We start from the raw sequence: 230,686 nt of genomic DNA, 5'->3' as shown, positions 1-230,686 counted from the left end.
GGTGTTAGAAGATAACAAACGTGCCATCGCTTTCTATGAAAAAATCGGTTTTGTTTTTGACGGTGAGGAAAAGGTCGTTGACTTAGGAAAAGCAGTGAAAGAAAAACGGATGATTTACATGAGAAACTCGAACAGTTAGTCTGAAAACAATAGATATATTTTTAAGGAGCACACATGCGTTATGCACTTTTACTCCGCGGCATTAATGTCGGCGGGAAAAACAGGGTCGTTATGGCTGATTTGAAGAAGGATTTGGCTAGGTTGGGGTTTGAAAATCCAGTTTCCTACATCAATAGTGGCAATCTTTTCTTTGATAGCGAAGAGCAGGAGGAGAGGATTCGGAAGATTTTGACGGATTATTTTAGTCGGTCTTATGATTTTTCTTTGCCTTTTGTCCTTGTCAGTTCTGCCATGCTTGAAAAAGAAATAGCCAATCTGCCTACTTGGTGGCAGGATGAAACAGCCTTTCGGCGAGATGTTCTTTTTTATCTGCCGGATACAGAAAGGGAGAGTGTCCAAGAGCTGGCAGGTAGTTGGGCAAATGACAAGGAGCAGCTACATTTTGGGCAGACGGCTTTCTTTTATAGCAATGCTGACCAAGCGGACTATCTCAAATCTAATTACCATAAGAAACTGCTCAAGTCTAGTTTTTATAAGCAACTGACTATCCGAAACGGCAAGACTTTCCAGAAGATTGTGGAGTTGGTTGGAAATGAGTGAGTTAAATGTGGAAAATACAAGGGAAGAAAAAGAGAAGCGCTGGAAGTTTTCTAGAGTTATTTGGCTAGTGCTCTATCTCTTGTTATTTATCTTTGTCTTGCTACATTTTAGCTTGAGTCCCTTTGGTTTGGCCTTTACTCCGCTCCTGTGGAACAATTGGCTTTTTCTTCTATCAGTGGTCGTATTTTGTCATTTGTGGTTTCTCTTTTTGAAAAAGAGAGAGTTTCGCTGGTTCCATCTCATCTGGGGGATCCTGAGTATTCCTCTTGCACTTTTTATATGGTTTACAATTTTCTTTCATTTCTCTATAGTCAAATCAGAAAATTCTGTCCCAATTAATATGGATTACGGGATAGATGGGAGAGAAGTTATTTTACGAAAAGGCTTTTTATTTGGGGAATATGATGAATACCATGATTTAGTCAATACCTATATCATGAAAACCAAGGTCGATCGTGTTCGCTATATTGATTGATGCAGGTCTTGTCAATGGATCTAGCTCAAAAGCCCGTTCAAACAAGCTAGTAGAGGGAGGTATATGGATGTGAATAAAAATAGGAATGAGTGGATGTGGCTAGATAAAGTGAATACATGGCTCAAGCGCCATGGTTTTCTAGCTTGGTTATTGGATTTCTCCGTCCTTATTCTTTTTGCAATGATTACGGGTATCCTAGTTTTTCAAATCCCCTTCCTCCCTACATATTTAAAGAGTAATTATGTTTTTCCTTTGTTTATAAATATTCTTGTTTTACTGTACTATGCCTATGGTTCTATCCTACGTGAAAATAGTGTAAAGAGGGTCACTTCTTTGAAAGACTTAGTCAATCCTCTCCTTTATATAAATCCTGTGGTTCTTTTGCTACATTACTTTGGAGTGAGGAGCCGCCGTCATAGACCTTTGCTACCACTGCCTACTTTGGACCATCGCTATGTCTGGTTCCCAATTGCCACTTATATTATTTTCTTTCTGATAGCAGCAGTCATCACGATTGCAAGCAAAGGAAGTAAGAAAAAATAGAAAAGCCGCTTTATGTACTAAAGTGGCTTTTGTGCTTGTTCTGATAAATCTAAGGGCATAAAAGCAGCCATGACACGGCCGATGACCTTGGGTTCTTCTTGATGCGGGATAAATTTGTCGCTGTATTTTTTATTGAGTGAGATGAGGCGGATGCCAGTTGGATCGTTGAAAACTCTTTTCAAAATGGTTTGTCCGTCGTAATCAATGGCATAGATAGCGCCAGCAAACTCAAAATGTGTATTCTTGATGAGAGCCACAGACCCTTGCGGATACTTGGGTTCCAGCGAATCTGTTCGAATCCAGAGGGCAATATCATAGTCAAGCTCTTTGTCTAACCAGACGATGTCAGCTTGTTCGGGCTTGTTCAAGAAAGTCTGGAAGCTTTCATAGACCTTGTAAGGAAAATAATTATCTTTTAATCTCTCCTCAGTTGTTTGATCATCCAGCTCTTTTTTAGCAAAGTCTGTCACAGCTTGCTTGCGGGTCTGGTCTAGGGATTGGAAAATATCTGTGAACTCTAGCGAAAATGGTGTAGGGCTATGAACTGATAAATAGCGAGGATCCAGTTCTTGAACATCCATATCAAAGAAGTCTGCAATTTTTTGCATATTTTCGAGGACAGGCAGGGAATTTCCTTTTATATAGCCAGTAAGAGTGCTGGCTGGGATTCCTGTTCCTCGGGAAAGTTCAATTTGTTTGATTTGCTTTTGCTTCAATAAAGTTTTGATTTTTTTAGAAATGAGCCGCATTGCCTCCTTATCCTGGGGGCTAGCGACACCGCGTCCTCTGGCCATGATATTCACTCCTTTTCTTTCTTCTATTTTAACGAATTAAATCGAAAAAGTAAAGAGCTGAATACGAATATTCAGCTCAAAAGGAGAGGATTAAATTTCGTAGCCCATCAAGAGGCCGCCTTCTTCTGCGTAAAAGCTGCAAAGTCCAGAAGTTGGTAGGAATGAAATGTCGGCAGCTGGGAATTTTTCCTTGATAACTTCCGAAAATTGCTGGCAAAATTTCTCGTTATTGCGATGAGCAATGATAATGCGACCGCCCTTATATCCAGCTTTCAGAACTTCATCGACAGTAGCAGTCAGAGCCTTTTTAGCCCCTCTAGCTTTTTGGAGAAGCTCCAGAGTACCGGTATCGCTGGCTTCGCCGACCATGCGAATATTGAGGAGGCCGACAACTGCACCGATTAGCTTACTGAGACGCCCATTTTTGACCAGATTATCTACCTTAGCCAGCACAAAGAGAAGCTTTGTGTTTTTTTGGTAGTGGGTAATGGCTTGCACGACTTGCTCAAAAGAAAGTCCTTCTTTGATGAGGTCGTTCAATTTTTTGACGATCAGATCGACCTCGCCACCAGCCGAAAGGCTATCAATGACGTGGATATTTGCTGTTGGTTTTTCTTCTAAGAAGAGCTTTTTGGCTAGCTGGGCGCTATTGTGGCTACCAGAAAGAGAGCTTGTAATCGTCACGACAAAAATATTTTCGGCCCCTTCAAAGCTTCTAAGGTAGTCATCAGGGCTTGGGCAGGCCGATTTTGAAGCACTTGAAGTAGCATACATTTTTTCCATCATGCCATCAATATCAAGGTGCGCATTATCCACAAAAATTTCATTATCAATCTGAATGGTCAGCGGCACACTCTCAAACCTTGTCTGGTTGGCCAGATCTGTAATCTCACGGTAGTCACAGCCAGAATCGGCAACAATTTTCCAAGTCATTTAGTTTCTCCTGCTCTATCAGTTCTCTACATTGACAAAAAACATGTCTTTTCTTACAATTATAACATGAAGATGCTTTGATATAAAGCCTTAATTCTCAGCTGATACAGGAAGAAAGAAATTGTTATGGCGGAAAAGAAAATATCAGAAAAATCCCTTGCAAATTTAAAAACTTATAATCAAGAATCTAATCGAATTACAAAGGAATCCTTGGAAATTTCTCTGATGCAATTATTAGAGAAGAAAGATTTGAAAAAGATTACCATCTCTGAATTAGTCGAGCGAGCTGGGGTTTCGCGCGCAGCCTTTTATCGTAACTATAGCTCCAAAGAAGAAATTCTAGAGGGAATTTTCAAAAATACCGTTCAGGGAATTGTCGATAAGCTGGAGCAGTTTAATTTCAAGACAGAAATGTACCAGATTTGGCTTTTTCTTTTTAAGGAAGCTAAGAAGGAAGCGCGTGTCATTAGTTTGGCTATTGATTATAATTTTGAAAAGTTGCTGACGCAGGCGGTCTTTGATTTCCTTGAAAAGCGTAGCAAAGGTGGGAAGAAGACCGCTAATTCCTATATGAATTCATTCTGGAGTTCTGCGGTTGTTTCGGTGCTTTCCAAATGGATCAAAGAAGGCATGAAGGTTCCAGCTGAAAAGATTGCAGCTTTGGGTATGCCTCTTTTCCCGCAGAAAAAGAAAAAATAAGAGTTTGTACAAATGTTTGGCACCAATATATCAGACTGAAATAATAGATCGTAAAAACTTACCTAACAAGTAAGTTTTTACTTAGTGCTTTTGAGACCATTTAAGACTTCTCAGCTACCATTTAGGATTTGGGGGTTATTTGCGATGCAACCTGTGCTATGCTAGAGCAAAGGAGGTAGACAAATGGCTACTATCGTAATCAAAGACGGCAGCACTCTTCGAAAGCTGGATCTTTCGACAATTTACTATATCCAGTCCCATTCTCAAAAGCCGCACATCGTTCTCATCGTGACAGAACGAGGCAACTACAGCCTTAGGGCTTCTCTGACTGAGCTGGCTAAGCTCTATCCTGATGCGCTGGTTCACTGTAATCGTCAAACACTGGTCAATTTAGCCAAGGTCCAAGGATTTGACAGGGGGCGTAAAAGCTTGTTCTTTGAGCAGTCTGACTTAGGAGCTATTGTCTGCTCAAGGCGTCATTTATCCAGTCTCATCAAGCGCTGGTCTCGGGAAGGAAGAAAATAAGATGAAAATTTTTGTATTAGAAGACGATCTTAAGCAACAAGCCTATATGGAGTCAACCATTCAGGGAATTTTGGAAAAGAACGGCTGGGAATGCCAGTTTTTAGAAATCTACGGCAAGCCGGACCTGCTGATTGATGCAGTGAGGGAACGGGGGAGCCATCAGATTTTCTTTTTGGATATTGAGATTAAGCAAGAGACGCAGAAGGGACTCGAGGTGGCAGGAAAGATTCGCAAGTTGGACCCCTATGCTCTGATTGTATTTGTGACGACTCACTCAGAATTTATGCCCTTGACTTTTCGCTATCAGGTATCAGCTTTTGACTTTATTGACAAAGGTTTGCCTGAGGAAGATTTTATCAAGCAGATGGAGCAGGACCTAGCCTATCTTTATGAGAGAAAGGACAGTTTTCAAGCTGAGGAAACTTTTCTCTTTGAAAATTCTAAGTCGGATTTTCAGGTGCCTTTTAATGAAATCTATTATTTTGAGACATCAGAAGTGCCTCATAGACTAGTTCTCTATACCAAGAAAGAGCGGATCGAATTTTACGGACAGCTTTCTGAGATTACAAAGCAGGACAAGCGTCTCTATCGGTGCCATCGCTCTTATGTGGTCAATCCAGCGAACATCTCTCAGCTGGATAAGATAGAAAACATAGCCTATTTTCCTAATGGCGCTAGTTGCTATGTATCACGTCTCAAGATGAAAGGATTACGGGCAGCTTTAAGGCAGTAGGGAATTCATATGATAGAAGTAGGAGAGGAATTGTGGTTATAGGATTGAAAATTGTAGCATTAATATTTCAGGTTTTAGCTTTATTTATTCTTTTTTCAAATATCAGTGGCAAAAAAATGAATTGGAAAAAGTATCTATTAGCAACTCTTGGATTGAATTTTATAGGGATTTTGCTTGCGATCATAGACTTAGTGATTGAGAATAAATTTTTTTCATATGTTAATTTCTTAACGCTTCCTATCTATTTTTTAATTTTTTCCTTATTGATAAACAAAAATATACCAAAGGTTCTTTCTATATTCTATGGTCTTTTTCCAGTTATCTTTTGGAATGTTCTACATCGTCTATTCTCTTTCTTTTTAAGAAATATAATACAATCCCATGTTCAAGTTCAGATAGATCCTAACAAATATACTATATATATTTCAGCAATTCTAGCTAGTTTATTATCATTATTCTTACCTAGACTATTGTATTATGATTTTAAACGATTAAGAGAGTATAAGTTAAGAAAAAAAGATATAAAATTAATTACTTTTCTAAATATTTCCATGATTTTTTATTATATATTTGTTCAATATTTTACTTATATCGAAATGTATCAGCACTCACTTAACTTATATTATCGTGAAATAATCGTAGTTGTTTATATTATTCTCTTTCTCAGTTCGATAAATATCCTAGACCGTAATTTGCGAGAGCGAATTCAACAGCAGTTAAGTGAACAAAGAGAGTTGCAGTTGAGAAATATGTCCGATTACAGTCAGCATATCGAAGAACTTTATAATGAGTTGCGAAGTTTCCGGCATGATTACATCAATATTTTAAGGAGTCTGAAGTTGGGAATTGATACGCATGATTTACCAGCCATCGAGCAGATTTATAACCAAGTCCTTAAAGACTCAGGTCAAGCGCTCAACCAATCTAAATATGATTTGGGTCGTCTGTCCAATATCCACAATGATGCTCTCAAGAGCGTCTTGTCAGCAAAATTTCTAGAAGCTCAGAGCAAGGGAATAGAAATTGGCTTGGAAGTTCCGCAGGAAATCAAACCTCAAGGAATGGAGTTGCTTGATTTTATCACGATTGTTTCCATATTGGCTGATAATGCTATGGAAGCAGCAGTGGAGACTAGTCCTCCAGTGGTTTCTTTTGCCTTTTTGGAGCAGGAAGGTAGGCAGATTTTTATTGTTGAGAATACAATAAAAGAGTTTTCTATCCATTCCGATACTATTTTTAAAAAGGGCTTTAGCACTAAAGGAGAAAATAGAGGGCTTGGTCTCTCCAATGTTCAAAATATTATCAGCCACTATCCCAATGTTTCTCTGAGAACCACTAGTCATGATCACTCTTTTAGACAAGAGTTGGAGATAAAATGAATTTATTAGATTGCGAATGATTAGATTTGCCACTTGATTTAACTCAATGAGAGTAACAAGAACTGTTTATGAGTAAAAAAAGACAATTTAAGATTTTTTATGCCACACCTGTTTAAAAGTGCTATAATTAATATAGGGTTTAAGAATACGAAGGCACTAAGAGAAATGCCTTGTTTAGAGACAAATATAATTTAAATTCAAACTGTTGTCTGGTTTTTTGTTATTTAATTGTTAGGAGTGACAAGAAATGAAGAAATTATATAGCAATACATATCTAATGCGATTTTTAACTGCCCAGCTTCCTAGTCTGGCTCTATTCATTATAATTTTAAGTAACCAGGTTTTTAAAGCATCGCTTCTAGTCCAGATTTGTTTTTATTTGATACTTGTGAGCAATCTTGTGTTGAATCTTTATTTTATGAACCAAATAAAAAAAGAAAGAAGTTCCGACATCTTATCAAACCAAATTTTCTTTACTATTTTGACTTTGGCTCTGTTTATATTTAGTTCTTACAGACTAATAACGATTAGTGATGACTTTCAAAAATTAATTGCTCTGATATCCACTATTTTATTATTTATCTTACTTATTCTACTTATTTGGGGAATAAAATACGCCAAGATGGTTAATAGAAAACATAAAACAAATTAAATTTGCTAAATTGAACGGAATATCGCTATACTCTCTCTGTCTTACTTTTTCGTGATGTTTTCTAAGAATATTTCTTATAGCATTTTTCCAAGAAGACGATACGGAATATCCTGCTGGTCAATTCTTTCTTATGCTCTTTGTAATTTAAATTTTATTATTTTAGTAAAAACAGCATTTGCTTCTAGCAAGTGCTGTGTTTTTTTCTTCAAATGACCATTTAGGATGAAATACTGACTGTTTATGATTTTCGGCTTGTTATTTGAAGAAAGCGCGCTATAATCTAAGTAGGTTAAGATTGACTTTACAAATGGTTGAAATCTGTTAAGACAAAAAAACTTTTAATCAAAAATTTATGTTATAATAACAGTATAATAATCGTTTGTAATTTTGGGAAAAAGGTGATTTGCTATATCTAATGGCGCTTTTTGGAATGGAGGGCATCTATGAAGTTAGAAATGACAGGCATTAGCAAGAGCTATGGCTCTAAGTCTGTGCTCAAAGATATTTCCTGTGACTTTACTGAGGGAGTTTATGGTTTGCTTGGGGCAAATGGTACAGGTAAGACGACCTTGATGAATATCATTTGTGATCTCATAAAGCCGAGCCAAGGAAGGATAAAGTTTGATGATGCCTCGCATGCCGAAGAATATATTCAGTATCTTGGATTCTTGCCTCAAGATTTTTCTTATTATCATAACTTTACGGGGCTTGATTTCCTTTTATATATGGCTGCTCTTAAGGGAATGACGAGGAAACAAGCCAGAGTAGAGAGTGATAAGTTTTTGAAACTTACTGGTTTATATGATGTTCAGAAAAAGAAGATTGCTTCCTATTCGGGTGGTATGAAGCAAAGACTCGGCATTGCGCAGGCACTTCTCAATAATCCCAAAATATTGATTTTAGATGAGCCAACCGTGGGTCTGGATCCCAAGGAAAGGGTGAAATTCAGAAATATTATCAGTGAGCTATCGGCTGATAAAATCATCCTCTTATCTACCCATATCGTGTCGGACGTAGAAGCGATAGCCAAGGAAATCCTAATCCTAAAAGATGGAAATTTTGTGGAAAGAGGTAGTGCTAAGGAACTTCTTTCGCTTATCGATGGGCAAGTTTGGGAATTTCGTGTTTCCGAGCGTGATTGGCAGCGTTTTGCAAAGGATTATGTCATTGTGAATGAGCGGATAGAACCAGACGGTATCGTCTTGCGGGTTATTAGCGATGATAGTCCTTTCGAAGGGGCGCAACGGATAGTGCCAAGCCTGGAAGATTTGTATATTTATTACTTTAGAGAGGAGGTAAATGGATGATAGCTTTAGTTCCTTTTGAATTGAAAAAATTATTAAAAAAGAAATCAGTTTTAGGTGCAGTCTTGGCTATTATGTTGGTTTTAGCTGGATTGTTTTATGCAAATTTTTTTAATGATGGTCAAATTAGCGGATCTTCAGCTGATCGAATACATGGAAAACAAGCAGTTGTGATCAAACAAAAGATTGCTGAAGAGCATACTGGTTATTTATCTGATGAGTTAATGGATAAAATCGTTAATGACTATGCAGCGAATATGCCCTATTTCAAACAGAATGATTTGTATGATATGTTTTCCTGGTATGCCATTGATCGTCTCGTCCCCAATTCTCAAGAAATTTTAACAGATACTTATAAATCTGATGATGTCTTACATTACGATCAGATTAGTCTCAAGTCGCAAGAAGAGCTGCAATCCTATTTTCCCTTAAAAACCTTAAAGCTGGGAAATTTTGCTCCTTGGCATAAGTTGTTTAATACCTTAAATGCTGCTTTTAGTTTAATGGTGGTATTTGTGATCTATATTTGCTGCTCTGTTTTCTCAGGTGACCGAGCAAGAAAGATGGATTCATTGCTTCTAACAACTAAATATGGTCGCAATCAGTTAACGATTGCAAAAATCTTATCTGTTTTTGGAATTGCTACTTTAACATTTGTCCTTGTTAATAGTCTTGTTTTGCTGGTGTTTGGAACCTACTTCGGTTGGAGCGGTTGGGATACCAGTGTCCAGATGAATTTGGAATGGATTTCGACCATTTATAATATTTTGCAATTCCCTGTCCAGATGAATCTCTCAGAATTGTTAATTCGCCTTATCCTATTCCAGTTTGTTGGTTTACTCTTTATTCTTGGGGTGATGGTTCTCATATCTAGTTTGACAAAGTCGCCTCTAGCAACATTTGCAAGTTCTGTAGGGATGTTCTTGGCCCCAGACTTTTTGATGAATATCTTTAGAGATGGTTTGATAAATAAGATACTAACTATTTTTTCAATTTCAACCGATGGAACGGAAGGAATCTTATTGAAACTTTCCAATAGCAAAGGCTTTTTCTTCAATGATTTTACTACAAATGCTATCAGCGTGATTATTGTCCGACTCTTTCTCATGCTCCTCTGCTGTCTGATGACTTATCGGATCATCCGAAAAAGAGGACTGTAAACTAGCTGTTGTCTATTTTATTGTATTTTAGAGAAGTAGTTTCGCTTTTCTGATGGAATATACAAGGAAAAAAGAGGTCGCTAATATGGAAAAGAAATTGTTTTTTAAAATTTCTCTGCTTATATCTTTTGTGTTAACGGCAGGAGGTCTATTATTAACACTCTGTAATTATTTATTTTTTAATTATCCGTTTTTAAACCAAACTACGGTAGGTCTAATTGTCTCGTTTTTAATGGTTTTGCTTATATTTTTTAGTTCTCATCATAGAAATAAGGATTGATTTTTTGAATTACTTGAGAATAAAAAGAAAAAAACTGCTAAAGACATTCTTTGAATTTATCCTTTAAAGGAGTTGATTTTATGACTAATACTAGGCGAGCAGTAGTTGCTACGAGCTTAGGTTTCATCTTATTGTTAGCAGTGGGAATTCTCCTACAGATTCGCTTTGGGAGCATGGTCTTTTTGCTAAGTCTATTCTGTTTCGCGGAAGCATTTATCATCTGGTACTCGAAAAGTAAGTCTAAGTCGCAGATCAGCGGTGATCGGAGTATTGAACTCTTCTGGCTTTATATCAAGCGGTTGAAAATCTTTTATGTCATAATTTTATGTCTCGCGCTTCCTTTCGTTTTCCTGTCCTCTGAGCCCACTTATGATTTGTTTTTTGTGCTTGGGTTGTTAGTATTCTTGCTCTTAAGCAATTATATCTTTAGCTCTCATGGCATTCGGCCATCTAAGAAAGAGAGAAATGTAAAAGATTAATTGTTTTATCTGTAGCAGTTATTCAGCTTGCTGTTTTCTACAAAAGAAAAGAGGCTGGGACAAAAGTCCTAGCCTCTCAATTGTCTTTGTATTGTCGAGCAAGACGCATAGTTGAGTAGGGCTCTACTCAACTATGCGGAGGTGGGACAGAAATCGAATTCTAACGAATTACCGATTTCTGTCCCACTCTCTTTTTTAAAATGTGCAGGCTTAGTGTGCTACACGTTTGCGAGCGGCTTTCTTACGGTTTTCTTCGATGAAAGCTGCTTTTTGTTCCTCAGGTTCGATAACTTTTTTCTTAAAGGCATAGACTGCACCAGCAAGAGCAGCAACAGTACCTGCTACACCTGTAAGAACGCCTTTTCCAAATCCTTTAGCCATATGATTTCTCCTTTTCTGAACTTTTATTATTTATGTTATAATTAATAGTAACGAAAAATCAAAATTTTTTCAAGGAAAAAAGATGAAAACCAAAATAATTGTGATAGTGGGGCCGACGGCAGTTGGGAAAACGGCTCTGAGTATCGAGGTAGCCAAGCGCTTCAATGGCCAAATCATCAGCGGAGATAGCCAGCAAGTCTATCGTGGTTTGGATATTGGCACGGCTAAGATTCGTCCTGAGGAGCAGGAAGGCATTCCCCACCATCTGCTGGATGTGCGGGAGGTCGGCGAGAGCTATTCGGCCTATGATTTTGTGACAGAGGCGGCTCAGGCTATTCGCGAGATTGAGGCTCAAGGTCAGCTTCCCATCATTTGCGGTGGTACGGGGCTCTATATCCAGAGCTTGCTCGAGGGCTACCATCTGGGCGGCTCCGTCCCTCACGAGGAGATTCTGGCCTATCGGGCGCAGCTGGATACTTGGTCGGATGAGGCTTTGTTTGGAAAAATAGCAGAGCTGGGTATCGAGATTCCTCAGATAAATCGGCGCAGAGCTATGAGGGCGCTGGAGATTGCCCATCTGGGCGGTTCGCTAGAAAATAGCCAGCCAGACTATGAAGCCTTGCTGATTTGTCTAGATGATGAGCGACAAAAACTTTATGACCGAATCAATCAGCGAGTGGATCTGATGCTAGAAGCCGGACTTTTAGAAGAAGCCCGTTGGCTGTATGAGAAAGCTCCAACCAGTCAAGCCAGCAAGGGGATCGGCTACAAGGAACTTTTCCCCTACTTTGAAGGTCAGATGAGCCTAGATGAGGCGGTGAACAAGCTCAAGCAGAACACCCGCCGTTTCGCCAAGCGCCAGCTAACTTGGTTTCGCAATCGGATGTCCGTAACCTTTTATCAGGTGGGAAATCCAGACTACAAAGAGCAGGTTATGGAAGACATCAGGAAGTTTTTGGACAAATAGCTGGCTGACCAAGTCTTAATAAGGATATGAGATGATAGAAACAGAGAAAAAAACAGAGCGTGTCTTTTTGGTCGGTGTGGAACTGGCAGACACAGAAAATTTTGACCTATCCATGGAGGAACTGCAAAGTCTGGCTAAGACGGCAGGAGCTGAGGTAGTCGGCTCCTATAGCCAGAAGAGGGAAAAGTATGATAGCAAGACCTTTGTCGGTTCTGGCAAGTTAGAAGAGATCCGGCAGATGGTTGATGCCGAAGAGATTTCGACCGTCATTGTCAATAACCGTCTGACACCTCGCCAAAATGTCAATCTGGAAGAAAGCTTGGGCGTCAAGGTCATTGACCGTATGCAGCTGATTTTGGATATTTTTGCCATGAGGGCTAGAAGTCATGAGGGGAAACTTCAGGTGCATTTGGCCCAGCTCAAGTACCTGCTTCCTCGCTTGGTTGGGCAGGGCATTATGCTCAGCCGTCAGGCTGGTGGAATTGGCTCTCGCGGGCCTGGTGAAAGTCAGCTGGAGCTCAATCGACGCAGTGTACGCAATCAGATTCATGATATTGAGCGCCAGCTCAAGGCGGTCGAGAAAAATCGGGCAACCGTTCGTGAAAAGCGGCTAGAGTCCAGCATTTTCAAAATCGGCCTCATCGGCTATACCAATGCTGGCAAGTCCACTATTATGAACTGCTTGACTAGCAAGAGCCAGTATGAGGCGGACGAACTCTTTGCGACGCTGGATGCCACGACTAAGAACATCAACCTCAGTGGTCAGCTCAATGTCACGCTGACGGACACAGTTGGCTTCATTCAGGATTTGCCGACAGAGCTGGTATCCAGCTTTAAATCCACTCTGGAAGAGAGCAAAAATGTCGATTTGCTGGTCCATGTTATTGATGCTAGTGACCCTCATCATGAGGAGCATGAAAAGACTGTCCTTGACATCATGAAAGAGCTGGATATGCTGGATATTCCCCGGCTGACTCTCTATAACAAAGCGGATAAGGCGGAGGATTTCACCCCGACCCTGACTCCTTATTCTTTGATTTCGGCTAAGGCGGACAATAGCAGAGCTCTTTTGCAGCAAGTCCTGCTGGAGCGGATGAAAGAGCTCTTTGTGCCTTTTACCATCAAGGTAGCGCCGTCTAAGGCCTACAAGATTCATGATTTAGAGAAAGTCGCAATTATCGGAAATCGAGAATACATAGACGATATCGAAGCTATTTCAGGCTGGATTGCCGAAAAAAATAAATGGAAACTGGAAGAATTTTATGACTGATTTTATTGACTTGGCCCTCAAATACGGCGGTTTTACGAGCCTAGACAGGGTCTACTTAGAGCAAGTATTGGCTGGCCTGACGGAAGAGCAGAAGCTGAGCTTTATCACACCGCCACCTAGTGTTATCAACGCTTACTTTGCTGAGCTTTATCAAAAGAAAAGTCCGGAAGCCGCAACAGCCTATTTTCTAGAAATTACGCAAGCGCTGGACTTGTGGAATCCTGAGCCCAACTTTCTAGAAACTAAACCTTTTATCCGCCTCAATCTTTCTGGCAAGTCCTATGGATTTTGCTACGAGAAGAAGGAAGTCGGCTTGGTCTTCCCTGAAAAGCCAGAGCCGGTATCAGCTGACTTGCTCTTTGAAATCGCGCAAGTCTTTCCCCAGTACTTGGTCTACGAAGAAGCTGGGAGAATAAAAATGGTGCCTCTCAAAGCTGAGTCTCAAGTCGTGGAATGTAAGCAACTGACTGCCTTGACCGATTGGCAGCAGCTTGCGGATGGCAGCCAAAGAGTTCTGGGCTACAATCAAGATGAAGTCAGTCAGCTGGCCCAGTCCTATGCTGGCAAAAAATACTATCACTCGCAGAATCGCTCTGCTATGATTTATATCATTTAGAAAGAAAAATATGCAATTACAATTTTTAGGAACCGGAGCCGGTCAGCCGTCCAAGGCTCGCAATGTGTCCAGTCTTGTTCTCAAGCTTTTGGAGGAAATCAATGAAGTCTGGATGTTTGATTGCGGTGAAGGTACCCAGAATCGAATCTTGGAAACTACCATCAAACCTCGTAAGATTTCAAAGATTTTCATCACGCACCTGCACGGCGACCACATTTTCGGTTTGCCGGGTTTCCTCTCTAGCCGAGCTTTTCAGGCCAATGAAGAGCAGACGGATTTGGAAATTTATGGGCCAGTCGGTATCAAAAGCTTTGTGATGACAAGCTTGCGCGTGTCTGGTTCTCGCCTGCCTTATCGGATTGATTTTCATGAGTTTGATGAAAACAGTCTGGGAAAGATTCTGGAAACGGACAAGTTTACTGTTTATGCGGATAAGCTAGACCACACGATTTTCTGCGTGGGTTATCGGGTGATGCAGAAAGATTTGGAAGGAACGCTGGATGCGGACAAGCTGCGCGAGGCGGGCGTTCCTTTTGGTCCTCTCTTTGGAAAAGTCAAGAATGGTCAGGATATCGTCCTAGAAGATGGCACCAAAATCATAGCAGCCGATTATATCTCAGCTCCTCGTCCGGGTAAAACTATTACCATCCTGGGTGACACCAGAAAGACTGACTCAAGTGTTCGCCTGGCTGTGGCTGCGGATGTGCTGGTTCATGAAGCGACCTATGGCAAGGGAGATGAAAAGATGGCCCGCAAGCATGGTCATTCTACCAATATGCAGGCTGCGGAAGTGGCTAAGGAAGCCGGTGTCAAACACCTCCTGCTCAATCATGTCAGCGCTCGCTTCTTATCGAAAGACATTAGCCAAATGCGTCGTGATGCCAGTGCTGTCTTTGAAAATGTCCATGTAGTCAAGGACCTGGAAGAAGTTGAGTTATAATTTTCCATTTTTAGGACAGTTTCGTTGAGAGGAAAATAGGATGGCAGTTGAAAATCGTTTATTCGATAAAGCTGATTGGTATTTTGAGGATGCATTAACCAACTATCTTTATAGTTACAACTTAAAAAACGAAGAATTGACACAAGATGATTACCGAGAGATTCATCGTTGGGCTGCGAATCATATTGGCTTCTTTGTGACTTGGCTAATCCAGCATGACGCAAAGGAAATGATGACTCCTGATGAAGAAACATCACTCCAAAGTGTCAAAAACGAGCAAACTTCTGGAGTGGATTATCTTTTAGACTGGTGCGATGGCAAATTGGGAACAATGGATGTCAAAAGGGACTTTCAGGCTTTTGTGAACGATTACTATGAACATCAGTACATGAAGGATTATTCCGAATTTGTAGTCAATGACTTGTACGACCTACCTTTGGAATTTTTAGGTAGCTGGGAGGATTATCATCTTTTTGCTCCGGTCATTGATCAAGCCTATGCTGACTATTTAGCTGGAAAAAGATTTCATTAAACAATCAACACTTTGAAAGGGATAGAGATGCGCACCATCATCATTACAGGCGCTAGCGGTGGGCTGGCTCAGGAAATGGTTAAACTCTTGCCCCATGACCGACTGATTTTGGTCGGACGGAGCAAGGCTAAGCTGGAAAAACTATATGGAGAAAAAGAAAATCTTGACCTAGTGGAGCTGGATATCACAGATAGCTCAGCTTTGGAAAGATTTGCTGAGCGGGTTGACAGACAATACGGGCACGTCGATGTCCTAGTCAATAACGCTGGCTATGGGATTTTTGAGGAATTTGACAAAATCAGCTCAAGCGATATCGAGGCCATGTTTGAGGTCAATACCTTTGCCTTGATGAACCTGTCCCGTATTTTTGGAACTCGCATGAAGCAGGCAGGTCAAGGTCATATTGTCAATATCGTTAGTATGGCTGGCCTCATTGCAAGCAGCAAGTCCAGTCTATACTCAGCGACCAAGTTTGCAGCGATTGGTTTTTCCAATGCCCTGCGTTTGGAGCTTCTGCCTTTTGGAGTCTATGTTACGACAGTTAATCCCGGGCCTATCAAAACAGCCTTTTTCGATCAGGCAGATCCTGACGGTTCCTATGTGAAAGCAGTGGACAAATATATGCTTGAGCCAGACTTTGTAGCAGGCAAAATTGTCAGCTCCTTTGGCAAAAAGAAGCGGGAAATTAATCTACCTAGGATTCTCAATCTAGCGCACAAGCTTTATACCCTGTTCCCAAAAATTGCCGACAAGATGGCGGCCAATATGTTTAACTATAAGTGAGGTTTTATGACAGCTAATCTACAAGCCTACAAGGCTCATCTGCAGGCGCCTTGGGGCAAGCTTCAGTATGATATTGTTTTTGCTTTTCTTAAATCTCTGAAGGGACAGAAAATCCTTGATTTCGGCAGCGGTTTTGGGATTGTGGCTGATTTTCTAGCGGAAAAGAACCAAGTGACCGCCATCGAGCCAAGCCCAGAGATGATTGCCGAGCGCAAGCAGGACTTTTATTATGAGCAATTGCAAGGCAGCTTGGACCTTCTGCAAAAATTGCCAGACCAGTCTTTTGATGTCATCATCTGTCATAATGTTTTAGAGTATGTGTCTGAGCCAGCTCTCTATTTAGCTGAATTTTCCCGTCTCTTAAAAAAGGATGGAAAAATTTCTCTGATCAAGCATCACGAGGTTGGGCGCATTATGCATACGGTGGTTTTTGAAAATGACCCAGAAAAGGCCCAGCGGCTTTTGGCGGGTCAGGAATATCAAACCCACAGCATGGGAGCTGCTAAGGTCTATCAGGTTCAGAAAGTGATTTCAGGTCTTCCCTTAGAAGTTGAGGATTATCAGGGGGTACGAATTTTTTACGGGCTGCAATCCAATGACTACAAAACTGCCCCTGACTGGTCTGAAAAGATGCTTGAAATGGAGCTAGCTGTCTGCAACCAATCTCCTTATCGAGACATCGCTGCCTTTCAGCATGTTTGGCTGAGCAAGCGCTAAATCTATTTATTAAGCATATCTTCCTAGGGAGAGTATTTATGACGGAAAGAAATGTCAGAGAGTCAGAGAAGCCGGTCAACTACGCCATGCTCAGTTTGTTTCAGTATATAGCTTCAATTTTGGTAATTTTGGTGCATTGTCAGCGACTTTTTGAAAATGAAGTCTTACATTTTACTCAGAAAAGCATGTTTGGTCGCATGGCAGTGCCCTTTTTTCTGATTTCATCAGCTTTTATGCTAAAATCCAGCTTGGCTAAGAAGCAGGATATGAAGCTGTACATTAAGCGTATTTTGAAGCAGTATCTTTTGTGGAGCGGGATTTATGTTCCTTATGCTTTGGCGTATTTTTGGACCTTGCCAGTTCAGAAACATTACGCTCCTTTGGCCTTGTTGGCTGGGATTTTGTATATCGGCTTATGTTATCAACTTTGGTACATTCCCGCCTTTCTCTTGGGCCTTTTACTTGTTCACTATGTTTATAGAAAATGGGGTGCTAGAAAGACGGGCATTTTTCTACTCCTGCTTTATGTAATGGGATCAATCGAGACATACTACGCTTATTTCTCACATAGCTGGCTTACCCAGTCTTTTGACACCTATGCTAAGATTTTCTTCACCACCCGAAACGGTATTTTCTATACTCCCATTTTTATTTACTTGGGCTATCTTCTTTATGATTATCAGCAGTCTAGCATTTTTAGGAAAGATTATGGGAAAAAGCTATTCTTGTCTGGCCTTCTTTTGCTGCTAGATGGGTGGATTGTCTTCATCCATCAGGGGATTGATAAGAACTTCTTTTTGGCTTTGCCTCTCTTTGCTTTATTTCTGGTGAATTGGATTTTGCGTACAAGAATTGGTCAAAACTGGCATCTGTATCACCTCAAAGAATTGAGCATTTTATATTTCTTTTTGCACCCGATTTTTATAGAATCCTCTTTTTATCTGCTCCAGAAGACCGATTTTGCCAAGTGGCAGCAGGGAAGGATTGTCTTTTTGCTAACCTTGCTCTTGACTCATCTAAGCGCAGAAGTCATTTTATTAGCTCGGAAGCGCTTGTTTTTAAAGCAAAGACTTACAAAGGAAATAGGATAGCGAAAGGAAGTTAGTAAGTTGGATATGACGATCGGAGAAGTTCTAGCTGGTAAGCGAAAATCCAGCAAAATTGACCTTGCTCGAATTTTAACCGATTGAGGAAGTAAAACATAAAGTGATAGAACAGAAGAAATATTCCGTGTCTTTTTCTTCTGTTCTGTCGCTTTTTCATGTTATAATATTCAGACAAGATTGAACGGAGAGAGTGTTTCACTTATCATGATTAGCTCAAAATACGACTGGCAATTTGCCACTAATTTTACAGACGAAAAATTTTTAAAAAAGGCTAAGAAAGCTGGATTAGAACCTGCCGCTGCCAGTCTTCTTTATCAAAGAGGCGTGCAGACTGAAGAGGCCTTACAGGAATTTTTGGAGCCTAGTTTAGACCAGCTTCACGATCCTTATGACCTGCATGATATGGAGCGAGCAGTGGAGCGCATTCGTGCAGCGATTGAGAATTACGAGCAGATTTTGATCTATGGTGATTATGATGCAGATGGGATGACCTCAGCATCGATTGTCAAGGAAGCCTTGGACCAGCTGGGGGCTGAGTGTCAGGTCTATCTGCCCAATCGCTTTACGGACGGCTATGGTCCTAATAGCAGTGTTTACAAGTATTTTATTGAAAATCAAGGCATCTCGCTCATTATTACAGTGGACAATGGAGTGGCGGGCCTTGAAGTGATCGAGCTGGCTCAGTCTCTGGGCGTGGATGTCATCGTGACGGATCACCACTCCATGCCGGAGGAGCTGCCAAATGCCTATGCAATCGTCCATCCGGAACATAGCGGAGCGGATTACCCTTTCAAGCATTTAGCTGGTTGTGGGGTGGCTTTTAAGCTGGCAACAGCCTTGTTGGAAGAAGTCCAAGTCGAACTTTTGGACTTAGTTGCCATTGGCACTATTGCCGACATGGTCAGTCTGACGGGGGAAAATCGGATTTTGGTCAAATATGGTCTTTCCGTCCTCAAAAATACCCAGCGAGTAGGACTTCAGGAACTCTTCAAAATCGCAGGCATTCAGCCAGATGAGCTAGACGAAGAAACGGTTGGTTTCCAGCTTGCTCCCCGACTCAATGCACTGGGACGGCTGGATGATCCAAATCCAGCGGTTGAGCTTTTGACAGGCTTTGACGATGAAGAAGCTCGTGACATTGCGCTCATGATCAACCAGAAAAATGACGAGCGCAAGGAAATCGTCCAGCAGATTTATGAAGAAGCACAAACCATGCTGGATCCTAAGAGACCAGTGCAGGTATTGGCTAAGGAAGGTTGGAACCCTGGTGTACTAGGAATTGTCGCTGGGCGATTGCTGGAAGAGCTGCACCAGCCAATCATAGTGCTTAATATCGAGGATGGCATCGCTAAGGGTAGCGCCCGCAGTATTGAAGCGGTCAATATCTTTGAGGCTTTGGACAGTCACCGCGACCTCTTTCTAGCCTTTGGTGGCCATGCTGGAGCAGCTGGAATGGCTCTCGAAGCAGACAAGCTGGCGGAGCTTGCTGATATTCTGACAGCCTACATCTTAGATAATGATTTGGATTTGACTGGTAAAACAACCCTCTATTTAGACGAGGAGTTGCACCTGCCAGAACTGTCCTTGGATACACTCAAAAGCTTTGAAAAACTGGCGCCTTTTGGTATGGACAATAAGAAGCCGCTTTTTTACCTCAAGGACTTTAAAGTGGACAATGCTCGGACTATGGGGGCTGGCAATAGCCATCTCAAGCTGAAAATTTTTCAGGAAGACGCATCTTTTGAAGTAGTAGCTTTTGGGCAAGGAAGCCTGGCGACAGAGTTTGCCCAGACCAAGAATCTAGAGCTAGCTGTCAGCCTCTCTGTCAATAAATGGAACGGCCAGACCAGTCTCCAGCTCATGCTGGTAGATGCTCGTGTGGACGGCGTACAGCTTTTCAATATCCGCAGCAAAAATGCGACACTGCCTGACAAAGTTCCAATCTTGCGTTTCACTGAGGAATTGCCGGATTTGACAAATAGCAGAGCAGTTGTGGTTTATGACCTGCCCGATGACTTGCAGGATTTGAAGAAGATTCTTCAGTCTCAGAATTTCGATGCTATTTACTTTAAGAATGAGATTGCCAAACCTTACTATCTGACCGGTTATGGTACTCGTGAGCAATTTGCTAAACTCTACAAGACCATCTATCAGTTCCCTGAGTTTGACGTTCGCTATAAACTTAAAGAGTTGGCGGCTTATCTGAAAATCGATCCAATTCTCTTGGTCAAAATGATTCAGATTTTTGAAGAGTTGGGCTTTGTCAGCATCACCGAAGGCGTCATGACGGTCAATAAGGAAGCTGAAAAGAAAGAAATTGATAGCAGTCTTATTTACCAAGACCTCAAGCGCCTAGTCAAAGAACAAGAACTCATGGCTCTGGGCACTGTGCAGGAGATTTATGATTATTTGATGGACAAATAAGGGAAATCCCTCTATTTTCCAAACATTTCATATCTAAAAATATTTGAAAGTCTGCTAGAGCCTTTTTGAATAAAACATGGTATAATAGAGAGTAAAAAATTTTTTGAAAGAAAGAACATTATGAATTTAAAAGATTATATTGCAACCATTGAAAACTACCCAACGGAAGGGATTCTCTTCCGTGATATTAGCCCTTTGATGGCTGATGGGAATGCCTATAGCTACGCTGTACGTGAAATTGTACAGTATGCGACTGACAAGGAAATCGACATGATCGTCGGTCCAGAAGCGCGTGGCTTTATCGTAGGATGTCCAGTTGCCTTTGAATTAGGAGTTGGCTTTGCTCCTGTCCGTAAGCCAGGCAAGCTTCCACGTGAAGTTATCTCAGCGGACTATGAAAAAGAGTATGGTGTAGATACTCTGACTATGCATGCGGATGCAATCAAACCTGGTCAACGCGTTCTGATTGTTGATGATCTTCTTGCAACTGGTGGAACTGTTAAGGCAACCATTGAGATGATTGAGCGCCTTGGTGGCGTAGTGGCTGGCTGTGCCTTCCTCATCGAGTTGGATGAGCTCAAAGGTCGCGAAGCAATCGGCGATTATGACTATAAAGTATTAATGCACTACTAAAGATATAGCTTATTACTATATCTAGTTAGAGAAAAAGTATAATTGAAAACTATATCTCCTTTGAGTATAATAGGTATATTAAACAAAAGGAGATATTTTCATGCCTATCAAGATTGATAAGAAGCTTCCCGCAGTTGAAATTTTAAGCTCTGAGAATATCTTTGTCATGGATGATGACCGGGCAGACCACCAAGATATTCGTCCTCTGAATATTTTGGTACTCAATCTCATGCCCCAGAAAATGGTAACGGAAACACAGATTTTGCGTCATTTGGCCAATACGCCTTTACAGCTGACCATTGAGTTTCTTTATATGACTTCTCATACATCGAAGACCACTCAGGCAGAGCACATGCAGACCTTTTACAAGACTTTTGATGAGGTCAAACATCGTTTCTTTGATGGCTTGATTATCACAGGAGCGCCAGTAGAGCATCTGCCCTTTGAGGCGGTAGACTATTGGGAGGAATTCCAGCAAGTGATTGAATGGTCCAAGACTCATGTCTTTTCGACTTTGCATATCTGCTGGGGGGCTCAGGCTGGCCTTTATGCCCGCTATGGCGTGGATAAGCACCAGATGGAAGAGAAACTTTCGGGTGTTTACGAGCAGTCAACTCCAAGCAATAATCTGCTTTTTAGAGGTTTTGATGATGAATTTATCACGCCTCATTCAAGGCATACAGAAGTGCTGAAGGAAGACATTCTGAATCTGACCAATCTAGAAATTCTCTCTGAGGGCGAAAAGACTGGCTTGTCTGTTTTGGCAAGCCGTGACTTGCGAGAGGTGTATAGCTTTGGTCATATGGAGTACGACCGTGATACCCTTGCCAAGGAGTATTTCCGTGACTTGGAAGCGGGCAAGGATCCTCATATTCCTGAGAATTACTTCAAGAATGATGATGTGAATACGACTCCTTGTCTGCGCTGGAGTTTGGCGGCAGCTCTCTTTTTCAGTAATTGGGTCAATTATGCAGTCTATCAAGAAACGCCATTTGATTGGCAAAGTCCAGAGAATGATGCATCCTTCTTTGCTTATTTATAAAGAGGTACTATGACTTATTTAGCAGCTTACAAAAATGGCAACTTGGTTCTTCCAAGTGCCCTCTTTTTGCATTTTAAAGACATTTTTGATTCCAGTGATGATTTTTTGGTCTGGCAGTTTTTCTATCTGCAAAATACCACCTCATTGGAGGAGTTTGCGCCTAGTCAGATTGCGGAGCATATTGGCAAGACCTTGTCCGAGGTCAATCGTTCCATGTCCCATCTGACGGAAAAAGGCTTGCTCCAGTACAGAACCATTGAACTGAATGGGGAAATTGAAGCGATTTTTGATGCTTCACCAGCATTAGAAAAGCTAGATGAGCTTTTGGAGATTTCTGGTCCTACTGGGTCAAGGCCAGTGTCGGATGGTAACCTTCTCAAGGAACTGGTTGAAACCTTCCAGCAAGAGCTAGGTCGTCTTTTGACTCCATTTGAAATTGAGGATTTAACCAAGACCATTAAGGACGATCAAACCAATCCAGACCTGGTCAAAGCTGCTTTACGCGAAGCGGTTTTCAATGGCAAGCCTAATTGGAAATATATCCAGGCGATCTTGCGTAATTGGCGGCGGGAAGGTATTACAACCCAAGCTCAAGTAGAAGCCAAACGGGCGGAGCGTGAAGCAAGTAATCCACAGAATGTAACGGTTTCGGATGATTTCCTCAAGGCCATGAATTTGTGGAAGGACTGACTTTATTTGATTTACAGCGGCCTGTTAGATATGACAGGCCCTTGATTTTATAAAAAAGGAGAAAAGTATGACCTATCAATTGCCAAAAGTCTGGTCTGCTGCGGACAGCGACCAAGGAAAATTTTCAGGTATCAATCAGCCTACTGCAGGTGCTCGTTTTGAGCAGAAGCTTCCTGTTGGTATAGAGCCTTTTCAGCTTTATTCGCTTGGGACTCCTAATGGAGTCAAGGTAACGATTATGCTGGAGGAACTGCTGGCAGCAGGGGTGACAGAGGCAGCCTATGACCTCTATAAGATCAGCATCATGGACGGCGACCAGTTTGGCTCAGATTTTGTGAAAATCAATCCCAACTCCAAGATTCCGGCCTTGTTGGATCAGTCAGGTCATAAGCCGATTCCTGTCTTTGAATCAGCAAATATCCTGCTCTATCTGGCAGAGAAGTTTGGAAAGCTGATTCCGTCAGATTTGGCTGGTCGAACTGAGGTGCTCAACTGGCTCTTCTGGCAGACAGGAGCGGCGCCCTTCTTGGGAGGCGGATTTGGTCATTTCTTTAACTATGCACCAGAAAAGCTAGAATATCCTATCAACCGTTTTACGATGGAAGCCAAGCGACAGCTAGATTTACTGGACAAAGAATTGGCTAAGAAAGCTTATATCGCTGGAGATGACTATAGCATAGCAGATATTGCTATCTGGTCTTGGTATGGTCAGTTAGTGCAAGACAAGATCTATACTGGAGCAGCGGAGTTCTTAGATGTTGCATCTTACAAACATCTAGTTGTCTGGGCGGAGAAGATTGCGGCCCGTCCGGCAGTCCAGCGTGGTTTAGCTGCCGAGTATCAAGAAATCAAATAAAAGGTGACAAGTGGCGAGACAGAATCAGTTTATTAACAGGCTGATTTTTGTTCCGCTGCTTTTTTTATACCCTTAAAAATGATATACTGAATAGAAGAATGTTTAGAAAAGAGTAAGCAATGCAAAAAAAGACGATTTCTCAACGCTTGGAGCGAGTAGCTGCTTTTGTGCCAGATGGGGCAAAGTTGCTGGATGTTGGGAGTGATCACGCCTATCTGCCTATTTACCTGATTCAGCAGGGACGGATTGAGAAGGCTCTGGCCGGTGAAGTGGTAGAGGGGCCTTTTCAGTCTGCCCAGAAAAATGTGGCAGAGCATGGGCTGACGGAGCAGATTGAGGTTCGCTTGGCCAATGGTCTGGCGGCTTTTGAAGCGGAAGATCAGATTGACACCATCGTCATCGCTGGCATGGGTGGTCGCTTGATTTCAGAGATTTTGGAAAATGGCAGAGCTAAGCTTGCGTCTGTTTCCCGCTTGATTTTGCAGCCCAATAACCGAGAGGATGAGCTCCGCAGCTGGCTGGTATCTAACGGTTTTCGTTTGTTGGCTGAGGATATCTTAGAAGAAGCTGGAAAGTTTTATGTAATCCTAGTGGCAGAAGCAGGTCAGCAAACTTTGACAGAGCAAGAAAAGCGTTTCGGGCCTTTTCTGCTAGAGCAGAAATCGTCTGTTTTTCAGCAGAAATGGCAAAAAGAACTGAAAAAACTTGAAGGAGCACTGGCCCATATCCCAGAAAAGAATCAGCTAGAACGCTCTGCTATGACCCAAAAAATCGAAAGTATCAAGGAGGTACTCCATGTTAGCAAGTGAAATTATCGCCCGTTATGAAGCCTATTGCCCGCAAGAACTGTCCATGGAGGGCGACATTTCGGGCCTGCAAATCGGGACTTTGGACAAAGAAGTGGACAAGGTTCTGGTAGCGTTGGATATCCGCGAGCAGACGGTGGCGGAGGCCATTGGGGCAGGTGCTGGATTGATTATCGTTAAGCATGCGCCTATCTTTCGCCCACTTAAGGACCTAGTGGCAGATAAGGCACAAAATCAAATGATCTTAGACCTCATCAAGCATGATATTGCTGTCTATGTCAGCCATACGAATATTGATGTCGTGGAGGATGGGCTCAATGACTGGTTCTGCCAGCGTTTGGAGATTGAGGAGACAAGTTTTCTCAGTCAGACAAGCCCAGAGCATGGTATTGGCCGCGTAGGGAGGATTGCTCCTCAGACTTTTGGGGACTTTGCGGCTAAGGTCAAGGCAACTTTTGGACTAGATAGTTTGCGTCTGGTGGCTTATGAAGAAGCAGACCTCCTCGAACGCGTCATTGATCGTGTGGCTATCTGTGGTGGCAGTGGTCAGTCTTTCTATCCAGAGGCCATTGCTAAGGGAGCGCAAGTCTACATTACAGGTGATATTTACTATCACACAGCTCAGGAAATGCTGACAGAAGGGCTTTTGGCGCTTGATCCTGGACACCATATCGAAGTTCTATTTACGGAAAAATTGAAAGAAAAATTTGATACTTGGAAGGCAGAAGAGGGCTGGAAAATTGAGATTCTGGCTAGTCAGGCTTCGACCAATCCTTTCCGACATATTTGAGAGGGAGCGACATGAAAAGAGTAGCAGTGATTGGAGCTGGGATTGTTGGCTCAACAGCCGCTTACTATCTATCCAAATCCCCAGATGTGGAAGTGACTGTCTTTGATGACGGCGAGGGGCAGGCAACCAAGGCAGCTGCTGGCATTATCAGTCCTTGGTTTTCCAAGCGTCGCAACAAGACTTGGTACAGGATGGCGCGTTTGGGCGCTGATTTTTATCAAGATTTAATTGCGGATTTGAAAGCGGCTGGAATCCAGACAGACTTTTACCAACAGACAGGTGTCTATCTGCTGAAAAAAGATGAGAGCAAGCTGCAGGAGCTTTATGATTTAGCTGTTAATCGTCGGGAAGAGTCGCCGCTGATTGGGGAGTTGAGTCTTCTCAGCCGTCAGGAAACCCAGGAGAAATTTACAGACTTGCAAGGCTTTGAGCGGCTTCTCTATGCTTCCGGTGGTGCCCGTGTGGAAGGAGCACTCTTGACGGAGACGCTTCTAAAGGCCAGAAAGGCAGAGTTGGTTGAGAAAAAGGTAAGCCTGGCAGTAGATGGGGAGCAACTTCTGGTGGATGGTCGTAGTTTTGACTGTGTCATCTTAGCTGTGGGGGCTTGGCTGGGAGAAATCTTGCTGCCACTGGGCTATAAGACAGATGTTCGGCCTCAAAAGGGACAGCTACGTGATTTCAAGCTAGCTGAAAAGACAGATGACTACCCTGTTGTGATGCCTGAGGGTGAGCTGGATATTATTCCTTTTCTAGCAGGTAAGGTCAGTGTCGGTGCCAGTCATGAAAATGATCAGGGCTTTGATTTGACGGTAGATAAGACGGTATTGGATCAGTTGCAGCAAGAAGCGGAAACTTATTTGCCGAGGTTGGCTACTGCAGAGATTCTAGGCGAGCGCGTGGGAACGCGGGCTTATACCAGCGACTTTTCTCCTTTCTTTGGCGCTGTGCCAGACTTGCCGCATGTTTATGCTGCCAGTGGATTAGGCTCTTCTGGTCTGACAACTGGTCCGCTCATCGGACGCCAATTAGCTCAGATGGTTTTAGGAGAAGCGGGGCTGCTGAATCCAGCTGACTATCCTATTGAGCGGTACGTAAAGAAGATACTTATGGAAAACAAATGATTATAATATTCCTCGTTTTACTCTTACTAGTAATATCAATCTTAATCTCAATCTCACTTATTCTATTTACCAGACATAAAAGTCGTTCTCAACATTCTCTTGATGCTCAAAATAATGGAGGAAGTCAGGAACTAGCAAAGAATACAAAAAAGAAAATAGGCTTTGGTGTTTTGGGCTGTTTCCTATCTAGTGTGGCGATCGTTTTTCTCATGGCTCTTGTCTCTATGTTTCTGAATTTCATAGATATATGGGGAGTTTTTGTACGAGTGCCGAAATATGAAATGATACAGGCTGTTCAGCGCTCTTATAAGCAGAGTGGATTTGAAGGAACGGTCAGAGTTATAGATGCTAATAAAAACTATACCTCTTTTGCTGGTTATTTAATCAGTGCTGAGTATTCTGAGGAAATTGAGGGGAAAATGGTTAAGATCGGTGACCGAATTGAGTATTACACCTCTCGGGATGAGAAATATGGAAAAACGGATATTGACCTACAGCTTGAAAAGGGAGATGCGATTTATCAAGCTTTCCCTAGTATCGCTTATACGGGACTAGAGCTGAGTCCGGGGTATAGTGAAACTTTAGAGACTGTAAAAGATAGTTTTGCAAGGGCGGATAAGAAGAAACTATATCTTGAATCTCTTGATTTTATGATAGATAAGGATGCGCCAAATATTGATGCATACGAGGCTCTGATAAAAAAGAATCGAGCAGAAGGCCAGCCTTTGCAGGGCTTATACCCAATCCCTATTTCTGACATGTTGGAAAAAGAGGCTCTTGCCATTGAAATGAAGGTAATTTTGAACGTGGAGCAAGACGATGGATCTATCATTAGTATTGGCCAAGACCAGAAGAATGATGATAAAATTAAGCAGATTTTACAAGAACAGCTAGATTTAACGAAGCTACTAAATGCACGTTATCTTATGGTCATTAGTGTCGGGAAACATAGTAAGTCTTCTGGATTTGGTAAATACGAGGTCCTTGTTCAAAATCATCAGATCGTTCGATTTTCTATCCAAAATAAAGAATATTGAGTTGGAATAACTCTTTTTGGGAGCTTGCTTTCAATTACAGCTTGTGCTTGTGCAATTGTATGATTTAAAGTTACTAGTTCCATGTGGAGAAGGTTTGATATGACAGAAACTATTTTGAATTGGGTCAATATTTGTGTAAAAAAAGATGATGAAATCCTACTGCTTAATCGCCAGCACGATAACTTTAAAGGGTGGATACAACCAGGTGGGAAGGTGGAGTTTCCAGAATCTTTTTTCGAAGCTGCAAGGCGCGAATTAAAAGAAGAAACAGGGCTGACTGCTCTAAACTTGAAATTGAAGGGAATTTCAGGCTTCACTAATCCGAGTAAAAAAGAACGGTATGTGTATTACGATTTTCTTTGTACTGCATTTGAAGGGCAAGTCAGGGGAAACGATCATGAAGGGGAGCCCAAATGGTGGAAGATTTCCGAACTTGGCCAAATAGATATGCAGGACGACATACGTGAACGTTTGCCCCTCTACTGGCGGAAAGGCTCTTTCGAGCGGATTCATTACTGGAATGAGGAAAAACACTGTATCGGCGAAACCAAGACGATTTTGTATGATTGATTTCAGAGGATAAGGAGAAGTTATGGACTGGTTACGATCGCAGCCTCTGGTTATGCAGGCATTCTTGGCTAGGCTTTTTACATGGGGATGTACTATTGTGGGCTCGGCTGTTGTATTTTTCTTTAAAAAGGTCAGTCGTAAGTTGCTGGATATTATGATGGGCTTTGCGGCGGGCGTCATGATTGCGGCTTCCTTTTGGTCGCTTCTGGCACCATCAATTGAATATGCGCAAAGTTCTTATGGCAAGCTGTCTTGGCTGCCTGCAGCGATTGGCTTTTTAGTGGGCGGCTTTTTCCTGCGGCTGATTGATGCGGTGGTGTCTCACTTGCACTTGAGCAAGGATATTTCGGAGGCAGAGAGTGTTCCTGAGCATAGCCGAAAGAAACTGTCCAAGACGGCTCTGCTCTTTTTAGCCATTACCATTCACAATTTTCCAGAAGGTTTGGCAGTCGGAGTAGCCTTTGGCGCTTTGGCCGCCAATCCAAGTCCGGAAGTCTTTGTTGGCGCGATTGGCCTAGCTTTGGGAATTGGACTGCAGAACGTCCTAGAAGGAGCGGCGCTGTCCATTCCGATTCGGACGGACGGAAAGTCTCGGCTTAAGGCCTTCTACTGGGGCTCCATGTCTGCGATTGTAGAGCCAATCGGTGCTGTTCTGGGAGCGGTAGCTGTTATGGCCATGACAGCGATTCTGCCCTATGCCCTCTCCTTTGCGGCAGGAGCCATGATTTTCGTGGTGGTAGAGGAGCTGATACCGGATTCGCAGACCAATGGCAATACCGATGTTGCGACTTTAGGTCTCATGGTGGGCTTCGTTCTCATGATGGTTTTGGATGTGGCTTTGGGGTAATGTCAAATTAGAATCAAATAGCGGAAGAAAGCGGAATTTCCGCTCTTTTTCTTTTATTTAAGGGGTGTGAAAAGGATGACATCCGCTTTCAAAAATGGTAGAATAAGGAGAATACATTAAGAGAGGAAACTCATATGAAAGGTATTATTCTTGCAGGTGGTTCTGGTACTCGTTTGTACCCATTGACCCGCGCTGCGTCAAAACAGCTCATGCCGGTTTATGACAAGCCCATGATTTATTATCCGCTGTCAACTCTTATGCTGGCTGGTATCAAGGACATCTTGATTATCTCCACTCCGACAGATTTGCCTCGTTTTGAGGATCTGCTGGGTGACGGCTCTGAGTTTGGCATCAAGCTCTCTTATGCTGAGCAGCCAAGTCCGGACGGACTGGCACAAGCCTTTATCATTGGGGCTGATTTTATTGGAGATGACAATGTAGCGCTGATTCTTGGGGATAATATTTACCATGGGCCAGGTCTGAGTAAAATGCTCCAAAATGCTGCGGCTAAGGAAAAAGGAGCAACTGTTTTTGGCTACCATGTCAAGGATCCAGAACGTTTTGGTGTTGTAGAATTTGATGAAAATATGAATGCTATCTCCATCGAAGAAAAACCAGAACAACCTCGCTCTAACTATGCAGTGACTGGACTCTATTTCTACGATAACGATGTCGTAGAAATTGCCAAGAACATCAAACCAAGTCCTCGCGGAGAACTGGAAATCACTGATGTCAACAAGGCTTACTTGGAACGTGGTGATTTATCTGTTGAGCTCATGGGACGTGGTTTTGCTTGGTTGGATACAGGAACTCACGAAAGTCTCTTAGAAGCGGCTCAATATATCGAAACAGTTCAGCGTATGCAGAATGTTCAGGTGGCAAATCTGGAAGAAATTGCCTATCGTATGGGCTATATCACTAAAGATCAAGTGCACGAATTGGCGCAACCGTTGAAGAAGAATGAATACGGACAATACTTGCTCCGTTTGATTGGAGAAGCATAAGAAGATGACAGAACAATTTTTTGATAAGGAATTAGCAGCGCGTGAGGTTCCTGGAATCCCAGGTATGCTGGAGTTTGATATCCCTGTTCGTGGGGACAATCGAGGCTGGTTTAAGGAGAATTTCCAAAAGGAAAAAATGCTGCCGCTAGGCTTTCCTGAAAGCTTTTTTGCAGAAGGAAAACTGCAAAATAATGTCAGCTTTTCTCGTAAAAATGTCCTGCGTGGTCTTCATGCTGAACCATGGGACAAGTACATCTCAGTTGCAGATGATGGTAAGGTGCTAGGATCTTGGGTCGACCTGCGTGAAGGTGAGACCTTTGGCAACACCTACCAAACAGTAATCGATGCCAGCAAGGGGATTTTTGTGCCACGGGGCGTCGCCAACGGCTTCCAAGTCCTTTCTGACACCGTTTCCTATAGCTATCTGGTGAATGACTACTGGGCTCTGGAACTCAAACCTAAGTATGCCTTTGTCAACTATGCAGACCCAGCTCTAGGCATTCAGTGGGAAAACCTAGAAGCAGCAGAAGTCTCAGAAGCAGACAAGAACCATCCATTACTCAAGGATGTCAAACCACTAAGAAAAGAAGATTTGTAAAATTTATGAAATTATCAGAATATTCAGAAAGTCGCGAAGCTATTAAAGCTATTGTAAATTTTGGTTTGTCTATAACTTTGCTATCAATTGTTTCTGTTATAAAAGGTGCTATAAACAGTGGTAGTGAATTTCAATATTTAGATTGTTTATCAATATCAGTAACCGGCTTTCTCATCATGTTTGTTAGTTTGTTCTCTAATCAAGAAGTTTTTGATGAGTGGAAAGAAGGATTTCGAAAGCATACAAGAAATCAAAGGTTCTTATTTTTAGGAGGTCCTATCTTATTAATCTTAGTAATTATTGGCATGGCTTGGTTTCTAAGAGATTGCAAATTTATGCCAAATTTGTCAGATTTGGCTTCTTTCCTTGGGACATATGATATATTCCCTGGGACATATGATGTATTTCGTATCGTTTTCTGTATTTTAGAATTTATTTTTCGTTCGGGAATAAATTTTGTATTTTATTTTTGGGGTAGTGTTCTACTTTCTATGGTGTGGATTTCTCTAAGTGCATATAGCTACGATTTCTTTTATAAAAAGTTGTTAGAAGACCAAGGTAAGAAAGGAAAAATCAATGACTGAATACAAAAAAATTATCGTGACAGGTGGAGCTGGTTTCATCGGTTCTAACTTTGTCCACTATGTTTACAATAACTTTCCAGATGTTCATGTGACAGTGCTGGACAAGCTGACTTACGCGGGTAATCGAGCTAATATTGAAGAGATTTTAGGCGACCGCGTTGAGTTGGTTGTTGGAGATATTGCTGATGCAGCCTTGGTAGATAAGCTAGCTTCTGAAGCTGATGCTATTGTTCACTATGCGGCAGAAAGCCACAATGATAACTCGCTCAATGACCCGAGTCCGTTTATCCACACCAACTTCATCGGAACTTACACACTTTTGGAAGCCGCTCGTAAGTACGATATTCGTTTCCACCATGTGTCGACTGACGAGGTTTATGGTGACCTGCCTCTGCGTGAAGATTTGCCAGGTCATGGAGAAGGACCAGGTGAGAAGTTTACTGCTGAAACCAAGTACAATCCAAGCTCGCCTTACTCATCAACCAAAGCAGCTTCAGACTTGATTGTTAAAGCTTGGGTGCGCTCATTTGGCGTCAAAGCGACGATTTCTAACTGTTCAAACAACTATGGTCCTTACCAGCACATCGAGAAGTTCATTCCGCGTCAAATCACCAATATCTTGAGCGGTATCAAGCCAAAACTTTATGGCGAAGGTAAAAACGTCCGTGACTGGATTCATACCAATGACCATTCATCAGGCGTTTGGACGATTCTGACTAAGGGTCAAATCGGTGAAACTTACTTGATTGGTGCTGATGGTGAGAAGAACAATAAGGAAGTGCTGGAGCTGATTCTCAAGGAAATGGGACAGCCAGCTGATGCTTATGACCATGTGACAGATCGTGCGGGTCATGACCTTCGCTATGCTATTGATGCCAGCAAGCTCCGCGATGAGCTAGGATGGAAGCCAGAGTTTACCAATTTTGAAGCAGGTCTCAAAGAGACCATCAAGTGGTACACAGACAATCAAGACTGGTGGAAATCAGAAAAAGAAGCAGTCGAAGCCAACTATGCTAAGACGCAACAAGTGATTAAGTAAGAATAGAATATTTATGCTAAGCCCTGTTATACAGGCAATATGCGACTAAGAGGCTGGGATTATTTGTCCCAGTCTTTTTTATAGGATTGTTAGCCTTTTAATCTGTTTGTTACAGAAAATGATGTAAAAATAGTGTAAAATGAGATAAATCCTTTCTGTGTTTTCGGCTAAGGATATTTCTCAAAGTAAAGGAAGACAGATATGAAATTGATCAAAAGATTGGTGGGAATTGTTTTGGTACTATTACTTGCAGCAGTGCTATTTCTGGTTCCTTCCTCTATCAATCCGAATGAACAACTAAAAAATGTTCAAGCTAATACTTCGTGGGAAAGTATGATTGAGCCGACTTTGAACAATGCTAATGTGACAGCTCAGGGAGTCAGCACGGAGGTCTCTCTCAATAGCGTACAGCTCAATCAGGTGCTCAAGTCTTCGCTGACTGACTCTGAGAATCAGGAGCTGCTGAACAGTGCTTACAGTATTGAAGGCAATAAGCTACGCATTCAGTATCCGGTAAAGCTATTTTTTATTGATAGTAAACTGGATCTAGAGGTGGATGTGACGGTGAAGGGGAGTGCTTTATACATCACAATTGATAGTGCCAAGCTAGGCATCCTTCCTATCCCTAAATCCTGGGTGACTGGCATGCTGAAGCAGCAACTGCAGACCTCTAATTCGACTATCACGACGGAAGGAGATAGTTTCCTTATATCTCTGCCGCAGAGTCCGTTCAGCATTGACAAAATCAGCCTGCAGAATGGAGTTGCTAAAATCCAGATCAGTATGGCTTATGGAATTCAATGATTTTGAAATCTAATTTAAACCAAATTTCTAGATTGAAGAAAAGACCTATTTTAGGTGACGTTCTTCAATCTTTTTATATTTAAGAAAATTGATCGAATAGAGCATGATGAAAATACCATATTATGTAACTTTGTAAGTATCAATTAGGAATATTAAAAAATTCTGACAATTCTTCGGAATTATGCTAAAATGAAAAAAAGGAGGGAAAACGATGAAATTTTACTCAATAGATCCAAATGTTGATGTGGTTGAAACTCCGGTCGAAGAGCAAGGACGTCTCATCCGCCATTTGCACCTTGCTAAAGGAAAACAAATCCCTGAACATAGTGCAGATGCTCTTGTTACAGTTGTCTGTCTAGAAGGAAAAGTGGATTTTACTGCCTTAGGAGAAACTGTACAATTAGTACCGGGAAGTTTTCTGACAATGGAGCCGAATGAACTTCATAGTTTATATGGCGTAGAAGAGAGCCATGTTTTAGTGATTCAGCAGTTGCTTTATCCGTGATCTACTCGAACAGATGCTCTTTCAACATTAACTCAAGGAATTTTTCTATTTCTTGAGTTTTTTTATTCTATTTTCCAAGAGGGCTTTGTCGCTAATTTTATGCTATAATAAATACTATGCAAACTAAACCAACTTCTGCCTATGTGCATATTCCTTTTTGTACTCAGATTTGTTATTACTGCGATTTTTCCAAGGTTTTTATCAAAAATCAGCCGGTAGATAGTTATCTGGAGCATTTGATTGAGGAGTATGATTCTTACGACATCAAAAAGCTCCGTACCCTCTATATCGGTGGTGGGACTCCGACGGCTCTATCGGCGACTCAGTTGGCTTTTTTGCTGGAAAAGTTGACGGACAAGCTGGATTTGTCTTATTTAGAAGAGCTGACTATTGAAGCCAATCCTGGGGATTTGGATCAGGAGAAGATTGCTGTACTTAGAGATTCCCCTGTCAATCGGGTTTCGCTGGGCGTACAAACCTTCAACGACCGCATGCTTAAGCAGATTGGCCGCAGTCACTTGGAAAAGGATATCTATGAGAATATTGCCAATCTCAAAAAAGCGGGTTTTGACAATATTTCGATTGATCTGATTTATGCCCTGCCCAAGCAGACTATGGAAGATGTGAAAACCAATGTAGCCAAGGCCATTGCTCTGGATATTCCCCACATGAGTTTGTACAGCTTGATTTTAGAAAATCATACGGTCTTTATGAATCGAATGCGGCGAGGGAAGCTGCCTCTACCCAAGGAAGACTTGGAAGCGGAGATGTTTGAATACATTATTTCGGAGTTGGAAAAGGCGGGCTTTGAGCATTACGAGATTTCTAATTTTTCCAAGCCAGGCTTTGAGAGCCGTCACAACCTCATGTACTGGGACAATGCGGAGTATTATGGTATCGGAGCGGGAGCTTCTGGCTATGTCAATGGTGTCCGCTATAAAAACCACGGACCGATTCGTCATTATCTGCAGGCAGTGGAAGTGGGCAATGCCCGTGTGCAGGAAGAAGTGCTGACGCTGAAAGAAAAGATGGAAGAAGAGATGTTTCTAGGACTGCGGAAGAAGTCAGGTGTTTCTAAAAAGCGCTTCGAGGAAAAATTCGGTCTTTCCTTTGAGGACCAGTACGGTGCTGTTGTGGCTGAGCTGACTGAGCAGGGCTTGCTAGTGCCAGACAAAGACATCGTGCGCATGACTAAGAAGGGCCTCTTTTTGGGCGATACGGTTGCTGAGAAATTTATATTGGAGTAAATCATGGGCTTAACTTATCAAATGAAAATGAAAATTCCCTTTGATATGGCGGATATGAATGGCCATATCAAGCTGCCAGATGTCATTTTGCTATCCTTGCAGGTGTCGGGCATGCAGTCGATTGAGCTTGGCGTCAGTGACAAGGACATATTGGAGCGGTATAATCTAGTCTGGATTATCACGGACTATGATATTGATGTGACACGACTACCACGATTTGCAGAGGAAATCACCATTGAGACAGAAGCATTGACTTACAATCGGCTCTTTTGCTACCGTCGCTTCACAATTTTTGATGAAGCAGGTCAAGCTATTATCCAGATGATGGCAACTTTTGTCCTTATGGACCGAGATAGTCGGAAGGTTCATGGGGTGGAGCCTGAGATTGTTGCACCTTATCAGTCTGATTTTTCTAAGAAATTGCTGCGCGGTCCCAAGTATCCAAACTTGGAAAATCCTATCAGCAAGGACTACCATGTGCGCTTTTACGACTTGGATATGAACGGCCATGTCAACAATAGCAAGTATCTGGACTGGATTTTTGAGGTCATGGGAGCAGACTTTCTTACCCAGCATATTCCTCAGAAAATCAACCTGAAGTATGTCAAGGAAGTCCGACCAGGCGGCATGATTGCTTCTAGCTATGAACTAGATGGCCTGCAGAGTAATCACCAGATTTCCAGTGACGGTGAAGTCAATGCCCAGGCTATGATCACTTGGCAAGAGATAAAAGAGATTAGAAAGTAATGTATGACTTATAAAGGATATTTGATTGATTTAGACGGGACGATTTATAAGGGAAAGAGCCGAATTCCTGCTGGCGAAGCCTTTGTGCATGAGCTACAGAAGCGCAAGATTCCCTATCTTTTCGTGACCAATAACACCACGCGTACGCCAGAAATGGTTCAAACCATGCTAGCTGAGAATTTCAATATTGAGACGCCACTTGAAACCATTTACACAGCGACTCTGGCTACTATTGACTACATGCAGGAGAAAAATCTGGGCAAGAAAGTCTACGTTATCGGTGATGTCGGACTGAAACATGCCATTGAAGAAGCTGGATATATAGAGGACGCAGAAAATCCAGACTATGTAGTAGTGGGGCTGGACTGGGAAGTGGACTATGAGAAGCTGACAGTAGCGACTTTGGCTATTCAAAAGGGTGCCCACTTTATCGGGACCAACCCTGATCTCAATATTCCGACCGAGCGAGGTCTGCAGCCGGGAGCGGGTGCTATTAACGCCCTCTTGGAAGCAGCTACTCGGGTTAAGCCGACCTTTATCGGCAAGCCCAATGCCATCATCATGGAAAAAGCGATAGAGCATTTAGGGCTGGCGCGTGAGGACGTGGTCATGGTCGGAGATAACTACCTGACAGATATTCGAGCGGGAATTGATAATGGCATTCCGACTCTCTTGGTTACGACAGGCTTTACCCTGCCAGAAGAGGTGCCCAGTCTGCCTATCCAACCGACACATGTCTTGTCCAGTCTAGCGGAGTGGGACTTCGATGCGTGATAGGTTAAGATTTTTAGCCAGCATCCTGTGCTTGCTGGCAGCAGCTATCTTGCTGACCATTTATCTGGCTTGGTTATTTTACCCGCTGGAAATTTCCTATTTCGCTTTGCCCGATAAGGTTCATTTGAAAGCAGAGACCATCCAGTATAATTTCAACATTTTGATGAATTACTTGATCAATCCTTTTAGTCAGAAGTTGGCGATGCCTGATTTTCGCTCTTCGGCAGCAGGTCTGCATCATTTTCAAGCGGTCAAGTATCTTTTTCACTTGGCGCAAGCTATTTTTCTAGTTACTCTGCCGGCTTTTATTTTCTTTCTCCAAAAAGTGATCAAAAAAGGATTTTTAGCTCTTTATCAAAGAAGTTTGTTTATCTTGAGCGTATTGCCCTTCGTCATGATTTGTTTGGCAGGCTTGATTGGTTTTGACAGCTTTTTTACGCTTTTTCATCAAGTGCTTTTTGTGGGAGACAATACATGGTTGTTTGATCCAGCCAAGGATCCGGTTATCTGGATTTTGCCAGAAGAATTTTTCATGCACGCCTTTATTCTTTTTGCTCTTCTTTACGAGGGAATCTTTTTAAGTTTGTATTTTTTCAGTAGAAAGACTCGTAGCTAATAATAACAAAGGAGATTTTATGAATACTTTACCTGAGCCTTTAAATCCCAAGAAAGATTTGGGGAGATTTTCAGCAAGCTGCTTTACTTATTCTATCGTGATGCTTGTGGTTGTAATACTTTATACTGTCTTTTCCTATTTCTTTGTTCTTTTTCAGGAGGGATTTGATATAGGTAAGACTGAGGAATTTGTAAAAAGTTTTATGGATAAAGATGGCGGTTCCTACATTATCGCTTCTTGTTTAGGTGTGCTTATTTTCACGATTTTCAGGGGCAAGCAGCTTTTTACTCGAGATTTGCGCAAGAAAAATAAGAAAATGACAGCCAAAGTCTTCTTCTTCATGATTTGCTTCTTGTTTTTCTCTCAGCTGTTTAGCACTGTGACAAGTCAAATCATGAATGCTATTTTGTCGCTCTTTGGTTTGGATCTTTCTGAGATTTTATCACAGGATTTTAGTTCTCATTCAATCACCATGTTTATCTATACCACCATCATGGCACCGATTACGGAGGAGATTATTTTTCGGGGAGCAGGATTGCGGGCCTTGGAAAAGCACGGGAAAGTTTTTGCCATTGTCATGACGGCTCTTCTTTTCGGACTGTTTCATGAAAATTTATATCAGCTTTATTTTGCTGCTATGATTGGTCTGGGATTTGGTTACATCGCTTTTGAATATTCCATTTTCTGGGTGATCTTCTTCCATATTTTCAATAATTTGGTCATCGCAGAAGGACTTGATTTCCTGACCAACTATATCCCAGAAAGTATCGTGAATCTCATAAATTATGGATTGATGACTGCAGGAACAACGGTAGTATTGATTGTACTCATCTTAAATAGGTCGAAAATTAAAGCTTATATTGCTGAAAATAGATCTCAGCCAGGAACATATAGGCAAGCTCTTAAATCGGTTTGGTTTTGGGTATTTTCAATCTTATGTGTGCTTGCTGCCTTTTTACCGATTCTTCTTGTCTATATCACTACAAGATAATAAAGGAATTAAAAGAAGTCTAATAGGCTTCTTTTTTCTATATTCAAACAAATGATTTATTTTGATAGAAAATGATAGAAAATGCTTGACTTTGGAATTTAATCTTATATAATAGAACTGTAATCGATTGCAGAGGAGGTATTCTATGCTGAAGTCGAAAAGAAAGCAGCTGATTCTCGAGAAAGTTATGAAAGATAAATTTGTTTCTTTAGAGTATCTAGTAAAAACTTTAGACACTTCAGAATCAACTGTTAGAAGAGACTTAGATGAGCTTGAAAGCGAGCGGAAGTTGAGGCGTGTGCATGGTGGTGCAGAGAGCCTTCATTTCTTGCAGGAGGAAGAAAGCAATCAAGAAAAATCTATAAAAAACATTCAAGAAAAAACCAAGATTGCTCAAAAAGCAGCCAGCTTGATTCAAGAATACGATGTCATTTTTATTGATGCAGGGACGACCAATGAACTCTTAGTCAATGAATTGCATGATCCAAGCGTGACAGTGGTGACCAACTCTATCCACCATGCGACTAAGCTGGTGGAGCGCAACATTCCCACTGTGATTATTGGCGGTGTCGTGAAACGGTCGACAGATGCCAGTATCGGCGGTGTCGCTCTAAATCAAATCGGACAACTAAATTTTGACAAGGCTTTTATCGGAATGAATGGAATTGACGATGGATTTTTCACGACTCCGGATATGGAAGAAGGAGCAGTGAAACGCGCTATTCTCGAAAATGCTAAGAAAACTTATGTTTTAGCTGATGCCTCAAAGTTGGGCAATACATCTTTTGCAAAAGTGGCACCAGTATCGCGCGCAAGGCTTATTACAAACCAAACTGAATCTGAAGTGATTCAAAAGATTAAAGAAAAAACGGAGGTAATAGAAGCATGATTTATACAGTCACACTCAATCCTTCCATTGACTATATCGTTCGTTTGGACCAAGTTCAAGTCGGTAGTGTCAATCGAATGGACAGTGATGATAAGTTTGCTGGAGGAAAAGGAATCAATGTCAGCCGTGTCTTGAAGCGCTTGGATATTCCAAATACAGCGACTGGATTTATCGGTGGCTTTACTGGTAAATTTATCACAGATACTTTGGCAGAAGAAGAAATCGAAACACGTTTTGTCCAAGTGGCAGAAGATACGCGTATCAATGTTAAGATTAAAGCAGACCAAGAAACAGAAATCAACGGAACAGGTCCAAATGTCGAACCAGCTCAGCTAGAAGAATTAAAAGCTATTTTATCTAGTTTGACAGCAGAAGATACGGTTGTATTTGCGGGTTCAAGTGCTAAGAACTTGGGAAATGTCATCTACAAGGAGCTGATTGCTTTGACGCGCCAGACTGGTGCGCAAGTTGTTTGTGACTTCGAAGGTCAGACCTTGATTGATAGTTTGGATTACCAGCCACTTTTGGTCAAGCCAAATAATCACGAACTTGGAGCTATCTTTGGAGTGAAACTGGAAAGCTTAGACGAAATCGAGAAATACGCTCGAGAATTGTTGGCCAAGGGTGCTCAAAACGTGATCATCTCTATGGCTGGAGATGGTGCACTCCTTGTCACATCTGAGGGAGCTTACTTTGCTAAACCTATCAAGGGAATAGTGAAAAATTCAGTCGGAGCTGGTGATTCTATGGTTGCTGGGTTTACAGGTGAGTTTGTCAAATCAAAAGATGCGGTAGAAGCCTTCAAATGGGGAGTGGCTTGCGGAACGGCAACTACCTTCTCGGATGACTTGGCAACAGCGGAATTTATTAAAGAAACATATGAAAAAGTTGAGGTAGAAAAACGATGAAAATTCAAGACCTATTGAGAAAAGATGTCATGTTGCTGGATTTGCAGGCAACTGAAAAAACAGCTGTCATCGAAGAGATGATTAAAAGTCTAGTAGATCACGGTTATGTGACGGATTTTGAAACTTTTAAAGAAGGCATTTTGGCGCGTGAAGCCTTGACCTCAACTGGTTTGGGTGAGGGAATTGCTATGCCTCACAGCAAAAATTCTGCTGTCAAAGAAGCGACCGTTCTCTTTGCTAAGTCAAATAAGGGTGTTGATTATGAAAGTTTGGACGGTCAGCCAACTGATCTCTTTTTCATGATTGCTGCTCCAGAAGGTGCTAATGATACTCACTTGGCTGCCTTGGCAGAATTGTCTCAATACTTGATGAAAGACGGTTTTGCTGACAAATTGCGCAAAGTATCTTCACCAGACGAAGTTATCGCTCTTTTTGACCAAGCGTCTGAAAAGGCAGCTGAACCGGCAACTGTTGCTCCTGCCAACGAATCTGGTGACTTCCTCGTAGCCGTTACAGCTTGTACAACAGGGATTGCCCACACTTATATGGCTCAAGAAGCCCTTCAAAAAGTAGCTGCTGAAATGGGTGTTGGCATCAAGGTTGAAACCAATGGTGCAAGCGGTGTTGGCAACAAACTAACAGCAGAAGACATCAAAAAAGCGAAAGCAGTCATCATCGCAGCAGACAAGGCTGTTGAAATGGATCGTTTTGATGGCAAACCTTTAATCAGCCGCCCAGTTGCAGACGGTATCCGCAAGACTGAAGAACTCATCAATTTGGCTCTTTCTGGCAATGCTGAAGTTTATAAGGCTGCTAATGGTGGCGCTGCAGTAGCTAGCAGCAATGAAAAACTGAGTCTAGGCGGAGCATTTTACAAGCATTTGATGAGCGGTGTTTCCCAAATGTTGCCATTCGTTATTGGTGGCGGGATTATGATTGCCATTGCCTTCTTGCTGGATCAGATCTTAGGTGTACCAAAAGATCAGCTTTCTAATCTGGGAAGCTATCATGAGATTGCAGCTCAATTCAAGGCAATTGGTGGTGCAGCCTTTGGCTTCATGTTGCCAGTATTGGCTGGTTATATCGCCTACTCAATCGCTGAAAAGCCAGGTTTGGTTTCTGGTTTCGTAGCCGGTGCAATTGCGAGCAGCGGTGCATCATTTGGTGGTGTTGCCTATGCTGCAGGTGGTGAGAAGACACTCTCTCTAGCTGGTGTATCATCTGGTTTCCTTGGAGCTCTGGTCGGTGGATTCTTAGCTGGTGGCGTGATTTTAGTCCTTCGCAAATTACTTGCAGGTCTGCCTCGCTCACTTGAAGGTATTCGTTCCATCTTGCTCTTGCCACTTCTTGGTGTTCTTGTGACTGGATTCCTTATGCTGGCAGTCAATATCCCCATGTCAGCAATCAATACAGCCCTCAACGATTTCTTGGCTAGTCTAAGCGGAAGCTCTGCGGTTCTTCTCGGTCTCTTAGTCGGTGGTATGATGGCTGTCGATATGGGTGGACCAGTCAACAAAGCAGCTTATGTATTTGGTACAAGTACACTGGCAAGCACTGTTTCAACTGGTGGTTCTCCAGTCATGGCAGCGGTTATGGCAGCCGGTATGGTTCCACCGCTTGCAGTATTTGTTGCAACTCTACTTTTCAAAGATAAATTTACTACTGAAGAACGTGATTCTGGTTTGACAAATATCGTCATGGGGCTTTCCTTCATTACAGAAGGTGCGATTCCTTTTGGAGCTGCTGACCCAGCCCGTGCAATTCCAAGTTTTATCGTCGGTTCAGCTCTTACAGGTGCACTTGTCGGTCTGTCTGGCATCAAACTTATGGCTCCTCACGGAGGAATCTTCGTTATCGGTTTGACTAACAACCCAATCCTTTACCTTGTGTATGTTTTGATTGGTGCAGTAGTCAGCGGTATTCTTTTCGGATATTTGCGTAAACCACTGGAAAAATAAAACATATGCGAAAGAATCTTGATGGTTTGTCAAGGTTCTTTTTGCCATAATTTGAATAGATGGGATAAGATTATGAAAACATATACAGATAAGTTAGTTGTGAATATGAATGCAAAAATTGCTTGGGAATCATTGAAAATGATGGATAAATGGCTTCCTAATTTATCAACAAATCAAGCCATTCACTTTGAGGGCGGAGAAGACTTTTTCTACGAAGGAAGAAAATACGATATTGTGACAAAAGAAGGAATAAAAATGTCTTGCGAAATAAGCGAGGTCAATGAGGAAGCCTTTTTGATTGAGATACATGCGAGACACTCTCTTCTGCATTCGATTTTAAATTGTCAAGTGATTCCTTTGACTTCTTCGACCTGCCAATTGGTAAGAACACAATCTTATCCAGGCTTTGTTGGATTTTTATTTAATCTATTCTTTAAGCGTAGAGAAGCAGGCGAGACGAGCGAGTATTTGGAAGTATGGAAAAATTACGTGCAAAATCAGCTTCAGACTTTGTGAGAATCCGTCACCATCTCCTAACGGATAAAGTTCTGAATATAATTATCGCTAGAAAGATACATCAAATTATGTTATAATGGACTATCGTATATTTTTAGGAGAATAGTAATGGAATTACAACGTGAACAAGAATTTGTCAGCCAGTATCATTTTGATGCACGCAATTTTGAATGGGAAAAAGAAAATGGAACACCTGAAACAAAAGTTGACGTGAATTTTCAGCTGATTGAAAGAAATGAAGAAAAGAATTCAACATCCATGATTGTGATTTTGACTTTCATGATTGTGTTTGATCGTTTTGTAATTAGTGGAACGATCACGCAGACAAATCATATTCAAGGACGTTTGGTGCAGGAACCTAGTGAGTTTGAGCATGAAGAAGTGGAAGAATTGGCGCGTCCTTGCTTGACCATGCTCAATCGCTTGACGTATGAAGTGACTGAGATTGCGCTAGATTTACCAGGTATTAATTTGGAGTTCTAATGATGAAATTAGCGGTTATAACGGATTCGTCCGCTTTTTTACCGGATAGCCTTCGTGGAAATGACCATCTTTTTGTTCTCGATATTCCAGTAGTGATTGCTGGAGAGACTTATGTGGAAGGAAAAAATCTGACAGCCAGTGAGTTTTATGAAAAAATGGCTGCTACGGATGATTTGCCAAAGACAAGTCAGCCTAGTGTGGCAGAGTTGGAGGAGACGTTGACGCGTCTTGCTAGCGAGGATTACACGCATGTGCTGGGGCTCTTTTTATCCAGTGGGATTTCAGGATTTTATCAAAATATCCAGTATCTCAAGGACGAGTTTCCTGATTTGAAAATCGCTTTTCCTGATTCAAAAATCACTAGTGCTCCGCTTGGCCTCATGGTCGAAAATGCTTTGACTTGGGCTGCTGAGGGGCAGGATTTTGAAGAGATTTTGATTAAGATTCAACGACAAATCGATGGAACCAGCGCCTTTATCATGGTTGACGATCTCAATCATCTGGTTAAAGGCGGTCGCTTGTCCAATGGCGCAGCTATTTTGGGAAATCTCCTAAGTATCAAGCCGATCCTGTATTTTAACGATGCAGGTGTCATCGAAGTCTTTGAAAAGATTCGGACAGAAAAGAAAGCGATTAAGAGATTGATTGAAGTAGTGGAGGAAAAAACTGCCTCTGCTTCTTATCAGGTCATGGTGATTCATGGGAATGCTGAAGAGAAGGCGGAAAGCTTACGCCAGCAGCTGATAGCGGCTGGCATAGCGGATGATATTTCTCTTGCTACTTTTGGTAGTGTGATTGGAACTCACTTGGGCGAGGGTAGTGTCGCTTTGGCCTACATTCCGCTGGTCTAGAGTTTTGCAGAGCGGTTAGTCAAGAATAGAGAGAGGTTCTAGATGAGTATAAAAGTCATTATTGCTGGTTTCAAGGGAAAGATGGGACAAGCAGCCTATAAAATGGTAACAGAAGATCCTGAGTTGGCATTGGCCGGTCTACTAGATCCTTTTACAGATGAAAAGGAAGTAGCAGGAGTTCCAGTTTTCAATACAAAAGAAGAACTTGCAGGTCTTCAGGCGGATGTCTGGATTGACTTTACGACTCCCAAAGTGGCTTATGAAAATACTCGCTTTGCCCTTGAGAATGGATTTGCTCCAGTGGTCGGAACGACAGGTTTCACGCCTGAGCAGATTGAAGACTTGACCCAACTATCTCGTCAAAAGAATCTTGGCGGTTTGATTGCGCCGAATTTTGCTCTGGGAGCCGTTTTGCTTATGCAGTTTGCAGCCCAAGCAGCCAAGTATTTTCCAGATGTTGAGATTATTGAACTGCATCATGATAACAAAAAAGATGCACCGAGCGGTACGGCTATCAAGACAGCTGAATTAATCAGTCAAGTTCGGACGAGCAAGCAGCAGGGAGCGGCTGATGAGGAAGAATTCTTGGCTGGTGCCCGTGGGGCAGCCTTTGACGGCATGCGGATTCACTCAGTGCGTTTGCCTGGCTTGGTGGCCCATCAGGAAGTTATCTTTGGTAGTCAAGGAGAAGGCCTGACTTTGCGGCATGACTCCTATGATCGGGTTTCCTTTATGACTGGGGTAAATCTGGGTATCAAAGAGGTAGTCAAGCGCTCTGAATTGGTCTATGGATTGGAACATTTACTATGAGATTAGAGAAGATGCCTTCTGAGTTTCAGGAGGCTTTGCCAGTATTAGAGAAGATTAAAGAGGCCGGTTTTGAGGCTTATTTTGTCGGCGGTTCTGTACGAGATGCTCTGTTGAATCGGCCGATTCACGATGTGGATATTGCCAGCTCAGCCTATCCCGAGGAAATCAAAACAATCTTTCCTCGGACTGTCGATGTTGGGATTGATCATGGAACGGTTCTGGTCTTGGAAGGCCAGGGAGAATACGAAATAACGACCTTTCGGACTGAGGATGTCTATGTGGACTACCGCAGGCCTAGTCAGGTCTCTTTTGTGCGCTCTTTGGAAGAAGACTTGAAGCGCAGGGATTTCACAATCAATGCTCTTGCTTTAAACCAAGAGGGGGAGATTGTGGACCTCTTTAACGGTTTGGCAGATATGGAAAATCGCACTCTGCGGGCAGTCGGAGTGGCTGCAGAGCGTTTTAATGAAGACGCTCTCCGCATCATGCGGGGCTTTCGTTTTCAGGCTGGTTTAGACTTTGATTTGGAAGACTTGACTTTTAAGGCTATGGCAGACTGTGCGCCACTTTTGGAGAAAATATCGGTAGAGCGGATTTTTATCGAGTTTGACAAGCTCTTGATGGCACCTTTCTGGCGAAAAGGTCTGGAGAGCTTGATCAACGCTGCTGCCTACGACTTTCTTCCTGATATGAAAGATTCAGCAGAAGCTTTGCAGGAACTACTAGACGGTTTAAAAGAAGATTTTCAATTTGCTAGTTCCGAGCAGGCTTGGGCTGCGCTTTTGCTGGCTTTGAAAGTAAAAGATGTTCGTAAGTTCTTGAAGCATTGGAAAACGTCCAATGACTTTCAAAAGCGAGTAAATCAGCTAGTGGCTGTTTATGAGATTCGGCAGGAACGGAGCCTTTCTAAGCGTGATTGCTATCAGTATGATTTGGATTTGATTCTGCAAGCTGAAAGTTTGAGACAGGCAGCAGGCTTGCCGGTTGAATTTGAGGCTATTGAGGCGACATATGCTGCTCTGACCATTCATGACAAACATGAGATTGTAGTGACGGGCAGTCATTTGATTCGAGATTACGGCTTTAAACCCGGACCAGAATTGGGACAAATCCTGACTAAAATTGAATTGGCCATTGTTGACGGAGAATTGGCAAATAGCAAGGAAGAGATTATGAACTTTATTAAGGAGCAAGTTGGATGAGTGACTTTATCGTTGAAAAGCTGACCAAGTCTGTCGGGGATAAGACAGTCTTCCAAGAGATTTCTTTTATCATTCACGACTTGGATCGGATTGGACTGATTGGAGTCAATGGGACAGGAAAAACCACCCTTCTGGATGTCTTATCTGGCAAATCAGGCTTTGATGGTGATGTCTATCCTTTTTCAGCAAAATCTGACTATAAAATCTCATATTTGACTCAGGAACCAGACTTCGATGAAGAAAAGACAGTCTTGGATACTGTTTTGTCCAGTGATTTGCGAGAAATGCAGCTCATTCGAGAATATGAACTGCTCATGGCAGCTTATGATGAAGCCAAGCAAACTCGTCTGGACAAGGTCATGGCAGAAATGGATTCGCTGCATGCTTGGGAGATTGAGAGTCAGGTAAAAACCGTCCTATCCAAGCTCGGTATCTCAGATTTGGCAGCAAGAATCAGCCAGCTTTCAGGTGGTTTACGCCGGCGGGTGCAGTTGGCGCAGGTTTTGCTTTCCGAAGCAGACTTGCTGCTGCTGGATGAGCCGACCAACCATCTGGACATTGATACAATTGAATGGCTGACAAATTTCCTGAAAAATTCAAAGAAGACGGTACTCTTTATCACCCACGACCGCTATTTTTTGGACAATATTTCCACGCGGATTTTTGAATTAGACGGCGGGAGTTTGATTGAGTATCAGGGCAACTATCAGGACTATGTCCGGCTCAAGGCTGAGCAGGATGAGCGCGATGCTGCCCTGCTCCACAAGAAACAGCAGCTTTACAAGCAGGAGTTATCTTGGATGTGCCGTCAGCCTCAGGCGCGAGCGACCAAGCAGCAGGCACGTATCAATCGTTTCCATGATCTTAAAAGTGATTTGGCTGGTCAGACCAATCAGACGGACTTAGAGATGAACTTTGAAACCACCCGTATTGGGAAGAAGGTTATCGAGTTTCAGGATGTGGATTTTGCATACGGAGACAAGCAGATTTTGTCGCATTTCAATCTCTTGCTGCAAAACAAAGATCGACTGGGCATTGTCGGAGATAATGGAGTGGGCAAGTCTACTTTGCTTAACCTAATTGCTGGTCAGTTGCAGCCTCAGTCTGGTCAGGTCATAATCGGCGAGACAGTCCGAGTAGCTTACTTTTCTCAACAGATTGAAGGGCTGGATGAGTCTAAGCGGGTCATCAATTACTTGCAAGAAGTGGCGGAAGAGGTTAAGAGTGGTAGCGAGACGACATCCATTGCTGAGCTCTTGGAGCAATTTCTCTTTCCTCGTTCAAGCCACGGTACTTTGATTGAGAAATTGTCTGGCGGAGAGAAGAAGCGGCTTTATCTGCTCAAGCTTTTACTAGAAAAGCCTAATGTCCTGCTTCTGGATGAGCCGACCAATGATTTGGATATCGCAACTTTAACAGTTTTAGAAAATTTCCTGCAGGGCTTTGCGGGGCCGGTGATCACAGTTAGTCACGATCGGTATTTCCTCGATAAGGTAGCCAGCAAGATTTTAGCTTTTGAAGATGGACAGGTCAGAGAGTTCTTTGGCAACTACACGGACTATCTGGATGAAACGGCTTTTAGACAATCCAGCGCAGCTATTTCCCAAAAGAAAGAAAAGGAAAAGCCCGTCAAGGCGCGGGAGCAGAAGAAGCGGATGAGCTACTTTGAAAAGCAAGAGTGGGAGACCATCGAGGCGGATATCGAGGAGCTGGAGGCACGTATCGCTGCCATTGAGACGGAAATGGAGCAGAACGGTTCGGACTTTACCAAGCTATCGGAACTTCAGAAGGAGCTGGATGACAAGAATGAGCAGCTTCTTGAAAAGTATGAGCGCTATGAGTATCTGAGTGAGTTGGAGTAGGACAGTTACGCAGTACATTCGTTATGGATACAAGTTTATGAGGGAGAATGATGGAAATTAGGATTTATAGCCAGCCTAGTCAGGAAATCAAGGATCAGCTCTTTGATCTGGTTCAAAACTGCCACGTTACAGATGGAACCTATCGACTTCCTTATCTGGATAACGCCTATAATTTTAATGGGGATATGCCAGCCTTTTTTCTGGCAAATTTAGATCATCAAACGGTCGGTTTTTTATCGGTTTATGCGGATGAGCCGGGTCAAGCAGAGGTATCTGTCTATGTATTGCCCGACTATCGCGGACAGGGCATTGCGAACGCTCTTTTACGGGAATTCTCCAAAATTGCAAAGAAATACGATTTATCTCAAATTGAATACATCAGTGAAATCAAGTTTTTAGCAGACCATCCGACCTTTGCTGAGAAGTTTGACTATGATTTGAAAGAAACGGAAATCTGGCTGGAGCAGGCGGCGGAGACTTTCCCTGAAGAAGAAAAAGAAGGCGTGGAAGTTTTACTTGGGAAAAAAGAAATGGTTGCGGAGATTGCAGCGTTTCAGTCGCAGATTTTTGAAATGCCGATGGATACTGCGCTTCACTATGCCAGTCAAGCGCTGGAGAGCACAGATAGCCTGCTCTATGTCCTGAAACAAGATGGTCAAATCGTGGCGTCTTGCTCAGTGGATACAAGTTTTGGAAGCAATTATCTGTTTGCCCTAGCTGTGGATCAGGCCTTTCAGGGACAGGGACTGGGGAGTCACCTAGTCAGTTCTATCTTGAATGAGCTGACTAGCCGAAATGGACAAGTCTGTCAAATCGTAGTAGAAGCCCAGAATACAGGTGCCCTAAGGCTGTATGAAAGATTGGGCTTTAAACGAAAATCGGAAACAGTTTATTTAAAGAGAAAATAAGAAGATTAACCTTCAGAGTAAAGGGCTATGGAGGTCAGGAGATCTGTTGATGATAAAGAGAAAAGAGCCATTCTTAGTTCAGGCTGGCTTGGTACTAGGCTTACTAGCCTTGGGAAATTTAGTTGGTGATGTTAGTCAGCTCTTACGTTATCTTTTAGCAAGTCTGGCACTCTTGTTTTTCCTTCATTTAGTGATGGGAATGCTGACGCATACTAAGCAAGTCAAAGAGCAACTAGGTCAAGCGCTAGTGTCCTCGGTCTTCCCGACCTTTTTCATGCAGGGAATGGTGGCTTCGACTTATCTAGCGAGCTGGACTTTCTTGGGGAATTTTGCCCGAATTAGTGCGCAAGTGCTGTGGTGGCTGAGCTTCAGCGGGCTGGTTTTCTTGATGGTATACTATATTCTAACTTTTGTATTTCCTTTCAAGTGGGAGAATGTCTTTCCTGCTTGGACGGTCTTATTTGTCGGGATTGGTGTCGCTCCTCTGACCATTGCGGTTCCCCAGCAGTTAGCTTTGGGGCAGTTGGTCTTTTGGTACGGCCTTTTAGCGACTATTTTGGTCTTGCCAATCGTCCTTTATAAGACTTATAAAATTGGCTTAGTAGAGACTGTTCGCCCGAATACGACAACGATTTGTGCGCCGATTTCCTTGATGACGGCGGCTTATGTAGCTACTTTTTCTCAGCCAAATCCTGTCTTGTTGAGCTTGCTCTTGATTTCAGGTCAATGCTTTTATGCCTTTATTTTGTGGCAACTGCCTCGTTTGATCAATCGTCCTTTTTCAGCAGGATTTTCGGCCTTTACCTTCCCTTTGGTTATTTCGGCTGTAGCCTTGAAGCAGTCTTTAAATATACTAAATTTCGGTCTAGCAGGGCAAATTCTGCTTGCTTTTGAGGTCTTAATTGCTTTGTTTGTCGTTCTTTATGTCACCTTCTTATATACAAAGGACATTTTAGGCAAATGAGGAAGATTTTAGATATGTATTTCCAAGAGAAAAGTCGCTGCCTGCCTTTGATGACGGCTGATTTTGTGGTATAATTAGGAGTATTTGTAAAAGGAAAAAGATATGAATATTCAACAATTGCGTTATGTAGTGGCTATTGCCAACAGCGGAACTTTCCGCGAAGCAGCAGAAAAGATGTATGTCAGCCAGCCCAGTCTATCTATCGCGGTGCGAGATTTGGAAAAGGAGCTGGGATTTAAAGTTTTTCGTCGAACCAGTAGTGGAACCTTCTTGACCCGCCGTGGTATGGAATTTTACGAAAGAGCTCAGGAATTGGTCAAAGGATTTGATGTCTTTCAAAATCAGTATGCCAATCCTGAAGAGGAAAAGGATGAATTTTCCATTGCCAGCCAGCACTATGACTTTTTGCCGCCGTTGATTACGGAGTTTTCTCAAAAGTATCCAGAATATAAGAATTTCCGGATTTTCGAGTCGACAACCGTCCAGATTTTGGATGAAGTAGCCCAAGGTCACAGTGAGATTGGGATTATTTATCTCAACAATCAGAATAGCAAGGGCATTATGCAGCGGGTGGAGAAGCTTGGTTTGGAGGTCATTGAGCTAATTCCTTTCCAGACCCATATTTATCTGCGGGAAGACCATCCTCTGACTCAAAAGGAGGAACTTGTCATGGAAGATTTGGCCACTTTACCAACTGTTCGCTTCACACAGGAAAAGGATGAGTACCTCTATTATTCTGAGAATTTTGTTGATACCAGTGCCAGCTCCCAGATGTTTAATGTGACGGATCGAGCAACGCTGAATGGGATTTTGGAGCGGACGGATGCTTATGCGACTGGATCTGGCTTTTTGGATAGCAACAGTGTAAATGGAATCACTGTCATCAAACTACGAGACAATTTAGACAATCACATGGTTTATGTCAAGAGGGAAGATGTAGAGTTGAGTCAGGTCGGCGAAGCTTTTGTAGCTGTTATGAAAGAATATTTTGCACAGAAAAGAGAAGTATGAAACGTAAAATTGCGATTCCTTTTTTAGTTATTCTTTTGATTGCTCTTGATCAGGCAGTCAAGTATTATATTATTTCCAATTTTTCTTTGGGGCAAGTTAGAAAGTTTATTCCTAAGATTGTCAGTTTGACCTACCTGCGAAATACTGGTGCAGCCTTTTCTATCTTGGAAAATCAGCAGTGGTTTTTCGCATTGATTACTTGTACCGTGATTGGAGTTGCTGTTTGGTATTTGATTAAAAATATCCAAGCTTCCAAGTGGATGCTGACGGGACTCATTCTAATTATTGCCGGTGGATTGGGCAATTTCATTGACCGAATCCAGCAAGGATTTGTAGTGGATATGTTCCAGCTAGATTTTGTCAATTTTGCTATTTTTAACGTAGCGGATATGTACCTGACTGTTGGAGTAGCGATTTTATTACTGGTGATGTTGAAGGAAGAAACGAATGGAATTGAAAATTAATGCGGCAGCCGCAGGCCTGCGTTTGGATAAGGCAGTGGCGGACCTGACAGAGCTATCCCGTGGTTTAGCTAATGAGCAGATAAAAAATGGCCAGATTTTGGTTAATGGAGAGGCAAAAAAAGCCAAGTATGCCGTCAAAGAGGGCGATGTCATTTCCTATGAAGTACCTGAGCCAGAGGTAGTTGAGTATGTGGCAGAGAATCTTCCACTAGAAATCGTCTATCAGGATGAGGATGTAGCCGTCGTTAACAAGCCGCAAGGCATGGTGGTCCACCCGTCAGCTGGCCATACCAGCGGTACTCTGGTCAATGCTCTCATGTATCATATCAGAGACCTTTCTGGCATCAATGGTGTGTTGCGCCCGGGAATTGTCCATCGGATTGATAAGGACACTTCTGGCCTTTTGATGATTGCCAAGAATGACCAAGCCCATCTGGCACTTGCAGATGAGCTTAAGGACAAGAAATCCCTGCGTAAATACTGGGCGATTGTTCATGGCAATCTCCCTAATGACCGCGGAGTGATTGAGGCGCCGATTGGCCGTAGTGAAAAGGACCGCAAGAAACAGGCGGTTACAGCCAAGGGAAAACCTGCTCTAACACGTTTCCAAGCCTTGGAACGTTTTGGGGACTATACCTTGGTTGAGTTACAGCTGGAGACTGGTCGGACGCATCAAATCCGCGTCCACATGGCTTATATCGGTCATCCAGTCGCTGGAGATGAGGTCTATGGGCCACGTAAGACCCTGAAAGGACATGGTCAATTTCTGCACGCGCGAACACTGGGCTTCACCCATCCTCAGACTGGCGAAGTGCTGGAATTTACGGCTGAAGCGCCAGCTATTTTCCTAGAAACTCTTGAAAAACTCAGAAAAGCCCATGACTAATCATCTCCGAATGTATGAGACTCTAGATAAATGGAAAATTAAGTCGACTGTCTTGGTTACAGTCGTTTTTATTTTCGACAAATCATGATATAATAAATAGAATACCCTAAAAGGAAGAGAAAAATGAAGTTAGAAGATTTGAAAAAACGTCAGGAGAAGATCCGCAATTTCTCCATCATTGCCCACATTGACCACGGGAAATCAACCTTGGCCGACCGGATTTTGGAGGCGACGGAGACGGTTTCCAGCCGGGAAATGCAGGCCCAACTTTTGGACAGCATGGACTTGGAGAGGGAGCGTGGCATCACCATTAAGCTTAATGCTATCGAGCTCAATTATACCGCCAAGGACGGTGAAACCTACATCTTCCACTTGATTGACACGCCGGGACACGTGGACTTTACCTATGAAGTGTCACGTTCATTGGCTGCTTGCGAAGGGGCAATTTTGGTCGTGGATGCTGCTCAGGGGATTGAGGCTCAGACCTTGGCAAATGTCTATCTAGCGCTGGACAATGACTTGGAAATCCTGCCGGTTATCAACAAGATTGACTTGCCAGCTGCGGATCCTGAGCGGGTGCGGACAGAGATTGAAGACGTGATTGGACTGGATGCTAGCGAAGCCGTATTGGCTTCTGCCAAGGCTGGTATCGGAATTGAGGAAATTTTAGAGCAGATTGTAGAAAAAGTTCCAGCACCGACTGGAAATGTTGAAGCACCGCTCAAAGCCTTGATTTTTGACTCAGTCTATGATGCCTATCGTGGGGTAATCCTGCAAGTGCGGGTGATGGACGGTGTGGTCAAGCCGGGAGATACCATTCAGCTCATGAGCAATGGCAAGACTTTTGATGTAACAGAGGTCGGCATCTTCACGCCTAAGGCTATTGGACGTGATTTCTTAGCGACAGGGGATGTTGGTTATATCGCAGCTTCTATCAAGACGGTACAGGATACTCGGGTCGGAGATACAGTGACCTTGGCGAACAATCCAGCATCTGAGCCCCTGGACGGCTATAAGCAGATGAATCCGATGGTATTTGCGGGTCTTTATCCGATCGAGTCTAATAAATACAATGACCTACGCGAAGCCCTCGAAAAGCTCCAGCTAAACGATGCCAGTCTGCAATTTGAACCAGAAACGTCACAGGCACTTGGATTTGGTTTCCGTTGTGGCTTCTTGGGCTTGCTACACATGGACGTTATTCAGGAACGTTTGGAGCGTGAGTTTAATATTGATCTGATCATGACGGCGCCGTCTGTTATCTATAAGGTTAATCTGACAGATGGTGAAGCTATTGATGTCTCTAATCCGAGTGAGTTTCCGGATCCGACCAAGATTGATTCCATTGAAGAGCCTTATGTCAAGGCGCAGATTATGGTGCCCCAGGAATTTGTCGGAGCGGTGATGGAATTGGCTCAGCGCAAGCGCGGTGACTTTGTGACCATGGACTATATCGACGATAATCGGGTCAATGTTATCTATCAAATTCCGCTTGCTGAAATTGTCTTTGACTTCTTTGACAAGCTCAAGTCCTCTACTCGTGGCTATGCTAGCTTTGACTATGAAATCTCTGAGTATCGCTCATCCAAGCTGGTGAAGATGGATATTCTCCTCAATGGCGACAAGGTCGATGCTCTCAGCTTTATCGTTCACAAGGAATTTGCTTATGAGCGTGGTAAGCTGATTGTAGACAAGCTCAAGAAAATCATTCCCCGTCAGCAGTTTGAGGTACCTATTCAGGCAGCCATTGGACACAAGATTGTGGCTCGTACTGATATCAAGGCTCTTCGTAAAAATGTTCTTGCTAAATGTTACGGTGGTGACGTTTCTCGGAAACGCAAACTCCTAGAAAAACAAAAAGCCGGTAAGAAACGGATGAAAGCGATCGGATCTGTCGAAGTCCCACAAGAAGCCTTCCTCAGCGTCCTGAGTATGGATGAGGAATAAAGTCGGCTTTAATCGCCTGAGTTCAGTATTACAAAGCGAAGAAAAACAGTAGATCTGTTCCCAAAAATAAGATAGGGAAGTAATCTTGAAAAGTTGATGTTATCTATAATGTTTCGATAGTATGAAAATCTAGATAGTTCGGGTCCATGTAGTTAAAAAAAGGGGGGTATTATGACAAAAAAATATTTTCTTAGTTTTTTGACAGTTCTGGTTGGTTTGTCTCTGGCTTCTTGTGGCCTTATTAAAAATTATGGTAATCGGAAATCGTCTACTTCTAGTAGTACAACTAGTCAAGTTTCTCAAAAAGATAGCAGCAAATCTGATAAAGCTAGTGACAAAGATGTTTCCACTACGACCAAAACCAAACGTATTGGTTCGGCTGATTATGGCTATATCGATATTCCAAGTAATTGGATCAAGTTCACCGACTTAGATGGTGGCGACAGCGTTCAGTTTACGGATGGCTCAGCTTATAATATCGTTACTATGAATGGTTATACTAGAGAAAAAGCTCATGTCCAAGATGGAGAAACTTTTAATGCTGAGTTAATTGCCCAGCGACTAGCCTATAGTTGGAATGATAATAAAGATGTAGAAAAAATGTGGGGAGCAAAATCCACCGTTTCTGGCAATGAAGCTTTCCAACTGAATGTAATTATGAAATCAGGGCAGCTAGTTGTTTCTTGGGTTTTCCAAAAAGATGACAAAGTGTATTTGATCTCTTTTGAAGGCGACCGAAAAACTCTGGCTTCTGTCATCTCATACATAGAAGAAACATGGAGCCTTGATGAAAAAGGCCCAGCTAACAATATTTAAAACAAAGTAAATGAGAGTGGGACAGAAATCGGTAATTCGTTAGAATTCGATTTCGTCGTCCCACCTCCGCACAGTTGAGTAGGGCTGTAAAAGCTGATGAAATCAGCGTAGTAGAGCCCACTCAACCACTGCGTCTTGCTCGACAATCCAAAGACAATTGAGAGGCTAGGACTTTTGTCCTAGTCTCATTTTTTTGAGATTTATGATATAATGCTAACGAAAATCAACTGATTAGAAAGTAGTTTATGACTCAAGAAATCGACCTTGAAAAATACCATCAGCTAGCCCTACAAAAGCAGAAAGAGCACCGAAAGTTTTTAGCCAGTCTCAAGAAAAAGCCACCAAAAAACCTCGATAAGATTGCCCAACAAATCCATGATGAGGTCTTTGAGGAGATTGACTGTACAGCCTGTGCCAATTGCTGTAAGACGCTGGGACCAGACTTTAAGGAAGCCGATATTGTCCGTATTGCCAAGTATTTCAAGATGAAGCTGCCGGCTTTTGAAGAGGAATTTCTGCAAGTGGACGAAGACGGTGATAAGGTCTTCAAGGCTATGCCTTGTCCTTTTTTAGGTGGAGACAATCTCTGCTCGATCTACGATGTCCGTCCCAAGGCTTGTAGAGAATTTCCCCATACAGACCGCAAGAAGATTCATCAGATTAATCATCTGACAATCAAAAATACCCTGACCTGCCCAGCTGCTTATCTCTTTGTGGAGAAGCTGCGGGATAGGTTGTAACATCCCCCTCTAAATCTTGTACAAAAATTCTAGGGCAGAGGTTTCTTATATCTGTTAGACTATAGTCAAGAGGTGAAAAAGAATATGATGCATCAATTCAATCGAACCATGGAATATCTGGAAAGCAAGTTGGACGCAGAAGTGGATTTGCAAAAATTTCAGCAGATATCGGGCTATTCTTATGCTCTCTTTAGCAGGCTCTTTTCCATTCTGGCAGATATGACTTTAGCAGAATATTTGCGCAATCGCAGGCTGTCAGAAGCTGTGACGGACTTGCGGGAAAGCTCTGAGAAAGTTATTGATATAGCACTCAAATATGGCTATGAGTCTGCGGATGCCTTCAGCGCAGCATTCAAGAAATTCCATGGTGCGACCCCTTCAGAAGTTCGAAATGGAAAACCTTATCGGGTCTTCCCTAGACTTCAACTATCCTTAAAGATTACGGGAGGAAAGAACATGGATATCAAGATTCAAAAGAAACCTGCTTTTACTGTAGCAGGCGTCCTATTGGAAGCTATTGACAATAGCCAGTGCCCATCCGCTTGGGATCAGCTCTATGCCAATCACAGCTTTGAAAGCCTAGAGAGTCTGGGCAGTGGCCAATCCTTTGGCCTCTGCTCTGATGTTAAAAAGGGCGAAATCATCAACTACATGGCTGCTTATGATGTGACGGATAAAGCTAAAGCAGAAGAACTAGGTCTGTCTATCAAGGAAATCCCAGCAGCTGAATATGCCATCGTACCAGTAAAGGGGGCTATACCTGCCAGCATCCACCATGCTTGGAAATATGTATTGGAAGTCTTCTTCCCAGAAACAGGTTATCGCCACTCAGGAGCACCAGATTTTGAAGTCTACACCAAGGGTGATATGTCCTCCCCAGACTATCAAATGGAACTCTGGATACCAGTGGTGAAATAGAATGGTGATTACAAGTCATTTTTTAGGTGTCGATTACAGAGGAGGATGATGCTATGCAGATGTATTTTGGGGACGTTTCTCTTTGTTATACATATTCACTTACGATGGCGCTGCATTCGTATGGTTATGATGTTCGCCCTGAGTTTTTGGAAGCCATTATGGTGATGGGAAATGGCGCTAGTATTGTAAAGGAAGATGAAAAACACCCCTTAGTCTTCTTTGATAATGGGATGCCAGATAGTTCTATCAGTCATTTTTTAGACATTCTGGGTTTTACATACGATGAATACTATATAAAGGATTCTAATGCAGTGAATCTTCTCTCTATCAGAGAAATCTTAAGTAAGTTATTGCTCAGCGGGCCTCTTGTTCTTGGCCCTTTGGACATGGGTTATCTCACTTATAATCCCAATCATATTCATTTGTATGGGGTGGACCATTTTGTTTCGGTTTATGATCTAGATGATGAGTTTATCTATTTCCATGATCCAGCAGGCTTTGCTTGTATGAAAATGAGTTTCTCAGAATTTTCGAAAGCCTGGGAAGCTAAAAATATCGACTATAAAAGAGGTTCTTTCTCTATGTGGGGAAACTTCAAAAAAATCAAATCTCCAACTTCCAAGGACATTTATCAAAAAACATCTATGCTGATGAAGCAACGATATGAAGACGGCGAGGAGAACGTGATAGTAAGATATGCTAAGTCGGTAGCGGACAATGGCTTGAATGAAGAACAAAAGCATCTTCATCAATACTTTAGCTTCAAATTAGCTTCTATCAGAAATCTATACATGAGCAACTTCTTAAAAGAATACGATGCTGTCAGATCAGAAATAAAAGAAAATTTAGCAAGATTGTTCGGCCAAGCTCATCTATTTTGTATCAAGGAAGATTATCAGAAACTATCAGAAGTCTTGTTTGACATTGCAGAGCTAGATAATAAATTTAGAGATTTGTGCATTCACTATAAAGACGAGTAGAAAAAGTGAGAAAAAAGAAGATGCTGTTTGGAAAATAAAAGAATATAATGCAGCAGGATTGAAAGAAGGGATAGCAGACTATCAATGGAACTCTGGATTCCAGTAGTGAAATAGATTAGAAATCAGCCGTTTATTTTTGAGCGGCTGGTTTTTGTAGCTTGTGGTATAATGAAGCTACTACAGTTACAGAAAGGATTTCAACCTTGTCATACAAATTTCTACTTTTCGACCTTGACCATACGCTGCTGGATTTTGATACGGCAGAAGACATTGCCCTGACTCATTTTTTGGAGAAGCAGGGCGTGACGGAGATTCAGACCTACAAAGACTATTATATTCCGATGAACAAGGGGCTTTGGCGGGATCTAGAGCAGGGGAAAATCACCAAGCCAGAGCTGGTCAATACCCGCTTTTCTCGTCTTTTTGCTCATTTTGGCATTGAGAAGGATGGAGCCGAGTTAGCTCTTCTCTATCAGCAGCATATTGCTCAGCAAGGACAAACCTACGCTGGTGCTAGCGAGCTTTTGGACAGTCTGACAGCAGCTGATTATGAGATTTACGGAGCCACCAACGGTATCACGGCTATTCAGACCGGTCGCATGGCTCATTCCGATATTGCGCCCTATTTTAATCACATTTTCATTTCGGAAAAGATGGGAACTCAGAAGCCTGAGGCTTTGTTTTATGAAAAAATAGCAGAGCAGATACCCGGTTTCGACCTGTCTCAGGCTTTGATGATTGGGGACTCCTTGACAGCAGATATTGCTGGCGCTAATAATGCAGGAATGGACTCTCTCTGGTACAATCCCAAGAAGCTGATTAACAATAGCAGTGCGCAGCCGACTTATACGGTATCATCTTATGAAGAAATTAAAAAAATACTGCTTTGAAAAAATTTTTTGAGCCTGTCAAGAAAAAAACTTGACAGCTGTATTTAATCTGCTATAATAGAACATGTGCTAAATAGCTCAGCTATTTCACCGAAATAAAAAATAAGAAAAGAGAGAAATTTTAAAAATGGCAGTAAAAATCCGTTTGACTCGTATGGGTTCTAAGAAAAAACCTTTCTACCGTATCAACGTTGCAGACTCACGTTCACCACGTGATGGACGTTTCATCGAAACAGTTGGAACTTACAACCCACTTGTTGAAGAAAACCAAGTGACATTGAAAGAAGATCGCGTTCTTGCATGGTTGGCTGATGGAGCTCAACCTTCAGATACAGTTCGCAACATCCTTTCAAAAGCTGGTGTTTTGAAGAAATTCCACGATTCAAAATACTCTAAATAATAGAAGTGCAGGTTGATATATGGACACGATTGAAAATCTCATTATTGCGATAGTGAAACCTTTGATTTCACAGCCAGATGCCTTAACTATCAAGATTGAAGATACACCTGAGTTTTTAGAGTATCATCTTGATCTTGATCCAAGCGATGTTGGACGTGTGATCGGTCGTAAAGGTCGTACTATCTCCGCTATAAGGACGATTGTTTACTCTGTCCCAACCGAGTACAAAAAAGTTCGCATCGTCATCGATGAGAAATAAGAAGCAGCGGGGCATGTGTCCCGTTTTTTCTATGGCCCTTAATGAAACAAGCCGTTAGGCGTAGTTGCATTTAGGGCCATTGATGCAGTTCGAGCTTTGCGAGAACTACGTTCCTTATTATCCTTAATGAAACAAGCCGTTAGGCGTAGTTGCATTTAGGGCCATTGATGCAGTTCGAGCTCTGCGAGAACCAAGTATTTCAGTTAAGACAAACGCAAAATCTACACTCGAATTCAAATAAATTCGAAGCCGGAGGACATATGAATCCAGAAGAGTATGCTTGGAACGTTCATGAGCGCAAGCGTTATGAGAGTGATCAAGTGATTTTACCGAGCCCATACAAACTGAAAATCCTGGATGATAGTGAGAAGAGATTGGAATTGGAGCTTGTTTTGGAGCAGCTTCCTCAGAAGCAACTGGCTCGATGGGCTATGAAAATGGCATCAAGCTTTATAGCTCTGATAGATACGGAAGATGAGTTTGAGAAGCAGAGGATTTTGACTCAAGTAAGAGAGGTTTTTCAGGCTCGACTTGATGGGAGGGCATCTGCCTATGAACTAAGGAAGGCTGGTTTCTTGGCTAATAAACTGTCTCAGCAGACTCAATCACAAATCGGTAAATATGCTGCGCGTGTCTTTGCCCAAGCAGTCGCAACAGCCCATATGAGGGGACATGCTATTGTCGCAGCGGATTATGCCATCAAAGTCAGAAACTTGCAGAGTCCAGATGATTTGAAGCGGGCTGTCAGGGAAAGAGAGAGACAGATAAAGCTGGCCTCTGTTTTTACTAGATCAAGAAAGGAAACTTTATGAAGCATTTATTTTCACGCTTGTCACCAGCGCAAAAGATTATCTTGTCTTTTCTTTTGGTGATATTTTGTGGCTCCTTGCTACTCAGTCTGCCTTGGGTGCAGACGGAAAGTTCCCAAGCGGGCTATCTGGATCATCTTTTTACAGCGGTCTCCATGGTCTGTGTGACAGGGCTTTTTACTCGATCGGTTGTAGATACATATAATGTCTGGGGGCAGCTCCTTTGTATGCTGCTAATTCAGATTGGTGGTTTGGGAATCCTGACCTTTATCGGATTTTTCACCATGGAAAGTCGGAAAAAGCTCAGTCTCAAGGATCGCCGCATTCTGCGGGATAGTTTTAGTTATGGGCACAATCGTACCTTGGGTCAATTTGTCCGTTCGATTTTTATCACGACTTTTACTATCGAAGGACTGGGCGCTCTCCTTCTTATGATTCGCTTCATTCCTAAGTTTGGTTTGGGAAGAGGGATTTTTAATTCTATCTTTTTAGCCGTTTCTGCATTTTGTAATGCAGGATTTGATAATTTTGGCAATGATAGCCTACTAGGCTTGCAGACAGATGTTTTGGTCAATATCACCTTGGCTCTCCTCATTATTACTGGAGGACTTGGCTTTATGGTCTGGTTTGACTTGGCGACTAAATTGGGAGGAAAACAGAAGGGGCTGCACTTTCATACTAAGGTAGTCTTACTGCTGACTGCTGGTCTCCTCGTTTTTGGGACGGTCGCGAGTCTCTGGACGGAGTACAATAATCCTGGAACGATTGGCAATCTTTCCTTTGGCGATAAGCTACTGGTCAGCTTTTTCCAGACAGTCAGCATGAGAACAGCTGGCTTTGCTTCCATAGATTATACAGCTGCTCGTCCAGTAACCCTGTTTATCTATCTGCTCCAGATGTTTCTAGGAGGAGCTCCGGGTGGTACAGCGGGCGGTCTGAAAATTACGACCTTCTTAGTTCTTTTGCTGTTCGCCCGTAAGGAAATTTTGGGCTTGCCTCATACTAATATGGGGCGGAGAACGCTGGCTCCTCAGCTAGTGCAGAAGGCTTTTGGTGTGACAGTGATTTTTCAGCTGACATTTCTGCTTGGTCTTTTGGCTCTTGGGCTAGTGACCGATAGCAGTCATCGTTTTATTTACCTAATATTTGAGACTGTTTCGGCATTGGCTACAGTTGGTGTCACGGCCAATATCACTACCAGCCTCAATACAGCTGGTATGATTGTGATTATGCTGCTGATGTTTATTGGACGGGTGGGGCCGCTGACTCTTATGGTCAGTCTCAGCCATTATCAACCGAAGAAGGCGACTACCTTGCACTACAGCAAGGCGGACATTATGATTGGATAGGAGAAAAGAAATGGCAAATCAAACAGTTGGAATCCTCGGCTTGGGGATTTTTGGACAGAGTATCATTGAGGCCTTGATTTCTCAAGATGTAGAAATCATTGCGATTGATAATCACGAAGAGACAATCAATCAGTATGAAGACATGATTGCCGTCGGTGTGATCGGGGACATCACCGATATGGAGCTTTTGGAGGCAGCAGACGTTGGTTCCTGTGATACGGTCGTCGTGGCGACTGGTGAAAGTTTGGAATCCAGTGTCCTAGCGGTCATGCACTGTAAGGCATTGGGCGTTAAAAATGTCATTGCCAAGGTCAAGGATGAAGTGACCCAGCAGGTGCTGGAAAAGGTGGGAGCTGATTTGGTTATCCTGCCTGAAGTGGAGGCTGGCATTTCATTGGCCAAGACCATTCTCTTTAACCATTCGATTGAGGTTTTCCAGCTGGATGACGATGTAGTGGTGGCTGAGTTTGAACTGCCTGCTAGCTGGCTCGGGAAAACAGTTCGTGATGTAGATGCTCGTAGGCTGTATCATCTCAATATTATTGGCTATCGTCTGACAAAAAATCAGCCTTTGGAAAGTCAGTTTACTCCAGACTTTGTCTGGCCAGCAGGAGTCAGCATTATGGCTGTGACGGATAACCAGCATTTGGATAAATTACGTGAAATAGTGAAGTAGTGGCTGGGAGTCCAATCGGGACCAACTATCAGTAGTTCCTAGGAACTCGGAATCTTACCATCACTTCAGAAAAATAAATACATAAGAGCTCTCTCAGGGCTCTTTTTTGAAACCAGTTATAAAATTTGTTATACTATCACTAGAAAAGGAGTGATTTTATGAGCTTAACCAGCCAGATCATTACAGCAGATTTTCCAGATTTGGAAAAGGTAGAAGCCTTGAATAATGAAGCTTTCCCAGAAGAGGAAAGGATACCGCTCAGTGAATTTTTACGATATGAGGAACAGGAAGATGCTAATTTTTTCGCCTTTTATCATGAAAAGGAGTTTGTTGGTTTTGCCTTTGCCATTTCCAACGCGCAAGCCTTTTATGTTAGTTTCTTTGCGATTATGCCTCACCTGCGCAGCCATGGCTATGGCGGTGAAATCATCGAAAAGCTGGTCAATTTCTATCAGCGAACCATGCTTTTAGAAATCGAGCGTCTGGATGAGCCCTGTGACAATCTTGAGCAGCGTCAAGCTCGCTGGGATTTCTATCACAGCAAGGGCTTCCGCTCAGCCAATGCCTTTCTGGAATATGAGGATCTTAGCTTTGAAATCCTTTATCGAGGAGAGTCTTTTGACGAAGAAGCCTATCGGGACATTTTCCACCGACTTCAGGAAGAGAATTATTTCGACTTTGAAATCAAACATAGACGTTTCAGCGATTATTAAAAGGAAGTTCTCTGGAGCTCAATTACGATTTGGAGCAACAAAAGATTGCTTTGTTTTTACTAAATGGAGGTTAGAATGAGACTCTGGCATCAAGCACTGATTCCCAAACTTCCCCGTCCGCAACTGCTTGGCCAGCATCGGGAATGCTGCGCTCTTCGTGGCAATGGCTGGGGCAAGAAACATGCGACCGTTGACTATGTTTTTACCCACTCTCCTTACTTGCTTTATCGCTACTATGAGCTGATTATGGAGGAGATGAGCAAGCGAGGTTATCGTGTGTCCCCAGAGTGGCTGGAGCGGGACTATCGTGGCAAGACTTGTCCGTCCTATGTGCATCTGGAAGAAATCGCTGTGGCGAGCCCTATTTACCCCGAGCATGACGCGGCTTACTATGAAGAATGCCTGCAAAATCTCAAAGAAAAAGGCATTGACTTATAGGCTTTTCCGCTGCCTAAGCCAGCTGCCTGCCTTGAGAAAAAGCTAGCAAAATGATACAATAAAACGAATAGTAAAAAGATTAACTGGAGTAAAAATGAATTATTTTAATGTTGGGAAAATCGTCAATACCCAAGGTCTGCAAGGCGAAATGCGGGTTTTATCAGTGACAGATTTTGCAGAGGAGCGTTTTAAAAAAGGCAATAAACTGGCTCTTTTCGATAAGAAAGACCAGTTTGTCATGGACGTGGAAATTGCCAGCCATCGCAAGGCCAAGAACTTTGATATCATCAAGTTCAAGGGCATGTATCATATCAATGACATCGAGAAATTTCGTGACTTTAGTCTGAAAGTAGCCGAAGAAGACTTGGCTGATTTGGAAGATGGGGAATTTTACTACCATGAAATCATCGGCCTTGAAGTTTATGAAAATGATGTTCTGCTAGGTACGATTAAGGAGATTCTCCAGCCAGGAGCCAATGATGTCTGGGTGGTCAAACGTAAGGGCAAGCGCGACTTGCTGCTGCCTTACATTCCTCCAGTGGTGCTAAGCATTGACATCGAGCAAGGCCGGGTTGATGTAGAGATACCGGAAGGACTGGACGATGAAGATTGATATTTTGACCCTCTTTCCAGAGATGTTTGCGCCCTTGGAGCACTCGATCGTGGGTAAGGCGCGAGAAAAAGGAATCTTGGAAATCAATTATCACAATTTTAGAGAAAATGCGGAAAAATCTCGGCATGTGGATGACGAGCCTTATGGTGGCGGTCAAGGCATGCTGCTGCGGGCTCAGCCTATTTTTGATGCCTATGATGCTATTGAAAAGAAGCAGCCGCGCGTGATTTTGCTGGATCCTGCCGGACGTACCTTCGATCAAGCCTATGCTGAGGAATTGGCCAAGGAAGAGGAATTGATCTTCATCTGCGGTCACTACGAAGGTTATGATGAGCGGATCAAGACCTTGGTGACGGACGAGATTTCGCTAGGTGACTATGTGCTGACCGGAGGAGAATTGGCGGCTATGACCATGATTGATGCGACAGTTCGCTTGATTCCAGAGGTTATTGGCAAGGAAGTCAGTCACACGGATGACAGCTTTTCGTCTGGACTCTTGGAGTATCCTCAGTACACTCGTCCTTATGACTATCGGGGCATGGTCGTTCCGGAAGTCCTCATGAGCGGCCATCATGAAAACATCCGCAAGTGGCGTCTCTATGAAAGTCTGAAAAAAACCTATGAGCGTCGTCCGGACTTGCTGGAAAACTATGAATGTACAGCTGAAGAAGCCAAAATGTTGGAAGAAATTCGAGCCAATAGTAGAGATAGTGAACACTAGTCCTTTCTATAAAATAGCAAAATTATATATCGATTTCTCAAAGCCACGTTTGTGGCTTTTTTAATTGGATGAAGGGATGGAAAATTTTTGAAAAAATTCAAACTTCCTTCTTGACAGAAAAAATAAAAAGGAGTATTATCTTAACTAGTTAATAAACCAGTTAATAAAAGAAGCTATTTTTGAAAGCAATTCTTGGGAAAGAATGTTTTGAAAATAGTTATTTCTTTGAATGATTGCTAAACTGGTTAAGGAGTTGAAATGAAAATCAAAAAGGTTTTGATAGCTCTAAGCCTAGTCTTACTGGGACTTGGCTTTGCTTCTTGTAGCAAAAAGGAAGCAAGCGGTGCTGGTAGCAAACATGGGCTCAATATTGTCACGAGTTTTTACCCGATTTATTCGATGGTCAAAGAAGTCTCGGGAGACTTAAATGATGTACGGATGATTCAGTCGGGCGCAGGGATTCATGAATTTGAGCCGTCAGCCAGTGATGTAGCGGCTATTTATGAAGCAGATGTCTTTGTGTATCATTCGCGGACTTTGGAGTCTTGGGCTGGTAGTCTGGATACTAGTTTACAAAAGTCCAAAGTAGCGGTCGTAGAAGCCAGTAATGGGATGCAGTTGGACAAGGTGGCCGGCTTAGAAGAAGTGTCTACGGAGGAAGGGATTGATGAAAAGACCCTCTATGACCCACATACCTGGCTAGATCCTGAAAAAGTAGCAGAAGAGGCGCAGATCATTGCTCAAGAATTGTCCAAGCTAGATAGTAAAAATGCGGATACCTATCAAAAAAATGCTCAAAAATTTGCAGAGAAGGCAAAGGCCCTGAGCCAAAAATACCAAGGAGTCTTTAGCGAGCTAGATGAAAAAACTTTTGTGACCCAGCATACGGCCTTTTCTTATCTAGCCAAGCGTTTCGGTCTCAAGCAATTAGGGATTTCAGGCATTTCGCCAGATCAAGAGCCTAGTCCAAGGCAGTTGACGGAGATACAAGATTTTATCAAGACCTATAAAGTCAAGACGATTTTTGTCGAGAGCAATGCTTCTTCTAAGTTGGCTGAAACCTTGAAGAAGGCGACAGGAGTCAACCTAAAGGTGCTGAATCCTCTGGAAGCAGATCCTGAAAATGACAAGACCTATCTTGAAAATTTAGAAGATAATTTAGAAATTTTAGCCAAAGAATTAAAACATTGAGGTGATGTATGAAAAAGAAATATATTATTAGTTCAGTTGCGGCACTAGCTACACTTGGTGTGTGCGGTTATGCGATCATGCAGTATCAAGCAGATAAGCCACAAGAACAAGCAAGAAATCGAGTGGCCTATGTAGAAAAGAAATCTACAAATAAGCAGGACAATAAATCTCAAAAAGCCGAGAAATTGACACCTGAGCAGATTCAGGCCAAAGAAGGCATTACTGCTGAGCAGATCGTTGTCAAGATTACGGACCAAGGCTATGTGACTTCACATGGCGATCACTATCATTACTATAATGGCAAGGTCCCCTTTGATGCAATTCTGAGTGAAGAGTTGATTATGCGGGATCCAAATTATCAATTGCAGGAGTCAGATATTGTCAACCAAGTGAAAGATGGCTATATTATCAAGGTTGCAGGCAAATATTATCTATATCTGACCAATGCTAAAGAAACCAGCAATGTCCGTTCAGTTGATGAAATCGCACGGCAAAGACAGATTCATCCTAGCAAGGAAGAAGGAGAAGGCGGTTCAGAAGCTAAATCGAGTCAAACTGTTAGCAGAAAAACACAAGACTTCAGTCGTCCAAGTGCCGCCTATGCTGCAGGAAAGAGAACCTATCAAGCAGAAGGCACTGCATCGAGTCGGAGCAATGGCGCCTATACAACAGATGACGGCTATGTTTTCAGTCCATCTGATGTGATTTCGGATACAGGAGATGGCTTCCTTGTGCCACATGGCGGTCATATGCATTATATTCCTAAAAGTGATCTGTCGCCAGGTGAATTAGCGGCTGCCCAAGCCTACTGGGATTCCTTGCAGCGAGGCAAGCAAGCAGCTACTCCAGCTGAAAATCCTAATACAGGAGGAGAAGCTTCTGCTCCTACAGGTAAAGCATCAGAAAATCAACATGCAGGAACTGCGACTAAGCCAGCGTATCAAGCTGACAAGGGACAGACTGCTAAGCCAGCTCAACCGTCCAAACCTGCCCAATCAGATGCTGGGCACGGAGCTAAACCAGCTGAAAAAGCAGAAGATGCACCATCAAGTTATCAAACCTTACTTGAGAAACTCTACCGTACACCAAAAGAAAAACGCTATGTTGAAAAAGATGGGCTTGTCTTTGATCCAAGTAAAATCGTTAGACGGACCGCAGAAGGAGTAGCCATTCCGCATGGAAATCACTACCACTTTATCCCTTATAGCAAACTGTCCGCTCTAGAAGAAGAAATAGCTCGGAACATTCCTGTTGCTGGTCAGCAGACTTATCCTAAGGCTGCTGCAAGTACACCAAGCCAGCCTAGCCAACCAGCAAATCCAAGCCAGCCAGCTAAACCAACTGATAAAGACGAGCACGACCATGGTTTCCATGCTGAACATGTCATCTCAAAAGATGAGGAAGGTTACGTTGTCCAACACGGCGGGCATGCACATTATTTCTTCAAAAAGGATTTGACAAAAGATCAGATTGCAGCGGCAGAGGCTAACCTGGCTAAGCACAAAGATTCAAGCCAGTCCAGTCAAGTCAGCACAGAATATGACCGTTTTTCTCGTGACGCAAGTGATGAAGAGAAAATCGCTTATATTTCCAAGACTTATGGTGTACCGCGTGAAGCAATAAAGATTTCAAAAGGCTTCTTTGTCTTTAATAATCCAGATCAAGACTACGATCCGACACATATCCATCCATATGCTGTTCGAAAAGAGCATGTTCGGATTCCTTTAGAAACTGGAAATCCAGAGCTGGACTTCCTAAACGAGCTTTATACAACAGCCCTGCGTTCAGGTCTGTCTCCGTACAGTATCCAGGTTGAAAATGGTCAATTTGTCATTCCGCATGGCGATCACAACCACTACATTCGTGTCCAATCCAAAGGATTGAATCTAGGCCTGAAGAACAAAATCCCAGCTTTGCAATCAGCTTATCAAGCAGGAGGCTATGATGAAAAGGCTGTTCTTGAAAAGGTAGATACTCTCCTGACAGCTAGCCGAACCATTTATGCTAAAGACTTGCTTATGCAACGTAGAATCGAGCTAGCTCTCGGTAATTTTGTAGAAACCATGAAGCAATTGCCAAGCAACTCAACAGAGGGCTATCTGGCAAGTCTGGATCAATTTGATAAGCACTACATTCATGTTGACGAGAAAGCGAAAACGGAAGAGCTGACAGAAGTTGATAAAAAATATCAAGAATTGGTTGACAAGATCAAACGTTTGGAAACAGACAGCTACAATGTGAATAAAACCAGCTTGCTCGGTGAATTGCAGACAGCTAAGGTAGAAAAAAATGAAGCTAAGATGGCTGAGATTGAGCAGCTATTGGCAAGTCTGCAAGATTATCAAGATCGGACAGGAGTGACCTCCGTTGAGTATCTCAAAGCTTTCTATCTTGCGGTTGATGATGCTCGCTTGCAGCCAGAACTTCGTAAGAAAGTTGCTGATTTGACGCTCAAGCTTTATAAATCTCAGGCGTTTATTGAAGCGGTCGACCTGAAAGCTCTTTTCTTGGAACTCTATCAAACCAAGCTCGAAGTTGATAAGGCTCTGGCAAGTGGCGAGGCAGCTTCGGCCAAGGATAAAACGGTTCTGGATACCGAAAAGGTGGACGATCACAGTTATAAGACGGCCATCTATGGTTTCTTGAAAGAATTGTATGGAGAATTTGCACCACAACCTACTGAGGAAATCTCAGAAGCAACTCTCCAAGCTCTCTTCCAAAAAGGGCAAGAACTTTTGGAAAAAGTAACGGATTCGACTCTGCAAGAAAATTATCAAAAGAAACTCGTAGCACTTGGTACTGATTTGCAAGAAGGTCGCAAAGATCGAGAAACAATCTTAGCAGAAACGAAAACGCTCTTGACTCAAATCGTTGAAACCTTAAAAGAACAGCAAGCATCTGGAGCGCTCAAGGATAAAGAGATCTATCTTAAAATTTACAATTTGCTGATGTCCGCCCACAAGATGCTTGAGGAACAACAGGGGACAGATGAGCAATTTGCCAAGGTAGATGGTTTATTGGATAAATTATCCGATCCGAGTGTGGACAAAGCAGGCTTATTAGCCGAAGCAGAAGCGTTCTTTAATCAGCTTCAAGCCAACAAGCCAGCTCCGACTGAAGCTAAAATTGAGACGGAGGCCAGTCCGGCTGAGGAGACTAAAGAAGAAAAAACGAGCGAGGCTCCTAAAGAGACTGTGGAAGAGCCAAGCTCACCAGCCACTCCTAAAGTAGAAGAAGCGAATGCACCAGCTCCTTCAGAAAAAGAGGCTGAAAGTCAAGTGGCGTCAGAAGTAAATAAGCAGTAAAGAAATTTTTTCTAAATAAATAGAAATGAGGAGCGGAAGAGGCGAAAAATGCTTTAAATCCGCTCTATTTCTATATTCTTAGGATGGAGCGTTCGATTTTTGTCATAAAATTGTAATAGAATTTCTATTTAAATGATATGGTTTTGACTGGTTTAACCAGTCATTTTATGTTAGTATTATAGCATAGGACTGATTGTAAAATGATACATGTGCTATTAGAAGGAGATGTCTATGGACAAGAAAATTGGTAAATCCGTTGTAGCAACTGGCATTGCAGCGACAACGATTATTTCTGGTGCGCTTAGCCATCAGGTAAAAGCGGATGAACTCGTTGAGTCAACGGCTACGAAACCAAAGGCAACAGCAGTTACCGAGAAACCAATTACGACAGCGGATGTAGCAGAAGCGAAGGAAAAAGCAGATGCTGCCAAGAAAAATGTAAATCAGCAACAAGAGCAAACTAAGAAAGCTGAAGCAGACCTTGAAGGAGCTAAAACTACAGTTTCAGAGGCTCAAGAGAAAGTGGCTACAGCTACTGAAAATGAAAAAGCAGCAACTGAAGAAAACATTTCTCAAGCAGAGACCAGTGTTAAAAAAGCTGAAGAAGAAGTAACAGCAAAATCAGAAACTGTCAAAGAAGCAGAAACTGCAGTTCAGGAAGCAAGTCAGGCAGTTAAAGACCAAGAAAATACAATTGCTGGCCAGCAATCATTGGTGGATGTGGCAGAATCTGAACTAAACAAAGCTAAAGAACCAGTTCATGCAGAAACTGCAGCTGTAGAAACTGCTAAAAATCAGGAAAATCAAGCTCAAACAGCTGTGGAGCATGCTAAAAATGAACTAGCAAAAGCGGAACAAGAAGCAAACGTTGCGCCACAAAATCAAGCAGAAATCCAAAACAAAATCAATCAAACTCAGGCTAAGTTAGAGCAGACCAAGCAATTGATTGCTGCAACAAATACAGAGTTGGTGCATGAACAGAAAAATGCAAGTACAGCACCGGTTGATTTACGAAATACGACCTATTCGCAATTCTTAGAGAATCTTCGAGATAATTCGAACAACGAAGCCGTAAGAAATGCTGCAGCCGACGCTTTAGCCCTTTACAAACGTGGTCAGAATGAATTCAAGATCACGGTCGGATCAGATCCATCTAGCCCAGCGAGCTTGGAAAATAACTTGCAGGCCTTGGAATTGGTTAAGGCTATCAATGCTTACCGTCGTAATGCGGGTCTCCCAGAGCTTTTGGTGGATCCATATGCTAATGTTGCCAGCCAAATTCAGACCTTGTACTTTGAGAAGGCTAACTGGCACATGGGCAAGCTGATTGGCAATGAAAACGTGGCCATCAGCTTCAATCCTCAAGGTGCGGTTAATTTCTGGCATAGTGAAAAAGCCTTGTATCAGAAGATTGCTGCTCAATACGGCTTGCCAACTGATGAAAGACAACTGGATGCCAATGCCATTTATATGAAGGTGGGGCCTAACGTCTTTGCGCAAATCGGTCACTATGTCCAAATGATGGATAACAAGGCCAATGTAATCTCTGCTGCCTATGACACTCATCCAAATCAGTTTGGAACTCCATACGGAACTTCAGAAGTTGGATTCCATAATGTTCGGAATTTCAATCAAAGAGTTAATAATGGCACATTGCTAACCGTTGAAGCTATGGAGAAACTTCTCCGCAGCGGTGGCAGTCGTGGAGCTGCCTTAAGTGCCAATGTGACAGCATTGAAGAATCGCTTGGCAGAGTTACAAGCGCAAAAAGTTAGTCAAGAATCTAGCCTGAATCTTTTGAATAATCAATTAACAGATTCGTATAAGGCACAGAAAAATCGTTCGGCTGCTGTTGTAAAAGCCAAACAGAATCTTGAAGCTGCTGAGAAAGCCTTGGCTCTGACCCAACAAAACTTGTCAGATAAAAAGGCTGCTTTGAAGTCAGCGACAGCAAGAATCGCGTCTGCCCTTTCTCCATATCAGGCTAAATTGCAAAAAGCTCAGGCAACCTTAGTAGAGGCTAAGAATCAACTTGCAGCTTTAAAGACGGCTGAGGAAAATAAGAATAAGGCACTAGAAGCGGCCAAAGCTGAATTAGTCGCTGCTCAAAATCGTGTAGCAGCGGCTCAGAAGAAAGTTTCAGATCTCAAAACAGCTCCACAACAATTGGAAAAAGCTAAGCATGACTTGGCTGCAGCAGAGGCTGACCTGAAGGCTAAACAAGTTGTTGCTGAGACTGAGAATGCAAAATTAGTTGATTTGCAAACAGTCTACAATGAGTTGCTAGCAAATTACAATTATTTGCTAGACCTTCTTCCAAAAGAAGAGCGCCAAGCCCTAGCATCGGCCACTACAACTACTTATCAAGCAAATGGTGGACTTAATTTTGCAGCAGCAGGTGCAGGTAGTCAAACGCTTCTGACTTCGAATGCAAATTCAGCTTCTCAAGATGAGAAGGATGCATCGGTTGAAACATTGGCTAACGTAGCTACTCAAGCTCAGCCAAAAACTGATAATAATACTAATGCTCCAGCGACTCCTAAAGCTTCGCCTAGCCAGTCAGTTGTCCTTCCTAATACAGGAACGGAAGCGGAACAATTAGCCTTCCTTGGAATGACTCTCGGTGCAGCTCTTCTCGCAGGTGCTGTGAAACATCGCCGTAGAAAAACTTTATAGTATATAACAGTGAAGTGAGTGTTACAGCTCACTTCATTTTTTATTGGTGAATTAGTTTGATTGAATCAAATTTAGGAAGAAAAGTTTTTGACACTCAAATAATTCTTAAATTTAGCTAGAAAACATTCCTTTTATCTGCTTTTCAGGGGATATCATGTTATAATAGCAGAGGATTTTATACAAAAAGAGGAACTTATGACTAAAAAAGCTATTCTAATGATGACCTTTGGATCGCCAGAGGGCTATACTTTTGAGGATATTGCAGAATTTTTCACGAATATCCGTCGTGGCGTTCGACCTACTGATCAGGAGATTCAGCACCTTCATGATAATTATCAGCGTATTGGTGGCAGTCCCCTGCAACGCATCACGCGGGCAGAAGTTGAGCTAGTGAAAGAAGCTTTAAAGGGGGAATATGCTGTTTATTTTGCTAATAAATTTTCTCGCCCCTTTATTCCAGATGTTATTAAGCAGATGGAGGATGACGGGATTGAGGAATGTATCTGCTTGATTTTAGAACCGCATTATTCTTTTTACTCTGTCATGGGGTATGAAAAATTTATTACGAGCCAGACAATTAAATTCCATATTATCAAAGAATGGTATCAGGCTGAGGACTTGCTTCGCTTTTGGGAGGAAGAAATCAGGAAAATCTTGCAAACGCAAGTCAAAGATGAAAGTTTTAAGGTCATCTTTTCAGCTCACAGTGTGCCAGTTTTAGCGCTTGATTTTGAAGATCCATATATTGATCAGATTATTGAAAACTCACAGTTGATTGCGCATCGGCTTGGCCTTGCTCCATCTGAGTATACCAATACCTGGCAGAGCGAAAGCGATATTGGCTTGCCGTGGATCAAGCCAGATGTCTTAGAATATCTCCGAGATCAAACGACCCATCCACAACATTATATCTTTGTCCCAATTAGTTTCATCAGCGAACATATCGAGGTGCTGTTTGATAATGATGTGGAGTGTCAGGAATTGTGTCAAGAACTCGGTGTGGCTTATCATCGTCCACCAATGCCTAACACAGACTCCCGTTTGATTGATGCATTACTAGCGACTATTCGTCAACATGAAACAGAAGAGCTTCGATACATGCACCCAGAAGAAACAACCTTTGACGAATTGGCCCCTTCAGAAGAAAGCAATCAAATCTTGAGCGAAACAGAAGAACTTCAAATGCCTGAATTTGTCAAAAAGTTGATAGAGAAAAAGGGCAGAGAAAATGTCAAAATGCCTTATTTCATAAAGAAAATGTTAGAAAAAAGAGCGCGAGAAACAAAGTAAGTCTAGCCTATAAATAAACATTTGTAACAGTGCATGTTCTAGGAAAATGAAAAATTTCTATTGAAAAGATAGGGTTTTGGAGAAATATGTCTACAAACAAGCTAATTCAATCCAAGCTGGAACTGTTGCCGACCAGTCCCGGATGTTACATTCACAAGGATAAAAATGGCACCATTATCTATGTCGGCAAAGCCAAGAATCTGCGCAATCGGGTCCGTTCTTATTTCCGTGGCAGCCACGATACTAAGACGGAGGCTCTGGTTTCCGAGATTGAGGATTTTGAGTTTATTGTCACTGAGTCTAATATCGAGGCTTTGCTCCTAGAAATAAATCTAATCAAGGAAAATAAGCCCAAGTACAATATCATGCTCAAGGACGATAAGTCCTATCCTTTTATTAAGATTACCAACGAGATTTATCCTCGTCTGATCATCACGCGCCAAGTCAAAAAGGATGGTGGTCTTTATTTTGGCCCCTACCCAGATGTCGGTGCAGCCAATGAAATCAAACGCCTGCTCGATCGAATTTTTACATTTAAAAAATGTACCAATCCACCTGCAAAAGTCTGTTTTTATTATCACTTGGGGCAATGCGAAGCCCATACGATTTGCAAGCGGGATAGCCAGTATTTCAAGAATATGGCTCAGGAAGTGTCGGATTTTCTAAAAGGCCAGGACGATAAGATTATCGATGAGCTGCGTGATAAGATGAATAAAACAGCTGCAGCCATGGAGTTTGAGCGAGCGGCTGAATACCGTGACCTGATTCAGGCTATTGGAACCTTGCGTACCAAGCAGAGGGTCATGGCTAAGGATTTGCAGAATCGCGATGTTTTTGGCTATTATGTGGACAAGGGCTGGATGTGCGTGCAGGTCTTCTTTGTCCGGCAGGGTAAACTAATTGAGCGTGATGTCAATCTTTTTCCCTATTACAATGATCCAGACGAAGATTTCCTGACCTATATTGGCCAGTTTTACCAAGAAAAGTCCCACCTCAAGCCCAATGAAATCTTACTTCCAGCAGATATTGATGAAGAAGCCGTCCGAGCCGTGGTGGATACCAAAGTAGTCAAGCCTCAGCGAGGCGAAAAGAAACAGCTGGTCAATCTGGCTATTAAGAATGCTCGGGTCAGTCTCCAGCAGAAATTTGACCTTTTGGAGAAATCCGTTGAAAAAACGCAGGGGGCTATAGAAAATCTAGGGAAGCTCCTCAATATTCCGACACCCGTTCGGATTGAGTCTTTTGATAACTCCAACATCATGGGGACTAGTCCCGTATCGGCTATGGTGGTCTTTGTCAATGGTAAGCCTAGCAAGAAGGATTACCGCAAATATAAGATTAAGACGGTGGTAGGGCCGGACGACTACGCTAGTATGCGAGAAGTTATCAAGCGCCGCTATAGTCGGGTGATTCGTGACGGGCTGACGCCACCAGACTTGATTGTCATTGATGGTGGACAAGGTCAGGTCAATATTGCTAAAGAAGTTATCCAGAACCAGTTGGGGCTGGATATTCCCATCGCTGGACTGCAAAAAAATGACAAGCACCAGACCCATGAATTGCTCTTTGGCGATCCTCTTCAAGTCGTAGAACTGTCCCGTAATTCTCAGGAATTTTTCCTCCTCCAGCGCATCCAAGATGAAGTGCACCGCTTTGCCATTACCTTCCACCGTCAGCTTCGATCTAAGAATTCCTTCTCATCGCAACTCGATGGCATCGAAGGCTTGGGGCCAAAACGCAAGCAAAATCTCATGAAGCATTTCAAATCTCTGACCAAGATTAAAGAAGCCAGTGTCGATGAAATCGTCGAAGTGGGCGTACCGCGAGCAGTGGCAGAAGCTGTGCAGGCAAAACTCAATCAAAAAGAGCCATCCCGACCTTTGTTAGAAGTGGCGGAGCCGATTGTAGATATAGATTGAAAGAAAAATTATCTGATTTTAGAGAGATTCAGATACGGCTTTCAAATACTCATTGATATTGCTCAACCAGATTGATAGAGGATATTTTTGGTGTTAGTAGTGAAAAGAGGCAGATATGTTAAGAATTTTCCCATTTAAAACCAATGGTGTCATAACTGAAATAGAACAGTTGGAGAAAAATTATTCTATTTCCTTGCCTGAAAGATATAAAGAATTTTTATTAAAGTATAATGGCGGAGATACGATTGATACAACATTTAAAGTTGAGAAAGTTCGTTCAGATATCCATTCATTTTACGGTTTTTCATTAGCTAACCATTATAGTAATTTTAACTATCTAATCGAAAAAGGCTTTTTAGAAGATTTTATTGACAATCATTATTTACCCATAGCTAAAGATAGTTTTGGTAACAGTATCCTAATTGGTATCGGTGCTAGTACTTATAATAAATTAGGCTTTTATGACCATGAAAGTCAACAGTATAGTTCATTTGATATAGATTTTTTAGAATTTCTAAAAAAGATAAAAAGTCCTGTTGTTCATATTCCATCCATTGAGGAACGAATGAAAGAAATGGAAGAAATTGGAAGTCCTGTTGTAGTTGATGATGAGTTAAAAGCTTTATGGCAAGAAGAAATCGATGAATTTGCAGGTCGAGAGCAAGTGATTGTTAAGCTGTAATACTATTTTTACTGACTTTTTGAGTTGACTCTGATTTTGCGATAGATGGACAAGACAGTCTAAAAGGCATCAAGCCTTTTAACCAAAAGGGGAGCATGTTCAACAAAAATCGTAAACCAAAGATTGCGATATTTGAAAGAAGAGAAACATAAGATGAGCTTAATGATTCGATCACTAGGTCATGCCAGTGATAAGGAAATAAAAGATTTGGAAGGGAAATACAAGCTAACTCTTCCAGAAGACTATAAAAACTTTTTGAAAGAAAGCAATGGCGGACGATGTCCTTCCTATGAGTTTGAAAATTCTATTGAGATAAAGAACATCAATGAAGAAATTAATGTTGCTACTTTATATGGGATTAAGACTGACGTAAAAAACTCTGATATAGAAGATTGGACTGATGAATACTTAGATGATCTTTTTTCTAATTCAATCATTATAGGTGATTCCTTGCAACATGGCTTTCTAGTTTTCTGGTTGAGTGGTGATGAGGATGAAGGTATTTATTACTATGATGATACATATAGTCTAGAAGCTTCAAGTGATGAAAACAATGCCTATTTTCTGGCTCGCACTTTTACCGAATTTCTAGAATTAGTCCAAAATTAATGTTAAAATGGGAGGGATTAGAATGTGAGAATGTGTAGTCCCTCTTTTATTTAGTACTTATTTTAAAAATGGTAGATTAATTGAATTGAAACTTTACAAGATGGTAAGAAGATTTGGAGATAGAAATGTTAAGAATTTTTCCTTACGATACAGAAGGTGTAGAGCAGGCTATAGCAGATTTTGAAGATAAGTTTACAATTAAGTTCCCAGAAAAATATAAAGAATTTCTACTTAAATATAATGGTGGGAATAGCTTACAAACTAGTTTTAGTATAAATCGTAAAACTTCAGATATACGTGCATTTTATGGTTTTAATAAAGCGAGTCAATACAATAATTTCCAATATTTGATTGAGAGTGGTTTTTTAGAAGAAGTTTTAGACAGAGGCTTCATTCCCATAGCCAAGGATAGTTTTGGTAATTCTATTCTTCTTGGTGTTACAGACAAAAATTTCAATCAGATAGCTTTTTTTGATCATGAAGGTCAGCTTGTGCAGCCTTTAGAAATCAGTTTTGAAGACTGGGTGGCTAAACTTAAAAGCAAAAAGAGAAAGATTCGCACGATTGAAGAGAGAATCGCCGATATGAGAGCCGTAGGCAGCAAAAAAGAAATTACACCTAGCTTAAAGGAAATCTGGCAAGAGGAAATTGATAAGTACGCCGGCCGTGAACAAGTGATTGTTAAGTTGTAATCTTATTTTGTTTCATGTGATAACCCAATGTTATCACATTTTTATTTTTTGGAGAGTTTCTGTTATACTAGAGTTGTTCATCATTGACCTTCTAAGCTAGACTCCTGTGGAACTGGCACTGTTAATCTATCTCAGTCAAAGATGGATAATTTATCGGAACATATTTCTATCATGAAAGAAGAATAAAATGACAATTGAGAAAGAGTTGGAAAAAATAGTGGAAAGCATTTCATTGATTCAAACGAGTCAAGCGGATGTGCCGTTTTCAGAAGAAACTCTAGAAGACTTTACAGACTATTTAAGGGACTACATTCCAAATCATGTAGGTTGGATACAAAAGGGAAATGAAAAGCTGGTTCAGTCTCTTACAAAAGACAATCAGTTGGACAGAGAAGCAATTTCACAGATGATAATAGGTCTACGCAATCTATCTTTGGATTTTGAGGAATTATGTGACATATTGCTTAAACTTTCCGATGAAATAGATAGAAATAGCTGAAATTCAAGTATACTGGCTATTCAAGAACAAAAAAGGAGAAAAAATGTTAAGAATTTTTCCATTTGATAAAACAGGTGTTTCGGAGGCAGTGGTTCAATTTGAAGAAAATCATGACATTTTGTTGCCGGAAGAATATAGAACCTTTTTACTAAACTATAATGGTGGAAATGCCTTACAGACAAGCTTTAAAATAAAGAAAGAGATTTGGGATATTCGAGCCTTTTATGGTTTTGAAAATGCTGATTACGAATACAATTTCCAGTATTTCCTTGACCATGATTTTCTATCCGAGCATATTCAAGCTGGTTACCTACCGATTGCAGAGGATAGTTTTGGAAATTATATTCTTTTGGGAATTTCTAAACAAAATTATAATCTCATAGCATTTTTTGATCATGAAAAACAAAAAATTATTCCCTTCCATCTTTCGTTTAAAGAATTTCTTGCTACTATTAAAAGTAAAGTATGTAAGATTAAATCTATTGACGAAAGAATTCAAAAAATGAAAGAGGTAAATAGTCCAGTCATTGTTGATGATGAATTGATAGCAATCTGGCAAGAAGAAATCGATAGGTATGCTGGTCGTGAGCAAGTAATTGTTAAGCTATAGTCTTATTTCGTTTAATGTGATAACCTGACGTTATCACATTTTCATTTTTCCTAGAGTTTTTGTTATACTAGTTTTATTGAACATTGATTTTTAACAACCTGCCTATTTTGCGGGAGGCAGATATTGTTTTGAAGTCAATACTTTCCTGAATAGAATGAACTGAAGGGCACTTTATGAAACAATTATTGCAAGAATTAACAAGCGTTTATTCAAAGTTAAATTCCCATTATAACGAGCATTTAATAAATCCAGAAAAGATATCGGATGTTTGTGATGACATTCGTGAAGATTTCCAAGAAGACTTAGATAATCTTGCCAGAGGGATTGCTAGAATGGAAAATTTAGACTTAGAATCAATACATAATACTCCTAATCAAGCCTATCTAAATGGGATGTATGATATCTATACTTCATTGCTAAATATTGAAAATTTTGTAGCCGATTTAAGGGAGATTCACATTCAAATTTCAAAGAAGATTAGAGAAATCAATGGTGAAAATGTTGATGAAGATGTGACTAGCAGAGAAGATAGAAAATGAGTTTACTCGGCGAATGGATAGATTTAAAAAAGGAGCAGTCATGCATAAATTTATGGCCAAAATAAAGTCAGATAATAGCGATACGAAATTTTTGAAAATAATTAGAGATTTCAGTCATGAACCAATCGGAGTAATCAAAGAAAAAATGACTCATCATATGGTTGTGCTTGAAACAGAATATCTGAATTTAGAGCGACTAAAGAGCTTTAAAAAGACAGTAGAAGAGATAACCGAATTGGGTGGGGAGCTTCAATTATTTCTTGATGATGAAAAGGTAAGCATGCAATTTTTGAGTCATGTCATTGAGTCACAAGAAGATACCAAAAATCAAATTGAGGAAGACGATTTCTATATGTTCGATGATGCGAAGTAATGGTTCCGACTTTCCAATATAGAAATAATGCGGAATTGTTCCCTCTCAGTCAAGATTGTGGTCTTTGAAGATAGAAGTAGATGATAAATATATAAGGAAAGTAGAAAGTGAAAGAAGTACTAGAAAATTTGCATCAGGTATGCTCAACACTTAATGATAAATTTAATGGAAAACTGCTTGATCAGGAGAAGTTAGATGATTTTTTGGAGGACATTCGTGATGACTGGGATTCAAGTTTCGAACAGTTAAAAGATGGTCTTCAGATCTTGGAAAGTCAGATTGAATCAATTGAATCTTCAAGAAATAGAGCCTATACAAAAGGAATTCTTGAAATTTTTTGGGGACTGAGACGACTAGAGGTTTTATTGGATGATGCGGATGACTTGCTGGTAGCCTTGAATAAGAAATTTATGTATGAAAGTGGAGAAATATCTGATGAAGAATACCTAGATGATGGAATCCTAAATGTTAAATATCTGGATGAAGATAATGACTCAGACTAAATCAAGTTTCTCGAATAACTAAAGATGGGTTTATCGAGTCAAGGAATGTTTAATGGAAGATGTTTATAAAGGAGCGAATGGTGTCAATAATCTACGCAAAGATCAAAATGTCAGATAATATCTTACAGGCATGTAAAATAATGAGAAGACATAGCACTTTGCCAATTGGTGAAATCAAGACGAGAATAGAGAGAAATGAGACTTTGTTAGAAAGTGATTATCTGGATCTAGACCAGTTAATAGTTATGCAAGAAATTCTTGCCAGTCTCATAAGTTTAGGTGCAGAAATTAACTTGTATAAAGGACAAGCTGAAGTGGATATGGGATTTCTAAATAATACCATTGAAACCTATAAAAATATTGCTGCTGATAGAGAAAAACTAGATGAACTCATGTTCGATAGTGAGGGATAAAAGCTATAAGTTCTAGCATCAGTAGCATTTTTAGAATAAGCTTAAAATTTTTAATAGCGCGACTTTCAGTATAAATAGAGGTGAGAATATGGAGACTGAAAATACAGTATCAATTTGGGTTGGAAATTTTGCAAGTAGGGAAGAGCTGGATACCTATATCGACTTAAGGTATGATGATGACGGAGAAATCGTCAGTTCCAAGTTTTATGACGCTTTTCAAATTGATATCGATGATATTGACGACTACCTAATTGAAAAAGAATATTGCGATTACAGATTTTTAAATGTATATGACCATTTAATCGAAGCCTCATATGCAGATGTCATCATAGAAAATTTAAAGAAGATTGAAGATGACTTAGCTATACCTGAAAGTAATTCCATTATTTTGCTTTATAATTATAAATATTGTGGGCAAGTCGAAGAGCAGCCCAATATCAAATTTATTACGACAGTTGATTATAGATAGGTGTAGGATAATGAATGAGCTAGTAACGAGATATATCAACTTTTGTGAGAAGTTAAATCAGAACTGCAATGGAAATCTCTTGAGTGATGAGATGCTAGATGATTTAAAAAGCTGTGAAAAAGCTATAAATGAATGCTTGAATCAATTAAATAGCGGGCTTAGCTTGTTAGAAAAAAAGAAAGAGGAAATTTCATCATCTAAAGATCCCTATTATACATCTGAATTTGTAGATATCTTTTTAGCTCTGGACGGCCTGGAGGATGCATTTTCTGAACTAAAACACATGTCAATAGCAATGAATAAACACTTTATGTTTGAAAGTGGAGAAATATTCGAGGAAGAATTCCTGAATGATGGTATTTTAAATGTAGAAATAGTTGATGCAGGAGATGAAGAATGAAGCTAGATACTAGAGTTGAAAAAGCCTTACAAGATATAAATTTTGTAGAGAGATATGAAGCATTGTCCCATACATTTAGTAGGAGTAGAACTCCTAAAGAAGAAGTTTTGGATTATTATGACGGCGATTTTTTGATGGAAATAATCCATTCCTTAGGTTATGAAGTGAAATTTAGCAAAAAAGAGTATTTTTTCTCGCTAAAAAAGGAAAAAAATGGTCAATATGAATTCGGCTTTAAATTTTCTTTGGAATATGGAATGGTAGAGTTCATCTGGGATTTAAAAGATTCAAACCAAAATGTCTTGCTAGGAACTAATCTATTTACTATCATAAGATTGCTAACTTCACCAGACAATAAGATAATGGATCCCATTATTTCCAACTATGTAGATTTTAGAGATGTCATGAAAATCGCCTTTGATATGTACGAGGATTTCAAACAAGCATTTTTGAAGGCTACTACAGGAGATGAAGAATGAAGCTAGATAGTAGGGTTGAACGGACCTTAATAGAAATCAATTTCGTAGAACGATATGGAAATATTTCTAAAAAATACAATAGGGAGAGAACCCCAAAAGGTCAAGAATTGGATTACTTTGACGGCGATTTTTTGATGGAAATTGTTGAATTATTAGGCTACAAAGTTCGGTATGATAAACGAGAGCGCTTTTTCTATATTGACTTGGAGGAAATCGGACATTTTCGTTTTGGTTTTCATTTTGCCCTTGAGTATGGTCGCTTAGAATTGATTTGGATTGCTTATGAAGGAGATAAAGTTGTCCTTGGTTCTCCTTGGACTAGATATCCAAGGTTGATGATTGCGCGTGATTATATTATCAAACAGCCAATTATTTCCGACTATGTAGATTTTCGAGACGTCATGAAAATCGCCTTCGAAATGTATGAGGATTTCAAACAAGCATTTTTAAAGATTGCTAAAGATAAATAATTTTAAAAAAATCAAAATATGGAACCTGAAAAAGTAAAAGGTACATTAGAAATGTATCAATCTAATCCAATTGGTGTATGTACTTCGTGCATTTCTGGCATCACAAATGATGCTGCTAAAGAAGGAATTTTTTACAATTTTCAAAAAAATATCCAGATTTAAAAATTGTGGTTACATCAGTCGAGAGAGAGGGTGTTAGAAAAGTTGGAAGGTTAAATTTCACAATCCAAAATGGAAAGTATTTGAAGTAGTGAGGTAAGGAAAGTAAAAAATGAGTAAAAATATAAAAGCAATATATAAACTAGGGATTGCTACGTGGTTATCCAAATCTATGAAGGAAAGTAAGTTTTATAAAAATATTGATGAGCTTCTTGAAGCTTGTTGGGAATGGGTAGAAAATCAGGAGGTGTCAGCAGATTATTTATACTCTCTTCTTGATGATGGGACTGAATTCGGAGGAGCTTTTATTTATATGCAAGAGGATGATCCAAAATATGAATCAAGGTGGAACTGTATCTTTGAAGCGGGCGCTTCGATATCTTCACTAGCTTTTGAGTTCGAGAGGAAAAAATATATACCTGCTTTATTAGAAGAAATTGATTCTGAACAAGAAGAGGAGTATTTCAATGAACAATTACAGGATATTTTTGGAAACAAAATTGATGTTTTAGAAAATTACAAAAAATATTTATCAAGCAATTCTGATATAACAAAAGATGGAATTTTAAATGAATTATCAGAGATACTCGGTTAAATGTGAAGTTAGTAATATTTCATTTTATCAGCTGTTAAACTGTTGGGTTAAATAAATGTATCCAAAACATGGAGTTGGTAGATAGCTTTTTTAAAGACTGATGAATATAATTGATATACACAAAACGAAACCATCCAATTCATATGGGTGGTTTTCTCGTTTTTCAAAAGTTTTTGTTATACTAGATTTCTATTGATTACACAATTATCTGGTTGTGATATAATATGTCCAAAGTACGCCCTAGAATTACAATTTACTGAGGAATAAATAGATGAAATTAGATACTAGAGTTGAACAAGCTTTACATAATATAAATTTTATAGAAAAATATGAGAATATTTCTAAAAAATACAGTAGGGAAAGAACTCCGAAAGGCCAAGAATTGGATTATTTTGACGGTGATTTTTTGATGGAGATCGTGGAATTATTAGGCTACAAAGTTCAGTATGATAAACGAGAGCGCTTTTTCCATATTGATTTGGAGGAAATCGGACCTTTTCGCTTTGGCTTTCATTTTGCTTTTGAACGAGGAAGATTAGAATTAATCTGGGTCATCTATGAGGGAAATAAAGCCATTATGGGTAGCCCCTTCGCATCTTACGCTAAATGGTTAATTTCGCGAGACTATATTATACTGAAACCTGTAATTTCCAGTTACGATGATTTTGAACAGGTCATGAAAATCGCTTTCGAAATGTACGAGGATTTCAAACAGGCATTTTTGAAGGCTGCTGCAGGAGATGAAGAATGAAATTAGATACTAGAGTTGAACAAGCTTTACTAGAAATCAACTTTGTAGAGAGATATGAAAAATTATCGACATATTATAGCCAGAAAAGAACTCCGAAAGGCCAAGAATTGGATTACTTTGACGGCGATTTTCTGATGGAAATTGTTGAATTATTAGGCTATAAAGTTCAATATGATAAACGAGAACGCTTTTTCCATATTGATTTGGAGGAAATTGGACATTTTCGCTTCGGCTTCCATTTTTCTTTTGAACGTGGTCGATTGGAATTGATCTGGGTCATCTATGAGGGAGATAAAGCCATTATGGGTAGCCCCTTTGCATCTTATGCCAAATGGCTAATCTCAAGAGACTATATCATTTTGGATCCCGTAATTTCTGATTACGTTGATTTTAGAGATGTCATGAAAATCGCTTTTGAAATGTATGAGGATTTCAAGCAAGTATTTTTGAAGGCTGCTACAGGAGATGAAGAATGAAATTAGATACTAGCTTGATGCAAATCAATTTTCTAGAGCTATGATAGCTTTTTCAGCGTCCTAGATTCAGAAAGGAATCGAAATGGAATTTACTCTTAATCTCGATCTTTTGCAATTTATGCAAAAATTAACAGAACCGCTAGAAACATATATAGGAAACTCGGATTATAAGGAATATGTGCATGAAACGTTAGAAATTGCTGGTCAATTTATTAGTAGTTTTAGTGAGTCTGATCCAGACTTGCTGTATGGTAGACTGGAGAATTTAGACGAGGAAGACATCTTAACCTATTCGGAGCTGGATAAAAGCACCGATCCAGCTGTGTGGAGATGTATCGGTGCTTTCCTTGCGTTAGTAGTTTATCAGTCATACAAAGCTGTTGGACAGCGGTATTTGCCACAAACCATAGAGTGTGTGGATGGAGATACGCTCGAAGATTATTTTATTCATTATAAGCAATTGGTTAAAAGGTATAGTGACATTGCAAGGAGAACGAAATGGCTTGAGAAGGAGGCCTATGTCGCAGCCCCGTCTGTTAGCAGTTATTTAAAATTTTTGTTTGAGGAGTAAATGAGAGAATATGAATAGCAATCAACTTTATCTCATGCTGGTCTACTCAGAAGCTATCCTAAGTTATATGAAAACAGAATATAAGCCACAAATTCGAGTTGCCTTGGATGCTTGCTGGAGTTTTGTGGAAAATAAAAACAAAACGGGAAAAGAACTTTATAGTCTGCTAGATGATGGAACGGATTTCAAAGGAATTTTCATCTATATGCAATTAGACGAGAATGAGGATGATATTCCATCGTGGGATAATCTTAGCTATGCAATCGGAGCAACTGCTAGGGAAGCCTATCTACTGGACAATCAACAACTGCCTTCCCCTTTAGAAAATATTGATTCAAGCTTAATAGACTTATTTATTGCGAATTTAAAAGAAATCAATATGAATTTTTATAATCATCTTGAAGAAATTAAGGGCTTTTTGAAGGATGATTGTCCTCCTTCAAAAAATACTTCCTTGCAAACATTGGAAAGCTTAGGATTATTAGAAGGGAGATGAGGTTTTAAATGGATAATCGACAAATTCAGCCAATAGCTGATATTTTGTACGCTGAAAGCAATGCTAAAGCTGTGACGTTCCTTAAGCAGCTTCAAACTGAAGAGGAGCTGTTTGTCTTGCTGGACAATTTTAACTGGGATAATGGATTTGAAGTGCCAAAAGCAGTGCTTAGCCATTCCAAGTGTAGTCTTTCAGTCTCTTTATTAGCTTTTTATCGTGCAGATGGCATCAGGTATTTACTTGAGGGAGAGGCAGCCTTTGAAAATTCGCTATCAGAGGAGTGGGAAGGTTTTTTAAAAGATGTTTATACTAGCATTCTCAGAGGCCAATTTCCAAGTGGGACTATCTCTTTTCAACCCGAAATAACGAAGATTCAAAAATTTAAACTAAAAAAATTAAGACCAGAAATTGATGAAGTATTTCTTGATGGCATTTCGGGAAAAGATTTGAATGTAGTCATTTAATGAAATAAATGGTAGAGCCATCCAAAGGACTAGGGATGGTTTTTACGTTTTTTGAGATATTTTGTTATACTAGATTCAAACTTTGTAATCGTTGGTGAAGGAGTAAGGATGAAACACAAAATCGCAATTCTCTCTGATATACATGGGAATACCACGGCCTTGAAGGCAGTTCTGTCAGATGCTAAAAGACAGGAAGCGACAGAGTATTGGCTTTTGGGGGACATTTTCCTCCCTGGGCCTGGAGAAAATGACTTGTTAGCCTTGTTAAAAGACCTTCCTATTACAGCGACTGTCCGCGGAAACTGGGATGATTGTGTCCTAGAGGCCTTAGATGGTCAGTATGGCTTAGAAGACCCACAGGAAGTCCAGCTCTTGCGTATGACGCAGTATTTGATGGAGCAAATGGACCCTGATCAGATCACCTGGCTGCGGAGTCTGCCTATGGTTGCGAAGAAAGAAATTGATGGGCTGCGTTTTTCGCTCTCTCATAACTTGCCTGCCAAAAATTATGGTGCTGACTTGTTGGTTGACAATGATACGGACAAATTTGACCAGCTACTGAATGAGGAAACAGATGTGGCAGTTTACGGTCATGTCCACAAGCAGTTGCTTCGCTATGGCAGCCAAGGGCAGCAAATTATCAATCCCGGTTCGATTGGCATGCCCTATTTTGATTGGTCGGCCTTGAAAAATCACCGTGCCCAGTATGCCTTACTAGAAGTTGAAGACGGGGAACTGGTAAATATCCAATTCCGAAAAGTCGCCTATGACTACGAAGCAGAGTTAGAATTAGCCAAAGAAAAAGCTCTCCCTTTCATCGAAATGTACGAAGAATTACGACGTGAAGATAATTACCAAGGGCATAATCGAGAACTATTGGCTCACTTAAATGACAAGTATGGTTACGTAGAGGATGTTAGGCAATTTTTTCAGATAAGTGAACCAAAAGAAAATGGAAGTTGAAGAGAGATGGCATTGGGTTTTGAAGGAAGGGCTTAGATGTTTGAGAAGATTAAATTAGATCCGTTGAACCAATTTTATCCAGTGAATCTAGATAAGATTAGGGATAGTGAATCAAAGCTGGGCATTCAAATCCCTGAGCTCCTTAAAGAATTTTATGCAGAAGTCGGATATGGCTTTCTAAAAAGCAAGGTGGATAATATAAACCGTATCATGGATCCAGAGTCAGTATTAGACTTTAGATTGAGGCAACATGATTTTGAGTTTTATTCAGATATTGAAATCTACAAGCAATTTGAGGATGATAAATTAGTTTTCTTTGAAGCTAATGAAGTAGCGCTTCTATCTATCGGATTTGCTGCTGAAAATGAGGGGAAAATCTATTATTATGATAAGGAAATTGCTCCTAATTTAGTAGACCTTCTAGACCGGCTTATGGAAGATGACACTTTCTATTATGACTTGATATAGCTGGATTTTTTTGGCGAACAGAAATCAATACCGATTCTATAATCGTGTTGAAGAAGTCGAGCGCTTTATGAATAGTGTCCACTAACTTGAAAAGCTAAAAGAATTAGATAGGATGAATACAATGACACAATTTGAAGACAAATTTATGGAAGTTCAGGCTAGTATGATTTCGTTAGCACTGGAATATGTACAAGATCAGGCAGATAAAATATACATATATGCAATAGCAGATAGTTTATATAGTTTTAATTTGTTTTATGAAATAAAAGGGAATGTTGTACATAAACACTTGGTAAATAATTTCTTACCAGATGATTCTAAAGTTGATATCGGTCTCCAATCAATCTTACTGAGAGAAGGTATCAAGGATGTAGAAAACATGATTGAAATATGCCAAGAGTACAATCGTGAACATCCAACTGAAATGTGGCTGATTTATGATGCTCAGACAAATAGTCTTGACAGTCGCTATAGTTATGAAGGGCGTTATGAGAAGGATGATGACTTAGAGCTACTTCCAAGTCTAGAGTTTGAAAAGTGGTTTGAGGAAGTGCAAGGCCAATAACTATTTTCGACAACGAAATTGCATTGAATTGATGAAGCAGTGGAAAAAGACTGCATAGAAGGTAAGAAAGATTTTTGCGGCTACCTAGTTGACGAACTTGGAGAATAAAGAAAACAATGAAATTGAATCATCAAATTTTCGGTAACATAGACTTTAATAATGGCTGGACAAGACCTATTTCTATAACGATTTTCGGTAAGGAGCATGTTTTAGAGATAAATATTGATGCAGAGGAAGATGCAGAATTTGAAGTCAACCAAGAAAAAGCCTATACATTTTTTCAAGAGCATTTAGATGAAATTGTAACAGAGGTTAATTCTGCTATTTTATCGTACTATAATCGTGAAATATCAAATATTGTTTCCAGTTTTACAAATTTAGCTGAAAAACAATCTTTTTTAAATAAAATTAGAGATGATCAGCAAATTTATTCTCTGTTACAGCCTAAGCAAATCATGTTTCCTCTAACCTTTGATGAAAGTGTTGAAGAATTTGGCTTTTTATGTGATTGTGATTGGGATAAAGAAAATGGCATAGGAATAAAATTTACCAATGGCCTTTTGTCTGAAATTGGCTATCAAGATATACTTCTATAGGTATATAATTCATAAATTTGTCTATTTTTTATTAAATGCTTCTCAGCTTCAACCGTCCTATGTAAAGATTTTAGAAAAATCCAAAGTTTAATAGGAGCTAGAGCCGTTTAGAGGATTGGGAGAAAGGAAATCAAGTACGAATATGAAGTGGTTAAATTACAAGGGAATTTCCAAGGATAGAATAGAATGTGTGGAGCATAGATTGCAGATTACTCTACCAGATGATTATAAGCAAGTCGCTTTGAAATATGATGGTGGTTATCCTAATCCCAATCATTTTAAGGTAGAAAGAAAGATAGAAATTTTCAACAATTTAATCAGCCTAGATGAAAATGAATACAATAATATATATGAAATCCTAGAAGATTTACAGACTCGCATAGGCGATCAGCTGATTCCCTTTGCGGAAGATGGTTTTGGAAATGTATTATGTTTTGATTATTCAGCTGAGAAAAGCATAGTTTTTTGGAATCATGAAAAGAACTATGATAAGTTTAAAGAAGCGACCTTTGTTTGTTCCAGTTTTTCTAGTCTAATTGAGAGTCTTTTTTAAGAAATATAGACTTTCTATGTACGATCTTCTTGGTAAATGATATCGACGCGCCAATAGTGAGATTTTAAGGATGATGGGAAAAGGCATAGAACAGATTATAGAAAGGTTACTTGAATGGTAGAATATGAAAACAACAAACTAATAGTGAATGGTGAAATTACTAAAATTTTTCAGTTTGCTATACGAGATCTAATAGAAGTGGGTGAGGAGTGTATTGTTTTATTAGAAATACCTTTTGATAGTTTGGAGAAAAATAATATTATCAGACTTGATTGTAGAGGAACTGTAGTTTGGACCATTGCTAACAGTGGATACAGTAAGCTTATTTATCCGTTCGAACAGATGATTTTGATAGATGGCTGGCTTTATGCGACGGATTTTTATGCTAGAAGATGCAAAATTGATATAAGCTCAGGAAAAATAGTGGATGTGTCTATATTCAAATAATCATCTGAAATTATTTATTACTAGGAAGGTGAATCGCAATAATGAATCAAAATAATAAAGCATTATTTAAAATCAAAGCATTGAACTTGTTTGCTTCTATTTATGGGTGGCTTGCGATATTACTATTCTTTTTCCTATGAATAGTAATATTAGCAGGAGTGGTGGAGTTTGGTATTCTATGGAGCATGCATGGAAAGCTAAATTAAATGATATTCCTCTTGAAGAATTAATCAGATAAGGAATAAACCAGGAGGTTAAAAATGTTTGAAAATCAATTAAGCCAATTGTTTAATGATATAGCAAATAATGTAAATCGTATGATTCCGGTAACGTGGAATGATTTCTACTTTAATGTTGAGTTGAAGGAAGGGGACGGAGAAGTTTTTTTCTATTTTAATACGAAAGAAAGTCCTGAAAAATATATTTTCTCACATGATATACCAGTAATTTATGATATTCCATTTTCCGAATATATGGACTCCTTTAATCAATTAATGAGTATTTCTAGAAATATTTTAGAGGTTTTAGAAAATAATAATCAACCTAAATGGTATGCAATGGTTTTAATAGTAAAATCTCGGAAGCAATTAAAAGTTGAGTTTGATTACACTGATTGGTTTGCCAGTCCCTTTACCTCTAATCAAAGGTTGTCTTTTTTTAAACATAAATGTTTAGGAGAAGAACCTGAAAATAATGATTTACTTCAACTTTTTAAAGAAATGGAAGAATATAAAAAACAAAGCTAAATATCTACGATGAACGCTTGAGGGAGTTGAAGTATTTTCCCTATGATTTGTTGGTGCAGGGAGATTAAGCTAAGAAAAGGAGTTAATACATGATAAGAGACAAACACAAAGATCAAGCGTATTTTGAAAAATGGATAACATTTGTTCAAAAACGTTTAGAGAAGAATGTTAATATGACGGACGAGATTGCGGAGGAGTATTTGTTGTTCCATTATCAAGATTTGGTTCTGAATAATGAAGAACTAGTGAAACTTTTCTATTCTATAGGGGCTTCGAAAGAGGAGATTTTCCCCTATTATCAAGGGATTCTTTCTAATTTGAAGCTCATTGCCTCGGAGGGAGTTCCATTTGACTTGGCAGTTAACATCTTTGCCTTGGGAGTCCTCTATAGTGAGCGTAAGGAAGAATTTCTGGATGATTTGAAGGCTGTTTATGAGCAGATGGACCATACAGATGGCTTGATTGAATACTACATGGTCTATCTGTTCCATGATAAGATAGTTCCTTTTCATTCGATTCTAGAGTATCAAAATATGATTGAGGACACTTATGAGAGTGTAGCCAAGGCACAGGGGTTCTGGTATTATAGTCATTCTGATGAACCTTGGTATGGAACACATAAGTATGACAATAGAGGTTATGATGGCTACTGGAGTTTTGACACCGCCGCAACCTGCAAGATAAAAGGAATCTACGACGAACGCATGAAGGATTTAGAGTATTTTCCCTATGATTTGTTGGTGCAGGGAGAATAGAAAACGAAGCTTTTTATCTGAAAGAATAGCTTGATTTCTAGAAAGGGGATAAAGATGAAGATCCATTTAGAGGTGATAAATGAATTAATAGATATTGACTTTTTGAAGGAAGAAAGAGAAACAAACATACCGATTACTCAGTTAAAGACGGTAAAAGAAGCGGAGAAGAATATTAATAGTTTAAAATGGGAGAATTTTGTCTTAGATAAAGATGGTGATTATACTGTTTATCTTTTTAAAAATCATAGTGACATTTATAAGCATTGGAATGAACTGGCAAATAATGCAAAAGAGGAAATCATTCCTGAAATTGAAGAAGGTTTAGATGGACTAATTGCGGATAGTAAACTTCTTGCCTCAATGAGGAGTCAGATTGAATTTGATATCGTTGGCTTGGCCATCTACTTGACCATCAAAAAAGAGCTTCCTCAAGCTGAATCAACATTTTTCGATGATTTGTATGCTTTATACCAAGCGGGTTACATTCCTTGTGGTTTTGCCAAGGGGCGCTATAAGGTTTTATAAGGGTATTTTTTTCATAGAAGATGGAATGTTCAAGAATGAAATGATTTTTTTGAGAGAAAAAGATATAAAAGTGAGGATTTTTAGGAATAGGTGGAGTCCTTATAAATGAGCGAACAATACTTACCAATAAGAGATAGTTTAGGTTATCAGAATGTCAAGCAAGCTTTGGAGAAAATTTTTTCGATTGATCTTGATACAATTGCGATTGATGAAGGAGAAGATGAAAATTTTAATTTTCCGTTCGTGTATAACGGTTATCATATGACGATAGGTATTTCATCAACAGGTAAAAATACGCAATTGGAAGCAGGAGAGGGTGGATTATTTAACATTTGGTTTACTCAAACTGATGAAGAGAAATTTTCAGTCACCTTTTTATCCAAGCTTATTGATGATAAGAGTATAAGAAGAGTGTATGGATGTAATAAAGATTCTATTGAAAATACTTTGCATATACTGAAAGATTTTCTTAACTCAGACAAAGCCGAAGTTTTATTGAAAATATAAAAGGAATGTAACAATGACACAATTTGAAGATAAATTTATGGAAGTTCAGGCTAGTATGATTTCACTAGCACTGGAATATGTACAAGATCAGGCAGAAAAAGTATATATTTATTGCATTTCTGAAGAAGCATTGCAATCGTATAAAGTTTTTTATAAGATTAATGGCATTGTAATTGAAATGGATAAAGTTAATGAAGTTGCGACAAAAAAAATAGATGATTCCGATAATATGGCATTCGCTCTATTGGGATATGGAGCTGAAGATATACAAAAATTAATTGATGTTTGTAAAGAATATAACCGCGAGCACCCAACAGAAATGTGGCTGATTTATGATGCTCAGACAAATAGTCTTGACAGTCGCTATAGCTATGAAGGACGTTATGACAAGGATGATGACTTAGAGCTATTGCCTAGTGAAGAGTTTGAAAAGTGGTTTGAGGAAGTGCAAGGCGAGCAGCAGTAGGAGAATAATATGACACAATTTGAAGACAAATTTATGGAAGTTCAGGCTAGTATGATTTCACTAGCAATGGAATATGTCCAAAATCAGGCAGATAAAATTTTTATTTATTGTGTTGCTGATGGTTTTTATAGATTTGATGTATTTTTTAAAACTAATAATCATTATCTGGATAGAGATGATATTGCGGGTTACCTTCCTAATGAAATAGATAGTTCAGATGAAATTCAGTTTAGTCTATTAAGAATTGGGGCACAAGATATAGAAAGAATGGTTAAGCTGTGCCAAGAATACAATCGTGAACATCCAACTGAAATGTGGTTGATTTATGATGCTCAGAAAAACAGCCTTGACAGTCGCTATAGCTATGAAGGTCGTTATGATAAGGACGAAGAATTGCTTCCACGTTTAGAATTTGAAAAGTGGTTTGAGGAAGTGAAGAACAGTACTCAAACTTAATGCTTGCGACAATCTCTAGTTGAATGATAGAAAAGCAGAGGCAAAATGCTTTTCATGCGACCAAATGTGTGGTGGGGCTGTTTTTGAAAAGTAAAACAAAAAGAAAGTTGAAGACAGATGGGGCTGAATTTTGACAAGCATAAAGAACATTTGGAGAAGGATATCCGTGCAGAGCTCCAGAAAAAATTTGGAACTGCTTTTGAAATAGAAGGAATTTATGATATTGTCTTGAGTTCATATTGTCCGACTTTTCTCTTTAAAATCAATCTAGAAAATTATAAAGAAAAGTTGGATATTTTAGTAGACGGCAGCGATTTACACTTGAAGTGGGGTGAAAAACCTACATACGGGATACAATACAAGTATTGGCCAGAAAATTTGGAAGAGGGACTGGGAAGAATAAAAACCTACCTAGATCAGCCAGAACAGATTTTTCTGGAACCTCTTACTCCTGAAAATGATTATCTGAAGATACGAGCTATTGAAGCGATGATTGAAAATATTTTCGATGGGAAAACGAAAACGGATAAGTGGGAGAAACTTGTCGAAAAGGACGAAGATTATCGAGTCATTATTACAAGTATATTACCTAGCTACAGAGCTTCTTTTACTCTGGAGCTGCTAGAACAAGATTTCATTGTGAGAGATATTGTCCCCTTAGATGCTAGTGTAGGAAGTCAGGAATTGTTGCTTGATTGTCCAGTCCAGTTAAATTCCTCTAATTTATCCTCTTTTCTGAGCAACTGTAAGACTTATTTAGAAGAACATTTAGAAAAAGACAAAACTGGCATGAGTCTTTCTACGGCTTCTATGTCTGATTTGGAGCTGATTTTAAAGGCTCCTCTTAGTCTGGATACGGTTGATACAAAGGTTTTAGAAATACAGAAAATGATAGAAGAGCTGTTTTTAGGTAAGATTGAATTTGACAAAACGACGAAGGAAATGGAAGGCGACTACCTTTATAGGGCCTATTTCTTTGTAAGATCTAGATTTTATCGGGTTTCTTTCACGATTACATTGATTGGACAGCACTTTTACATCATGGTGTCACTTCCAGATCATCCAGAACTAAGAAAGAAATGGCCGTTACGCGGGTATCCCTACAAATTAACTGAAGCAAATCTGAGGCTAGTCTTAAAAGAAGTGGTGGCGTATGGTCTAAAACATAAGCCACAGACTGAAAATGAGGTGGTTCAGGAGATTCAAGCAAGTCAAGAAGTAACTGAATCTACAGCAAAAATTCAAACTCAAGAGAGAGAAACTAAAGACGGTGGCAAAGAGCAGGAAGATAAACGGGCTTACTTAGGATTGAGAAAGCTCTGGAAACTGCAGGTCTTTATTTTCTTTATCTTGATGATTATAGCTTTTGGCTTAGAGGTTTATATGGCTAAGTCAGGCTATAAAGCCTTCAAAATGAGGATTCAGTTTAGTTGGGTATCTATGCATAGTTTTTCGTTTCTCTTTCTTAGCATGTATGGTTTTTTGACACTCTATCCCAATGGGATGAAGATAAATGAATTTTTGCAGCAGTATCCTCGTTGGAAAGGTTTCCCGACCAAAGGAGTCTCTCTTCCAGAAAAAGAGACTTTGTGGACGATATTTGTCTTGTTGCTGGTTCTACTGTTTGGAGCTATTGATTTTTCCGTGCGGAAACCTGAACCAAAAGTTGAAATTCCTGAGTTAAATCAAGAACTATATAGAGGCTTTGAGTAGTAAAGAAACTCAAGTTGTAGTGATTTGAAAAAGTGCTGAAGAGAATCAAGTAGTCAGAATGGATAAAGTGAAACTTCTACCAGGGAATAATCTTATCAAGTGGCAAGGGCAGACAGCTTTATTTGATAGAGAATGAAAAAATCCTTTGTGAAAAACCTCTGCAAGCTCTTTCAATTTGTGGTAAAATAAGAGTAACAGAAATTAGAAAAGGAAACCAATTATGAAATTTCTTGAATTAAACAAAAAGCGTCATGCGACTAAGCATTTCAATGACAAACCGGTAGATCCTAAGGATGTCCGTACAGCTATTGAGATTGCGACCTTGGCACCAAGTGCTCATAATAGTCAGCCGTGGAAGTTTGTAGTAGTGCGTGAGCGAAATGAAGCTTTAGCGGGTATTACCTTTGGCTCTAACCAAGAGCAAATCAAGGAAGCTCCAGTGACAATTGCCCTCTTTACAGATACAGATTTGGCTAAGCGGGCACGCAAGATCGCGCGTGTCGCTGGGGTAAAAAATTTTTCTGATGAGCAACTGCAATTTTACATGCAAAATTTACCAGCTGAGTTTGCTCGCTATAATGACCAACAAAAGAGTGATTACTTGGCCCTTAATGCTGGTTTGGTGGCTATGAACCTTGTTTTGGCCTTGACTGACCAAGGTATTGGCTCCAATATCATCCTAGGATTTGATAAATCAAAAGTTAACGATGTTTTGGAGATTGATGAGCGTTTCCGTCCGGAACTCTTGATTACCGTTGGTTATACAGATGACAAGCTAGAGCCTAGCTATCGTTTACCAGTTGACGAGATTATTGAAAAGCGTTAATAAAGTAAGATTTTAATAGTTTGATTTAATTCAAAATATTCATTTTAAATCAAAGTGTTTTATAGAGGTGAGAAAATGACAATTGATTTTAAAGCAGAAGTTGAGAAACGTAGAGAGGCTCTATTGGCAGACTTGTTCAGCCTTTTAGAAATTAATTCAGAGCGGGATGATTCTAAGGCAGATAAGGAGCATCCTTTTGGACCTGGTCCTGTAAAGGCCTTGCATAAGTTCTTGGAGATTGCTGAACGTGATGGTTATCCGACTCAAAATGTGGACAATTATGCTGGTCACTTTACATTTGGTCAAGGAGAAGAAGAACTGGGTATCTTTGCCCATATGGATGTGGTGCCTGCTGGAAGTGGTTGGGATACAGATCCTTATACACCGACGATTAAGGATGGTCGTCTCTATGCCCGTGGTTCTAGTGATGATAAAGGACCAACTATGGCATGTTACTATGGATTGAAAATCATCAAAGAATTGGGCTTGCCTGTATCTAAGCGCGTGCGCTTTGTGGTCGGGACAGATGAAGAGTCTGGCTGGAAAGACATGGAGTATTACTTTGCTCATGTAGGCCTGCCTGAGCCTGATTTCGGCTTCTCGCCAGACGCTGAATTTCCGATTATCAATGGTGAAAAAGGAAATATCACAGAGTACCTGCATTTTGCTGGTGAAAATGCTGGCGCAGCACGCCTGCATAGCTTTACTGGTGGCTTGCGGGAGAACATGGTTCCTGAGTCTGGTACAGCTGTCTTGTCAGGTCACTTGCCAAATCTAGTTGATAAATTGGAGCAGTTTGCTAAGGAAAATGGATTAGACTTTACTTGTGAAGAACTAGCTGGTGGCCAAGTCACTGTGACCATTATCGGTAAGTCTGCTCACGGTGCTTCTCCTCAGTCTGGTGTCAATGGTGCAACCTATTTGGCCAAATTCCTAACGCAGTTTGACTTTGCGGGTCCAGCTAAGTATTATCTAGATGTGGCTGGAAATATTCTCCTAAATGACCATGAGGGTAAGAACTTGAAGATTGCTCATGTGGATGAGAAGATGGGAGCTCTGTCAATGAATGCGGGCGTTTTCCGTTTTGACGAAAATAAGGCTGATAATACAATTGCCCTCAATATTCGCTATCCTAAGGGAACTAGTCCAGAAGCCATTCAGAATGTGTTGGAGCAGTTGCCAGTTACCAAAGTGACCTTGTCTGAGCATGGCCATACTCCTCACTATGTGCCGATGGAAGATCCGTTGGTGCAGACCTTGCTGGCTGTTTATGAAAAACAAACTGGACTGAAAGGTCATGAGCAAGTGATCGGTGGTGGTACCTTTGGACGCCTCTTGAAACGTGGTGTTGCTTATGGCGCTATGTTCCCAGATTATATCGATACTATGCACCAAGCCAATGAATTTATCGATGTTGAAGATCTATTCCGTGCGGCTGCAATCTATGCTGAAGCTATCTACGAATTGATCAAATAAAATAAGAACTCATTTGGCTATGCCAGGTGAGTTTCTTTTCAAGGGAGGAAATATGATGCAGACAATAGAAGATATTACCAAGGCCATTATAGCTGACCCACAGAATCAAACTTTCACAGAGCAGGGCATTAAGCCACTTTTTGCAGCGCCTAAGAATGCTCGGATTAACATTGTCGGTCAAGCGCCGGGTCTGAAAACCCAGCAAGCGGGGCTTTACTGGAAGGACAAGAGTGGTGACCGCTTGAGAGAATGGTTGGGTGTTGATGAAGAAACTTTCTATCAGTCTGGATATTTTGCGGTTCTGCCCATGGATTTTTATTTCCCAGGGCATGGAAAGTCTGGAGATTTACCGCCTCGTAAAGGCTTTGCTGAGAAATGGCATCAGCCGATTTTAGAGCTCCTACCAGATATTGAGTTGACTATCTTGATTGGTCAGTATGCACAGAAATACTATCTGCATCAAAAAGGTACAGTCAAGCTGACCGAGACGGTCCAGCATTATCAAGACTACCTACCAGATTTTTTTCCCTTGGTTCATCCATCGCCCCGCAATCAAATATGGATGGCGAAAAATCCTTGGTTTGAGGCAGAAGTGGTGCCAGAATTGCAAGCGTTGGTACAAAAGATTATTCATCAATAAAGGAGGAAAACTATGGATGCTTATCAACAAGTAGCTAATAAGTTGCAAGAGTTGGGAATCACCTTTGATGTGGTGGAGCACCCACCTGTATTTACGACAGAGCAGGCAGATAGCTATATTGAAGGAATGGAAGGAGTCCGGACTAAGTCCATGTTTTTGACCAATAAAAAGAAAACTCAATATTATCTGCTGATTATGGATGACCAAAAGAGTCTAGATATGGACTTGTTTAAAGACTTGGTCTCAGCCAACCGCATCCGCATGGCTTCAGCGGATTCTCTCTATGAAAAAATGCAGCTGCCACCAGGAACGGTATCGCCTTTTGGACTTCTGAATAATCCAGAGCGAGACATTCAGGTCTATTTTGACAAGGACATTGTAACAGAGGATATCATGACTTTCCATCCCAATACCAATGAAAAGACGATTTTTGTCGCAACCCAAGATCTTTTTAAGTTCTTGACTCATCTTGGTTATGATTATCAAATTTTGGAACTTTGATTTCTGGAAAAACTGGGAGGCTTCTTGATCTCATAGTTTTTTGTCTCCAAGATTTAGAGAAAGCTTAATAATTTTTCTCAAATAGTAAAAGAAGGCTGGCAACAGAAAAAAGCCTGAGTAAAATTCAGGCTTTTTGGATAGATTGGATAAGGGGCACTCTTCCAAATGTCTCTAGTTGGATGCTTGAGTGCTGGACTCTGTTGTTGTATGCTGGTCTTGGCTTGTCGAACTGCTGTCAATGGAAGTAGTTGTATGGCTCGTATTCGTTTCTGCGCTTGAAGAGCTTGAGGATGTTTCTGTCTCAGTAGCAGCAGAAGTTTCTGTTGGAGTCGAGCTAACAGATGTAGACTCTTTTTCTACCTCTTTGATAATGGTAGTAGTTGTAGTCGAGTTGCCTGTATCAATTTTTGATTTTGAGTCATTGTTGTTCATAAGGTTCATGATGGTAAAGCAAGCAATGACGATTGAAAGAAGACTGGCAATTGTAGCAATAGTCTTTTGTAGGGCAGAAAAGCCAGTTTTGATATGCTGACTAGCTGGTTTTCGATTTGAAGTGCTGTTATTTTTTTCTCTGCGAGAATATTTTTCCATGTAAAAGTCGCTCCTTTTCGTTCTTAATTTATTATACGTCTTTTATTTAGAAAAGTCTTCCAAAAATCTGAATTTTTTAAATGAAAACGCACACAATAGAATGAAGGACAACAGCTCTAAAAGGCGGAGAGATAGGCCTCTTAGAGCTGTTTGTTTTATCAAAATGGTAGAGCTATTTAGAGTTAAGGGCAGCTTGCGCCACAGCTAGCCGAGCTGCTGGGACTCGATAAGGGGAGCAGGAGACATAAGTGACTCCTATTTCTTGTAAGAAAGGAATGGAAGCTGGATCACCGCCAACTTCGCCACAAACTCCGATGGACAAGGTTGGATCTACTTGGCGAGCTTTTTCAATGGCCAATTTCATCAATTGGCCGACACCATCTTGGTCAAGGCTTTGGAAGGGATCCTGGGTGAGCAACTTTTTCTCTTTATAGTCGTTGAGGAATTTTCCGATATCATCCCTTGAAAAGCCAAAAGTCATCTGGGTCAAGTCATTGGTTCCAAAGCTGAAGAAGTCGGCTTCTTGAGCCAACTGATCAGCAATGAAGCAGGCTCTTGGCAGTTCGATCATGGTACCAATGTCATATGGGAATGGCGGGCATTGATACCTTTTGAAAATCCATTCGATATGCTTGATGAGCAGCTCTTTGAGATAAACAAGCTCTGATTTCGTAGCAATCAACGGAATCATAATTTCAGGACGGACTGGATTTCCTTCTTGCTGCAGTCGAATGGCGCTGCTAAAGATAGCTTCTATTTGCATCTTATAGATATCTGGCGAGGTGATTCCCAAGCGACAGCCGCGATGGCCTAGCATAGGATTTGTTTCTTGCAATTGCATGATTTTTCTTTCTAGTTGACTTGCATTTTTATTGAGTTTTTCAGCCAGCAGGGAAATTTCCAGCTGGTCTTTAGGGAGAAATTCGTGCATAGGAGGATCCAGTAGGCGGACAATCATAGGCTTTTCGCCAACTGTCTGGAACATCTGATAGAAGTCTTCTACTTGGTAATCGAGGAGATGAGCAAGTGCCTCCCGTCTTTCTATCTCATTTTCGGCCAGAATTAATTTCCTCATTTGCAGGATTCTGTCCTCACCGAAAAACATATGCTCGGTTCTTGCTAGTCCAGTACCTTGCGCTCCGAAGCTAATAGCGGTTTGCAAATCTTGAATCGTTTCAGCATTGGCGCGGACTGTAAGTTTAGCTACTTCATCAGCCCAAGTCAGCAAGAGCTGCAAATCCTGATCATTTTTTACAGAGACCGTCGGGATTTGCCCCAGATAAAGAAAACCAGTCCAACCATCTACGGATAGAATATCTCCTTCATTGAGCAAGATATCTCGGCACTGGATAGTTTTGCTGTCCTCTTGGACAAGTAGATCTCCACATCCTGCGACACAGCAGGTTCCCATTCCTCGTGCGACAACTGCTGCGTGTGAGGTCATCCCACCTTGGCTAGTGACAATTGCTTGGCTGACAATCATTCCTTCTATGTCTTCGGGAGAAGTTTCTTGGCGGACCAGCACAACTTTTTCGCCAGCTTCATGTAGTTCTTTGGCTCGCTTAGCAGTAAAGACAATTTTTCCTGTTGCAGCACCGGGACTGGCTGGCAATCCCTGCGCTAAAATTGTCGCTTGCTGGAGCTTATTTTCATCAAAGACGGGGTGAATCAGCTGATTGATATGAGCCGGGCTAATCCGACGAATGGCCTCGCACTTGTCTATCTTGCCTTCTTCCACTAATTGTAGAGCGATTTTCAAAGCAGCCTTGACTGTTCGCTTACCATTACGGGTTTGCAGGATATAGAGCTTGCCCTTTTCGATTGTAAATTCGATATCCTGCATATCTTTATAGTGATCTTCAAGGATGTGGGCATATTCTTGAAAAGCAGCATAGGCTTCTGGCATCTTTTCTTGTAGATTTTGAATGGGCTCGGGCGTGCGAATACCAGCAACGACATCCTCTCCTTGGGCATTTAAAAGAAATTCGCCAAAGAGGCCTTTTTGACCAGTTGCTGGATTTCGAGTGAAGACGACACCAGTTCCACTTTCTTGATCAAAGTTGCCAAAGACCATGACTTGAATATTAACGGCGGTTCCTAAATCTTCTGGAATCTGATTGAGCTTGCGATAGACTTGGGCGCGTGGATTATTCCAAGAGCGGAAAACGGCTTTGATGGCAGCGAAGAGTTGTTCCTTAGGATTTTGAGGAAAAGTCTGATAATGCTCACGGTAGAGTTGCTTGTACTGATCAATGAGAGCTTGGTGTTCTTCCAAACTAAAGTCATTGGCAGTTTTACCAGCATTCTTCTCAAAATAGGAGAGCAAGTGATCGAAGTCTTCTTTTGGAATTTGGAAAACGACATCTGCATACATCTGGAGCAGCCTGCGATAGCAATTATAGGCAAAAGCCATATTGGTTTTGGAAGCCAAGGTTTGGGTTCGCAAGTCATTTAATCCTAAGTTTAAAATCGTATCCATCATGCCAGGCATAGAAAACTTGGCGCCGCTGCGAACAGAGACTAGCAGTTGCTCCTCTTCGTTCCCTGAAAAGTATTGTCCGGTTTTTTGCTCCAATTCAGAAATAGCCTGCAAGACATTCTCTCTTAAATTTTCTTCAAAAAAGGAGGGCTTATTTAAAAAATGCATACAGGCTTCCGTCGTAATGGTGAATCCCGGCGGAACTGGCAAACCTAAATTGGTCATTTCAGCTAAATTAGCACCTTTGCCACCCAAAAGAGCATTTTGCTCGGCTCGTCCTTCCTCAAAGGAATAAATCCATTTCGTCATATCTTACCTCCAAATAGATAAAAATGTGTCATATATATCTTGCTTATATTCTAATATACATCACATATATTTGTCAACGGAAAAAATCGTTATATTTCATTGATATAAGATAAAAATATGATATAATATTACAGAAAAAGATGATAAATAGAGTATTCTATCTCTAAAAAGGAGACATATTGCATTGGAATTATCAGCACGCCAAAATCAGATTGTTGACATTGTCAAGAAAGAGCAGCCCGTCAGCGGGGAAAAGATTTCGGAACTGATGGAAATTTCTAGAGCAACTTTACGCTCAGACCTGTCCTTTTTGACGCTGGTTGGCATTTTAAAAGCGACGCCAAAGGTTGGCTATACTTATTCAGGGAATGATTTAGAGACCTTGTTTTTCTTTGACACTTTTCGCAAGAAAGCGGAAGATATTATGGTTTCTCCAGTTTTGGTGCCTCAAGACACTTCCATACAGGATGCGGTGATAAGGCTCTTTATGTATGACGCGGATGTTCTTTATGTCATTGATGAAAAGAAGCTACTCTTAGGAATTGCCTCGCGCAAGGATTTGCTACGAGCGGCTTTATCCAGTAGTATCGGAACAACGCCTATTGCAGTTTGTATGACACGGATGCCTCATCTTAGAACCTGCCATAAAGATATGAATATACTAGAGGTGGCCGCTCTTTTGCAGGATTTTGCCATTGACTCCCTGCCTGTGGTAGAGAAAGATAATGAGCGCAAGATTTTAGGAACGGTGACTAAGACGGCTCTGCTGGACTATATCATTCAGGAAGCACGCCAAGCGGAAGTAAAGAGACAGGAGTAGTGACAATGAAGAAAGAAATTATTGTATATAGCATTTCGGATTCTTTAGGAGGAACCTCGCAGCGACTCTTGTCAGCTGTAAGTGCGCAGTATCCAGATTTGACATTTAATAATAGCTACCGTTTTCCTTTTATAGATAAGGAGCAAGAATTGCTGGAAATTTTGCAAGATGCTTTAAAAGATGATTCCTTGGTCATCAGTACCTTGGTAAATGGAGAATTAGCTAGACTAGCTAGAGAATTTAGTCAAAACCACAAGCTGTCCTACATTGATCTCATGCACCCTTTCTTTGAAATCATAGGAGAAAAGACTGGGATTAGCCCGATTGAGATACCAGGAACTTTGCACCGTTTGGATACGGAATATTTTAATAAAATATCAGCGATAGAGTTTGCAGTAAAGTATGATGATGGCAAATCTCCACAGGGATTTTTGGAGTCGGATATAGTTCTACTAGGGGTTTCACGGACTTCAAAAACTCCTCTCAGCATTTTTTTGGCCAATAAGGGCTACAAAGTTTCCAATTTACCTTTGATTCCAGAAGTCCCGCTTCCTCAAGTTTTAGATAAGGTGGACAAGCGTAGGATGATCGGTCTGGTCTGTGAGCCAGAAAAATTAGTCAAAATTCGTAGCAACCGCCTCAATTCGCTGGGGCTGTCCCACTCGACCAGCTACACAGATTTGGAGAAGATTTATCAGGAATTAGACTATTCCAAAGAAGTCTTTAGAAAATATCAGACGGAGGTCATCAATATTACAGATAAATCAATTGAAGAAACAGCTTTCCTAATTGAGGATTATTTAAAAAAATTAGATATGATTGGCGAGGCGCAGTAATCGTCTTCAGGGCCGGTTCCTAAATTTATCAGGTAGGAACTGCGCCCTTTTCTTGTTCCTAGGCTCGTTTCGTGTTACAATAGGAGTATTGATTTTTACTGATAAATACAGAGGAAAAAGATGATTTATTTAGATAATTCAGCGACAACCAAGCCCTATCCAGAGGTGCTGGCTACCTACACAGAAGTGGCTTCTAAAATCTGGGGTAATCCTTCTAGTCTGCATAGTTTGGGCAGTCAGGCGACCCGTCTCTTAGAAGCCTCTCGCCGTCAAATAGCAGAGCTTTTAGGTAAGTCTTCGTCGGAGATTTTTTTTACGTCTGGAGGGACAGAAGGGGACAACTGGGTACTTAAGGGAGTTGCTTTTGAAAAGATTCCTTTTGGCAAACACATTATCGTATCTAACATCGAGCATCCGGCGGTTAAAGAATCAGCCCTCTGGTTGCAGAGTCAGGGATTTGAAGTCGATTTTGCTCCAGTTGATAAGGCAGGTTTTGTTGAGGTAGACAAGCTGGCGGAGCTGATTCGACCAGACACCACTCTGATCTCGATCATGGCTGTCAATAATGAAATCGGCAGTATTCAGCCCATTCAGAAAATATCCGAACTGCTAGCAGACAAGCCGACTATTTCCTTTCACGTGGATGCTGTCCAGGCTGTTACGAAGATTCCGACAGCTGCTTATCTGACGGATCGCGTGGATTTTGCAACATTTTCCAGTCATAAATTTCACGGCCTTCGTGGTGTAGGATTTGTCTATATCAAGTCTGGTAAGAAAATCAGCCCTCTCTTAACTGGTGGCGGCCAGGAGTCAGACAAGCGATCAACGACGGAAAACTTAGCCGGCATTGCAGCCACGGCCAAGGCCCTACGTTTATCCATGGAACAGCAAGAAGTATTTGCCAAACGAACAGCAAAGATGAAGGCGATTATCCTTGAAGAGCTGCAGAAGTATCCCGACGTGGTGGTCTTCTCAGGCTTGGAAGATTTTGCGCCTCATATCCTGACCTTTGGTATCAAGGGAGTGCGGGGTGAAGTCGTCGTCCATGCATTTGAAGACTACGAGATCTATATCTCGACGACTAGCGCTTGCTCTTCTAAGGCCGGTAAGCCAGCAGGTACGCTGATTGCTATGGGGGTCGAAAAGTCTCTGTCTCAAACTGCTGTCCGTATCAGTTTGGATCTTGATAATGATATGAGCCAGATGGAGCAGTTTTTGACAACTTTTAAAATTATTTACGAAAAAACCAGAAAAGTAAGGTAAACAATGCAATATTCAGAAATTATGGTGCGCTATGGTGAGCTGTCTACTAAGGGCAAGAACCGCATGCGCTTTATTAACAAACTCAAACGTAATATTCAGGCTGTTTTGTCAGTCTATCCGCAGGTCCATGTCAAGGCTGACCGTGACCGAACTCATGTCTATCTGCATGGAACAGACTATCAGCCCGTCGCTGAGTCGCTCAAGCAGATTTTTGGGATTCAGAATTTCTCGCCGTCTTACAAAATTGAAAAATCGGTACCAGCCCTAATCGAAGCTGTCCAAACCATCATGAAGGAAGTCTATCAAGAGGGCATGACCTTTAAGATTTCCAGCAAACGCAGTGATCACAGCTTTGAATTGGATAGTCGCGAGCTGAACCAGACGCTTGGAGATGCTGTCTTTAAGGCCATTCCAAATGTTCAGGTCAAGATGAAAGCGCCAGATATTGAGCTGCGTGTCGAGATTCGTGAAGAAGCGGCTTATATCTCCTATGAGACCATTCGTGGCGCTGGAGGCTTGCCAGTTGGCACTTCAGGAAAGGGTATGCTCATGCTGTCTGGTGGGATTGACTCACCAGTGGCGGGCTATTTGGCTCTCAAGCGCGGTGTAGACATCGAGGCGGTTCACTTTGCCAGTCCGCCTTACACCAGTCCAGGCGCGTTGAAAAAAGCTCAAGATTTGACACGAAAATTGACCAAGTTTGGCGGCAATATCCAGTTTATCGAAGTGCCTTTTACAGAGATTCAGGAGGAAATCAAGGCCAAGGCTCCAGAAGCCTACCTGATGACACTGACTCGTCGCTTTATGATGCGTATTACAGACCGGATTCGGGAGGAGCGGGGCGGTCAAGTCATTATCAATGGAGAAAGTCTAGGTCAGGTGGCAAGTCAAACCATCGAGAGTATGCAGGCTATTAACGCCGTGACCAATACACCGGTTATCCGTCCTGTTGTGACGATGGATAAGCTGGAAATCATTGAGATTGCAGAAAAAATCGATACTTTCCAAATTTCTATCCAGCCATTTGAAGACTGCTGTACTATTTTTGCACCAGATCGACCTAAAACCAATCCAAAAATCAAGAATGCTGAGCAGTACGAAGCTCGTCTAGATGTTGAAGGCTTGGTAGAACGCGCTGTTGCAGGCATCATGATTACAGAAATCAGACCACAAGCAGAGACTGATGAAGTTGACGAGCTGATTGAGGACTTGTTATAAGAGTTTACGGAGTATCTTTCTGCTAAAAGAATCTGGAAGCTATTTCCATTGATGCTGAAGATAAAAGGGGATATTTATGAACGAGTGGGATTATTTCTTGAGTGGGCTCATGGGGGCATTGTCTTGGAAAGATGGACAAGATAATGCTTTGCTGTTTGGAATACCCAGTTGGACTTATTTACTTGGTCTCTTAGTTCATTTTCAGATTTTCCTGAGCTTGTATGCTCTCTTATTTTGGGGATTTCATTTAAGTATTAAGGAAGCTGGCTCTGTCAAGAAGGCCATGAGGAATAAATGGAAAATCATATGTCAAAGCCATAAAAGTAAGGGCAGAGCTATTTTTGTCACAATAATTGGCGTTCTTCTTATGTTTTTTATCTTTCCTGCTTATGAAGGATATCGAATGACCAATGGTATTTGGCGCTATCATTATTTTACTAATCAGATAACCGAGCTAAAATCGGCTTTAGTGACTGGTGTTGATACCGAGACCGGAGGAAGTAAGTCTACCTATTCTCGTATTACCTTTACTATTAACGTTGATGGAAAAGAGCGAGAGGTCAATGTTTCAGATAGTAATAAAAGTCTTGCCAGATCAGCTAAAAAACATTTGAAGCCTCCGATAGCTATTGAGGTTCATGTCAATCAAGAAGGGCAGATTGTATATTTTAAATAAATGGAAGTACAGAATGAGGATATTTAGTGGAAAATCCGTTTTCATTAAATAAAATTACTTGCAAAAGGTTAGTAGAAGTGCTATACTAAGAATGTTGACTATGCACGGCCTGTGCAACCGCTCGAACATCGTTACTCACATAGTGAGTATAAAGTGGTTCGTCCCACGATGCTAGGCGAGTCTTCACAAAAATACGGGGAAACCCCAAAAAATCATAGGAGGTGCATAATGAGCACATACGCAATCATTAAAACTGGCGGAAAACAAGTTAAAGTTGAAGTTGGTCAAGCTATCTACGTTGAAAAATTGGATGTTGAAGCTGGTCAAGAAGTGACTTTTAACGAAGTTGTTCTTGTTGGTGGTGATAAAACTGTTGTCGGAACTCCGCTTGTTTCTGGAGCTACTGTAGTTGGAACTGTTGAAAAACAAGGAAAACAAAAGAAAGTCGTCACTTTCAAGTACAAACCTAAAAAAGGTAGCCACCGCAAACAAGGTCACCGTCAACCTTACACTAAAGTTGTCATCAACGCAATCAACGCTTAATTTACAGGAGAACACATGATACAGGCAGTCTTTGAGAAAGCCGAAGATGGCGAGCTGAGGAGTGCGGAAATTACTGGACACGCCGGAAGTGGCGAATACGGCTTTGATGTCGTGTGTGCATCGGTTTCTACGCTTGCCATAAATTTCATCAATTCAATTGAAAAATTTGCAGGCTATGAACCAATCCTAGAATTAAACGAAGAAGAAGGCGGATATTTACGAGTAGAAATCCCTATGGATATTCCGCCGCATCAGAGAGAAATGACTCAGCTTTTCTTTGAATCATTTTTCTTGGGAATGGCAAACTTATCGGAGAACTCTTCTGAGTTCGTCCAAACTAGAGTTATCACAGAAAACTAACACGGAGGAAAAACACTATGTTAAAAATGAATCTTGCAAGCTTGCAACTTTTCGCCCACAAAAAAGGTGGAGGTTCAACGTCAAACGGACGTGATTCACAAGCAAAACGTCTTGGAGCTAAAGCAGCTGACGGACAAACTGTAACTGGAGGATCTATCCTTTACCGTCAACGCGGTACACACATCTACCCAGGTGTTAACGTTGGCCGCGGTGGAGATGATACATTGTTCGCAAAAGTTGAAGGCGTAGTACGCTTTGAACGTAAAGGTCGCGATAAGAAACAAGTATCAGTTTACCCAATTGCGAAATAATTCATTATTGATAAAAATCCCTGTCTCAAGATTGGGATTTTTATTTTTGGAGAAAATGAAATCGCTTCAAAAGAAACAGTTGCTACATGCAATGTTTTTTTTGTATAATAGAGTTGTTATAAGGATATTCTAAGGAGGGCAATATGGAATTTTTAGGTTTAGCTATTTCAGCTTTGTTAAATAATACGTTGATTCAATTAAAAGATGAATTGGTGGATTTTGGTGTAGATAATTGGGAAAAATTTGAAACTAGATTTAATAAAAGTTTTACATCTTATTTTGAGGGTTCGTTTAAGAGAGTGAAGAATATTCCATTTGTCCTAAGCGGTACAAATAATATCGATTTGTTTTCTATTTTTCAGCCCACTTATCTAAAATCAGAAATAAATGATGTGAGATGTTATACTGCTGATTTAGATAATATTTTAAAAGAATCGGATAATGCTTGGATTTATGGATATGGTGGCATTGGTAAATCAACCATGCTGAAGTACTTTTTTCTTAAGGAGATTGAAAAAGCTACGAGTAATAATAATCAAAGAATTCCCATTTATATTGAATTGAGGAAATATAATTTTGATTCGAAGAAAAGAAGGGAATTTTTAAATTTTATATATGAAGAAGCTAAAGTATTAGGGTTTGATTTAGAATTTAAGTATTTTGAATATATGGCAGAAAAAGGGCGCTTTATTTTTCTTTTGGATGCTTTTGATGAAATATCTTCAAATAATATGGAACAAGCTGCGACAGAGATAGAAGAATTAGCCACTAAATATTCTAATAATCCAATCCTTGTGACTAGCCGAAAATTACCTTTTAATCATATAAATAATGCCTCTTTATTTCATCCCTACGAAACGAATGGCTTAAGTAAAGACGAAGCGATAGCCTTAATAAGGCGTATCAGTAAATTGCCTATAGCAGAGTTAAAAGAAGAGGTGTTTGAACGATTTATCAATAGTTTGGAAGTACATTTATATGATGAATATCAATCATTTGCAGAAAATCCAATATTGCTTTTTTTGATGCTACAAATGTTTGAAAGAAATGCAAGTTTTCCGACTGAAAAAGCTACATTTATCAAAGATTCTTACCGACTGCTCTATAAAGAACATGATCATTCAAAGTTAGTTGCTCTAACTAGAGAGTTTAAAACCGACTTACCTGAGTCTACGATGATGCGAGTGATTTCTCATCTATGTTTTCTCACTTATTTTGAAAATAATGGAAAGAAATCAGAGTTTACAGAAAGTGAGATTCTTTCTTTGCTAGATAGGGTATTAAATGATGAAGGCAAATCTTCAACACGAGCTGAAGATTTGCTTGCTGATTTGATAACTTGTCTATGTATCATACATAAAGAGGGACAATCTTACTATTTTGTTCATAATATTTTCCAAGAATTTTACGCTGCCAACTATTTATATGATTTGGATAATGAAGTTCAAGAACAATTTTTTAAAGATAATTTTCTTTCTGAAAATATGAATGAACGTTTGATTTTGACTACTTTAGAATATTATGCTGAATTGGATAAAGAATTTAATAAGAAAAAGTTAAACTACAATATCTTCCTGCCAATTTTAGAAGAATTAAAACGTAGAAATGAAGGAAGAGACTTTGTTGAATTGGATACAAATTTATACAGAGTGAGCTTATCTACTAAAGGTGAGGGAGATATTAGTTTCGATGATTTGGATTCTTATTTTTTATGTTATTTAATGGATTTTTTTGCTGAAATAGATTATTTTGAAGATCAAGATAATAAAAAACTGCCTTTGCCTGTAAAATTTCCCAAGATTAAAGAAAAAAAGATATTTTTTATATTTTCCAAATATCATGATAATTTAACGGATCAAGAGTATTTTCAACTGGATGTTAAAATTTATAATGAACTCCAAAACGTAAAACTAACAAGTGAAGCAATGGAACTTATGGAAAAGTATAAGCTAGACTTGATTAATTTCTCTATTGACTATAGTACGATTTGTAAAGACGCTGCATGGTATGAAGTCTTCAAAAAAAGTAGTGCTTATGAATGTTTAAATTTCACTGAAGACTGGCTAACAAAGACAAGAACCGAAAAAGAAGCGGACAAAAGAAAAATCCCAATTTTGAATTTTAAAAAATAAATCGGCAATATCTGCTGATTTATTTAGTTTTGAAATCGTTTCCTTGACATTTTCTCTTCTTAGTGTTTTAATATACCCTATAGGGGTATAAAGGAGAAAAAATATGTTTCATTTTTTTACAAAGATAGATAGTATTTCAACGGATGAGTTGGAGAAGCGATTGAAGTCCAATATCCAACTAATTGATGTACGGACACCATCCGAATTTCGTAGAGGACATATCAAAGAGGCCCAGAATATTCCTTTGAGCCAAATTGGTCAATTTGCTCCAGCTAAAAAGGAGACGATTTACGTTATTTGCCATTCAGGCGTGCGGAGCAAGATGGCAGCGAAAAAGCTGAAGAAAAAGGGCTATGATGTTGTCAATGTCCGCGGTGGTATGAGCGCTTGGACAGGGAAAACCATTAAGTAGAAGGGGTTAAACAATGAAAATTATTATCGTTGGTGGAGTTGCAGGCGGTATGTCTGCGGCAACACGTTTAAGACGGATGATGGAAGATGCTGAAATTGTGATTTTTGAAAAAGGTCCTTTTGTATCTTTTGCGAACTGCGGTCTGCCTTATTATATTTCTGGTGAAATTGCTGAGCGAGATGCTCTCTTGGTTCAAACACCTGAAAGTCTCAAGGCGCGTTTTAACTTGGATGTGCGACCTTTTCATGAGGTGGTGAAAATTTCGCCTGAAGATCATACGGTGACGGTATCTCATGACGGTTCAGAGTTCACAGAGCAGTATGACAAGCTGATTCTTTCACCGGGGGCGAAGCCTTTTATTCCTGAGATTGAAGGACTTTCAGAAGCAACTAATGTATTCACTTTGCGCAATGTTCCAGACTTGGATCAGATCATGTTAGCCTTGGATAAAGAGCCACAAGAGGCTGTTGTCGTAGGTGCTGGATTTATCGGTCTGGAAACGGCTGAAAATCTACGCAAGCGTGGCTTGAATGTAACAATCGTAGAAAAAGCGCCGCATGTTTTGCCACCGCTGGATGAGGAAATGGCAGCTTTTGTCCAAGCTGAATTAGCGGACAAGGGAGTGAAGGTCATTACTTCCCAGTCAGCTACTCGCTTCGAAGAAAATGGCAAAGTAATCGTCTTGGAAGATGGTCAAAAATTGGCTTCAGATGTGACCATTCTCTCTGTCGGGGTCCAGCCTGAAAATAGCTTGGCCAAGGCAGCAGGTATTGAGACAGGTCTTCGTGGGGGCATCTTAGTTGATGAACATTATGAGACGAGCCAGAAAGATATTTTTGCAGTCGGAGACGCCATCCTTGTCAAGCAGGAAATTACTGGTGATGATGCTTTGATTGCTCTAGCTTCGCCTGCTAATCGACAAGGACGTCAGGTGGCAGATGTGCTTGCTGGCTTGGAGCGGAAGAATAAGGGAAGCATTGGCACGGCTATTGTGCGTGTCTTTGACATGACAGCCGCTTCGACAGGCCTGAACGAGCGTTTCCTTCAGCAAAATCAGCTGCCTTATCAAGCGATTCATGTCAGCGGTAAGGATCATGCAGGCTACTATCCAGGTGCGACTGACTTGACCTTGAAATTGCTCTTTGAGCCAAAAACTGGAAAAATCTATGGTGCTCAAGGTGTGGGTAAAAAAGGCGTTGACAAGCGGATTGATATTTTGGCGACAGCTATCAAGGGCAATCTCACGATTTTTGATTTGCCAGAGCTGGAGTTCACCTATGCACCACCTTTTGGCTCAGCCAAGGATCCGGTCAATATGCTGGGCTATGCAGCTATGAATCTAGCGGAAGGCTTGAGTGAAAATATCCAATGGCACCAGCTAGAAGACGAGTTGGCTAGTGGGAAAGTCTTTTTAGATGTCCGGACACTCAATGAGTTTAAGCAAGGACGCCTGAAGGCAGATAAAACAGTCCATATTCCGCTGAATGAACTCAGAGAACGCTTGGCTGAGCTGGATAAGGAAGCAGAATATATCGTGAGCTGCCACAGCGGTCTGCGCAGCTATATTGCCGAGCGAATCTTAAAACAAGCAGGATTTGCAGTGAAAAATCTAGACGGAGCTTATGCTTTGTATAAAATGGTAAAACCAGAAGGAGTAGAAAAATGAAAACTATATCAGCAGCTGACTTAGAAAAGCAGTATCAATCTGAAAAATTGGCCATCGTAGATGTGCGCGAAAGACATGAATTTCAAGCGGGTCATATCCCAAATGCTGGAAATCTTCCGCTTAGTGAGTTGGAAACTGGCTATAAAAAGCTGAATCCTAACTACAAATACTATGTCATTTGCCAAGGAGGAGCGCGTTCAGCGACTGCTTGCCAATTTCTTGCCATGCAGGGCTTCGATGTGACCAACGTATCAGGTGGCATGAACGCTTGGTCTGGAGAGACGGAATAAAAGATAAAAAGGATTCAAGTCGTTGCTTGAATCCTTTTTTCCTCTTCTTCTTATTTTCGATTTACCAGAAAATGAATAGCTTTCTCTATTCTTTCCCTTTGCTTTTTCGGATCATCAGATGGATTTTCTAGGCAATCCGTTAAATTCTCAGTAATAACCATCTCAATAACACGGTCAACGCTGGAGCGGACGGCTAATAACTGTGTGAGAATATCTGAACATTCCCTGTCCTCTTCAATCATTTTTTGAATGCCTCTTAACTGTCCCTCGGAGCGCTTGAGGCGGTTAATATAATTAGAATTCACGGTGATTTCCTCGTTTGTTTACATTGAGTTTATTATATGCTTAATCTGTATATTTGTCAATTGGATTGGTTGGAGGTAGTTTTCAGAAATTTTCCATAATCACTCTCTGATTCCTCTATTTACTTTTTATCAGAATTCTGGTATAATAGCTTATGTTATAAAATATAACATAGAAATTGAACTAAGAGAATACTAAATAAAATAAGGGCTTATCTTTATTTCCGATCCTCTTATTCTTGGACTTTTCTCTCAATTTTTGGAGGTGTATTTATGAAAGTATCAAAAATGCTTTTAGCTACTGGAGTGGTACTCAGTGCAGGAGTATTCTTGTCAGCATGTGGCAAATCTTCATCCAGCACAACTACATATTCTTATGTTTATGCCAGTGATCCAGATAGCTTGAACTACCTGACCACTAACCGTGCAACTACATCAGACGTTATTACAAACCTTGTGGATGGTCTCTTGGAAAATGATGAATATGGAAATCTAGTTCCTTCTCTTGCAGAATCATGGACAGTTTCTCAAGATGGCCTGACTTACACATATAAGCTTCGTAAGGATGCTAAGTGGTTCAATGTTGATGGCGAAGAAGTCGCAAGTGTGAAAGCTCAAGACTTTGTGACTGGACTTAAATATGTGGCTGACCAGAAGTCTGAAGCCCTTTACTTAATTCAGGACTCAATTAGTGGCTTGGATGCCTATGTCAAAGGCGACGAAAAAGACTTTTCAAAAGTCGGAGTGAAGGCAGTAGATGATTATACTGTTCAATACACGCTGACACGCCCAGAGCCTTATTGGAACTCTAAAACTACGAATAATATCTTGTTCCCTGTCAATGAAGAATTTTTGAAGTCTAAAGGAAAAGATTTTGGTTCTGTTGATCCATCAAGTATTCTTTACAACGGTCCTTTCCTTTTGAAATCTTTGACTTCTAAATCGTCTATGGAATTCGTTAAGAATCCAAATTATTACGATAAAGACAGGGTCAGTCTAGAACATGTTAAATTAACCTACTATGATGGATCGGACCAAGAATCTTTGATTCGCAACTTCAGTGATGGTGCTTATAGTGGTGCCCGTCTCTATCCGAATACTTCAGGATTTGCGGCAGTTAAGAAGAAATATGCGGACAATATCCTTTATAGCCCACAGGATGCGACCTCATATTACTTTAATTTCAACTTCAACCGTCAATCATACAATCACACTTCCAAAACAAGTGATGATCAAAAGAATGCAACAAAAGAAGCGGTTTTAAATAAGGACTTCCGTCAGGCCGTCAATTTTGCCCTTGACCGGACTTCTTATGGTGCGCAAAGTAATGGTAAAGATGGAGCTACCAAGCTGTTGAGAAATACGCTTGTCCCTCCAACATTTGTTCAAATTGGCGATCAAACTTTTGGCCAAGTTGTTGCCTCTAAATTAGTGAATTATGGTACAGAATGGGCGAATATCGACCTGACAGATGCTCAAGATGCTTATTATAATCCAGAAAAAGCTAAGGCAAGATTTGCTAAAGCTAAGGAAGCTTTAGAGTCTAAGGGAGTTCAATTCCCAATTCATTTGGACCTTCCTGTAGACCAGGCTGACAAGGTGAGTATCCAATGGGCAAGCTCAGTAAAACAATCAATTGAATCAACCTTGGGTGCAGAAAATGTAGTGATTGACCTGCAGAAGATTAGTGTGGATGATTTGAACAATATCACCTATTTTGCAAATACTGCAGCTCAAAAGGACTATGACTTCTATACAGGGGGCTGGTCAGCTGACTATCAAGACCCATCTACCTACTTAGATACTCTAAATGTAAATAATGGCGCTAGCTTGCAAAACTTTGGTTTTGAGCCAGGCCAAGATATGGACAAGATGAAAGAGCTGGGCTTGGACACTTATACTAAGATGTTGGAAGAAGCAAATGCTGAAACAACAGATGTGAAAGTTCGCTATGAAAAATATGCGGATGCACAAGCTTGGTTGCTGGATAGTGGGATTATCATGCCGACCATTTCAGGAGGCGGTAGTCCTTCTGTAAGTAAGTCCAAACCTTTCAGTCGTGCCTATTCACTCGTTGGAATCAAGGGATCCGGCTTCAACTTTAAATATACGAAACTCAGAAGTGAGATTGTAACGACCAAAGAATATGAAGAAGCTAAGAAAAAATGGCAAGAAAAAACCTTAGAATCTAACAAAAAAGCCCAAGAAGAACTAGCGGATCATATTGAAAAGAAATAAGAGATTAAAAGATTAACTTTCTTTTAGGGTTAATCTTTTTGATTTGATCTACATTAAGAATTTTATAAAAGGAGCTATTTAGGCTTGTTTTTTTATGAAAAATTAGTTATAATGAATAAGTTGCCACCCTTAGTGTAATGGATATCACGTAAGATTCCGGTTCTTGAGATGGGAGTTCGATTCTCTCAGGGTGGATGACTTAAGCTTGGACTCAAGAGAGTCCTTTTTGTTTTCTAAGAGAGGAGACAGCTATGGTGGTGAAGTTAATCGCTCATACCTTGATTGAGAAAGACGGAAAGTATTTGCTGATCAAACGCTCAAAAATAAAGCGTGGGCTTCCTAATGTTTATCCATGCTATTGGGATATTCCTGGCGGAAGCGTAGAAGAGAACGAACTACCCAGAGAAGCAGCTCTACGCGAGGCTATGGAAGAGGTTAATCAAAAGATTCGGATTGATAAGATTATTCATGAAGATAGTCAGTTTGACACAAGTAAAAATACTGTTTTTACACGCTTGGTTTATGAGGCTAGGATTATAGAGCAGCGTGATATCCTATTGGATCCAGAAGAGCATACAGACTTTATTTGGCTTTCTTCTTTGGAGGACTTAGAGGGAGAGCTGATTGTTCCTTATTTGCTTGATATTTTTGCTGACAGATCCACATAAAACAAAAAAACATCCCCTTTTATCAGGAGATGTTTTTTCTGATTAGTTTTTAGATGCTTCTTGGAATTCTGGATTCTTCCATGCTTCATCAATAATTGCTTGCAATTCTTTAGCAGATGCTTGCATCTTTTGAGTTTCTGCATCGTTCAATGGGATATTTACTGGACGAACGATACCGTGAGCACCAACAACTGCTGGTTGACCGATGAAGACATCTTTCACACCGTATTGGCCTTCTTGGAAGACTGAAAGTGGAAGTACAGCATTTTCATCGTCAAGGATAGCTTTTGTGATACGAGCAAGGGCTACAGCGATACCGTAGTATGTAGCACCTTTCTTGTTGATGATTGTGTAAGCAGCATCACGAACACCTTCGAACAATTCGATCAATTCAGACTCTTGAACATTTTGAGTATCTTTAAGGAATTCTTCAAGGTTTACACCTGCGATGTTTGCATGTGACCAAACAGCAAATTCTGAATCGCCGTGCTCACCCATGATGTAGGCGTGAACTGAACGAGCGTCAACATCCAATTTTTCAGCAAGTGCTTGACGGAAACGGGCTGAGTCAAGTGAAGTACCTGAACCGATAACGCGTTCTTTAGGGAAGCCTGAGAATTTCCAAGTTGAATAAGTCAAAACGTCAACTGGGTTAGCGGCAACAAGGAAGATACCATCGAAACCTGATTCAACAACTTGTGTTACGATTGATTTGTTGATAGCAAGGTTCTTACCAACGAGGTCAAGACGAGTTTCACCTGGTTTTTGAGGCGCACCCGCAGTGATAACAACAAGGTCAGCGTCTGCACAGTCAGAGTATTGAGCTGCGTAGATCTTTTTAGGTGAAGTGAAGGCAAGGGCGTGGCTAAGGTCAAGCGCATCACCTACAGCTTTTTCGTGTAATTGTGGAATTTCGATAATTCCAAGCTCTTGTGCAATTCCTTGGTTAACAAGCGCGAAAGCGTAAGATGAACCTACGGCACCGTCACCAACAAGGATGACTTTTTTATGTTGTTTAGTAGCAGTCATTTCTAAACATCTCCTTATTATTTTTGGGGTTTTCCCCATACAATTACATTCTACCACTTTTGATACAGTTTGTCACGGCTCACCGTGGTATTTTGACCCCTAAAAGGCTATGTAAACGTTTTTATATTCGGTTTTAAATACTGAAAATATAGCTAAAATGTGGTATAATGAGATGGTGATTTAATATTGAAATGAGGCATTTTTTAATGCAAGATAGAAACTTAGTAGATGTCAATTTGACCAGCGAAATGAAGACCAGTTTCATCGATTATGCAATGAGTGTTATCGTGGCTCGGGCTCTTCCAGATGTTCGCGATGGTCTTAAGCCGGTTCATCGCCGGATTCTTTATGGCATGAATGAGCTAGGCGTTACGCCTGATAAGCCTCACAAGAAATCAGCTCGTATCACAGGGGATGTCATGGGTAAATACCACCCGCATGGCGATTCCTCTATTTATGAAGCGATGGTGCGGATGGCTCAATGGTGGAGCTATCGCTACATGTTGGTAGACGGCCATGGAAACTTCGGTTCGATGGACGGAGACGGGGCCGCTGCCCAGCGTTATACAGAAGCACGTATGAGCAAGATTGCGTTGGAGATGCTTCGTGATATTAACAAAAATACTGTTGATTATATTGACAACTATGATGCCAGCGAGAGAGAGCCGATGGTTCTTCCTGCTCGCTTCCCTAACTTGCTCGTAAATGGAGCGACAGGGATTGCCGTTGGGATGGCGACCAATATCCCACCTCATAATCTTGGTGAGTCTATTGATGCGGTTAAGCTGGTTATGGATAATCCAGAAGCAACGACTCGTGACATCATGGAAGTTCTGCCTGGCCCAGATTTTCCAACAGGAGCACTGGTGATGGGGAAATCTGGTATTCACCGTGCTTATGAAACGGGGAAGGGTTCGATTGTTCTTCGTTCTCGCACTGAAATCGAAGAGATGAAAAATGGCCGCGAGCGAATTGTCGTAACCGAGTTCCCTTACATGGTTAATAAGACTAAGGTTCACGAGCATATTGTTCGTCTGGTGCAGGAAAAACGCATTGACGGTATCACAGCCGTTCGTGATGAGTCCAATCGTGAAGGGGTTCGTTTTGTCATTGAGGTTCGTCGTGACGCCTCTGCTCATGTCATTTTAAATAACCTATTCAAGCTGACTCAGATGCAGACCAATTTCAGCTTCAATATGCTGGCTATTCAAAATGGTGTGCCGAAGATTCTGTCTCTACGTGAGATTTTGTTGGCCTACATTGAGCACCAAAAAGAAGTAGTGACTCGACGGACGGCCTTTGATAAAGAAAAGGCGGAAGCGCGAGCACACATCTTAGCTGGTTTGCTGATTGCGCTGGATCACATTGATGAAGTGATTCGCATCATCCGTAATAGCGAGACGGACGCAGAAGCACAGGCTGAATTGATGGCTAAATTTGAGCTGTCTGAGCGCCAGAGTCAGGCTATCCTCGACATGCGTCTGCGTCGTCTGACTGGTTTGGAACGCGATAAGATTCAGTCAGAGTATGACGAGCTGATTGCCTTGATTGCGGACTTAGCTGATATCTTGGCTAAGCCAGAGCGCGTTGTCGCTATTATCAAGGAAGAGTTAGACGAGGTTAAGCGTAAATATGCGGATGACCGCCGAACTGAGCTGATGGTAGGAGAAGTTCTTTCACTTGAAGATGAAGATTTAATTGAGGAAGCGGATGTTTTGATTACCTTGTCTAATAAAGGCTATATTAAACGTCTGAATCAGGCAGAATTCACTGCTCAGAAACGAGGGGGCCGCGGTGTTCAAGGAACTGGTGTCAAAGATGATGACTTCGTCAAAGAGCTGGTTTCAACGAGTACCCACGACAGATTGCTCTTCTTCACTAATAAAGGCCGAGTCTATCGTCTCAAAGGCTATGAAATCCCTGAGTATGGCCGAACAGCCAAGGGATTGCCAGTGGTCAATCTCTTGAAACTGGATGAAGGAGAGAATATTCAGACCATTATTAACGTCCAGCAGGACAGTAGCGATCATTCCTATCTCTTCTTTACGACCCGTCTAGGTGTGGTTAAACGAACCAGCGTGACAGAATTTGCTAATATTCGTCAGAACGGTCTCAAGGCTTTGAATTTGAAAGATGAAGACGAGCTTATCAATGTCTTTCTGACGGACGGTGCTGCGGATGTTATCATTGGTACTAAGTTTGGTTATTCTGTCCGCTTCAATGAGACAGCTGTTCGGAGCATGAGCCGTAGTGCGACTGGTGTTCGCGGAGTTAATCTTCGAGATGGTGACCAGGTTGTTGGAGCTGGTGTGATTGCCGAGGGAGACGAAGTGCTTGTCATTACCGAAAAAGGCTATGGTAAGCGTACTCTTGCTAGCGAGTATCCAACCAAGGGCCGTGGTGGTAAAGGGATTAAAACAGCCAATATCACAGATAAAAATGGACCTCTTGCTGGTCTGATGACCGTTACTGGCGAGGAAGATTTGATGATCATCACTAATACAGGCGTCATCATTCGGACCAGTGTGGCCAATATTTCTCAGACAGGTCGTTCAACCATGGGAGTGAAGGTTATGCGTCTGGATCAAAATGCCCAGATTGTCACCTTTACAACGGTTGCGCCTGACGCAAAAGACGATGAGGAAGAAGTAGAATAAGAGGAGGATGAAAGTGAAGAAATCTAAGAAGAAATTCAAGCTCAGAAATTTCATCATTAACTGTGCGGTTTTCCTTTTATTTCTAGTTGCCCTAGCTCTGATTTTCAACTCGTCTATCCGAAATATGATCATGGTTTGGCACACGAATCAATACCAGGTTAGCAAGGTCTCTAAGGAAGAAATCAAGCAGAATAAGGCAGTCGAGTCAAGTTTCGAGTTTAGCGATGTCCAATCTCTTTCTACAGAAGCGGTGATTAATGCTCAGTGGCAGGCTCAAAAATTGCCAGTTATCGGTGGCATTTCGATTCCTGAAGTGTCGATGAATTTGCCAATTTTCAAGGGCTTGGATAATGTTGGACTCTACTATGGTGCTGGCACTATGAAAGAAGATCAACAGATGGGACAAGGGAATTATGCCTTGGCCAGCCACCACGTCTTTGGAATTACTGGAGCTAGTGACATGCTCTTTTCACCGCTAGATCGTGCCAAAATAGGGATGAAAATCTATATCACGGATAAGGAAAAAATCTATACCTATACGATTTCTAGTATAGAAAGTGTCGCACCAGAGCGCGTGGATGTCATCAATGATACGGAGGGGGTTGCTGAGATCACTTTAGTCACATGTGAGGATGCAGCAGCAACCAGTCGAACTATTGTTAAAGGTACGCTTGAAAGTACGATTGACTATGACAAGGCACCAAAAGATATTTTAGATGCTTTCAGTCGATCTTATAATCAAATGCAGCTATGATAAGAAATATTGTAAAACGAAGTAACAAGAGTTACTTCGTTTTTTAATTGATAAAATTTACAAATATTTCCTATGATATCTAATGTTTGAAATGCTGTGTAAGAATTTAATCTTTTTTTATTTAATCTCGAATTAATAGGTAAGGAGGTTGATATGTATCGTATTTCATTGCAGGATGACATAAGTATGATGCCGCGTGAACGGCTGATAAGAGAAGGAGCGGATAAACTTAGTAATCAGGAATTGCTATCTATATTTTTGCGAACAGGCAGCAAAAAAGAAACTGTTTTTCAAGTTTCTCAAAGGATTTTATCATCGATTTCTAGTTTGAATGATCTGAAATATTTGACTTTACAGGAATTACAGACAATTTCAGGAATTGGCCCTGTGAAGGCTGTTGAGTTGCAAGCCATTATTGAGCTTGGATGCCGTATCAATAAGGCTGAAGTGCTGGAGAGGGAGCAAATTCTTGGAAGTCAAAAACTAGCTCGCAAAATGCAGGTCGAATTGGGAGATAAAAAGCAGGAATGTTTGGTTGCTATTTATCTCAACAGTCAAAACCAGATCATCCATCAGCAGACAATCTTTGTAGGAACGGTAACTAGAAGTATTGCTGAACCACGTGAGATTTTGCATTATGCTCTCAAACACTTGGCAACATCTATTATACTAGTGCACAATCATCCTTCTGGAGTGACTTTACCAAGTAAGAATGACGACGAGGTCACCAAACACATGAAAGAAGCTTGTGAACTAATGGGGTTGGTTCTTTTAGATCATTTAATCGTTTCAAAAAATAATTATTATAGCTATCGTGAAAAAACGGATTTGATCTAAAGTTTGTGAACCACATAATCAAACAAGGCTAAATCCCCCGTTCTTGTGGGAAATAGAAATTCTGGATGCCACTGCACACCAAGAAATGGACTTCCATCAGTCGAGGTAACAGCCTCAATGACCTTGTCACGAGGATCGTAAGCTATGACTTCTAGATTTTTCGCTAGATCCTTGATACTTTGGTGATGGAATGAGTTGATTTGGCAAGTAGGTCCGTATAATTCATGGAGGATGGAGCCGTTTTTAGTGACCATAGTCTGTGTAGTGTATTGAGCAGTGCTATCTTGCCAGTGATTCTCGATGTCTTGGTGAAGTGTGCCACCCATAGCAACATTGTAAAGCTGAGTACCACGACAGACGCCAAAAATAGGCTTGTTTTGCTTCCGTGCTTCTCGGATGAGAGCTAGTTCAAATAGATCCCTTTGAAGCAGATAATCATCACTTTCGATAGTCTGTTCTTCTCCGTAGAAATGAGGCTTGACATTTTGTCCACCGGTAAGGATCAGTTTATCGATCATAGTGATATAGGTGTGAGCTAAGGCTTCATCACCAATTGGTAAGATAATTGGGATTCCTCCAACTTTATTGACTCCCTCGATAAAGCCAGTTGAAGTATAACTAATATGAATAAATTGATCGTTAGGAATATCCCTTTGGTTTCCTGTTATACCGATAATCGGTTTTTTCATAAAGTGTCTGTTTCCTTTCTTACCTTACTCATCATCTTTTCTCATGAAATAAAGTAAGGTTTGGAGTTCGCTGGTTAGGTCCACATATTGTACAACCACATCTTTGGGGACAGATAGGTGCACTGGGGAGAAGCAAAGAATCCCCTTGATGCCAGCATCAACCAAGACGGATGCGACTTCTTGTGCCTTAACGCTCGGCACTGTCAGAATGGCTGTCTTTACGTTTCCTTCCTGGACCTTTTCTTTAATTTGAGAAATTCCATAAATAGGAATTCCATCATTTGTGGTGGTTCCGACATCAGAATAATCATCTGTATCAAAGGCCATTACAATCTTCATTTTATTCCGTTCATGAAAGCGGTAGTGTAAAAGAGCACGGCCCATATTTCCGACACCAACGATCATGACATTTGTAATCGAGTTGTCGTTGAGAAGATTGGCAAAGAAATTCATTAGTTTCTTGACATCGTAGCCAAAACCTCTACGACCTAACTCACCGAAGTAAGAAAAGTCACGCCGAACAGTCGCAGAGTCGATTCCAATCGCCTCTGCGATTTGTTTTGAATTGGCCTTTTCAATATTTTCTGCATTAAATCGCTTGAAAATCCGGTAGTAGAGGGAGAGCCGCTTAGCAGTAGCACGTGGAATAGAATTGCTTTTTTCAGTTTTCACAAAATCACGACCTTTCTATCTTCTATTCTATAGAAAGCTTGTGAAAAAATCAACTAATTTGATGAACAAAATATTATTATACTAATAAAGATAGATAAAATAATAGAAATAAGCAAAATTCTTAGAATTTCGCTTATTGGGGTGTTTTTTCAAAAATATCTCTTTCAACTAAACTATCCATCAAGAAATAGAATTTTTGCTGAATAATATGGTGTTTTTCTGATTTGAAGATATTAACTAATCTTAGACCAGACTTGTCCGTAATATTGATTTTAACTCCGCTTAGATCTTTATTGATGATAATCTTAAGCAAGAATCCATCGCCACTATTGGGAACAGCTTCAAGTAAGCGAGAAAGCTCGTAATTACCAACTTTTGTTTCAGCAAATGTATTGTCCCGTAAGGTAAATTTCTTAACATTTGGATGGAGTGAGTAGGTGAAGTCGCAGTTTGCTAAGCTAACAGATGTTTGAAAAGCCATCTTATCCTCCTAGTATTTCTTTTAGTTTTTGGCTGAATAGTTTGATTTCTTGGATGCTAGTTTGGTCTGATACACTGATACGAATGGATTCTTTTAAGCGCTCAGAGTTAGAGCCATATAAGGCTTGAAGGACATGGCTGGGCTGAACAGCACCAGCTGTACAAGCAGAGCCAGTCGAGATTGAAAAGCCATTAAGGTCCATTTGAAGCAAGATAAGATCATTCTTTTGGTTTGGAAATCCAATATTGACAACATAAGGCAGGCTAGGCTGACTTTCGTTTAGGTAGTAGTCTATATCCGTTAGGTTGTCCAGTAAAGTATCTTTTAACTGCTGGGCATGCTCAAGATTTTCCTCTAAATGGGCAACATTTTCAGAAAGGGCAGTTGCCATTCCGACAATGGAAACGAGGTTTTCTGTACCCGCTCGATGCTTGTTTTCTTGATCGCCGCCATGCATGAAATTATCAAAATCCATCTGGTCAGCGTAGAGAAATCCCACCCCTTTTGGACCATGGAATTTATGAGCTGATGCACTCAGGAAATTGATTCCCCATTCTTCAGGATAGATGGGGAGCTTGCCGACGGCTTGGACCGCATCAACGTGGAAGGCAGCAGGATGCTCTTTTAGCAATTTACCAATTTCTTGAATCGGCAAAATATAGCCTGTTTCATTGTTGACAGCCATTACTGAGACAAGGATAGTATCTGGTCTGAGAGCATTCTTGATATCTTCCGTTCGGATTTGCCCATCCACTGGCTGAATAATAGTCGCTTCAAAGCCAAAATGCTCCACCAAGTATTCAACAGGCTCTAAAACAGCATGGTGTTCAATGGCCGTAGTGATAATATGCTTGCCTTGATTCTGATGGCGCAGGGCATAGCCCTTAATAGCAGTGTTATTGCTTTCAGTAGCACCTGAAGTGAAGAGGATATTTTTGCTCTGTGTGTGTAGAACTCTAGCAATATCTTCGCGAGCTTGTCGGAGCAGTTTTTTAGCTTCTCGACCGTGGCTGTGGGTACTGGATGGATTGCCGAAGACTGTCATTGCCTGAGTCATGGACTCAATCGCGGCAGGCGATAAGGCAGTCGTAGCAGCATTATCTAAATAAATCACAAATTTATCCCTTATTTCTTTTGAAAAGCAAAAAGTGGGCTGACTGGTTTTCTTTCTTGAATACGCACGATAGCATCGCCAATCAACTCGCTGGCTGTGATGTAGTGAACATTCTTCGGAGTCTTTTCTTTTGTATCAACAGAGTCAGTCACCAAGATTTCTCGGATAGGAACACTGTCTAGTAAGTCTGCAGCTTCATCTGCAAATAAACCATGACTTGAGACAGCATAGATTTCGACAGCTCCTTCACGTTCAACGATTTTAGCAGCTTCTGAGAAGGTACGACCGGTATTTAAGATATCGTCAATCAAAATTGCTTTTTTGCCTTCAACCTCACCGATGATATAGCCTTCAGAGCGGCCTGCTTCATCTTCACCGTAGTCGATGATGGCGATTGGAGCATCGAGATATTCTGCCAAGCTACGAGCGCGTTTCACGCCAGAATTTTTCGGGCTAACGACGACAACATCCTCGCCAGTTAATCCCATATTGCAATAATGTTCGGCAAACAATGGAATGGTGAAGAGATTGTCAACAGGAATATCAAAGAATCCTTGTACTTGGACAGCGTGAAGGTCAAGTGAGATGACTCTATCTACGCCAGCTCCAACGAGCATGTTGGCCACGAGTTTTGCAGTGATTGGCTCGCGAGGAGCGGCCGTCCGATCTTGGCGGGCATAACCAAAATAGGGCATAACCACAGTTACGGTATTGGCACTTGCTCGTTTACAAGCATCAACCATAATCAATAACTCCATCAAGTGATTATTGACTGGGAAGCTGGTAGACTGGATGATATAGATATCATAGCCACGAACACTCTCCTCAATGTTAATCTGAATCTCGCCATCAGAAAATTGGCGGGAAGAAAGCTTGCCTAAAGGTACTCCGGCAGCTTCAGCAATCTTCTCAGCAATTGAGTGATTGGAATTGAGGGAGAAAAGCTTCATATTTTTTTTGTCTGACATTAGAATGACCATCCTCTTTTTGTCTCTTTAGATTTATAAATATTATTTTACCAAAAAAATGAGATTATTTCAGCATTTTTACAAGTTTTCGGCAAATCTAGCGATCTTACTTTTACCAGGCTTGTATTGGATTTGATTTTCGTTTAAAAAGTCTTTGAACTTTTGTTCACCCTCTTCAATATCATTGATCTCTAATTCTAGTTCGAAATCTTTTTTGCCAAAGTAACGGCTTTCGTCCAAGGCAAAAAGTCCGAGTGCATCTTGTTTTTCGTATCGAATATTTTCAAGGGTTCCGAGTATTGTTAGATTGTCAACTGGGATCCCTTTTTCTTGGAGTTTGTCTAGGATTTCTCCCTGAGGAAATTGCAAATTTTTTGTAATTTCCTTAAATTCATCTTTGGACAAGGCTTGGTTATACTCGAAATTTCCAGGTTTTTGAGGAATTTTTAGAGTAAACTCAGCAGCGTCAGGAGTGGTTCGGACTCGCAGAGCCATACGAGCTTCACGAAGAGCAAAGTCAGCCGAATCAATATAATAGTTGACTTGGAAAATTGGCTGGACATGATCAAAGAAGGTCAGAAGTCGTTTATGTTCGTCTTCTGTTAGTATTGTTTTGTATTCAATTTCTAAATGGTTCATTTTTAAATCCTTTTCTTTATCTGAAAGCGATTTTATGTTATAATAACAACTGTGTTTATTTTATACAAAAAACGAATAGATGACAAGGTATGTATATGACAATAGATTGGGAAGATTTTCTGGATCCATATATTCAGGCGGTTGGTGAGTTGAAAATAAAGCTTCGTGGCATTCGCAAACAGTATCGCAAACAGCAACGCCATTCACCGATCGAGTTTGTAACCGGTCGCGTAAAACATATTGAAAGCATCAAGGAAAAAATGGAACTTCGCGGGATAACTGAGGAAAACTTAGCCCAAGAGATGCAGGATATTGCTGGTTTGCGTGTCATGGTTCAATTTGTAGACGATGTGGATGAAGTTTTAGAAGTTTTGCGAAATCGGACAGACATGCATATCGTCCAAGAGCGTGATTACATCAAAAACAAAAAAGCCAGTGGATATCGTAGCTACCATGCCATCGTTGAATATCCGGTAGATACGATTAACGGAAATAAAGTTATCTTAGCAGAAATTCAGATTCGTACCTTGTCCATGAACTTTTGGGCAACGATTGAGCACTCTTTAAACTATAAGTATAAAGGAGAATTTCCAGAGGAGATCAAGAAACGCTTGGAGATAACGGCCAATCTGGCCTACCAACTAGACGAAGAGATGGGAGCCATTCGTGATGCCATCCAAGAAGCACAGGCGCTCTTTGATCCTCTGCACCGTAAGCTAAATGACGGTGTTGGAAATAGTGACGATACAGATGAAGAATACAGGTAAAAAAATTGCGATTATCCGCAATCGCAAAAGGCAGAGTGAGGAAGTATTTCAAACTCTGATGCAAAAATTGCGGAAAGCAGGCTTTATCCTGACACCCAAAAATCCAGATATCGTGATTTCTGTTGGTGGTGATGGGATGCTGCTATCAGCCTTCCACAAGTATGAAGATCAGCTGGATAAGGTGCGCTTTGTCGGTGTCCATACCGGACATTTGGGTTTTTATACAGATTACCGAGACTTTGAAATCGATAAATTAGTGGAAAATCTGAAATTGGACACAGGTGCCAAGGTCTCTTATCCGATTTTAAATGTCAAGCTAACCTTTGAAAATGGGGAAACTCGGACGATTCGTGCGCTCAATGAAGCAACGATTAAACGCTCCGACAGAACCATGGTTGTTGATGTAGTCATCAATAATGTTCATTTTGAGCGTTTTAGAGGCGATGGGATTTCTGTCTCAACGCCTACTGGAAGCACAGCTTACAATAAATCATTGGGAGGAGCTGTTCTGCATCCAACGATTGAAGCCTTGCAAGTGACAGAGATTGCTAGCCTCAACAATCGTGTGTATCGTACTTTAGGTTCCTCAGTTATTGTTCCTAAAAAAGATAAGATTGAGCTCCTACCGACTCGTAATGACTACTATACCATAGCGGTTGATAATCAAACATTTTCTTATAAAAATATTGTCCGTATTGAGTACCAAATCGATAATCATAAGATTAACTTTGTAGCTTCGCCTAGCCATACCAGCTTTTGGAATCGCGTGAGAGACTCCTTTATCGAGGAGTGCCAAGAATGAGATTTGAATTTATTACGGATGAGCATGTCAAAGTCAAAACTTTTTTGAAAAAGCATGAAATTTCAAAAGCCCTTTTGGACAAAGTGAAGTTTGCAGGGGGGAATATTCTTGTCAATAATCAGCCTCAAAACGCTATTTACTTGCTGGATATTGGCGATAAGGTGACAGTAGATATCCCTTCTGAGAAAGGCTTTGAAAGCCTAGAAGCTGTGGATCGTGATTTATCGATCGTGTATGAAGATGAGCACTTTCTAGTTTTAGATAAACCTGCCGGAGTAGCTAGTATTCCTAGTGTCAACCATTCGAATACGATGGCAAACTTTGTCAAGGCTTACTATATTCGGCAAGATTATGAAAATCAGCAGGTTCACATTGTGACGAGATTGGATCGCGATACTAGTGGACTCATGCTCTTTGCAAAACATGGCTATGCTCATGCAAGACTGGATAAGCAACTGCAGAAAAAAATGATTGAAAAGCGCTATTACGCACTCGTTCAGGGGAGCGGTGAGCTTAAACCGGAGGGAGATATAATTGCGCCAATCGGGCGCGATCCTGACAGCATTATTACCAGATGTGTGACAAAAGATGGTAAGTATGCCCATACTAGCTACAAGGTTGTAGAGCAGTTTGGCGATATCTATCTGGTAGATATTCGTCTGCATACTGGGAGGACTCATCAGATTCGTGTGCACTTCGCCCATCTTGGATTTCCTCTCCTCGGAGATGATCTCTATGGCGGGACTTTAGAAGCGAGAATTAACCGTCAGGCCTTGCATTGTCACTCTTTATCTTTTTATAATCCATTTTTGGAAAAGCAGCTTCAATTGGAATCCCAGTTGCCGATTGATTTCCAAAATACTATTACATCGTTAACAAAAAATAATTAAAATTTTAAAGGAGAAACTCATGGAAGTTTTTGAAAGTCTAAGAGACACAGTTGTTGGAAAAAATGTTCGTATTGTATTGCCAGAAGGGCAAGAACCGCGTATTCTTCAAGCGGTGAAACGCATAGTAAAAGAATCAGAAGTTACACCAGTTCTTTTGGGAAATCCAGATAAAATCCGTATTTACCTGGAAATCGAAAACATTATGGACGGATATGAAGTCATAGATCCTAAAAACCATGACAGAATGGAAGAAATGGTAGCTGCTCTTGTGGAACGTCGTAAGGGCAAAATCAGTGAAGAAGAAGCTCTCGAGCTTTTAAGAACAGACGTTAACTATTTTGGAGTTATGCTGGTCTACCTCGGTATCGTAGATGGTATGGTTTCTGGCTCTATCCACTCTACAGCTGCTACAGTGCGTCCAGCCTTGCAAATCATTAAAACGCGTCCAAATGTAACAAGAACTTCAGGTGCCTTCCTCATGGTGCGTGGTTCAGAACGTTATCTTTTCAGTGACTGTGCCATTAACATCAATCCTGACTCAGAAGCTTTGGCAGAAATCGCGATTAACTCAGCTGTGACAGCCAAAATGTTTGGTATTGATCCGAAGATTGCCATGCTTAGCTATTCAACTAAAGGATCTGGTTTTGGAGAAAGCGTTGATAAAGTAGTTCACGCGACTAAGTTGGTTCATGAATTGCGCCCAGACCTAGAAGTTGACGGGGAATTGCAATTTGACGCTGCCTTTGTACCTAGCACAGCAGCCCTGAAAGCTCCAGGAAGCAAGGTTGCAGGTAAAGCGACTGTCTTTGTCTTCCCAAGCATTGAAGCAGGGAATATCGGTTATAAAATGGCAGAGCGTTTAGGTGGATTCTCAGCAGTCGGTCCAGTTCTTCAAGGACTGAATAAGCCAGTAAACGACCTTTCTCGCGGATGTAATTCAGATGATGTTTATAACTTAACACTGATTACAGCTGCACAAAGCGTTGACCAATAAAATAACTAAAAAAGAGTCTGGGACAAAAGTCCTAGCCTCTCGATTGTCTTTGGATTATCGAGCAAGACACAGTGGTTGAGTGGGCTCTACTAGGCTGATTTCATCAGCTTTTACAGCCCTACTCAACTGTGCGGAGGTGGGACGACGAAATCGAATTCTAACGAATTACCGATTTCTGTCCCACTCTCTTTTTAGTCTACTTAAGTATAAGAAAAATGTTAGATTTAAAAAATTTTGGAATTGAAATGTGGGAAGAGGAAAAGATCGCCTCTTTCCGCAAGAAATTATTGACTTGGTATGATGAACATAAACGTGATTTGCCTTGGCGCCGAACAAACAATCCTTATCACATCTGGGTTTCTGAGATTATGTTGCAGCAAACACGTGTGGATACGGTTATTCCTTACTATAAGCGTTTTCTTGAATGGTTTCCGACAGTAGCGGACTTAGCTAAGGCACCAGAGGATAGACTGCTCAAGGCTTGGGAAGGGTTGGGCTATTATTCGCGGGTTCGAAATATGCAAAAAGCGGCCCAGCAGATAATGACGGATTTTGATGCAAAATTTCCCGATAGCTACGAAGAAATTGCTAGCCTCAAAGGAATTGGGCCTTATACGGCTGGTGCCATTGCTAGTATTGCCTTTGCCCTTCCTGAACCCGCGGTGGATGGAAATGTCATGCGGGTGCTGAGTCGCTTGTTTGAGGTTGATTTAGATATTGGCCAACCTAGCAATCGTAAGGTCTTTCAAGCCATGATGGAGATTCTGATTGATCCAGACAGACCTGGAGATTTCAATCAGGCCCTGATGGATCTGGGGTCAGATATCGAAGCTCCTGTCAATCCTCATCCAGAAGACAGTCCAGTAAAGGAGTTCAGTGCTGCTTATTTGAACGGAACTATGGATAAATATCCAATTAAAGCACCGAAAAAGAAGCCAGTTCCAGTCTATCTGCAAGGCTTGATTATCGAAAACGGGCAAGGACAGTTCTTGCTTGAAAAGAATGAGGCTGCTGGCTTGTTATCAGGTTTTTGGCATTTCCCCTTGATTGAAGTCGAGGAATTTCAAACCGAAAATCAGATCTCTCTATTTGAAGTGGCTGAAAATCAGCCCAGTCTGGATCTGTCTCCTCAAGAAAGCTTTGAGCAGGATTATGATTTGACTGTCGATTGGCAGCAGCAGTCCTTTCCAAAAGTGCAGCATGTTTTCAGTCATCGCAAGTGGCATATCCAGCTGGCTTATGGCCGAGTTAAAGATAGCCAGCACGAAGCTGACGGAGAGGTCTTGTGGCTACATCCAGAGGAATTTGAGAAATACCCTTTTGCCAAGCCCCAGCAGAAAATGTGGGAGGCTTTTAGGAACGTAAAAGATGGAAACTAAAGTCAATAGTCTGTTGTACTCAATTAAATTTACGAAGAATAGGAAATCACTAAAATATGTCCCCTACCTCTAGTCCTCCAGATAAAACTTTTATTGGACGTCGTAGCAAACTTGCTGGTCTCATTTATTTTATATTAGGCGCTTTGAATTTCTTACATTGCCTTCTTTATTTTCAGTGGGTATTTTCTCCAACGGTGAAACCTGACTTCGTCATTATTCCAATTTTTATAGGCTTAAATATTTATTTTTTGACTCGCGAGTTCATCTATAAATGCTTCCATTGGTGTGGCTATCATGCCTTACCTGAGTTAGTTGAGTTCGGGAGCGGACGCTATTCCTTTCACTTGCCTGTCTTCGAAAGACACACCGAAAACTATAAAATCTATTACAGTAAAAGATCAAAGAAACATCAATTTCTTTTCTTCGTAAGCTATATATTATATGTAAATTTAATTTTAGGAGTTCTTTTGCTCTTCTCATGTGTATACTGGGGTATTTTCATTGAGAGTTCATCGGAATTTCAAGATTGGCACGCTTTTCTATTTATTTTTTCACTAATCATCCTGTATATCTCTATTGAATCTTTATTTAAAAAATATAAACATTGGTTTAAAAATTATTTTAAACTAGATGATAAAATAGTAGAACGCGGCTTTCCGATATATACTTTAAAAGAAAAATAAAAGACAAACAATATTGTTTGTCTCTTTTGTTATGGGGTTTTCAGTCGGTCTCGCTCCGTAGCCGCGAGATAAATAAACAACACTTTAGAAGGAGACTTGTGCTTAAATCCCAGCAAAAGCTTTAATTTCATCTGCAGTCATAGAAGAATCACAACGAACAGAGACTTGGCCGTCTTGAACATGAACAAAACCAGGAACCGTCGGAATGCTGTATTCAGAGCGGAAGGCTTGCAGTTTCTCTAATTCGCTGCCTTCTTCGCTGTTGATGAAGAAAATATGCGCCTTAGTATCAGCGACAACGCCAGCAAGAGTAGCAGCGAATTTACGGCAGTAAGGGCAAGTTTTGCGACCTACGAAGAAAGTTGCTGTCTCTTTGTCAGCAATTGCTTGACGAGCACGGTCAACAGTTGTAACTTCTAAGTCTTTAATATTTTGAGCAAATTGTTCCATAAATAATCCTCATTTCTTTTGATAAAACTAGTATGCCATAAAAAGCAGAAAAATGCTTGATTTGGAAACGAAAAACCAGAGAATGTGAATTTCATTCTCTGGTTGATTGGTTGATAGTGTTATTTTACTTGATAAAGGCATTAATCTCTGCTTCAATAGCAGCAATTTTTGCTTGAGCATCCTCATTGCTATCACCGACAACGGCAATGTAGAATTTGATTTTTGGCTCTGTTCCGGATGGGCGGACAGCAATCCATGAACCATCAGCCAAGGTGTATTTCAGCACATCGCTTGGAGGAGTTGTCAAGTTTGTAACAGTACCATCTGCAGCAGTAGCAGTTTGAGTCTTAAAGTCTTCTACAACAGTGATAGCTGTTGCGTTCCATTCTTTTGGAGCATTATTACGGAACTTAGCCATGATAGCCTTGATTTGCTCAGCTCCATCAACACCTGACAGAGTGACAGAGATAGTCTTTTCAGCAAAGTAACCGTACTCTTTATAGATTTCTTCGATACCGTCAGCAAGAGTCAAACCGCGTGAACGATAGTAAGCCGCAAGCTCAGCTACAACCAAAACAGCTTGGATAGCGTCTTTATCACGTACGAATGGTTTAATCAAGTAACCGAAGCTCTCTTCAAATCCCATCATATAAGTGTGATTGTGCTTTTCTTCGAATTCTTGAATCTTTTCAGCGATAAATTTGAAACCAGTCAAGACGTTGAACATGGTTGCACCGTAGCTTTCAGCAATCTTAGTTACCAAGTCAGTAGAAACGATAGATTTGCAGAGAGCTGCGTTAGCTGGCAGAGTTCCAGCACTCTTATGAGCTTCCAAGATGTACTTAGCCATGATAGCTCCGATTTGGTTGCCTGAAAGGTTGAGGTAGCTTCCATCTTTTTGCAGAACTTCTACACCGACACGGTCAGCATCTGGGTCAGTTGCGACCAAGACATCTGCACCAACTTTACGGCCTAATTCCTCAGCTAAGGCAAAGGCTGCTTGGCTTTCAGGGTTTGGAGATTTAACAGTTGAAAAGTCAGGGTCTGGAGTTGCTTGCGCTTCAACAACTTGAACAGAGTCAAATCCTGCTTGGGCAAGAGCGCGACGGGCCAACATTTCCCCAGTACCATGAAGTGGTGTGTAGACAATTTTCATGTCCTTGCCGTATTCGTCAATCAGTTTTTGGTTGATATTGACATCTTTAACTTCCTTGAGGTATTCAGCATCAATAGCATCGCCAATCACTTCAATCAAGCCGGAAGCTTTTTCAGCTTCAACATCAGCTACCTCAATCGCAAAAGGATTTTCAATCGCACGGATGTAATCAGTCAATGCATCTGCATCATGCGGAGGCATTTGTCCGCCGTCTTCACCATATACCTTGTAGCCGTTAAATGGAGCAGGGTTGTGGCTGGCTGTAATCATGATACCAGCAAAAGTTCCCAAATGGCGCACTGCAAATGAAAGTTCTGGTGTTGGGCGTAGGCTTTCAAATACATAAGACTTGATGCCATGTTTAGCCAAGACTGCAGCAGATTCAAAGGCAAATTCTGGTGAAAAATGACGAGAGTCGTAAGCAATCGCAACACCGCGTTTTTTGAACTCATCACCTTTTTCTTCAATCAAGCGAGCCAAACCTTCGGTTGCCTGACGGACAACATAAATATTGATACGGTTGGTACCAGCGCCGATCAAGCCACGCATACCAGCAGTACCAAACTCAAGGTTTGTATAAAAGGCATCTTCCTTAGTTTTTTCGTCCATACCTTCTAACTCTTTCCGAAGATAGTCAGGAAGTTCAGCGAAGTCAAGCCATTTTTTGAAGTTTTCTTGATAGGTCATAGATGGAGTCTCCTTTATATTTAAGATAGAAAATCACTGTGTGGTTTTAAGAAAGGGCACAAGATTTTCTTGTTTGTTCAATCGCTTTCATTGTAACATATTTTCATATTTTTTGAAAGTACTGACCTAAAAAATAGTGAAATACTTTGAAAAAATGAGCATGCTTGGATCAAAAAAAATAATCACGCTAGGTGATTATTTTTTAAGTTTTTCAAGTGCTGGAACGATTGCAACTGTAAGGATAGCAGAAATAATCATTTCTGAGATTGCATTAGCTGAAAAAATCAATGCAAGCATAGCTTTGATGTCTCCATTGTAAACAGATGAAAATAGAATGAAAATTCCTCCGAGAACGAAGATGGTGTTAGTCATTGAGCCCACAGCACCAGCTAAAACTAAACCTGGCTTAGTTTTCATCCATTTGTAGACAAAATACGGAGTGATTCCGATTAAAATACGTGGAACCATAGCGATCATCAATGAATTGATGCTGCCGTTTTCTACAAAAGGACTGAAGAGGTAGCTAGTTGGCAGCAGGACAACGGTGTTGGTCACCACACTGATTACCCCCATCAGGGCTCCAAGAACAGCTCCAATTCGCGGTCCGTAGATAATACTAGCGATAATGACTGGAATATGGATAATGGTCGGTTTAATCGGAACCGGTAGTAGGTTGAAAATAACAGAGCTCAGCAGATGGAGCACTAACATAATAGCAAAAAAGATAGCAATTTGCGCGATACTAGATTGTTTTCTCATTTATAATTTCCTTTACTTTTTCTATAATAATATTGACATCAGCTAGAGCGCCAGTCCCATGATCTCCGCAAGCTAGAACAGCTTCACGCGGTTCGATAATCTCCCAGCCAAATTTTTTTAATCTTTCCAAATTGTGCTGAGTTAGGGGATTTTCATGCATCTTGGTATTCATGGCTGGTGCGATGGCTTTTTTGACATGAGACGGGAGAGCAAGGGCTGTAGCGGTTACCATATTATCCGCTAGACCATTAGCCAGTTTGGCGATGGTATTAGCCGTTGCGGGAGCGACTAAGAAAAGATTTGTTTCTTTGCCGATCTCAATATGGTTGACCTTGTCTGGCCTCGGCTCGTCCATAAGGTCAAGGGAAACAGGATTCTTTGATAAAACCTGTAAGGTCAGCGGGGTGATAAAGTGACTGGCAGCTTCCGTCATGAGAACAGACACACTGTAGCCTAGCTTACCCAGCTGGCTCGTAATATCTGCTGCTTTATAGGCCGAAATACTGCCCGTGACAGCGAGAGTAATATGGGTCATGAACTGTCTCCTTTCTGGATATGGCTTAACAATTGTTCAGCAATTTCTTCTTTGGAGAAAGCTTCTGTGACAGTGTTTGCACCAAGGAGGTAGGCGTGGTGTTGCCCACTAGTAATTTCAGTCAAATCGTTGGCTACAATTAATTCAGCTTGATTTTTTTCAAGGCTAGCTCTAGCAGTAGCCAGTAACTCTTCTTTAGAAACGCCAACTAAGAGCTTAAAGCCAATCAATCGAATATTGGGGTTCCATTCCTTGACCTTGCTGATGATTTTAGGATTTTTCTTGAGGAACAGTACCTGATAGTCATCAGCAGACGAAATCTTACTTTCAGAATTACTTTTTTCCAAAAATTTTACCAAATCTGAACTGGCAAGAACCTCCTCAAATCCTGCCATATAAACTGGTTTATAGTCAGAAACAGCCATCGAATGAATGAGTACGTCATGAGCAGGCACCAGTCCTTCCGTGGCTGTCAGGAGCTGTTCCGTATCTTCAATGATCTTAATCGTTAGGTTGTCATGCGGGTCAGGTTTGACAGCTTTAGCCGTTGTCAGCAGAGTCACCGAAGCACCCTCGGCCAAGCAATGCTCGGCTATCATTTTCCCAAGTTGACCCGTCGAATGATTAGTGATAGAGCGGACTTGGTCGATTTTTTCACTCGTTCCGCCAGAGGTAATCAATATATTCATAGCTTTATTCTACAAGAAAAAACGAATTTAGTAAAATAAAATAAACTTAATGTTTTATTCAGCTAAACTTATTTTTTCTATGAAAAACTCTATATCCTCTAAAAGAATATAGAGTAATTACCGAACGTTGTGTTGTTATTGGAGTTTAAATGTGCAGTTTTATATCATATTTGTTATAATAGTTTTATCAAATTAGAGGAGTTCCTAATGAAAACAGATATCGAAATTGCTCAGAGCGTTGCCCTACAGCCTATTGTGGATGTAGTAAAAAAGGTTGGTATTGACTACGATGACTTGGAGCTGTACGGAAAGTACAAGGCCAAACTCAGTTTTGACAAGATTCGTGAAGTAGCAGAAAATCCTGTCGGCAAGCTGATTTTAGTGACGGCAATCAATCCGACTCCAGCTGGAGAAGGTAAGTCTACCATTACCATTGGACTGGCTGACGCGCTTAATAAGATTGGCAAGAAAACAATGATTGCTATCCGCGAACCGTCCCTAGGGCCAGTGATGGGAATCAAAGGAGGCGCAGCAGGTGGTGGTCACGCGCAAGTTTTACCGATGGAAGACATTAACCTGCATTTCACTGGTGACATGCACGCCATTACGACTGCTAATAATGCTCTGTCTGCTCTCATCGATAATCATTTGCATCAGGGAAATGAGCTGGGTATCGACCAACGTCGCATTATCTGGAAGCGGGTGGTTGACCTGAATGACCGAGCACTACGCCATGTGACTGTCGGCTTAGGCAGCCCTCTCAACGGTATTCCGCGCGAAGATGGTTTTGATATCACGGTTGCTTCTGAAGTCATGGCGATTCTTTGCTTGGCAACGGATATTGAAGATTTGAAAAATCGCTTGGCTAACATCGTTATCGGCTATCGCTATGACCGCACGCCAGTCTATGTTCGTGACCTTGAGGTAGAAGGTGCCTTGGCTTTGGTATTGAAAGATGCGATTAAGCCAAATCTAGTACAGACTATTTACGGAACACCAGCCTTTGTTCATGGCGGACCGTTTGCCAATATCGCCCATGGCTGTAACTCGGTCTTGGCGACTAGCACAGCGCTACGCTTGGCTGATTATACAGTGACTGAAGCCGGCTTCGGTGCGGATCTAGGTGCTGAGAAATTCTTGGATATTAAAACTCCAAACTTGCCAACTTCTCCAGATGCAGTCGTGATTGTGGCAACCTTGCGTGCCCTCAAGATGAATGGTGGTGTGGCCAAGGATGCACTTACAGAAGAAAATGTTGAGGCGGTACGTGCTGGCTTTGCCAATCTCAAACGTCACGTTGAAAATATCCGTAAGTTCGGTATTCCAGCAGTAGTAGCTATCAATGAATTTGTCACTGATACGGAAGCTGAAATTGCTACTCTTAAGGAACTCTGTGCAGAAATCGGGGTTCCAGTTGAGCTTGCTAGTGTCTGGGCTGATGGGGCTGAAGGCGGTGTAGCTCTTGCTGAGGCTGTTGTCAAAACCATTGACGAAAATCCAGCAAAATACACTCGTCTTTATGACAATGACTCAACTATCGAAGAGAAGATCGAGAAGATTGTCAGAGAAATCTATCGTGGTTCAAAAGTGAACTTTGAGAAAAAAGCACAGACTCAGATTCGCGAAATTGTCAAAAACGGCTGGGACAAGCTGCCAATCTGTATGGCTAAAACACAGTATAGCTTCTCAGACAATCCTGCTGCTCTGGGCGCGCCAGAAAACTTTGAAATTACTATTCGTGAATTGGTACCAAAACTTGGGGCAGGCTTTATCGTGGCTTTGACAGGAGATGTCATGACCATGCCAGGATTGCCAAAACGTCCTGCGGCACTCAATATGGATGTTGCGGCTGACGGTACAGCGATTGGTTTGTTCTAATTGAATTTAAGATATAAGAAGAGGTTGGGCTAAATAGCGCTGGGCCTCTCTTTTTTTAGACTTAAATTCCAGATATTTTGATATAATAAAGCCATATTCCCATCACCTAGTTTTTGCTCATAGGAGGATGAACATTGAAAAAAAGAAGTCTCAAACAGGAATTAATTTATTTGGCCTCGGGGGAATCGATAAGTGTCGTGTCGTTCTGTATCGTGTATGTTCTGTATACGAAACCAGAGACTCGATTTGCTACATCCAGCGCCGTCCTTTATTTTCCACTGTTAATTCTTAATCTGATATTGGTTCAAGGTTCCCTCTATTGGCATAACTGTTTAAGACGAATCCAAAAGAAGAAGGCCTTGGATACTCAACTGCTTGCACCTCTTTATAAAGGGCTAAAAGCGCTGGATTTTATGATGCTGCTTGCATATATACCGATTTGGATCTGGTCTTTTAGAGTGAGTAGTAGCAGTAATATCATTATTGGAGTTTTACTTTGGTTGTTTGCCATCATTGAATTTGTAAATTATTTTTACTATCGCCTGTCTTACTATGCAATGGGAGGCCTAGGACTGCAAGTGATGAGGCCTCTCAAGTTATTATTGACGGGAAAAGCAGCCAAATCACAAATTGCAAAAGAAATTTCCTTATACGAAAAAAATATGGAGCATAAATAATGAAAAAGAAACATTTATTAATAACTCTTCTAAGCATTGCCCTTTTGACTTTGAGCGGTTGTCAGGCCGTTGAAAATTGGTTTAAAAATGCCAAGGAGGAATGGTTGGGGTTGGAGATGACGGTTCGCACCTATGATGAGAATTCTCAACTCATCGACCAAATGTCGGGCAAGTCCCTATCCATCTCGCGTAACGAGGAGTTTGACTCAGTTGATGCGGAAGGGAATTCCAAAGAAGACTCATCTGTGCTCAAAATAACCTTGGGTAAGTATGAGATTGATCATGTGGGTTCTTCCTTGATTGCAGAAGAAAAAGGCTTGAAAGATGTGTTTGCTCAATATCAAAAGACTGCAGATGTTGAGGAGAATAGCCATGCAGTCCCTGTTCTAAATCGCATGATTTCAGCCTTCAAAAACGAATTTACTGGCAAGAAGAAGGTCATTCTGATTCGCTCGCAAAATGGCACTCCACTGGCAGCTTATGCTGGGGACCGAGTCTCTCTCGATAAATCTGATGCTCCCAAAACTTCTGAGTTGCTGATTGATGGCAAGCGTCTCGTGATTTACCGCTGCGACTACACTATTTACGACCGTGAATTGCTGGAGTAAGCTATGGATGTAGAGGAATTACTTGAAAATCTGAAAGCAGTAGCTAAACCGGATGATGCAGTTGCTATGAAAGCCTATATGAAAAATAAATTTGAGTTTCTAGGAGTCAAGACTCCAGCTAGACGGAAGCTCACAAAGACTTTTTTCAAACAGCAGACTGACTTAGTCATTGACTGGAATTTCATAAATGAAGCTTGGAATTATCCCTATCGAGAACTGCAGTACACTGCGCTAGATTATCTGGAGATTCGCAAGAAACTATTGACACCATCTGACTTGCCACGTTTGAAGAAACTAGCTCAAACTAAGTCTTGGTGGGATACCATTGACTTTTTGGACCGCTTGGTCGGATCTATCATTGCCCGATTTCCAGAAACCAAAGAGATTATTTTATCCTGGAGTTGCGATAAAGATTTTTGGTTGCGGCGATTAGCCATTGATCATCAGCTATTGCGAAAAGAAGAAACAGACACGGAGCTGTTGGAGAAAATTTTAGTGAATAATCTAGGCCAAACAGAATTCTTTATTAACAAGGCCATCGGCTGGGCGCTGAGAGATTATTCCAAAACCAATCCAAACTGGGTCAAGGATTTCATAGAACGGCATCAGGCAGAAATGGCTGCACTTAGTATTCGAGAGGGGAGTAAGTATCTGTGATGGTTGACCAATCTTTATGGCTTGACATTTTCTACGCTATAGCTTATGATAGATAAGTGCGATGAGTCGATATGCAGATTTTTTGCAAATTGAAGCATGGGAGGTTATAAACGCAGGAGCGGACCTTGATCAGTTGTGTGAACCTGCTGATCACACGAAAGTGCCCTTATCCCCAGTCTACGGATTGGGGATTTTCTATTGCTCTTGACGAAACGAGACCGTAGGACGAAGTTGAGTCTTAGAGAGGCAAGACCGCTGGCCGAAGCTGATCTTAGAGAGATTGATATTAAGAGGATCAGCATAGTGAGCGGCTGAGTATTGTAACAAAATAAGGACATAATCCTTTAGAAATATTTTAGAAATATTTGCATTTTTCCTTAAAAATAGTATAATACTAGAATATACAAAATTTTTAGAAAATTCAGAGGTGGATTGTATGGGATATACAGTTGCTGTAGTTGGTGCCACTGGTGCTGTTGGCGCTCAAATGATTAAAATGCTGGAAGAATCAACGCTTCCAATTGATAAGATTCGTTATTTGGCTTCTGCTCGTTCAGCTGGTAAGGTTCTTCAGTTCAAGGGACAAGATGTTACTATCGAAGAAACAACAGAAACTGCCTTTGAAGGTGTGGACATCGCTCTTTTCTCAGCTGGTGGCTCTACTTCAGCAAAATATGCTCCGTATGCAGTCAAATCTGGTGCAGTAGTAGTGGACAATACCTCATATTTCCGCCAAAATCCTGATGTGCCTCTGGTTGTTCCAGAAGTAAACGCTCATGCACTAGATCAGCATAAAGGGATTATCGCCTGCCCTAACTGTTCAACAATCCAAATGATGGTGGCTTTGGAGCCAGTCCGTCAGCAATGGGGCTTGGAGCGTATCATCGTCTCAACTTATCAAGCTGTTTCAGGTGCTGGTATGGGAGCCATTCTTGAAACGCAACGTGAGCTGCGTGAAGTGTTGAATGATGGTGTGAATCCACGTGATTTGCATGCGGAAATCTTGCCTTCAGGTGGCGACAAGAAGCATTATCCTATCGCTTTTAACGCTCTTCCACAAATCGATGTCTTCACTGACAATGATTACACATACGAAGAGATGAAGATGACTAAGGAAACTAAGAAAATCATGGAAGATGACAGCATTGCAGTATCTGCAACATGTGTGCGTATTCCCGTCTTGTCAGCTCACTCTGAGTCTGTTTACATCGAAACGAAAGAAGTGGCTCCAATTGAAGAAGTCAAGGCAGCCATTGCAGCTTTCCCAGGTGCTGTTCTTGAAGATGACGTAGCTCATCAAATCTATCCTCAAGCAATTAACGCAGTTGGTTCACGCGATACTTTTGTAGGTCGTATTCGTAAAGACTTGGATGCAGAAAAAGGAATCCATATGTGGGTCGTTTCAGACAACCTTCTCAAAGGTGCTGCTTGGAATTCTGTCCAAATTGCTGAAACTCTTCATGAGCGTGGTTTGGTCCGTCCGACGGAAGAAGTTGTTTTTGAATTAAAATAAACTGTCTGAAAATACGTGACAGGTCGAGGATTGAATATCTGTCATTCAATCCTCTTTTCATACAAAGAGAGGTAAGTTTATGGCATACGCAGATTTGAAGAATTGTAAAATTATCACCGCTTTCATTACGCCTTTTCATGAAGATGGCTCCATCAATTTTGAGGCCATTCCGGACTTGATTGAGCACCTTTTGGCTCATCATACAGATGGGATTTTGCTAGCTGGAACGACTGCAGAGAGTCCAACTCTGACCCACGATGAAGAGTTGGAATTATTTGCGGCTGTTCAAAAAGTTGTCAAGGGACGTGTCCCTTTGATTGCGGGTGTTGGTACCAACGAAACGCGCGACTCCATTGAATTTGTCAAAGAAGTAGATGCATTTGGTGGTTTTGCGGCTGGTTTGGCTATTGTTCCCTATTACAATAAACCGTCTCAAGAAGGCATGTATCAGCACTTCAAAGCCATTGCGGATGCTTCAAACCTGCCGATCATTATCTATAATATCCCAGGACGGGTAGTGGTTGAAATGACGCCTGAGACCATGCTGAGACTGGCAGAACATCCAAATATTATTGGCGTGAAGGAATGTACCAGTCTGGCTAATATGGCTTATTTGATCGAACATCGTCCAGAGGAGTTCTTGATTTATACGGGTGAGGATGGTGATGCCTTTCATGCTATGAATCTGGGGGCTGATGGCGTTATTTCCGTTGCTTCTCACACAAACGGTGATGAAATGTTTGAAATGCTGGATGCTATTGAGCACAATAACATCAAAAAAGCAGCTGCTATCCAACGGAAATTCATCCCTAAGGTCAATGCGCTTTTCTCTTACCCAAGCCCAGCTCCAGTCAAGGCTGTGCTTAATTACATGGGATTTGCAGCAGGTCCAACCCGCTTACCGCTCGTTCCAGCTCCTGAGGAAGATGCTAAGCGAATTATCAAGGTCGTAGTTGATGGCGACTATGAAGCGACGAAGGAGACTGTTAAAGGGGTTCTAAGACCAGATTATTGATCGGCAAATTTGCTTTAGATTTTATATAGAGTAAGTAAGGTGTGATGAAATAATATGACAGAAAAGCATAGTCAACGAATCGAAGAGTACAAGGCAAAGCGCAGTCTGGAAAAGCTTGAGGGGAAGAGAGTTTACGACAAGCCAATTATTCGAACTGGTGATAAGGCAAGTTTTTATGGTGCAGGTCTAATTTTGTTAGGGTTTGGTTTGGGGGCTCTTTATCTACTTCTTACTGTTATAACAGATTGGGATTTAAAACTTTTCTCTCTCATCTGGGAAACACTTGCTGGATTAGGGATTGTTTTCAGTCTTTTTGGAGCGTTTAAAATTGGTCGATTAGAGTTACATACTGTGTCAATGATAGCAGACAAAGAGAAGAATTTTGACATTGAAAGGGCTTTTAATCTTTATAATGTCATCCACAAACCAACGAAGAAAGTTTTGCTTCAATACGATAGTGAAGATGATAGTTTGATTTCTCTAAACGCTGGGGGTGATTTATTAGTTGAGCTCCTAAAGAAAGTTGAGGAAGAGAAATTGCCTTTTAATAAGATTAACAAAACTCTGAAATTAGAAGAAGTGTCTGAAAATCATTGGAAAATGCAATATCGTTACAAGAAACAAGACATTGTATTAGAGGAAAGTGGTATATAGTATATGTATTATTAGCTTGATCTAAAAGGATTAATATTTATAGTTGTCTGAAAAATATTTCAAAAGGATTGCAGCTGAATGGCGCCTCGAAAGTTAGATAGAATTCTAAGAATAGAGGCTCGGCTCATCTCTGCAGTCCTTTTTCTAAATGTTTCATTCTTTTTGAAAAAAATAAGAAAAAATTGTATAATGATAGGGTAAGTTATCTCTTGAGAGGTGATGATAATGCAGGTTCGTAAGGCAAGCAAGGATGATTGGCAACAAATCCAAAAAATATGTAGAGAAACTTGGCTGACTACCTATAAAGATATTTATTCCTCTTCCTACATAGAGCGAGTGTTTGACATTTTCTATAGCCAGGAACGTTTATATAAGGACTTGACTGAACTTTCTCCTGAGTGGAATGGCTATTGGCTGGCAGCAGTAAATGGGCAGGTGCTTGGTTGCATTGGTGGTGGAATGAGTGAGGACGGCAGAGCCAATGTTTATGTTCTCTACGTCTTGCCGCAGGCTCAACGTTTGGGAATCGGCCATGAGTTACTGGAGACCTTGACAAGTTACCAAAAATCACAATATCAGGCTAGAGAGCAAGCCGTTACAGTAACTGAAGGAAATGCTATCGGTCTTCCATTTTATGAAAAAGAGGGTTTTGTCTTCGAGTCTGCCACTGAAAATTGGATTGATAGCAGTCAAGCCAGAGATTTACACTATATCAGAAATATATAAATAAAGGAGTATCTTATGAAAGTTATTAAACGCAGTGGGGAAGTCGTTGACTTTGACCCAGATAAAATCTATCAAGCGGTATTAAAAGCAGCTCAAACTGTTTATGTCTTGACAGACGACCTCCGTCAAAATCTAGCCTTGGTCACAAAAAAGGTCGTGTTAGATTTGGAAGAAGCTAAGGTTGAGCGGGCCACAATCAGTATGATTCAGTCTATGGTTGAAAACCGTCTCTTGGGAGCAGGCTATATCACTATTGCTGAGCATTATATTTCCTATCGCTTGCAGCGTGATTTGGAGCGTAGTGGTTACGGTGACCATATCGCTGTCCATTTGCATTTTGAGCAAATCCGATAACAATGCTGAAAAGCCCAGATGGGCTTTTTCTTTTTCAAAACTCAATATAAAAATTCAGTTCAAAGTAGATTTCTCTTCAAAATATGTAACCGTACTCAAAGATTTTTTCCTAGTTTTTATTAGAAAAAGACCTTTCAAAGCCAGTTAAATCAATATGTATAATCTGGACTTATGCTCTTCTTAATCTTTCTTAAGTAGACACTAGGACATATTAGATATAAAATGAAAGCGTCAACAAATACTGAGCTATAAAAATGAAAGCGCTCTTATACAAATAAAAACTATACAAAAGGAGTCAATAAAATGGCAACTAAAGAAGAAATTTTACGTGAACTATACCCTGAGGATCTTTTCCACTATGCTGATGGCTTGACATTGGGAGAAGCGGAAGTATTACAAGAAACTCGTCGTTTGATTGAAAAGCATCTTCGTCCAGTCATTAATGAATATTGGGAAGCACCTGATTTCCCATTTGAAGAATTCTATGCAGTTGCTAAAGGCGCTCAAATCATGAACAACCCTAAATTGTTCGAAGGTCGTGAAGGCAACTACAAACCATCAGAACTTTACATCGCATTCTTGTATTTGGAATTAGGCCGTTTCGATGCGTCTATAGCGACTTTCTTCACAGTTCATGGTGGACTTTGCTACAACACAGTCTTACTTGGTGGTGACGAGCGTCAACAAAAAGAATTCCTTCCTAAATTAGCTGCATTTGACTGGCAAGGATGTTTCGCATTGACTGAGCCGTTGTCAGGTTCTGACATTGCTGGAGGGCTTGCAACAACAGCTGAGCGTGTTGGCGATAAATGGATCTTGAACGGAGAAAAACGTTGGATCGGTGGATCAGATACAGCTGATGTTGTTCCAGTATTTGCCCGCGACGTTGAAGATGGAAAAGTGAAATGTTTCATCGTTCGTAAAGGTGCTCCTGGATATCATGCAGAACCAATCCCTCACAAAACAGCTCTTCGTTGCGTACGTAATGGCCACATTACTATGAAAAATGTGGAAGTTCCAGATTCAGACCGTTTGGTAAACATCAATGGATTTGGAGATGTAGCTCGTATCTTGACATTCACTCGTGCTGACGTTGCTCACATTGCAACTGCTATCACTTGTGGTTCATACGTAGCAGCTCTTAAATATGCTAAAGATCGTCAACAATTCAAACGTCCAATTGCTGCATTCCAAATCGTACAAGAAAAATTGGCTAGAATGCAAGCTAACGCAGTGGCAGTACTTTCATATTCAGCTCGTATTGCTGAAATGCAAGAAGCAGGTAATGAATTGATGCTGAACTCTGCACTTGCTAAAATGCACAACTCATTGGTAATGCGTGAAACAGTTGCACTTGCACGTGAAACATGTGGTGGTAACGGAATCACTCTTGAAACTGATGTAGCTCGCTTCTTTGCAGATGCTGAAGCAATCTACACCTATGAAGGTTCTCATGAAGTGAATGCTTTGATCGTAGGCCGTGAAATTACTGGTATTGGAGCATTTGTATAATAATGAATTTGGAACGATTGCTCAGCATTTGCTAGTAATCGTTCCGATTCTTTCTTTTTGAAGTTTATATTTTGATAGTAAGAAGTTTATATTTTGATAGTAAATAGGAGAAAAAAATGAGTATTTCAAAAGTGATGATCATCGGATCAGGTCAAATGGGAAGCGGTATTGCACAAGTCTTTGCTCAATCAGGTTTCACAGTTTATCTCAATGATATCAAGGAAGAGTTTGTTCAAAGAGGGCTGGATGGTATTACTAAGCAATTATCTCGTTCTGTTGAAAAAGGTCGTTTGTCAGAAGAAGATAAAAACAGCATTTTGGCAAATCTGATTCCTTCTACATCTTATGAAGATGCTAAACATGTTCAATTGGTTATTGAAGCGGCTACTGAAAATCGCGACATCAAATTGAGCATTTTTAAACAGTTGGATGAGTTGACTGACCCTCAAACTATTTTGGCTTCAAACACTTCATCTCTATCTATTACTGATATTGCAGCTGCGACAGTTCATCAAGAACGTGTTATTGGTATGCACTTCTTCAACCCAGCACCAGTTATGAAATTGGTTGAAGTTATCCGTGCGCTTCAAACATCAGATGAAGTTGTAAAAGCTGTCCGTGAATTGACTGAAAAAATCGGTAAAACAGCTGTAGATGTGAAAGATTCTTATGGTTTTGTTGTGAACCGCGTCTTGATTCCAATGATCAATGAGGCTATTTTCATCTTAGGTGAAGGTGTTGCTTCAGCTGAAGAAATTGACGAAGCAATGAAACTAGGTGCTAATCACCCAATTGGCCCATTGGCATTGGCTGACTTGATCGGTCTTGATGTCTGCTTGGCTATCATGGGAGTGTTAAACAATGGATTTGGAGATCCTAAGTATCGTCCTGCTCCACTTCTGAAGAAGATGGTTGAAGCTGGTAAGCTTGGTCGCAAGACTAAAGAAGGATTCTTTAAATATTAAGATATAAGGAGCAAGAAATGAAAGAAGCAGTTATTGTAGCAGCAGTCCGCACACCTTTAGGTTCTTTTGGTGGAACTTTAAAAAATGTTTCGGCTGTTGATCTAGGTAGTTTAGTTATTAAAAGTGCTATTGAACGAGCAAATTTGAAACCAGAACAAGTTGATGAAGTTATCATGGGGAATGTTCTGGGTGCAGGTCTTGGTCAAAACGTAGCTCGTCAAATGAGTGTCAACGCAGGTGTCCCAGTAACTTCTCCAGCTTTCACTATTAACAAAGTTTGTGGCTCTGGTTTGAAAGCAGTTCAATTGGCGGCTCAAGCTGTATTGTGTGGAGATGCTGATATCGTTGTAGCCGGTGGGGCTGAAAACATGAGCCAAGCTCCTTATGTCCTTCCAAACCAACGTTGGGGCGCCCGTATGGGAGACTCCCAAGTAGTAGACACTATGCTTCGTGATGGCTTGACAGATGCCTTTGAATCCTTCCATATGGGAATTACAGCTGAAAACGTTGCTGAACAATATGGCATTACACGTGAAGACCAAGATAACTTTGCTGTGCAATCTCAAAAACGTGCAGTTGCAGCGATCGAAGCTGGTCGTTTCAAAGAAGAAATTGTTCCTGTTGAAATTCCGCAACGTAAAGGCGATCCTATCGTATTTGATACAGATGAATTCCCAAGAAAAGATGCTTCTCTTGAAGGATTGGGAAAATTGCGTCCAGTGTTCAAGAAGGATGGTACCGTAACTGCTGGTAATGCTTCAGGTATCAACGACGGTGCAGCAGCAGTGGTTGTTATGAGTGCTGATAAGGCTAAAGAATTGGGCGTTCCAGTTTTGGCAACGATCAAATCTTACGCAAGCGCTGGACTAGATCCAAAAATTATGGGTTGTGGCCCGATTTACGCATCTCGCAAAGCCCTTGAAAAAGGCGGATTTACAGTGGAAGATTTAGATTTGGTTGAATCCAATGAAGCATTTGCAGCGCAAGCATGTGCCGTTGGTAAAGAACTGAATCTTGATCCTGAAAAAGTCAATGTAAATGGTGGTGCGATTGCTCTTGGTCACCCAATCGGTGCTTCAGGCTGCCGTATTTTGGTAACACTTTTGCACGAAATGCAAAAACGTGATGTTAAACGTGGTCTTGCTACCCTTTGTATCGGTGGCGGTATGGGTACAGCGGTCATCGTAGAACGCTAGAATCTAGTTCATTTTTGAAGTTTTCCATTTGCTTCTACTATATAAACAAGTCCTATCGATGAGCTGTTTTTTTGCAAGCAAGCCTTGATAGGGCTTGTTTTATTTTTCAAAAAATTAATTTGAATATCAAAACTATAATCCCAGCTTATTGATTCATAAATGATGATTAAGTAGACGAAGTGTGAGAAATGGTATATCATAATAATGTAAGCTCTTACATTTGTAGTTTAAGTATTTGTTGACACCATACTTAGTCATTCAATTTTATAAGTAGGAGCATAAAAATGAGTAAAACTGTTTTATTAGAAGTTAAAAATGGGATTGGATATATCACTATCAACCGTCCTGAAGCTTTGAACGCCTTGAGTTCTCAAGTTTTGGCTGATTTGAATGAAGTTCTTGATCAAGTTGAGAAAAGCGAAGAAATTCGCGTTGTCATCGTAACTGGAGCAGGAGAAAAAGCATTCGTCGCTGGAGCAGACATCAAGGAAATGGATTTGATGTCACCTATTCAAGCCTTTGAATACATGACATTTGCAAACGATACATTTACTCGCCTTTCAGATTTACGCCAACCAACGATTGCAGTCATCAATGGTTATGCACTCGGTGGTGGTATGGAGCTAGCACTTTCAACAGATATCCGTATTGGATTTGAAAAAACAGTGGTTGGCTTCCCAGAAGTTGGCTTGGGTATTATTCCGGGATTTGCTGGTACTCAGCGGATGTCTCGCTTGATTGGAACTAGCCGTGCCAAAGAACTTATCTTCACTGCTCGTACAGTGAAAGGTCAAGAAGCCTATGACTTAGGTATTCTTAACAAACTGGTTCCTGCTGAAGAATTGTTGTCTTCAGCTGAAGAATTAGCCGCAGCCATCATGAAGAATGCACCGTTAGCTGTTGAAAAAGCAAAACATGTCATTCAAGTTGGTGCGGAACTTCCTCTTAAAAATGCAATCCGTCTGGAAACAGAAGCAGAAGCCTTGCTTTTCTCTACAGAAGACAAACTAGAAGGAATGCGTGCTTTTGTTGAAAAACGCAAAGCTGTTTTCAATCGTAAGTAAAAGAGGAGGTATCAGCATGAAATCAGTTGTATCATTATCAGACGCTATTTCTAAGGTCAAATCGGGTGATATCGTTGGAATTTCTGGATTCCTCGGAGTCGGTGAACCTTTTGAATTGATTGAAGAATTAGTAAAACAAAACCAGCAAGACTTGACTTTGGTATCGGTGGTAACATCTCATCCTGGTAAAGAAGTTGGGGTTGGGCGACTTTGTGAAAATCACCAAGTAAAAAAATATATTGCAGCCCACATAGGAACATCTGCAGCAGCTCAACGTGAGTATTTTGAAAAGAAGATGGAAGTCGAATTTACACCGATGGGAACTGTTGTCGAGCGTCTCCATGCTGCTGGAGCTGGCTTAGGAGCTGTTTTGACTCCGACAGGAGTCGGAACAATCTTAGAAAAAGATTATGAAAAAGTGGAACGTAATGGCCGTGAATACTTGGTCTATGATCCACTTAAAATCGATGTTGCCTTGATCAAAGCGACTAAAGCTGACAAATACGGCAACTTGTATATCGATGGTACTACGAAAAACATTTCCTTGCAATTAGCACTCGCAGCAGATACTGTTATCGTTGAAGCGAATGAAATTGTTGAAGCTGGCGAAATTCATCCGAACGATATTTATATTCCGGGCATCCTTGTTGACTATGTCGTCCAAAGCTTGACTCCAGAAGAACACCATAAAATGATGGGTGATCTTTGGACAGAGACTAAAAAATTGGCGGGGGTGAACTAATATGAAAGCAAAAGAAATTATTGCAAGACGTGTTGCACAAGAATTTAAAGATGGAGATGTTGTCAATCTAGGATTTGGTATTCCAAACGCATCTGCTGACTATATTCCTGAGGGAGTAAACGTTATTCTTCAGGCCGAAAATGGAGCGCTTCGCTTTGGTGAAACACCAACGAAAGATACTTACAATCCAAACCTAGCAAACTCTGGTGGAGCGCCAATCACTCTCTTGCCTGGAGCAGCATTATTTGACTTACAGACTTCCTTCGCGATAATCCGTGGTGGACACGTTGATGCGACCGTGCTAGGAGCTTTGGAAGTCAGTCAAGATGGTAGTATTGCTAACTGGATTATTCCAGGTAAGTTCGCACCAGGAATGGGTGGAGCGATGGACTTGTTGGTTGGAGCGAAGCGTGTTATCGGTGCAATCCAGCATACTACTTCAGATGGTGAATCTAAACTTCTGCCAGAGTGTACTTTGCCACTTTCTGCCAAAGGAGTTCTTGATTTAGTCATTACAGAGTTGGCTGTCTTTGGTTTCCAAGATGGTAAGTTCCTTTTGAAAGAGCTTGCTCCTGGCGTTACCCTAGAGGAAGTTCTTGAAAAGACAGCAGGAGAAGTAATTGTTTCAGAAGACTTGAAAACGATGTCAATCTAATAAGGTTAGTAAGCAATTAATCTCCTCTTTCTCTGAAAGTGTGTTACTATGTGTTTATAACAACTTGAGCGATGATTAGTTTTTAATCAGAATACTAGCAACTGGTCATCATGGTTTCGAGGACCAGTTGCTGTTTTATTTATGGCAAATTACCTCGTGAAATTTGAAAGATGGGAGACGAAAAGTGGATATAATTCAAATGACTTACTTTATCAATATCGTCGAATGTGGATGCAATCTTTCTATCGCAGCTAAGAAAATTCATATCAGCCAGTCAGCCTTGAGTCAGTTTGTCACAAATTTTGAATCAACGGAAGGTGTCCAGCTCTTCAATCGCAGAAATGGAAGATTAGAGAGTCTGACGGAAGCTGGTGGTAAGATTTACCGCTTTGCCACAGAGATTGTCAACCGGCATGAAGAGATGCAATCAATGATTCATATGGAAGCTCTTAAACAAAAAGGTACCTTTAACTTGGGTATTCCTTCATTGATTTTACGTGTATATTTTTCTAGTATTTTACCAAAGTTTTTACAAGACAATCCGCAAGTCAACATTCAGGTTACTGAGGATGGAAGTAATGAATTACGTCAAAAGCTGGTTGCAGGGGATCTGAATTTTGCGGTATTAATCGAACCTACCAATCTAGATCCTAAAAAATATGAACAGTATATCATTCAAGTTGATGAATACGTGGCCTATATGGACAAGAATCATCCCTTGGCAAACAAAGAATTGTTGGAATGGAAAGATATCGCTCAGTACGGTTTAGCAACCTTTAATAAGTCATTTACAACCTACGATTTAATCACTGAAAAATTAAAGAGTAAAAAGATAAAAGCAAATTTTGCCTATTTATCATCGACATGGGATTTCTTGATAGAGTCAACTTATCAAAACGATATGATTGCACTTTTACCTCGTCCTTTGGAATATTTTGTCGATAAGAATAAATTCAAGGTTGTGCGCTTTAAGGATCCGGTTCCTTTCAACATTTGGTTCTGTCGGCCTTATAAAGCAAGCTACAATGAGGTAGAAGCATACGTATACGAAGAGCTTTTAAAAGGTTATTATCAGCCTCTTTCTGAGCCACATTCATAAAGGGAGAATTGATGATGAAGTCCAGCACTAAAACAGCAGCATTGAGTTCATATGTAAATACAGCCATTAGAGACTACATGAAAAATCATGATGAGTCAGTCGACTTTCCTCAGGAGATTTGGGAAGTAATGACGACGGATTTGGATATTTTTTCACCGATTTTGTCAGAAGGCGATCAGGCTTTGGCTTCTGATTTTATCAGCTCTATTCGAATGATTTCGAATGAGTTTCCAGCTCTTTCAACTATATTGCTGACCCAAGGTTGTTATGGTGTTTATCCTATTTTGAAGTTTGGTACGGGGCAACAGAAAGAGCGTTATCTGGACAAGTTGGTAAAGGGAACTTGTAAAGCAGGTCTTGGGTTTTCTGAGTCCAAACATCTAAATAGTCTGGCAGATTTGGAGACCCATGCGGTCAAGACAGAGACAGGGTGGCAACTTTCGGGAGAAAAAGCCAAAGTGTCAAATAGCAGCATTGCGGATATTCTCTTGGTATTAGCTAAAGTAAGGGAAACTGGAAAGCCTGATTCTTACGGCTTCTTCATTGTGGAGACGAATGCTTCGGGTGTGCTCATTGGTGAGCAGATAGAAAAGCAAGGTTTACTAGGACTTCCACTAAGTTCTGTTACCTTGGACAAGGTAAACCTGCCTGAAACTGCCTTATTAGGCGGAGTCTTGGCTGGAAATGAACAATTTAATAACATTATAAAGAATATGCAACTTGGCTTAAGTGCGGTTGCTTTAGGAGTTGCTGAGGGCGCCTTTAATAAGGGTCTTGAGTTTGCACGTGTAAAAAGAGGATTCGGCAAGCGACTGATGGATGTTGAGTTGCATCAGTACAAGTTCGCAGATTTGTACAATAAAATTTGTGCTGCAGATGCTTATTTCTCATCCTATCCTAATCAAATAGAAGAAGATTCCAAGTTTGTTGCACGGATAAAGCTATATATGACTAAGGTAGCGCTAGAGGTTACAGATGAAATTCTCCGTCTTATCGGGCCTCTACAAAAATTTGATCATGTGAATATCAAACGCTATTTTAAAGATGCTGAAATTATTGAAAATTATGGACGGTCAGGGAATTCGATCAGAAAAGAAATCGCAGAGAGATGGTTAAAGGAGTAAAAGATGACAGAACTCAAATTACAGGAGTATCAGTTTGGGGAAATGAAGCTGACTTGGTTGCGTGGAGCGGATAAGCTCACAGATGCAGGCACCTTGTTTGGCCCGGTACCAAAGGTTGTTTGGTCACGTTATTATCCAACAACAGAAGAAAATATGATGGCTGAACTGACAGATCCGATTTTGATTCAATACAAGGGGCAGAATTATTTAATTGATGCGAGTTTTGATACGGCTAAGCTGTCTGATAAACAACGCCGCAATCTCGGTATTCTTTCTGAGAGCCGTGTTGAAGAAAGCTTGGCACTCTTGGGATTAAAGCCAGAAGATATTTCCCATATTTTAATGACACACATGCACCATGATCACTCTGGCGGTTTGACTAGACTAGATGAAAACAATCAGCTTGTTTCAAAATTCCCAAATGCAAAGATTTTTGTAAATGAGATAGAATGGTACGAAATGCGAAATCCCAATAGTCGGACAAGGGGAACTTATCTGAAGGAAAATTGGGAGCCAATCCAGGATCAGGTTGAAACTTTTACTGAATATCTGAACGTCATTCCAGAAATTCAAATGGTTCATACAGGCGGTCACAGTAACGGTCACAGCATCATCTTACTCAAACAGGGCGAGGAAACCATGATTCATATGGCTGATTTGGTGCTGACTCATGCTCATCGGAAACCTCTGTGGGTTGCTGCAGTAGATGATTATCCGATGCGCTCAATCGTTGCTAAGGACAAATGGCTCAAAGAAGCTTTTGAAAACCACTATAAGTTTTTCTTTTACCACGATCAATTTTTCGCAGTTGCTGAGTTTGACCAGACTGGCGAGGAGTTTGTTGATTATGTGACTAGGATTCGTGAACCGCGAGTTCCATTCACAGATAAGCAGGATCGCAAACCGTCATTTTTATAAGAATAGAGAATCGCTTCTGTCAGTTTGAGGGAGCGATTTTACTATTTTATTCTCTATTTTTTTGGTATAATGAGATACTAGAAGATTGTAAGAAAGAGGTTTTTAATGGCAACGATTCAATGGTTTCCAGGGCACATGTCCAAGGCTCGGAGACAGGTTCAAGAAAGTATTAAATTTGTAGATTTTGTGACGATTTTGGTGGATGCGAGATTGCCCTTGTCCAGTCAAAATCCCATGTTAACCAAAATTGTTGGAGATAAGCCTAAGTTGTTGATTTTAAATAAGGCAGACTTAGCGGATCCAAACTTAACCAAGGAATGGCAGGCCTATTTTGAAAGTCAGGGAATCAAAACCTTGGCCATTAACTCTAAGGAGCAATCTGCAGTCAAAAAAGTGACCGAAGCAGCTAAGAAATTGATGGCTGATAAGCTCGCTCGCCAGCGGGAAAGAGGAATTCAAATCGAAACCTTGCGGACCATGATTATTGGGATTCCCAATGCTGGGAAGTCAACGCTGATGAACCGACTGGCTGGTAAGAAAATCGCGATAGTCGGCAATAAACCAGGGGTCACCAAAGGTCAGCAGTGGCTCAAGTCCAATAAGGATTTGGAAATTCTAGATACACCGGGGATTCTCTGGCCCAAATTCGAAGATGAAAAGGTGGCTTTGAAACTCGCTTTGACGGGTGCTATCAAGGATAATTTGCTGCCTATGGATGAGGTCACGATTTTCGGACTCAATTATTTCAAAGAGCATTATCCCAAGGCATTGCAGGAGCGCTTTAAGCAGTTGGATTTAGAGCTGGAAGCGCCAGACATGATTATGGATATGACCCAGAAATTGGGCTTTAGAGAGGAATACGATCGTTTTTACAGTCTCTTTGTCAAGGAAGTGCGTGATGGCCGTTTAGGTCGCTATACACTGGATGGTCTGGAGGAATTGGATGGCCACGATTAAGGAAATCCAAGAGCAGTTGGCTCAAGTATCTGACTTGCAGGATCCGCTTTTTCAGGAATTGAAGCAGGATGAGCGAAGCGGTGTTCAAAAGCTATTACTCAAGCGCCAAAAAGAAATCCAATCAGAGCTAGATGAAGACTTACGCCTAGAGTACATGCTGCGCTATGAAAAAGAACTCTATAGTCAAGGATTTCAGGCGATTGCTGGCATTGATGAAGTCGGACGAGGTCCCTTAGCTGGTCCAGTGGTTGCAGCAGCAGTCATTCTGCCTCCTAACTGCAAAATCAAAGGTCTGAATGACAGTAAAAAGATTCCTAAGAAAAAGCATGAGGAAATTTACCAAGCAGTACTAGATCAGGCTTTGTCCGTTGGCTTGGGCATTATGGACAATCAAACGATTGACCGAGTCAATATCTATGAAGCGACCAAGCTAGCTATGACAGAAGCGGTAGCTCAGCTCAAGATAAAGCCGGATTACCTTTTGATTGACGCGATGAAGTTAGACTTGCCCTTGCCCCAGCAGTCTATTATTAAGGGCGATGCCAATTCCCTGTCCATCGCAGCGGCTTCTATCGTAGCCAAGGTGACGAGGGACAAGATGATGGCGGAATTTGATCAGATTTATCCAGGCTATGACTTTGCCCAGAATGCTGGTTATGGTACCAAATTGCATCTGGAAGGACTGGAAAAATACGGCGTCACACCGATTCACCGCAGAAGCTTTGAACCGATTAAATCTATGACAAATTCATAAGAAATCCTAATCGTTATGGGGAGACAAGTATGACTAGCGAATACCAAAAAATGATTGCAGGAGAGAACTACAGCCCTCAAGATCCTGAATTGAGAGCATTGGCTGCTCGCTCGCGAGATTTTCAGTATCGTTTTAACCAAGAACGAGATATTGAGAAACGCAGCGCTATCGTCAAGGAGTGGTTCGGCAGTACAGGGGAGAATCTGTGGTTGCATCTAGATTTGGTCTGTGATTATGGAGTTAACATTCACTTGGGGGAAAATTTCTATTCCAACTGGAATTTGACTATGCTGGATGTCTGTCCTATTACCATTGGAAAGAATGCCATGCTGGGGCCCAATTGTCAGTTTTTGACACCGCTCCATCCGCTTGACCCAGTGGAAAGAAATTCCAGTATTGAATACGGGGCGCCGATTAAGATTGGTGATAATTTCTGGGCTGGTGGCGGCGTAACGATTCTGCCAGGAGTGACGCTAGGAGATAATGTCGTAGTCGGAGCAGGTGCAGTTGTGACTAAATCATTCGGCGATAATGTGGTCTTAGCCGGCAATCCTGCTAAGATTATTAAGGAAATTCCTGTTCATGAAGAATAGAAGGACTTAACCGTTTTTCAATAATTAATCGAATAAGAAACAAGGAACTGTATTGCAGTTCTTTTTTTGAACTTTTTTACGAATAAGAAAGTGAGGTGATAAAAATGAATAATTTTGAAATTTATAAAATGAAAAAAGCTGGCTTAACCAATCAACAGGTCTTAAATATCTTGAGGTATGCAGAAAATAAAGAGGGAGAGCTATCTTTGCGAGACAAGGCCGTCGTCTCTGAGTGTCGCAATCCCGCACTCTTTATGGAAAAATACAAGCGACTTGATCTACCAGCTTTGAAAGAAGAGTTTGAACGTTTTCCGTCCTTTTCAATCTTGGATGATGTGTATCCTTGGGATCTATGCGAGATTTACGATGCACCGACTTTGCTATTTTATCAAGGAAATCTAAACTTGCTAGAAATGCCCAAGATAGCCATTGTCGGTAGTCGAGACAGCAGTAAGCAGGGCAATGCTGCTGTGCAGAAAATCATCAAGGAATTGAATAATGAACTGGTTATCGTTAGCGGGCTGGCTCGTGGGATTGATACTGTGGCTCATATGGCTGCCCTGCAAAATGGTGGCCGAACAATTGCTGTCATTGGGACGGGACTAGATGTTTTCTATCCCAAGGCCAATCAAAAACTGCAGGCTTATATTGGAAAAAATCATTTATTGCTGACAGAGTATGGGCCGGGTGAACAACCCTTGAAATTCCATTTTCCAGAGCGAAATCGTATCATCGCAGGTCTTTGTCGAGGCGTCATCGTGGCAGAAGCCAAGATGCGCTCAGGCAGTCTGATTACTTGTGAGCGAGCCATGGAAGAAGGGCGGGATGTTTTTGCTATTCCAGGGTCTATTTTAGATGGAAAATCTGACGGTTGTCATCATTTGATTCAAGAGGGCGCAAAGTGCATCACATCGGGATCTGACGTCCTATCTGAGTGCCAATTCTAAAACAAGTTTTCCTATAGAGAATGTTGTGAGTTGACATCTATCAAAAAATAGTTTACACTCTATGAGATTTATTTCTTATAGAAGGTGTCTAATTTGGTAACAAAAACAAAGAAAAAATCTACGACCAAGAAAAATCTTGTCATTGTAGAGTCGCCTGCCAAGGCAAAAACAATAGAAAAATATCTGGGAAGAAATTATAAGGTTCTGGCCAGTGTCGGGCATATTCGTGACCTGAAAAAGTCCACCATGTCCATTGATTTTGAGAACAACTACGAGCCACAATACATCAATATTCGTGGTAAAGGTCCGTTGATTAATGACTTAAAAAAGGAAGCAAAGAAAGCCAAGCAAGTCTTTCTGGCAAGTGACCCGGACCGCGAAGGAGAAGCTATTTCTTGGCATTTGGCCCACATTCTCAATCTAGATGAAAAAGAGAAAAACCGCGTTGTCTTTAATGAAATCACCAAAGATGCAGTCAAGAACGCTTTTAAAGAGCCGCGCCAGATTGATATGGATCTGGTAAATGCCCAACAGGCTCGTCGGGTTCTGGACCGCTTGGTTGGTTATTCTATTTCTCCTATTCTTTGGAAGAAAGTCAAAAAAGGCCTGTCAGCTGGTCGGGTGCAGTCCGTTGCTCTCAAGCTGATTATCGATCGTGAAAATGAAATCAACGCCTTCAAACCGGAAGAATATTGGACAATTGATGGAACCTTCAAGAAAGGGACTCGTCAGTTTCAAGCCAGTTTTTATGGCATGAATGGCAAGAAGATGAAGCTGACCAACAACGAGGATGTTAAAGAAGTCTTGTCTCATCTTAAGGGAGATGACTTTACAGTCGACGGTGTTGAAAAGAAAGAGCGTCGACGCAATGCTCCGCTGCCCTACACGACTTCCTCTATGCAGCAGGATGCCGCTAATAAGATTAATTTCAGGACTCGTAAGACTATGATGGTAGCTCAGCAACTCTATGAAGGTATCAATATCGGTTCTGGCGTTCAAGGTCTTATTACTTATATGCGTACGGATTCAACTCGTATTAGTCCAGTAGCGCAAAATGAAGCGGCAAGCTTTATCACGGATAAATTTGGTGCTAAATATTCTAAACATGGCAGTAAGGTGAAAAATGCTTCAGGAGCTCAAGATGCCCACGAGGCCATTCGTCCTTCCAGTGTCTTCAATACACCAGAAAGCATTGCAAAATATCTGGATAAGGATCAGCTTAAGCTTTATACGCTAATCTGGAATCGCTTTGTAGCCAGCCAAATGACAGCAGCGGTCTTTGACACCATGAATGTCAAATTAGAGCAAAACGGTGTCCAATTTGCAGCTAACGGTAGTCAAGTTAAATTCGATGGTTATTTGGCTATCTATAATGACTCTGACAAGAATAAAATGCTGCCGGACATGGAAAAAGGTGATACCGTCAAGCGTGTCAATACCAATCCAGAACAACACTTTACCCAGCCGCCAGCTCGCTATTCTGAAGCAACGCTCATCAAGACTTTAGAAGAAAATGGTGTTGGTCGTCCGTCTACCTATGCACCGACCATTGAAACCATTCAGAAACGATATTACGTTAAGCTGGTTTCCAAGCGCTTTGAGCCGACGGAATTAGGTGAGATTGTCAATTCATTGATTGTCGAATTCTTCCCAGGCATCGTAAATGTGAAATTTACAGCCGAAATGGAAGCAAAACTGGATGATGTAGAAGTTGGAAAAGAACAGTGGCAGAAGGTTATTGATGAGTTTTACAAGCCTTTTGAAAAGGAAGTAGCTAAAGCTGAGTCTGAAATGGAAAAAATCCAAATCAAGGATGAACCGGCTGGCTTTGATTGTGAGGTCTGTGGCAGTCCCATGGTCATCAAGTTGGGAAGATTTGGCAAGTTCTATGCCTGCAGCAATTTCCCAGACTGTCGTCACACTCAGGCCATTGTCAAGGAAATTGGCGTGACCTGCCCACAGTGTCAGAAAGGGCAAGTTATCGAGCGTAAGACTAAGCGAAATCGCATTTTTTATGGCTGTGATCATTATCCAGACTGTGATTTCACATCTTGGGACAAGCCTGTTGGGCGTAACTGTCCAAAATGTGACCATTATCTAGTTGAAAAGAAAGTCCGTGGTGGCGGCAAGCAAGTAGTCTGCAGTAATGGCGACTATCAAGAAGAAAAAGTGAAATAGTTATTTTTACATAATTTATATTATGTAAAACATTTTCTGAAGAAAAGGTGCAGCTTTATGACAGATAAATTTGCAGAATTTCTAAAAATCGCATCTCAACTGAATAAGATAGGAATTATTCCACTGCTGATGGGCTCCTTGGGGCTGGAACAGGTTACTGGTCAGGACTGGCAAGCGCGTGATATCGACATTCACGTTCACGGTGATGAACGTGGCTGGGAAGCGCTAGATGAAGGTCGTATTTACGATATGGACAAGATCGAGCCCATGATGGGGCGTCTAGGTTATCGTTTAGTCGATCTGCACGAGCACGAATTTCAAAAAGAAGGCTTGTCTATTGAATTCGGGGTCATGGAAACCTTGGAGTCCTTTTCAGGTGTGTCAATAGCGGAGCTGTCTCGAAAAGAAATTGAAGGTGTTGAATTTCTACTGCCAACTGCAGAGCAATTTTTAGCTATCTACCGTGCCTCTTCCCAAGATTCTTACCGAAATGATAATAACAATCGTAAAGATTTTGCTAAGATTGCTTATTTGGAAAAAATGATAAAATGAAAGACTTTCAGGAATCCTCCTGTCTGTCTTTTTTACTTTCTTTTTGTTATAATGGTCAGAGTGAAAATCTAGAAATATCCAAGGGAGAGTATCATGTCATCATCCTATATCAATGTTATCGGTGCTGGATTGGCGGGTTCGGAAGCAGCCTACCAAATCGCAGAACGAGGTATTCCCGTCAAACTTTATGAAATGCGAGGTGTCAAGTCGACGCCTCAACACAAAACTTCGGACTTTGCAGAATTGGTCTGCTCTAACTCTCTAAGAGGAGATGCACTGACCAATGCAGTCGGTCTGCTCAAGGAAGAAATGCGGCGGTTGGACTCGGTCATTTTAAAGTCAGCGGAAGCGACTCGGGTACCAGCAGGTGGTGCTCTAGCGGTTGATAGAGAAGGTTTTTCTAAGATGGTAACGGAGTTGGTGACCAATCATCCATTGATTGAGGTCATGCGCGAGGAAATCACCGAAATTCCAGAAGATGCTATTACAGTCATTGCGACAGGACCCTTGACCAGCGATGCTTTGGCAGAAAAAATCCACGCGCTCAATGGCGGCGACGGATTTTATTTCTACGATGCAGCAGCGCCAATCATCGATGTCAATACCATTGATATGACCAAGGTTTATCTCAAATCCCGCTATGACAAGGGCGAAGCGGCCTATCTCAATGCTCCAATGACTAAACAAGAATTTATGGATTTCCATGAAGCTTTGGTCAATGCGGAGGAAGCACCGCTCAATTCCTTTGAGAAGGAAAAATACTTTGAAGGCTGCATGCCTATTGAAGTAATGGCCAAGCGAGGCATTAAAACCATGCTTTATGGACCGATGAAGCCGGTTGGCTTGGAATACCCAGATGATTACCAAGGCCCTCGGGATGGTGAATATAAGACTCCATACGCTGTGGTGCAGCTTCGTCAGGACAATGCAGCGGGCAGTCTTTACAATATTGTCGGTTTCCAAACTCATCTCAAGTGGGGAGAGCAAAAGCGTGTCTTTCAAATGATTCCTGGCCTTGAGAATGCAGAATTTGTCCGCTATGGAGTTATGCATCGAAACTCCTATATGGACTCTCCAAATCTTCTAGAACAGACTTTCCGCTCCAAGAAACAGCCCAATCTTTTCTTTGCAGGTCAAATGACGGGTGTCGAAGGATATGTCGAATCAGCAGCTTCTGGTCTAGTTGCTGGTATCAATGCCGCTCGACTCTTCAAAGGAGAAGAAGCACTTGTTTTTCCAGAAACAACAGCTATCGGCAGCCTGCCACATTATGTTACCCATGCTGACAGCAAGCATTTCCAACCCATGAATGTCAATTTCGGTATTATCAAAGAGCTAGATGGCCCTCGGATTCGTGATAAGAAAGAGCGCTATGAGAAGATTGCTGAGCGTGCCTTGCAGGATTTACAGCCTTATTTGGATAAATAATCTATTTTCTATCATTATCTAATAAAAATCATTAAAAAGTTAGGAATTTCCTAACTTTTTTGCTTAATTTGTGTTATAATAAATAAAAATTTTGAAAATAGAAAGTTTTCTGAAAATGAATAAATCCTATTTCTATCTTGATATGAAAACTCATGAGTTGGTGGTTCCTTACACCAAACAAAAACGGCGCGTTCGAGTGCTGCTCCCTAAAAATTATGAACAAGATACTAAAAAGACCTATCCTGTCGTCTATTTTCACGATGGACAAAATGTCCTCTATAGCAAGGAATCTTTCAGTGGACATTCTTGGAAAGTGATTCCAACAATCAAGCGCAATCCCGATATTGAAAAAATGATAGTCGTGGCAATTGACAATGATGGACCACGACGGATGGATGAGTATTCCGCTTGGAAGTTTCAGGAGTCCAATATTCCTGGTGTTCAGTTTGGCGGTAAGGGCACAGAGTACGCAGAGTTTGTCATGGATGTCGTCAAACCTTTTATTGACGAAAACTATCGGACTAAGCCTGACCGCCAGCATACGGCTATGATTGGTTCTTCACTGGGGGGCAATATTACCCAGTTTATCGGCATTGACTATCAGGATCAGGTCGGCTGTCTAGGTGTTTTTTCATCGGCCAACTGGCTCCACCAAGAAGCTTTTGACCGTTACATAGAGCGTCAGAAGTTGCATCCAGACCAGCGAGTTTTCATCTATGTTGGCACGGAGGAAGCTGATGATACTGACAAGACCCTCATGGCAGGCAATATCAAACAAGCCTATATTGATTCTTCACTCAGTTATTACCGTCAGCTGATTGCTGCTGGTGTGGAGCTGGACAATCTGCACATCAAAATCCAATCTGGAGCGATTCACAATGAAGTGGATTGGGCGGAAAATCTACCTGACTGTTTCCGTTTTATCAGTGAAAAGTGGTAGAAAAAGAAGCTAAAAGGAGAAAACAAATGCATGTAGAATTTTTAAGTCATTGGAGCGGTCATCTGAACCGTGAAATGTATGTCAATCGTTACGGTCATGCTGGCATTCCAGTGGTAGTATTTGCCTCGTCAGGCGGTTCTCACAATGAATATGCTGACTTCGGCATGATTGAAGCCTGCTCTTGGTTCATCGAGACAGGGAAGGTGCAATTTTTTACCTTGAGCAGCGTAGATAGCGAAAGCTGGCTGGCGGACTGGAAACATCCCCATGACCGCGCTGAGATGCACCGTGCTTATGAGCGTTATGTTATTGAAGAGGCGATTCCTTTTATAAAACACAAGACAGGCTGGTTTGATCCAATGATGACGACAGGCTGCTCTATGGGCGCTTATCATGCCGTCAATTTCTTCCTCCAGCATCCAGATGTTTTCAATAAAGTGATTGCCCTCAGTGGTGTCTATGATGCACGTTTCTTTGTCGGTGACAACTTGAACGACGAAGTCATTTATCAAAACTCTCCAGCAGACTATATCTGGAATCAAAATGATGGTTGGTTTATTGACCGTTATCGACAGGCTGATATTATCGTTTGTACCGGTTTGGGCGACTGGGAGCAGGATGGCCTTCCTTCATTTTACACACTGAAAGAAGCCTGCGAACACAAAAATATCCCAGCCTGGTTTGCTGAATGGGGACATGATGTGTCTCATGATTGGATTTGGTGGCGCAAGCAGATGCCATATTTCTTGAGCCAGTTAAATCTCTAAAATGTTAAGTAGAAAGGAAGTCTTACTATGAATTATATTGTTATTTCACCTTATTATCCAGAAAATTTCCAACAGTTTACGATTGAGCTGGCTAACAAAGGTATTACGGTGCTTGGTATCGGACAGGAGCCTTATGAACAGTTAGGACCAGGTCTCCAGAACGCTTTGACAGAGTATTTCCGTGTTGACAATTTGGAAAATCTGGACGAAGTTAAACGTGCGGTAGCCTTCCTTTTCTACAAACATGGACCGATTGACCGCATTGAATCTCATAATGAATACTGGCTGGAGCAAGATGCCCAGTTGCGGGAACAATTTAACGTTTTTGGAGCCAAGCCAAATGACCTGAAAAAGACAAAATTCAAGTCTGAAATGAAGAAACTCTTCAAGAAAGCTGGTGTGCCAGTCGTTCCAGGTCAGGTTGTCAGAAAACTATCGGATGTGGATCAGGCTGTCAAAAAAATCGGCCTTCCTCTGATTGCCAAGCCAGATAATGGAGTGGGAGCAGCAGCCACGTTTAAGATTGAGACAGCTGCGGATGTCGAGCATTTCAAGGCTGAATGGGATCAGGAGACTGTCTATTTCTTTGAAAAATTTGTGACTTCTAGTGAGATTTGTACGTTTGATGGACTGATTGATTCCGAAGGAAATATTGTCTTTTCAACCACTTTTGACTACGCCTACACACCGCTTGACCTCATGCTTTATAAAATGGATAATTCTTACTATGTACTCAAGGAGATGGATCCAAAACTTCGTGCTTATGGAGAAGCCATCGTCCAAGCATTTGGCATGAAAGAGCGCTTTTTCCATATCGAATTTTTCCGCAAAGACGATGATTACATAGCTATCGAATACAATAATCGTCCAGCAGGTGGTTTCACCATCGATGTTTATAATTTTGCTCATTCGATTGATCTCTATCGTGGATACGCGAATATTGTGGCGGGTGAGCCTTTCCCTGAATCAGACATGGAGCCGTTATTCTGCTTGGCAACATCTCGTCGCGCAAGCTCACATTATGCCTATTCAGAGGCGGAGTTGTTAGAGAAGTATCGAGATAACTTTAAAGTCAAAAAAGACATGCCAGCAGCCTTCGCAGAGTTGCAAGGTGACTACCTCTACATGCTGACCACTCCAAGTCGAGAGCAGATGGAAGAGATGATTGCGGACTTTGGAAAGAAAGCAGAGTGATCTTTTATAGTAAATAGTTTCCTTACAGCGGTGAACATCCACTCAGCATATATAATAGTGTTGCGGAAATAGAATGAGAAGATAGTTTTTAATCTATTGAACCATTCAAAAAATCTAAGAATGATAGTTTGTGAAATATTTATTTTTGATTTATCAATCAGCCTATCCATGCGATATGCTGATTTTTCTTTGTGAAAAAATTTGAGCAAAAACTTTGACAGTGCTTACAATATTCGTTAGAATAGAAGGGAAATAAATAATGCTTATACCCTGTATCATTCGGAATGATAGGACAGTTAGAACGCTTGGGATATTCAAAATATCCTAGTACAACTTAAACAGTTGCAGCTGCCTGTACATACGATTGAATGGGGTTTTAGAAAGGCAAAGAAATGGCAACCTTAGATAAATCTCTCTTACTAGAGATGTTCCGTAAGATGGAAGAGATCCGTCGCATGGACTTGAAAATTGCGCAACTTGTAAAAAAAGGAAAAGTTCCAGGCATGACTCACTTTTCAGTTGGTGAGGAAGCAGCAAACGTAGGTGCAATGTTAGCTTTGAATCCGGATGATTTAATCACTTCTAATCACCGTGGACACGGTCAAGCCATTGCCAAAGGCATTGACCTGAATGGTATGATGGCTGAAATCCTTGGTAAGTATAATGGTACTTGTAAAGGAAAAGGTGGCTCTATGCATATTGCCGATCTGGATGCTGGAAACCTTGGTGCCAATGGTATCGTAGGTGGCGGTATGGGAATCGCTGTCGGAGCAGCTCTTACTCAGCAAATGCAGAAGACAGGCAAGATTGTTGTCTGCTTCTTTGGTGACGGTGCTACAAACGAAGGTGTCTTCCACGAAGCAGTCAACATGGCTTCTATCTGGAATCTTCCAGTTATTTTCTATTGTATTAACAACGGTTATGGAATCTCTGCGGATATCAAGAAAATGACCAATGTGGAACATATCCATCAACGCAGTGCAGCCTATGGCATTCCAGGCATGTTCATAGAAGATGGAAATAATGTTCTCGATGTCTATGAAGGCTTCCAAAAGGCTGTGGAGCATGTTCGCAGTGGTAAAGGACCTGTCTTGATTGAGAGTGTGACTTATCGTTGGTTGGGACACTCGTCTTCCGACCCAGGTAAATACCGTACTCGTGAAGAAGTAGACGAATGGAAGAAGAAAGATCCAATCGAAAATCTTCGTAACTACTTGCTGGAAAACAAGATTGCAAGCGAGGAAGAGCTGGAAGCTATCCAAGCTGGAGTCAAAGAAGCAGTAGAAGCATCTGTGAAGTTTGCAGAAGAGAGCCCATTCCCGCCGCTTGAATCTGCCTTTGAAGATATTTACGCAGACTAAAGAGAGGAGAAAAAGAAAATGGAAACTAAAACAATGTCATTTCGTGACACCATTATCCTCGCTATGTCTGAGGAAATGCGTCGCGATGAAAATGTACTCTTGATGGGAGAGGATGTCGGGGTCTTTGGTGGAGATTTCGGAACATCTGTTGGTATGCTGGAAGAATTTGGACCTGAGCGTGTACGTGACTGTCCGATTTCAGAAGCAGCTATTTCTGGAGCAGCAGCTGGAGCAGCTATGACAGGACTCCGTCCAATCGTGGATATGACTTTCATGGACTTCGCTGTGATTGCCATGGATAATATCGTCAACCAAGCGGCTAAAACTCGCTACATGTTTGGAGGAAAAGGCCAAGTTCCGATGACCATTCGTTGTGCGGCTGGTAATGGAGTTGGCTCTGCGGCTCAGCACTCTCAGTCTTTGGAATCTTGGTTTACCCACATTCCAGGCCTCAAGGTAGTAGCACCAGGTACGCCTGCTGATATGAAAGGCCTCCTCAAGGCTTCTATCCGAGACAATAACCCAGTTATTATCTTGGAATATAAGTCTGAATTTAACCAAAAAGGGGAAGTCCCAGTTGATCCAGACTATCTTATTCCGCTTGGCGTTGGTGAAATCAAAAAGGAAGGTACAGACGTAACAGTCGTTACCTACGGAAAAATGCTGCGCCGTGTTATGCAGGCGGCTGAAGAATTGGCAGAAGAAGGTATTTCTGTAGAAGTCGTTGACCCACGTACATTGGTGCCGCTTGATAAAGAAATTATCATCAACTCTGTTAAAAAGACTGGTAAGGTCGTTCTGGTCAACGATGCCCACAAAACAAGTGGTTATATCGGAGAGATTTCAGCGATTATTTCTGAATCAGAAGCATTTGATTATCTAGACGCACCAATCCGCCGTTGTGCCGGAGAAGATGTGCCAATGCCTTATGCACAAAACTTAGAAAACGCAATGATTCCGACCGTTGAAAGCATCAAAGACGCTATTCGGAAGACATATCATAAAGAATAAGGTATAATAAAGAAAAGGTTTTCTCATGAATTAGATTACATAAATTATTTTATGTAATCTAATCTTGTGTAGAGGGTCAAAGATGTTAAAACTTTTGTGATGGCTGATAGTCGTTACAAATAGCATTAAAATAACTTGTAGGGTTAAGACTGGAAGGAATCAAAACTATCTTTCTTTGCAGTCAGTGCCCTTAGTATCATAATTAGAATTGGAGAGGTCATGGCTGATGATAAGCTAAGAGCGACTCCTGCTGCTAGAAAGTTAGCGGATGATTTGGGAATCAACCTCTATGATGTTTCTGGCTCAGGTGCAAACGGTCGTGTCCACAAAGAAGACGTGGAAACTTATAAAGATACAAACGTGGTGCGGATTTCACCACTGGCAAAACGAATTGCCCAAGAACATAATATCGCTTGGCAAGAAATTCAAGGAACTGGCCATCGTGGCAAGATTATGAAAAAAGACGTCCTTGCCTTTCTGCCTGAAAATATTGAGTCGGATACGATTAAGTCTCCAGCTCAAATCGAGAAAGTGGAAGAAGTTCCAGACAACATCACTCCTTACGGTGAAATTGAGCGGATTCCAATGACGCCAATGCGGAAGGTTATCGCGCAACGGATGGTAGAATCTTACCTAACTGCGCCAACCTTTACCCTCAACTATGATGTTGACATGACAGAAATGTTGGCCCTGCGTAAAAAAGTTCTGGAGCCAATCCTAGAAGCAACTGGCAAGAAGGTAACAGTGACAGATCTGCTTTCGCTTGCTGTTGTCAAAACATTGATGAAGCACCCTTATCTCAACGCTTCATTGACGGACGAAGGTAAGACGATCATCACTCACAATTATGTGAATTTGGCTATGGCGGTCGGTATGGATAATGGCTTGATGACACCTGTTGTTTACAATGCTGAAAAAATGAGCTTGTCAGAGTTGGTTGTTGCATTTAAAGACGTGATTGGTCGTACATTGGATGGCAAATTGGCTCCAAGTGAACTGCAAAATTCAACATTCACAATCAGTAACTTGGGAATGTTTGGTGTTCAGTCCTTCGGTCCTATCATTAACCAACCTAACTCAGCAATCCTCGGGGTTAGCTCAACAGTTGAGAAACCTGTAGTTGTAAATGGCGAGATTGTGATTCGTCCAATCATGAGCCTTGGATTAACGATTGACCACCGTGTTGTAGATGGTATGGCTGGTGCTAAGTTTATGAAAGACTTGAAAGCCTTGGTTGAGAACCCAATCTCAATGTTGGTTTAAATAATACAGTATTTATTTTTAGAGATATAGATAAAGGAAGTAAGACATGGCCTTAGAAGTAATTATGCCAAAAGCCGGCGTGGATATGACAGAAGGACAAATCGTCCAATGGAATAAAAAAGTCGGAGAATTTGTAAAAGAAGGAGAAATCCTTTTGGAAATCATGACTGATAAAGTCAGCATGGAATTGGAAGCCGAAGAAGATGGATACTTGATTGCCATCCTCAAAGGAGATGGTGAAACTGTCCCAGTAACGGAAGTCATTGGCTACCTTGGTGAAGAAGGGGAGAACATCCCAACAGCTGGAGCTGCAGCGCCAGAAGCTAGTCCTGCACCTGCAGCTAGTGCCTCAAACGACGACGGTAAGAGCGATGATGCCTTTGATATCGTTGTGATTGGTGGAGGTCCTGCTGGTTATGTAGCAGCCATTAAAGCAGCCCAACTCGGTGGTAAGGTTGCCCTTGTTGAGAAATCTGAACTCGGTGGAACCTGCTTGAACCGTGGATGTATCCCAACCAAGACCTACCTTCACAACGCTGAAATTATTGAGAATATCGGTCATGCAGCTAACCGTGGTATCGTCATCGAAAATCCAAACTTCACTGTTGATATGGACAAACTTTTAGAAACTAAATCTAAAGTTGTCAATACCTTGGTAGGTGGTGTTGCAGGACTCCTTCGTAGCTACGGAGTTACTGTTCATAAGGGTGTTGGTACCATCACTAAAGACAAGAATGTCTTGGTTAATGGTTCTGAACTGCTTGAAACTAAGAAAATTATCCTGGCTGGTGGTTCAAAAGTCAGCAAGATTAACGTTCCTGGTATGGAATCGTCACTCGTGATGACAAGTGACGACATTCTTGAAATGAACGAAGTGCCAGAAAGCCTTGTTATCATCGGTGGTGGAGTTGTCGGTATCGAACTCGGTCAGGCCTTCATGACATTTGGTTCAAAAGTGACTGTTATCGAAATGATGGATCGTATTGTTCCAGCCATGGATGCTGAAGTGTCTAAGAACCTTCGACTTATCTTGGAGCGCAAGGGTATGACCATTCTGACTGAAACTAAGTTGGAAGAAATCATCGAGGAAAATGGTCAACTTCGTATCAAGGTTGAAGGAAAAGACGATATCATCGCAAGCAAAGCTCTTCTTTCAATTGGCCGTGTGCCAGACCTTGAAGGAATTGGCGATGTTGAGTTTGAATTGGATCGTGGACGTATCAAGGTCAACGAATACATGGAAACCTCTGTTCCAGGCATCTACGCACCAGGTGATATTAACGGTACTAAGATGTTGGCTCATGCAGCTTTCCGTATGGGTGAAGTAGCAGCTGAAAATGCCCTTAAAGGAAACCATGTTGTAGCGAAACTCAACTTAACTCCTGCAGCCATTTACACTCTTCCTGAAGTAGCAGCAGTAGGTCTGACTGAAGAACAAGCACGTGAGAAATATGATGTCGCTATCGGTAAATTCAACTTTGCAGCCAATGGCCGTGCCATTGCCTCAGATGCAGCTCAAGGTTTTGTTAAAGTCATCGCTGATAAGAAGTACGGAGAAATCCTTGGTGTTCACATCATTGGTCCTGCAGCTGCAGAATTGATCAACGAAGCATCAAGCATTATCGAAATGGAAATTACTGTTGAAGAAATGCTGAAGACTATCCACGGACACCCAACCTACTCTGAAGTGATGTATGAAGCGTTTGCGGATGTTTTGGGAATGGCTATCCACTCACCTAAGAAAAAATAAAGGATGTCTCGTCAATGAAATATATCATTAACAATAGCAATGATACTGCCTTTAATATCGCTCTTGAGGAGTATGCTTTTAAGCATCTCCTTGATGAGGATCAAATTTTCCTACTCTGGATCAATAAGCCGTCGATTATTGTCGGGCGCCATCAAAACACCATCCAAGAAATCAACCGCGACTATGTGCGGGAACATGGTATTGAAGTGGTTCGCCGCATTAGCGGTGGTGGAGCTGTTTATCATGACCTTAACAACCTTAACTACACGATCATCTCAAAAGAGGATGAAAACAAGGCCTTTGACTTCAAGAGCTTCTCAACACCAGTAATCAATACCTTGGCTCAGCTTGGTGTAAAGGCTGAATTCACTGGACGGAATGACTTGGAGATTGATGGCAAGAAATTCTGTGGCAATGCGCAAGCCTATATCAATGGCCGTATCATGCACCACGGTTGCTTGCTCTTTGACGTTGATTTATCAGTCCTAGCAAATGCCCTTAAGGTTTCAAAGGACAAATTTGAGTCAAAAGGCGTGAAATCCGTCCGTGCCCGTGTAACCAATATTATCGATGAATTGCCAGAAAAAATCACAGTTGAAGAATTCCGTGATCTGCTATTGGAATACATGAAAAAAGAGTACCCAGAGATGACAGAATACGTCTTTTCAGAAGAAGAATTGGCGGAAATCAATCGCATCAAGGATACTAAATTTGGTACGTGGGACTGGAACTACGGCAAATCACCTGAATTTAACATCCGTCGCGGAACAAAATTCCCTAGCGGTAAGGTCGAAGTTTTTGCCAATGTTATCGAGTCTAAAATCCAAGATATCAAGATTTATGGTGACTTCTTTGGTATCGAAGACGTCGCAGCAGTAGAAGATGTCCTTCGCGGTGTTCGCTATGAACGTGAGGATGTCCTCAAAGCACTGGAAACAATAGATATTACTCGCTACTTTGCTGGTATCAGCCGTGAAGAAATCGCTGAAGCAGTAGTAGGATAAAAACATAGAGGCTGGGACAAAAGTCCTAGCCTCTCAATTGTCTTTGGATTGTCGAGCAAGACGCAGGGGTTGAGTGGGCTCTACTACGCTGATTTCATCAGCATTTACACCCCTACTCAACTGTGCGGAGGTGGGATGACGAAATCGAATTCTAACGAATTACCGATTTCTGTCCCACTCTCTTTTTGAACTCAGTTTTACCTATAAATAGTTTCTAATATGTTACTTTTATGGTATTATATAGATGGATAAAGTCGTTTGAAAAGCTTGAAGTATCTGTCTTCAACCTTCCCTTAGAAAGTGTGATCTTATGAAACGAGTCTTTATTATCTTTTCTAATCTTTTTGTCACCAGCTTTCTTCTTTGGATTGCCTTTATTTCACCAAATACGCTCATCTACCGAAGCCTCCCTGTAGTAGGAGTTCTTAAACAAGAAAGAACTGTCACCTCTGAGGAACTTTCAACCAACTTGAATCAGTTAGCAAGGGAAAGCACTAGTGTAATCGCTCGCCAGATTCAACAAACAGATTCGCAAGGTCAAGTCAAGTTCTCCTATGATATTTACGGAGAGGGAGAGCTTCCCAAGGGCATCAAAAAAGCAGATAAAGAAGTCGCTTCTAAGAAAAGCTTACTTACCAATTACTATATACTCTCAGGGAAGTTACCACTCGAAAAGTTGGATCAAAAACTACACGAACTTGGTTTCTCAAAGACTTTCATGAATAAGCCTAATCTCTTGCAGAATTTTATGGCATTTTTTGGATCTGGTTCCCAATCCTTAGCCTTGGTTATTTTTATTCTTAGCTTTAGTGCATTGGCCATTATTCAAAAAACACTTGAATTGAGGAGTGCAGGGATTCGTTATATTGCAGGGATGAGACGGTACCAACTCTTTGGACGTTCTCTCATGGAAGACAGCAGAGAGCTGCTTTTAGGATGTATTGGAGCCAGTGCCTTAGGATCCATTTTGACTTATTGCTTACAATTAACCCCCTTTGCCTATTCCTTCATTATTTCAAGTAGTATCATTTATAATACGCTCTTGCTCATCGTATCTGTTCTCCTGTCCTTTCTTTTTGCCTTCGGCATCCAGACGGTGCATCTAGTTAGCCTTTTAAAAGGGAAAATTCCAGTAAAAAGGATTTTAGTTTTTCTCTTTACCTGTCAATTTCTCGCTGTTGCTCTCATTGGCCTTGCTATTCATCGGGTCAGTATCTATGGTTCTAGCTGGCGGACTTACCAAGAGGGGAAAGTGGCTTGGTCTAAAGAGACGAATTGGGTTCAAATTGGTGTCAATCGGGAGGATTTTTCACAGAATACAAACAAAGAGACGCAAATTGAGAACAGAGCAAAATGGTCTAAGCTCATCGAGTCTGGCATCGAAAAAGGTGGTCTCTTGGTCTATCATCAGCTCGCATCTTTTGATTCAAAAGGCTTCATGAATGATCCTAGAACAGGGAGAGATCTTTCGATCACAGATTACGATCCTCTTGCCAATACCCTGTATGTCACTCCAAATTATCTTGATATCCAAAGAATCTCAGTTTCCCCTGAGGAAAAAGAGCGCTTGAATCACTTGCAAGCTGGAGAATTTGGACTCTTGCTCCCTGAAAAGTTGAAGGGTCAAGAAGAGGAGTTGAAAAAACGGTACGAAGATTATCTGACTCCTAGAGATGAACAAGGAAAGAGTCAGTTGCCCATGAAAGCACGGGTGACCTATCTTCCTAACAACCAAAAACGCTTTATTTATAACAATACACCTATGAACTATCAGCAATTCTTGACCGATCCGATTTTGGTTGTTGTTCGACCTAAAAGCTTTGGTGGCTACGACAATCCTTATTTCTCTCAACTCAATTCTTATCTGTATTTTGATGGACTCGAAAAAAGCAAGAAGCTAGTAGCTGAGCATGGGCTTGAAAAAAACGTAAGTCAATACGACTATGCAGCAGCTGTCTATCAGCAGATGATGCAATCCATTCAATTAGAGAACCTCATGGCCATTGCTGGCGGTATCTTCGGAATGGCGACCTCCATTCTACTCTTTAACACCATGAATTTCCTCTATTTTGAAGAGTTTAGAAAACCGATATTCCTGAAGAAGATTGCGGGTATGGACTTTTTGAAAATTCACCGAAGCATGCTCATATCAGAGATTGTCATGCTGCTATTAGGTAGTGTCCTGATTTTCTTTCTCACACAGGAATGGTGGATCGCTCTTGTCGCGCTCTTATTATTTGCGACCAATGCATGGCTGATTCTCCTTTACCGCTCGCATAAAGAGGACCATTTCTTGCCCATTATTCTGAAAGGAGCCTAATATGATCAAAATAGAACACCTGACAAAATCATTTGGAGAACGGATTGTCTTTCAGGATATCAATCTGCAATTTGCAACAGGAAAGGCATATGCCCTAATCGGAAATAGCGGTTGTGGCAAGACAACCCTACTCAATATTCTGGCTAAGCTAGAGCCTTATGATAAGGGAAGCATCAGCTACCGAGGGCAAGAGCTTAATCAAATCAAATCTCATCACTTTTTCAAAAATGAATTAGGCTATCTCTTTCAAAACTTCGGTCTTCTTGAAAACGAGACCGTAGCTGCCAATTTAGAACTTGGATTGATTGGTCAAAAATGGACTAAACAAGAGAAGAAGCAGCGAGAAGAAGAAGTCCTAGAAAAGGTGGGATTGGATTATCTCACACTCGATCAAAAAATCTACGAATTATCAGGCGGAGAAGCGCAACGTGTCGCCTTGGCCAAAGTCATCCTCAAGGATCCTCCCCTGATTTTGGCAGATGAATTAACTGCAGCACTCGATCCCGAAACTTCACAAGAAATTATGAACTTACTATTATCATTGAAAAAGCCAGACCGCTTGATGATTCTTGCAACGCATAATCCAGCGATTTGGGAAAAGGCCGATGAAGTGATTCGGTTAAATACTATTTAAGTTAAGTAAAAATGCTCTATGAACAAAACATCATAGAGCATTTACTGTTGTATGTGTCATAATTTTAGTTCTGAAAACTATAGTTTGTCCAGAGCATTCTTTTGCTCATCATTGACGATATGAGTATAGAGGTCAGTGACTTGTGTACTGGCGTGTCCTAGCTGGTGGCTGACAAGAACTTGAGATTTAGTTGCATCATACAAACGTGTAGCAAGTGTATGGCGGAGTTTGTGAGGCGTCACTCGCACCTTGAAGTCCTCAGAATACTTGGCTACCATTTTTTCGACACTGGAAGCATCAATTCGATTCGGAGTGCCACGGTATTCCGTCAAAAAGAAGGCTGTATCAGTCTTTTCGGCCTTGTATCGTTTGCTCCGAATGTTTAGATACTCTTCTAAATAGGGCTTGGCAAAAGCAGCAACATTGACAGAGTCCCTTTTACCGCCTTTTCTTGTCACTTCAATGACCATCATCTTTAGATTGATGTCTTTTAGGTCCAGATTGACAGCTTCAGACAGACGAACACCAGAGGCTAGCAGCAAGGCAATGATGGCTAAATCTCGTTCTTTGTTCTTGTTGAAAGAGGACAGGGCGCGATTAGAGAGCTTCTTAGGGTACTCCGTATCGATATATTGGAGAAATTCCTCGGTTTCATCTCCTAAAAAGAGCTTCTGCTTAATATTCTCTGCACGAGCAGCCAGAGTCTCCTTTTTCTTCTTAGTAGCAACCTTCTTCATCACATTTCGATAGAAGTAAGGCTCGCCCTGCTCATTTTCAACTTCCTCAGTTAAATATTTGTAAAGGCTGGACAAAGCCGACAGAGTCCGGTTGATGGTTGTCTGGGAAACACCGTTTTGCGTAGTATTAGCATTGAGGAGCGGCCGCTCCCGTAAGTATAGAATGAAGGCCTCCATGTCTTTCTTGGTCATATTTTCCAAGACCGAGAGAGGAATCTCAGCAATATGGGAAGCATCCGTGATACCAGATTCTAGCACCCAATTAAAAAAGCGATCATATTCTTTGAGATATTCGTATAGGGTTGTAAAACTATATGGCACCGCCAGCTTAGACTGATAATATTCCAAAATGTACCAGGGCATAGTGGCCTTGAGTCTGTCAATTCTTTCTAATAACAGTTCACGTCTCATCATATTTCTCCGTTTTTTCTGTAATAGTAGTATAGCATATCTAGATGTATTTTTCAAGAAAATTATAGTTTTTCGGAAAGATGTTAGAGAGAGGTAAAGCGTTAACCGAAAAAAATTTTTGAGCAAAAAATGTACTTTATTCCCGTGAAAACTAAATCTTTCGCATACTAAAATTCTGTACACTATCTACTTGAAAACTAAAAATACAATCTTTTAAAATAATGTACTTTATAAAAATCTATGATAAAAAACAAGTTCAAATTTGAACCTGTTTTTTAAATTTTCCTATAAGGAACAAAATGTTCTCTTTTTCGTCTACGCCCTTTACAAAATATGCATGGCTCGATAGATCGTTTTACATTTGCAATCTTATCTACGATAGCCATTCTATAACGATGCTCTGGATTGTTCTTACAAATCCACCAAAATCTTAATTTCGTACTATTTGTGATTCTTTCTGGACCTCCTAGAATAAGATTATTAAGGTAGTCCCACTCATTCATTAAATCTTCAAAAGAGATATTATCTTGTCTTTCTTTTAATTCTGCACAAAATGGACACATTTCTTTAAGATCTTTTGTCTCGGAACTTAAATACTTATTTAGTATAATGCTGAAGCGCTCATGAAATTCGAAGTTACATTCTTTGCAGCGCCATAAATAAAACCTTTTTTCAGTTAATAATGGAACAAAACTATCTATTGAGACTTTATTATTTGGTGCCCACAATTTTGCTAGTTCAGGGTACAAATAATCAAATGTATTATACCCATTCAGAGGCTTATCGTTGTTACAGAAAGGACAACACTGAGAAACTTCTCTTCGAATTGGGATAGAACATAAATATGTCCCATGACACTTTGAACAATCCCACCAATATTTTTTCGTTTCTATTGTTGTCTGAGATAAATGAATAGGAATTTTATTTTTATCGCTCCATTCTTTGATGAGTTTTGGTTCTTTAAGGAAAATATTATTTTTAAATACCTCAGTCCTCCAGTCACATTGATTGGGACATGTTTGAAAGTTTTGATTTTCTAAATCGGTTCGACTGATCATTTCGGCTGGGCTACATTGAAAGTTGATTTTACAACAAGGACAAACCCAACTAACTACATTATTTGACTTAAACCAATATTCGGAAAAATCCCTTTCATTACTGAGGTCCCAAAATTCCCTCAAATAGGGATGTGTTTCATTTAGTGTATTAAAATCCTGAAGTTTTTCTCTATTTGAACAAAATGGACAAGACCTATCTGTTTTTTCAAATAGTGAGCATGAATACTCTCCGTGACAATTCGTACATTCCCATAACACATGAACATTAGATAATACATCAACTTGATTAGGTGTAATATTGTTCCTTTTAGACCACTCCTTGAGCATGGAAGAATTTAAAAAAGATAGAGGAGAAACATCAAAATCTTTATCCAATAACTCTTCAAATGAAGAATGACACTCCAAACAGTAATGACCACTTCTTTTAATTCGGTTCAATAATCTATCAATAGATAATTCAAATTTGCAATGACACTTATCACATTCCCAATGGATAGGTACTGTTATATTGTAACTCAGCTTCAGTTCGTTAAATTTAAATTTGTTTAAATGTTCGCTATAGATTTTAGCTAAATTTGGATAAATTGATTTGTAATCGCAATGATAGGAAGTTTCATTGCAGCCAAAATGAAACAAATCCCCACTTGTTAGTTGAAATAACCTCTTATTTGTCGCAGAATCTTTCCAACTTAATTGACACGTCGGACATTTAAAATTGAATTTTCTTTTACTATTGAACGGCAAGGTAAGAAGTTTCTCATCTAATTCTTCATCTTGCTCAATGCTGTAGTTTATATAATTTCTGAAATCGGGATAAACCTGAAGGACGCTCTCATTTTCATCAATGGAACGTTCACCTAATCCACAATGGGGGCAACACCTAAGATATTCATAACTGTCAAGCTGCACATCAATGATTTTCGCTTCCCAATGGTGTTGACAATAAGGGCAAGACCAATAGGCATATTTTAAACTATTTGACGATATTTTTTTGGGGTCAAGAACATTTCGTTTTTGATCCCAGTACATGTAAATAGCTGGATTATCTTTAACTTTCTTGTTCATTTCTTTCCTCATTTATAATTAGTTTTGCTGTCTAGTAAGTTTTTAATAGAAACCACTTTAGTTGATTTTTGAGGATTTTCTTGTTCAATAAGACCACCAGAATGAAAATCTATTTCTGAATCAGCGGTGATGATATTGTCTGCTAGGAAATCCTCACTGATAACCTTTTGAGAATATTTTAACAATCCTTCTGCTTTTAAAAGCTCATTCGCAATTTCTGGATAGACACTTGTTTTGATTATTTGTAATAGTTTTTGATTCTCATCACTTAACTCATTTTCTCTTTGTAGCTTCTGTTTTAAATCTTCATTAGTTGACTGTAGTTCAGAATTTAAACTACGTAACTTATCTGCTTCTTGTTTATAGCTGGCCGCAATGTTTGCTATTTTCTTGTAGTATTGGCTAATTTCCACCAATGCTCTTTTCATAGCACCTGGAGCACGATTTTTTGCCATAAAATTGTCAGGATCTATGGTCTTATAAGTAATTACAGCTTCATAATTTTCATCTTGGTATTTAATTTCACTTTCTTTTAAAAAATCCCTGAATCTTTTATTACGTCTAATGGTTGTATCCGCAACATTTTGATAGCCATTATTCCTAACATAGTCACCAAACCGAGGGATTTTTACCAAGCTTAAATCACAGGAACACTGGGAAATTAAATACTGTTCAAACAAATGAATCAATTCATCATCAGAAATTGATTTCTTTCTAGCCATTAGACTTATTCTCCTCTAAAGATAGTTGTTTAGCATTTAAGTAATCTTGATAGGTATTGCTAACTGTTTTTAATTTCAACAAAGCTTCTCCAATATCTTCAATATGACCTTTCCCTTGCCTAACTTTTCTAATCGCTTCATCTACAACCATAGCTTTTTCATCAACTGACTTTTTAAATGTTTTATCCATTGAAAAATAATCTTTACCTGCTTTACGGTAAAAAGGGCAGCTCGTACAAGCACCTAGTTCTGCATGCTCACTAATAACTTTCAGACAATCTGAATAATCACCTTTCGCAAAGCGGGGTGAGTAACACCGTCCTTTATTTTCTAAAGTGATGTATTGTCCTTGTGCTGTATAAAATGGCTGTCTCTTACTTATGGTGTAATTCGTATTCTTACTCGTTAGTTTACGATACATTTGATAACTACGACATTCAATAAATTGGCTTAAATTTGAAAAATAGTGAGATGAAGTTGTCACATCTTCATGACCAGCTAAAAGCATAGCTGTAACAGGACTAGCCCCTTCTGCAATTAAATTGATCATTGCAATGTGTCTCGTATCCCCAATATGAATCAAATTAATCTCGTTTTCATCTAATCTAGCTGGAAAACTAAAATAATTAACTTGATAACCGTATTTTTGAGAAATAATCTCATTAAAAAAATACCTCAAAATAGTATTGAGATTAGTGTAAGTTAAAAATCGGTTATTAACACCTGTTCGACGACCCCAACGGTTATAATGAGGATCAGTCACAAATAATGTATCTAATTTAGTAGAATTATCATTTTCCGTAAGTTTGAGGTAAGTCTTTATTTCAGAAGCTAATGAATTAGTAATTTCATAAGTATTCAAAGTATAATCTTCAGAAATTTTATGTGCAACAAGTCGATCCCTTCCTTTGATTATATTTCTCCTTAATGTAAGAAAATATTTTCCATCTTTCTCGGTTAAACAGTTTCTTTGTATTAAAAGAAATTCTCTTGGCCTTAAAGGTAAAATTGCTGTAATCTGCCACCAGAGATACAATGGATAATAAAATAGACGTTCTTTCTTAGATAATGTTTGAGACCAATAATCATTTAAAATGTCATTAAAAGTAAAATAGGATTGAAATTGCGCTAATTGTCTTTGCTGTTTTGACCTCTGCTTTTTTTGAAGGTTGATAGTTAATTTATTATCTAATTGCTCCAATAGTTGATTTAGTTGACTATCATCTGAACAGGGAAGATTTGAGAAAAAGTCAATACATAAACCAGGAAATTTTACAGAAATATTTTCTAAATCTAAAAACGTATCTTTGGTTGTATTTTTAATAATTTGTTTAATATCCATTAGAAATAGCTGTAAAGTTTTTAAAACATGTTGTTTCATTGAGAAAACAATAAAACTTTTTAAGTAATCGATAAATTTCTTATAAGGCAACTGAAAAATTGATTGATAAAATCTCCTATATTGAAATTCAGAAATGTTAAAAAACAGGCTAATATTGGCATATTCATTTGTAGTTTCCCATTTCTTATGATCAAAATCGTAACTTAGAATAATTCCTTTATCAAAATAGTCATCGAAAACTTCTTTTGCTCGCAGAACACAATCACGGTCAAAAGTTTCAAAATAATTTTCAATTTTAAAAAGTTTAGCTTGATTGTTCAATTTATTAACTCCTTTATTATTTCTTCGTAATCATGTAACACGTCATCTCCATATTGCTCGCATAAAGCTTGCAACATTTCAGTTAAACAAGGTTTTATTTGTTCTTCTAAAATACTCCGAATTTTACCTTTTTCTAAATCAGTTCGAACTCTAGAGTATTGTTTGTTCAAACGATTGAATTCTCCTACTAATAACAATAAAGTAGATTTCGTTTGTAATTCATAATGACAACCGATGCAATGTTGCCTATCGTCATATGGACAAATCTTTCCAAGCGCAGATAAAAGACACATGCTTTCACCTTGTTTTGAGAAGGCTTCACCGTTTCCTATACGATGACAAATAGTAAGAAGTTGATTAGGCTCTGCTTCTTCTTCTACCAAAATCTTTAATGCCTTTTGCGATTTCACTTCTGCCTGAATGCTTAAAGCCAATGTTTTTTCAATCTCATTTGGTGTCAAATCTAACTGTTTAATCATCTGAGTCTGTTGACTAGGACTTAATTCTTTATACTTTCCTCTAGTTACAATCGTCAGGATCATTGATGGAATCATAGATAAAACACCTCGTTCAAATAGTTCTCTCGCAACCATTTCTGGTTTAAGCTGGCTTAGTTGGGCATCTTTTAGGTACGTTGTTGTAGTTTGTGCAAATTCATCGAATGAACCTTTATGGCTACGGGCTAATGCGGCTAAAAAATAGCCTTTAATATTTAACTCAGATTTTTCTTGCAAAACATCATCTGCTAACATGGCAACAGTTTGAAGATAGGATTTATTTGCAGATCTAGAACTAAAATTCCTTTCAAGAAATAAGTCTCCAATTTCTTTCCCCATATATCGATTAATTCGTTTATATTCTTTTATTTGTCGAATTAAAGGTTCATCATTATTATCTTTATTCAACTGATAATGAGCTTCACAGATAGCCAACAACGTTCCAATCAATACCTGACAACTCTCAGGGACCTGAAATTTAATCTGACTAATATTTTTAGTTCGCTTTGTTTTGTTTGGAGTAATATTTAAATAAGTTAAACGAGTTGTAATACTTAAAAGAGTTCTTCTTGCCTCACTGCTACTCCAATTACCACTTCTAACTGATTTTAGAACTTCTTTCGGTGTTCTAGGAAGTTGTGGATGTCCAAGTTGTTCTAAATCTGTTCCACGTAGCGCACATATAAAATGAAGTGCTAGAAATAGCCAGGTATCTGCGTAGTCTTTTGAGATTGCTGCTTTATAAAGCATATCTTCTTTTCTAATGTAATTGTCATTAAAAAGAAAATACAGTAATTCTAAATATTCGTCTAACTCATAAGCGTTAGTCTCCTGTTCTAATGTGTATCGAGGTGTAAATTCATATCTTTTGTGATAGTTACATCTCATTTTATTCATTAACCACTTTAAAAAATCAATAAAAACTTCGCCTTTTTGCTTTTCAAGTGCATATACTGCTTCTTCAACCAACAATTCAATCTCATTATCATTACAGAGAAATAAATCTCTTTTAAGATAAAAAGCAAGAAAATCTTGAACATAAAACATGTTTTCCTTAGATAAGTTGCTATCTTCTGAGTATTGCTGAAAATATTTGTAAGTTAATGGGAATTTTTGTTTAAATATAGGCTGAATTCCTGCTAAACCAGTTGGTCCAAGAAGATAATTGGTTATTTTTTCTATTAATAATTGAGCATCTTTATCTGAGATAGAATAGTTATCCAAATCAATCTCAATATTAAACCAATTGTTATCAACTAAAAACTTACTAATTTTGCCTTTATACTGTATATCGTTTTTTCCGAGTTCACTTAACAGATTTTCGATCAAAGATTTAATTGAATAAGTCATACATTACCTTTCTAACTTATCACCAAAAAGTTCATTTGCTCGCCAATTCATATAGTCAAAAACACCATTATTAACTTGACCATATTGTTTTGCGATTTCTCCTTTGTTTTGTAGATAAACCCAAGCACTCTCAGGCGATTTATCACCTCTTGCTGACATAAGCTCACTTATTTCAGAAACCCCAGATAATACTAACTGTGTCGTGTACCAGTGTCTGAAAATATGTGGGGAAATATTATGCTCCTGCAAAAGCTGCCCAAAAAAGACAACCTCTGCATCATCAGATTTTAAGAAGATTGGGATCATTTCGTCGCGAATAATCTTACGAAATCGTTGATAGTATACATCGTATGATAATGCTTTTCCTCGTCTGTTAAGATTTAAAGGTCCATAATCCTTCTCATACTTCTTACCTTCCAGATAAGTCATATAGTCATTATAAGTGTCTAAAAAGACCTCCAGAAAGATATAAGGTACTGCTTGAAGTCTTTCCTTTTTAATCCGTCCAGTTGGCTTTAAATCGCTTCGGAGAGGTATTTCTTTTCGTAGATCGATCTCAATCTTAAATACTTGCCCATCACTTTGGTGAAACAAAATACCTGGCCCTAGAGGACTATCTTCACGTCTTACATTGCATGCTTCTGATGGTCTTAAGCCAACAAAGGCTCCCAAGGCCACAACCATGAGTAGATCTTTATGATAGTGTGCTATGTGAGAAAATAACATCTCAAAAGCACTATTTGGCATATCACGAAAAATAGCTTTCTCAGTGTTGCTATCATTTACGTATATTTCAAAATTTGGTTCTTTACGCTTTATAACCCGTCCTCTACTATTCGTAAAAGTTGTCGTAGAATACAATTCTTCTGCTTTTAACTTAGCCTTTCCCTCTCGCTCACTTAAATAAAGAGTTAAGAAGTCAAGAACTGCATTTACGCATTTTTCAACGGTGCTTTTCTTTCTTTTTTCTCTATCTCCTGGTAACTGAGATAATCCATAAAGCGTAAAAAATTCTCTAACCATTTCAAGTGTAAGTTGATCTATACTTTTAAGTCCAGAAGTACCAAATATAAAATTTAGAAACTTAACAACGTAAGAAAAGCGTTTATTCCCATCATCTGAAATAGACTTGATTCTTGAAGTAGATTTAACATAACGATGAAAATCAGTAAATTGTAAGTTGCCGTCATCGTGCTTCAGAACGATAAATTGCTTTGTCACGATGTTGTTATCACCTAAAACTAGTGAATGTTTATATACAACAAATCTCATGTTATCTCCTTGTTTAATATGACTGAAGGTTCTGACTGGGTTTTAGGATGTCAATACACAAAAAAACGATCAAATCAGTACCATTTTCCTTTGTGCTCTAAACTGCATAAAGGGAATATCGATGAGTACTTTCATTGATCGTTATTATTATTTGAATTAATTCAATAACAAAAGTAACTTCATCTAAGTAATAAGAGCAATTAATTAGCTCAGCAACAACGATAACCACAGCAACTCCTTCTAAACAATGAAAGGAATATCCGCCGTGGCTATCTATTTACTTTTTTTCTTTTACTTTTGTAAGTTACTTTTGTTATTTTTACTTTTTCTGTATTATATCATATTTTGATTAAATTGTCATCTGAGATAGTGATTTTAAAAAAACTGGAAATTTTTTTAATTGTATATTTTGACAATAAAAAACATTTTTATATCAATTTAATGATTTTAGAGCGTTTTTAGCTTATTTGATTTTAAAGTTGTCGTCTATTCCTCAGGATTACTTGAAGAACAGGAAAAATTCGACAACAAAGTAGTCGATCTATTCAGTTATAAAACCTATGAAGGTCTTTCTGCTGGAACTGGCCACTCCTACTTTGGAGATGTAGATTATACTCTTACTTATTCAACTGAGAATATCCCTCATGATTTCTCCTCATGTGCTGAGAGCTTTCTTCTATACTAATAGACGAAAGGGTGTGAAAATGATTTTTAAATGATACTGTGGAACGGAACAGTAGCCCTAGTATTGACTACTGTCGTTTCTATTCATATTGGCTATTCTAGGACTGAGATGAAAAAATCTATAAATGCTCAGAATAAAATTGAACCCGCAAATCTCCCCAAAACAATGGTGAGTCATGTACTTGTATTATTCCGAAAAAATACACCTCTGGTGCAGTGAGACAAATTGGTGTATCTTATAGTGGCTTCGTAGATGAAAGCTATACTCTACTATCACTCTTTGATGATGTAGAACAAATTGAAAAAGATAATAGACTTCAGACAGCTATTGATGTTGTCAGAGAACAGTTTGGTTTTTTAGCCATACAAAAAGGAACCGTCCTAACTGAAGGTTCCAGAAATATTGAACGCAGTAAACTTATCGGTGGTCATTCCGCGGGTGGATTGGAGGGATTAAAATGAAACAAGAAAAAAATACAGTACAATTTTCAGAAATCCGTAGCAAAGGATGTAATGATATTGAAATGCTTGAAAGATTTTTACATGGAATCGTTGAAACAGCAACTTCAAAACTTCGTCAGAGAAAACTCAAAACAACTGAAATATCGATACGACTAGTACATGCTAAATCTGAAAACCGATTACCATTGGAATTTACATTTAGCATTAAGCCAACAAGCTCATCTGTGATAATCTATACTGAGGTAATCAATCGCTTTAAAGAATGTTACACAGGTGGGGGAATTCAAGGTTTTACGATTCAATTTGATAAAAATACCCTTGCCTCTGCATAGAAAGGATTTGATATGATTGACCGTTCATATTTACCATTTCAATCAGCAAGAGAGTACCAGGATACAAAGATGCAAAAATGGATGGGCTTTTTCCTATCTGAACATGCATCAGCACTCTCTGATGATACAAACAAAGTAACGTACATGTCTGACTTATCACTAGAGAAGAAATTATTACTCCTCAGTCAAGTATACGCCGGGCAGCTACGCACACGCATTCAAGTGATTGAAAAAAACAAGCGTGTTTCCTACACTGGAACAATACCAAGTCTGACCAAAGATTTCATTTTGATAAAAACTACAACAGGTCACATCAATTTGAAATTAAAAGACATTATTAGTATTGAACTTGTCGAGGAGGTGCTCTATGAATCAGCTTGAGTTTCAGCGTAATCACCTACAAATGGACTATTATAGCGAGAGCTACCAAGATTTTGAACGTGACTTCTACCGCTACTCTAACATGAATATTCCATTGACCTTCCTAACTGATGATATCCTAAAAACAATGGCGACTTCACGTAAGAATTACTTTGTCCTCAATAAGGAAAAGTCCAGAGATAACCGCGATCACTTCTTCATATTTGAAGTAAGTACCGTAGATGAGAATCCGCTAATCTATCATTATACATATAAGAAAACTACAATATATTTAGCAGAAAAATAGGAGCAGTTCAATTGACTGTTCCTATTTTTAATATTCATAAAATCTAAAGTCTTTATACTCTTTAACAATGGAGTCGCCAACCAGAACAGACTATACTGACCAGCGACTACCTTAAATTTAATGTTTCAGATTTATTTTCTTATCTCTAATTTCATAAACTACATCTGCTACATTTTCGAGTAATCGTTTATCGTGGGTGATAAACACGATAGTTCCGGTGTACTCCTTCATTAGTATTTCCAAAGCCTCTAAACTTGGTATGTCAAGGAAGTTACTGGGTTCATCCATTATTAGGATGTTATATCTACCCATGAGCATTTTAGCAAGCAACAATTTTATAATTTCTCCACCGCTTAAAACAGATAAACTTTTTCCAATATCGTTCTGTTTGAACCCCATAGATGCTAGCACTGAACGAATTTCTGATATATTGTAGTCACAATCCTTCTGCATAAACTCCATAACATTCTGATTACTGTTGTACTTGTAACCATTCTGTGCAAAGTAACCTATTTTTGCCTTAGGCGAAATAGAAATTCCTTCTTCATGGTTTAAGATCATTTGGATTAAAGTTGTTTTTCCGATTCCATTACCACCAGTTAACGCCACTTTTGCTCCTAACGGAATTTGAAAAGATGCATTTTCAAACAGAGCCTTATCCCCAAATACTTTATTAATTTCTGCACCGACTATAGGGTATGGATTATGGAGCTCCAATGCTTTACTTTGCCTGAAACGAATTCTGCGAATGCCTTCCGGAGCTTCTACTTTTCCTAAGGCCGCAATCCTGTGCTCTAGGGTTTTAGCAGCATTATACATCTTTTTTTCCTTACTTCCTATTGATTTTTGATGAGCTAAACGCCCTCCGTCTTCAGTACTTTTTTTCTTTGAAGAACCTTTTGCCTTCTGTTCTATTTTACGAGCCTGTTTTCGCTTTTCCTCCGCAGCCCTTTCCAATCGGGCACGTTCCGCAATAAATTGTTCGTATTCTGCAGCTTGGCTCTTACGTTCTTCCTCTTTCTGACGAAGATAATCAGAATAGTTTCCCCAATACTCAGTGATTTTGCCATCTTTCAGTTCCCATATTTTATCTACTATTTCATCAAGAAAATAGCGGTCATGGCTAATAACTAACAGTGCACCTGTAAAATATTTTAGCTGTCCTATTAGAAAATCAATTCCTTCACGGTCTAAATGGCTCGTAGGTTCATCCGCTAAAATACCATGAACCTGTGCCGATAAGGCCTGTGCTATTTTAAGCCTTGTTTCTTCACCACCGCTCATAGTCTGTATATTTAATTGCTCAACACCTAGCTTGCCTACAAGTGCAAAATCTTTTTCCTCCTGCAGAGTTACTTCGTCCAACTGGGGAATATAGGCAAGTTCACCCAGACGATTCATTTTACATCCTGGGGGAGTTAATTCTCCTAAAAGTACCCTGAGTAAAGTGCTTTTTCCAGCACCATTTGCTCCTACTAAACCAATACGGTCATAATCATATACTTCTAATTCATTTATATCTAAAACATCGCGTCCTTTGAATTCCACACGAATGTCTTTTGCTTTTAATATTAATTCCATAACATTTCCTCCTGTCTATAATCGCATGCTTTCATTTGCTTGTATGCAGGGAAAACCCTGCGATTTTAGCAGGAAGAGTTACATGAAAATAAGATACATAAATATTCCTCCAATATTGTTTATTTTAAATCTAATTTTCTAACCTCAGTTATCATTTGGCAAACTATAGCAATGCCAATAATTAAAATACCTGATAGTAAAAACCAATGATTTACACCGATTTTATCAGCAAAGAATCCAGAAAGAATTAACCCAATTGGCATAGCAAGTGACATGATACTTCCGATCAAAGAAAATACACGTCCTAAATATTCAGGCTTAATTTTCTCCTGAAAAAGAGCTGTTTGCACACCGCTATAAAATGGCACCGAAAGCCCCATTATTGCACAGCAAACTACGAATATTACAAATCCATTTGGAGGAAGTATTCCCGAAACGGCTAAACTGGTCCCCATTATAAAAAATGAACTTGTTATTAGTAATACATGCTTTTCGAAGCCCCCTAATCTTCCTAATAATAAGCCTCCTGCTAGCATCCCAAATGCAAAGGAAATTTCCGTAATAGAAATATGCACAGGCGTTCCATTAAAGTGTTCCATGCTTATTAAAGGAAATAGTGCATTGATTGGCATATAAACAAAAGTATATAGTGTTCCTAAGAGTAATAAGGCAAACAATCCTTTGTTTTGTCTCAGAACCACAACTCCTTCTTTCATCTCCCTTATGAAATTTGGTTCTAAACTTTGCACTTGATTACCCAGCTTAGGTATACGTACAATTGCTACCGTAATAGATGCAATCACAGCACCCAATACGTCGATGGCAATAATAGCATTTAAATCCCAAACGGAGTATAAGAGTGCTGCAACTGCCGGACTAACAATATAGCTTATAGACTGCAAAGACTGACTATAGCCTGCGCATTTCGTTAGCTGTTCTTCTGGTACTAAAAGTGGTGTAACCGCATTGAGTGCTGGGGTATGAAAAGCTGTTCCAATGCTACGGATAAACAATACTATCATAATCATCCAGACAGGTAGCTCCATACAGAATGCAACAATAGCAAGCACTGCACCAGCTGCTGCGATAATTAAATCGGCACCAATCATTATCTTCTTCCTATCATGACGATCCACTAGCACACCAATGGCAGGTCCCAAAATCGCATAGGGTAAAAAACCTACTAATGAAGCCATAGACAAGACCATCGCAGATCCTGTTTTTTCTGTAAGGTAAAAAATAATCGCCATTTGCAGGATGGCACTAGTGATTAATGATACTGCTTGCCCTGCCCATATTGCATAAAATTTTCGTTTCCAATTGTTGTATTTTTCCATTTATATTATCTCCTGCATATTATTTTGCTTGAATTTCTATTTTGAATAGCATTCTAGGCAATAAAAAATGCAGGCCAAACCCCACAATGTGGCTTTTGGTCTGCATACATACAATTTGGAAACATTCATATTAAAGACATAGTTAAATAAAGGTATAGTTAAATAACCAATATCCTCACCGTAACTAATGAATGCTCAATATCGTATAAATAAGCACAACAAAAAAGCCTATCATCGGGTATAGATTCTGCTTTTTTTATTGCCAGCTTATCTTAAACGCATTGAGGCTGTCATAGTTTCGGTTCCTCCTACATCTTTGTTTATATCAATTTATAGTATAACACAACAAGATGATATGTTCAATATAAAAGTTATGGAATGAGACTCATACTTCCAATTCGATGCCAGATTTAAAGGATATGACGAAGTTTTCTTCATAGACTGTAACGCTCTGGATTATCTTCCTTAGTAGCAAGCGATTAGCTTTCACAAAATCTTCTGTTTGTAGTTTTAAAAATTCATCAGGATTTTCTAACTCAACCTCAAAATATTTCATTTTACATTCCCTCATTTCATTTATTGATAAATTGAGTTTGCAAAAAAGAGTGGACAATTTTTGTCTACTCTTAACCTTTAAAATAGTTTTTTTTAATCGATTTGAAGTTGCCTAAATTATTACTTATTCGGTAAAATGAAGTATTGCTTTCAACAGATTTCCTTCAACTACACTTCACTTGATTCAAACAAGGTGGGTACATTTCTATTCCCACAAACTCCTTGTCAATGGAAACAAACACGTACCCACAGGGTAAATGGAAATAGAAACTGATAATTTCTAGCTATCACTTCTACTCATTCCAAAAATTTTCTCACTCTGATACTTACCCACCATAAAGCAAAAAGCCTTGCAATCAAGGCTTTCATTATCCCTTTCGTTCAAAGGTTTCTAAGCTTTTACGAGCAGAGCGACACACTCAGCGGTTCGCTATCTCCGTTCTGTCTGCGTGCTAGCACTTGTCAATCACGGACAGCTATCGCATGGGCGGAAGTAAATGCTAATCTTCGTCGTTTTACTCCTTGACTAGCAAACTTACCGCCTCAACATGTGGTGCTAGCAAGCTTATATATTATAGAACGAAAAGGATAGAGTGTTTTATAAAATTATACTATAAAATGAAAGAGAATTACACACTCAACTCAAACAACTTATAAAACTCACCTCTCCTATCCATCAAATCACTGAAAGAACCATCTTCAACAATAACGCCATCTTTCATAAAGAGAATTCTATCGTATTTTTTCAAAATGTTCTCATTCAACTTGTGGGTTACTACAAGTGCAGTCAAATTTTGAATATCCAAGATTGAACTTTCAATTTCAGTAGTTACTTGATTATCCAAAGATGAAGTAGCCTCATCCAATAATAAGATTGGTGTTTTTCGAATCAAGGCACGCGCAATACTAACTCTTTGTTTTTGTCCGCCAGATAGATTTGAGCCATTCTCTCCACATAAAGTTTGTAGACCAGATTCATTTTCTAAAACATAACTTTCTAAACCCGACTGCTGTACAGCTTGCTTTATTTCCTCATCAGTGAAGGATTGATTAAGAGTAATATTTGCTCTTAAAGTATCATCAAAGATATAAACGTCTTGTTGAACAATTGTCATTAAGTTATAAAGGCTCTCTGCTGAAATAGCTTGCAAATCTATATTATCAATGGAGATGTGCCCACTTGTTACATCGTAAAAACGCAGTAATAGATTGAGCAAAGTTGATTTCCCACTCCCTGACATTCCAACAATTGCAATTTTTTCTCCTTTTTGAATCTTCAAAGATAAATGGTTAAAAATTTTTTCTTTAGTATTAGGGTAAGAAAAGTCTATATTTGAAAAAGAAATAACATCATCGAAATATTCTTTTGTTTCACCAGTCTGAAGCTCAGTTACATCTTTTACCTCAAATGCATCTAGTGTTGCCTGACCTTCACGAAATTTACTTATTCCCATTCCAACTTCATTCAGTGGCATTACTACAAAATTGACCAGTTGAACAATAGCTGTTACACTCCCAATTGTGGTAGAGCTATTAAATACGAGATACATCCCTCCACCAAAGGCTACCAAAAAAACAATCATCCCTGAAAGCTGTGAAATAACATTAGCTAAAACGTCAAATTTCCCTTTTATAAAATTTATTTCATCAAATTTTTCACTTTCATGACTATAATCCTCACAGATAGCATCTTTCACATTAAAACTTTTAATAACAAGAAATCCTGCTAAAATATCTTTAACCTTAGCTAAATACTTCTGATCGGCAACCATAGCTCTATTTTGTAAAGAGGCTGATTTTTGTCCAATAAATCCTGAAATCATCATCGGAATGATGCTAGCAATGATAACTAATAAGGTCAAAAACCAATTACCTATAAACATAGTTAGAAGTGAAAAAATCATTAAGGAAAGGTTTTTTGAAATATTAAAATACTGGTATAGATAATCTTGCTCAATTTTCTTCATATTTTCGGTTAATACGGAAATAAATTTCCCTGATTTTTCTTTAGAAAAGTCTCTATAATCCCTATCTAAAATAGATTGGAACACCTTGTTTTTGTATCTTGACATGATTTGCCTAACAAGTTTATTTCTCAATCGAAGAGATATAAAGTTGAGTGCTGCATAGATGAAAATAACAGTAGCTCCTACTAGTACCGCTTGAGTTAAGGCTTCTTTATTTTGGGACATGCCACTATCAATAATACCTTTAATAGAATAAGCAAAAGCAATATTAGTTAAAGGGACCAGTATATTAAATATCATGAAAGCATAAAAAGCCTTCTGATGGTTCTTTATCAATTGTTTCATCCTTAATCTACCTCATAATTCTTAATTTCATTTAGAAAATGTGACATAAAATATTCTTCTAAGTCAATATTCTCTCTCCTAATCTCTTTCATAGAAACCTGTTCTACAATTTCTCCATTTTTGATAAAGCCAATTTTATCTGCTATCTGTGAAATTTCCGATAATATATGACTCGATATTAGAATAGTAATTCCATGCTCCTTAGAAAGCGACAACAAAAGATTTCGAATTTCTTGAATCCCTATTGGATCTAAACCATTGATTGGCTCATCTAAAATTAACAATTTAGGTTTTGTTAGAAAGGCACGAGCTAAACCAAGCCTTTGCCTCATTCCTAACGAAAAATCTTTTACTTTTTTAGTCGTATTTTTTAAGCCGACCATTCTTAAGGCTTTTTTTATATCTGATTCAATAATATTTTTCCCCATATATTGAGCGTGAATTTCCAAAATTTCTTTTGCAGTGCAATTATCATAAAAAATTGGTGATTCAATAATACTTCCAATCTGACTTAGGATTTCTTCTCTGTGTTCTTGTAGATTTTTCCCAAAAATTTCAATACTACCTGATGTAATTGTTGATAAGGTTAACATACATTTCATTAACGTTGTTTTTCCAGCACCGTTCGGTCCTAAAAAACCATAGATTTCTCCTTCAGCAATTTGAAGGTTGATACCACTTAAAATTTCTTCTTTATCAATTGTTTTAAAAACTTCTTTTATTTCAACAATATTTCTCATTTCTATCTCTCTTTCTATATCCAGCTTTAAATGAAAGAATTTTTCTCCTGGAGCATAAATACCAACTTATACAGCCTCTTTTTTTATAGAAATCATCAAGGAATTATCACATTCCTTCAATTAAATTCAGCTATGCTACTTGATACTAATATCTTGTCTTGAAATATTATAAATTGAAAATGAAGTAATCATTAAACTTATGAAACTTGCAAATATCAAAAAGAATAAGTTATCAGCAATATTATTAGATAAACTTCCTGGACTGGCATTCGAAAGTAATGCTGCTAAACCAAGTCCTGTAAGCATTGTTATAGCTGTTGAATGCTTAATCATACCTAAAACAAATGGTAATAACCCTATTAGTACTGTTCCAAACGTAATTCCAGCTAAGTTAATTAATTGATTAGCTACAGGGATACAACTAGATTCAGTTACAACAGCCATGAATCTAATGAATATTTGAATAACTAAATGTGCAGAAAAATGGGCAATAAATGATATTAGGATGACTAAAAGAATTTTTCCCCATAGTAACTTTATTTTAGAAATAGGGTAAGAAAACAACTGAAAAATTGTTCTTCGTTTAAATTCATCAATGATAATCGTAGATAATAAATAAGATTCGAAAATCAAAAATGCTGCTTTTGTAAATAAAGATGAAAACAATGAAGCTACAATTGCCCAGCCTTCCCATTTACCAGTAACTCTAATAACATTAGAATCCTGACCAGCGAATTCTCCTAGTTTATTGTCAGTACCTAAACCCATAATAATGATTGCTGTAATGCCTAACACTATAAAAATAGTACACAACCAGGCTAAAAATAATTTAGGTTTAGAAATTTTATTTAATTCAATTTTAATAAGCGATAACATAGATTCTTTCCTCCAAAGTGTAAATAAAGAGTAAACTATTCAAACTAATCTCAACAAATATTTAAAAATTAGCTTATTTTTCAGACAATTACACCATACATACTATCGGTATGGCTACACTGAAAAATAAACATACCTACGGTATGTATAGTGGATTTTTAATAACACACTTTAAGTGTGTTATTTTTAAATTATAAATTATGTAATATAGTTTATTCAATTGATAATACATAAATAGAAATTAGTATTAACAAGAATGTCATGCGACTACTTATTTACTATTTTTTTAAGTGATCAAATAAGTTGAAAATCACCTCCATCATTTCATCAGAAATTAACTGTACCCCTAGACCTTCAAAAGTAAGTTTAATGAAATTCATTTTGCGCTTTAATTCTACTAATGAAAAAACGGAAATTTGAAAACCAATCCAAATATTTAGAGTTAAAACAATTAAATCTGCTAGCTCTTCTGGATATTCTGTTTTAATAGACCCATCTTCAACTCCTTCGTAAACTTTTTCTCTAATTTCGGGTAAAAAATCAGAAAATAGACCTAGATACTGCTCTCCTAACAAACGTGGACTTCTAAGCATGATTGAGGCAGAGTAAACGAGCCTTTGGTGTTCAAAATTAGAGAAAGAGTCCATCAAAGAATTTTGTATCTTTTCTAACCCAGTATTTCCTCTCCAATTATAATTTAAAATTTCTTGATTATTTTCGCTAATGATTGTTTGCAGTATATCGTATTTAGACTCAAAATGATGATAGATAACACCTTTTGTTAATCCACCTAACCCATCTATGATATCTTGTATTGACGTATTATCAAATCCTTTTTCTAAAAATAAATTTTTAGAGACCTCTAGTATTTTTTGTCTAGTTTCATGTGAGTTTCTATTTCTTGCCATTCCAGTCCCTTTCTATCATACCAATGGTATGTAATTCTATTGTAGTGGAAGTAACTAATAATGTCAAGTTCTTTATTGGAATATGAAAAACCTTTATAATAAAGGCTTTTCATTATTACTTCGCTACAAGGTTTCTAAGCTTTTACCAGCAAAGATACACACTCAACATGGGTTTTAGAGGACTAAATGGAGTCTGAATTGCCTGATAGAGATGTAGTATTGATTAAGCCATCAACAAAAAATGTACAAAACAAAAATAAAGTACACTACTTAATGAGTGCACTTTATTCTTCTAATTCAGTTTTATCAATGGTTTAGCTCTAGTTAAATCAATTGTACATAAACTTTTAGTTTTTTTTTGGAACAAAAATATCCTAAAGTCTACCCTATCAAAGTGAAAACTGGAAATTTATTAAACCTGAATTTTAGTGAGAATATACTTTACTAAAATCATATAGTTAAAGTCTGACAAGGAATTTGCCAGACTTTTTGTCATCAGTGTTCTTTAATATAATTCATCCCTGATTGATTCAACAAACTCCGTGTAAAAGCGCTGAATGGATTGCTTAACATAATCAGATTGGCGGTCATCAGTCCCATCTAACAATCTCTGATAGCTATCCAAAGATTCTACATCCTTGAGTTGACTTCAAAGGTGTGCCTAATACACCGGCTTCTCAAAGTCACTAAGAAATCCTTTTAGCGATTCTTTTTGCATTCCTTGGTAAATATTTTTATCTAACCGAATACCAAGAGTGTTTAACTCAGTTGATAGGTTGTCGTAAAGTTCTTGTAAGTCCATAATGTACTCTTTGTAAATAAATTTCATGCGGGAATAGAGATATCCATTTGGACATTTGGGAGAATATCTCTGAAATTATTGCTGTCTGTTAATTAAATACTTGCAATATTTTATAGTTTTGGTATAATATAGTTAACTCATCGACCAAGTTGTTGAAGGAGATTGCGATTACGTCCCTAATCATAGGGACGTTTTCTGTTTTTCTCAGTTAGTTTTATATTTATCGTATTCTTTCAGTTTCTTTCGAAGTACATTATCATAGTGTATGTAAAATGCTGTTATCAATAAATAGTAACTAGGTCTTTCTTCAAGTACAATAAAATAGCGATCTACTGGATCTAATAAAAATATTCTATTAGATTTTTTATACGGTCGTTCATATATTAAGAAACAATCTTGTTTGCAAATCTTGTTATGATCCGTTTCTATTGCAGGTCTTAACCAACATAATCTTTCGCTCCTTCTTAAATCAGGTTCTCGTTCTTCTGAATCTATATCAAAATTTTTACAGGTAAGATGAAAATAACTATCTTCTTTACCTTCAAAATACGGATACGACTTTAACTCGACAAATTTCCCTCTAAAAGTTATCTTGAAGTTGAACAATTGCTCTAAAAATACATTCTCATATAAAAAATCATCATAAAGAGCATAGTCACCATTAAATTGATCAAGTGTTATCTTCGGAGGAAGGATAGGACAAAAATCTGTTACGTTACTGCTCATCACTTAACTCCATTTTAAAAATATTGAATTTTATTGCGTTATACTTTGTATTCGTTGTTAACTCATGCTTAGCTCTATTAGAGATTAAATTACTTAGCCTGATTCTAGCTAAACTACTTTCAAAGCTCCTATTTTTATAAGCTACTGCCCCTATCAATAGGTCAGCTAATTGCATTATTGAGTTTTCATGAGAGCGAATTTGTTGAATATTTTTGATATGTTTGGGTGACTGCTTCCAGTTTTCAAGAATATTCTTTAACTTGTTAACTTTTAAAATACTATTTGTGTCTTTTATATCTATAAAAACGTTAACATCATCCTCAAAGAGAAATTTTCTTACTAAATAAAAGTACTGCTTATAGTAAAAATCATCGTGGGTTTGATTATATTTCTTATGGTTTAATTTATTTTTGTCTATTATAACTACTCTAAAATTAAGATGCTCATTATCAAAAAAATAATTTACAAGATCTTCATAAAAGGTAATTTTAGAATTTGAAACTTTCCTCCACTTTATTTCAGAACGTGAAGAAATACCGTGTTTTCTTTTTATTTCTTTTATCTCCTTATAGACAATATTCCTTACATAGTCTGGACAAGAAATCCCTCCTATTAACATTACACTCTCACCATCATTTTCCAAATGACAAGACTCATCACAATATAAGTTGAGCATCTTAATAACTCCTAATTTTTGTAGTAATAATTCTATTATACCACGAACCCCCAGTAAAACTAAGACTTACAAAGGATTATTCTTCAAGAATTAGTATGTATTTTTAAGAACAATAATCTAAAATAGATTGGAGAACAGACATCTTACTTCGGTGTCTGTTTTTCTATACCTAAAAATGTACTTTTGCTCTTCATCAACTTCACCAAACTTTCTTCTAAAATATACATTAAAAAATCTCCTAATGGACTACAATATAGATACCACGATGAACGTTATTCTAGCTTTTTCAATTTTACATAATAAAATAAAGTACATTTTTCAAATAGTCTACATTACTCCTTAAACTCAGTTGTATCAAGGGTTTATCCACTGTCTCGGGAAAAGTACAAAATTTTTTAGTTTTAACATGTAGTAATTTTCAATGAAAACTTTATGTATACAAATAAAAAAAACAATATATTGTGTTTTGCTGAGTCTTTAATAAAAATAATTTTAATTTTTTGTACTTTTTTATTCTATCAAATATCTATCTTAGACTTAAATTTTTTTCATTATTCCATAATTTGGGTTCATCAGGAAAAATATAGTCATGTGTTTTAAAATATTGCTCTCTTACCACATCAATCCACTTATTTAGCATTTTTGCAGCTATTATAGAATCACCAGATGGATATACCATCAAAAGCAACCCCGTAAGTTGCGCTATTGTTATAGCAGAGTGTTCACCAGGTATTGTTAGTCCATAATCAGTATGCCCTACACTTATTTTCTCTTCCCCGTCCATTAGACCTAATCGATTAAATGTGCCTTGTGATGATGCATGTGTGACTTCATTAGAGATTCGATATGGTTGTTGCCATAATTCTGATGGGAAATTGGATTTTTTTCTGATATCGTCAAAACTTATATATCTCTTTTTAGGACTAAATTCACCACAAGCTCTTGCCCATTCATAACGATCTTCTGTATTATGTGATGAAATATAAGCTTCAGCAACTTCCTCTCCATATTCTGAAATAAACGACGCAATAATATTTAATTCGTAAAGTGAACGCCATCTAGAATACGCACCATCAGCAAATCCATTTTTCATTAAAGTGATTATCTCTAAAAATTGTTGTAGACCTCTTCCGTGTATGTATTTTAAGGCTGTGTATTTATGAATAGATTTTTCTCTCTCCTTGTTATCAATTTTATTTACATAATCAGAATAATCTTTTACAGATTCAAGAACCATCATATACATGGTCTCAGATGTAGCAAACGCATTAGACCACTTTTGCTCTATTCTTGCAATTATTTCTGTTTCCTCTCCTCTAAACAGTAACGTATTCTCATGCATTATCATCTTAGCATCTCTTACCATTTGATTTGAAGTGTCATTAATCATTTCTAGATATAATCCTGAAAAATCAGCCTTTTCATATTTTTCATAAAATTTATCAATTTCAGATTGATTTTTTAATTCTTTTACATGTTCTACGAGAATTTCTTTTAGTGTATCTTTAAAAAACTGTCCAAATTTATCGGCCATTATAGCTCCTACCTTTTTAATAGTTTATACATAGTATTTATTGCAATAATCTTCTAGTCTAAAAGAAAATAAATTAGAAAATCTTGTATTTTACGTTTAGAAATAGCGCATCATCTATCATTAATTATACCATCAACAAAATAAAAATCTATATCTTGTGTTAAGTAGGAACATAAATAAGTTTTAAAAAAATGTACAATTGAACCACCACTTCTTCTGCACTTATTAGAGTAAAAAATGTACAAAATAATCCCTTAAATCAGATGATGTTATGAACTAGAAAACATACAAAATACCACTCCAGAATAATGTACAAAATAAAAATAAAGTACACTTTTTAAAGAATGTACTTTATGCTTCTAATTCAGTTGTATCAATGGTTTAGCTCTAGTTAAGTCAATTGTACATAAACTTTTAGTTTTAAGCAATCTGACTTTACTACAAAACAGATAATAAAAACAAGACAGAGTTTAGTTTCTCAATTCTGTCTTGTTTCACTAAAACTTATTCTTCTAATTTAATTTTTTGAAAATAATCCAGTTGCCATTTTTGTGTTGCCTGAGCTGTTTTATTTAAATGTGTGCACCAGGACGGATAAAACCGCATAGCCATCTTTCCTTTACAATCCTTTGTAGAAAGAATTTTTTTACTAATAGCCACCTCTTTGGGAATGATAAATATACCGCAATGACAGTCGTCAATAACGACAATAACTAGTTCATCACCCAGGTCTCTATCAGTATAAGGAATATTCTTGTTGTCTTGGTCTTTTTTCCAAAAGACTGTAAAGTAGCCTTCTTTTTGGGGTGTTTTCTTTGCCAAACGGCATCTTTTATATTCTTTATCATCCTTTGGCTTAATCAAAATACTTTCATAGTCTTCATTCCATTTTTCATTTATCAGATCAAAGTCACCATAATACCTATGAAGAATGTCTGTCATTTTCATTGTTTTATTGTCTTTCTAATTTTTACTGAAATTAAATTATGTAAAATAATTACTAGAATAAAAACCCTTTAATCAAATTAATTACTTGTTCATTTTGTGGTAGAGATGAATGATGGGCAGCCTTGCCTGTGATGACGACCTCTCTATGCGAAGCAATCTTTCCTTTGTAAATCAAACTCCCAGCCTCTACACTGCTTCTATGGACAATTCCGTCACCGTCTCGGAAAAATATTCCTAAAATCGATAAATGCTGAAGTTGCTGAGGTAACTTGTCTTGATTGGTCACAAAATCTTCCAACATCGGAACTCGATCGCTGACTTCTTTTTTGTTCAAATTATAAGGACTGCCAATAGTCAGGAGCTTTTCCATCTCCAATCCAGAATGGTTTGCAAGGTATTGCTGCAGGAATACTGTATAAACCAGTCCGCCGTTAGAATGCCCCAAGCCTTTAAAACTGGTAAAAGGGTATTTCTCTCGCAAAACAGTTATGGCAGCATTAAACATAGCAGCCTGCTTCTTGATATTTTTGTAACCATCGCGATTATTCTGAAAACCAATCACAAAAATGGGGTTTCTATCCTTTCGCTTCAAATGCCCGCGATAAGTCATGTAGCCGTCATCCCAGACTTTGATGCGAATAAGACTATGGTGCGGATGTTGGCCATGATTGAGTTTTCTAACCATTTTGTTAAAACGATTCTCCGTTGCTGAACTCCCCGGAATCATGATGATTGGCTGAATATCAACTTTACTCAAGGGTAGATGGCTGATGGGATGGGAAGGGAGTTTGTTTTGTATTTTGGTGTAAAGCTGAATCAGGTACTTAATAAACTTTTTCATTTCTTTTTTCCTAAGTGTACAAAACAAGTTACATAAACTAGGTTATGTAACTTGTTTGCAATTACTTCCGTTTTTTCTTATTCTTCTTCATTTGCTTGGCCATTTTATTCATGCTGCGGCGCATGAGAAATTCTCCCGCTTTCCCTTTGAGGCCACCGCCAAAAAGTTGACTCATATCTGGCATTCCTGCTCCGCCTAGGGCAGATAAATCCTGCCCCATCATGCCTTCTAAAGCTGACATATCAGGCATGCCGCCCGGCATATTTTTAGGAAGATTGTTAGGGTTGAGCCCCATCTGTTTCATCATTTTGTTCATATCTCCAGATAGGACGCCCTGCATCATCTGTTTAGCTTGGTTAAAGTCTTTGATAAACTTATTGACTTCGACAAAGCTATTACCAGAACCAGCCGCAATTCGACGACGGCGGCTTGGGTTAAGAAGGTCTGGATTTTCCCGCTCGGCTGGTGTCATAGAAGATACGATAGCACGTTTACGGGCAATTTCTTTTTCATCTACTTTGATGTTTTTAAGAGCAGGATTATTGGCCATACCTGGCAGCATCTTGAGCAATTCTTCCATAGGTCCCATGTTCTGCACTTGGTCCAGTTGGTCGATGAAATCGTTGAAATCAAAGGTGTTTTCCCGCATTTTTTCAGCCATTTCAAGCGATTTTTTCTCATCGTACTCTTGAGCGGCCTTTTCAATCAGGGTCAGCATATCCCCCATACCGAGGATACGGCCAGACATACGGTCTGGGTGGAAGGTTTCGATATCAGTAATCTTTTCACCGGTACCAGTGAACTTGATTGGCTTGCCAGTGATCTGACGGACGGACAGTGCCGCACCACCACGAGTATCCCCATCAATCTTGGTCAGGATAACCCCAGTTACTTCCAGCTGATTGTTAAATTCACGGGCTACATTTGCTGCTTCCTGACCAATCATGGCATCGACAACCAGCAGAATTTCATTTGGCTGTGCTAAAGCCTTGACATCAGCTAGCTCCTGCATGAGCTTTTCATCAATTTGTAGGCGACCAGCCGTATCAATCAAGACATAGTCGTTGTGATTAGCCTTGGCTTGCTCCAAACCTTGACGGACAATCTCTACTGCTGGGAACTCAGTACCCAAGGCAAAGACTGGCACATCAATCTGTTGCCCCAGTGTCTTCAGCTGATCAATAGCTGCTGGACGGTAGATATCCGCCGCAATCATCAAAGGACGAGCATTTTCTTCTTTCTTGAGTTTATTGGCCAATTTACCCGCAAAGGTCGTTTTACCAGCCCCTTGCAAACCGACCATCATGATAACAGTCGGAATCTTTGGTGACTTGATAATCTCAGCAGTATCAGAACCCAGAATGGCTGTTAGCTCTTCGTCTACGATTTTGATGATCTGTTGAGCTGGATTGAGCGTGTCAATAACTTCGTGTCCGATAGCTCGCTCACGAATCTTTTTAATAAAGTCTTTAACAACAGGCAGGGCAACGTCAGCCTCCAAGAGAGCAAGACGAATCTCCTTGGTCGCTTCCTGGATATCACTCTCAGAAATTTTCCCCTTTCTGCGTAGGTTTTTAAAGACGTTCTGTAAGCGTTCAGTTAAATTTTCAAAAGCCATAAATATTTCTCCTCTTAATTATCAAATGATGGAAATGGACTGTTTTCTATCCGTTTTATTCTCGGTTATCAATGCTAGACAAAACCGCAAGCTGCTCCTGCAAATAGGGATCATCAGGATATTTCTCCATAATCTGATCGAAAATCTGACTTCTGACGATATAGTCAGAGTACATGTGCAGTTTCATTTCGTAGTCTTCCAGAATTTTCTCTGTCCGCTTGATATTGTCATAGACAGCTTGGCGGCTCACATTAAACTCCTCGGCAATCTCAGCAAGGCTGTAGTCATCCGCATAGTAGAGCTCAATATAGTTCATCTGCTTGTCGGTCAGCAAAGCCGCGTAAAACTCAAACAGAGCGTTCATTCGATTTGTTTTTTCAATTTCCATAAAGAATATTATACCAAATAATCCCTTTAAACTCCACTCTTTCGGTATGTTTGAAAATGGAGAATTATAAAAAAACTGCCGATCGACAGTTTTCATAACGTAATTTAAATTATGTAATCAATTATTTTCTAAATAAAACTCAAAGCGGTCGCCGACATACTGGCTTTTTACATACTCAAAGGCCGTTCCATCATCAAAATAAGAAACTTGTGTCAAGCCTAAAATGGCGTGACCACGGGGGATTCCCAAGTATTTAGCGATTTTCTCCTTGGCCAAACGGGCGTAAATGGTCTGTTGGGACTTGCCAATTTTATAGCCGTGCTCTTGCAGGGTTTGAAAGAAATGGCTGGTCACTTCTTCTTTTTTGAAATTTTTTATAAATTTCTCTGGAATTGAGGCAACTTCATAGACAACGGGGATATCGTCAGCGTAGCGAACCCGTTCCATGCGGATGATGTTCTCTGTCTTATGGATGCCCAGCTTTTCGACTTCTCGCTCGCTAGGCAGCGTCCGACGGTAGGAAATCAGCTGGCTGGATGGTATTTTCCCTTGAGACTTCATAATTTCTGTAAAACTAGTTGTTCCACGCATTTTTTCCTGAACGCGTGTACTTGCGACATAAGTCCCGCTGCCGACTCGCCGCTCTAGCACCCCTTCCTCCACCAGAAGCGTAATAGCTTGGCGCAGGGTCATTCTGCTAACCTCGAAAGTTTCAGCAAGATCACGTTCGCTTGGCAAACGCTCGCCAATCTCCCAAATACCCTCGTCAATATCTTTTTTTATTTGATCATGTATTTTCACATAAGCAGGTAACATCAATAGCCCTCTTTTCTGATTTTAAGCAGCTTTTTTATACATTTATTGTATTATCAATTAGTTTAAAAGTCAAACTAAATATCAATCAATGTAGGGAAATCCTATTTGATTATCATTTTTTAGAACAAATGTCTTAGCTTTTCAGTTATTTTACTTGGAGCTAGCCCTATAACCTTGGAAAAATTCGATTTTTGTGATAGAATGAGGGAAAAAGATTACTTCTTTCAAGAAAGGGAAAAGATGACAACTACAACTGAATTGCAAGATGTTGAAAAAATCATCGTGCTTGATTACGGCAGCCAGTACAACCAGCTGATCTCACGTCGCATCCGTGAAATTGGTGTATTTTCTGAACTTAAGAGCCACAAGATCACAGCGGATGAAGTCCGTGCTATCCGTCCTGTTGGGATTATCCTTTCAGGTGGGCCTAACTCAGTTTATGAAGAAGGTTCATTTGATATTGACCCAGAGATCTTTGAGTTGGGGATTCCAATTTTAGGGATTTGCTACGGTATGCAGCTTTTGACTCATAAGTTAGGAGGGAAAGTATTGCCAGCAGGTGATGCCGGCAATCGTGAATATGGTCAATCCAAACTGACACGTGCTACTTCTCCTCTTTTTGAAGGCACACCAGATGAGCAGATTGTCCTGATGAGCCACGGTGATGCGGTGACAGAGATTCCTGCAGACTTTGTTCGTACGGGTACATCTGCAGATTGTCCTTTTGCATCTATTGAAAATCCTGACAAGAAAATCTACGGAATCCAGTTCCACCCTGAGGTTCGTCATTCTGAGTATGGTTACGATATTTTGCGCAATTTCGCTCTCAATATCTGTGGCGCTAAGGGCGACTGGTCTATGGATAACTTCATCGATATGCAGATTCAAAAGATCCGTGAAACAGTCGGTGACAAACGTGTCCTGCTCGGCCTATCAGGTGGTGTGGACTCTTCTGTCGTAGGTGTCCTCTTGCAGAAAGCTATCGGCGATCAATTGATCTGTATCTTTGTAGATCACGGTCTTTTGCGCAAAGGCGAAGCAGATCAGGTCATGGATATGCTGGGCGGCAAGTTTGGTCTTAATATCGTTAAAGCGGACGCAGCGAAGCGTTTCCTTGACAAACTTGCTGGTGTATCTGATCCAGAGCAAAAACGTAAAATCATCGGAAACGAGTTTGTCTACGTCTTTGACGATGAAGCCAGCAAACTGAAAGATGTGAAATTCTTGGCTCAAGGTACACTTTATACTGACGTTATCGAATCTGGTACTGACACTGCTCAAACGATCAAGTCTCACCATAATGTTGGCGGTCTGCCAGAAGATATGCAGTTTGAGCTGATTGAACCACTGAATACACTCTACAAGGATGAAGTGCGCGCTTTGGGTACAGAGCTTGGCATGCCTGATGAAATTGTCTGGCGTCAGCCATTCCCAGGTCCTGGCCTTGCTATCCGTGTCATGGGTGAAATTACAGAGGAGAAATTGGAAACCGTCCGCGAATCAGACGCTATTCTCCGTGAAGAAATTGCCAAGGCTGGTCTTGACCGCGACATCTGGCAATACTTCACTGTCAACACTGGCGTTCGCTCAGTAGGTGTTATGGGCGACGGTCGGACTTACGACTACACAATTGCCATTCGTGCTATCACTTCTATCGATGGTATGACAGCTGACTTTGCCAAGATACCTTGGGATGTTCTGCAAAAAATCTCTGTTCGTATCGTCAATGAAGTTGATCATGTTAACCGTATCGTCTACGATATTACCAGCAAACCACCTGCAACTGTGGAGTGGGAATGATTTATAAACATGATTTGAAGTGAAATGGTTGATTTAACAGCATTTTCAGTTATTATAAAAGGTTAAAAATCAATCAAAATTGATTGGTTCCCCACCAAAAATCCCACCAGAAATATTCTGATGGGATTTTTTTATATTAAATTTTATTCTTCTATTATTTGATGCTTTACGAGCTTTCTTAAGACCTGGTTTGACACAGTTGGATTTCAGGTACTTTCAGTTTAGCTTTATATCAACCATCATCAAAATCCAACTATTTTCTTATTTTAAAAAATATGAATAAGTTTGATTGAATGAGGGAATTTCTTTAAATTTTTTCTTAGCACCTATAAGTTAATAATACTATTCTTTAAATTATAGTTTATAATTATCTGATGTTTTAATGACCACAAAACAAAGTACAGCGAATCACTTCCTTTAGTCAAACATATAACTGAACAACATTGTTTATCTTCCTGCACTTTCATATTTTTTCAATCCTTTTCTAAAAATTGTACGACTGATAATAATCAAAAAAACTGTAAAAACTATTTGATAGAAAAATAGGTTCAATGTATCTTTCCCTAAAAATATTAATACTGCAGGATTGGCAATTAATAAATTGGGAACAAATAACATAGTAATCAATCTGTTAATACCTGTAAAAATATTATATGGATACTTAGAAATTCCAATATAATTCAAAAATACATCTACTTTTGAAAATTTAGTTGGGAACCAAAATGAACTAATCGTTATTAGAAACCAAATTGAATAATATATAATACAACCACACATTAAAGAAAGGATATAAAATAATATTTTTAATGAATTTAAATGTACATTTAAATTTCCATAACTTATAAAAATGATCGCAAGACCAAAAAAAGTATTCACGAATTGAACTAAATTAAATGATCTAAAAATATAGAACAACTGAGTATCAAACGGCCTCAATAAAATTTGATCCAAGTTACCACTCAAAATATCTGATTCTAAAATTCCCATACTTCTAATTAACAATCCCATCATAACTCCATCTACAATAGTGTAGGAACCTACCAAAAATAAAATTTGATAATAGTCCCAACCATTAAAATAGTCTATGTTTAAGAAAATCAATCTAAAAAATACAATAGGTAAACCAATCCACAGTATCGACGAAAATAGACCACAAAAGAAGTCAAAATGAAAATTCATATCAGATTTAAAACCAAAATGAAGTAGCCTAAAAATTACTTTTATTCTAAACATTTTATCCTCCCACATTTGAGAAGTGCTCCACTCCTTTTCTCAATATGAATCTTGATATAATATAAAAAATGATGCACCAAATCAATTGAATACAAATAATTCTCAAATAGTCTATTAATTTATATGTATCATTACTAAACATCTGAAGCGGTTCATATACTAAGTATTTAAAAGGTAATACATCTAAAAACAGACGAAAATTATTTGAAAAAAAACTTAAAGGCAATAATATTCCTGATAAAAACTGAATTACTATTTCTTTAACAGTAAGGACAAAAAATATATTTTCTAACCAAAAAGAAAGCATACCTACACAACATGATATTAAAAACCATAGAACCATAGATAGAATAATTGCAATACTTCCTAAAATAAGAATTTCAATGGTTAATAACTCATTCTTGTAATAAACACTGGAGAATAAAATGACAGGAATGATGATAAATAATAAATGAGCAATCCTATCTCCAAGCATTTTACAAAAATAATACTTATAAAAAGTAACAGGTTTTATTAATATGCTAAAAAAATTTCCTGAATGAACATCGTCATTGATTTCCCAATCAACTGGATAAAAAACAAAATATGAAAAAATTATAGTCCCCAAATAGTATTGAACCATTGAGGTAAAATCATATCCTGCTATATTTATTTGGTTACTCTGATATATATATGTCCATAAAAATACTGATATCATAATTTGTATACTTGCCTGTAACATTAACAATAGTACACTTGATTTATAGTTCAAAATAGATCGAAATGATATCAGAATAATAGACATTTCTTTTTTCAATTGTGCTCCTTTTTTGTAAAATAGTTTTGTAAAATAATTTCTTCTAAAGATAGATTTGATATTTCAAAATCTTCTATATCTACAAGCTTATTGATTGATTCTAATGTCTCAAAGACAAAATCTCTAGGTATTTTTAGTATACATTCCGATTTTGTTTGAGAAATGACTACTACTCCTTTAACAGAGCATAACTCTGGTACCAAATCTAATGTCATTTTTATCTTTAAATATTTAAAATCAGAAAATTTAGATAAAATAACATCCATTGACTCCTGCAAAATAATTTTTCCTTTGTCAATGGCGATTAATTCGTCACAAACAGACGAAATATCATCCATATCATGACTCGTTAAAATAATAGTAGTATGACATTCTTCATTCATTTTCTTTAAAAATGTTCTGATATCTTTTTTAGACTGTATATCTAACCCTATAGTAGGCTCGTCTAAAAATAATATTTCCGGACTTGTTAAAGATGCCGCGATAAACTCCATTTTCATTTTTTGTCCAAGAGAGAGGGTCCGGACCTGCTGGTAAAGCTGATCTTTTACATTCAACAAATTGCTTAACTCCTGAATTCGTTCTTGTAAAATCGCCGGTTCTACCTCATATAAAGTACCAATCAATTGAAAATAATCCATAGCCGAAACATCTTGAAATAACTGTAATTTATTTCCTACTACTATTGAAATTTTTTTTCTAAAATTTATACTTCTTTTAAATGGAATTTCTCCATTCACTTCTAATTTTCCGGAACTAGGATAAAGAGTCCCAGTCAACATTTTAATCGTTGTGGATTTACCAGCTCCATTACTCCCAATAAAGCCAACTATACTCCCTCTCTTAATCGTAAAACTAATATCTTGAACAGCTCGAATCGTTATTTGATTACGTTTCAAAAATCTCTTGATAAATGGGAGTCTTGAATCAAAATTATAAAAATTTTTAGATAAATTCTGAGCATTAATAACTATTTCACTCATATATCTCTCCTTTCGATAAAATATATTTACTTGTACTTTTTCCATACTTTACCAAAATGCTACATCAAACACTGTCGCCATTATAAATCTCCTTATATTATCTAGCCTCAATTTCAATTCGATTATAACATAAAAACTAAAAATTTATGTACAATTGACATAACAAAGCTTAAACCATTGATACAACTGAATTAGAATCATAAAGTACATTCTTTAAATAGTGTACTTTATAAATGAAATGTACTTTATTTTAAGGTTGAATAGACTACATTTTCTGATCTAGCAGCTTAAATGTATAAAGTACAATTTCAACCTTTATCAAACCCCTTGTAAGTCTACAAATCTCGAACAATCAATGTTTAGATTTTTAGCAATAGTCATTTTCACCAAAATGTACAATTGAAAAAACTTCAGTTTTCACTTTGATAAGGTACATTTTAGACAATTTTTGGTTATATGGCTCCAGAATTCTTCTTAGATTATTATTCTCACGTATCTTTCCGAAAAATAACAATTTTTCCGAAAGTTTAGTATTTGCTGTTATAATAGACATTTCTTCATTTTTCCGTTATAACAGACACTGATATACTCTCGTAATATTATTTGGGTATAATTAAAATTATAGAAGGAGGCGAAAATTATGAGAAAATTAATAGGTATACTACTATTTTCATTATCATTAATTACATTAATTGCTTGCTCTAAAAGCAACTACCAATCTTTAGATGGTGAATATTATTGGATCTCAAGTGAAAGAAACGAGTTAGCGTTTACTATTAAAGGAGAAAATGCTTCCATTGATCATGGAGAAGCAGACAGCTTTACGATTAACAAACAAAAGAATACGATCGAATTAACTGGACGAAATATTGCAAATCGAATAGAAGAATATTCATTTAAAGATGGGGTCTTTTCTGTTGATATTAGCGGAGTTAAGCATGACTACTATCTTAAAGGTAGCGAAGCGTATAAAAAGGCTCTAAATTTAGATATATCTTAGTAGTTCATTATAAAATTTAATATTAAAAAGAGACTGGGACAAAATAGTTCTCAACCACAAAAAGCTAGAGATTTCCAATTGCGGAACTCTAGCTTTTTAATTTTGAGTCGTTCTCTTATTCTGAAAGTTATACACTAAACATTTTACAGTTTATTTATATCAATTACACGTTTATATATTTTCACCTTATGCTCAAACGATTCTTTGCCACCTTCAAGGTAGTTTACAATGTGTTTTTTTATTTTATCGTCACTTGGATATCCACTTTGTTCAACCCATCCATGTTCTCCATCCGATTCCATCAAAATAACTAAATCAGACATTGCATTTGTTACTATTGTTGCGTTGTGAGTGGCTATAATAATCTGACGTTTGTTTTTAACATCTCGTAATATCTGCACTAAATTATTGTATATATATCGTGAATCTAGATTATCTTCTGGTTGGTCTATAAGTAATGGTCGATTATCATTTGTGAATTCTGAATAGGCAAGAATAAAATCAAGCATGGCAACTACCTTCTGACCTAAACTTAAACGTGTTACCTCCTTAAAAATTATTTTCTTGTTTCCATCTGTCACTTTGGAGTTGATATTAAATTCAAGATATAAATTTTCACAATTATTATAAACATCCTCTAAATATAGCTGAATTAAATTAATATTAACTTTATTCCAGAGCTCAAAAATTTCATTCAATAACATATCGTCTGCTTCTTTTAGATATACATCATCATTCAACCTACTATTTTGGGCAAATTTTTTTATTGAATATTCACCCTTGAGGTTCCTATTATTCATTAAGTCTACAAAAGTTACAAAACCACTTCTATCAAAAATCATTGAAAAATAATCGATGATTTCCCCACATGTTAAACGATATCCTTGAAACGAATTATCTAAATTTTTCCCCTCAGGGAAGAACCAAAAATAAAAATTTTCAGGTAATACAAATTTTTTTTGTTGACTATACAATATTTGTAGCTTCCCTGATTGATTATCATTGAATGGACTTATTAGTGATAATATTTTATTTTTTTGTTCTTCTAATCGCTTATCTTCATTCAGAATGAATTGGTCAATTTCGCCTGTTGAAGATATTTTACTAGAAACTTGATATTTTTTTATACTCTTTTTATCTTTAGCTATTACTTCATACAAATAATCACTTATTCTGTCATCACTAGCAATATTTACAAGTTGATTTACTGAATATCTATTATCAAACATTTGGTCTATTAAGCTTAATTTCTTTTGTTTGGAAACTTTACTAAGTTGACCACTCTCTTGAACTTCATATATTGATAGATATTGTTCTCTAATTTTCTCCGTTAAACGACTTTCATAATACCAATAACTTGGTGTAGCTTTTGTTTTAACGTCAAAAGTGTCATATATGTCTTCCTCATTCTTCTGAGTAGGTAAATTTAACTCAACCAAATATTCTTTCTTTGACATCTCATACAAAATATATACCCTTGAGTGTTGAGAGAGAAATTCAAATTTTTGTTTCGTATCTGCTTTTTGAGACAATACAAATTGAATCAAATCTAAAATCGTACTTTTTCCAGTTCCTCTTCCTCCAATTAAACAATTTAGGGATTCCGAAAATTTAATAACAAATTCTGAATTATTCTTTAGCAGGTACGAGTTACTGAGAGTTGGTACATATATTCCACGTATAGCTTTCGCCTTGCTGATTTCTGGATTCATTAGTTCAATGGATACATCATATTCTGATAAAGCTTCTCGGAGCTGTTCATAGTTTCTTTTACTAAATTTTATCCACATCGGATTAATTGAATGTTCCTCGACACAATGTGAATCATTGTCAAGAATAAATGATGGTACATTCTTTTTTAAATATTTCGTAAGATAGCTATTGATATCATCTATTTTGGCAATATTTGATACGCCTATGAATCGAGCGTAAGCCTTAGAAAAAAGTTTTTTCTTGTAAGCATTTGAAAAATGCCCCTCTTTAAATACATCTGAACTATTCATATGAGCTATGTAGGCAAAACAATCTTTATAGATAAATTTCTCCAATACTTCCAAACTCGCCTTAAAAGATCCTTCCTTGATACTCATTAGATTAAAGTTAAGCCATTTTTGAATGAAACTAGCTTTACTGTTAGGAAAAGCTACCAGCACATGCACCTTATCTGCACAAGAAATTTCCACTCCGTTTATTACTTCAATATATTCTTTACATTTATTCTGAAATAAATCAGATACTAATTTAATAGCTGTCTTTAATTTTTCTATACCTGATATAGTATTATGATCCGAGACTACAACAACCGATATATTTTCATTGTAAAGACTTTGAGCAATAGTTAAAAAGGCAACTTGTTCTTTTTCGCTACTGAATCCATTCATAAAATAGTTTTCATATAAAACCTTTTCCCCTTTAACTGTTTGAAGAAAGTCTTTTGGAAATATTTTTTGATTTCTAATCTCTTTAATATAGTCATCAATAGTTAAATTATTCCAATCATTCTCTGGCAAGTCATTCCATTTTTTAAATAATCTATAATCATGAGATTCTGGAGTATGTACATGAAACAATGTCTTACGGTAACTACCAAATTTATTTTTTTCGCCACGAATTGCCTTATATGCTCGTTCTGCTTCTAAGTTAATTTTTTTGCTCATCTATTTCCCTCCTTTAGCAGTTCTCAATATATCAATGACTTATCTAGAATATTTTTTTCTATTATTGCCTATTAACAAATTCAATATCATAGTTCACTTACAGGTCGGCAGATTCATAACACCTTGTGCATCTCTAATAAGATGCATGTAGACATCATGATTCTCTTGTTCCCTTAACAATTCCCTTGTAATTTCTTTAAAACCTTCTGAATCAAAATAGGTAGCTGGTCTAGGAGGTAAATTCCGCTCAAAATACTCCCGATTTTCTTTTTCAAAAGAATAAACATCTATGCTATTTTCTTCAGACATCAGCTCTAAACTTATCATTGTAAACCATCTCCTATCATTCTCTAAACTCAAATTTACTCATGTTCACACAAAGTGACATTTACAAAATTTAAATAGATATCTTAATTTTTTCATATAGTATCTACATTATAACACAACGTAATATGAAGAAAAATAATATCCATCAAGGTCCTCATAAATTCCAACATCTTGCTAAACAAGCAGGTTTTTCTCTTGAGGCCATTTCAGAAGCACTTACTCATAGTGACATACAAATAACGAAGACTTATGTCAATACTACTGAAAAAGTAAATCAAACAGCAGGAGAAATAGCCTTTAGAAGTCTCAAAAAGCAATAGGGTGAACTTGGGGTGAATTTTGGGGTGAACTTTAGTTTTTTGAACAAAAAAAGACATCCAAGAATAAATTCTTGAATGTCTGTAAACGTTGATATAATCGTATTGATTAACGTTTTGAGAATTGTGATGCTTTACGAGCTTTCTTAAGACCTGGTTGGAAACATTTCTATTTGAATAAGTTTCAAGATGGTCTTAAAATCAATGTTTTCCAACATTTACAGAAAACAGAATTTCATCTAATTTGAATAAATTTCAGTTGAATGGTGTGAATTTTACCCTGAAAATACACGAATTGAGCTAGATTTTACCAAAAAGTTCACACCATTTAAATTGTTATTGTTTTGTAAATTTTGTATTTATATTTTTTCAAAATCAGTTTGATGATATAATCGTATCTAGGAATCAGCTAGAATTGCTTTACAAGTATAGTCCAACTTAAATTTTCTACTTACATAAAAAATGAAAGAGCAAAACTTCATAAACATAGGTCTAATATGAATTTAAATTGTGAATTTCTTGAAAAATATCCTTTATATTCTCTAATAAATGTTCTGGATTATTATTTTTATAAATTACATGAAGATTTTTCTTGGCTCTTGAAAAAGCAACGTATAAAAGATTGCGAACTTCTTGAAATTGTGAATCAGAATCAATTGAAGTATTATATTTTTCAAAAAAATACTTACAATAATTTTCTTTTTTTGCAAATTTATCTTGTAGCACAACAACTACATTTTCAAATTCTAGCCCCTTTGAGCCATGCAATGTGTAATAGCCAATTCCTTCATTTTTCAAATTATCAAAAATATAATTATACCACTTGATAAATTGAGAAATATCTAGATTAAAAAATTCATCAACAACTGCCGTTTCTCTTTCCGATTCCTCCGAATCTTGAGAATAGTAAAAATAATCATAAGCACGATTCTTTATATTCAGTAGAATGTTGTCTGCTGTATCATCTATGGAAAATATTTTTCTTAAAATCTCTTTACCTGATATTTCTTCTTGAATATTAACGATTCTACTAAGACATTCATCGATTGTAAGTATTGATGGATTAATCTCTCTCAAATTGTCAATAAACTGTTTCAACACTGCAAAAGTTAGTGATGATTTAGACGTTGCTATAAATTGAATAACTTCCTTAACAGTTGAATTACAATCTGTTGATTTTTGAATAAAGTCTATAAAAATTAGAATTTCTCTCAAGAACCACCCCATATGTTGTAGATTTTTCTGTAGAAATTCACTGTTTACATTATCCCAGTTATTGCCACTAAATCTGGGGAACTTTTTCAGTACTGATAATAATTCATCAAATCCTCTTGCTTTAGAAATATCATCATTTTTCATAAGAAGGCAAGCAGTATTATTAATTAGTTGATTTTCCTGTAAAAAAGTATCTAAGTTAAACTCATCACCAGCGACATAAAAATTATAAGAACCATTATCAAAATCATTATATATAGACTGTTGACCAAAATTGTCATTTCTAATTTTTTCAATTAACTCGACAATCTGCTTAGAAGAACGTCGGTTAAATTTTTTTTCAATGATTTTATATTCATGTTTATTTGGAAGAATCCCCACTCCTGAACCATAAATATTTTGCAAGGAGTCACCAAAAAATCCTACTGCTAACTTTTTCCGAGAATTTGAATATTCCCTGATACTATCAATAATAGCAACAACTTTTTCATCTGTATCTTGGTACTCATCAATTAAAATATATGGATACCTATCCGAAAATAATCTCTTTAATATATCTTTATTGGTAATTATATTTTTACAGTAAAGTAATAATGTGTCATGACTAATGACATAATTTTCAAGTTTATCACGGTTTTGAACTGGATTATAAATGATTTTTTTAGATTCTTTATCTTCAATTTCCTTTAATGTTATTTCGAGTTTATACTTTTTATTAATATCCTTAACTAAACTGCTAAACTTACTAACATTACTTAAATAGGGAGAAAAGTATTTATCATGCTTTCTTATAATAGCTTTAAAATTCTCTGCAGGAGAACTAGGTGTATTGTAGAAAATTTTCATAAATTTATCATCATTAATCTTATTTTGGAAATCAACTAGATTAACACTGTTAGAAGGAGAATTTTCATTTATTTTATAATCAATAGCATGGAGTTCATCAATTATTTTATTCTTATGTTCTATAGTCAGTAACTCTTGCTGAATAGAAATAAATCCCCATAGAAATTCATGAATTGTGGAAACTATTACCGAAGAATTTTTTCCAAGTCGAGCCAGAATCTCATCTTTTGCAGCATTAGTATATGTAATACATAAGATTTTTTGATTTCTTAACTTTAAATTTTCTCCCTCACTCTTCAAAATATGTTCAATTGATTTTTGAAGTGCATAGGTCTTCCCTGCACCAGCACCAGCATCAAAACAAAAACTCTCAAAGTTATCTAAACATTCATTAATTTTTTGCTGAATATCTAACTCTAGTTGTTTATTTTCTGGACTAATCGTATATGTCATATTTTACTCCTTAAAATAACTACAAAGTGAGTTCAAACCTGATTCAATATACTGAGGTTGTTTAAGGCTGAAGTCATCATCAGTTACAGATAAATATACAATCCCAGTAGAAAACCTTGATTTTCCATCAGATAATTTAACTTGATACATATAAGATTTATCGGCTATTTCTGATGTTTCATCAATATCACCAAAATACCTCATATTAGGATGGACATATTGTAGTGCTTTAATCAAGGATTTCTTGTATTTATTTTCATCTTCGTTTCCTGCATTCGTTAAAACAACTGCTTCCTCAAAGCTAGTAGCATAATATCCATTTATTTTACCTTGCGAGAACATAGTGATGTTATTGTAATCAATAATCAATTCTTCATTGTTATTAAGCTTTTCGATTATCTTGTTATTAATCTCACCATATTTAGCTTCTTCATCTTTTAGCTCTTTTTTTATAAAATATTGCAGAGTACCATTCGTACTCAAGGAGCTCGTTGCAGCTGCATATTTACTCTCTAAATCTGATATGTTTTGTGGAATCACATCAGGATCAGGATCATCATTATCTTTTATATCAACTTTCTTTTCAGATTCAGATCTTTTTAAATCTAAATCTGTAAAAATAACAGTTTTAATTTCTAATAAGTCCAATAAACTAATAAACTGGTGAGCGTATGCTCCATCAATTCTGTAAACTTTAATATGATGCTTCTTCAATATTGGGTGTTTATCAATCTCATATCTCAGGTAAGTTTCTTCAGAAACTCCCTCAACTAAAACAACTGCATCAGCAAAGAAAATATCTGATACCTCTAGTCTTAAATATTTTTTGATATATTCATAAGCTTTTTTATCAATATTTCTACCAGATACTATTGCGTCATCACTTATGTTCTTTATGATATTATTTACACCTGCTTGACCTAGATAACTAATATTATTAAGTGTATTTCCTGATTGAATCTTACTGTTCAAAATATGTGTTGAGTGAGTCGTAATGATAATTTGAAATGTATCTAGCTGCTGTTTTTTTCCTAATAAGGTAGCGATTGCTTTTGAAATATTCTTTATAAACAGCTCCTGCATCTGGGGATGCATAAACGACTCCGGTTCTTCAATACAAAGAATATTTACTGAACCATTAATATCTTTCTTGCTGTATAATTCAATGTAGTCAACAATCTTTGCAATAATAACCATCAAGTTTGTATATCCCATACCAAACTGGCTTTCAGGTATATTATTATTTCCCTCTTGATACTCATAAATAATACTATTTGCAAAAATTTTCTCTAAAGTTACATCTGGATGTAAATTCATCTTTAAATTCTTAGTTGATTCAATGCTTGATACTGCACTCTGAAGAATATTCTTGATATTGGTATCAACCATATCCTTTACTTGATAATTAATGTCACCAACTAATTTATCAATTGTAGCTATATCATTATTTTTTATATAAGTTGAGACTATTTTATTGTAAGCTTGCGAAAGTGTCTTGTCATTTTTAACCGTATTTGCCTCTATTGTTTCTACCTTTAGCAATGAAGATAGAGAAAATTCTTTAGCAGGCTCCTCTTTTCCTATAGGATAAAAATTTAATACAAAATAATTACTGCTAAATAAACCTAAAAATTGTCGATATTGAATCTCTTTTTTATATACGATATTTTTATCTTGCTGATTATCTGTTTCTGAATTACTTTTTTTTAGTTTAATAAGCTCTTCTTTAAAAGATTTCTCATCCGCCACTTCATACTTAATATCGATAGTTACTTCCGCAATATCTTGATTTTCTTGAGTTTCTACTGTTTTTATACCACTTACAACTAATATATCTTCGAAACTTGAAATCAAATCATTTCCATCATCGATTCCTAATATCAACTGAAACTCTAGTTTAGGAAAATAAGATTGATCAATACTTTCTATCTCTTCTTCAGATTTATTGTCAATATTTTCGTGATACCAATCTGATAATATTTTTAAATTAAAATCGGTATATTTAAAAACACTACGACTACCTGACTTACTATTTTGTAGTGTATTCAATAATTTGACAATTGTACTTTTACCAGAATTATTTTTACCTACAATTAATGACGAACTTTTTGATATATACTCTTCTGTTATATTTATTTTCTCTGTTTCATCTTCATCTTCTGGAATTTCCGGCCATTTGCTATGAGCGAAGTTAATTACCTGAACTTCTTCGCCATATTTTCTATAATTTTTTATTGATAAACTTTTTAAATACATAAAAATTCTCTCCTATTTTGGAGTTCTCATACCCAGCTCTCTCAACCGTTCCTGTCCCATCTTCAACATCTCTTCCTCCACCTTACTCCATTTTCCAAATAGGCATTCGTGTAGATGTTCTGCTGCTGAGATTTGATCTACTTCCGAATCATAAACACACGATTGATCTCTTTGATAAATTTGAATTTGATTAAAAATTTTGTCATTTTCTAACTCTCGTAAGTTATCAACTAAATATTCTACAATTCCATCATGGTGCTCTTTGGGAGTCGCTCTCGCTTGATTAGGATCTATGGCGTAGAGCTCCTCATAACGTATCAAGGTACTGAGATAAGATAATTCTGGCTTGGTCGCAATCAGTGCAAGTGAGACTTGATATCCTCTAGTTGCCAATAATTGGGCCGTTTTTCGGGGAACTTCTGTTGTTCTCAAGGTACCCTCGATTAACAAATGATAACCTTTTTTACTCAACTCATCTACAAGATATTCAACCATTTGTCCCGCGAATACTTTGGTATAATCCACGCTATCTTTGCCATACTTTTCCTGTAGACCAAGGTAGTTCGGATGAAAAGAGCGATAACTATCCCCATCAATGATAATGATATTACCTTGAAATTCCCTTTGTTTAATACGATGAATCGTTGTTTTCCCAGCACCACTCTGTCCACCGAGCAAAATAGCCTTAGGATGAGATGAGGTTGTTTTTCCACGAGTTAAAGAACGGATAAGCCGTTTGGAGGCTTGTTCAAAATTATCTTGACTAAATTCTTCTAGTTTCATTAAGCCACCACCAGATGACTAGCTTGTTCTAGCATACGTTCAATACCATCCAAATAGCCATTAAATCGCTCTATATCCTCAAAAGTTGAAACAAGATAAATCCTCGTATTAATCAAATCAGACAAATCATCGCTCATTAGAACCCAAGGATTAGAAGTATCATCAAATGCAATTCCTTGTTCATCTTGAAAACGATAAAGTTGCGCTAAGATATTCGCCCCTCGTTCTTTAATCACTTCAATTTTCAGAGTTAATTGATAATCTTCTACTGGTGTGAGCATTTTTTCCTCCCCTACGATATCGATATACGAAACATTAAATTTCTTGCAGATACGATCTATTAATTCTGTCGAAACTCGACTTGTCCCATTTTCGTAACGACTCAGACTATTTCTAGAGATACCAACAATCTTTGCAAACTCAGGCTGGGTTAATTTATGTGTTTTACGTAACGTTTTTATATTTTCTCCAATCATGTAACTCCTCCTTTTATTTATTTCTATTATAGCACAAAAAATAAAAACGCACCAAAAATGGTGCGTTTTTATTTAAACTAGATTCACAATTGTATAATCTTCGCTTTGCAGTAATTCCAAGACTTTTTTTACAAATTGCATTGACAGTAATCCCTCAATCTTAAGATTTAATTAAAATGGGATACAATCCCTATACTGCCGTTTCAATTATTAGACAAGCTAAGCAAATTATGGTACAAAAGGGGTATGCCTTTTATAATAATCGACGTTTAGGGCATGTTCCTATTGTTGCTGTTGAAGAAATTCTGGGTGTTTCACTTCACAAGGAGGAATAATGCCACAAAATCAACAGAAAACTAAATTTCCTGGAGTCTATACTGACAAAGACGGAAAATTTTTTATTCAAACCGAATTTGGTAGAGATAGAGTTACAGGGAAACGTGTACGAAAGAAATCAAGGGTAGATCAACACGGAAATCCATTTAATTCGGCAGCAGATGCAAATAAGGAATTAACCCGACTGAAATATGAATATCATCAATCCCAAGGTTATTCAAACTATCGCATGAAGTATAGGCAATTTATGGAAGAACATTATATTCCATATTACAGAACAACAGTTGAGCACAGCACATTTTCAGTTCGAGAGAAAAATCTTTTACAGCTTTGTGAGCGTTTTGGTGACACCACACTTCGTTCTATAACACTTGAGCAAGTCCAGATGTTTCGTACATGGTTACTAACTAGTAAAGATGAGGGTGGTGCCGGGTATTCTCAAGGATATGCTAGCCTTATCTTTGGCATGTTTAGGAAATCATTGGACTATGCTTTGCAAATGGGATATGTAGAAAAAAATATTTCTAAGCAATCTAATGCAATTCCTAAAGGGAAAAGCAATATCCCATATTGGACTAAAAGCGAATTTGAAGCTGTTATTTCGCAAATTTACATTGAAGATGTATATGAACATTTAAACTTTGTGATGATTTGGGTATATTTCATGACTGGCGTACGTGTAAATGAAGGCTGTGCCCTTCAATGGAATGATGTTGACTTTGACAAGCAACGCCTACGAGTTCATCATATGCTTATTGTTAAAAACAAAAAAGAATGGACTCGTAATTCCTACACAAAAACCAATGACGGGAAAAGGATGATTAGTTTAGATAAAGATACAATTGATGTGTTAAAAAAATGGCGTGAAGCTCAAAAAAAGATTGGATTAGGACACGAGAACGATTTTATCTTTTCATACGATGGCTTACCTATGCTGAAGTCTACAATCTCAAGGATTATTAAAAGGTACGCCAAGATTGCTCACGTAAAACCTATCCAAGCAAAGGGTCTCCGCCACAGCCATGCATCACTGTTAATTAATGAATTAAATGTTTCTGTACTTATTCTATCAAAACGTTTAGGACACTCTTCTCCTGAAATCACCTTGAAACACTACTCACATCTATGGGATGGTGCTGATGAAGTTATAACTAATGAAATGGTAGGAATTATTAATGTTTCTTTTCCATCTTCTAGCTTAGTACATTTCAACGGGAACCAATCAATTTCAAAATAACATTCCCACCAAAAACCCCACCAAAAACCCCACCAAAGAATTACTAACTCCTCAAAAAGCCTATTATATAGAGATTTACAAGGAGTCTGCAACCGTTGAGTGGGAGTAAGAAATACGCAAAAACCAGCTAGATTTTAGCTGGTTTTTTTATTTATATTTTTAAAGACAGTCTTATTGACCTAGTAACCCTTTAAAGAAATTGACGATTGCATTCCAGATATTGCTAAAGAAATTACCGCCATCTTCAAGAAGTCCGTTTGCGTCAAAGTTAAGATTGATATTATTGAATGTGTCACCGGCCTTTGAAACAATACTGTTTTTTAAGTCGGTGAGTGTTTTTGTGAAATCAGAATTTGTAATGACTCCGCTATTTGAAAGATTGACAGCAAAGTTAATAATCAGATTGATTTGGTCAGCTGTGACTGAACTACTGAGACCGTAGTTTTTCAGTGTTTCTTCAACGATTTTACGGACATCAGCTTCTGTCAAGTTGCTGTTATTCTTTTTAGCATTGGCAACAGCTGTTTTTATATCTGTCAGAGCCACATTCAGCTTATCAGCATCGTAACCTTCCTTACCTTGGTTCTCAGCGTTGATATTTGAAAGTGCGGCTAATTCTTCCTGAGCCAGATCTTTATTTTCCTGAGGAACGCTCGCTCCATTTTCCTCCAGCGAGTAATAAATACCAGCTAGGGCACTTTCTCCAGTTACAGGGATAGGTGCTGCTACTGTAATTTCTGCATGCTGTACGCCCAAGGTAACTGCTGCATTGCGATACATATCCTCTGTAACCTTAGTGATGTTTTGTGGTGTAACAATCTTGACTTGAAGCGGCTTCTTATTGCCCAACTTCTTAATCTTAACAGAAGAATATAGCTGCAAACTAGGATCATTTGCTACATTCATAATCTTTGAATAGACATCAGGTGTCATTGTTTTCAGAGGTTTAGAATCACTCGATGCATTGTAGCCTAAGAGCTGAAGTGTTTGCTCTTTTTGGCTGTCATCCAAGGAATAGCCCAAGACATACTCAGGCTGAACATAGGTTTCGTCAATGACTTTTTGAACGTTAGTATCAGCAGTTGCTGTGGATACGGTAAAGAGCGTAGCTAGAAAAGCTCCTGCCGTTAGTAATGTTTTCTTAAATTTCATTTTACTCCTCAATCTATCTCTAAACAATAAGGTTTTAGAGAAGCTTCGATTATAATCAGCGGATTGCGCTGTCACATTAAATTAGGAAAGGAAAACTTTCCATAGAACAAAATAGTATAAAATGCTTAAAGTTTTCTTATAGACGAAGAATAGCCTGCATTTCTTAAAATTATTTTCCCCAAAGAAAATAAATCAATAATCGATCTACTTCTGGATTTTCATGCAGCTGGCTATGCTGAGCCAGAGGCCCAGTCACTCGTTTTTCCTGATAGGACTTGGCATTGTCAATTACAAGATACTTAAGACTGCGAGAAGAAACGTTTAAGACGGAACCATCCGATTCATTTTTAAAATCTCCATAGATATTAAGCACATCCACTTGATCTTGCGGATAAATTTCGCGCAAGCCCAGAAGTTTTTGATAGCTATCACTCATGGCGCTAGGCTGCCCTGTATGGTTGTCTAGAATGGTCAAATTAGCTGGTAGATCCCTACCCTCCAAACCATTGACATGATTGGCGATATTTACCTGTTTTTGTAATTGTGGAAATTCTTCATTTTGAGCATGCTCTAATAAGTAAAATAAAATAGCCATATTTCCCATAGAATGTGCGACAAAATTTATCTTTTTAAAACCATATCTTGCTTGCAACTCTCTAACAACTGCTGCCACATACTCTCCATCCTGAGCATAATTGGCATTTCGATTGTTCTCGAACTCAACCATGACAATTGGATTAATGGCATCTTTCGGAATATCTCCTTTAAGAGTTACTTGAGCGTGACGATCAACTGTAGCTGTGATGATGGTTTGAGTAACTCCAGCTTGTCTGGCTGCCTCTACCATATGCTTTTCAGCATTAGCACTTGAGCCATAACCATGGAAAAATAAGGTCGGAGTCCTTGACTGAATATAGTTACTACTATTTAACTCTCTTGTTTGTAGCTTGGACCCTAGAAATAAAGTGACAAGAGCAATAAACAGAAAAGTTGAGAGTGCGATGATAAATCGTTTATTCATTTTTCACCTCCTATCCTCTATAGATTAGTATTATAACATTTCTGGTATTTGTAAACAAACAAAGGAATTATATTCATTTTAAATCATACCGCGCTATTTAAATTGAATTTATATAATCATAAGTACGTTTTATAACGAATCTATTAAGTTGCTGTGCTACTTTGTTCTATTTAAAACAAAATATGATTGATTTGCGGGACTTCCAGCTTATGCAAGCTTGTCGTCATACCTTCTCTTATAAAGCTTTTTGGCTTTTTGCGTGTACTGCCTGATGAAATCAGTTTTAGCTGCCGTATAAGCATCACGATTGTGCTCGTACTTTTTCCATAAGATTAATTTCAACTGCTCGTAGTCTTTGGCGACAGCTGGATGGTCTTGCAGATAGTCTCGGAAATAGAGTTCATCATGGTCTCCATGGTAGCGCAGATGCAAGTGGAAAACGCGCTCCGCAAAACCTTGCAGTGTATAGCCCTTGTTAAAAGACATGCGACCTTCTGACTCTGACATAAGCAGGTAGCCCTGCTCCAGCAATTCGCTCTTAATGCTCTCCATATCTTCACTTCGAGGAATTTCTAAAAGAATATCAATAATCGGCTTAGCCCATATTCCTTCAATAGACGTGGAACCAATATGATGCATTCTATACAACTGATTTGCTGGCAAAAAACTTTGTATTCTCCTGCTTTCCTCCACATACCAAGCTGACCAGTCCTTATTGTGCTCCTCTAAGAAAATTGGGAACAGCTGCCATAATTCTTCTAAAGACATATCTTCTAAGTTTTCGGCCACGTGCCTTCTCCTTTCTTTATAGAAAATAAGAATTAAAGTAAAGACTGGGAATCATATCCCAGCCCCAGTTTTTATTACCAATAAAGCAAGCCATAAGTCAGTAAAACGCTGATCATGCTAAATAGTGAGCCAATCAGATAGTATTCAGCAAAAGACTGGCTTTCAGAAATTTTATTATAACGAGCAATAGACTTAGCCGTGAAGACTAGACCAATCGCTGTAAATTGCCCGAAAATAAGAGACAGTCCCATAATTAAGCGCTCCAAAATCCCAATCATGGCCCCCGCCCCCGCAATAGTCTCTCCGCTGTCTTCCCCTGCCTGATACTTGCTGAAGAAAAGTTTAAAGAGAATATTGACTGGCTTGCCAGTGAGGGCAAAGAAAAAGAGAGCCTGCAGCATGAGATAGCGCTCAGACAGCCAATTAGGAGCAGGAATTTACTGCTGTCCTAAGAGGAAATAAAGAGCTAAAATACTCATCAGATGCAAGATCTGATTCAATAAAAAGGCAGACTTTTGAGCATGGCGACGGACGATCAAAGAATTCAGCCTATACTTCAAGAAATCAATAAGCGCATGGCTGAGCCAGACCAAGGCGAAAAACAAGAGACGCTGAGGTAAGAGCAAACCTAAGAATAACAAGGGCAACAGAACAATCACCAAATGGAGAATCAAAAAATTCATCCGCCGGCTTTTGAGGTCGGCCATTTTCTGACTTTGAAGCTGAAAATCAGCTAGCACATGAGCCAGCAAAGTCAAAATAAGAATCGGATTCTGCATGAAAAATTCTGAAAATCCCATGAAATTTGTCATTGTTCAGCCTCCTTTGCTGCCTGTAAAATCATTTTCATAGCTAAACGGCGATTTCTCAGATAGACCTTCAGTCCAGACGACTTGAGCCGCTTACTAAGCGCACTGGGACTAATCTGCAGCAGCTCTGCCATTTCCCCGTGAGAAAAATTTTCATCATAGATATATTCCATGAGCATCCGCTCGAGTACCTCTCTCTGGCTAGCATTCCACTTGCTCTGGATAAAGGACGCAGCCGCCAGCACTGTATTAACTGCCTGACTGAGCTCGTCATCGCCTAAGGATACCGCCAAGCGACTGCTGCCATAATCATTTTTCTCATGGACTGCGTTAATAGCTGCGCGTGCCCTCCAGTAGGCTGGACCGTCAGAACCAATACTTTGCTCGCGATTGATCTCGGTCACAATCTCACCCAGACCAAGGCCAAAGCGAATCGGGTGAGGAAAGCCTAAGGCAATCTGATCAATGAGCCGCATGACTTCAGGATTAGGGCGCAACAAAGCTTGAAACTCATCTCCAGTCGTAATGGTAAAAGGCGACACCAGATAATCCTGATAATCCTGATTTAGCACCGCCATCATGTCCTGCAGGTCCTTCTGGGCCTGCTTACGATTTTTTAGCTGTTTGGATCCTATTAAATCTCCAATAAGAGCAATATAAAGCATAGCTGATCAAACCTCCTTTAAGTCCATTATAACGGAAAATTATTAAAATGTCTATTAGAACGGAAAGTTTTGTAAATATCTATTAGAACAGAAAAACTATTTTTTCTTTTTAGGTGCTGGTAAGGCAGGGTAGGCCGTTTCAATCAAACTACAGAGAAAGGCAGCATCTTCTGTTTCTTCTATATGAAGCATTGGCTTTGCGCCTGGATAAGGAGTTTCATAGACTGGATTTTCCAAAAGATCGAGAGCTGGCTGGACTGCCTTAAGAAACAAGCGATTGTCATAAATTCCGCCAAATAAGCGCCCCCGATAATAGAGCAAATACTCTCCCATCATCTTGCGAAAGCTAATTTCTTGGCCTAAGCCCTGCAGCTGCTTCAGGATCAAATCCAAATATTCTTGACTAGATGCCATCGGAACACCTCCATGAATTGATACTTTATTATACCAAAAATGGATGAAGATTTCCTGACTAAAAGATAAACACATCTCCTTCAATCCGTATTCTGTCTATCCTCAAGTAAGCAAAAAAGCTAGACCTTACAAGTCTAACTTTTTTGCTTATTATTTTTTTAAAAGTCCTTCCTTGACCAGATAATCACGCGCAACAGCTTCCGCTTTTTTACCTTCAATGCCAACTTGATAATTCATCTGACTCATCTGGCTTTCCGTGATTTTTCCAGCCAGCTTATTGAGAATACCTTCCAACTCAGGGTGTTTTTCTAGCAGTTCAGCCTTCAGGAGAGGTGCCCCTTGATAAGGAGGGAAAAGATGTTTATCGTCTTCTAAAACTTGTAAATCATAACGCGCAAGTTCTGCGTCAGTCGAATAGGCATCTGTGATTTGAATATCACCCGACTGGATAGCTTGGTAGCGAAGGGCTGGCTCCATGGTCGCTACATTAAGATTAAGGCCATATAGAGATTGCAAACCCTTGTTTCCATCCTCACGGTCGTTAAATTCTAGAGTAAAGCCCGCTTTGAGTTTATCCTGAACCGCCTTGAGGTCGGAAATCGTTTTAAGATTGTATTCTTTGGCGATAGTCTTTGGAACTGCAATTGCATAGGTATTCTGATAAGCCATGTGATTGAGCAAGACTAGATTGTCCTGTTTTTTGATTCCATCACGTGCTGCTTTAAAAACTTCTTCAGCATCAGTACTGGCTTTTGGAGCAGGCTGCAAGAGAGTTCCAGTAATCGTACCGGTAAACTCAGGATAGATATCAATATCGCCTTTTTTCAGGGCTTGATAAAGGAAGTCTGTCTTACCAAAATTAGGTTTGACTGTCACAGTCATATCCGTATTTTCCTCAATGAGGAGTTTATACATATTCATAAGAATTTCTGGCTCTGGACCTAATTTCCCAGCAATAACCAGATGATCCTTTTCCTGCTTGGGAATTAGACTCGGTGTATAAGAAGCGCCTAGTCCGAGTATTAAGACAGCAAAAGCTGTAAATACAGTCCGAAGCTTGGCCTTTTCCATCCATTTAAGGAGACTGTTGAAAAGAATTGCTAAAACTGCGGAGGAAATTGCTCCAATCAAGATCAGACTGGCATTGCGGCGGTCAATTCCTAGAAGGATAAAAGAACCTAGTCCACCAGCTCCGACGAGGGCTGCTAGAGTTGCTGTTCCGATAATCATTACCGTTGCTGTTCGAATTCCAGAAACGATGACAGGCATTGCTAGAGGCAGTTTAAACTTTTTGAGTCGTTCCCACTTGGTCATCCCAAAGGCGATTCCAGCTTCTTCTAAACTAGGATCAATCCCATTCAAGGCTGTGACAGTATTTTCTAAAATCGGGAAAATAGCGTAAATCACCAGAGCAGTCAGTGCTGGCAGTGTACCAATCCCCATGAGAGGGATAAAGAGTCCCAGCAAGGCCATTGAAGGAATGGTTTGAAAGATTCCCGCAATTTGCAGCACCCAATTGGCTACTTTTTTATGACTATGTAGATAGATAGCGAGCGGAATGGTCAGGAAGATGGCCACTAGTAAAGTCAGAAGAGACAGCTGGAGGTGTTGCCCTAAGGCTACTAACCATTCACCAAAGCGCTCCTGAAAGGTAGAAAACAAATTATCCATGTTGAACACCTCCAAACAAATCTGCTACGAAGCTGGTTGCAGGTGCAGATAAGATTTCCTCAGGCGTCGCCACTTGACGAATCTCCCCGTCCTGCAGAACAGCAATCCTATCTCCTAATTTCAAAGCTTCGTCCGTATCGTGGGTGACAAAAATGGTCGTCATCCCAAACTCATTATGCAGTTGCTTGATCAAAGTCTGCAATTGTTTTCTAGAAATAGCATCTAGCGCTGAAAAAGGCTCGTCCATGAGTAGGATCTTTGGCTGACCAATCATTGCACGAACAATACCCACACGCTGCTGTTCCCCACCTGACAGCCCACTCGGCAGTCGATGACCATAGTCAGCTACTGGCAAGCCAACTTTTGCCAAGAGCTCTTCTGTTTTCTTGGCAATCTCTTCCTTGCTCCACCCCTTCATCTCAGGAATCAGAGCAATATTTTCCGCAACCGTTAGGTTTGGAAAGAGGGCAATTGCTTGTAAGACATATCCTGTAGAAAGGCGCAGCTCACGTTCATCATAGTCTTTGATGCGCTTGCCATCCATATAAATATTTCCATCAGTGGGTTCCAAGAGACGATTAATCATCTTAATCATGGTCGTCTTACCTGACCCAGAAGGCCCAACTAAAACCATGAACTCTCCATTCTCAATTCGTAAGTTGACATCTCTCAAGACATCTTTTTCTGTATAGCGTAGCGCTACATTTTTGTATTCAATCATTGTTTGTCCTCAATTTTTACGATAACCTTGCCAAAAGATTGGCTACTTTCCAGATAAGCATGCGCGTCCTGGATTTGATCAATAGAAAATACTTTTTCAGGTCGTACATCTACCTGATAACGCTCCACAAAATCCACCAAAGCTTGTAGCTTGTCCTGAGACACATTGCCAGAAGCAAAGGTAGTCAAGTAGAGATTGCGGTAAAGCATTTCAATAGGATCAAAGTCTGGAATAGTCCACTGACCGCCCAGCAAGCCACAAGAACAGATAATACCACCTTCTGCCGTACGAGCAAATGTATCGAGAATAGCACTCGGACCGACAAGATCCAAGACCTTGTCAAACTGCTCTTCCGTCTGTAAGACGCCATCCTTGTCCAAAATCACCTGGTCAAATCCTGCCTCTTTTAGTTGCTCTTCCTTGCCCAGACTACGGCTACTTCCCGCTAAATAGACATTTGGAAATTGCCCTTTGAGAAGTTTTGCAAAAGCAATCCCAACACCACTAGTCGCTGCCCGAACCAGAACTCGGTCTCCCTCCTCAATCTTGAGATTGAGATAAGAGCCAAACGCTGTGTAGTAGGTTTCAGGCAGTGCGATTAAACTTTCCAAAGCAAGCTCTGTCCTCACAGGATAAACCTGTTCGTCTGGTAGCAAAACATACTCAGCATAACCACCATCAAAAGCGCGTCCCATTTCTCCCATGATGGAGATAACTTGTTGCCCGACCTGCAAATCGGGACGACTCGTCTCCTCTACAAGTCCCACACATTCAATCCCTAAAATCCGTGGAAATTGAACGGAGGGGGATAATCCTTGACGAGTAAAAATCTCGCTATGGTTGATTCCAAATCCTTGTACCTTGACCAAGGTCCAACCTTCTTTAACAGTCGGTTTTGGAACTTCCACAACCTGCAGAACTTCTGGTCCTCCAGCTTCCTTGACAAGCACAGCTTTCATCTTAGTATCTCCTTTTAAAACTTCCCTCGATTGGTTAAGTCTTCTATCTTAGGCATGACTTCTTTATTGTCCCAATGCTCCACAATCAAGCCATTCTCCAAACGGAAGATGTCATACTGAGCATAAGCAACCCCATCGATCTGAGTCTGCCCATAGCTGACCACATAGTTTCCTTGTCCCAAAAGCTGGAAAACAAAGTCAAAAGAAACCCCGTGCTCAGCTACATAGTCTTTATAAGCCTGACTTCCTTGTCCAATCTCATGATTGTGCTGAATTAAATCTTCTGCCACATAATCACTCCACTGCTCTAGCTCCCCGTTTTGGAAAATTTCTGTCAAGAAACGACGAACGGTTTTTTTATTTGCTACTGTCTTGTCCAAATCCTTGATCTCAAAATCTCCAAAAATCTGGTCTAATTGCCCGTTTTCAGGTGTTCGATAGTAGTCAATAACATCCCAATGTTCTACGATACGGCCATTCTCATCCGCACGGAAAGTATCCGTCGTCACCCATTGAGCTTCCCCGCCATTGAGATATTGATGAACATGGACGAAGACTAGATTACCATCCTCAATGGTGCGAACAATCTTCATCTCACACTCGGGATGGCGTTCAAAGAAATTTGCAAAGAAAGCCGCAAAACCTTCTTTCCCATCTGGCACACCTGTCGAGTGTTGAATGTAGGTATCCCCTACAGACTGGGCTTGAGCCTCAGCAACACACCCGTCTTGAATGGCATGAATATATAAATTTTGCGCATTTTCAACTTGTTTTGACATGATTTATGCCTCATTTGCTTTCTCTTTCAGATTGGCTAAAATACGTTCCTGATAACTTTCAAATTGGCAAATTTCTTCCTCTGAGAAGCCTTTATAAAAAATAGCATCCAACTTTTGACTGATACGATGGCCAACTTCCTTCTGAGACCAACCCTGCTCTGTCAACTTGACATATTTTTTTCTCTTATCTATTCCACATGGACTGATGGTGATCAGATTTTGCTCCTCAAGCTTCTTAATCATGGTTGTTAGCGTATTGTTAGCAAGACCAGTCGCAAGCGCAATATCTGTCGCCGTAGCGCAACCTGTCTCACTATTCCATAAAACAGTGAGAATCTTGCCCTGTTCACTCCGATAAAGAGCTTCAGGCTCCTGGCCCAGTAACTTTTGAAAAATCCGCCCATTCAACAAACGAATATGATAGGCTACCAAATGACTGTCTTTCATACTTCCTCTAATTTATTTCTATATCGAATTGATTTCTTATTTATTGTAACATTTATTGTTTCATCTATCAAGAATTTTGTTCTATTTGGAAATAACTTTAAACTGAATAAAGATTTTAAACTAAAAACATCAAACAAAAAAGCCCAGTATAAAGAGGAAATCCCCCTCCCACACTGAGCTTCTTTTTACCTTAATAATATTCACCCTGACGGTAATCCCATGAGTTGAAAGTATCGGACAGGTGCATCATGATTTTGTCGATGTCCAAGCCTTTGCGGATGACCACTGGGGCTGGTGAGATGGAACGTTGCCCACCTTGTTCTGGAATCAGTTTTCCATCTCTATCCACCATAGAGACCATAACGCCTTGCTCGTAGCGAGTTTCAATGGTCTTGTCTGGCTGGATAGAGGCTACATAGTCATCTGCTTCAATAACCAAATCAACAGCATTTTCGATGCGATCGCCAATTCCTTCGACCTTACCGCGGTTTCCTTTACCAGATGGGTTGGCTGAGGAAGCATAAACCATCTTGCCTTCTTCCCAAAGCTTAGCTGCCAGCTGCTCGCCCGCCTTACCAAACTTAATAACAAAACAGCTAGTGCCACGAACATCTGTCATCAGCTCTTCCCGACCGTCACCATAGGCTTTGAGCTTTTCAAAAGCTTCTGGCTTCCATGGAAGGATACAGCCCAAGAGGATGTCTTCGTCCCAATGTTTTTGGTAAAAAGCTTCAATTTCTGGATTGAGCTGCGCCAAAGCACGGAGCTCATCCATACTACCACAGAGGACAACACCTGGCTTATTACGGTTACGGGCCTTAGCTTCGAACTTACGCTCCAAACCTGCCTTATCACTAGTCATAATGATGTAACCCACCTTGGTCGGGCAAACGATACAGCCGCCATCGCCTTTCAGGATGTCATAGCCTTCTTGTGAAAGAGTTCCGTTCCATTGAATGTGTTTTGTCATAAGTTTCTTCCTTTTCTATTAAATTAAGATTTATTTTACCATATATTTTTATCGGAGACAAGATGTTTTCAGAATTTTCTTAATATATCGAAAACAATTTTACTGCCAATAAGAGGGACGATTTTTTTCATATTCTGTAATCAAATCCTCATACTGAAGCGTAATGCCGATATCATCCAAACCGTTGAGGAGCTTGTGCTTCCATTCTCCATCAATGTCAAAGGAGAATTCTCCCACTGGTGAAAAAATCTTCTGCTGCTCCAAATCCACCGTCACTTGATCCGTCGGCTTCAGATTAGCCAAGGCTTGCCGCACTTCAAGCGGCTGGACGATAGGCAACATTCCGTTATTAAGCTCGTTATTGTAGTGAATATCTCCAAAAGATCCAGCAATGACTACCTTGAAGCCATAGTCAGCCAAGGCCCAGGCAGCGTGCTCCCGAGAGGAACCAGCCCCGAAATTATCCCCTGTAATCAGAATAGTCGCCTTGCGATACTCCGGTCTGTTAAAGACGAAATCAGGATCTTCGGTGTACTGATTGTCCAGATAGCGCCATGCGTACATGAGGTACTTGCCAAAACCTTTTTTATCAATCAACTTGAGAAACTGCTTGGGCAAAATCTGGTCTGTATCAATATTATCGTTCATGAGGGGAACCGTTGTCCCCGTATAGATTGTAAATTTTTCCATAAAACTTCCTTACTGGACCTCCGGTAGCTGGCGGACGTCTACGAAGTGCCCGGCAATAGCTGCCGCTGCGGCCATAGCAGGACTGCAAAGATGGGTCTTAGCGCCAAATCCCTGACGATCCTCAAAGTTCCGATTGCTGGTTGAGGCACAGTGAACTCCATCTGGCACCTTGTCTGGATTCATTCCCAGGCACATGGAACAGCCCGGATCGCGCCACTCAAAGCCTGCATCCATGAAAATTTTATCCAGTCCCATCTTTTCAGCAGCCCGCTTGACCGGACGAGAGCCTGGTACGACGATAGCTGTCAGATTGGGAGCAATATGCTTGCCAGCGACGAACTTAGCTGCCAGCTGCAAATCGCTGAGTCTGGCATTGGTACAGGATCCGATAAAGATATAACCTAGGTCAATATCTTCTGCTTTCTTACCCGGAGAGAGGTCCATGTAATTATAGGCCCGCTCGTCGTTCATATCGCGAATTTCTGGGAAAGCCGCGCCAAACTCTACTCCCATAGAAGGATTGGTTCCCCAAGTCACCATAGGTGCCAACTGGGAAACATCCATCTCAATGACCTTATCATAGACAGCATCAGGATCACTGACCAGAGTCTTCCAATCAGCCACTGCCGCCTCAAAGTCCTTAGGTGCTCCCGGCCGCCCTTTAACGTAATCATAGGTCTTCTGATCAGGATTCATAATGCCCATCTTGGAGCCAAACTCAATGGACATATTGCAGATGGTCATGCGCTCTTCCATGGTCAGATGCTCAATCGCATCACCAGCATATTCAACCACATGACCGACACCTGCAGCCACACCATATCGGGCAATCAAAGCCAAGATAAAGTCCTTAGAATAGACACCTTTCGGTGGCACTCCGGTAAATTTGACTAACATTTTCTTTGGCTTGACCTGCCAAATGGTCTGCGTGGCAAAGACGTGCTCAACTTCCGAAGTACCGATTCCAAAAGCAATGGCTCCAAAAGCTCCGTGAGTAGCCGTGTGACTGTCACCGCAGACGATGAATTTGCCTGGCTGGGTCTTGCCCGTTTCGGGTCCAACCATATGGACAATCCCCTGAAGTTCCGATCCGTGAGCCGCATGCTCGATGCCAAAATCCTTGACATTCTCAGAAAGCTTATCAATCTGAGCCTTGGAAATCACATCTCGGATATCATAGATATTGACCGTAGGAACATTATGGTCAAAAGTTCCAAAAGTTAAGTCCGGTCGTCTAACCTTGCGACCCGCATCTCGAAGTCCTTGAAAAGCCTGAGGGCTGGTTACTTCATGAATATAATGCTGATCCACATACATAAGCTGGGGTTGACCTTCTTGGCCTGTTATCACATGTCTTTCCCAAATCTTATCAAAAATTGATTTTCCAGCCATACTAGCTTCTCCATATGTAATACAAAATTCCAATTTCCACTATTATTCCGCAAATCCAAGCTAGCCAGAAATACCATTTTCTAGTCTTGTGATGAAAGAGGCGACCGCCTAATAAAGCACCTAAACCTCCAGCTGCCAGAGCTGACAAGAGCAAGGTTTTCTCGGGAATGCGGTAGTGATTTTTCTTAGCCTTACGCTTATCCCAGCCATAAAAGAGGAAAACTATAAGGTTACATAGCAGGCAAATACCTGTTAATATCCATTCCATAAGTTATTGATAATGGCCTCCGTCATTTGAGTTGTTGTCGCCTGACCACCCAGATCTCGGGTTAAAATCCCTTGAGCCAAAGTCTTCTCAACCGCTGCTTCAATCGCTTCTGCAGCTTTAAGCTCTGCAAAACTATCCCGCAGCATCATGGCCACAGAAAGGATCATACTGATAGGGTTGGCAATGCCTTGCCCTGCAATATCTGGAGCAGAACCATGGATAGGCTCGTAAAGACTTGGTCCAGCTGCCGAATGACTGGCCGATGGCATAACTCCCAGCGTTCCTGACAAGACACTGGACTCATCTGAGAGAATATCCCCAAAAAGATTTTCCGTTACAACAACATCAAACTTAGCAGGATTGGTGATCATGAGCATCGCAGCGCTATCCACCAGCTGGTGCTCCAAGGTCACATCTGGATAATCCTTGGCCACCACATCCGCTACTCTGCGCCAGAGTTTAGAAGTTGCTAGTACATTTTGCTTGTCAATACTGGTCACGCGCTTTCTGCGACCACGCGCAATGTCAAAGGCCTTACGGACAATTCGTTCCACCTCTTCATAGCTGTAGTCGTTAATATCACGCGCAGTTCTGTCCTCCAAAATATGCTTACCAAAGTAAATTCCACCAGTCAGCTCACGTACGACCACGAAGTCTACACCAGCAATTCTTTCAGCTTTCAAAGGCGACAAATGCTTAAGAGCATCAAAAATCTTAACTGGACGAAGATTGGCATAGAGTTCAAGCTCCTTGCGCAGAGCCAGCAAGCCTTGCTCCGGCCGAACTGGAGCATTATCATACTGGGGACTGCCGATAGCTGCTAGGAGAATTGCATCTGCTTCCTTGGCTGCTTCTAGAGTAGACTGAGGGAGAGGATGACCTTCCGCATCAATACCAGCACCTCCAAAAGCTTTCTCCGTGATATGATAAGTAAAACCGAACTTGTCCGCAACAGCAGCCAGCACTTGGAGACCAGCCTCCATGATTTCTGGGCCGATACCGTCACCCGCCAGAGCTACAATTTCTTTTGTCATATTTGCTTCTTTCTAATTATTTGCAGGCAGATCGTGGTAGGATACCTGATGGCCGATTTCACCAGCATTTTCCTTTTGCACAAAGGTGTTGGCATGGATATAGGCAATGGCGCTGGCCTTAAGAACATCAAAGTCAATCCCAGAAGAGTTGAAAATCGTATCTGTATCTGTATTTTCAACAGCTACCAAGACGCGAGCCTGAGAGTCAATACCGTCCGTTACTGCCTCAATATTATACGTCAAAAGTTGAACAGACTGGTTAAAGAATTGGTCAATGGCATTAAAGATGGCTTCAACGCTTCCCTTGCCTTCTGCCACACAGTTGACTGTCTCGCCGTCGCCATTAACCAGCTGCACATCTGCTGTGATGGTATGATCGTCATTGGTCGTCAGCTGCAGATCATTAAAGTGGAAGCCTTCTGGATTTTCAACTGTCGTCCCAGCAATCAGAGCCCGAATGTCAGCATCTGTAACTTCATTTTTCTTATCAGCCAAGACCTTAAACTTAGCAAAGAGATCATCGATTTCAGATTCTTCAAAGTCCAGAGACAGCTCTTTGAGCTTTTCAACAAAGGCGTGGCGACCAGACAGCTTGCCAAGCGGAAGTGAATTGCTCTTGACTCCAACCAGCTCTGGTGTGATGATTTCATAGGTCAGTGGATTCTTAAGGACACCATCCTGATGGATACCGGACTCATGAGAGAAGGCATTGCCGCCAACGACCGCCTTGTTCTTAGGCACCGGAATACCTGAAAAGCGGGACACCAGCTCAGAAGTGTTGATGGTTTCATTAAGGACGATATCTGACTCAACCTGATAATAGTCCTGACGAATCTCTAAAGCAACTGCTACTTCTTCCAGCGCAGCATTACCAGCACGCTCGCCAATACCATTGATTGTGCCTTCCACCCGTCTAGCTCCGTATTTGACCGCAGACAGGCTGTTAGCTACCGCCATTCCCAAATCATCGTGACAGTGAGGACTATAGATAATCTCACGTTCCGTTTGGACATTGTCAATCAGATACTTGAAGATATTGCCAAACTCTTCCGGTGTGGTAAATCCGACTGTGTCTGGAATGTTAATGTAGCTCGCACCCGCATCAACTGCTGTCTGGACAACTTGAAGCAGAAAATCCAGCTCTGTCCGTGTCGCGTCCTCGGGTGAAAACTCAACAATCTCAAACTTAGAGCGAGCATAGGAAACGTGCTCCTTAATAGCTTCTAAAATCTCTTCCTTGGACTTTTTCAGCTTGAACTCTCTATGGATGGGGCTGGTCGCAATAAAGACGTGAATCTGCGGATGTTTGGCATCCTTGAGTGCCTCGTAGCAGGCGTCGATGTCCGATTTAACCGAACGCGCCAAGCCAGTGACAGAAGCTTTTGTAATGACTTTGGCAATCGCCTGCACCGCCGCAAATGAATCTGGACTAGCAGCTGGGAAACCAGCTTCAATAGCAGAAATTCCCCATTTTTCTAGTTGTTTAGCAATGGCAACCTTTTCCTTAATAGAGAAGTTCACTCCTGGTGTCTGCTCACCATCCCGAAGGCTGGTATCAAGAAACTCAACTTTTTGCATAGACTTTCCTCTTTCTTTATCGTTTAAAATAACTATAAAAATCAATGAGAGATACAACTATGAAATGAACTTTTAGTTCGCTTTTCTCAGTATATCCTAGCAAAGATTTTCGTGGAGAATAAAATAAAAACATCTCGCTGGAAGCCAAGCGAGATGTTGATTTACTCCCGCTTGGTAAGCCAAACAGGACTAATGCTTTCGCACTAGCCCGAGTAACGCAACAACAAAGCAAAGTTTGAAAATTGAGTTGACTTCATGTTTGACTGACTCCTTTTGAAATGTTATTGATTAGTATTTTAGCACAGTATCATTCGACTGTCAACAGATAATTCGATATTTTCTGAAAATTTTTAATATACTGGATTATTTTGTGGTCTTATTACTATAAATGCGAGAAAGAAAAGAAGCAGGCCAGCTTCTTCTTATAGTATTATATTGATTATAAAGTTAAACTTTAGCTAACCAGTCATTCTTATCCTTTAGAAGGGAATCATACGCGGCAAATCTGCCATTCTTATGCCATTGCTGATCCCCATGCTTTCCAAATCAACTTTTACATCTTTGATTTCTATATTACTTTTCTTTTTCTAATACTTTTAAATATTTAGTTTTTTTAAATTGCCCAGACAGGAGCAAGAGCAAGAAACAATACCATGTCACAATCGTCAAAAATAAAAGTAGGAAACTACCAAATAGAAGATAAAGCCAAGAGAAAATAGCTGAAATCAAGGCAAAGAGGAAAATGAGAGCA

General features: G+C 39.7%; 240 protein-coding genes, 1 tRNA gene, 3 pseudogenes and 1 other annotated feature (2 of these 245 only partly in view). Of the genes and pseudogenes, 177 read left to right on the top strand and 67 right to left on the bottom strand.

The genetic code is table 11. The annotated features are described in order from the left end of the window. From PAN94_RS04305 to PAN94_RS04290, 3 genes and pseudogenes are all read left to right on the top strand, one after another. A pseudogene (locus tag PAN94_RS04305) lies at positions 1-139 on the top strand (GNAT family N-acetyltransferase); its annotated part reaches 11 nt to the left of the window's first position; the annotation flags it as partial. A 35-nt stretch (positions 140-174) separates the two neighbouring features. After that, positions 175-720 carry a DUF1697 domain-containing protein gene (locus PAN94_RS04300; protein ID WP_285874794.1) on the top strand — a complete coding sequence of 182 codons (546 nt, stop codon included), beginning with the start codon at positions 175-177 and terminating at the stop codon, positions 718-720. Positions 721-1,258: 538 nt separating this feature from the next. After that, positions 1,259-1,738 (top strand): hypothetical protein, encoded by a 480-nt coding sequence (locus PAN94_RS04290; RefSeq protein WP_285874790.1) that lies wholly within the window; start codon positions 1,259-1,261, stop codon positions 1,736-1,738. A gap of 17 nt (positions 1,739-1,755) precedes the next feature. Here PAN94_RS04290 and PAN94_RS04285 read toward each other — a convergent pair whose 3' ends face one another. Together PAN94_RS04285 and PAN94_RS04280 are read right to left on the bottom strand one after the other, a co-directional pair. Further along, positions 1,756-2,532, bottom strand: coding sequence for an XRE family transcriptional regulator (locus tag PAN94_RS04285; protein WP_005590524.1), 777 nt, complete (start codon positions 2,530-2,532; stop codon positions 1,756-1,758). Between the two features lie 90 nt (positions 2,533-2,622). Further along, entirely contained in the window at positions 2,623-3,465 is an 843-nt protein-coding gene (locus tag PAN94_RS04280) for a DegV family protein (RefSeq protein WP_005590523.1), read from the bottom strand. A gap of 126 nt (positions 3,466-3,591) precedes the next feature. On the opposite strand from PAN94_RS04280, the gene PAN94_RS04275 reads away from it, so the two are divergent. From PAN94_RS04275 to PAN94_RS04245, 7 genes are all read left to right on the top strand, one after another. Continuing rightward, a complete protein-coding gene (locus PAN94_RS04275) occupies positions 3,592-4,164 on the top strand; it encodes a TetR/AcrR family transcriptional regulator (protein WP_015605159.1) in 573 nt (190 codons plus the stop codon). Between the two features lie 183 nt (positions 4,165-4,347). Beyond that, entirely contained in the window at positions 4,348-4,689 is a 342-nt protein-coding gene (locus PAN94_RS04270) for a LytTR family DNA-binding domain-containing protein (protein ID WP_285874786.1), read from the top strand. 1 nt (position 4,690) lies between these two features. Then, entirely contained in the window at positions 4,691-5,422 is a 732-nt protein-coding gene (locus PAN94_RS04265; RefSeq protein WP_048765076.1) for a response regulator transcription factor, read from the top strand. A gap of 32 nt (positions 5,423-5,454) precedes the next feature. Continuing rightward, entirely contained in the window at positions 5,455-6,801 is a 1,347-nt protein-coding gene (locus PAN94_RS04260) for a sensor histidine kinase (protein WP_048765074.1), read from the top strand. A gap of 1,095 nt (positions 6,802-7,896) precedes the next feature. After that, positions 7,897-8,760 carry an ABC transporter ATP-binding protein gene (locus PAN94_RS04255; protein WP_285874783.1) on the top strand — a complete coding sequence of 288 codons (864 nt, stop codon included), beginning with the start codon at positions 7,897-7,899 and terminating at the stop codon, positions 8,758-8,760. Then, positions 8,757-9,917 (top strand): ABC transporter permease subunit, encoded by a 1,161-nt coding sequence (locus PAN94_RS04250; protein ID WP_285874782.1) that lies wholly within the window; start codon positions 8,757-8,759, stop codon positions 9,915-9,917. The genes PAN94_RS04255 and PAN94_RS04250 overlap by 4 nt, the downstream gene beginning before the upstream one ends. Before the next feature lie 360 nt (positions 9,918-10,277). Continuing rightward, positions 10,278-10,676, top strand: coding sequence for a hypothetical protein (locus tag PAN94_RS04245; RefSeq protein WP_285874780.1), 399 nt, complete (start codon positions 10,278-10,280; stop codon positions 10,674-10,676). Positions 10,677-10,886: 210 nt separating this feature from the next. Here the strand turns inward: PAN94_RS04245 and PAN94_RS04240 are convergent, their stop codons facing one another. Continuing rightward, complete coding sequence (locus PAN94_RS04240; RefSeq protein ID WP_005590510.1) at positions 10,887-11,057, bottom strand: DUF3042 family protein; 171 nt, start codon at positions 11,055-11,057, stop codon at positions 10,887-10,889. Between the two features lie 82 nt (positions 11,058-11,139). Here PAN94_RS04240 and miaA point away from each other — a divergent pair, with 82 nt between their 5' ends. The 100 genes from miaA (at position 11,140) to PAN94_RS03740 (ending at position 96,528) form a co-directional block, all read left to right on the top strand. Next, positions 11,140-12,024, top strand: a complete 885-nt coding sequence (gene miaA / locus PAN94_RS04235) for a tRNA (adenosine(37)-N6)-dimethylallyltransferase MiaA (RefSeq protein WP_285874778.1) — start codon at positions 11,140-11,142, stop codon at positions 12,022-12,024. 31 nt (positions 12,025-12,055) lie between these two features. Beyond that, a complete protein-coding gene (gene hflX, locus PAN94_RS04230; protein ID WP_285874776.1) occupies positions 12,056-13,294 on the top strand; it encodes a GTPase HflX in 1,239 nt (412 codons plus the stop codon). After that, positions 13,287-13,910 carry a cystathionine beta-lyase gene (locus PAN94_RS04225; RefSeq protein WP_285874775.1) on the top strand — a complete coding sequence of 208 codons (624 nt, stop codon included), beginning with the start codon at positions 13,287-13,289 and terminating at the stop codon, positions 13,908-13,910. Before hflX ends, PAN94_RS04225 begins: the two co-directional genes overlap by 8 nt. A gap of 10 nt (positions 13,911-13,920) precedes the next feature. After that, positions 13,921-14,850, top strand: coding sequence for a ribonuclease Z (gene rnz, locus PAN94_RS04220; RefSeq protein WP_285874774.1), 930 nt, complete (start codon positions 13,921-13,923; stop codon positions 14,848-14,850). A 40-nt stretch (positions 14,851-14,890) separates the two neighbouring features. Beyond that, positions 14,891-15,382: a DUF7832 domain-containing protein gene (locus tag PAN94_RS04215; RefSeq protein ID WP_285874773.1), complete on the top strand. Its 492-nt coding sequence runs from the start codon at positions 14,891-14,893 to the stop codon at positions 15,380-15,382. Between the two features lie 27 nt (positions 15,383-15,409). Continuing rightward, positions 15,410-16,165 (top strand): SDR family NAD(P)-dependent oxidoreductase, encoded by a 756-nt coding sequence (locus tag PAN94_RS04210; RefSeq protein ID WP_285874772.1) that lies wholly within the window; start codon positions 15,410-15,412, stop codon positions 16,163-16,165. Positions 16,166-16,171: 6 nt separating this feature from the next. After that, entirely contained in the window at positions 16,172-16,882 is a 711-nt protein-coding gene (locus PAN94_RS04205) for a class I SAM-dependent methyltransferase (protein WP_285874771.1), read from the top strand. A gap of 38 nt (positions 16,883-16,920) precedes the next feature. Next, complete coding sequence (locus PAN94_RS04200; RefSeq protein ID WP_285874770.1) at positions 16,921-17,973, top strand: acyltransferase family protein; 1,053 nt, start codon at positions 16,921-16,923, stop codon at positions 17,971-17,973. A gap of 219 nt (positions 17,974-18,192) precedes the next feature. Beyond that, positions 18,193-20,412: a single-stranded-DNA-specific exonuclease RecJ gene (recJ, locus tag PAN94_RS04195; protein ID WP_285874769.1), complete on the top strand. Its 2,220-nt coding sequence runs from the start codon at positions 18,193-18,195 to the stop codon at positions 20,410-20,412. A 120-nt stretch (positions 20,413-20,532) separates the two neighbouring features. Continuing rightward, the gene (locus PAN94_RS04190; RefSeq protein ID WP_005590499.1) at positions 20,533-21,045 is read left to right on the top strand and encodes an adenine phosphoribosyltransferase; all 513 of its coding nucleotides are present in this window, start codon (positions 20,533-20,535) and stop codon (positions 21,043-21,045) included. 100 nt (positions 21,046-21,145) lie between these two features. Next, positions 21,146-22,087, top strand: coding sequence for a homoserine O-acetyltransferase MetA (metA, locus tag PAN94_RS04185; RefSeq protein WP_285874768.1), 942 nt, complete (start codon positions 21,146-21,148; stop codon positions 22,085-22,087). A 9-nt stretch (positions 22,088-22,096) separates the two neighbouring features. Next, entirely contained in the window at positions 22,097-22,777 is a 681-nt protein-coding gene (locus tag PAN94_RS04180; protein WP_285874767.1) for a DnaD domain-containing protein, read from the top strand. 67 nt (positions 22,778-22,844) lie between these two features. Next, positions 22,845-23,633, top strand: coding sequence for a glutathione-dependent disulfide-bond oxidoreductase (yghU, locus tag PAN94_RS04175; protein ID WP_285874765.1), 789 nt, complete (start codon positions 22,845-22,847; stop codon positions 23,631-23,633). 119 nt (positions 23,634-23,752) lie between these two features. After that, positions 23,753-24,442 carry a tRNA (adenine(22)-N(1))-methyltransferase gene (locus tag PAN94_RS04170; RefSeq protein ID WP_148888517.1) on the top strand — a complete coding sequence of 230 codons (690 nt, stop codon included), beginning with the start codon at positions 23,753-23,755 and terminating at the stop codon, positions 24,440-24,442. Next, complete coding sequence (locus PAN94_RS04165) at positions 24,429-25,229, top strand: Nif3-like dinuclear metal center hexameric protein (RefSeq protein WP_285874764.1); 801 nt, start codon at positions 24,429-24,431, stop codon at positions 25,227-25,229. The genes PAN94_RS04170 and PAN94_RS04165 overlap by 14 nt, the downstream gene beginning before the upstream one ends. An 11-nt stretch (positions 25,230-25,240) precedes the next feature. After that, positions 25,241-26,350, top strand: coding sequence for an NAD(P)/FAD-dependent oxidoreductase (locus PAN94_RS04160; protein WP_285874763.1), 1,110 nt, complete (start codon positions 25,241-25,243; stop codon positions 26,348-26,350). Continuing rightward, complete coding sequence (locus PAN94_RS04155; protein WP_285874762.1) at positions 26,347-27,387, top strand: hypothetical protein; 1,041 nt, start codon at positions 26,347-26,349, stop codon at positions 27,385-27,387. Before PAN94_RS04160 ends, PAN94_RS04155 begins: the two co-directional genes overlap by 4 nt. A gap of 99 nt (positions 27,388-27,486) precedes the next feature. Next, the gene (locus PAN94_RS04150; protein ID WP_285874760.1) at positions 27,487-27,957 is read left to right on the top strand and encodes an 8-oxo-dGTP diphosphatase; all 471 of its coding nucleotides are present in this window, start codon (positions 27,487-27,489) and stop codon (positions 27,955-27,957) included. Between the two features lie 22 nt (positions 27,958-27,979). After that, entirely contained in the window at positions 27,980-28,804 is an 825-nt protein-coding gene (gene tmpA, locus PAN94_RS04145; RefSeq protein ID WP_285874757.1) for a ZIP family manganese transporter TmpA, read from the top strand. A 134-nt stretch (positions 28,805-28,938) separates the two neighbouring features. After that, positions 28,939-29,808, top strand: coding sequence for a glucose-1-phosphate thymidylyltransferase RfbA (rfbA, locus tag PAN94_RS04140; RefSeq protein ID WP_285874756.1), 870 nt, complete (start codon positions 28,939-28,941; stop codon positions 29,806-29,808). Positions 29,809-29,812: 4 nt separating this feature from the next. Then, on the top strand, positions 29,813-30,406 hold the full coding sequence (locus PAN94_RS04135) for a dTDP-4-dehydrorhamnose 3,5-epimerase family protein (RefSeq protein WP_015605114.1): 594 nt from the start codon (positions 29,813-29,815) through the stop codon (positions 30,404-30,406). Between the two features lie 5 nt (positions 30,407-30,411). Further along, positions 30,412-30,990, top strand: coding sequence for a hypothetical protein (locus PAN94_RS04130; RefSeq protein ID WP_285874752.1), 579 nt, complete (start codon positions 30,412-30,414; stop codon positions 30,988-30,990). Further along, a complete protein-coding gene (rfbB, locus tag PAN94_RS04125) occupies positions 30,983-32,029 on the top strand; it encodes a dTDP-glucose 4,6-dehydratase (RefSeq protein WP_061909284.1) in 1,047 nt (348 codons plus the stop codon). Before PAN94_RS04130 ends, rfbB begins: the two co-directional genes overlap by 8 nt. 201 nt (positions 32,030-32,230) lie before the next feature. Then, a complete protein-coding gene (locus PAN94_RS04120) occupies positions 32,231-32,833 on the top strand; it encodes a hypothetical protein (RefSeq protein WP_285874745.1) in 603 nt (200 codons plus the stop codon). 211 nt (positions 32,834-33,044) lie between these two features. Beyond that, positions 33,045-33,338 carry a cupin domain-containing protein gene (locus PAN94_RS04115; protein ID WP_005590484.1) on the top strand — a complete coding sequence of 98 codons (294 nt, stop codon included), beginning with the start codon at positions 33,045-33,047 and terminating at the stop codon, positions 33,336-33,338. Between the two features lie 116 nt (positions 33,339-33,454). Next, on the top strand, positions 33,455-34,585 hold the full coding sequence (gene hemW / locus PAN94_RS04110; RefSeq protein WP_223367460.1) for a radical SAM family heme chaperone HemW: 1,131 nt from the start codon (positions 33,455-33,457) through the stop codon (positions 34,583-34,585). A 3-nt stretch (positions 34,586-34,588) separates the two neighbouring features. Next, complete coding sequence (locus tag PAN94_RS04105) at positions 34,589-35,332, top strand: acyl-[acyl-carrier-protein] thioesterase (RefSeq protein WP_223367461.1); 744 nt, start codon at positions 34,589-34,591, stop codon at positions 35,330-35,332. 3 nt (positions 35,333-35,335) lie between these two features. Then, the gene (locus tag PAN94_RS04100) at positions 35,336-36,106 is read left to right on the top strand and encodes a TIGR01457 family HAD-type hydrolase (RefSeq protein ID WP_148877301.1); all 771 of its coding nucleotides are present in this window, start codon (positions 35,336-35,338) and stop codon (positions 36,104-36,106) included. Then, positions 36,099-36,722: a TIGR01906 family membrane protein gene (locus tag PAN94_RS04095; RefSeq protein ID WP_223367462.1), complete on the top strand. Its 624-nt coding sequence runs from the start codon at positions 36,099-36,101 to the stop codon at positions 36,720-36,722. Before PAN94_RS04100 ends, PAN94_RS04095 begins: the two co-directional genes overlap by 8 nt. A gap of 19 nt (positions 36,723-36,741) precedes the next feature. After that, the gene (locus PAN94_RS04090) at positions 36,742-37,713 is read left to right on the top strand and encodes a CPBP family intramembrane glutamic endopeptidase (RefSeq protein WP_223367463.1); all 972 of its coding nucleotides are present in this window, start codon (positions 36,742-36,744) and stop codon (positions 37,711-37,713) included. Positions 37,714-37,858: 145 nt separating this feature from the next. Next, entirely contained in the window at positions 37,859-38,602 is a 744-nt protein-coding gene (locus tag PAN94_RS04085; RefSeq protein WP_223367464.1) for a DeoR/GlpR family DNA-binding transcription regulator, read from the top strand. Continuing rightward, positions 38,599-39,510, top strand: coding sequence for a 1-phosphofructokinase (gene pfkB, locus PAN94_RS04080; protein ID WP_223367465.1), 912 nt, complete (start codon positions 38,599-38,601; stop codon positions 39,508-39,510). The genes PAN94_RS04085 and pfkB overlap by 4 nt, the downstream gene beginning before the upstream one ends. Next, positions 39,507-41,468, top strand: coding sequence for a PTS fructose transporter subunit IIABC (locus PAN94_RS04075; protein WP_125372726.1), 1,962 nt, complete (start codon positions 39,507-39,509; stop codon positions 41,466-41,468). Before pfkB ends, PAN94_RS04075 begins: the two co-directional genes overlap by 4 nt. Positions 41,469-41,540: 72 nt before the next feature. Further along, positions 41,541-41,984, top strand: coding sequence for a hypothetical protein (locus tag PAN94_RS04070; RefSeq protein WP_223367467.1), 444 nt, complete (start codon positions 41,541-41,543; stop codon positions 41,982-41,984). 108 nt (positions 41,985-42,092) lie between these two features. Further along, positions 42,093-42,467 carry a DUF1149 family protein gene (locus PAN94_RS04065; protein ID WP_005590470.1) on the top strand — a complete coding sequence of 125 codons (375 nt, stop codon included), beginning with the start codon at positions 42,093-42,095 and terminating at the stop codon, positions 42,465-42,467. 2 nt (positions 42,468-42,469) lie between these two features. Next, on the top strand, positions 42,470-43,318 hold the full coding sequence (locus tag PAN94_RS04060) for a DegV family protein (protein ID WP_223367610.1): 849 nt from the start codon (positions 42,470-42,472) through the stop codon (positions 43,316-43,318). A 42-nt stretch (positions 43,319-43,360) separates the two neighbouring features. Then, positions 43,361-44,128, top strand: a complete 768-nt coding sequence (gene dapB / locus PAN94_RS04055) for a 4-hydroxy-tetrahydrodipicolinate reductase (protein WP_285874742.1) — start codon at positions 43,361-43,363, stop codon at positions 44,126-44,128. Next, positions 44,125-45,330 (top strand): CCA tRNA nucleotidyltransferase, encoded by a 1,206-nt coding sequence (locus PAN94_RS04050; RefSeq protein ID WP_223367469.1) that lies wholly within the window; start codon positions 44,125-44,127, stop codon positions 45,328-45,330. Before dapB ends, PAN94_RS04050 begins: the two co-directional genes overlap by 4 nt. After that, on the top strand, positions 45,327-47,192 hold the full coding sequence (locus tag PAN94_RS04045) for an ABC-F family ATP-binding cassette domain-containing protein (protein WP_223367470.1): 1,866 nt from the start codon (positions 45,327-45,329) through the stop codon (positions 47,190-47,192). Before PAN94_RS04050 ends, PAN94_RS04045 begins: the two co-directional genes overlap by 4 nt. A gap of 50 nt (positions 47,193-47,242) precedes the next feature. Next, positions 47,243-48,100 (top strand): GNAT family N-acetyltransferase, encoded by an 858-nt coding sequence (locus PAN94_RS04040; RefSeq protein ID WP_285875001.1) that lies wholly within the window; start codon positions 47,243-47,245, stop codon positions 48,098-48,100. Between the two features lie 49 nt (positions 48,101-48,149). Further along, positions 48,150-49,064, top strand: coding sequence for a TDT family transporter (locus tag PAN94_RS04035; RefSeq protein WP_285874741.1), 915 nt, complete (start codon positions 48,150-48,152; stop codon positions 49,062-49,064). A gap of 102 nt (positions 49,065-49,166) precedes the next feature. After that, the gene (locus PAN94_RS04030) at positions 49,167-50,075 is read left to right on the top strand and encodes a LysR family transcriptional regulator (RefSeq protein WP_061422760.1); all 909 of its coding nucleotides are present in this window, start codon (positions 49,167-49,169) and stop codon (positions 50,073-50,075) included. Continuing rightward, positions 50,072-50,539: a signal peptidase II gene (lspA, locus tag PAN94_RS04025; protein ID WP_285874740.1), complete on the top strand. Its 468-nt coding sequence runs from the start codon at positions 50,072-50,074 to the stop codon at positions 50,537-50,539. Before PAN94_RS04030 ends, lspA begins: the two co-directional genes overlap by 4 nt. Beyond that, positions 50,523-51,425 carry an RluA family pseudouridine synthase gene (locus tag PAN94_RS04020; RefSeq protein WP_285874739.1) on the top strand — a complete coding sequence of 301 codons (903 nt, stop codon included), beginning with the start codon at positions 50,523-50,525 and terminating at the stop codon, positions 51,423-51,425. Before lspA ends, PAN94_RS04020 begins: the two co-directional genes overlap by 17 nt. 123 nt (positions 51,426-51,548) lie before the next feature. Then, positions 51,549-53,372 carry a translation elongation factor 4 gene (gene lepA, locus PAN94_RS04015; protein ID WP_285874738.1) on the top strand — a complete coding sequence of 608 codons (1,824 nt, stop codon included), beginning with the start codon at positions 51,549-51,551 and terminating at the stop codon, positions 53,370-53,372. 171 nt (positions 53,373-53,543) lie between these two features. Beyond that, positions 53,544-54,188 carry a hypothetical protein gene (locus tag PAN94_RS04010; protein WP_285874737.1) on the top strand — a complete coding sequence of 215 codons (645 nt, stop codon included), beginning with the start codon at positions 53,544-53,546 and terminating at the stop codon, positions 54,186-54,188. Positions 54,189-54,433: 245 nt separating this feature from the next. Beyond that, positions 54,434-54,928: a YkgJ family cysteine cluster protein gene (locus PAN94_RS04005; protein WP_002904626.1), complete on the top strand. Its 495-nt coding sequence runs from the start codon at positions 54,434-54,436 to the stop codon at positions 54,926-54,928. A gap of 84 nt (positions 54,929-55,012) precedes the next feature. Then, a complete protein-coding gene (locus PAN94_RS04000; protein WP_285874735.1) occupies positions 55,013-55,846 on the top strand; it encodes an AraC family transcriptional regulator in 834 nt (277 codons plus the stop codon). Between the two features lie 53 nt (positions 55,847-55,899). Further along, positions 55,900-56,826, top strand: a complete 927-nt coding sequence (locus PAN94_RS03995; protein ID WP_285874734.1) for a YobF C-terminal domain-containing protein — start codon at positions 55,900-55,902, stop codon at positions 56,824-56,826. A gap of 203 nt (positions 56,827-57,029) precedes the next feature. Continuing rightward, on the top strand, positions 57,030-57,716 hold the full coding sequence (gene pynA, locus PAN94_RS03990) for a pyrimidine 5'-nucleotidase PynA (protein WP_285874733.1): 687 nt from the start codon (positions 57,030-57,032) through the stop codon (positions 57,714-57,716). 127 nt (positions 57,717-57,843) lie between these two features. Next, positions 57,844-58,116: a 30S ribosomal protein S16 gene (gene rpsP / locus PAN94_RS03985; RefSeq protein WP_005590447.1), complete on the top strand. Its 273-nt coding sequence runs from the start codon at positions 57,844-57,846 to the stop codon at positions 58,114-58,116. Positions 58,117-58,135: 19 nt separating this feature from the next. Further along, positions 58,136-58,375 carry an RNA-binding protein KphA gene (kphA, locus tag PAN94_RS03980; protein ID WP_005590445.1) on the top strand — a complete coding sequence of 80 codons (240 nt, stop codon included), beginning with the start codon at positions 58,136-58,138 and terminating at the stop codon, positions 58,373-58,375. Between the two features lie 260 nt (positions 58,376-58,635). Further along, positions 58,636-59,187, top strand: a complete 552-nt coding sequence (locus PAN94_RS03975; RefSeq protein ID WP_285874731.1) for a putative immunity protein — start codon at positions 58,636-58,638, stop codon at positions 59,185-59,187. Next, positions 59,184-60,533, top strand: coding sequence for a TrkH family potassium uptake protein (locus tag PAN94_RS03970; protein WP_285874729.1), 1,350 nt, complete (start codon positions 59,184-59,186; stop codon positions 60,531-60,533). The genes PAN94_RS03975 and PAN94_RS03970 overlap by 4 nt, the downstream gene beginning before the upstream one ends. 10 nt (positions 60,534-60,543) lie before the next feature. Next, positions 60,544-61,209 carry a potassium channel family protein gene (locus tag PAN94_RS03965; protein ID WP_285874728.1) on the top strand — a complete coding sequence of 222 codons (666 nt, stop codon included), beginning with the start codon at positions 60,544-60,546 and terminating at the stop codon, positions 61,207-61,209. Between the two features lie 158 nt (positions 61,210-61,367). Further along, positions 61,368-61,922 carry a GNAT family N-acetyltransferase gene (locus PAN94_RS03960; protein WP_285874727.1) on the top strand — a complete coding sequence of 185 codons (555 nt, stop codon included), beginning with the start codon at positions 61,368-61,370 and terminating at the stop codon, positions 61,920-61,922. 75 nt (positions 61,923-61,997) lie between these two features. Then, positions 61,998-62,360, top strand: coding sequence for a TIGR02328 family protein (locus PAN94_RS03955; RefSeq protein ID WP_285874726.1), 363 nt, complete (start codon positions 61,998-62,000; stop codon positions 62,358-62,360). 94 nt (positions 62,361-62,454) lie between these two features. Next, the gene (gene rimM, locus PAN94_RS03950) at positions 62,455-62,973 is read left to right on the top strand and encodes a ribosome maturation factor RimM (RefSeq protein ID WP_061422770.1); all 519 of its coding nucleotides are present in this window, start codon (positions 62,455-62,457) and stop codon (positions 62,971-62,973) included. Continuing rightward, positions 62,963-63,694: a tRNA (guanosine(37)-N1)-methyltransferase TrmD gene (gene trmD / locus PAN94_RS03945; RefSeq protein WP_285874724.1), complete on the top strand. Its 732-nt coding sequence runs from the start codon at positions 62,963-62,965 to the stop codon at positions 63,692-63,694. Before rimM ends, trmD begins: the two co-directional genes overlap by 11 nt. 258 nt (positions 63,695-63,952) lie before the next feature. Further along, entirely contained in the window at positions 63,953-64,885 is a 933-nt protein-coding gene (locus PAN94_RS03940; RefSeq protein ID WP_285874723.1) for a metal ABC transporter solute-binding protein, Zn/Mn family, read from the top strand. Between the two features lie 8 nt (positions 64,886-64,893). Beyond that, entirely contained in the window at positions 64,894-68,190 is a 3,297-nt protein-coding gene (locus PAN94_RS03935) for a pneumococcal-type histidine triad protein (RefSeq protein ID WP_285874722.1), read from the top strand. A 231-nt stretch (positions 68,191-68,421) separates the two neighbouring features. Further along, complete coding sequence (locus PAN94_RS03930) at positions 68,422-70,866, top strand: CAP domain-containing protein (protein WP_285874721.1); 2,445 nt, start codon at positions 68,422-68,424, stop codon at positions 70,864-70,866. 195 nt (positions 70,867-71,061) lie between these two features. Continuing rightward, on the top strand, positions 71,062-72,156 hold the full coding sequence (gene hemH / locus PAN94_RS03925; protein WP_285874720.1) for a ferrochelatase: 1,095 nt from the start codon (positions 71,062-71,064) through the stop codon (positions 72,154-72,156). Positions 72,157-72,242: 86 nt separating this feature from the next. Continuing rightward, positions 72,243-74,075 carry an excinuclease ABC subunit UvrC gene (gene uvrC / locus PAN94_RS03920; RefSeq protein ID WP_285874719.1) on the top strand — a complete coding sequence of 611 codons (1,833 nt, stop codon included), beginning with the start codon at positions 72,243-72,245 and terminating at the stop codon, positions 74,073-74,075. Positions 74,076-74,190: 115 nt separating this feature from the next. Next, entirely contained in the window at positions 74,191-74,757 is a 567-nt protein-coding gene (locus PAN94_RS03915) for an SMI1/KNR4 family protein (protein ID WP_285874718.1), read from the top strand. Positions 74,758-74,910: 153 nt separating this feature from the next. Beyond that, a complete protein-coding gene (locus tag PAN94_RS03910) occupies positions 74,911-75,366 on the top strand; it encodes an SMI1/KNR4 family protein (protein WP_285874716.1) in 456 nt (151 codons plus the stop codon). 125 nt (positions 75,367-75,491) lie between these two features. Then, positions 75,492-76,058 carry an SMI1/KNR4 family protein gene (locus tag PAN94_RS03905; RefSeq protein WP_285874715.1) on the top strand — a complete coding sequence of 189 codons (567 nt, stop codon included), beginning with the start codon at positions 75,492-75,494 and terminating at the stop codon, positions 76,056-76,058. Between the two features lie 187 nt (positions 76,059-76,245). Continuing rightward, positions 76,246-76,557 (top strand): hypothetical protein, encoded by a 312-nt coding sequence (locus tag PAN94_RS03900; protein WP_285874714.1) that lies wholly within the window; start codon positions 76,246-76,248, stop codon positions 76,555-76,557. Positions 76,558-76,600: 43 nt separating this feature from the next. Beyond that, on the top strand, positions 76,601-77,167 hold the full coding sequence (locus PAN94_RS03895; protein ID WP_285874713.1) for an SMI1/KNR4 family protein: 567 nt from the start codon (positions 76,601-76,603) through the stop codon (positions 77,165-77,167). Positions 77,168-77,340: 173 nt separating this feature from the next. Then, entirely contained in the window at positions 77,341-77,706 is a 366-nt protein-coding gene (locus PAN94_RS03890; RefSeq protein WP_285874712.1) for a hypothetical protein, read from the top strand. Positions 77,707-77,719: 13 nt separating this feature from the next. Beyond that, positions 77,720-78,079 carry a hypothetical protein gene (locus tag PAN94_RS03885; protein WP_285874711.1) on the top strand — a complete coding sequence of 120 codons (360 nt, stop codon included), beginning with the start codon at positions 77,720-77,722 and terminating at the stop codon, positions 78,077-78,079. Between the two features lie 107 nt (positions 78,080-78,186). After that, the gene (locus tag PAN94_RS03880) at positions 78,187-78,582 is read left to right on the top strand and encodes a hypothetical protein (protein ID WP_285874709.1); all 396 of its coding nucleotides are present in this window, start codon (positions 78,187-78,189) and stop codon (positions 78,580-78,582) included. A 107-nt stretch (positions 78,583-78,689) separates the two neighbouring features. After that, the gene (locus tag PAN94_RS03875; RefSeq protein ID WP_285874708.1) at positions 78,690-78,995 is read left to right on the top strand and encodes a hypothetical protein; all 306 of its coding nucleotides are present in this window, start codon (positions 78,690-78,692) and stop codon (positions 78,993-78,995) included. A gap of 88 nt (positions 78,996-79,083) precedes the next feature. Continuing rightward, positions 79,084-79,464 carry an immunity 22 family protein gene (locus tag PAN94_RS03870; protein ID WP_285874706.1) on the top strand — a complete coding sequence of 127 codons (381 nt, stop codon included), beginning with the start codon at positions 79,084-79,086 and terminating at the stop codon, positions 79,462-79,464. A gap of 10 nt (positions 79,465-79,474) precedes the next feature. After that, complete coding sequence (locus PAN94_RS03865) at positions 79,475-79,864, top strand: hypothetical protein (protein ID WP_285874705.1); 390 nt, start codon at positions 79,475-79,477, stop codon at positions 79,862-79,864. Beyond that, positions 79,861-80,343, top strand: a complete 483-nt coding sequence (locus PAN94_RS03860; protein ID WP_285874704.1) for a hypothetical protein — start codon at positions 79,861-79,863, stop codon at positions 80,341-80,343. Before PAN94_RS03865 ends, PAN94_RS03860 begins: the two co-directional genes overlap by 4 nt. Continuing rightward, a complete protein-coding gene (locus PAN94_RS03855; RefSeq protein WP_285874702.1) occupies positions 80,340-80,813 on the top strand; it encodes a hypothetical protein in 474 nt (157 codons plus the stop codon). Before PAN94_RS03860 ends, PAN94_RS03855 begins: the two co-directional genes overlap by 4 nt. 271 nt (positions 80,814-81,084) lie before the next feature. Then, positions 81,085-81,567 (top strand): Imm6 family immunity protein, encoded by a 483-nt coding sequence (locus tag PAN94_RS03850; protein ID WP_285874701.1) that lies wholly within the window; start codon positions 81,085-81,087, stop codon positions 81,565-81,567. A 271-nt stretch (positions 81,568-81,838) separates the two neighbouring features. Continuing rightward, positions 81,839-82,318, top strand: coding sequence for a hypothetical protein (locus PAN94_RS03845; protein WP_285874698.1), 480 nt, complete (start codon positions 81,839-81,841; stop codon positions 82,316-82,318). Further along, positions 82,315-82,794 (top strand): hypothetical protein, encoded by a 480-nt coding sequence (locus tag PAN94_RS03840; RefSeq protein WP_285874696.1) that lies wholly within the window; start codon positions 82,315-82,317, stop codon positions 82,792-82,794. The genes PAN94_RS03845 and PAN94_RS03840 overlap by 4 nt, the downstream gene beginning before the upstream one ends. Positions 82,795-82,876: 82 nt before the next feature. Next, positions 82,877-83,365 (top strand): Imm6 family immunity protein, encoded by a 489-nt coding sequence (locus tag PAN94_RS03835; protein ID WP_285874695.1) that lies wholly within the window; start codon positions 82,877-82,879, stop codon positions 83,363-83,365. Between the two features lie 10 nt (positions 83,366-83,375). Beyond that, on the top strand, positions 83,376-83,861 hold the full coding sequence (locus PAN94_RS03830; RefSeq protein ID WP_285874694.1) for an Imm6 family immunity protein: 486 nt from the start codon (positions 83,376-83,378) through the stop codon (positions 83,859-83,861). 8 nt (positions 83,862-83,869) lie between these two features. Next, entirely contained in the window at positions 83,870-84,325 is a 456-nt protein-coding gene (locus PAN94_RS03825; RefSeq protein WP_285874692.1) for a DUF4274 domain-containing protein, read from the top strand. 108 nt (positions 84,326-84,433) lie between these two features. Next, positions 84,434-85,288, top strand: a complete 855-nt coding sequence (locus tag PAN94_RS03820) for a metallophosphoesterase family protein (protein WP_285874690.1) — start codon at positions 84,434-84,436, stop codon at positions 85,286-85,288. Positions 85,289-85,324: 36 nt separating this feature from the next. After that, on the top strand, positions 85,325-85,756 hold the full coding sequence (locus tag PAN94_RS03815) for an SMI1/KNR4 family protein (protein WP_148889031.1): 432 nt from the start codon (positions 85,325-85,327) through the stop codon (positions 85,754-85,756). Positions 85,757-85,877: 121 nt separating this feature from the next. Beyond that, positions 85,878-86,321 (top strand): hypothetical protein, encoded by a 444-nt coding sequence (locus PAN94_RS03810; RefSeq protein WP_285874688.1) that lies wholly within the window; start codon positions 85,878-85,880, stop codon positions 86,319-86,321. A 116-nt stretch (positions 86,322-86,437) separates the two neighbouring features. Then, on the top strand, positions 86,438-86,917 hold the full coding sequence (locus PAN94_RS03805) for a DUF6985 domain-containing protein (protein ID WP_285874686.1): 480 nt from the start codon (positions 86,438-86,440) through the stop codon (positions 86,915-86,917). Between the two features lie 142 nt (positions 86,918-87,059). Beyond that, the gene (locus PAN94_RS03800) at positions 87,060-87,470 is read left to right on the top strand and encodes an SMI1/KNR4 family protein (RefSeq protein WP_285874684.1); all 411 of its coding nucleotides are present in this window, start codon (positions 87,060-87,062) and stop codon (positions 87,468-87,470) included. Positions 87,471-87,584: 114 nt separating this feature from the next. After that, positions 87,585-87,917, top strand: coding sequence for a DUF7957 family protein (locus PAN94_RS03795; protein WP_285874683.1), 333 nt, complete (start codon positions 87,585-87,587; stop codon positions 87,915-87,917). Between the two features lie 260 nt (positions 87,918-88,177). Next, positions 88,178-88,663 (top strand): immunity protein YezG family protein, encoded by a 486-nt coding sequence (locus PAN94_RS03790; protein ID WP_148886465.1) that lies wholly within the window; start codon positions 88,178-88,180, stop codon positions 88,661-88,663. Positions 88,664-88,752: 89 nt separating this feature from the next. Then, positions 88,753-89,418: a PoNe immunity protein domain-containing protein gene (locus PAN94_RS03785; protein WP_285874680.1), complete on the top strand. Its 666-nt coding sequence runs from the start codon at positions 88,753-88,755 to the stop codon at positions 89,416-89,418. 54 nt (positions 89,419-89,472) lie between these two features. Beyond that, entirely contained in the window at positions 89,473-89,943 is a 471-nt protein-coding gene (locus tag PAN94_RS03780) for a hypothetical protein (protein ID WP_285874679.1), read from the top strand. Positions 89,944-90,048: 105 nt separating this feature from the next. Further along, entirely contained in the window at positions 90,049-90,450 is a 402-nt protein-coding gene (locus PAN94_RS03775; protein WP_285874678.1) for a hypothetical protein, read from the top strand. Between the two features lie 13 nt (positions 90,451-90,463). After that, complete coding sequence (locus PAN94_RS03770; RefSeq protein ID WP_285874677.1) at positions 90,464-90,916, top strand: hypothetical protein; 453 nt, start codon at positions 90,464-90,466, stop codon at positions 90,914-90,916. Positions 90,917-90,925: 9 nt separating this feature from the next. Further along, positions 90,926-91,372 (top strand): hypothetical protein, encoded by a 447-nt coding sequence (locus PAN94_RS03765; RefSeq protein WP_285874675.1) that lies wholly within the window; start codon positions 90,926-90,928, stop codon positions 91,370-91,372. Between the two features lie 117 nt (positions 91,373-91,489). Then, positions 91,490-93,085, top strand: coding sequence for a hypothetical protein (locus PAN94_RS03760; protein ID WP_285874673.1), 1,596 nt, complete (start codon positions 91,490-91,492; stop codon positions 93,083-93,085). 220 nt (positions 93,086-93,305) lie between these two features. Continuing rightward, on the top strand, positions 93,306-93,911 hold the full coding sequence (locus tag PAN94_RS03755) for a nitroreductase family protein (protein ID WP_285874672.1): 606 nt from the start codon (positions 93,306-93,308) through the stop codon (positions 93,909-93,911). Between the two features lie 75 nt (positions 93,912-93,986). Further along, complete coding sequence (gene pepV, locus PAN94_RS03750; protein ID WP_285874670.1) at positions 93,987-95,387, top strand: dipeptidase PepV; 1,401 nt, start codon at positions 93,987-93,989, stop codon at positions 95,385-95,387. A gap of 55 nt (positions 95,388-95,442) precedes the next feature. Then, positions 95,443-96,027, top strand: a complete 585-nt coding sequence (locus PAN94_RS03745; RefSeq protein WP_285875000.1) for a uracil-DNA glycosylase family protein — start codon at positions 95,443-95,445, stop codon at positions 96,025-96,027. Between the two features lie 12 nt (positions 96,028-96,039). Further along, positions 96,040-96,528, top strand: a complete 489-nt coding sequence (locus PAN94_RS03740) for a prolyl-tRNA synthetase associated domain-containing protein (RefSeq protein ID WP_285874669.1) — start codon at positions 96,040-96,042, stop codon at positions 96,526-96,528. 171 nt (positions 96,529-96,699) lie between these two features. Here PAN94_RS03740 and PAN94_RS03735 read toward each other — a convergent pair whose 3' ends face one another. Continuing rightward, on the bottom strand, positions 96,700-97,119 hold the full coding sequence (locus PAN94_RS03735) for a DUF6556 family protein (RefSeq protein WP_285874668.1): 420 nt from the start codon (positions 97,117-97,119) through the stop codon (positions 96,700-96,702). A 172-nt stretch (positions 97,120-97,291) separates the two neighbouring features. Continuing rightward, a complete protein-coding gene (gene ppdK, locus PAN94_RS03730; protein ID WP_285874667.1) occupies positions 97,292-99,907 on the bottom strand; it encodes a pyruvate, phosphate dikinase in 2,616 nt (871 codons plus the stop codon). 184 nt (positions 99,908-100,091) lie between these two features. On the opposite strand from ppdK, the gene PAN94_RS03725 reads away from it, so the two are divergent. The 12 genes from PAN94_RS03725 (at position 100,092) to PAN94_RS03670 (ending at position 110,434) form a co-directional block, all read left to right on the top strand. Beyond that, complete coding sequence (locus tag PAN94_RS03725) at positions 100,092-100,727, top strand: CBS domain-containing protein (protein ID WP_285874666.1); 636 nt, start codon at positions 100,092-100,094, stop codon at positions 100,725-100,727. A 5-nt stretch (positions 100,728-100,732) separates the two neighbouring features. After that, positions 100,733-101,563, top strand: a complete 831-nt coding sequence (locus PAN94_RS03720) for a pyruvate, water dikinase regulatory protein (RefSeq protein ID WP_285874665.1) — start codon at positions 100,733-100,735, stop codon at positions 101,561-101,563. Between the two features lie 120 nt (positions 101,564-101,683). Then, positions 101,684-102,826: a cysteine desulfurase family protein gene (locus PAN94_RS03715; RefSeq protein WP_285874664.1), complete on the top strand. Its 1,143-nt coding sequence runs from the start codon at positions 101,684-101,686 to the stop codon at positions 102,824-102,826. 3 nt (positions 102,827-102,829) lie between these two features. Then, on the top strand, positions 102,830-104,044 hold the full coding sequence (thiI, locus tag PAN94_RS03710; protein ID WP_285874662.1) for a tRNA uracil 4-sulfurtransferase ThiI: 1,215 nt from the start codon (positions 102,830-102,832) through the stop codon (positions 104,042-104,044). A gap of 76 nt (positions 104,045-104,120) precedes the next feature. Further along, positions 104,121-104,720 (top strand): hypothetical protein, encoded by a 600-nt coding sequence (locus tag PAN94_RS03705; protein WP_285874660.1) that lies wholly within the window; start codon positions 104,121-104,123, stop codon positions 104,718-104,720. Between the two features lie 105 nt (positions 104,721-104,825). Continuing rightward, positions 104,826-104,913: a sequence feature (ribosomal protein L21 leader region), on the top strand. A 35-nt stretch (positions 104,914-104,948) separates the two neighbouring features. After that, positions 104,949-105,263 carry a 50S ribosomal protein L21 gene (rplU, locus tag PAN94_RS03700; RefSeq protein WP_005591928.1) on the top strand — a complete coding sequence of 105 codons (315 nt, stop codon included), beginning with the start codon at positions 104,949-104,951 and terminating at the stop codon, positions 105,261-105,263. A gap of 15 nt (positions 105,264-105,278) precedes the next feature. After that, positions 105,279-105,623 (top strand): ribosomal-processing cysteine protease Prp, encoded by a 345-nt coding sequence (locus tag PAN94_RS03695; protein ID WP_005590407.1) that lies wholly within the window; start codon positions 105,279-105,281, stop codon positions 105,621-105,623. Between the two features lie 17 nt (positions 105,624-105,640). Continuing rightward, complete coding sequence (gene rpmA, locus PAN94_RS03690) at positions 105,641-105,934, top strand: 50S ribosomal protein L27 (RefSeq protein ID WP_005590406.1); 294 nt, start codon at positions 105,641-105,643, stop codon at positions 105,932-105,934. 143 nt (positions 105,935-106,077) lie between these two features. Beyond that, entirely contained in the window at positions 106,078-108,066 is a 1,989-nt protein-coding gene (locus PAN94_RS03685) for an NACHT domain-containing protein (protein ID WP_045497487.1), read from the top strand. A gap of 103 nt (positions 108,067-108,169) precedes the next feature. After that, entirely contained in the window at positions 108,170-108,478 is a 309-nt protein-coding gene (locus PAN94_RS03680; RefSeq protein ID WP_045497485.1) for a rhodanese-like domain-containing protein, read from the top strand. 13 nt (positions 108,479-108,491) lie between these two features. After that, positions 108,492-110,144 (top strand): FAD-dependent oxidoreductase, encoded by a 1,653-nt coding sequence (locus PAN94_RS03675; protein ID WP_285874659.1) that lies wholly within the window; start codon positions 108,492-108,494, stop codon positions 110,142-110,144. Then, positions 110,141-110,434: a rhodanese-like domain-containing protein gene (locus PAN94_RS03670; RefSeq protein WP_285874658.1), complete on the top strand. Its 294-nt coding sequence runs from the start codon at positions 110,141-110,143 to the stop codon at positions 110,432-110,434. Before PAN94_RS03675 ends, PAN94_RS03670 begins: the two co-directional genes overlap by 4 nt. A 50-nt stretch (positions 110,435-110,484) precedes the next feature. Here PAN94_RS03670 and PAN94_RS03665 read toward each other — a convergent pair whose 3' ends face one another. Beyond that, positions 110,485-110,739, bottom strand: coding sequence for a metal-sensitive transcriptional regulator (locus PAN94_RS03665; RefSeq protein ID WP_125381993.1), 255 nt, complete (start codon positions 110,737-110,739; stop codon positions 110,485-110,487). A gap of 270 nt (positions 110,740-111,009) precedes the next feature. Here PAN94_RS03665 and PAN94_RS03660 point away from each other — a divergent pair, with 270 nt between their 5' ends. The 3 genes from PAN94_RS03660 to PAN94_RS03650 all read left to right on the top strand — a co-directional run bounded on the left by PAN94_RS03660 (position 111,010) and on the right by PAN94_RS03650 (position 113,642). After that, positions 111,010-112,974 (top strand): peptide ABC transporter substrate-binding protein, encoded by a 1,965-nt coding sequence (locus tag PAN94_RS03660; RefSeq protein ID WP_285874656.1) that lies wholly within the window; start codon positions 111,010-111,012, stop codon positions 112,972-112,974. A gap of 123 nt (positions 112,975-113,097) precedes the next feature. Then, positions 113,098-113,169: transfer RNA gene (locus PAN94_RS03655), tRNA-Arg, on the top strand. A 56-nt stretch (positions 113,170-113,225) separates the two neighbouring features. Beyond that, positions 113,226-113,642: an NUDIX hydrolase gene (locus PAN94_RS03650; protein ID WP_125381987.1), complete on the top strand. Its 417-nt coding sequence runs from the start codon at positions 113,226-113,228 to the stop codon at positions 113,640-113,642. 42 nt (positions 113,643-113,684) lie between these two features. On the opposite strand, the gene PAN94_RS03645 is transcribed toward PAN94_RS03650, so the two are convergent. Then, on the bottom strand, positions 113,685-114,671 hold the full coding sequence (locus PAN94_RS03645; RefSeq protein WP_005591942.1) for an L-lactate dehydrogenase: 987 nt from the start codon (positions 114,669-114,671) through the stop codon (positions 113,685-113,687). Between the two features lie 206 nt (positions 114,672-114,877). Between PAN94_RS03645 and gyrA the strand changes: the two genes are divergently transcribed. The 3 genes from gyrA to radC all read left to right on the top strand — a co-directional run bounded on the left by gyrA (position 114,878) and on the right by radC (position 118,919). Then, positions 114,878-117,328, top strand: coding sequence for a DNA gyrase subunit A (gene gyrA / locus PAN94_RS03640; protein WP_285874654.1), 2,451 nt, complete (start codon positions 114,878-114,880; stop codon positions 117,326-117,328). A 7-nt stretch (positions 117,329-117,335) separates the two neighbouring features. Continuing rightward, on the top strand, positions 117,336-118,082 hold the full coding sequence (locus tag PAN94_RS03635; RefSeq protein WP_285874653.1) for a class A sortase: 747 nt from the start codon (positions 117,336-117,338) through the stop codon (positions 118,080-118,082). A gap of 153 nt (positions 118,083-118,235) precedes the next feature. After that, complete coding sequence (gene radC / locus PAN94_RS03630) at positions 118,236-118,919, top strand: RadC family protein (RefSeq protein ID WP_061422797.1); 684 nt, start codon at positions 118,236-118,238, stop codon at positions 118,917-118,919. On the opposite strand, the gene PAN94_RS03625 is transcribed toward radC, so the two are convergent. From PAN94_RS03625 to PAN94_RS03600, 6 genes are all read right to left on the bottom strand, one after another. Then, positions 118,916-119,608, bottom strand: a complete 693-nt coding sequence (locus PAN94_RS03625) for a gamma-glutamyl-gamma-aminobutyrate hydrolase family protein (RefSeq protein WP_125371926.1) — start codon at positions 119,606-119,608, stop codon at positions 118,916-118,918. The genes radC and PAN94_RS03625 overlap by 4 nt on opposite strands. Before the next feature lie 24 nt (positions 119,609-119,632). After that, positions 119,633-120,280 (bottom strand): redox-sensing transcriptional repressor Rex, encoded by a 648-nt coding sequence (locus PAN94_RS03620; protein ID WP_005590387.1) that lies wholly within the window; start codon positions 120,278-120,280, stop codon positions 119,633-119,635. 133 nt (positions 120,281-120,413) lie between these two features. Next, positions 120,414-120,761 carry a DUF1831 domain-containing protein gene (locus PAN94_RS03615; protein WP_125371928.1) on the bottom strand — a complete coding sequence of 116 codons (348 nt, stop codon included), beginning with the start codon at positions 120,759-120,761 and terminating at the stop codon, positions 120,414-120,416. A 1-nt stretch (position 120,762) separates the two neighbouring features. After that, positions 120,763-121,875: a cysteine desulfurase family protein gene (locus PAN94_RS03610; RefSeq protein WP_285874650.1), complete on the bottom strand. Its 1,113-nt coding sequence runs from the start codon at positions 121,873-121,875 to the stop codon at positions 120,763-120,765. 11 nt (positions 121,876-121,886) lie between these two features. Beyond that, a complete protein-coding gene (locus PAN94_RS03605; protein ID WP_081105361.1) occupies positions 121,887-122,843 on the bottom strand; it encodes a ribose-phosphate diphosphokinase in 957 nt (318 codons plus the stop codon). Positions 122,844-122,921: 78 nt separating this feature from the next. Continuing rightward, positions 122,922-123,482: a CYTH domain-containing protein gene (locus tag PAN94_RS03600; RefSeq protein WP_285874648.1), complete on the bottom strand. Its 561-nt coding sequence runs from the start codon at positions 123,480-123,482 to the stop codon at positions 122,922-122,924. Between the two features lie 95 nt (positions 123,483-123,577). Here PAN94_RS03600 and yjbM point away from each other — a divergent pair, with 95 nt between their 5' ends. The 5 genes from yjbM to mutY all read left to right on the top strand — a co-directional run bounded on the left by yjbM (position 123,578) and on the right by mutY (position 128,314). Beyond that, positions 123,578-124,249: a GTP diphosphokinase gene (yjbM, locus tag PAN94_RS03595; protein WP_285874647.1), complete on the top strand. Its 672-nt coding sequence runs from the start codon at positions 123,578-123,580 to the stop codon at positions 124,247-124,249. Then, on the top strand, positions 124,233-125,051 hold the full coding sequence (locus PAN94_RS03590; RefSeq protein WP_285874646.1) for an NAD kinase: 819 nt from the start codon (positions 124,233-124,235) through the stop codon (positions 125,049-125,051). The genes yjbM and PAN94_RS03590 overlap by 17 nt, the downstream gene beginning before the upstream one ends. Beyond that, positions 125,048-125,941: an RluA family pseudouridine synthase gene (locus PAN94_RS03585; protein WP_285874644.1), complete on the top strand. Its 894-nt coding sequence runs from the start codon at positions 125,048-125,050 to the stop codon at positions 125,939-125,941. Before PAN94_RS03590 ends, PAN94_RS03585 begins: the two co-directional genes overlap by 4 nt. Before the next feature lie 19 nt (positions 125,942-125,960). Next, on the top strand, positions 125,961-126,935 hold the full coding sequence (gene pta, locus PAN94_RS03580) for a phosphate acetyltransferase (protein ID WP_285874643.1): 975 nt from the start codon (positions 125,961-125,963) through the stop codon (positions 126,933-126,935). A 215-nt stretch (positions 126,936-127,150) separates the two neighbouring features. Further along, on the top strand, positions 127,151-128,314 hold the full coding sequence (gene mutY / locus PAN94_RS03575; RefSeq protein ID WP_285874642.1) for an A/G-specific adenine glycosylase: 1,164 nt from the start codon (positions 127,151-127,153) through the stop codon (positions 128,312-128,314). Positions 128,315-129,099: 785 nt separating this feature from the next. Here the strand turns inward: mutY and PAN94_RS03570 are convergent. From PAN94_RS03570 to PAN94_RS03550, 5 genes are all read right to left on the bottom strand, one after another. Beyond that, positions 129,100-129,447 carry a DUF6568 family protein gene (locus PAN94_RS03570; protein ID WP_285874641.1) on the bottom strand — a complete coding sequence of 116 codons (348 nt, stop codon included), beginning with the start codon at positions 129,445-129,447 and terminating at the stop codon, positions 129,100-129,102. 124 nt (positions 129,448-129,571) lie between these two features. Next, positions 129,572-131,290: a phospho-sugar mutase gene (locus PAN94_RS03565; RefSeq protein ID WP_285874639.1), complete on the bottom strand. Its 1,719-nt coding sequence runs from the start codon at positions 131,288-131,290 to the stop codon at positions 129,572-129,574. A gap of 195 nt (positions 131,291-131,485) precedes the next feature. Further along, on the bottom strand, positions 131,486-132,049 hold the full coding sequence (locus tag PAN94_RS03560; RefSeq protein WP_125446530.1) for an ECF transporter S component: 564 nt from the start codon (positions 132,047-132,049) through the stop codon (positions 131,486-131,488). After that, positions 132,033-132,584: a phosphopantothenoylcysteine decarboxylase gene (gene coaC / locus PAN94_RS03555; RefSeq protein ID WP_148886505.1), complete on the bottom strand. Its 552-nt coding sequence runs from the start codon at positions 132,582-132,584 to the stop codon at positions 132,033-132,035. Before coaC ends, PAN94_RS03560 begins: the two co-directional genes overlap by 17 nt. Further along, positions 132,581-133,273 (bottom strand): phosphopantothenate--cysteine ligase, encoded by a 693-nt coding sequence (locus PAN94_RS03550; protein ID WP_285874634.1) that lies wholly within the window; start codon positions 133,271-133,273, stop codon positions 132,581-132,583. Before PAN94_RS03550 ends, coaC begins: the two co-directional genes overlap by 4 nt. Before the next feature lie 207 nt (positions 133,274-133,480). On the opposite strand from PAN94_RS03550, the gene PAN94_RS03545 reads away from it, so the two are divergent. From PAN94_RS03545 to PAN94_RS03375, 35 genes are all read left to right on the top strand, one after another. Beyond that, positions 133,481-135,151, top strand: coding sequence for a formate--tetrahydrofolate ligase (locus PAN94_RS03545; RefSeq protein ID WP_285874633.1), 1,671 nt, complete (start codon positions 133,481-133,483; stop codon positions 135,149-135,151). Between the two features lie 134 nt (positions 135,152-135,285). Further along, positions 135,286-135,828 carry a hypothetical protein gene (locus PAN94_RS03540; RefSeq protein ID WP_285874631.1) on the top strand — a complete coding sequence of 181 codons (543 nt, stop codon included), beginning with the start codon at positions 135,286-135,288 and terminating at the stop codon, positions 135,826-135,828. Beyond that, entirely contained in the window at positions 135,828-136,436 is a 609-nt protein-coding gene (locus tag PAN94_RS03535; protein WP_285874630.1) for a DUF5052 family protein, read from the top strand. The genes PAN94_RS03540 and PAN94_RS03535 overlap by 1 nt, the downstream gene beginning before the upstream one ends. Before the next feature lie 3 nt (positions 136,437-136,439). Beyond that, entirely contained in the window at positions 136,440-137,093 is a 654-nt protein-coding gene (locus PAN94_RS03530) for a DNA alkylation repair protein (protein ID WP_285874629.1), read from the top strand. Positions 137,094-137,529: 436 nt separating this feature from the next. Beyond that, complete coding sequence (locus PAN94_RS03525; RefSeq protein WP_285874628.1) at positions 137,530-138,606, top strand: aspartate-semialdehyde dehydrogenase; 1,077 nt, start codon at positions 137,530-137,532, stop codon at positions 138,604-138,606. Positions 138,607-138,685: 79 nt separating this feature from the next. Then, the gene (gene dapA / locus PAN94_RS03520) at positions 138,686-139,621 is read left to right on the top strand and encodes a 4-hydroxy-tetrahydrodipicolinate synthase (RefSeq protein ID WP_285874626.1); all 936 of its coding nucleotides are present in this window, start codon (positions 138,686-138,688) and stop codon (positions 139,619-139,621) included. A gap of 54 nt (positions 139,622-139,675) precedes the next feature. Then, a complete protein-coding gene (locus PAN94_RS03515) occupies positions 139,676-140,275 on the top strand; it encodes a hypothetical protein (RefSeq protein ID WP_285874624.1) in 600 nt (199 codons plus the stop codon). Positions 140,276-140,500: 225 nt separating this feature from the next. Further along, entirely contained in the window at positions 140,501-141,001 is a 501-nt protein-coding gene (locus tag PAN94_RS03510; protein WP_285874623.1) for a GNAT family N-acetyltransferase, read from the top strand. Between the two features lie 15 nt (positions 141,002-141,016). Then, positions 141,017-141,355: an ATP cone domain-containing protein gene (locus PAN94_RS03505; protein WP_015604984.1), complete on the top strand. Its 339-nt coding sequence runs from the start codon at positions 141,017-141,019 to the stop codon at positions 141,353-141,355. Positions 141,356-141,658: 303 nt separating this feature from the next. Then, positions 141,659-142,867, top strand: a complete 1,209-nt coding sequence (gene fadE / locus PAN94_RS03500) for an acyl-CoA dehydrogenase FadE (RefSeq protein WP_005590354.1) — start codon at positions 141,659-141,661, stop codon at positions 142,865-142,867. 116 nt (positions 142,868-142,983) lie between these two features. Continuing rightward, entirely contained in the window at positions 142,984-143,832 is an 849-nt protein-coding gene (locus PAN94_RS03495; protein WP_048764395.1) for a 3-hydroxybutyryl-CoA dehydrogenase, read from the top strand. Between the two features lie 17 nt (positions 143,833-143,849). Beyond that, positions 143,850-145,028 (top strand): acetyl-CoA C-acetyltransferase, encoded by a 1,179-nt coding sequence (locus tag PAN94_RS03490; RefSeq protein ID WP_048764398.1) that lies wholly within the window; start codon positions 143,850-143,852, stop codon positions 145,026-145,028. 284 nt (positions 145,029-145,312) lie between these two features. After that, on the top strand, positions 145,313-146,092 hold the full coding sequence (locus PAN94_RS03485) for an enoyl-CoA hydratase/isomerase family protein (RefSeq protein WP_005590351.1): 780 nt from the start codon (positions 145,313-145,315) through the stop codon (positions 146,090-146,092). 16 nt (positions 146,093-146,108) lie between these two features. Further along, complete coding sequence (locus tag PAN94_RS03480; protein ID WP_045497406.1) at positions 146,109-146,834, top strand: CoA transferase subunit A; 726 nt, start codon at positions 146,109-146,111, stop codon at positions 146,832-146,834. Between the two features lies 1 nt (position 146,835). Beyond that, the gene (locus PAN94_RS03475) at positions 146,836-147,489 is read left to right on the top strand and encodes a 3-oxoacid CoA-transferase subunit B (RefSeq protein WP_061422823.1); all 654 of its coding nucleotides are present in this window, start codon (positions 146,836-146,838) and stop codon (positions 147,487-147,489) included. 184 nt (positions 147,490-147,673) lie between these two features. Then, positions 147,674-148,588: a LysR family transcriptional regulator gene (locus tag PAN94_RS03470; RefSeq protein ID WP_185760300.1), complete on the top strand. Its 915-nt coding sequence runs from the start codon at positions 147,674-147,676 to the stop codon at positions 148,586-148,588. 11 nt (positions 148,589-148,599) lie between these two features. Continuing rightward, a complete protein-coding gene (locus PAN94_RS03465; RefSeq protein WP_125406659.1) occupies positions 148,600-149,712 on the top strand; it encodes an acyl-CoA dehydrogenase family protein in 1,113 nt (370 codons plus the stop codon). 3 nt (positions 149,713-149,715) lie between these two features. Further along, the gene (locus tag PAN94_RS03460) at positions 149,716-150,630 is read left to right on the top strand and encodes an MBL fold metallo-hydrolase (RefSeq protein WP_061908988.1); all 915 of its coding nucleotides are present in this window, start codon (positions 149,716-149,718) and stop codon (positions 150,628-150,630) included. Positions 150,631-150,735: 105 nt separating this feature from the next. After that, positions 150,736-151,587, top strand: coding sequence for a ribosome biogenesis GTPase YlqF (gene ylqF, locus PAN94_RS03455; protein WP_285874621.1), 852 nt, complete (start codon positions 150,736-150,738; stop codon positions 151,585-151,587). Further along, positions 151,574-152,341, top strand: a complete 768-nt coding sequence (rnhB, locus tag PAN94_RS03450) for a ribonuclease HII (protein WP_285874620.1) — start codon at positions 151,574-151,576, stop codon at positions 152,339-152,341. Before ylqF ends, rnhB begins: the two co-directional genes overlap by 14 nt. Positions 152,342-152,370: 29 nt before the next feature. After that, positions 152,371-152,934 carry a sugar O-acetyltransferase gene (locus tag PAN94_RS03445; RefSeq protein WP_285874619.1) on the top strand — a complete coding sequence of 188 codons (564 nt, stop codon included), beginning with the start codon at positions 152,371-152,373 and terminating at the stop codon, positions 152,932-152,934. 104 nt (positions 152,935-153,038) lie between these two features. Continuing rightward, positions 153,039-153,881, top strand: a complete 843-nt coding sequence (dprA, locus tag PAN94_RS03440; protein WP_285874617.1) for a DNA-processing protein DprA — start codon at positions 153,039-153,041, stop codon at positions 153,879-153,881. Between the two features lie 84 nt (positions 153,882-153,965). Next, on the top strand, positions 153,966-156,059 hold the full coding sequence (gene topA / locus PAN94_RS03435; RefSeq protein ID WP_285874615.1) for a type I DNA topoisomerase: 2,094 nt from the start codon (positions 153,966-153,968) through the stop codon (positions 156,057-156,059). A 57-nt stretch (positions 156,060-156,116) separates the two neighbouring features. Further along, a complete protein-coding gene (locus PAN94_RS03430; protein WP_285874614.1) occupies positions 156,117-156,611 on the top strand; it encodes a phosphoribosylanthranilate isomerase in 495 nt (164 codons plus the stop codon). A 93-nt stretch (positions 156,612-156,704) separates the two neighbouring features. Further along, the gene (trmFO, locus tag PAN94_RS03425; RefSeq protein WP_285874612.1) at positions 156,705-158,039 is read left to right on the top strand and encodes a methylenetetrahydrofolate--tRNA-(uracil(54)-C(5))-methyltransferase (FADH(2)-oxidizing) TrmFO; all 1,335 of its coding nucleotides are present in this window, start codon (positions 156,705-156,707) and stop codon (positions 158,037-158,039) included. Between the two features lie 115 nt (positions 158,040-158,154). Continuing rightward, positions 158,155-158,979, top strand: coding sequence for an alpha/beta hydrolase (locus tag PAN94_RS03420; RefSeq protein ID WP_285874611.1), 825 nt, complete (start codon positions 158,155-158,157; stop codon positions 158,977-158,979). A gap of 26 nt (positions 158,980-159,005) precedes the next feature. Further along, positions 159,006-159,746: an esterase family protein gene (locus tag PAN94_RS03415; protein WP_005591929.1), complete on the top strand. Its 741-nt coding sequence runs from the start codon at positions 159,006-159,008 to the stop codon at positions 159,744-159,746. Positions 159,747-159,773: 27 nt separating this feature from the next. Continuing rightward, a complete protein-coding gene (locus PAN94_RS03410) occupies positions 159,774-160,940 on the top strand; it encodes an ATP-grasp domain-containing protein (protein ID WP_285874610.1) in 1,167 nt (388 codons plus the stop codon). Positions 160,941-161,332: 392 nt separating this feature from the next. Continuing rightward, on the top strand, positions 161,333-162,301 hold the full coding sequence (locus PAN94_RS03405; protein WP_285874609.1) for a thiamine pyrophosphate-dependent dehydrogenase E1 component subunit alpha: 969 nt from the start codon (positions 161,333-161,335) through the stop codon (positions 162,299-162,301). A gap of 18 nt (positions 162,302-162,319) precedes the next feature. Next, the gene (locus tag PAN94_RS03400) at positions 162,320-163,312 is read left to right on the top strand and encodes an alpha-ketoacid dehydrogenase subunit beta (protein WP_285874607.1); all 993 of its coding nucleotides are present in this window, start codon (positions 162,320-162,322) and stop codon (positions 163,310-163,312) included. A gap of 219 nt (positions 163,313-163,531) precedes the next feature. Then, entirely contained in the window at positions 163,532-164,575 is a 1,044-nt protein-coding gene (locus tag PAN94_RS03395; RefSeq protein ID WP_285874606.1) for a dihydrolipoamide acetyltransferase, read from the top strand. 46 nt (positions 164,576-164,621) lie between these two features. Continuing rightward, positions 164,622-166,325 (top strand): dihydrolipoyl dehydrogenase, encoded by a 1,704-nt coding sequence (lpdA, locus tag PAN94_RS03390; RefSeq protein ID WP_285874605.1) that lies wholly within the window; start codon positions 164,622-164,624, stop codon positions 166,323-166,325. A 14-nt stretch (positions 166,326-166,339) separates the two neighbouring features. After that, entirely contained in the window at positions 166,340-167,329 is a 990-nt protein-coding gene (gene lplA / locus PAN94_RS03385; RefSeq protein ID WP_285874604.1) for a lipoate--protein ligase, read from the top strand. 310 nt (positions 167,330-167,639) lie between these two features. After that, positions 167,640-169,649, top strand: coding sequence for a DUF1430 domain-containing protein (locus PAN94_RS03380; RefSeq protein WP_285874603.1), 2,010 nt, complete (start codon positions 167,640-167,642; stop codon positions 169,647-169,649). 1 nt (position 169,650) lies between these two features. Continuing rightward, positions 169,651-170,283 (top strand): ABC transporter ATP-binding protein, encoded by a 633-nt coding sequence (locus PAN94_RS03375; protein WP_285874602.1) that lies wholly within the window; start codon positions 169,651-169,653, stop codon positions 170,281-170,283. A 77-nt stretch (positions 170,284-170,360) separates the two neighbouring features. On the opposite strand, the gene xerS is transcribed toward PAN94_RS03375, so the two are convergent. The 6 genes from xerS to PAN94_RS03345 all read right to left on the bottom strand — a co-directional run bounded on the left by xerS (position 170,361) and on the right by PAN94_RS03345 (position 179,058). Continuing rightward, positions 170,361-171,431, bottom strand: a complete 1,071-nt coding sequence (xerS, locus tag PAN94_RS03370; protein ID WP_285874999.1) for a tyrosine recombinase XerS — start codon at positions 171,429-171,431, stop codon at positions 170,361-170,363. Between the two features lie 275 nt (positions 171,432-171,706). Further along, positions 171,707-173,554 (bottom strand): zinc-ribbon domain-containing protein, encoded by a 1,848-nt coding sequence (locus PAN94_RS03365; protein WP_155167737.1) that lies wholly within the window; start codon positions 173,552-173,554, stop codon positions 171,707-171,709. Between the two features lie 8 nt (positions 173,555-173,562). Beyond that, positions 173,563-174,276, bottom strand: a complete 714-nt coding sequence (locus PAN94_RS03360) for a hypothetical protein (RefSeq protein ID WP_049550152.1) — start codon at positions 174,274-174,276, stop codon at positions 173,563-173,565. After that, a complete protein-coding gene (locus PAN94_RS03355) occupies positions 174,269-175,939 on the bottom strand; it encodes a hypothetical protein (RefSeq protein WP_049489377.1) in 1,671 nt (556 codons plus the stop codon). The genes PAN94_RS03360 and PAN94_RS03355 overlap by 8 nt, the downstream gene beginning before the upstream one ends. After that, the gene (locus PAN94_RS03350; protein WP_025197155.1) at positions 175,936-177,786 is read right to left on the bottom strand and encodes a hypothetical protein; all 1,851 of its coding nucleotides are present in this window, start codon (positions 177,784-177,786) and stop codon (positions 175,936-175,938) included. The genes PAN94_RS03355 and PAN94_RS03350 overlap by 4 nt, the downstream gene beginning before the upstream one ends. Positions 177,787-177,789: 3 nt before the next feature. Then, positions 177,790-179,058, bottom strand: coding sequence for a site-specific integrase (locus tag PAN94_RS03345; protein ID WP_006151645.1), 1,269 nt, complete (start codon positions 179,056-179,058; stop codon positions 177,790-177,792). A gap of 900 nt (positions 179,059-179,958) precedes the next feature. On the opposite strand from PAN94_RS03345, the gene PAN94_RS03340 reads away from it, so the two are divergent. From PAN94_RS03340 to PAN94_RS03325, 4 genes are read left to right on the top strand one after another with little or no spacing between them, the layout of a single operon-like run. After that, entirely contained in the window at positions 179,959-180,204 is a 246-nt protein-coding gene (locus tag PAN94_RS03340; RefSeq protein WP_001813542.1) for a hypothetical protein, read from the top strand. Then, positions 180,201-180,536, top strand: a complete 336-nt coding sequence (locus PAN94_RS03335; protein ID WP_000806926.1) for a DinB/UmuC family translesion DNA polymerase — start codon at positions 180,201-180,203, stop codon at positions 180,534-180,536. Before PAN94_RS03340 ends, PAN94_RS03335 begins: the two co-directional genes overlap by 4 nt. A 12-nt stretch (positions 180,537-180,548) precedes the next feature. Next, the gene (locus PAN94_RS03330; protein WP_000567222.1) at positions 180,549-180,917 is read left to right on the top strand and encodes a hypothetical protein; all 369 of its coding nucleotides are present in this window, start codon (positions 180,549-180,551) and stop codon (positions 180,915-180,917) included. Then, entirely contained in the window at positions 180,904-181,203 is a 300-nt protein-coding gene (locus tag PAN94_RS03325) for a DUF5960 family protein (protein ID WP_001072467.1), read from the top strand. The genes PAN94_RS03330 and PAN94_RS03325 overlap by 14 nt, the downstream gene beginning before the upstream one ends. A 117-nt stretch (positions 181,204-181,320) precedes the next feature. Here the strand turns inward: PAN94_RS03325 and msr(D) are convergent, their stop codons facing one another. The 16 genes from msr(D) to PAN94_RS03245 form a co-directional block, all read right to left on the bottom strand. Beyond that, entirely contained in the window at positions 181,321-182,784 is a 1,464-nt protein-coding gene (gene msr(D), locus PAN94_RS03320) for an ABC-F type ribosomal protection protein Msr(D) (protein ID WP_000420313.1), read from the bottom strand. 119 nt (positions 182,785-182,903) lie between these two features. Next, entirely contained in the window at positions 182,904-184,121 is a 1,218-nt protein-coding gene (gene mef(A), locus PAN94_RS03315) for a macrolide efflux MFS transporter Mef(A) (RefSeq protein ID WP_000417519.1), read from the bottom strand. Between the two features lie 385 nt (positions 184,122-184,506). Then, a complete protein-coding gene (locus tag PAN94_RS03310; protein ID WP_000873143.1) occupies positions 184,507-184,677 on the bottom strand; it encodes a hypothetical protein in 171 nt (56 codons plus the stop codon). 628 nt (positions 184,678-185,305) lie between these two features. Then, positions 185,306-186,988, bottom strand: a complete 1,683-nt coding sequence (locus PAN94_RS03305; RefSeq protein ID WP_000811441.1) for an ABC transporter ATP-binding protein — start codon at positions 186,986-186,988, stop codon at positions 185,306-185,308. A gap of 2 nt (positions 186,989-186,990) precedes the next feature. Further along, positions 186,991-187,728, bottom strand: a complete 738-nt coding sequence (locus tag PAN94_RS03300; RefSeq protein WP_001244586.1) for an ABC transporter ATP-binding protein — start codon at positions 187,726-187,728, stop codon at positions 186,991-186,993. A gap of 135 nt (positions 187,729-187,863) precedes the next feature. Further along, complete coding sequence (locus PAN94_RS03295; RefSeq protein ID WP_000949747.1) at positions 187,864-188,604, bottom strand: ABC-2 transporter permease family protein; 741 nt, start codon at positions 188,602-188,604, stop codon at positions 187,864-187,866. A 278-nt stretch (positions 188,605-188,882) separates the two neighbouring features. Continuing rightward, positions 188,883-189,512 carry a TetR/AcrR family transcriptional regulator gene (locus PAN94_RS03290; RefSeq protein ID WP_000113543.1) on the bottom strand — a complete coding sequence of 210 codons (630 nt, stop codon included), beginning with the start codon at positions 189,510-189,512 and terminating at the stop codon, positions 188,883-188,885. Positions 189,513-190,173: 661 nt separating this feature from the next. Next, the gene (locus PAN94_RS03285) at positions 190,174-190,314 is read right to left on the bottom strand and encodes a hypothetical protein (protein ID WP_006151551.1); all 141 of its coding nucleotides are present in this window, start codon (positions 190,312-190,314) and stop codon (positions 190,174-190,176) included. Positions 190,315-190,518: 204 nt separating this feature from the next. After that, a complete protein-coding gene (locus PAN94_RS03280; RefSeq protein ID WP_000097857.1) occupies positions 190,519-191,040 on the bottom strand; it encodes a hypothetical protein in 522 nt (173 codons plus the stop codon). Continuing rightward, positions 191,030-191,716, bottom strand: a complete 687-nt coding sequence (locus tag PAN94_RS03275; RefSeq protein ID WP_000933618.1) for a DUF3800 domain-containing protein — start codon at positions 191,714-191,716, stop codon at positions 191,030-191,032. Before PAN94_RS03275 ends, PAN94_RS03280 begins: the two co-directional genes overlap by 11 nt. A gap of 526 nt (positions 191,717-192,242) precedes the next feature. After that, entirely contained in the window at positions 192,243-193,250 is a 1,008-nt protein-coding gene (locus PAN94_RS03270) for a DUF5677 domain-containing protein (RefSeq protein ID WP_000763879.1), read from the bottom strand. 504 nt (positions 193,251-193,754) lie between these two features. Continuing rightward, the gene (locus tag PAN94_RS03265; RefSeq protein WP_285874595.1) at positions 193,755-194,198 is read right to left on the bottom strand and encodes a MepB family protein; all 444 of its coding nucleotides are present in this window, start codon (positions 194,196-194,198) and stop codon (positions 193,755-193,757) included. 52 nt (positions 194,199-194,250) lie between these two features. After that, on the bottom strand, positions 194,251-195,039 hold the full coding sequence (locus PAN94_RS03260) for an alpha/beta hydrolase (protein ID WP_285874593.1): 789 nt from the start codon (positions 195,037-195,039) through the stop codon (positions 194,251-194,253). A gap of 61 nt (positions 195,040-195,100) precedes the next feature. Beyond that, a complete protein-coding gene (gene ffh, locus PAN94_RS03255; protein WP_285874592.1) occupies positions 195,101-196,657 on the bottom strand; it encodes a signal recognition particle protein in 1,557 nt (518 codons plus the stop codon). 55 nt (positions 196,658-196,712) lie between these two features. Next, positions 196,713-197,045 (bottom strand): putative DNA-binding protein, encoded by a 333-nt coding sequence (locus PAN94_RS03250; RefSeq protein ID WP_005590307.1) that lies wholly within the window; start codon positions 197,043-197,045, stop codon positions 196,713-196,715. A gap of 117 nt (positions 197,046-197,162) precedes the next feature. Then, positions 197,163-197,861, bottom strand: coding sequence for a GntR family transcriptional regulator (locus PAN94_RS03245; protein WP_285874589.1), 699 nt, complete (start codon positions 197,859-197,861; stop codon positions 197,163-197,165). Between the two features lie 240 nt (positions 197,862-198,101). On the opposite strand from PAN94_RS03245, the gene guaA reads away from it, so the two are divergent. Further along, positions 198,102-199,661, top strand: coding sequence for a glutamine-hydrolyzing GMP synthase (guaA, locus tag PAN94_RS03240; RefSeq protein ID WP_285874588.1), 1,560 nt, complete (start codon positions 198,102-198,104; stop codon positions 199,659-199,661). Between the two features lie 447 nt (positions 199,662-200,108). Here guaA and PAN94_RS03235 read toward each other — a convergent pair whose 3' ends face one another. The 3 genes from PAN94_RS03235 to PAN94_RS03225 are packed head-to-tail and all read right to left on the bottom strand — an operon-like array spanning position 200,109 to position 202,673. After that, positions 200,109-200,894 (bottom strand): ABC transporter permease, encoded by a 786-nt coding sequence (locus PAN94_RS03235; RefSeq protein WP_037585174.1) that lies wholly within the window; start codon positions 200,892-200,894, stop codon positions 200,109-200,111. A 1-nt stretch (position 200,895) separates the two neighbouring features. Beyond that, complete coding sequence (locus tag PAN94_RS03230) at positions 200,896-201,690, bottom strand: ABC transporter permease (protein WP_061597418.1); 795 nt, start codon at positions 201,688-201,690, stop codon at positions 200,896-200,898. Continuing rightward, a complete protein-coding gene (locus PAN94_RS03225) occupies positions 201,687-202,673 on the bottom strand; it encodes an ABC transporter ATP-binding protein (RefSeq protein WP_285874586.1) in 987 nt (328 codons plus the stop codon). Before PAN94_RS03225 ends, PAN94_RS03230 begins: the two co-directional genes overlap by 4 nt. Positions 202,674-203,313: 640 nt before the next feature. Between PAN94_RS03225 and PAN94_RS03220 the strand changes: the two genes are divergently transcribed. After that, positions 203,314-203,673, top strand: a complete 360-nt coding sequence (locus PAN94_RS03220) for a hypothetical protein (protein ID WP_285874585.1) — start codon at positions 203,314-203,316, stop codon at positions 203,671-203,673. Positions 203,674-203,816: 143 nt separating this feature from the next. On the opposite strand, the gene PAN94_RS03215 is transcribed toward PAN94_RS03220, so the two are convergent. Both PAN94_RS03215 and PAN94_RS03210 read right to left on the bottom strand, forming a co-directional pair. Continuing rightward, positions 203,817-206,330 carry a Spaf_1101 family AAA-like ATPase gene (locus PAN94_RS03215; protein ID WP_285874583.1) on the bottom strand — a complete coding sequence of 838 codons (2,514 nt, stop codon included), beginning with the start codon at positions 206,328-206,330 and terminating at the stop codon, positions 203,817-203,819. Between the two features lie 114 nt (positions 206,331-206,444). Beyond that, positions 206,445-206,657: pseudogene (locus tag PAN94_RS03210) on the bottom strand (GNAT family N-acetyltransferase); the annotation flags it as partial. Between the two features lie 125 nt (positions 206,658-206,782). Between PAN94_RS03210 and PAN94_RS03205 the strand changes: the two are divergent. Next, positions 206,783-206,977: an integrase gene (locus PAN94_RS03205; protein ID WP_075227838.1), complete on the top strand. Its 195-nt coding sequence runs from the start codon at positions 206,783-206,785 to the stop codon at positions 206,975-206,977. Positions 206,978-207,466: 489 nt separating this feature from the next. Here the strand turns inward: PAN94_RS03205 and PAN94_RS03200 are convergent, their stop codons facing one another. Genes PAN94_RS03200 through pezA form a run of 4 tightly spaced genes read right to left on the bottom strand, consistent with a single transcriptional unit; the run spans position 207,467 to position 213,003 of the window. Next, the gene (locus PAN94_RS03200) at positions 207,467-209,488 is read right to left on the bottom strand and encodes a UvrD-helicase domain-containing protein (protein WP_285874582.1); all 2,022 of its coding nucleotides are present in this window, start codon (positions 209,486-209,488) and stop codon (positions 207,467-207,469) included. Between the two features lie 3 nt (positions 209,489-209,491). Next, positions 209,492-211,744, bottom strand: a complete 2,253-nt coding sequence (locus tag PAN94_RS03195; RefSeq protein ID WP_254736036.1) for an AAA family ATPase — start codon at positions 211,742-211,744, stop codon at positions 209,492-209,494. A gap of 12 nt (positions 211,745-211,756) precedes the next feature. Next, positions 211,757-212,527: a type II toxin-antitoxin system toxin PezT gene (gene pezT, locus PAN94_RS03190; RefSeq protein WP_254736035.1), complete on the bottom strand. Its 771-nt coding sequence runs from the start codon at positions 212,525-212,527 to the stop codon at positions 211,757-211,759. Beyond that, positions 212,527-213,003, bottom strand: a complete 477-nt coding sequence (gene pezA / locus PAN94_RS03185; RefSeq protein ID WP_225750124.1) for a type II toxin-antitoxin system antitoxin PezA — start codon at positions 213,001-213,003, stop codon at positions 212,527-212,529. Before pezA ends, pezT begins: the two co-directional genes overlap by 1 nt. Positions 213,004-213,179: 176 nt before the next feature. Here pezA and PAN94_RS03180 point away from each other — a divergent pair, with 176 nt between their 5' ends. Continuing rightward, positions 213,180-213,338 carry a DUF3173 family protein gene (locus tag PAN94_RS03180; RefSeq protein WP_285874580.1) on the top strand — a complete coding sequence of 53 codons (159 nt, stop codon included), beginning with the start codon at positions 213,180-213,182 and terminating at the stop codon, positions 213,336-213,338. After that, entirely contained in the window at positions 213,338-214,576 is a 1,239-nt protein-coding gene (locus PAN94_RS03175; RefSeq protein ID WP_285874579.1) for a tyrosine-type recombinase/integrase, read from the top strand. Before PAN94_RS03180 ends, PAN94_RS03175 begins: the two co-directional genes overlap by 1 nt. Before the next feature lie 171 nt (positions 214,577-214,747). Here PAN94_RS03175 and PAN94_RS03170 read toward each other — a convergent pair whose 3' ends face one another. The 18 genes and pseudogenes from PAN94_RS03170 to PAN94_RS03085 all read right to left on the bottom strand — a co-directional run. Continuing rightward, entirely contained in the window at positions 214,748-215,728 is a 981-nt protein-coding gene (locus PAN94_RS03170) for a DUF1002 domain-containing protein (RefSeq protein ID WP_285874578.1), read from the bottom strand. 169 nt (positions 215,729-215,897) lie between these two features. Continuing rightward, positions 215,898-216,749 (bottom strand): alpha/beta hydrolase, encoded by an 852-nt coding sequence (locus tag PAN94_RS03165; protein ID WP_285874577.1) that lies wholly within the window; start codon positions 216,747-216,749, stop codon positions 215,898-215,900. A gap of 207 nt (positions 216,750-216,956) precedes the next feature. Next, complete coding sequence (locus tag PAN94_RS03160; protein ID WP_502963012.1) at positions 216,957-217,517, bottom strand: GrpB family protein; 561 nt, start codon at positions 217,515-217,517, stop codon at positions 216,957-216,959. A gap of 95 nt (positions 217,518-217,612) precedes the next feature. Further along, positions 217,613-218,350, bottom strand: a pseudogene (locus PAN94_RS03155) (DUF3307 domain-containing protein). Then, positions 218,347-219,012: a SatD family protein gene (locus PAN94_RS03150; protein WP_285874574.1), complete on the bottom strand. Its 666-nt coding sequence runs from the start codon at positions 219,010-219,012 to the stop codon at positions 218,347-218,349. The pseudogene PAN94_RS03155 and the gene PAN94_RS03150 overlap by 4 nt, the downstream one beginning before the upstream one ends. Positions 219,013-219,108: 96 nt before the next feature. After that, a complete protein-coding gene (locus PAN94_RS03145) occupies positions 219,109-219,426 on the bottom strand; it encodes a TfoX/Sxy family protein (protein ID WP_285874572.1) in 318 nt (105 codons plus the stop codon). Between the two features lie 150 nt (positions 219,427-219,576). Beyond that, complete coding sequence (locus tag PAN94_RS03140; protein WP_285874571.1) at positions 219,577-221,097, bottom strand: ABC transporter permease/substrate-binding protein; 1,521 nt, start codon at positions 221,095-221,097, stop codon at positions 219,577-219,579. After that, the gene (locus tag PAN94_RS03135) at positions 221,090-221,818 is read right to left on the bottom strand and encodes an ATP-binding cassette domain-containing protein (protein ID WP_285874568.1); all 729 of its coding nucleotides are present in this window, start codon (positions 221,816-221,818) and stop codon (positions 221,090-221,092) included. The genes PAN94_RS03140 and PAN94_RS03135 overlap by 8 nt, the downstream gene beginning before the upstream one ends. Then, positions 221,815-222,777: a zinc-binding dehydrogenase gene (locus tag PAN94_RS03130; protein ID WP_285874565.1), complete on the bottom strand. Its 963-nt coding sequence runs from the start codon at positions 222,775-222,777 to the stop codon at positions 221,815-221,817. The genes PAN94_RS03135 and PAN94_RS03130 overlap by 4 nt, the downstream gene beginning before the upstream one ends. A gap of 14 nt (positions 222,778-222,791) precedes the next feature. Next, complete coding sequence (locus tag PAN94_RS03125; RefSeq protein WP_285874563.1) at positions 222,792-223,556, bottom strand: nuclear transport factor 2 family protein; 765 nt, start codon at positions 223,554-223,556, stop codon at positions 222,792-222,794. Positions 223,557-223,559: 3 nt separating this feature from the next. Beyond that, positions 223,560-224,003, bottom strand: coding sequence for a MarR family winged helix-turn-helix transcriptional regulator (locus PAN94_RS03120; protein ID WP_285874561.1), 444 nt, complete (start codon positions 224,001-224,003; stop codon positions 223,560-223,562). A 190-nt stretch (positions 224,004-224,193) separates the two neighbouring features. Further along, positions 224,194-224,973 (bottom strand): L-threonylcarbamoyladenylate synthase, encoded by a 780-nt coding sequence (locus PAN94_RS03115; RefSeq protein WP_285874558.1) that lies wholly within the window; start codon positions 224,971-224,973, stop codon positions 224,194-224,196. A 99-nt stretch (positions 224,974-225,072) separates the two neighbouring features. Continuing rightward, positions 225,073-225,663, bottom strand: a complete 591-nt coding sequence (gene leuD / locus PAN94_RS03110) for a 3-isopropylmalate dehydratase small subunit (RefSeq protein WP_002909937.1) — start codon at positions 225,661-225,663, stop codon at positions 225,073-225,075. Between the two features lie 9 nt (positions 225,664-225,672). Beyond that, positions 225,673-227,055: a 3-isopropylmalate dehydratase large subunit gene (gene leuC / locus PAN94_RS03105; RefSeq protein WP_285874556.1), complete on the bottom strand. Its 1,383-nt coding sequence runs from the start codon at positions 227,053-227,055 to the stop codon at positions 225,673-225,675. Between the two features lies 1 nt (position 227,056). After that, on the bottom strand, positions 227,057-227,323 hold the full coding sequence (locus PAN94_RS03100; RefSeq protein WP_285874554.1) for a DUF1294 domain-containing protein: 267 nt from the start codon (positions 227,321-227,323) through the stop codon (positions 227,057-227,059). Then, positions 227,308-228,357: a 3-isopropylmalate dehydrogenase gene (gene leuB, locus PAN94_RS03095; protein WP_285874553.1), complete on the bottom strand. Its 1,050-nt coding sequence runs from the start codon at positions 228,355-228,357 to the stop codon at positions 227,308-227,310. Before leuB ends, PAN94_RS03100 begins: the two co-directional genes overlap by 16 nt. A gap of 12 nt (positions 228,358-228,369) precedes the next feature. Beyond that, positions 228,370-229,935: a 2-isopropylmalate synthase gene (locus PAN94_RS03090; RefSeq protein ID WP_285874551.1), complete on the bottom strand. Its 1,566-nt coding sequence runs from the start codon at positions 229,933-229,935 to the stop codon at positions 228,370-228,372. Between the two features lie 573 nt (positions 229,936-230,508). Beyond that, on the bottom strand, positions 230,509-230,686 hold the 3' portion of the coding sequence (locus tag PAN94_RS03085; RefSeq protein ID WP_285874998.1) for a hypothetical protein. The gene runs 824 nt beyond the window's last position; 178 of the gene's 1,002 nt are visible here — the last part of the coding sequence; its start codon lies off the right edge, out of view; its stop codon occupies positions 230,509-230,511.

Origin of the sequence: Streptococcus sp. SC1, assembly GCF_030272855.1 — a bacterium.
Lineage (GTDB): Bacteria > Bacillota > Bacilli > Lactobacillales > Streptococcaceae > Streptococcus.
This window is presented reverse-complemented; position numbering and strand designations above follow the sequence as displayed.

Excerpts from the sequence above, each read along its gene's own strand:
- PAN94_RS04300 (WP_285874794.1), top strand. The coding sequence starts at position 175 with ATGCGTTATGCACTTTTACTCCGCGGCATTAATGTCGGCGGGAAAAAC.
- PAN94_RS04290 (WP_285874790.1), top strand. The coding sequence starts at position 1,259 with ATGGATGTGAATAAAAATAGGAATGAGTGGATGTGGCTAGATAAAGTG.
- PAN94_RS04285 (WP_005590524.1), bottom strand. The coding sequence starts at position 2,532 with ATGGCCAGAGGACGCGGTGTCGCTAGCCCCCAGGATAAGGAGGCAATG.
- PAN94_RS04280 (WP_005590523.1), bottom strand. The coding sequence starts at position 3,465 with ATGACTTGGAAAATTGTTGCCGATTCTGGCTGTGACTACCGTGAGATT.
- PAN94_RS04275 (WP_015605159.1), top strand. The coding sequence starts at position 3,592 with ATGGCGGAAAAGAAAATATCAGAAAAATCCCTTGCAAATTTAAAAACT.
- PAN94_RS04270 (WP_285874786.1), top strand. The coding sequence starts at position 4,348 with ATGGCTACTATCGTAATCAAAGACGGCAGCACTCTTCGAAAGCTGGAT.
- PAN94_RS04265 (WP_048765076.1), top strand. The coding sequence starts at position 4,691 with ATGAAAATTTTTGTATTAGAAGACGATCTTAAGCAACAAGCCTATATG.
- PAN94_RS04255 (WP_285874783.1), top strand. The coding sequence starts at position 7,897 with ATGAAGTTAGAAATGACAGGCATTAGCAAGAGCTATGGCTCTAAGTCT.
- PAN94_RS04250 (WP_285874782.1), top strand. The coding sequence starts at position 8,757 with ATGATAGCTTTAGTTCCTTTTGAATTGAAAAAATTATTAAAAAAGAAA.
- PAN94_RS04245 (WP_285874780.1), top strand. The coding sequence starts at position 10,278 with ATGACTAATACTAGGCGAGCAGTAGTTGCTACGAGCTTAGGTTTCATC.
- PAN94_RS04240 (WP_005590510.1), bottom strand. The coding sequence starts at position 11,057 with ATGGCTAAAGGATTTGGAAAAGGCGTTCTTACAGGTGTAGCAGGTACT.
- miaA (WP_285874778.1), top strand. The coding sequence starts at position 11,140 with ATGAAAACCAAAATAATTGTGATAGTGGGGCCGACGGCAGTTGGGAAA.
- hflX (WP_285874776.1), top strand. The coding sequence starts at position 12,056 with ATGATAGAAACAGAGAAAAAAACAGAGCGTGTCTTTTTGGTCGGTGTG.
- PAN94_RS04225 (WP_285874775.1), top strand. The coding sequence starts at position 13,287 with ATGACTGATTTTATTGACTTGGCCCTCAAATACGGCGGTTTTACGAGC.
- rnz (WP_285874774.1), top strand. The coding sequence starts at position 13,921 with ATGCAATTACAATTTTTAGGAACCGGAGCCGGTCAGCCGTCCAAGGCT.
- PAN94_RS04215 (WP_285874773.1), top strand. The coding sequence starts at position 14,891 with ATGGCAGTTGAAAATCGTTTATTCGATAAAGCTGATTGGTATTTTGAG.
- PAN94_RS04210 (WP_285874772.1), top strand. The coding sequence starts at position 15,410 with ATGCGCACCATCATCATTACAGGCGCTAGCGGTGGGCTGGCTCAGGAA.
- PAN94_RS04205 (WP_285874771.1), top strand. The coding sequence starts at position 16,172 with ATGACAGCTAATCTACAAGCCTACAAGGCTCATCTGCAGGCGCCTTGG.
- PAN94_RS04200 (WP_285874770.1), top strand. The coding sequence starts at position 16,921 with ATGACGGAAAGAAATGTCAGAGAGTCAGAGAAGCCGGTCAACTACGCC.
- recJ (WP_285874769.1), top strand. The coding sequence starts at position 18,193 with ATGATTAGCTCAAAATACGACTGGCAATTTGCCACTAATTTTACAGAC.
- PAN94_RS04190 (WP_005590499.1), top strand. The coding sequence starts at position 20,533 with ATGAATTTAAAAGATTATATTGCAACCATTGAAAACTACCCAACGGAA.
- metA (WP_285874768.1), top strand. The coding sequence starts at position 21,146 with ATGCCTATCAAGATTGATAAGAAGCTTCCCGCAGTTGAAATTTTAAGC.
- PAN94_RS04180 (WP_285874767.1), top strand. The coding sequence starts at position 22,097 with ATGACTTATTTAGCAGCTTACAAAAATGGCAACTTGGTTCTTCCAAGT.
- yghU (WP_285874765.1), top strand. The coding sequence starts at position 22,845 with ATGACCTATCAATTGCCAAAAGTCTGGTCTGCTGCGGACAGCGACCAA.
- PAN94_RS04170 (WP_148888517.1), top strand. The coding sequence starts at position 23,753 with ATGCAAAAAAAGACGATTTCTCAACGCTTGGAGCGAGTAGCTGCTTTT.
- PAN94_RS04165 (WP_285874764.1), top strand. The coding sequence starts at position 24,429 with ATGTTAGCAAGTGAAATTATCGCCCGTTATGAAGCCTATTGCCCGCAA.
- PAN94_RS04160 (WP_285874763.1), top strand. The coding sequence starts at position 25,241 with ATGAAAAGAGTAGCAGTGATTGGAGCTGGGATTGTTGGCTCAACAGCC.
- PAN94_RS04155 (WP_285874762.1), top strand. The coding sequence starts at position 26,347 with ATGATTATAATATTCCTCGTTTTACTCTTACTAGTAATATCAATCTTA.
- PAN94_RS04150 (WP_285874760.1), top strand. The coding sequence starts at position 27,487 with ATGACAGAAACTATTTTGAATTGGGTCAATATTTGTGTAAAAAAAGAT.
- tmpA (WP_285874757.1), top strand. The coding sequence starts at position 27,980 with ATGGACTGGTTACGATCGCAGCCTCTGGTTATGCAGGCATTCTTGGCT.
- rfbA (WP_285874756.1), top strand. The coding sequence starts at position 28,939 with ATGAAAGGTATTATTCTTGCAGGTGGTTCTGGTACTCGTTTGTACCCA.
- PAN94_RS04135 (WP_015605114.1), top strand. The coding sequence starts at position 29,813 with ATGACAGAACAATTTTTTGATAAGGAATTAGCAGCGCGTGAGGTTCCT.
- PAN94_RS04130 (WP_285874752.1), top strand. The coding sequence starts at position 30,412 with ATGAAATTATCAGAATATTCAGAAAGTCGCGAAGCTATTAAAGCTATT.
- rfbB (WP_061909284.1), top strand. The coding sequence starts at position 30,983 with ATGACTGAATACAAAAAAATTATCGTGACAGGTGGAGCTGGTTTCATC.
- PAN94_RS04120 (WP_285874745.1), top strand. The coding sequence starts at position 32,231 with ATGAAATTGATCAAAAGATTGGTGGGAATTGTTTTGGTACTATTACTT.
- PAN94_RS04115 (WP_005590484.1), top strand. The coding sequence starts at position 33,045 with ATGAAATTTTACTCAATAGATCCAAATGTTGATGTGGTTGAAACTCCG.
- hemW (WP_223367460.1), top strand. The coding sequence starts at position 33,455 with ATGCAAACTAAACCAACTTCTGCCTATGTGCATATTCCTTTTTGTACT.
- PAN94_RS04105 (WP_223367461.1), top strand. The coding sequence starts at position 34,589 with ATGGGCTTAACTTATCAAATGAAAATGAAAATTCCCTTTGATATGGCG.
- PAN94_RS04100 (WP_148877301.1), top strand. The coding sequence starts at position 35,336 with ATGACTTATAAAGGATATTTGATTGATTTAGACGGGACGATTTATAAG.
- PAN94_RS04095 (WP_223367462.1), top strand. The coding sequence starts at position 36,099 with ATGCGTGATAGGTTAAGATTTTTAGCCAGCATCCTGTGCTTGCTGGCA.
- PAN94_RS04090 (WP_223367463.1), top strand. The coding sequence starts at position 36,742 with ATGAATACTTTACCTGAGCCTTTAAATCCCAAGAAAGATTTGGGGAGA.
- PAN94_RS04085 (WP_223367464.1), top strand. The coding sequence starts at position 37,859 with ATGCTGAAGTCGAAAAGAAAGCAGCTGATTCTCGAGAAAGTTATGAAA.
- pfkB (WP_223367465.1), top strand. The coding sequence starts at position 38,599 with ATGATTTATACAGTCACACTCAATCCTTCCATTGACTATATCGTTCGT.
- PAN94_RS04075 (WP_125372726.1), top strand. The coding sequence starts at position 39,507 with ATGAAAATTCAAGACCTATTGAGAAAAGATGTCATGTTGCTGGATTTG.
- PAN94_RS04070 (WP_223367467.1), top strand. The coding sequence starts at position 41,541 with ATGAAAACATATACAGATAAGTTAGTTGTGAATATGAATGCAAAAATT.
- PAN94_RS04065 (WP_005590470.1), top strand. The coding sequence starts at position 42,093 with ATGGAATTACAACGTGAACAAGAATTTGTCAGCCAGTATCATTTTGAT.
- PAN94_RS04060 (WP_223367610.1), top strand. The coding sequence starts at position 42,470 with ATGAAATTAGCGGTTATAACGGATTCGTCCGCTTTTTTACCGGATAGC.
- dapB (WP_285874742.1), top strand. The coding sequence starts at position 43,361 with ATGAGTATAAAAGTCATTATTGCTGGTTTCAAGGGAAAGATGGGACAA.
- PAN94_RS04050 (WP_223367469.1), top strand. The coding sequence starts at position 44,125 with ATGAGATTAGAGAAGATGCCTTCTGAGTTTCAGGAGGCTTTGCCAGTA.
- PAN94_RS04045 (WP_223367470.1), top strand. The coding sequence starts at position 45,327 with ATGAGTGACTTTATCGTTGAAAAGCTGACCAAGTCTGTCGGGGATAAG.
- PAN94_RS04040 (WP_285875001.1), top strand. The coding sequence starts at position 47,243 with ATGGAAATTAGGATTTATAGCCAGCCTAGTCAGGAAATCAAGGATCAG.
- PAN94_RS04035 (WP_285874741.1), top strand. The coding sequence starts at position 48,150 with ATGATAAAGAGAAAAGAGCCATTCTTAGTTCAGGCTGGCTTGGTACTA.
- PAN94_RS04030 (WP_061422760.1), top strand. The coding sequence starts at position 49,167 with ATGAATATTCAACAATTGCGTTATGTAGTGGCTATTGCCAACAGCGGA.
- lspA (WP_285874740.1), top strand. The coding sequence starts at position 50,072 with ATGAAACGTAAAATTGCGATTCCTTTTTTAGTTATTCTTTTGATTGCT.
- PAN94_RS04020 (WP_285874739.1), top strand. The coding sequence starts at position 50,523 with ATGGAATTGAAAATTAATGCGGCAGCCGCAGGCCTGCGTTTGGATAAG.
- lepA (WP_285874738.1), top strand. The coding sequence starts at position 51,549 with ATGAAGTTAGAAGATTTGAAAAAACGTCAGGAGAAGATCCGCAATTTC.
- PAN94_RS04010 (WP_285874737.1), top strand. The coding sequence starts at position 53,544 with ATGACAAAAAAATATTTTCTTAGTTTTTTGACAGTTCTGGTTGGTTTG.
- PAN94_RS04005 (WP_002904626.1), top strand. The coding sequence starts at position 54,434 with ATGACTCAAGAAATCGACCTTGAAAAATACCATCAGCTAGCCCTACAA.
- PAN94_RS04000 (WP_285874735.1), top strand. The coding sequence starts at position 55,013 with ATGATGCATCAATTCAATCGAACCATGGAATATCTGGAAAGCAAGTTG.
- PAN94_RS03995 (WP_285874734.1), top strand. The coding sequence starts at position 55,900 with ATGCAGATGTATTTTGGGGACGTTTCTCTTTGTTATACATATTCACTT.
- rpsP (WP_005590447.1), top strand. The coding sequence starts at position 57,844 with ATGGCAGTAAAAATCCGTTTGACTCGTATGGGTTCTAAGAAAAAACCT.
- kphA (WP_005590445.1), top strand. The coding sequence starts at position 58,136 with ATGGACACGATTGAAAATCTCATTATTGCGATAGTGAAACCTTTGATT.
- PAN94_RS03975 (WP_285874731.1), top strand. The coding sequence starts at position 58,636 with ATGAATCCAGAAGAGTATGCTTGGAACGTTCATGAGCGCAAGCGTTAT.
- PAN94_RS03970 (WP_285874729.1), top strand. The coding sequence starts at position 59,184 with ATGAAGCATTTATTTTCACGCTTGTCACCAGCGCAAAAGATTATCTTG.
- PAN94_RS03965 (WP_285874728.1), top strand. The coding sequence starts at position 60,544 with ATGGCAAATCAAACAGTTGGAATCCTCGGCTTGGGGATTTTTGGACAG.
- PAN94_RS03960 (WP_285874727.1), top strand. The coding sequence starts at position 61,368 with ATGAGCTTAACCAGCCAGATCATTACAGCAGATTTTCCAGATTTGGAA.
- PAN94_RS03955 (WP_285874726.1), top strand. The coding sequence starts at position 61,998 with ATGAGACTCTGGCATCAAGCACTGATTCCCAAACTTCCCCGTCCGCAA.
- rimM (WP_061422770.1), top strand. The coding sequence starts at position 62,455 with ATGAATTATTTTAATGTTGGGAAAATCGTCAATACCCAAGGTCTGCAA.
- trmD (WP_285874724.1), top strand. The coding sequence starts at position 62,963 with ATGAAGATTGATATTTTGACCCTCTTTCCAGAGATGTTTGCGCCCTTG.
- PAN94_RS03940 (WP_285874723.1), top strand. The coding sequence starts at position 63,953 with ATGAAAATCAAAAAGGTTTTGATAGCTCTAAGCCTAGTCTTACTGGGA.
- PAN94_RS03935 (WP_285874722.1), top strand. The coding sequence starts at position 64,894 with ATGAAAAAGAAATATATTATTAGTTCAGTTGCGGCACTAGCTACACTT.
- PAN94_RS03930 (WP_285874721.1), top strand. The coding sequence starts at position 68,422 with ATGGACAAGAAAATTGGTAAATCCGTTGTAGCAACTGGCATTGCAGCG.
- hemH (WP_285874720.1), top strand. The coding sequence starts at position 71,062 with ATGACTAAAAAAGCTATTCTAATGATGACCTTTGGATCGCCAGAGGGC.
- uvrC (WP_285874719.1), top strand. The coding sequence starts at position 72,243 with ATGTCTACAAACAAGCTAATTCAATCCAAGCTGGAACTGTTGCCGACC.
- PAN94_RS03915 (WP_285874718.1), top strand. The coding sequence starts at position 74,191 with ATGTTAAGAATTTTCCCATTTAAAACCAATGGTGTCATAACTGAAATA.
- PAN94_RS03910 (WP_285874716.1), top strand. The coding sequence starts at position 74,911 with ATGAGCTTAATGATTCGATCACTAGGTCATGCCAGTGATAAGGAAATA.
- PAN94_RS03905 (WP_285874715.1), top strand. The coding sequence starts at position 75,492 with ATGTTAAGAATTTTTCCTTACGATACAGAAGGTGTAGAGCAGGCTATA.
- PAN94_RS03900 (WP_285874714.1), top strand. The coding sequence starts at position 76,246 with ATGACAATTGAGAAAGAGTTGGAAAAAATAGTGGAAAGCATTTCATTG.
- PAN94_RS03895 (WP_285874713.1), top strand. The coding sequence starts at position 76,601 with ATGTTAAGAATTTTTCCATTTGATAAAACAGGTGTTTCGGAGGCAGTG.
- PAN94_RS03890 (WP_285874712.1), top strand. The coding sequence starts at position 77,341 with ATGAAACAATTATTGCAAGAATTAACAAGCGTTTATTCAAAGTTAAAT.
- PAN94_RS03885 (WP_285874711.1), top strand. The coding sequence starts at position 77,720 with ATGGATAGATTTAAAAAAGGAGCAGTCATGCATAAATTTATGGCCAAA.
- PAN94_RS03875 (WP_285874708.1), top strand. The coding sequence starts at position 78,690 with ATGTCAGATAATATCTTACAGGCATGTAAAATAATGAGAAGACATAGC.
- PAN94_RS03870 (WP_285874706.1), top strand. The coding sequence starts at position 79,084 with ATGGAGACTGAAAATACAGTATCAATTTGGGTTGGAAATTTTGCAAGT.
- PAN94_RS03865 (WP_285874705.1), top strand. The coding sequence starts at position 79,475 with ATGAATGAGCTAGTAACGAGATATATCAACTTTTGTGAGAAGTTAAAT.
- PAN94_RS03860 (WP_285874704.1), top strand. The coding sequence starts at position 79,861 with ATGAAGCTAGATACTAGAGTTGAAAAAGCCTTACAAGATATAAATTTT.
- PAN94_RS03855 (WP_285874702.1), top strand. The coding sequence starts at position 80,340 with ATGAAGCTAGATAGTAGGGTTGAACGGACCTTAATAGAAATCAATTTC.
- PAN94_RS03850 (WP_285874701.1), top strand. The coding sequence starts at position 81,085 with ATGAGTAAAAATATAAAAGCAATATATAAACTAGGGATTGCTACGTGG.
- PAN94_RS03845 (WP_285874698.1), top strand. The coding sequence starts at position 81,839 with ATGAAATTAGATACTAGAGTTGAACAAGCTTTACATAATATAAATTTT.
- PAN94_RS03840 (WP_285874696.1), top strand. The coding sequence starts at position 82,315 with ATGAAATTAGATACTAGAGTTGAACAAGCTTTACTAGAAATCAACTTT.
- PAN94_RS03835 (WP_285874695.1), top strand. The coding sequence starts at position 82,877 with ATGGAATTTACTCTTAATCTCGATCTTTTGCAATTTATGCAAAAATTA.
- PAN94_RS03830 (WP_285874694.1), top strand. The coding sequence starts at position 83,376 with ATGAATAGCAATCAACTTTATCTCATGCTGGTCTACTCAGAAGCTATC.
- PAN94_RS03825 (WP_285874692.1), top strand. The coding sequence starts at position 83,870 with ATGGATAATCGACAAATTCAGCCAATAGCTGATATTTTGTACGCTGAA.
- PAN94_RS03820 (WP_285874690.1), top strand. The coding sequence starts at position 84,434 with ATGAAACACAAAATCGCAATTCTCTCTGATATACATGGGAATACCACG.
- PAN94_RS03815 (WP_148889031.1), top strand. The coding sequence starts at position 85,325 with ATGTTTGAGAAGATTAAATTAGATCCGTTGAACCAATTTTATCCAGTG.
- PAN94_RS03810 (WP_285874688.1), top strand. The coding sequence starts at position 85,878 with ATGACACAATTTGAAGACAAATTTATGGAAGTTCAGGCTAGTATGATT.
- PAN94_RS03805 (WP_285874686.1), top strand. The coding sequence starts at position 86,438 with ATGAAATTGAATCATCAAATTTTCGGTAACATAGACTTTAATAATGGC.
- PAN94_RS03800 (WP_285874684.1), top strand. The coding sequence starts at position 87,060 with ATGAAGTGGTTAAATTACAAGGGAATTTCCAAGGATAGAATAGAATGT.
- PAN94_RS03795 (WP_285874683.1), top strand. The coding sequence starts at position 87,585 with ATGGTAGAATATGAAAACAACAAACTAATAGTGAATGGTGAAATTACT.
- PAN94_RS03790 (WP_148886465.1), top strand. The coding sequence starts at position 88,178 with ATGTTTGAAAATCAATTAAGCCAATTGTTTAATGATATAGCAAATAAT.
- PAN94_RS03785 (WP_285874680.1), top strand. The coding sequence starts at position 88,753 with ATGATAAGAGACAAACACAAAGATCAAGCGTATTTTGAAAAATGGATA.
- PAN94_RS03780 (WP_285874679.1), top strand. The coding sequence starts at position 89,473 with ATGAAGATCCATTTAGAGGTGATAAATGAATTAATAGATATTGACTTT.
- PAN94_RS03775 (WP_285874678.1), top strand. The coding sequence starts at position 90,049 with ATGAGCGAACAATACTTACCAATAAGAGATAGTTTAGGTTATCAGAAT.
- PAN94_RS03770 (WP_285874677.1), top strand. The coding sequence starts at position 90,464 with ATGACACAATTTGAAGATAAATTTATGGAAGTTCAGGCTAGTATGATT.
- PAN94_RS03765 (WP_285874675.1), top strand. The coding sequence starts at position 90,926 with ATGACACAATTTGAAGACAAATTTATGGAAGTTCAGGCTAGTATGATT.
- PAN94_RS03760 (WP_285874673.1), top strand. The coding sequence starts at position 91,490 with ATGGGGCTGAATTTTGACAAGCATAAAGAACATTTGGAGAAGGATATC.
- PAN94_RS03755 (WP_285874672.1), top strand. The coding sequence starts at position 93,306 with ATGAAATTTCTTGAATTAAACAAAAAGCGTCATGCGACTAAGCATTTC.
- pepV (WP_285874670.1), top strand. The coding sequence starts at position 93,987 with ATGACAATTGATTTTAAAGCAGAAGTTGAGAAACGTAGAGAGGCTCTA.
- PAN94_RS03745 (WP_285875000.1), top strand. The coding sequence starts at position 95,443 with ATGCAGACAATAGAAGATATTACCAAGGCCATTATAGCTGACCCACAG.
- PAN94_RS03740 (WP_285874669.1), top strand. The coding sequence starts at position 96,040 with ATGGATGCTTATCAACAAGTAGCTAATAAGTTGCAAGAGTTGGGAATC.
- PAN94_RS03735 (WP_285874668.1), bottom strand. The coding sequence starts at position 97,119 with ATGGAAAAATATTCTCGCAGAGAAAAAAATAACAGCACTTCAAATCGA.
- ppdK (WP_285874667.1), bottom strand. The coding sequence starts at position 99,907 with ATGACGAAATGGATTTATTCCTTTGAGGAAGGACGAGCCGAGCAAAAT.
- PAN94_RS03720 (WP_285874665.1), top strand. The coding sequence starts at position 100,733 with ATGAAGAAAGAAATTATTGTATATAGCATTTCGGATTCTTTAGGAGGA.
- PAN94_RS03715 (WP_285874664.1), top strand. The coding sequence starts at position 101,684 with ATGATTTATTTAGATAATTCAGCGACAACCAAGCCCTATCCAGAGGTG.
- thiI (WP_285874662.1), top strand. The coding sequence starts at position 102,830 with ATGCAATATTCAGAAATTATGGTGCGCTATGGTGAGCTGTCTACTAAG.
- PAN94_RS03705 (WP_285874660.1), top strand. The coding sequence starts at position 104,121 with ATGAACGAGTGGGATTATTTCTTGAGTGGGCTCATGGGGGCATTGTCT.
- rplU (WP_005591928.1), top strand. The coding sequence starts at position 104,949 with ATGAGCACATACGCAATCATTAAAACTGGCGGAAAACAAGTTAAAGTT.
- PAN94_RS03695 (WP_005590407.1), top strand. The coding sequence starts at position 105,279 with ATGATACAGGCAGTCTTTGAGAAAGCCGAAGATGGCGAGCTGAGGAGT.
- rpmA (WP_005590406.1), top strand. The coding sequence starts at position 105,641 with ATGTTAAAAATGAATCTTGCAAGCTTGCAACTTTTCGCCCACAAAAAA.
- PAN94_RS03685 (WP_045497487.1), top strand. The coding sequence starts at position 106,078 with ATGGAATTTTTAGGTTTAGCTATTTCAGCTTTGTTAAATAATACGTTG.
- PAN94_RS03680 (WP_045497485.1), top strand. The coding sequence starts at position 108,170 with ATGTTTCATTTTTTTACAAAGATAGATAGTATTTCAACGGATGAGTTG.
- PAN94_RS03675 (WP_285874659.1), top strand. The coding sequence starts at position 108,492 with ATGAAAATTATTATCGTTGGTGGAGTTGCAGGCGGTATGTCTGCGGCA.
- PAN94_RS03670 (WP_285874658.1), top strand. The coding sequence starts at position 110,141 with ATGAAAACTATATCAGCAGCTGACTTAGAAAAGCAGTATCAATCTGAA.
- PAN94_RS03660 (WP_285874656.1), top strand. The coding sequence starts at position 111,010 with ATGAAAGTATCAAAAATGCTTTTAGCTACTGGAGTGGTACTCAGTGCA.
- PAN94_RS03650 (WP_125381987.1), top strand. The coding sequence starts at position 113,226 with ATGGTGGTGAAGTTAATCGCTCATACCTTGATTGAGAAAGACGGAAAG.
- PAN94_RS03645 (WP_005591942.1), bottom strand. The coding sequence starts at position 114,671 with ATGACTGCTACTAAACAACATAAAAAAGTCATCCTTGTTGGTGACGGT.
- gyrA (WP_285874654.1), top strand. The coding sequence starts at position 114,878 with ATGCAAGATAGAAACTTAGTAGATGTCAATTTGACCAGCGAAATGAAG.
- PAN94_RS03635 (WP_285874653.1), top strand. The coding sequence starts at position 117,336 with ATGAAAGTGAAGAAATCTAAGAAGAAATTCAAGCTCAGAAATTTCATC.
- radC (WP_061422797.1), top strand. The coding sequence starts at position 118,236 with ATGTATCGTATTTCATTGCAGGATGACATAAGTATGATGCCGCGTGAA.
- PAN94_RS03625 (WP_125371926.1), bottom strand. The coding sequence starts at position 119,608 with ATGAAAAAACCGATTATCGGTATAACAGGAAACCAAAGGGATATTCCT.
- PAN94_RS03615 (WP_125371928.1), bottom strand. The coding sequence starts at position 120,761 with ATGGCTTTTCAAACATCTGTTAGCTTAGCAAACTGCGACTTCACCTAC.
- PAN94_RS03605 (WP_081105361.1), bottom strand. The coding sequence starts at position 122,843 with ATGTCAGACAAAAAAAATATGAAGCTTTTCTCCCTCAATTCCAATCAC.
- PAN94_RS03600 (WP_285874648.1), bottom strand. The coding sequence starts at position 123,482 with ATGAACCATTTAGAAATTGAATACAAAACAATACTAACAGAAGACGAA.
- yjbM (WP_285874647.1), top strand. The coding sequence starts at position 123,578 with ATGACAATAGATTGGGAAGATTTTCTGGATCCATATATTCAGGCGGTT.
- PAN94_RS03590 (WP_285874646.1), top strand. The coding sequence starts at position 124,233 with ATGAAGAATACAGGTAAAAAAATTGCGATTATCCGCAATCGCAAAAGG.
- PAN94_RS03585 (WP_285874644.1), top strand. The coding sequence starts at position 125,048 with ATGAGATTTGAATTTATTACGGATGAGCATGTCAAAGTCAAAACTTTT.
- pta (WP_285874643.1), top strand. The coding sequence starts at position 125,961 with ATGGAAGTTTTTGAAAGTCTAAGAGACACAGTTGTTGGAAAAAATGTT.
- mutY (WP_285874642.1), top strand. The coding sequence starts at position 127,151 with ATGTTAGATTTAAAAAATTTTGGAATTGAAATGTGGGAAGAGGAAAAG.
- PAN94_RS03570 (WP_285874641.1), bottom strand. The coding sequence starts at position 129,447 with ATGGAACAATTTGCTCAAAATATTAAAGACTTAGAAGTTACAACTGTT.
- PAN94_RS03565 (WP_285874639.1), bottom strand. The coding sequence starts at position 131,290 with ATGACCTATCAAGAAAACTTCAAAAAATGGCTTGACTTCGCTGAACTT.
- PAN94_RS03560 (WP_125446530.1), bottom strand. The coding sequence starts at position 132,049 with ATGAGAAAACAATCTAGTATCGCGCAAATTGCTATCTTTTTTGCTATT.
- coaC (WP_148886505.1), bottom strand. The coding sequence starts at position 132,584 with ATGACCCATATTACTCTCGCTGTCACGGGCAGTATTTCGGCCTATAAA.
- PAN94_RS03550 (WP_285874634.1), bottom strand. The coding sequence starts at position 133,273 with ATGAATATATTGATTACCTCTGGCGGAACGAGTGAAAAAATCGACCAA.
- PAN94_RS03545 (WP_285874633.1), top strand. The coding sequence starts at position 133,481 with ATGAAAACAGATATCGAAATTGCTCAGAGCGTTGCCCTACAGCCTATT.
- PAN94_RS03535 (WP_285874630.1), top strand. The coding sequence starts at position 135,828 with ATGAAAAAGAAACATTTATTAATAACTCTTCTAAGCATTGCCCTTTTG.
- PAN94_RS03530 (WP_285874629.1), top strand. The coding sequence starts at position 136,440 with ATGGATGTAGAGGAATTACTTGAAAATCTGAAAGCAGTAGCTAAACCG.
- PAN94_RS03525 (WP_285874628.1), top strand. The coding sequence starts at position 137,530 with ATGGGATATACAGTTGCTGTAGTTGGTGCCACTGGTGCTGTTGGCGCT.
- dapA (WP_285874626.1), top strand. The coding sequence starts at position 138,686 with ATGGCATACGCAGATTTGAAGAATTGTAAAATTATCACCGCTTTCATT.
- PAN94_RS03515 (WP_285874624.1), top strand. The coding sequence starts at position 139,676 with ATGACAGAAAAGCATAGTCAACGAATCGAAGAGTACAAGGCAAAGCGC.
- PAN94_RS03510 (WP_285874623.1), top strand. The coding sequence starts at position 140,501 with ATGCAGGTTCGTAAGGCAAGCAAGGATGATTGGCAACAAATCCAAAAA.
- PAN94_RS03505 (WP_015604984.1), top strand. The coding sequence starts at position 141,017 with ATGAAAGTTATTAAACGCAGTGGGGAAGTCGTTGACTTTGACCCAGAT.
- fadE (WP_005590354.1), top strand. The coding sequence starts at position 141,659 with ATGGCAACTAAAGAAGAAATTTTACGTGAACTATACCCTGAGGATCTT.
- PAN94_RS03495 (WP_048764395.1), top strand. The coding sequence starts at position 142,984 with ATGAGTATTTCAAAAGTGATGATCATCGGATCAGGTCAAATGGGAAGC.
- PAN94_RS03490 (WP_048764398.1), top strand. The coding sequence starts at position 143,850 with ATGAAAGAAGCAGTTATTGTAGCAGCAGTCCGCACACCTTTAGGTTCT.
- PAN94_RS03485 (WP_005590351.1), top strand. The coding sequence starts at position 145,313 with ATGAGTAAAACTGTTTTATTAGAAGTTAAAAATGGGATTGGATATATC.
- PAN94_RS03480 (WP_045497406.1), top strand. The coding sequence starts at position 146,109 with ATGAAATCAGTTGTATCATTATCAGACGCTATTTCTAAGGTCAAATCG.
- PAN94_RS03475 (WP_061422823.1), top strand. The coding sequence starts at position 146,836 with ATGAAAGCAAAAGAAATTATTGCAAGACGTGTTGCACAAGAATTTAAA.
- PAN94_RS03465 (WP_125406659.1), top strand. The coding sequence starts at position 148,600 with ATGATGAAGTCCAGCACTAAAACAGCAGCATTGAGTTCATATGTAAAT.
- PAN94_RS03460 (WP_061908988.1), top strand. The coding sequence starts at position 149,716 with ATGACAGAACTCAAATTACAGGAGTATCAGTTTGGGGAAATGAAGCTG.
- ylqF (WP_285874621.1), top strand. The coding sequence starts at position 150,736 with ATGGCAACGATTCAATGGTTTCCAGGGCACATGTCCAAGGCTCGGAGA.
- rnhB (WP_285874620.1), top strand. The coding sequence starts at position 151,574 with ATGGCCACGATTAAGGAAATCCAAGAGCAGTTGGCTCAAGTATCTGAC.
- PAN94_RS03445 (WP_285874619.1), top strand. The coding sequence starts at position 152,371 with ATGACTAGCGAATACCAAAAAATGATTGCAGGAGAGAACTACAGCCCT.
- dprA (WP_285874617.1), top strand. The coding sequence starts at position 153,039 with ATGAATAATTTTGAAATTTATAAAATGAAAAAAGCTGGCTTAACCAAT.
- PAN94_RS03430 (WP_285874614.1), top strand. The coding sequence starts at position 156,117 with ATGACAGATAAATTTGCAGAATTTCTAAAAATCGCATCTCAACTGAAT.
- trmFO (WP_285874612.1), top strand. The coding sequence starts at position 156,705 with ATGTCATCATCCTATATCAATGTTATCGGTGCTGGATTGGCGGGTTCG.
- PAN94_RS03420 (WP_285874611.1), top strand. The coding sequence starts at position 158,155 with ATGAATAAATCCTATTTCTATCTTGATATGAAAACTCATGAGTTGGTG.
- PAN94_RS03415 (WP_005591929.1), top strand. The coding sequence starts at position 159,006 with ATGCATGTAGAATTTTTAAGTCATTGGAGCGGTCATCTGAACCGTGAA.
- PAN94_RS03410 (WP_285874610.1), top strand. The coding sequence starts at position 159,774 with ATGAATTATATTGTTATTTCACCTTATTATCCAGAAAATTTCCAACAG.
- PAN94_RS03405 (WP_285874609.1), top strand. The coding sequence starts at position 161,333 with ATGGCAACCTTAGATAAATCTCTCTTACTAGAGATGTTCCGTAAGATG.
- PAN94_RS03400 (WP_285874607.1), top strand. The coding sequence starts at position 162,320 with ATGGAAACTAAAACAATGTCATTTCGTGACACCATTATCCTCGCTATG.
- PAN94_RS03395 (WP_285874606.1), top strand. The coding sequence starts at position 163,532 with ATGGCTGATGATAAGCTAAGAGCGACTCCTGCTGCTAGAAAGTTAGCG.
- lpdA (WP_285874605.1), top strand. The coding sequence starts at position 164,622 with ATGGCCTTAGAAGTAATTATGCCAAAAGCCGGCGTGGATATGACAGAA.
- lplA (WP_285874604.1), top strand. The coding sequence starts at position 166,340 with ATGAAATATATCATTAACAATAGCAATGATACTGCCTTTAATATCGCT.
- PAN94_RS03380 (WP_285874603.1), top strand. The coding sequence starts at position 167,640 with ATGAAACGAGTCTTTATTATCTTTTCTAATCTTTTTGTCACCAGCTTT.
- PAN94_RS03375 (WP_285874602.1), top strand. The coding sequence starts at position 169,651 with ATGATCAAAATAGAACACCTGACAAAATCATTTGGAGAACGGATTGTC.
- xerS (WP_285874999.1), bottom strand. The coding sequence starts at position 171,431 with ATGAGACGTGAACTGTTATTAGAAAGAATTGACAGACTCAAGGCCACT.
- PAN94_RS03365 (WP_155167737.1), bottom strand. The coding sequence starts at position 173,554 with ATGAACAAGAAAGTTAAAGATAATCCAGCTATTTACATGTACTGGGAT.
- PAN94_RS03360 (WP_049550152.1), bottom strand. The coding sequence starts at position 174,276 with ATGGCTAGAAAGAAATCAATTTCTGATGATGAATTGATTCATTTGTTT.
- PAN94_RS03350 (WP_025197155.1), bottom strand. The coding sequence starts at position 177,786 with ATGACTTATTCAATTAAATCTTTGATCGAAAATCTGTTAAGTGAACTC.
- PAN94_RS03345 (WP_006151645.1), bottom strand. The coding sequence starts at position 179,058 with ATGAGATTTGTTGTATATAAACATTCACTAGTTTTAGGTGATAACAAC.
- PAN94_RS03335 (WP_000806926.1), top strand. The coding sequence starts at position 180,201 with ATGAAACAAGAAAAAAATACAGTACAATTTTCAGAAATCCGTAGCAAA.
- PAN94_RS03330 (WP_000567222.1), top strand. The coding sequence starts at position 180,549 with ATGATTGACCGTTCATATTTACCATTTCAATCAGCAAGAGAGTACCAG.
- PAN94_RS03325 (WP_001072467.1), top strand. The coding sequence starts at position 180,904 with ATGAATCAGCTTGAGTTTCAGCGTAATCACCTACAAATGGACTATTAT.
- PAN94_RS03310 (WP_000873143.1), bottom strand. The coding sequence starts at position 184,677 with ATGAAATATTTTGAGGTTGAGTTAGAAAATCCTGATGAATTTTTAAAA.
- PAN94_RS03305 (WP_000811441.1), bottom strand. The coding sequence starts at position 186,988 with ATGAAACAATTGATAAAGAACCATCAGAAGGCTTTTTATGCTTTCATG.
- PAN94_RS03300 (WP_001244586.1), bottom strand. The coding sequence starts at position 187,728 with ATGAGAAATATTGTTGAAATAAAAGAAGTTTTTAAAACAATTGATAAA.
- PAN94_RS03295 (WP_000949747.1), bottom strand. The coding sequence starts at position 188,604 with ATGTTATCGCTTATTAAAATTGAATTAAATAAAATTTCTAAACCTAAA.
- PAN94_RS03290 (WP_000113543.1), bottom strand. The coding sequence starts at position 189,512 with ATGGCAAGAAATAGAAACTCACATGAAACTAGACAAAAAATACTAGAG.
- PAN94_RS03285 (WP_006151551.1), bottom strand. The coding sequence starts at position 190,314 with ATGGACTTACAAGAACTTTACGACAACCTATCAACTGAGTTAAACACT.
- PAN94_RS03280 (WP_000097857.1), bottom strand. The coding sequence starts at position 191,040 with ATGAGCAGTAACGTAACAGATTTTTGTCCTATCCTTCCTCCGAAGATA.
- PAN94_RS03275 (WP_000933618.1), bottom strand. The coding sequence starts at position 191,716 with ATGCTCAACTTATATTGTGATGAGTCTTGTCATTTGGAAAATGATGGT.
- PAN94_RS03270 (WP_000763879.1), bottom strand. The coding sequence starts at position 193,250 with ATGGCCGATAAATTTGGACAGTTTTTTAAAGATACACTAAAAGAAATT.
- PAN94_RS03265 (WP_285874595.1), bottom strand. The coding sequence starts at position 194,198 with ATGAAAATGACAGACATTCTTCATAGGTATTATGGTGACTTTGATCTG.
- PAN94_RS03260 (WP_285874593.1), bottom strand. The coding sequence starts at position 195,039 with ATGAAAAAGTTTATTAAGTACCTGATTCAGCTTTACACCAAAATACAA.
- ffh (WP_285874592.1), bottom strand. The coding sequence starts at position 196,657 with ATGGCTTTTGAAAATTTAACTGAACGCTTACAGAACGTCTTTAAAAAC.
- PAN94_RS03250 (WP_005590307.1), bottom strand. The coding sequence starts at position 197,045 with ATGGAAATTGAAAAAACAAATCGAATGAACGCTCTGTTTGAGTTTTAC.
- PAN94_RS03245 (WP_285874589.1), bottom strand. The coding sequence starts at position 197,861 with ATGTTACCTGCTTATGTGAAAATACATGATCAAATAAAAAAAGATATT.
- guaA (WP_285874588.1), top strand. The coding sequence starts at position 198,102 with ATGACAACTACAACTGAATTGCAAGATGTTGAAAAAATCATCGTGCTT.
- PAN94_RS03235 (WP_037585174.1), bottom strand. The coding sequence starts at position 200,894 with ATGTTTAGAATAAAAGTAATTTTTAGGCTACTTCATTTTGGTTTTAAA.
- PAN94_RS03225 (WP_285874586.1), bottom strand. The coding sequence starts at position 202,673 with ATGAGTGAAATAGTTATTAATGCTCAGAATTTATCTAAAAATTTTTAT.
- PAN94_RS03220 (WP_285874585.1), top strand. The coding sequence starts at position 203,314 with ATGAGAAAATTAATAGGTATACTACTATTTTCATTATCATTAATTACA.
- PAN94_RS03215 (WP_285874583.1), bottom strand. The coding sequence starts at position 206,330 with ATGAGCAAAAAAATTAACTTAGAAGCAGAACGAGCATATAAGGCAATT.
- PAN94_RS03205 (WP_075227838.1), top strand. The coding sequence starts at position 206,783 with ATGAAGAAAAATAATATCCATCAAGGTCCTCATAAATTCCAACATCTT.
- PAN94_RS03200 (WP_285874582.1), bottom strand. The coding sequence starts at position 209,488 with ATGACATATACGATTAGTCCAGAAAATAAACAACTAGAGTTAGATATT.
- PAN94_RS03195 (WP_254736036.1), bottom strand. The coding sequence starts at position 211,744 with ATGTATTTAAAAAGTTTATCAATAAAAAATTATAGAAAATATGGCGAA.
- pezT (WP_254736035.1), bottom strand. The coding sequence starts at position 212,527 with ATGAAACTAGAAGAATTTAGTCAAGATAATTTTGAACAAGCCTCCAAA.
- pezA (WP_225750124.1), bottom strand. The coding sequence starts at position 213,003 with ATGATTGGAGAAAATATAAAAACGTTACGTAAAACACATAAATTAACC.
- PAN94_RS03180 (WP_285874580.1), top strand. The coding sequence starts at position 213,180 with ATGGGATACAATCCCTATACTGCCGTTTCAATTATTAGACAAGCTAAG.
- PAN94_RS03175 (WP_285874579.1), top strand. The coding sequence starts at position 213,338 with ATGCCACAAAATCAACAGAAAACTAAATTTCCTGGAGTCTATACTGAC.
- PAN94_RS03170 (WP_285874578.1), bottom strand. The coding sequence starts at position 215,728 with ATGAAATTTAAGAAAACATTACTAACGGCAGGAGCTTTTCTAGCTACG.
- PAN94_RS03165 (WP_285874577.1), bottom strand. The coding sequence starts at position 216,749 with ATGAATAAACGATTTATCATCGCACTCTCAACTTTTCTGTTTATTGCT.
- PAN94_RS03160 (WP_502963012.1), bottom strand. The coding sequence starts at position 217,517 with ATGTCTTTAGAAGAATTATGGCAGCTGTTCCCAATTTTCTTAGAGGAG.
- PAN94_RS03150 (WP_285874574.1), bottom strand. The coding sequence starts at position 219,012 with ATGCTTTATATTGCTCTTATTGGAGATTTAATAGGATCCAAACAGCTA.
- PAN94_RS03145 (WP_285874572.1), bottom strand. The coding sequence starts at position 219,426 with ATGGCATCTAGTCAAGAATATTTGGATTTGATCCTGAAGCAGCTGCAG.
- PAN94_RS03140 (WP_285874571.1), bottom strand. The coding sequence starts at position 221,097 with ATGGATAATTTGTTTTCTACCTTTCAGGAGCGCTTTGGTGAATGGTTA.
- PAN94_RS03135 (WP_285874568.1), bottom strand. The coding sequence starts at position 221,818 with ATGATTGAATACAAAAATGTAGCGCTACGCTATACAGAAAAAGATGTC.
- PAN94_RS03130 (WP_285874565.1), bottom strand. The coding sequence starts at position 222,777 with ATGAAAGCTGTGCTTGTCAAGGAAGCTGGAGGACCAGAAGTTCTGCAG.
- PAN94_RS03125 (WP_285874563.1), bottom strand. The coding sequence starts at position 223,556 with ATGTCAAAACAAGTTGAAAATGCGCAAAATTTATATATTCATGCCATT.
- PAN94_RS03120 (WP_285874561.1), bottom strand. The coding sequence starts at position 224,003 with ATGAAAGACAGTCATTTGGTAGCCTATCATATTCGTTTGTTGAATGGG.
- PAN94_RS03115 (WP_285874558.1), bottom strand. The coding sequence starts at position 224,973 with ATGACAAAACACATTCAATGGAACGGAACTCTTTCACAAGAAGGCTAT.
- leuD (WP_002909937.1), bottom strand. The coding sequence starts at position 225,663 with ATGGAAAAATTTACAATCTATACGGGGACAACGGTTCCCCTCATGAAC.
- leuC (WP_285874556.1), bottom strand. The coding sequence starts at position 227,055 with ATGGCTGGAAAATCAATTTTTGATAAGATTTGGGAAAGACATGTGATA.
- PAN94_RS03100 (WP_285874554.1), bottom strand. The coding sequence starts at position 227,323 with ATGGAATGGATATTAACAGGTATTTGCCTGCTATGTAACCTTATAGTT.
- leuB (WP_285874553.1), bottom strand. The coding sequence starts at position 228,357 with ATGACAAAAGAAATTGTAGCTCTGGCGGGTGACGGTATCGGCCCAGAA.
- PAN94_RS03090 (WP_285874551.1), bottom strand. The coding sequence starts at position 229,935 with ATGCAAAAAGTTGAGTTTCTTGATACCAGCCTTCGGGATGGTGAGCAG.